Source organism: Lysinibacillus sp. RS11 (assembly GCF_042019215.1).
GTDB lineage: Bacteria > Bacillota > Bacilli > Bacillales_A > Planococcaceae > Lysinibacillus > Lysinibacillus xylanilyticus_A.
The window spans coordinates 1038086-1268771 of the sequence record NZ_CP168124.1; the positions used below are offsets into that span (position 1 = coordinate 1038086).

221 protein-coding genes, 5 pseudogenes and 1 other annotated feature (2 of these 227 cut by a window edge) are annotated in these 230686 nt (G+C 38.1%); of the genes and pseudogenes, 206 read left to right on the forward strand and 20 right to left on the reverse strand.

All coding sequences use genetic code 11. The annotated features are described in order from the left end of the window. The 23 genes from AB9L17_RS05040 to ileS form a co-directional block, all read left to right on the forward strand. A protein-coding gene (locus AB9L17_RS05040; RefSeq protein ID WP_375200158.1) for a penicillin-binding protein crosses the window boundary here: on the forward strand, positions 1–1250 show its 3' portion. 970 nt of this gene lie to the left of the window's left edge; 1250 of the gene's 2220 nt are visible here — the last part of the coding sequence; its start codon lies beyond the left edge, outside the window; the stop codon is at positions 1248–1250. Between the two features lie 58 nt (positions 1251–1308). Beyond that, positions 1309–3225, forward strand: a complete 1917-nt coding sequence (locus AB9L17_RS05045; protein ID WP_068983252.1) for a stage V sporulation protein D — start codon at positions 1309–1311, stop codon at positions 3223–3225. Between the two features lie 125 nt (positions 3226–3350). Next, positions 3351–4322 carry a phospho-N-acetylmuramoyl-pentapeptide-transferase gene (mraY, locus tag AB9L17_RS05050; RefSeq protein ID WP_068983251.1) on the forward strand — a complete coding sequence of 324 codons (972 nt, stop codon included), beginning with the start codon at positions 3351–3353 and terminating at the stop codon, positions 4320–4322. Further along, positions 4322–5671: a UDP-N-acetylmuramoyl-L-alanine--D-glutamate ligase gene (murD, locus tag AB9L17_RS05055; protein ID WP_068983250.1), complete on the forward strand. Its 1350-nt coding sequence runs from the start codon at positions 4322–4324 to the stop codon at positions 5669–5671. The genes mraY and murD overlap by 1 nt, the downstream gene beginning before the upstream one ends. A gap of 40 nt (positions 5672–5711) precedes the next feature. Then, positions 5712–6791, forward strand: coding sequence for a putative lipid II flippase FtsW (gene ftsW / locus AB9L17_RS05060; RefSeq protein WP_068983249.1), 1080 nt, complete (start codon positions 5712–5714; stop codon positions 6789–6791). Positions 6792–6811: 20 nt separating this feature from the next. Then, positions 6812–7633 (forward strand): cell division protein FtsQ/DivIB, encoded by an 822-nt coding sequence (locus tag AB9L17_RS05065; protein WP_223552784.1) that lies wholly within the window; start codon positions 6812–6814, stop codon positions 7631–7633. Continuing rightward, positions 7611–8339 carry a DUF881 domain-containing protein gene (locus AB9L17_RS05070; protein ID WP_068983247.1) on the forward strand — a complete coding sequence of 243 codons (729 nt, stop codon included), beginning with the start codon at positions 7611–7613 and terminating at the stop codon, positions 8337–8339. Before AB9L17_RS05065 ends, AB9L17_RS05070 begins: the two co-directional genes overlap by 23 nt. 144 nt (positions 8340–8483) lie before the next feature. Continuing rightward, positions 8484–9203, forward strand: coding sequence for a DUF881 domain-containing protein (locus AB9L17_RS05075; protein WP_068983246.1), 720 nt, complete (start codon positions 8484–8486; stop codon positions 9201–9203). A 3-nt stretch (positions 9204–9206) separates the two neighbouring features. Continuing rightward, positions 9207–9575 (forward strand): small basic family protein, encoded by a 369-nt coding sequence (locus AB9L17_RS05080; RefSeq protein ID WP_068983245.1) that lies wholly within the window; start codon positions 9207–9209, stop codon positions 9573–9575. A gap of 98 nt (positions 9576–9673) precedes the next feature. Next, positions 9674–10957 carry a cell division protein FtsA gene (gene ftsA, locus AB9L17_RS05085; RefSeq protein ID WP_068983244.1) on the forward strand — a complete coding sequence of 428 codons (1284 nt, stop codon included), beginning with the start codon at positions 9674–9676 and terminating at the stop codon, positions 10955–10957. 246 nt (positions 10958–11203) lie between these two features. Continuing rightward, a complete protein-coding gene (gene ftsZ / locus AB9L17_RS05090) occupies positions 11204–12358 on the forward strand; it encodes a cell division protein FtsZ (RefSeq protein WP_068983243.1) in 1155 nt (384 codons plus the stop codon). A 323-nt stretch (positions 12359–12681) separates the two neighbouring features. Then, on the forward strand, positions 12682–13515 hold the full coding sequence (locus AB9L17_RS05095; RefSeq protein WP_068983242.1) for a sigma-E processing peptidase SpoIIGA: 834 nt from the start codon (positions 12682–12684) through the stop codon (positions 13513–13515). Positions 13516–13528: 13 nt separating this feature from the next. Then, the gene (sigE, locus tag AB9L17_RS05100) at positions 13529–14236 is read left to right on the forward strand and encodes an RNA polymerase sporulation sigma factor SigE (protein WP_053594633.1); all 708 of its coding nucleotides are present in this window, start codon (positions 13529–13531) and stop codon (positions 14234–14236) included. A gap of 114 nt (positions 14237–14350) precedes the next feature. Next, entirely contained in the window at positions 14351–15124 is a 774-nt protein-coding gene (sigG, locus tag AB9L17_RS05105; RefSeq protein WP_049668350.1) for an RNA polymerase sporulation sigma factor SigG, read from the forward strand. A gap of 544 nt (positions 15125–15668) precedes the next feature. Continuing rightward, positions 15669–15899 (forward strand): hypothetical protein, encoded by a 231-nt coding sequence (locus AB9L17_RS05110; RefSeq protein WP_375200159.1) that lies wholly within the window; start codon positions 15669–15671, stop codon positions 15897–15899. Positions 15900–16234: 335 nt separating this feature from the next. Continuing rightward, positions 16235–16471, forward strand: coding sequence for a PRC-barrel domain-containing protein (locus AB9L17_RS05115; RefSeq protein WP_049668351.1), 237 nt, complete (start codon positions 16235–16237; stop codon positions 16469–16471). A gap of 151 nt (positions 16472–16622) precedes the next feature. After that, positions 16623–17327 carry a YggS family pyridoxal phosphate-dependent enzyme gene (locus tag AB9L17_RS05120; RefSeq protein ID WP_068983502.1) on the forward strand — a complete coding sequence of 235 codons (705 nt, stop codon included), beginning with the start codon at positions 16623–16625 and terminating at the stop codon, positions 17325–17327. Continuing rightward, a complete protein-coding gene (locus AB9L17_RS05125) occupies positions 17311–17808 on the forward strand; it encodes a cell division protein SepF (RefSeq protein ID WP_068983241.1) in 498 nt (165 codons plus the stop codon). The genes AB9L17_RS05120 and AB9L17_RS05125 overlap by 17 nt, the downstream gene beginning before the upstream one ends. A 20-nt stretch (positions 17809–17828) precedes the next feature. Continuing rightward, the gene (locus tag AB9L17_RS05130; protein ID WP_068983240.1) at positions 17829–18110 is read left to right on the forward strand and encodes a YggT family protein; all 282 of its coding nucleotides are present in this window, start codon (positions 17829–17831) and stop codon (positions 18108–18110) included. Positions 18111–18549: 439 nt separating this feature from the next. Next, positions 18550–19062 carry a hypothetical protein gene (locus tag AB9L17_RS05135; protein ID WP_375200160.1) on the forward strand — a complete coding sequence of 171 codons (513 nt, stop codon included), beginning with the start codon at positions 18550–18552 and terminating at the stop codon, positions 19060–19062. A 123-nt stretch (positions 19063–19185) separates the two neighbouring features. Then, on the forward strand, positions 19186–19974 hold the full coding sequence (locus AB9L17_RS05140) for an RNA-binding protein (RefSeq protein WP_223552558.1): 789 nt from the start codon (positions 19186–19188) through the stop codon (positions 19972–19974). A 95-nt stretch (positions 19975–20069) separates the two neighbouring features. Next, complete coding sequence (locus AB9L17_RS05145) at positions 20070–20594, forward strand: DivIVA domain-containing protein (protein ID WP_223552560.1); 525 nt, start codon at positions 20070–20072, stop codon at positions 20592–20594. A gap of 77 nt (positions 20595–20671) precedes the next feature. Then, positions 20672–20891: a binding site (T-box leader), on the forward strand. A 202-nt stretch (positions 20892–21093) separates the two neighbouring features. Beyond that, on the forward strand, positions 21094–23862 hold the full coding sequence (gene ileS / locus AB9L17_RS05150) for an isoleucine--tRNA ligase (protein WP_375200161.1): 2769 nt from the start codon (positions 21094–21096) through the stop codon (positions 23860–23862). A 202-nt stretch (positions 23863–24064) separates the two neighbouring features. On the opposite strand, the gene AB9L17_RS05155 is transcribed toward ileS, so the two are convergent. Beyond that, on the reverse strand, positions 24065–25282 hold the full coding sequence (locus AB9L17_RS05155) for an AraC family transcriptional regulator (RefSeq protein ID WP_223552562.1): 1218 nt from the start codon (positions 25280–25282) through the stop codon (positions 24065–24067). Between the two features lie 198 nt (positions 25283–25480). On the opposite strand from AB9L17_RS05155, the gene AB9L17_RS05160 reads away from it, so the two are divergent. Together AB9L17_RS05160 and AB9L17_RS05165 are read left to right on the forward strand one after the other, a co-directional pair. Beyond that, positions 25481–25813, forward strand: a complete 333-nt coding sequence (locus AB9L17_RS05160; protein WP_223552563.1) for a hypothetical protein — start codon at positions 25481–25483, stop codon at positions 25811–25813. 30 nt (positions 25814–25843) lie between these two features. Then, positions 25844–27412 carry a cation acetate symporter gene (locus AB9L17_RS05165; RefSeq protein ID WP_375200162.1) on the forward strand — a complete coding sequence of 523 codons (1569 nt, stop codon included), beginning with the start codon at positions 25844–25846 and terminating at the stop codon, positions 27410–27412. A gap of 34 nt (positions 27413–27446) precedes the next feature. On the opposite strand, the gene AB9L17_RS05170 is transcribed toward AB9L17_RS05165, so the two are convergent. The 5 genes from AB9L17_RS05170 to AB9L17_RS05190 are packed head-to-tail and all read right to left on the reverse strand — an operon-like array spanning position 27447 to position 28415. Next, a complete protein-coding gene (locus AB9L17_RS05170; protein ID WP_375200163.1) occupies positions 27447–27671 on the reverse strand; it encodes a hypothetical protein in 225 nt (74 codons plus the stop codon). Then, the gene (locus AB9L17_RS05175; protein WP_375200164.1) at positions 27668–27814 is read right to left on the reverse strand and encodes a hypothetical protein; all 147 of its coding nucleotides are present in this window, start codon (positions 27812–27814) and stop codon (positions 27668–27670) included. The genes AB9L17_RS05170 and AB9L17_RS05175 overlap by 4 nt, the downstream gene beginning before the upstream one ends. Beyond that, positions 27811–27978: a hypothetical protein gene (locus tag AB9L17_RS05180; protein WP_375200165.1), complete on the reverse strand. Its 168-nt coding sequence runs from the start codon at positions 27976–27978 to the stop codon at positions 27811–27813. Before AB9L17_RS05180 ends, AB9L17_RS05175 begins: the two co-directional genes overlap by 4 nt. Positions 27979–28035: 57 nt before the next feature. Beyond that, the gene (locus tag AB9L17_RS05185) at positions 28036–28242 is read right to left on the reverse strand and encodes a hypothetical protein (RefSeq protein WP_375200166.1); all 207 of its coding nucleotides are present in this window, start codon (positions 28240–28242) and stop codon (positions 28036–28038) included. Beyond that, entirely contained in the window at positions 28239–28415 is a 177-nt protein-coding gene (locus tag AB9L17_RS05190; protein ID WP_375200167.1) for a hypothetical protein, read from the reverse strand. Before AB9L17_RS05190 ends, AB9L17_RS05185 begins: the two co-directional genes overlap by 4 nt. Before the next feature lie 110 nt (positions 28416–28525). Between AB9L17_RS05190 and lspA the strand changes: the two genes are divergently transcribed. The 13 genes from lspA (at position 28526) to AB9L17_RS05255 (ending at position 42097) form a co-directional block, all read left to right on the forward strand. Continuing rightward, complete coding sequence (lspA, locus tag AB9L17_RS05195; protein WP_068983231.1) at positions 28526–29005, forward strand: signal peptidase II; 480 nt, start codon at positions 28526–28528, stop codon at positions 29003–29005. After that, a complete protein-coding gene (locus AB9L17_RS05200) occupies positions 29002–29913 on the forward strand; it encodes an RluA family pseudouridine synthase (RefSeq protein WP_375200168.1) in 912 nt (303 codons plus the stop codon). Before lspA ends, AB9L17_RS05200 begins: the two co-directional genes overlap by 4 nt. 242 nt (positions 29914–30155) lie before the next feature. Continuing rightward, positions 30156–30698 (forward strand): bifunctional pyr operon transcriptional regulator/uracil phosphoribosyltransferase PyrR, encoded by a 543-nt coding sequence (pyrR, locus tag AB9L17_RS05205; protein ID WP_068983229.1) that lies wholly within the window; start codon positions 30156–30158, stop codon positions 30696–30698. A gap of 20 nt (positions 30699–30718) precedes the next feature. Continuing rightward, complete coding sequence (locus tag AB9L17_RS05210; RefSeq protein ID WP_068983228.1) at positions 30719–32047, forward strand: solute carrier family 23 protein; 1329 nt, start codon at positions 30719–30721, stop codon at positions 32045–32047. A gap of 214 nt (positions 32048–32261) precedes the next feature. Beyond that, positions 32262–33140 (forward strand): aspartate carbamoyltransferase catalytic subunit, encoded by an 879-nt coding sequence (locus tag AB9L17_RS05215; RefSeq protein ID WP_068983227.1) that lies wholly within the window; start codon positions 32262–32264, stop codon positions 33138–33140. 1 nt (position 33141) lies between these two features. Next, complete coding sequence (locus tag AB9L17_RS05220; protein ID WP_068983226.1) at positions 33142–34419, forward strand: dihydroorotase; 1278 nt, start codon at positions 33142–33144, stop codon at positions 34417–34419. Continuing rightward, complete coding sequence (locus AB9L17_RS05225) at positions 34419–35519, forward strand: carbamoyl phosphate synthase small subunit (protein ID WP_068983225.1); 1101 nt, start codon at positions 34419–34421, stop codon at positions 35517–35519. The genes AB9L17_RS05220 and AB9L17_RS05225 overlap by 1 nt, the downstream gene beginning before the upstream one ends. Then, on the forward strand, positions 35512–38709 hold the full coding sequence (gene carB / locus AB9L17_RS05230; RefSeq protein ID WP_223552572.1) for a carbamoyl-phosphate synthase large subunit: 3198 nt from the start codon (positions 35512–35514) through the stop codon (positions 38707–38709). The genes AB9L17_RS05225 and carB overlap by 8 nt, the downstream gene beginning before the upstream one ends. Position 38710: 1 nt before the next feature. After that, positions 38711–39484, forward strand: a complete 774-nt coding sequence (locus AB9L17_RS05235; RefSeq protein WP_068983223.1) for a dihydroorotate dehydrogenase electron transfer subunit — start codon at positions 38711–38713, stop codon at positions 39482–39484. Further along, a complete protein-coding gene (locus AB9L17_RS05240) occupies positions 39481–40395 on the forward strand; it encodes a dihydroorotate dehydrogenase (protein ID WP_068983222.1) in 915 nt (304 codons plus the stop codon). The genes AB9L17_RS05235 and AB9L17_RS05240 overlap by 4 nt, the downstream gene beginning before the upstream one ends. After that, positions 40392–41096: an orotidine-5'-phosphate decarboxylase gene (gene pyrF / locus AB9L17_RS05245; RefSeq protein WP_068983221.1), complete on the forward strand. Its 705-nt coding sequence runs from the start codon at positions 40392–40394 to the stop codon at positions 41094–41096. Before AB9L17_RS05240 ends, pyrF begins: the two co-directional genes overlap by 4 nt. Before the next feature lie 2 nt (positions 41097–41098). Continuing rightward, the gene (gene pyrE / locus AB9L17_RS05250) at positions 41099–41728 is read left to right on the forward strand and encodes an orotate phosphoribosyltransferase (protein ID WP_068983220.1); all 630 of its coding nucleotides are present in this window, start codon (positions 41099–41101) and stop codon (positions 41726–41728) included. A gap of 138 nt (positions 41729–41866) precedes the next feature. Next, on the forward strand, positions 41867–42097 hold the full coding sequence (locus AB9L17_RS05255; protein ID WP_223552575.1) for a hypothetical protein: 231 nt from the start codon (positions 41867–41869) through the stop codon (positions 42095–42097). 110 nt (positions 42098–42207) lie between these two features. On the opposite strand, the gene AB9L17_RS05260 is transcribed toward AB9L17_RS05255, so the two are convergent. The 4 genes and pseudogenes from AB9L17_RS05260 to AB9L17_RS05275 all read right to left on the reverse strand — a co-directional run. Further along, positions 42208–43737: a cardiolipin synthase gene (locus AB9L17_RS05260; RefSeq protein WP_375200169.1), complete on the reverse strand. Its 1530-nt coding sequence runs from the start codon at positions 43735–43737 to the stop codon at positions 42208–42210. Between the two features lie 180 nt (positions 43738–43917). Then, positions 43918–44484, reverse strand: a pseudogene (locus tag AB9L17_RS05265) (MBL fold metallo-hydrolase); the annotation flags it as partial. A 207-nt stretch (positions 44485–44691) separates the two neighbouring features. Then, entirely contained in the window at positions 44692–45894 is a 1203-nt protein-coding gene (locus tag AB9L17_RS05270) for an RNA-guided endonuclease InsQ/TnpB family protein (protein ID WP_375200170.1), read from the reverse strand. A 587-nt stretch (positions 45895–46481) separates the two neighbouring features. After that, a pseudogene (locus AB9L17_RS05275) lies at positions 46482–46703 on the reverse strand (MBL fold metallo-hydrolase); the annotation flags it as partial. A gap of 889 nt (positions 46704–47592) precedes the next feature. Between AB9L17_RS05275 and AB9L17_RS05280 the strand changes: the two are divergent. The 5 genes from AB9L17_RS05280 to AB9L17_RS05300 are packed head-to-tail and all read left to right on the forward strand — an operon-like array spanning position 47593 to position 53267. Continuing rightward, positions 47593–48606 (forward strand): ABC transporter ATP-binding protein, encoded by a 1014-nt coding sequence (locus tag AB9L17_RS05280; RefSeq protein ID WP_068983216.1) that lies wholly within the window; start codon positions 47593–47595, stop codon positions 48604–48606. Continuing rightward, positions 48603–49538 (forward strand): ATP-binding cassette domain-containing protein, encoded by a 936-nt coding sequence (locus AB9L17_RS05285; RefSeq protein ID WP_068983215.1) that lies wholly within the window; start codon positions 48603–48605, stop codon positions 49536–49538. Before AB9L17_RS05280 ends, AB9L17_RS05285 begins: the two co-directional genes overlap by 4 nt. Before the next feature lies 1 nt (position 49539). Next, complete coding sequence (gene opp4B, locus AB9L17_RS05290; RefSeq protein WP_068983214.1) at positions 49540–50502, forward strand: oligopeptide ABC transporter permease; 963 nt, start codon at positions 49540–49542, stop codon at positions 50500–50502. A 36-nt stretch (positions 50503–50538) separates the two neighbouring features. Next, positions 50539–51438, forward strand: a complete 900-nt coding sequence (locus AB9L17_RS05295; protein ID WP_068983213.1) for an ABC transporter permease — start codon at positions 50539–50541, stop codon at positions 51436–51438. Between the two features lie 17 nt (positions 51439–51455). Then, positions 51456–53267, forward strand: coding sequence for an oligopeptide ABC transporter substrate-binding protein (locus tag AB9L17_RS05300; protein ID WP_068983212.1), 1812 nt, complete (start codon positions 51456–51458; stop codon positions 53265–53267). A 528-nt stretch (positions 53268–53795) separates the two neighbouring features. On the opposite strand, the gene AB9L17_RS05305 is transcribed toward AB9L17_RS05300, so the two are convergent. The 6 genes from AB9L17_RS05305 to AB9L17_RS05330 all read right to left on the reverse strand — a co-directional run bounded on the left by AB9L17_RS05305 (position 53796) and on the right by AB9L17_RS05330 (position 59851). After that, on the reverse strand, positions 53796–53927 hold the full coding sequence (locus AB9L17_RS05305) for a hypothetical protein (RefSeq protein ID WP_302621779.1): 132 nt from the start codon (positions 53925–53927) through the stop codon (positions 53796–53798). A 294-nt stretch (positions 53928–54221) separates the two neighbouring features. After that, positions 54222–55148: an ABC transporter ATP-binding protein gene (locus AB9L17_RS05310; protein WP_068983211.1), complete on the reverse strand. Its 927-nt coding sequence runs from the start codon at positions 55146–55148 to the stop codon at positions 54222–54224. Then, a complete protein-coding gene (locus AB9L17_RS05315) occupies positions 55141–56196 on the reverse strand; it encodes an ABC transporter ATP-binding protein (RefSeq protein ID WP_068983210.1) in 1056 nt (351 codons plus the stop codon). Before AB9L17_RS05315 ends, AB9L17_RS05310 begins: the two co-directional genes overlap by 8 nt. Positions 56197–56210: 14 nt before the next feature. Further along, positions 56211–57131 carry an ABC transporter permease gene (locus tag AB9L17_RS05320; RefSeq protein ID WP_068983209.1) on the reverse strand — a complete coding sequence of 307 codons (921 nt, stop codon included), beginning with the start codon at positions 57129–57131 and terminating at the stop codon, positions 56211–56213. Next, the gene (locus AB9L17_RS05325) at positions 57131–58060 is read right to left on the reverse strand and encodes an ABC transporter permease (RefSeq protein WP_068983208.1); all 930 of its coding nucleotides are present in this window, start codon (positions 58058–58060) and stop codon (positions 57131–57133) included. Before AB9L17_RS05325 ends, AB9L17_RS05320 begins: the two co-directional genes overlap by 1 nt. Positions 58061–58192: 132 nt before the next feature. Beyond that, positions 58193–59851, reverse strand: a complete 1659-nt coding sequence (locus AB9L17_RS05330; protein ID WP_068983207.1) for a peptide ABC transporter substrate-binding protein — start codon at positions 59849–59851, stop codon at positions 58193–58195. 918 nt (positions 59852–60769) lie between these two features. Here AB9L17_RS05330 and AB9L17_RS05335 point away from each other — a divergent pair. After that, the gene (locus AB9L17_RS05335; protein WP_375200171.1) at positions 60770–60991 is read left to right on the forward strand and encodes a hypothetical protein; all 222 of its coding nucleotides are present in this window, start codon (positions 60770–60772) and stop codon (positions 60989–60991) included. Positions 60992–61257: 266 nt separating this feature from the next. Here AB9L17_RS05335 and AB9L17_RS05340 read toward each other — a convergent pair whose 3' ends face one another. Further along, on the reverse strand, positions 61258–62955 hold the full coding sequence (locus AB9L17_RS05340) for an Rqc2 family fibronectin-binding protein (protein WP_068983206.1): 1698 nt from the start codon (positions 62953–62955) through the stop codon (positions 61258–61260). A 282-nt stretch (positions 62956–63237) separates the two neighbouring features. On the opposite strand from AB9L17_RS05340, the gene AB9L17_RS05345 reads away from it, so the two are divergent. From AB9L17_RS05345 to spoVM, 15 genes are all read left to right on the forward strand, one after another. Then, positions 63238–64113, forward strand: a complete 876-nt coding sequence (locus AB9L17_RS05345; protein ID WP_068983205.1) for a YicC/YloC family endoribonuclease — start codon at positions 63238–63240, stop codon at positions 64111–64113. 43 nt (positions 64114–64156) lie between these two features. Then, positions 64157–64774: a guanylate kinase gene (gene gmk, locus AB9L17_RS05350; RefSeq protein WP_068983204.1), complete on the forward strand. Its 618-nt coding sequence runs from the start codon at positions 64157–64159 to the stop codon at positions 64772–64774. A gap of 4 nt (positions 64775–64778) precedes the next feature. Next, the gene (gene rpoZ / locus AB9L17_RS05355; protein WP_068983203.1) at positions 64779–65006 is read left to right on the forward strand and encodes a DNA-directed RNA polymerase subunit omega; all 228 of its coding nucleotides are present in this window, start codon (positions 64779–64781) and stop codon (positions 65004–65006) included. Between the two features lie 270 nt (positions 65007–65276). Beyond that, on the forward strand, positions 65277–66287 hold the full coding sequence (gene coaBC, locus AB9L17_RS05360) for a bifunctional phosphopantothenoylcysteine decarboxylase/phosphopantothenate--cysteine ligase CoaBC (protein ID WP_068983500.1): 1011 nt from the start codon (positions 65277–65279) through the stop codon (positions 66285–66287). Beyond that, entirely contained in the window at positions 66284–68698 is a 2415-nt protein-coding gene (priA, locus tag AB9L17_RS05365; protein WP_083226892.1) for a primosomal protein N', read from the forward strand. The genes coaBC and priA overlap by 4 nt, the downstream gene beginning before the upstream one ends. Before the next feature lie 115 nt (positions 68699–68813). After that, positions 68814–69308 carry a peptide deformylase gene (gene def, locus AB9L17_RS05370; protein ID WP_068983202.1) on the forward strand — a complete coding sequence of 165 codons (495 nt, stop codon included), beginning with the start codon at positions 68814–68816 and terminating at the stop codon, positions 69306–69308. Between the two features lies 1 nt (position 69309). After that, positions 69310–70251: a methionyl-tRNA formyltransferase gene (fmt, locus tag AB9L17_RS05375; RefSeq protein WP_223552580.1), complete on the forward strand. Its 942-nt coding sequence runs from the start codon at positions 69310–69312 to the stop codon at positions 70249–70251. After that, entirely contained in the window at positions 70248–71609 is a 1362-nt protein-coding gene (gene rsmB, locus AB9L17_RS05380) for a 16S rRNA (cytosine(967)-C(5))-methyltransferase RsmB (RefSeq protein WP_223552581.1), read from the forward strand. Before fmt ends, rsmB begins: the two co-directional genes overlap by 4 nt. Beyond that, positions 71609–72751, forward strand: coding sequence for a 23S rRNA (adenine(2503)-C(2))-methyltransferase RlmN (rlmN, locus tag AB9L17_RS05385; RefSeq protein WP_068983199.1), 1143 nt, complete (start codon positions 71609–71611; stop codon positions 72749–72751). Before rsmB ends, rlmN begins: the two co-directional genes overlap by 1 nt. A 6-nt stretch (positions 72752–72757) precedes the next feature. Then, a complete protein-coding gene (locus AB9L17_RS05390; protein ID WP_223552766.1) occupies positions 72758–73507 on the forward strand; it encodes a Stp1/IreP family PP2C-type Ser/Thr phosphatase in 750 nt (249 codons plus the stop codon). A 2-nt stretch (positions 73508–73509) separates the two neighbouring features. Continuing rightward, positions 73510–75486, forward strand: coding sequence for a Stk1 family PASTA domain-containing Ser/Thr kinase (gene pknB, locus AB9L17_RS05395; protein WP_223552584.1), 1977 nt, complete (start codon positions 73510–73512; stop codon positions 75484–75486). 11 nt (positions 75487–75497) lie between these two features. Beyond that, on the forward strand, positions 75498–76382 hold the full coding sequence (gene rsgA / locus AB9L17_RS05400) for a ribosome small subunit-dependent GTPase A (RefSeq protein WP_068983196.1): 885 nt from the start codon (positions 75498–75500) through the stop codon (positions 76380–76382). 2 nt (positions 76383–76384) lie between these two features. Continuing rightward, positions 76385–77053: a ribulose-phosphate 3-epimerase gene (gene rpe, locus AB9L17_RS05405; RefSeq protein WP_223552767.1), complete on the forward strand. Its 669-nt coding sequence runs from the start codon at positions 76385–76387 to the stop codon at positions 77051–77053. Further along, positions 77050–77703, forward strand: a complete 654-nt coding sequence (locus AB9L17_RS05410) for a thiamine diphosphokinase (protein WP_068983194.1) — start codon at positions 77050–77052, stop codon at positions 77701–77703. The genes rpe and AB9L17_RS05410 overlap by 4 nt, the downstream gene beginning before the upstream one ends. A gap of 18 nt (positions 77704–77721) precedes the next feature. Continuing rightward, positions 77722–77823 carry a stage V sporulation protein SpoVM gene (gene spoVM / locus AB9L17_RS05415; protein ID WP_139114376.1) on the forward strand — a complete coding sequence of 34 codons (102 nt, stop codon included), beginning with the start codon at positions 77722–77724 and terminating at the stop codon, positions 77821–77823. A gap of 510 nt (positions 77824–78333) precedes the next feature. Here spoVM and rpmB read toward each other — a convergent pair. Both rpmB and AB9L17_RS05425 read right to left on the reverse strand, forming a co-directional pair. Continuing rightward, positions 78334–78522 carry a 50S ribosomal protein L28 gene (gene rpmB, locus AB9L17_RS05420; RefSeq protein ID WP_004227417.1) on the reverse strand — a complete coding sequence of 63 codons (189 nt, stop codon included), beginning with the start codon at positions 78520–78522 and terminating at the stop codon, positions 78334–78336. A 229-nt stretch (positions 78523–78751) separates the two neighbouring features. Beyond that, positions 78752–79492 (reverse strand): IclR family transcriptional regulator, encoded by a 741-nt coding sequence (locus AB9L17_RS05425; protein WP_068983193.1) that lies wholly within the window; start codon positions 79490–79492, stop codon positions 78752–78754. A gap of 221 nt (positions 79493–79713) precedes the next feature. Here AB9L17_RS05425 and AB9L17_RS05430 point away from each other — a divergent pair, with 221 nt between their 5' ends. The 10 genes from AB9L17_RS05430 to sdaAA all read left to right on the forward strand — a co-directional run bounded on the left by AB9L17_RS05430 (position 79714) and on the right by sdaAA (position 89436). Further along, positions 79714–80586: a dimethylarginine dimethylaminohydrolase family protein gene (locus AB9L17_RS05430; protein ID WP_375200172.1), complete on the forward strand. Its 873-nt coding sequence runs from the start codon at positions 79714–79716 to the stop codon at positions 80584–80586. 31 nt (positions 80587–80617) lie between these two features. Next, the gene (locus AB9L17_RS05435; protein WP_223552587.1) at positions 80618–81379 is read left to right on the forward strand and encodes a dimethylarginine dimethylaminohydrolase family protein; all 762 of its coding nucleotides are present in this window, start codon (positions 80618–80620) and stop codon (positions 81377–81379) included. A 92-nt stretch (positions 81380–81471) separates the two neighbouring features. Beyond that, positions 81472–82905 (forward strand): amino acid permease, encoded by a 1434-nt coding sequence (locus AB9L17_RS05440; RefSeq protein ID WP_223552589.1) that lies wholly within the window; start codon positions 81472–81474, stop codon positions 82903–82905. A 46-nt stretch (positions 82906–82951) separates the two neighbouring features. Then, complete coding sequence (locus AB9L17_RS05445; protein ID WP_375200173.1) at positions 82952–84556, forward strand: M20/M25/M40 family metallo-hydrolase; 1605 nt, start codon at positions 82952–82954, stop codon at positions 84554–84556. Between the two features lie 97 nt (positions 84557–84653). Then, the gene (locus tag AB9L17_RS05450; RefSeq protein WP_375200174.1) at positions 84654–84950 is read left to right on the forward strand and encodes a hypothetical protein; all 297 of its coding nucleotides are present in this window, start codon (positions 84654–84656) and stop codon (positions 84948–84950) included. 41 nt (positions 84951–84991) lie between these two features. Further along, a complete protein-coding gene (locus AB9L17_RS05455) occupies positions 84992–85120 on the forward strand; it encodes a GGDEF domain-containing protein (RefSeq protein WP_263297314.1) in 129 nt (42 codons plus the stop codon). 342 nt (positions 85121–85462) lie between these two features. Further along, entirely contained in the window at positions 85463–85825 is a 363-nt protein-coding gene (locus AB9L17_RS05460; protein WP_053594173.1) for an Asp23/Gls24 family envelope stress response protein, read from the forward strand. An 18-nt stretch (positions 85826–85843) separates the two neighbouring features. Then, entirely contained in the window at positions 85844–87493 is a 1650-nt protein-coding gene (locus AB9L17_RS05465; protein WP_068983187.1) for a DAK2 domain-containing protein, read from the forward strand. Positions 87494–87844: 351 nt separating this feature from the next. Then, complete coding sequence (gene sdaAB / locus AB9L17_RS05470) at positions 87845–88510, forward strand: L-serine ammonia-lyase, iron-sulfur-dependent subunit beta (RefSeq protein ID WP_068983186.1); 666 nt, start codon at positions 87845–87847, stop codon at positions 88508–88510. A gap of 14 nt (positions 88511–88524) precedes the next feature. Continuing rightward, a complete protein-coding gene (gene sdaAA / locus AB9L17_RS05475) occupies positions 88525–89436 on the forward strand; it encodes an L-serine ammonia-lyase, iron-sulfur-dependent, subunit alpha (protein ID WP_375200175.1) in 912 nt (303 codons plus the stop codon). A gap of 153 nt (positions 89437–89589) precedes the next feature. On the opposite strand, the gene AB9L17_RS05480 is transcribed toward sdaAA, so the two are convergent. Continuing rightward, entirely contained in the window at positions 89590–89865 is a 276-nt protein-coding gene (locus AB9L17_RS05480) for a transporter (RefSeq protein ID WP_223552597.1), read from the reverse strand. A 438-nt stretch (positions 89866–90303) separates the two neighbouring features. Here AB9L17_RS05480 and recG point away from each other — a divergent pair, with 438 nt between their 5' ends. The 137 genes and pseudogenes from recG to AB9L17_RS06165 all read left to right on the forward strand — a co-directional run. After that, positions 90304–92349, forward strand: coding sequence for an ATP-dependent DNA helicase RecG (gene recG / locus AB9L17_RS05485; protein ID WP_375200176.1), 2046 nt, complete (start codon positions 90304–90306; stop codon positions 92347–92349). Between the two features lie 127 nt (positions 92350–92476). Next, complete coding sequence (gene fapR / locus AB9L17_RS05490; protein WP_068983497.1) at positions 92477–93055, forward strand: transcription factor FapR; 579 nt, start codon at positions 92477–92479, stop codon at positions 93053–93055. Further along, complete coding sequence (gene plsX, locus AB9L17_RS05495) at positions 93052–94044, forward strand: phosphate acyltransferase PlsX (RefSeq protein WP_375200177.1); 993 nt, start codon at positions 93052–93054, stop codon at positions 94042–94044. The genes fapR and plsX overlap by 4 nt, the downstream gene beginning before the upstream one ends. Before the next feature lie 136 nt (positions 94045–94180). Then, positions 94181–95134 carry an ACP S-malonyltransferase gene (fabD, locus tag AB9L17_RS05500; RefSeq protein WP_068983182.1) on the forward strand — a complete coding sequence of 318 codons (954 nt, stop codon included), beginning with the start codon at positions 94181–94183 and terminating at the stop codon, positions 95132–95134. Next, positions 95127–95873, forward strand: a complete 747-nt coding sequence (gene fabG, locus AB9L17_RS05505; protein ID WP_068983181.1) for a 3-oxoacyl-[acyl-carrier-protein] reductase — start codon at positions 95127–95129, stop codon at positions 95871–95873. The genes fabD and fabG overlap by 8 nt, the downstream gene beginning before the upstream one ends. A 58-nt stretch (positions 95874–95931) precedes the next feature. Then, positions 95932–96168 carry an acyl carrier protein gene (gene acpP / locus AB9L17_RS05510; RefSeq protein ID WP_068983180.1) on the forward strand — a complete coding sequence of 79 codons (237 nt, stop codon included), beginning with the start codon at positions 95932–95934 and terminating at the stop codon, positions 96166–96168. Between the two features lie 269 nt (positions 96169–96437). After that, complete coding sequence (locus AB9L17_RS05515; protein WP_068983179.1) at positions 96438–96740, forward strand: hypothetical protein; 303 nt, start codon at positions 96438–96440, stop codon at positions 96738–96740. Positions 96741–96766: 26 nt separating this feature from the next. Further along, positions 96767–97531, forward strand: coding sequence for a ribonuclease III (gene rnc / locus AB9L17_RS05520; protein ID WP_068983178.1), 765 nt, complete (start codon positions 96767–96769; stop codon positions 97529–97531). 3 nt (positions 97532–97534) lie between these two features. Continuing rightward, complete coding sequence (gene smc, locus AB9L17_RS05525) at positions 97535–101116, forward strand: chromosome segregation protein SMC (protein WP_375200178.1); 3582 nt, start codon at positions 97535–97537, stop codon at positions 101114–101116. Positions 101117–101400: 284 nt separating this feature from the next. Then, positions 101401–102399, forward strand: coding sequence for a signal recognition particle-docking protein FtsY (gene ftsY / locus AB9L17_RS05530; RefSeq protein WP_375200758.1), 999 nt, complete (start codon positions 101401–101403; stop codon positions 102397–102399). 324 nt (positions 102400–102723) lie between these two features. After that, on the forward strand, positions 102724–103059 hold the full coding sequence (locus AB9L17_RS05535) for a putative DNA-binding protein (RefSeq protein ID WP_068983175.1): 336 nt from the start codon (positions 102724–102726) through the stop codon (positions 103057–103059). Between the two features lie 12 nt (positions 103060–103071). Further along, positions 103072–104430 (forward strand): signal recognition particle protein, encoded by a 1359-nt coding sequence (gene ffh / locus AB9L17_RS05540; RefSeq protein WP_068983174.1) that lies wholly within the window; start codon positions 103072–103074, stop codon positions 104428–104430. A 94-nt stretch (positions 104431–104524) separates the two neighbouring features. Continuing rightward, complete coding sequence (gene rpsP / locus AB9L17_RS05545) at positions 104525–104797, forward strand: 30S ribosomal protein S16 (RefSeq protein WP_024362057.1); 273 nt, start codon at positions 104525–104527, stop codon at positions 104795–104797. Positions 104798–104812: 15 nt separating this feature from the next. Then, entirely contained in the window at positions 104813–105046 is a 234-nt protein-coding gene (locus AB9L17_RS05550) for a KH domain-containing protein (RefSeq protein ID WP_004269410.1), read from the forward strand. A 346-nt stretch (positions 105047–105392) separates the two neighbouring features. Next, the gene (rimM, locus tag AB9L17_RS05555) at positions 105393–105908 is read left to right on the forward strand and encodes a ribosome maturation factor RimM (RefSeq protein ID WP_068983173.1); all 516 of its coding nucleotides are present in this window, start codon (positions 105393–105395) and stop codon (positions 105906–105908) included. Further along, complete coding sequence (gene trmD, locus AB9L17_RS05560; protein ID WP_375200759.1) at positions 105908–106645, forward strand: tRNA (guanosine(37)-N1)-methyltransferase TrmD; 738 nt, start codon at positions 105908–105910, stop codon at positions 106643–106645. Before rimM ends, trmD begins: the two co-directional genes overlap by 1 nt. 116 nt (positions 106646–106761) lie before the next feature. Continuing rightward, positions 106762–107106 (forward strand): 50S ribosomal protein L19, encoded by a 345-nt coding sequence (gene rplS, locus AB9L17_RS05565; RefSeq protein ID WP_010858422.1) that lies wholly within the window; start codon positions 106762–106764, stop codon positions 107104–107106. 106 nt (positions 107107–107212) lie between these two features. Continuing rightward, entirely contained in the window at positions 107213–107776 is a 564-nt protein-coding gene (lepB, locus tag AB9L17_RS05570; RefSeq protein WP_068983172.1) for a signal peptidase I, read from the forward strand. Between the two features lie 55 nt (positions 107777–107831). Next, a complete protein-coding gene (gene ylqF, locus AB9L17_RS05575) occupies positions 107832–108707 on the forward strand; it encodes a ribosome biogenesis GTPase YlqF (RefSeq protein WP_068983171.1) in 876 nt (291 codons plus the stop codon). Between the two features lie 241 nt (positions 108708–108948). Beyond that, on the forward strand, positions 108949–109707 hold the full coding sequence (locus AB9L17_RS05580; protein WP_375200179.1) for a ribonuclease HII: 759 nt from the start codon (positions 108949–108951) through the stop codon (positions 109705–109707). A 72-nt stretch (positions 109708–109779) separates the two neighbouring features. Then, a complete protein-coding gene (locus AB9L17_RS05585) occupies positions 109780–111675 on the forward strand; it encodes a hypothetical protein (protein ID WP_375200180.1) in 1896 nt (631 codons plus the stop codon). After that, positions 111672–111968 (forward strand): EscU/YscU/HrcU family type III secretion system export apparatus switch protein, encoded by a 297-nt coding sequence (locus AB9L17_RS05590; protein ID WP_068983168.1) that lies wholly within the window; start codon positions 111672–111674, stop codon positions 111966–111968. Before AB9L17_RS05585 ends, AB9L17_RS05590 begins: the two co-directional genes overlap by 4 nt. Before the next feature lie 168 nt (positions 111969–112136). Beyond that, positions 112137–113297 carry an ADP-forming succinate--CoA ligase subunit beta gene (sucC, locus tag AB9L17_RS05595; protein ID WP_375200181.1) on the forward strand — a complete coding sequence of 387 codons (1161 nt, stop codon included), beginning with the start codon at positions 112137–112139 and terminating at the stop codon, positions 113295–113297. A gap of 17 nt (positions 113298–113314) precedes the next feature. Further along, complete coding sequence (sucD, locus tag AB9L17_RS05600) at positions 113315–114217, forward strand: succinate--CoA ligase subunit alpha (RefSeq protein WP_054610302.1); 903 nt, start codon at positions 113315–113317, stop codon at positions 114215–114217. 430 nt (positions 114218–114647) lie between these two features. After that, positions 114648–115345 (forward strand): annotated as a pseudogene (gene dprA, locus AB9L17_RS05605) (DNA-processing protein DprA). Between the two features lie 91 nt (positions 115346–115436). Then, positions 115437–117515 (forward strand): type I DNA topoisomerase, encoded by a 2079-nt coding sequence (gene topA, locus AB9L17_RS05610; RefSeq protein WP_068983165.1) that lies wholly within the window; start codon positions 115437–115439, stop codon positions 117513–117515. Between the two features lie 18 nt (positions 117516–117533). Further along, positions 117534–118847: an FADH(2)-oxidizing methylenetetrahydrofolate--tRNA-(uracil(54)-C(5))-methyltransferase TrmFO gene (trmFO, locus tag AB9L17_RS05615; RefSeq protein ID WP_068983164.1), complete on the forward strand. Its 1314-nt coding sequence runs from the start codon at positions 117534–117536 to the stop codon at positions 118845–118847. Positions 118848–119136: 289 nt separating this feature from the next. Beyond that, positions 119137–120036 (forward strand): tyrosine recombinase XerC, encoded by a 900-nt coding sequence (xerC, locus tag AB9L17_RS05620; RefSeq protein WP_068983163.1) that lies wholly within the window; start codon positions 119137–119139, stop codon positions 120034–120036. 21 nt (positions 120037–120057) lie between these two features. Next, entirely contained in the window at positions 120058–120603 is a 546-nt protein-coding gene (gene hslV, locus AB9L17_RS05625; RefSeq protein WP_068983162.1) for an ATP-dependent protease subunit HslV, read from the forward strand. Continuing rightward, complete coding sequence (gene hslU, locus AB9L17_RS05630; protein WP_068983161.1) at positions 120603–122003, forward strand: ATP-dependent protease ATPase subunit HslU; 1401 nt, start codon at positions 120603–120605, stop codon at positions 122001–122003. Before hslV ends, hslU begins: the two co-directional genes overlap by 1 nt. 87 nt (positions 122004–122090) lie before the next feature. Then, positions 122091–122870 carry a GTP-sensing pleiotropic transcriptional regulator CodY gene (gene codY, locus AB9L17_RS05635; protein ID WP_068983160.1) on the forward strand — a complete coding sequence of 260 codons (780 nt, stop codon included), beginning with the start codon at positions 122091–122093 and terminating at the stop codon, positions 122868–122870. Between the two features lie 1020 nt (positions 122871–123890). Further along, a complete protein-coding gene (gene flgB / locus AB9L17_RS05640) occupies positions 123891–124283 on the forward strand; it encodes a flagellar basal body rod protein FlgB (protein WP_375200182.1) in 393 nt (130 codons plus the stop codon). Between the two features lie 3 nt (positions 124284–124286). Then, positions 124287–124748: a flagellar basal body rod protein FlgC gene (gene flgC / locus AB9L17_RS05645; protein WP_375200183.1), complete on the forward strand. Its 462-nt coding sequence runs from the start codon at positions 124287–124289 to the stop codon at positions 124746–124748. Positions 124749–124771: 23 nt separating this feature from the next. Next, on the forward strand, positions 124772–125077 hold the full coding sequence (gene fliE / locus AB9L17_RS05650; RefSeq protein ID WP_375200184.1) for a flagellar hook-basal body complex protein FliE: 306 nt from the start codon (positions 124772–124774) through the stop codon (positions 125075–125077). A gap of 139 nt (positions 125078–125216) precedes the next feature. Then, the gene (gene fliF / locus AB9L17_RS05655; RefSeq protein ID WP_375200185.1) at positions 125217–126809 is read left to right on the forward strand and encodes a flagellar basal-body MS-ring/collar protein FliF; all 1593 of its coding nucleotides are present in this window, start codon (positions 125217–125219) and stop codon (positions 126807–126809) included. A 15-nt stretch (positions 126810–126824) separates the two neighbouring features. Next, on the forward strand, positions 126825–127838 hold the full coding sequence (gene fliG, locus AB9L17_RS05660; RefSeq protein WP_068983155.1) for a flagellar motor switch protein FliG: 1014 nt from the start codon (positions 126825–126827) through the stop codon (positions 127836–127838). Continuing rightward, the gene (gene fliH / locus AB9L17_RS05665) at positions 127831–128619 is read left to right on the forward strand and encodes a flagellar assembly protein FliH (protein ID WP_375200186.1); all 789 of its coding nucleotides are present in this window, start codon (positions 127831–127833) and stop codon (positions 128617–128619) included. Before fliG ends, fliH begins: the two co-directional genes overlap by 8 nt. 5 nt (positions 128620–128624) lie before the next feature. After that, positions 128625–129950 (forward strand): flagellar protein export ATPase FliI, encoded by a 1326-nt coding sequence (fliI, locus tag AB9L17_RS05670; RefSeq protein ID WP_375200187.1) that lies wholly within the window; start codon positions 128625–128627, stop codon positions 129948–129950. Next, complete coding sequence (gene fliJ, locus AB9L17_RS05675; protein ID WP_068983152.1) at positions 129951–130400, forward strand: flagellar export protein FliJ; 450 nt, start codon at positions 129951–129953, stop codon at positions 130398–130400. A gap of 4 nt (positions 130401–130404) precedes the next feature. Beyond that, the gene (locus AB9L17_RS05680; RefSeq protein WP_375200188.1) at positions 130405–131013 is read left to right on the forward strand and encodes a MotE family protein; all 609 of its coding nucleotides are present in this window, start codon (positions 130405–130407) and stop codon (positions 131011–131013) included. Between the two features lie 21 nt (positions 131014–131034). After that, positions 131035–132318 carry a flagellar hook-length control protein FliK gene (locus AB9L17_RS05685; protein ID WP_375200189.1) on the forward strand — a complete coding sequence of 428 codons (1284 nt, stop codon included), beginning with the start codon at positions 131035–131037 and terminating at the stop codon, positions 132316–132318. A gap of 44 nt (positions 132319–132362) precedes the next feature. Then, positions 132363–133061 carry a flagellar hook assembly protein FlgD gene (gene flgD / locus AB9L17_RS05690; protein ID WP_375200760.1) on the forward strand — a complete coding sequence of 233 codons (699 nt, stop codon included), beginning with the start codon at positions 132363–132365 and terminating at the stop codon, positions 133059–133061. A gap of 15 nt (positions 133062–133076) precedes the next feature. Next, complete coding sequence (locus AB9L17_RS05695; RefSeq protein WP_375200761.1) at positions 133077–133448, forward strand: TIGR02530 family flagellar biosynthesis protein; 372 nt, start codon at positions 133077–133079, stop codon at positions 133446–133448. A 78-nt stretch (positions 133449–133526) separates the two neighbouring features. Beyond that, positions 133527–134498 (forward strand): flagellar hook-basal body complex protein, encoded by a 972-nt coding sequence (locus tag AB9L17_RS05700; RefSeq protein WP_223552602.1) that lies wholly within the window; start codon positions 133527–133529, stop codon positions 134496–134498. 180 nt (positions 134499–134678) lie between these two features. Beyond that, positions 134679–134900 carry a flagellar FlbD family protein gene (locus AB9L17_RS05705; RefSeq protein ID WP_068983147.1) on the forward strand — a complete coding sequence of 74 codons (222 nt, stop codon included), beginning with the start codon at positions 134679–134681 and terminating at the stop codon, positions 134898–134900. After that, positions 134890–135318, forward strand: a complete 429-nt coding sequence (gene fliL, locus AB9L17_RS05710; RefSeq protein WP_068983146.1) for a flagellar basal body-associated protein FliL — start codon at positions 134890–134892, stop codon at positions 135316–135318. The genes AB9L17_RS05705 and fliL overlap by 11 nt, the downstream gene beginning before the upstream one ends. A gap of 32 nt (positions 135319–135350) precedes the next feature. Then, positions 135351–136346, forward strand: coding sequence for a flagellar motor switch protein FliM (gene fliM, locus AB9L17_RS05715; protein ID WP_368635455.1), 996 nt, complete (start codon positions 135351–135353; stop codon positions 136344–136346). After that, positions 136339–137559 (forward strand): flagellar motor switch phosphatase FliY, encoded by a 1221-nt coding sequence (gene fliY, locus AB9L17_RS05720; RefSeq protein ID WP_068983144.1) that lies wholly within the window; start codon positions 136339–136341, stop codon positions 137557–137559. The genes fliM and fliY overlap by 8 nt, the downstream gene beginning before the upstream one ends. 21 nt (positions 137560–137580) lie before the next feature. Further along, positions 137581–137943, forward strand: coding sequence for a response regulator (locus AB9L17_RS05725; protein WP_049668450.1), 363 nt, complete (start codon positions 137581–137583; stop codon positions 137941–137943). A 10-nt stretch (positions 137944–137953) separates the two neighbouring features. Beyond that, complete coding sequence (locus AB9L17_RS05730; RefSeq protein WP_223552605.1) at positions 137954–138625, forward strand: flagellar biosynthetic protein FliO; 672 nt, start codon at positions 137954–137956, stop codon at positions 138623–138625. Beyond that, on the forward strand, positions 138622–139287 hold the full coding sequence (fliP, locus tag AB9L17_RS05735; RefSeq protein WP_068983142.1) for a flagellar type III secretion system pore protein FliP: 666 nt from the start codon (positions 138622–138624) through the stop codon (positions 139285–139287). Before AB9L17_RS05730 ends, fliP begins: the two co-directional genes overlap by 4 nt. A 13-nt stretch (positions 139288–139300) precedes the next feature. Then, positions 139301–139570, forward strand: a complete 270-nt coding sequence (gene fliQ, locus AB9L17_RS05740; RefSeq protein ID WP_068983141.1) for a flagellar biosynthesis protein FliQ — start codon at positions 139301–139303, stop codon at positions 139568–139570. A 4-nt stretch (positions 139571–139574) separates the two neighbouring features. Next, positions 139575–140351, forward strand: a complete 777-nt coding sequence (gene fliR, locus AB9L17_RS05745) for a flagellar biosynthetic protein FliR (RefSeq protein WP_068983140.1) — start codon at positions 139575–139577, stop codon at positions 140349–140351. A gap of 1 nt (position 140352) precedes the next feature. Next, a complete protein-coding gene (gene flhB / locus AB9L17_RS05750; protein ID WP_223552606.1) occupies positions 140353–141441 on the forward strand; it encodes a flagellar biosynthesis protein FlhB in 1089 nt (362 codons plus the stop codon). A gap of 23 nt (positions 141442–141464) precedes the next feature. Beyond that, complete coding sequence (gene flhA / locus AB9L17_RS05755; RefSeq protein ID WP_374963498.1) at positions 141465–143498, forward strand: flagellar biosynthesis protein FlhA; 2034 nt, start codon at positions 141465–141467, stop codon at positions 143496–143498. Next, positions 143495–144685, forward strand: coding sequence for a flagellar biosynthesis protein FlhF (gene flhF, locus AB9L17_RS05760; protein ID WP_223552607.1), 1191 nt, complete (start codon positions 143495–143497; stop codon positions 144683–144685). The genes flhA and flhF overlap by 4 nt, the downstream gene beginning before the upstream one ends. Further along, positions 144682–145557: a MinD/ParA family protein gene (locus AB9L17_RS05765; RefSeq protein ID WP_223552608.1), complete on the forward strand. Its 876-nt coding sequence runs from the start codon at positions 144682–144684 to the stop codon at positions 145555–145557. The genes flhF and AB9L17_RS05765 overlap by 4 nt, the downstream gene beginning before the upstream one ends. Beyond that, positions 145558–146712: a protein-glutamate methylesterase/protein-glutamine glutaminase gene (locus AB9L17_RS05770; protein WP_375200190.1), complete on the forward strand. Its 1155-nt coding sequence runs from the start codon at positions 145558–145560 to the stop codon at positions 146710–146712. 15 nt (positions 146713–146727) lie between these two features. Continuing rightward, complete coding sequence (locus tag AB9L17_RS05775; protein WP_375200191.1) at positions 146728–149130, forward strand: chemotaxis protein CheW; 2403 nt, start codon at positions 146728–146730, stop codon at positions 149128–149130. A gap of 27 nt (positions 149131–149157) precedes the next feature. After that, on the forward strand, positions 149158–149604 hold the full coding sequence (locus AB9L17_RS05780) for a chemotaxis protein CheW (RefSeq protein WP_068983135.1): 447 nt from the start codon (positions 149158–149160) through the stop codon (positions 149602–149604). Between the two features lie 9 nt (positions 149605–149613). Then, complete coding sequence (locus AB9L17_RS05785) at positions 149614–150246, forward strand: chemotaxis protein CheC (protein WP_068983134.1); 633 nt, start codon at positions 149614–149616, stop codon at positions 150244–150246. Then, entirely contained in the window at positions 150247–150753 is a 507-nt protein-coding gene (locus AB9L17_RS05790; RefSeq protein ID WP_175401658.1) for a chemotaxis protein CheD, read from the forward strand. Beyond that, positions 150753–151121: a hypothetical protein gene (locus tag AB9L17_RS05795; RefSeq protein ID WP_223552610.1), complete on the forward strand. Its 369-nt coding sequence runs from the start codon at positions 150753–150755 to the stop codon at positions 151119–151121. Before AB9L17_RS05790 ends, AB9L17_RS05795 begins: the two co-directional genes overlap by 1 nt. A 404-nt stretch (positions 151122–151525) precedes the next feature. Beyond that, positions 151526–152296: a FliA/WhiG family RNA polymerase sigma factor gene (locus AB9L17_RS05800; protein ID WP_068983132.1), complete on the forward strand. Its 771-nt coding sequence runs from the start codon at positions 151526–151528 to the stop codon at positions 152294–152296. Between the two features lie 36 nt (positions 152297–152332). Continuing rightward, positions 152333–152641: an RNA polymerase subunit sigma gene (locus AB9L17_RS05805; RefSeq protein ID WP_068983131.1), complete on the forward strand. Its 309-nt coding sequence runs from the start codon at positions 152333–152335 to the stop codon at positions 152639–152641. Positions 152642–152650: 9 nt separating this feature from the next. Beyond that, on the forward strand, positions 152651–153247 hold the full coding sequence (locus AB9L17_RS05810) for a hypothetical protein (protein ID WP_375200192.1): 597 nt from the start codon (positions 152651–152653) through the stop codon (positions 153245–153247). A gap of 157 nt (positions 153248–153404) precedes the next feature. Continuing rightward, positions 153405–154124, forward strand: coding sequence for a 30S ribosomal protein S2 (gene rpsB, locus AB9L17_RS05815; protein WP_049668466.1), 720 nt, complete (start codon positions 153405–153407; stop codon positions 154122–154124). Between the two features lie 101 nt (positions 154125–154225). Next, positions 154226–155113, forward strand: a complete 888-nt coding sequence (gene tsf / locus AB9L17_RS05820; RefSeq protein WP_068983129.1) for a translation elongation factor Ts — start codon at positions 154226–154228, stop codon at positions 155111–155113. A 354-nt stretch (positions 155114–155467) separates the two neighbouring features. After that, complete coding sequence (pyrH, locus tag AB9L17_RS05825) at positions 155468–156193, forward strand: UMP kinase (protein WP_223552612.1); 726 nt, start codon at positions 155468–155470, stop codon at positions 156191–156193. After that, positions 156193–156750 (forward strand): ribosome recycling factor, encoded by a 558-nt coding sequence (gene frr, locus AB9L17_RS05830; protein ID WP_223552614.1) that lies wholly within the window; start codon positions 156193–156195, stop codon positions 156748–156750. The genes pyrH and frr overlap by 1 nt, the downstream gene beginning before the upstream one ends. A gap of 386 nt (positions 156751–157136) precedes the next feature. Continuing rightward, the gene (locus tag AB9L17_RS05835) at positions 157137–157931 is read left to right on the forward strand and encodes an isoprenyl transferase (protein WP_068983126.1); all 795 of its coding nucleotides are present in this window, start codon (positions 157137–157139) and stop codon (positions 157929–157931) included. Beyond that, positions 157928–158728 carry a phosphatidate cytidylyltransferase gene (locus AB9L17_RS05840; protein ID WP_068983125.1) on the forward strand — a complete coding sequence of 267 codons (801 nt, stop codon included), beginning with the start codon at positions 157928–157930 and terminating at the stop codon, positions 158726–158728. The genes AB9L17_RS05835 and AB9L17_RS05840 overlap by 4 nt, the downstream gene beginning before the upstream one ends. A 69-nt stretch (positions 158729–158797) precedes the next feature. After that, complete coding sequence (gene dxr, locus AB9L17_RS05845) at positions 158798–159943, forward strand: 1-deoxy-D-xylulose-5-phosphate reductoisomerase (RefSeq protein WP_375200193.1); 1146 nt, start codon at positions 158798–158800, stop codon at positions 159941–159943. Between the two features lie 45 nt (positions 159944–159988). Beyond that, on the forward strand, positions 159989–161257 hold the full coding sequence (gene rseP, locus AB9L17_RS05850) for an RIP metalloprotease RseP (RefSeq protein ID WP_068983123.1): 1269 nt from the start codon (positions 159989–159991) through the stop codon (positions 161255–161257). A gap of 186 nt (positions 161258–161443) precedes the next feature. Continuing rightward, positions 161444–163150: a proline--tRNA ligase gene (locus AB9L17_RS05855; RefSeq protein WP_068983122.1), complete on the forward strand. Its 1707-nt coding sequence runs from the start codon at positions 161444–161446 to the stop codon at positions 163148–163150. Positions 163151–163368: 218 nt separating this feature from the next. After that, positions 163369–166296: pseudogene (locus AB9L17_RS05860) on the forward strand (PolC-type DNA polymerase III); the annotation flags it as partial. A gap of 725 nt (positions 166297–167021) precedes the next feature. Continuing rightward, on the forward strand, positions 167022–167486 hold the full coding sequence (locus AB9L17_RS05865; protein ID WP_375200194.1) for a hypothetical protein: 465 nt from the start codon (positions 167022–167024) through the stop codon (positions 167484–167486). Then, positions 167381–168847, forward strand: a complete 1467-nt coding sequence (locus tag AB9L17_RS05870) for a reverse transcriptase domain-containing protein (protein WP_375200762.1) — start codon at positions 167381–167383, stop codon at positions 168845–168847. The genes AB9L17_RS05865 and AB9L17_RS05870 overlap by 106 nt, the downstream gene beginning before the upstream one ends. A gap of 109 nt (positions 168848–168956) precedes the next feature. Beyond that, positions 168957–170360: pseudogene (locus tag AB9L17_RS05875) on the forward strand (PolC-type DNA polymerase III); the annotation flags it as partial. Between the two features lie 356 nt (positions 170361–170716). After that, positions 170717–171187: a ribosome maturation factor RimP gene (rimP, locus tag AB9L17_RS05880; protein ID WP_223552621.1), complete on the forward strand. Its 471-nt coding sequence runs from the start codon at positions 170717–170719 to the stop codon at positions 171185–171187. Between the two features lie 30 nt (positions 171188–171217). Beyond that, a complete protein-coding gene (nusA, locus tag AB9L17_RS05885; protein WP_068983120.1) occupies positions 171218–172357 on the forward strand; it encodes a transcription termination factor NusA in 1140 nt (379 codons plus the stop codon). Positions 172358–172545: 188 nt separating this feature from the next. Next, entirely contained in the window at positions 172546–172824 is a 279-nt protein-coding gene (gene rnpM / locus AB9L17_RS05890) for an RNase P modulator RnpM (protein ID WP_068983119.1), read from the forward strand. Further along, complete coding sequence (locus AB9L17_RS05895; RefSeq protein WP_068983118.1) at positions 172821–173129, forward strand: YlxQ family RNA-binding protein; 309 nt, start codon at positions 172821–172823, stop codon at positions 173127–173129. The genes rnpM and AB9L17_RS05895 overlap by 4 nt, the downstream gene beginning before the upstream one ends. 14 nt (positions 173130–173143) lie before the next feature. Then, positions 173144–175423, forward strand: coding sequence for a translation initiation factor IF-2 (gene infB, locus AB9L17_RS05900; protein ID WP_375200195.1), 2280 nt, complete (start codon positions 173144–173146; stop codon positions 175421–175423). Beyond that, positions 175423–175701 carry a DUF503 domain-containing protein gene (locus tag AB9L17_RS05905; RefSeq protein WP_004225006.1) on the forward strand — a complete coding sequence of 93 codons (279 nt, stop codon included), beginning with the start codon at positions 175423–175425 and terminating at the stop codon, positions 175699–175701. Before infB ends, AB9L17_RS05905 begins: the two co-directional genes overlap by 1 nt. Before the next feature lie 107 nt (positions 175702–175808). Continuing rightward, complete coding sequence (gene rbfA, locus AB9L17_RS05910) at positions 175809–176150, forward strand: 30S ribosome-binding factor RbfA (protein ID WP_068983116.1); 342 nt, start codon at positions 175809–175811, stop codon at positions 176148–176150. 128 nt (positions 176151–176278) lie between these two features. Beyond that, positions 176279–177190, forward strand: a complete 912-nt coding sequence (truB, locus tag AB9L17_RS05915; RefSeq protein ID WP_223552622.1) for a tRNA pseudouridine(55) synthase TruB — start codon at positions 176279–176281, stop codon at positions 177188–177190. 13 nt (positions 177191–177203) lie between these two features. Beyond that, on the forward strand, positions 177204–178166 hold the full coding sequence (gene ribF, locus AB9L17_RS05920; protein ID WP_068983114.1) for a riboflavin biosynthesis protein RibF: 963 nt from the start codon (positions 177204–177206) through the stop codon (positions 178164–178166). Positions 178167–178359: 193 nt separating this feature from the next. Next, complete coding sequence (rpsO, locus tag AB9L17_RS05925) at positions 178360–178629, forward strand: 30S ribosomal protein S15 (protein WP_068983113.1); 270 nt, start codon at positions 178360–178362, stop codon at positions 178627–178629. Between the two features lie 301 nt (positions 178630–178930). Beyond that, positions 178931–181045 (forward strand): polyribonucleotide nucleotidyltransferase, encoded by a 2115-nt coding sequence (gene pnp, locus AB9L17_RS05930; RefSeq protein WP_223552623.1) that lies wholly within the window; start codon positions 178931–178933, stop codon positions 181043–181045. Between the two features lie 72 nt (positions 181046–181117). Further along, positions 181118–182341: a M16 family metallopeptidase gene (locus AB9L17_RS05935; RefSeq protein WP_223552624.1), complete on the forward strand. Its 1224-nt coding sequence runs from the start codon at positions 181118–181120 to the stop codon at positions 182339–182341. Positions 182342–182930: 589 nt separating this feature from the next. Then, positions 182931–183194, forward strand: coding sequence for a sporulation protein, YlmC/YmxH family (locus AB9L17_RS05940; RefSeq protein WP_053594254.1), 264 nt, complete (start codon positions 182931–182933; stop codon positions 183192–183194). A gap of 9 nt (positions 183195–183203) precedes the next feature. Then, the gene (locus AB9L17_RS05945) at positions 183204–183983 is read left to right on the forward strand and encodes a dipicolinate synthase (RefSeq protein WP_068983109.1); all 780 of its coding nucleotides are present in this window, start codon (positions 183204–183206) and stop codon (positions 183981–183983) included. Further along, entirely contained in the window at positions 183977–184567 is a 591-nt protein-coding gene (locus tag AB9L17_RS05950; protein ID WP_068983108.1) for a dipicolinate synthase subunit B, read from the forward strand. Before AB9L17_RS05945 ends, AB9L17_RS05950 begins: the two co-directional genes overlap by 7 nt. A gap of 82 nt (positions 184568–184649) precedes the next feature. Beyond that, on the forward strand, positions 184650–185687 hold the full coding sequence (locus tag AB9L17_RS05955) for an aspartate-semialdehyde dehydrogenase (protein WP_068983107.1): 1038 nt from the start codon (positions 184650–184652) through the stop codon (positions 185685–185687). A gap of 13 nt (positions 185688–185700) precedes the next feature. Continuing rightward, on the forward strand, positions 185701–186618 hold the full coding sequence (gene dapA / locus AB9L17_RS05960; RefSeq protein ID WP_375200196.1) for a 4-hydroxy-tetrahydrodipicolinate synthase: 918 nt from the start codon (positions 185701–185703) through the stop codon (positions 186616–186618). A 486-nt stretch (positions 186619–187104) separates the two neighbouring features. Then, complete coding sequence (locus tag AB9L17_RS05965; protein ID WP_068983105.1) at positions 187105–188772, forward strand: ribonuclease J; 1668 nt, start codon at positions 187105–187107, stop codon at positions 188770–188772. A gap of 283 nt (positions 188773–189055) precedes the next feature. Then, the gene (locus AB9L17_RS05970) at positions 189056–191350 is read left to right on the forward strand and encodes an FtsK/SpoIIIE family DNA translocase (protein WP_375200197.1); all 2295 of its coding nucleotides are present in this window, start codon (positions 189056–189058) and stop codon (positions 191348–191350) included. Positions 191351–191548: 198 nt separating this feature from the next. Continuing rightward, positions 191549–192277 carry a GntR family transcriptional regulator gene (locus tag AB9L17_RS05975; RefSeq protein ID WP_068983103.1) on the forward strand — a complete coding sequence of 243 codons (729 nt, stop codon included), beginning with the start codon at positions 191549–191551 and terminating at the stop codon, positions 192275–192277. 54 nt (positions 192278–192331) lie between these two features. Further along, entirely contained in the window at positions 192332–193420 is a 1089-nt protein-coding gene (locus AB9L17_RS05980; protein ID WP_375200198.1) for a BMP family lipoprotein, read from the forward strand. 553 nt (positions 193421–193973) lie between these two features. Continuing rightward, a complete protein-coding gene (locus AB9L17_RS05985) occupies positions 193974–195521 on the forward strand; it encodes an ABC transporter ATP-binding protein (protein ID WP_375200199.1) in 1548 nt (515 codons plus the stop codon). Then, positions 195521–196567: an ABC transporter permease gene (locus tag AB9L17_RS05990; protein WP_375200200.1), complete on the forward strand. Its 1047-nt coding sequence runs from the start codon at positions 195521–195523 to the stop codon at positions 196565–196567. Before AB9L17_RS05985 ends, AB9L17_RS05990 begins: the two co-directional genes overlap by 1 nt. Position 196568: 1 nt before the next feature. Then, on the forward strand, positions 196569–197528 hold the full coding sequence (locus AB9L17_RS05995) for an ABC transporter permease (RefSeq protein WP_223552630.1): 960 nt from the start codon (positions 196569–196571) through the stop codon (positions 197526–197528). A gap of 229 nt (positions 197529–197757) precedes the next feature. Further along, positions 197758–199029, forward strand: a complete 1272-nt coding sequence (gene yfmF / locus AB9L17_RS06000; RefSeq protein WP_068983098.1) for an EF-P 5-aminopentanol modification-associated protein YfmF — start codon at positions 197758–197760, stop codon at positions 199027–199029. After that, complete coding sequence (gene yfmH / locus AB9L17_RS06005) at positions 199026–200327, forward strand: EF-P 5-aminopentanol modification-associated protein YfmH (RefSeq protein ID WP_375200201.1); 1302 nt, start codon at positions 199026–199028, stop codon at positions 200325–200327. Before yfmF ends, yfmH begins: the two co-directional genes overlap by 4 nt. Next, a complete protein-coding gene (gene ymfI / locus AB9L17_RS06010; RefSeq protein WP_375200202.1) occupies positions 200324–201052 on the forward strand; it encodes an elongation factor P 5-aminopentanone reductase in 729 nt (242 codons plus the stop codon). Before yfmH ends, ymfI begins: the two co-directional genes overlap by 4 nt. Positions 201053–201096: 44 nt before the next feature. Continuing rightward, the gene (locus AB9L17_RS06015) at positions 201097–201354 is read left to right on the forward strand and encodes a DUF3243 domain-containing protein (protein ID WP_068983095.1); all 258 of its coding nucleotides are present in this window, start codon (positions 201097–201099) and stop codon (positions 201352–201354) included. Between the two features lie 228 nt (positions 201355–201582). Next, on the forward strand, positions 201583–202365 hold the full coding sequence (locus AB9L17_RS06020) for a DUF3388 domain-containing protein (protein ID WP_068983492.1): 783 nt from the start codon (positions 201583–201585) through the stop codon (positions 202363–202365). Between the two features lie 32 nt (positions 202366–202397). Further along, complete coding sequence (locus tag AB9L17_RS06025) at positions 202398–203303, forward strand: helix-turn-helix domain-containing protein (RefSeq protein WP_068983094.1); 906 nt, start codon at positions 202398–202400, stop codon at positions 203301–203303. Positions 203304–203353: 50 nt separating this feature from the next. Beyond that, the gene (pgsA, locus tag AB9L17_RS06030; RefSeq protein WP_375200203.1) at positions 203354–203932 is read left to right on the forward strand and encodes a CDP-diacylglycerol--glycerol-3-phosphate 3-phosphatidyltransferase; all 579 of its coding nucleotides are present in this window, start codon (positions 203354–203356) and stop codon (positions 203930–203932) included. 17 nt (positions 203933–203949) lie between these two features. Then, a complete protein-coding gene (locus AB9L17_RS06035) occupies positions 203950–205209 on the forward strand; it encodes a competence/damage-inducible protein A (RefSeq protein WP_223552633.1) in 1260 nt (419 codons plus the stop codon). A 159-nt stretch (positions 205210–205368) separates the two neighbouring features. Next, a complete protein-coding gene (gene recA / locus AB9L17_RS06040) occupies positions 205369–206436 on the forward strand; it encodes a recombinase RecA (RefSeq protein ID WP_068983091.1) in 1068 nt (355 codons plus the stop codon). A 410-nt stretch (positions 206437–206846) separates the two neighbouring features. Next, on the forward strand, positions 206847–208406 hold the full coding sequence (gene rny, locus AB9L17_RS06045) for a ribonuclease Y (protein ID WP_068983090.1): 1560 nt from the start codon (positions 206847–206849) through the stop codon (positions 208404–208406). 240 nt (positions 208407–208646) lie between these two features. Further along, positions 208647–208769 (forward strand): hypothetical protein, encoded by a 123-nt coding sequence (locus AB9L17_RS06050; RefSeq protein WP_375200204.1) that lies wholly within the window; start codon positions 208647–208649, stop codon positions 208767–208769. Between the two features lie 157 nt (positions 208770–208926). Next, complete coding sequence (locus AB9L17_RS06055) at positions 208927–209697, forward strand: tyrosine-protein phosphatase (protein ID WP_068983089.1); 771 nt, start codon at positions 208927–208929, stop codon at positions 209695–209697. Positions 209698–210026: 329 nt separating this feature from the next. Then, positions 210027–210863 (forward strand): O-antigen ligase family protein, encoded by an 837-nt coding sequence (locus tag AB9L17_RS06060; RefSeq protein ID WP_375200205.1) that lies wholly within the window; start codon positions 210027–210029, stop codon positions 210861–210863. Positions 210864–210959: 96 nt separating this feature from the next. Next, positions 210960–211676, forward strand: coding sequence for a YveK family protein (locus AB9L17_RS06065; protein ID WP_375200206.1), 717 nt, complete (start codon positions 210960–210962; stop codon positions 211674–211676). Then, a complete protein-coding gene (locus tag AB9L17_RS06070; protein ID WP_223552638.1) occupies positions 211676–212380 on the forward strand; it encodes a CpsD/CapB family tyrosine-protein kinase in 705 nt (234 codons plus the stop codon). The genes AB9L17_RS06065 and AB9L17_RS06070 overlap by 1 nt, the downstream gene beginning before the upstream one ends. A 2-nt stretch (positions 212381–212382) precedes the next feature. Beyond that, on the forward strand, positions 212383–213477 hold the full coding sequence (locus AB9L17_RS06075; RefSeq protein ID WP_375200207.1) for a glycosyltransferase: 1095 nt from the start codon (positions 212383–212385) through the stop codon (positions 213475–213477). Between the two features lie 241 nt (positions 213478–213718). Then, complete coding sequence (locus tag AB9L17_RS06080) at positions 213719–214813, forward strand: glycosyltransferase (protein WP_375200763.1); 1095 nt, start codon at positions 213719–213721, stop codon at positions 214811–214813. 15 nt (positions 214814–214828) lie between these two features. Beyond that, entirely contained in the window at positions 214829–216373 is a 1545-nt protein-coding gene (locus AB9L17_RS06085; protein WP_375200208.1) for an oligosaccharide flippase family protein, read from the forward strand. Continuing rightward, positions 216355–217365 carry a glycosyltransferase family 2 protein gene (locus AB9L17_RS06090; protein WP_375200209.1) on the forward strand — a complete coding sequence of 337 codons (1011 nt, stop codon included), beginning with the start codon at positions 216355–216357 and terminating at the stop codon, positions 217363–217365. Before AB9L17_RS06085 ends, AB9L17_RS06090 begins: the two co-directional genes overlap by 19 nt. Before the next feature lie 204 nt (positions 217366–217569). After that, the gene (locus AB9L17_RS06095) at positions 217570–218367 is read left to right on the forward strand and encodes a TIGR00282 family metallophosphoesterase (RefSeq protein WP_068983083.1); all 798 of its coding nucleotides are present in this window, start codon (positions 217570–217572) and stop codon (positions 218365–218367) included. A gap of 861 nt (positions 218368–219228) precedes the next feature. Then, the gene (locus AB9L17_RS06100) at positions 219229–219495 is read left to right on the forward strand and encodes a stage V sporulation protein S (RefSeq protein ID WP_010858535.1); all 267 of its coding nucleotides are present in this window, start codon (positions 219229–219231) and stop codon (positions 219493–219495) included. A gap of 508 nt (positions 219496–220003) precedes the next feature. After that, a complete protein-coding gene (locus tag AB9L17_RS06105; protein ID WP_068983081.1) occupies positions 220004–221743 on the forward strand; it encodes a 2-oxoacid:acceptor oxidoreductase subunit alpha in 1740 nt (579 codons plus the stop codon). Then, positions 221743–222609: a 2-oxoacid:ferredoxin oxidoreductase subunit beta gene (locus tag AB9L17_RS06110; protein ID WP_068983080.1), complete on the forward strand. Its 867-nt coding sequence runs from the start codon at positions 221743–221745 to the stop codon at positions 222607–222609. Before AB9L17_RS06105 ends, AB9L17_RS06110 begins: the two co-directional genes overlap by 1 nt. 349 nt (positions 222610–222958) lie before the next feature. Further along, entirely contained in the window at positions 222959–223150 is a 192-nt protein-coding gene (locus AB9L17_RS06115) for a hypothetical protein (RefSeq protein ID WP_375200210.1), read from the forward strand. Between the two features lie 63 nt (positions 223151–223213). After that, positions 223214–223921 carry a lantibiotic protection ABC transporter ATP-binding protein gene (locus AB9L17_RS06120; protein ID WP_375200211.1) on the forward strand — a complete coding sequence of 236 codons (708 nt, stop codon included), beginning with the start codon at positions 223214–223216 and terminating at the stop codon, positions 223919–223921. A 1-nt stretch (position 223922) separates the two neighbouring features. Beyond that, a complete protein-coding gene (locus AB9L17_RS06125) occupies positions 223923–224651 on the forward strand; it encodes a lantibiotic immunity ABC transporter MutE/EpiE family permease subunit (RefSeq protein ID WP_068983078.1) in 729 nt (242 codons plus the stop codon). A gap of 3 nt (positions 224652–224654) precedes the next feature. Then, positions 224655–225410 (forward strand): lantibiotic immunity ABC transporter MutG family permease subunit, encoded by a 756-nt coding sequence (locus AB9L17_RS06130; protein ID WP_068983077.1) that lies wholly within the window; start codon positions 224655–224657, stop codon positions 225408–225410. A gap of 23 nt (positions 225411–225433) precedes the next feature. After that, positions 225434–226096 carry a response regulator transcription factor gene (locus AB9L17_RS06135; RefSeq protein WP_375200212.1) on the forward strand — a complete coding sequence of 221 codons (663 nt, stop codon included), beginning with the start codon at positions 225434–225436 and terminating at the stop codon, positions 226094–226096. Continuing rightward, a complete protein-coding gene (locus tag AB9L17_RS06140; protein WP_068983075.1) occupies positions 226084–227469 on the forward strand; it encodes a sensor histidine kinase in 1386 nt (461 codons plus the stop codon). The genes AB9L17_RS06135 and AB9L17_RS06140 overlap by 13 nt, the downstream gene beginning before the upstream one ends. A gap of 248 nt (positions 227470–227717) precedes the next feature. Then, positions 227718–228095, forward strand: coding sequence for an ELKS/Rab6-interacting/CAST family protein (locus AB9L17_RS06145; RefSeq protein ID WP_223552643.1), 378 nt, complete (start codon positions 227718–227720; stop codon positions 228093–228095). Positions 228096–228330: 235 nt separating this feature from the next. Beyond that, positions 228331–229419 (forward strand): ABC transporter substrate-binding protein, encoded by a 1089-nt coding sequence (locus AB9L17_RS06150; protein ID WP_375200213.1) that lies wholly within the window; start codon positions 228331–228333, stop codon positions 229417–229419. Then, positions 229409–230245, forward strand: a complete 837-nt coding sequence (locus tag AB9L17_RS06155) for an alkaline phosphatase family protein (protein WP_068983072.1) — start codon at positions 229409–229411, stop codon at positions 230243–230245. Before AB9L17_RS06150 ends, AB9L17_RS06155 begins: the two co-directional genes overlap by 11 nt. A 185-nt stretch (positions 230246–230430) precedes the next feature. Further along, the gene (locus tag AB9L17_RS06160) at positions 230431–230589 is read left to right on the forward strand and encodes a hypothetical protein (protein ID WP_375200214.1); all 159 of its coding nucleotides are present in this window, start codon (positions 230431–230433) and stop codon (positions 230587–230589) included. Positions 230590–230636: 47 nt separating this feature from the next. Further along, positions 230637–230686, forward strand: the start of a protein-coding gene (locus AB9L17_RS06165; protein ID WP_223552648.1) for an ABC transporter permease. 793 nt of this gene lie beyond the right edge of the window; only the first 50 of its 843 coding nucleotides appear in the window; the start codon lies at positions 230637–230639; its stop codon lies off the right edge, out of view.

The following is a 230686-nucleotide window of genomic DNA, read 5'->3' on the forward strand; positions in this document are numbered from 1 at the left end:
AAACATTTACGCTCGCCTCAGCTATTGATACTGGAGTATGGCAACCAAATGCAAAGTATATGTCAGGTAGTTACAAAGTGCTTGATCGTACAATTCGAGATCATAACGGGGTCGGTTGGGGGCCAATTACTTATTTAGAAGGTTTCCAGCGTTCATCAAATACAGCGATGGCAAATTTGTTAAAACTTATTGGTGATGATGTCTTTATTGAATATTTAGATCGCTTTGGTTTTGGTCACAAAACAGGCATTGATTTGCCAAATGAAGCGACAGGTACGATTTTATCGAAATATCCTATTCAACGTGTTACAACGACTTATGGTCAAGGTTCTACTGTAACACCTATACAGCTTATTCAAGCAATGACGGCAATTGCGAATGACGGAAAGATGATGCAGCCATATGTGATTGATCGTATTGTAGACTCATCAACAGGAAAAACCATTCAAAATCATGAGCCTATTGAAAAGGGACAGCCGATTAAAGCGGATACAGCAAAACAAGTACGTGAAATTCTTGCGTCTACATTAACAGCAAAATATGGGACAGCGAAGGACTTTATACTTGAAGATTATCAAGTCGCAGGAAAAACAGGTACTGCCCAAATTCCATTAGGAAATGGTAGATATTCGTGGGGTTCAAACGAATTCCTGTATTCATTCTTAGGAATGGCTCCTGTAGATGATCCGCAGCTCATTATGTATGTCTCGGTAAAAAGACCAAAATTAAAGGGTGAACTTGGTTCTGTACCAGTTTCAAAAGTATTTAACCCAGTTATGTTAAATAGTTTAAAGTACTTAAACATTAATCCTGAAGATGTACAGCATGTTAACAATGCAACAATACAGGATTACACAGGTCAAAGTGCTGAGTCTATACAAGTAGAGCTTGCAAATGATGGTCTACAACCAGTTATTGTTGGTGGTGGCGGCAAAATAATTGACCAGTATCCTAAAGGTCCTCAAAAACTTGTTAAAGGGAACCTTGTGTTTTTAAAGACAGAAGGTGATGTGACACTGCCAGACTTCACCAATTGGTCATTGCGAAATGTACTTGTCTTTAAATCAATGGCAAATTTAGAAATTGAAGTCGTTGGAGAGGGCTTTGTAGCTAGTCAAAGCGTATCGGCAGGTACCGTAATTTCAGATAAATCACCGATTGTCGTGAAGCTGAAAACACCAGCTGAAAGCTTTAAAAAAGATGTAGAGACCCCATCTGAGGGTGACATTGAACAAATAGATGATGAATAGATACTGAATAGAAGTCCACTTTATTTCATACGTTGTAAAAAACAAGGTGTGATGTCGAATGAAGTGGATTTCTATCCATTCTAAAAAGCGATTGCGTATTTTATACGTATTGTTTATGTTTGTAGCAGCTGCGATTGTCATTAGGCTTTTCTTCTTGCAAGTATTAGATCAAAAAGAACTGACCAAGAAAGCTGAAGAGAACTGGGACCGAGAAATTCCATTTGCCAATGAGCGAGGGCATATTACAGACCGTGATGGGAAAAATATTGTTACCAATAAGCTAGCGCCAACTTTATATTTTATGCCTTCTCAAAGTAAGGATATTGAAGGGGCAGCAGCAAAAATTGCACAAGTTTTAGGGGTAGATGAACAAAAGTTATTGGCAAAAATGAAGAAAAAAGAATACTTAGTAAAGCTGGCACCTGAAGGGAAAAACATTTCCTATGAGAAAGCAGTACAGTTACAAGGGATGCAGATTGACGGATTGTATAGTGGTGTTGATTATTCAAGGGATTATCCTTACGGTACCTTACTATCCCGCTTTTTAGGTTTCACAGGCTATGATGCACAAGGTTTAGCAGGAATTGAATATGAATACAATAAGCTGTTACAGGCTAATTCTTCGGCAATACGGCTCTTTACAGATGCGAAAGGGAATAATTTGCAGAACGTAGCAAGTGCTTGGAAAGCCGGTGAAGATGGCGCGACAATCGAGCTTACGATAGATGTAGATGTACAACAGGTTGTCGAGCGTGAATTGTCACAGGCTATGGAGCGTTATGAAGCTGATCAAGCATTGGCGATTGCTATGAATCCAAACAATGGCGAGATTTTAGCATTAGCCTCATATCCTACCTTCCATCCGGCAGAATATCAACTGGTGGAGCCTGCTATCTACAATCGGAATTTACCAGTTTGGATGACATATGAGCCGGGATCGACGTTCAAAATTATAACGCTCAGTGCAGCACTAGAAGAAAATTTAGTAGATTTAGAGAAGGATACTTTTTATGATCCAGGCTATACAATGGTTGCTGGAGCTAAACTACGTTGCTGGAAGCGTAGTGGTCATGGACATGAAACTTTCCTAGAAGTTGTAGAAAACTCTTGTAACCCAGGTTTCGTTGAATTAGGGCAGCGAATTGGTAATGAAAGACTACTGCAATATATTAAAGATTTTGGTTTTGGTCAAAAAACTGGATCTAATATTGCAGGCGAAGCTTCTGGGATTTTATTTTCAAAAGAAGCCTTTGGACCAGTTGAGCAGGCAACCACTTCATTCGGTCAAGGGGTAGCTGTTACACCCATTCAACAAGTGCAAGCCGTAGCCGCAGCAGTAAATGGAGGTAAGCTTTATACGCCATATGTTGTGAAGAAGATTTTTAATCCGAATACTGGAGAAGTTATACAAGAGACTGAGCCGGTAGTTAAAAAACAGGTTATTCGAGAGGAGACGTCTGCGAAGGTAAGAGGTGCATTGGAATCCGTTGTAGCAAAGGGTTCGGGACGTCAAGCCTATCGAGACGGATTACGTATTGGTGGCAAAACGGGTACAGCGCAAAAGGTAGAGAACAGCCGTTATATAAATGGTGAATATATCGTATCGTTTATTGGCTTCGCTCCTGCGGATAATCCGCAAATTGTCGTTTATGTAGCAGTAGATAACCCAAAAAAGACAACGCAGTTTGGTGGTGTTGTAGCAGCTCCAATCGTTGGTCAAATTATTGAAGATGTTGCACCTTTTGTTGGCATTGAAAAATCGAAGGAACAGCTTGAAAAGGATTATCGTTGGGGTGACCCAATCACTGTGAAGGTACCAAGTTTTATTGGTCAAACGAAGGATGATATTGCCAAGCAACATTATCCATTCCGTATTGAATGGCATGGAGAAGGGACTAAAATTGGCAATCAACTGCCTGAAGTGGATAGTGTTATTAAACAAGATGGCACCATTCATCTATATTTAGAGAACTAATATAACTTTACCTTTAAAAAATGGGAAAGAACCACTATTATTATGAAGGGTAGTAATAAATAAATGAAAGTTTGTGCTTTTTTCTTGAAGAAGAAAGTGAAACAAGATTTAAAGGAGATTTATCAATGAAACTCGCAACAACGCTTACCATTTTAGCTCTTGCTTTTATAGTAACAGTTATCCTGGCACCAATTAGTATTCCACTTCTTCGCCGATTAAAGTTCGGTCAAAGCATTCGTGAAGAAGGACCAAAATCACATATGAAAAAAGCTGGTACACCAACAATGGGCGGCATTATTTTCTTACTTGCCATTATCCTTACTACTGTTGGTGTAGGAAGCTTTTTAGATTTATTTACAACACAAACCGTCGTATTGTTATTAGTATTAGCAGGGTTTGGGTTAATCGGCTTGTTAGATGATAGCTTAAAGGTTGTTTTTAAACGTAATTTAGGACTAACATCACTTCAAAAGCTGGTTGGTCAAATTGTCATTGCGGTCCTAGCATATTTTTTACTACATGTAGGATCGTTTGATACAACACTTGCTATACCATTTACTGAGTGGACGGTTGATCTTGGTAATTTCTATGTAGCCTTTTTAATTTTCTGGTTAGTTGGCTTCTCGAATGCAGTGAATTTAACAGATGGATTAGATGGACTTGTGGCAGGTACTGCATCCATTGCCTTTGCGGCATTTGGTGTTATTGCTCTGTTCCAAGATCAAGCTGATATCGCCTTATTTACATTTGCGGTGACAGGTGCATTATTAGGATTTTTACTTTTTAATGCGAATCCAGCAAAAGTATTTATGGGAGATACAGGTTCGTTAGCATTAGGTGGAGCTTTAGCAATGGTATCTGTTTTAGTAAAAGAAGAATTCTTACTGTTACTAATTGGATTGGTGTTTGTTATTGAAACATTATCTGTAATTTTACAGGTAGGTAGCTTCAAACTACGTAAAAAACGAATTTTTAAAATGAGTCCTATTCATCATCATTTTGAATTATCAGGTTGGTCAGAATGGAAGGTAGTACTTGTATTTTGGTCAACTGCATTAGCAGTAGCATTGATTGCAGTCTTATCGGAGGCGTTCTAATGAGAAACTATACAGATTTACAACATAAAAAAGTCCTTGTTTTAGGTCTAGCAAAAAGTGGTGTGGCTGCAGCTGAGATTTTACATGAGCTTGGCGCCTTTGTGACGGTCAATGATTCAAAACCATTTGACGAAAGCCCAGATGCGCAAGGCTTATTGCAAAAGGGGATTACCGTTATTTGTGGGCGTCACCCGGAGGATTTACTGGATGAAGGCTTTGAATTAGTTGTGAAAAATCCGGGGATTCCTTATAGCAACAAGATAGTAGCAGATGCCATTAGCCGTGAAATTCCCGTATGGACAGAAATTGAGCTTGCTTATTTAATTAGTGAAGCTCCATTTATTGGTATTACAGGGTCAAATGGTAAAACAACAACGACAACTTTAATTTTTGATATGCTGAATAATGGTGGTCCAACACCGTTAATTGCAGGGAATATTGGGACAGTAGCATGTGGTGTTGCAAGAGAGGCTCAAAAAGAGAATGTAATTGTTACAGAGTTATCTTCTTTCCAACTAATGGGCATAGAGACATTCAAGCCGAAAATCGCTATTTTAACTAATCTTTATGATGCTCATCTTGATTATCATGGGACATTTGACAACTATGCAGAAGCAAAATTTGGTGTCACACGTAATCAAGATGAAAGCGATTATTTCATCTACAATGCCGATCAGCCAATTGTTGTTGGTTATGCAACAAAATCCAATGCTAAAAAGGTACCATTTAGTTCTAAGGGGCGTACAGAAGAGGGTATTAGTGCAGATGAAACAACAATTTACTGGCAAGGTGAACCATATCTAAATCGAGCAAATATCGCTTTGCCTGGTAAGCATAACTTAGAAAATATTTTAGCAGCTGTAGCCGCTTGTATTTTAGTAGGCTGTGACAAAGCTAAAATGGAAGAAGTTTTAGCAAAGTTTGGAGGAGTTCGTCACCGTACTCAGTTTGTGCGCGAATGGAACGGACGAAAAATTTACAATGACTCTAAAGCGACAAACTGCTTAGCTACAAAAAGTGCTTTAGATGCTTTCCAAGCACCTGTTATTTTACTTGCAGGTGGCTTAGATCGAGGACATTCGTTTGAAGAATTACGTCCATGCATGAACCATGTAAAAGGTGTTGTTGCCTTTGGAGAAACAGGTCTACGATTTGTAGAATTTGCAAAGTCGTGTGGCGTACAGCAAACTGTCATTGCCCAAAATGTTGAAGATGCCGTACATTATGCGGCACCGATGTCGACAGAAGGCGATGTTATTCTCTTATCTCCGGCGTGTGCAAGCTGGGATCAATATGACAGCTTTGAAATACGAGGCGATGTTTTTATTGATGCTGTAATGAAGCTGTAATGAGCCTGTAACTATTTTAGAATATACTTGACTTGGAAGGATGGCATTACTGAGAGGGAAAGAAAGCTATTTATTGCTCGTCACAACATTGCTGCTTTCAATAATCGGCATTATTTTCGTCTATTCTGCAGGTACCTATTGGAGTGCCATTCATTATAGTGGAAAAATGCCGTTTTATATGAAGCAAAGTCTGTACTTTGCCGTTGCCATTGTAGTGTTTTTAATCACCATCCGATTAAATATTTTGAGAGAGCAGTCCTTTTGGAAAATGGCCTATATATTTTCGTTAATTTTACTGGTCCTTGTACTTATACCAGGAATTGGACTTGTGCGAAATGGTTCTCAAAGCTGGATTGGAGTAGGACCGTTAACAATCCAGCCAGCAGAGCTAACGAAAATTACAGTCATTGTGTACTTGAGTCATATTTTAGCGCAACATAAAACGGGTACGCCGATTATTAATTGGCGTCATGGCTTGATCTTATTATTACCTGTTGTACTTATTATGTTGCAGCCCGATTTTGGTTCAGTATTTATTCTAGTTGTTTCTGTGTTTTTATTGTTTTTTGTGGCGGGCTATCCTTTAAAGCTTTATGCGATGTTTATGGTTGCTGGAATTGCTGGGTTAGTGGGCTTAATTGTCACAGCGCCATACCGACTAAAGAGAATTGAAGCCTTCATTGATCCATGGGTCGACCCCCTAGGAAGTGGCTTTCAGGCTGTACAATCGTTAATGGCTATAGGTCCTGCAGGGATTTTTGGACATGGTTTTGGACAAAGTAGGCAAAAGTTTTTATATTTACCTGAACCACAAAATGACTTTATTTACGCAATTATTCTAGAAGAGGTAGGATTGCTAGGTGGGCTAGTTATTTTAGCGCTTTTTGTACTGATCGTTTATACAGGCTATAAATTCGCAGTACAGGCTAAAACAAGAACATCTTATTACGCGATAATAGGACTTGTCACAATGCTGACCGTACAAGCATTTCTAAATATAGCAGTAGTGATTGGTTTAGTTCCTGTAACAGGTGTTACATTACCGTTTATTAGCTACGGAGGAACATCTTTAGTAACAATGTGGTTAATAATAGGTATTATTTATCAATTAGCGAAATAAATATAAAGGAGGAGTACTTTTTGGAGAAAGTAATTGATATAGAAGATCGCATACCTACGCTAAAAAAGCGACGAAAAAAGCGTACAAATCGGAAATTTATAGTGCTAATATTACTTTTCTTTATCGTGTTAGCAGTACTCCTTTATTTTCAATCTCCTTACAGTAAAATCAACAAAATAACAGTCAACGGCGCTCAGTTAGCAGATGCACAATACTACGTACAAGCCAGTACGCTTGCACCTGGAAAGTCGATGTGGGGATTTAAAGTAGAAGATGTAGAGAAATCATTACTAAAGGATAAATGGGTGAAAGATGCACATGTTAAACGGGATTGGCTTCAAGGCGTGACTATTGAAATTAAAGAATGGAAAAAAGTTGCATACTTAGCCGGTGACGGTACTTATTATCCATTACTTGAAAATGGCGAGCGTTTTGAACAAGCTGGAGATGACATTCCGATCGACGCACCTGTATTTATCGGCATAACTGGCGAAAAGACTATTAAGAAGCTTGTTAAGCAATTAGCACAATTAAAGCCAGAAGTATTAGCATTAATTTCTCAAGTCAATATTAACAGTAATGAGTCAAATCCTAATGCAGTTACGCTGTATATGAACGATGGCTATGAGGTACGTGCTGTTATTCAAACGTTGGCAGAAAAGCTAAATCATTATCCATCGCTCGTGGCACAAATCCCGAATTTAGAAAAGGGTGTTATCGATTTAGAGGTCGGCTCGTATTATAAATCTTTCAATGATGAGTACAACCAAGAAAGCATTGACTTAGAAGGAGATGCGGCCAACCAGGAAGTGAAAAAAGATGAACAACAAGAAAAAGAGTAGCAAAGGAAATTTCTTTTCAAGAAAACAATTTGAGTTGCTTATTGTTTGTGTGACTATGGGGTTTATCGTTGGCTATTCGTACAATCAGGCAAAAGATAATCGACATGCAGGTGCTAGTGATGCAGAGCTTTTTGAGCAAGAAGAGTCATATCGTGAGGAGTTAATTGCACAGCAAGAGCGCAATAAAGAATTGTCAGAAGAGTTGACTTCTTTACAAGAAAAAATTCGCAAGTATGAAAAGTCATTTGTTGCTAGTAAAAAGGATTATACAAAGCTGGTTGAAGAAGCAGAGGATTTACGCTTGTTGCTAGGCGATTTAAACGCAGAGGGAAAAGGGATACGTATTACCCTTCAAGACGGTGATTACGACCCGAAATCTGCTAATCCTAATGATTATATTGTGCATGAAAGCCATGTATTTAAATTACTCAATGAACTTAAAATTTCTGGTGCTCAAGCAATTGCTATTAATGGACAACGCGTTATGGCGAATTCTTATATTCGTTGTAATGGACCAGTCATTACTATAGACGGCAAGCAGCATCCAGCTCCATTTGTTATTGAGGCTGTAGGGGATTCAGCAACATTGATGGCTTCCTTAAATTTAAATGGTGGCATTGTGGATCAACTAGTAAATGACAATATTGTTGTGTCATTAGAAGAAGAACAAAAGCTTATAATGCCAAAAGTAATAGTAGAAAGTTAAATGATTTCCAGTTAATATTTACAAACTAAACCTTGGTTATAGCCTCCAGATAAGTTATAGATTGTAATATGCATTTGCATAATTCAAGATATAAGGCAAGGCGTAAATCTGTGGGGGGTTACGATACGTCTAGGAGGGGCTATTTTGAAAAAAAATATGTACACCCGAATAACGATCGTGCTATTTATTATCGGTTTGATGATAGCGGTACAATACAATACCATAAAGCAACCAGCTGAGCGAGATACACGAGATATTTGGGCCATAAGAGAGGAATTAGCAGAAGAAAAGCAAAGGCATTCCACATTATTAGCAGAAATTCGCTCACTAAATGAAGTAGTGGGTCGCTATGAGCAATCTGAGAAAGCAAATTTACAGTCAGCATTATATGAAACATTGAATCGTTTAAAGCTACAAGCTGGGCTAACAGAAGTTAAAGGGCCAGGTGTTGTACTTCGTGTTGAACCAGCGCCAGAATTAATAGAAATGGGCTATGAAATCAAAGAAATTTCACCGGATTTACTAACCCAATTATTGAATGCGCTGTTTAAAAACAATGCAGCGAGTGTTTCGATAGATGGAAATCGTGTTGTCCATACGACAGCCATTCGAGACATAAATGGAAAGACTACAGTGAACAGTATACCACTGTCCTCACCACCTTTTGAAATTTATATTGGGACAAGCTCCTTTAAAGAAGCTCAAAAAATGTACAATTCGTTACAGGCCTCTACATTTATCGATTCCTTTTATTTAGATAATTTTAATTTAATAATAGAGGAACCGACAGAGCATTTAACAATCCCGGCATTTGATCAGCCATTGACAAATGATTATTTAACAGAGGTGGAAAAAGGAGAATAATATATGTGGCTACCATTTTTAGGTCTGATATTTGGACTTGCCCTTGGCTTGTTAACAAATATTCAAATACCCTCTATATATGAAAATTATCTGTCGATAGCTGTTTTAGCAGCCCTGGATACATTATTTGGCGGTATTCGTGCTCAACTACAGCAAGTATATGATGATAAAGTATTTGTATCTGGATTCTTTTTTAATATAATTCTTGCAGCAGGATTAGCCTTTTTAGGTGTGTATTTAGGGGTAGACTTGTATTTAGCAGCTATTTTCGCTTTTGGAGTACGTTTGTTCCAGAATATAGCAATAATTAGGCGAATTTTACTAACTAAGATAGACGAAAAACGTCACGAGAAAAGGAAAAATACCATATAATTAGAGAAAAATTGTGCAAAATGCTCGATTTGCTTAGACATTATGCTGAATTTACAATAGAATGAGGATAAGAGCATTTTTCAAGGAGGTGCAGCTAATTGAATCAGCAAGATTTATATATTTCTCTTGATATAGGATCATCCTCTATCAAGGTATTAATAGGTGAAATGGGTGACGGTCAATTACATGTAATTGGCGTCGGAAATGTAAAATCGAATGGAGTAAGAAAAGGTGCAATTGTTGATATTGATGCAACAGTTCAATCGATTCGAAAAGCAATAGAACAAGCTGAACGAATGACAGGATATCAAATTAATGAAGTCGTTTTAGGTGTTCCTGCAAACCAAACGATGTTACAGCTAGTTAAAGGTGTTGTCGCTGTAAATAGTGAAAACAGAGAAATTACAGATGATGACTTAGATAGAGTGGTAGAATCTGCACAAGTCATGTCAATACCTCCTGAACGTGAATTAGTTAACATCATTCCAAGACAATTTATTGTCGATAACTTAGATGAGATTAAAGATCCACGAGGTATGATTGGTATCCGTTTAGAAATGGATGCCACAATGATTACAACCTCTAAGACACTTTTACACAATGTTCTACGTTGTGTAGAACGTGCAGGTTTAAGTATTCGAGAAATATATTTGCAACCATTAGCAGCAGGCTTTTTTGCATTAACAGAGGATGAAAAAAACCAAGGTACGGCTTTCGTTGATTTAGGCGGCGGTTCAACTACTATCGCAGTATTCGAAGAGGGACTGTTGACACATACGGGTGTTATTCCTATTGGTGGCGATCACATCACGAAAGATATTTCGATCGTCTTAAAAACACCAACAGAACAGGCAGAACAAATAAAACATCAATTTGGACATGCCTTTTATGATGATGCATCAGATGATGAACTCTTTGAAGTACCGGTTGTCGGGACAGATTCAACAGATCAGTACAGCCAGCGCTATATATCTGAAATTATAGGCGCTCGCTTGGAAGAACTATTTGAGTTAGTGATTGACGAGTTAGCACGTCTAGGTGTTCGAGATTTACCAGGCGGTGTTGTTTTAACTGGTGGCGTTGCAAAACTTGAGGGTATTGCTCAATTGGCACGTCAGATTCTGCAAACCCGTGTTAGAATTTATACACCCGATTATATTGGCGTTAGAGAGCCTTCATTTACGACAGCGGTTGGACTTATTCGTTACGCCTATTTAGAAGATGATTTTTATGGGAAAAGTACTAATACGCAGCCTATTGAATATGCAGTTGTCGGATCTTCAGCAGCCACACATAAAAAGCAAGAATATGCTACACCTTCAGAATCAAAAGGGAGCGTAATTGGGAGAGCAAAAAAATTATTTGATAAGTTTTTTGATTAACTTCTTTCAGCTGAAGTCTCCCGCCTTTATTGGTAGTGAGAGGTGAATGCGGATTTAAGCTACTTTTCAGCAGATGTCCAAACACCTGCTGAAAGAAGTTAATGCCTCCGGCGGATGTCACGGAATCGGAAAGGAGTTCTTTGTGCCAGCACAAAGCCGATTCCGGACGCAATTATACCGAGGCATAATTGATCTAGAATGCGTAATGAATGATACAGAGTCGAGTTACCGTGGGAGGAAAAAGAAATGTTAGAATTTGATACAAGTGTTGATCAACTTGCAGTAATAAAAGTCATTGGTGTTGGTGGCGGCGGTAACAACGCTGTCAATAGAATGATAGAACATGGTGTACAAGGTGTTGACTTTATCGCAGTTAACACAGATGCACAAGCGCTAAATTTATCGAAAGCAGAAATAAAGCTACAAATTGGTACAAAATTAACACGTGGGTTAGGTGCAGGTGCAAATCCAGAGGTAGGGAAAAAAGCTGCAGAAGAGAGCCGTGAACAATTAGAAGAGGTTCTACGTGGTGCAGACATGGTATTCGTTACAGCTGGAATGGGCGGAGGAACTGGTACTGGGGCCGCGCCAGTAATTGCACAAATTGCTCGTGATTTAGGAGCTCTTACAGTCGGTGTTGTAACGCGTCCATTTACGTTTGAAGGTCGCAAACGACAAACACAAGCTATCGGTGGTATTGGTGGCATGAAAGAGTCTGTTGATACGCTAATCGTCATTCCGAACGACAAGCTATTACAGATCGTTGATAAATCAACGCCAATGCTAGAGGCATTCCGTGAGGCAGATAATGTTTTACGTCAAGGTGTACAAGGTATTTCAGATTTAATTGCAACACCAGGTCTTATTAACTTAGACTTTGCAGACGTTAAAACAATTATGTCTAACAAAGGTTCAGCGTTAATGGGGATTGGTATTGCTACAGGTGAAAACCGTGCTGCTGAAGCAGCTAAGAAAGCTATTTCAAGTCCTTTACTTGAATCCTCAATTGATGGCGCTAAAGGTGTTCTTATGAATATTACAGGTGGCTCGAATCTTAGCTTATTTGAAGTACAAGAAGCCGCAGACATCGTAGCTTCAGCATCAGATGAAGAAGTAAATATGATTTTCGGTTCTGTTATTAACGAAAATCTAAAAGATGAAATTATTGTCACAGTTATTGCGACAGGTTTCTCGGAGGAAGCTTTACAGCAACAACGTAATACTACACGTCCGACGATCAATACAAATAGACAAGCTGTACAGCAACAGCAAGCTCCGGTGCGTGAACCACGACAAGATGTACATGTACAGCAAGAGCAACCACGTCAAAATCAACAAAATTATGCGCAGGATGACATGCTTGAGGTACCAGCATTTTTACGTAATCGTAGAAATCGCTGATAAATTGAAAGCATCTGACTTCTAAAAAACTCGTATTTTACATATGTAAAATACGAGTTTTTTATATTTCCAAAGTAAAAATTTTATCTTATTCGGCAAATGTTATTGTGGCGAAAGTAAAATTGAAGTACCAATGTTGATTGGTCGTTTGCCTAGAGAAACGTAAACAGGCGACAGCGCTAATAATTATGAGAAATTAATTGATTGTTCAGATTGTGTAAGGAAAGGATGTATTTTGTCAAAACATTTTAAGGAAATGATGCGATTGTTTGACAATATTTGTGAGTGTAACATGCTAACTTTGTATATAGGAGGCGGCTGTTATGTATGGAGAATGGCTGGTGCTCATTAATACGCTTTTTAACCTAGCGATACTCAAGTTTACGGCAAAGGTAACAGGGGTTTTTGTAAAGAATACGAGATTATTAATGAGTTCTATTTGTAGTAGTTTTGTAGCTGTAATAGGTGGTCAAATGCTGTTAACAACGCTGCTGAGCTTTTTCATACTAATTGGGATAGCTTTTCGTTTCAAGATTCGAAGCTTTCAAAAGCAAGGACCAATTGTTTTGACAGCAACAATCGTTATCGGTGGATTGTTAACGGCGTTACAACCATATTTAAAAAGTCTTTCTGCCGTCCATTTTATAATTATTTGCCTACTATTAGCTGTTAGTAATCTTATTGCTTTTTATAAGCAATGGGGATTTGTAAAGCTAGAGCGGTTAAGTGGTCAGTTTGTGTTTGATACGACGTTAAAAATTTTTAATGTAAAGATACCGCTTTCTGCATTCCTAGATACAGGTAATCAAGCTATCGAGCCATTATCAGGGAAACCTGTTCACTTTGTCTCTTATGCCGCTTTAAAACCACATTTACCTGCAGCATTTTGCAAATCATTATTGGAATGGCAAGAAACTGATCCGTATAATGTATCCATGTTTTCAGAAGATTATCAGCGTTATATTCGATTTATTCATGTTAATACAGTGCAACAGCAGTCAGTTGTACTAGGTTTCCGCTTTGAGGAGTGGCATATAAAGGGGGAGCACTCACAAGTGAAAACGAATGAATATATCGTATTAACAAAAAAAGCTAAAAATTTTCCGCATAGCACAGCAGCAATTTTACATTTTTCAGCGCTTTCAAATAACTCATAGAGGGGGAGAACTATTGCTTCTTAGGCTACTTGCTAGCTTGAAAAAATTATGGAGTAAGTTTCGAAGTCGTGAAACGTACTATATAGGGGGAAATGATTCATTGCCAGTGCCACTAAGTCGAGAAGAAGAAGTTACAGTCATTGCATCCTTTATGAATGGTGATTTACGAGCTAGAGATACACTAATTGAACGTAATTTGCGTCTTGTTGTTTATATTGCTAGACGTTTTGATAATACAGGTACGCCGATTGAGGATTTAATAAGTATTGGTTCGATCGGTTTAATTAAGGCGATTGAAACGTTCAATACAGATAAAAATATTAAGCTTGCCACATATGCATCACGTTGTATTGAAAATGAAATTTTGATGCATCTACGTAAAACAAGTCGCATGAAGGGTGAAGTTTCATTAGATGAACCATTAAACTCCGATGCTGATGGAAATGAATTGTTATTGTCTGATATTTTAGGAACAGAAGAACATATTATTTTAGATAATGTAGAGAAAAAAATTGAACGTCAACATATGTTTCATGCCATTAATTTACTAGGGGCGCGTGAAAGATATATTATGGAATGTCGTTTCGGACTAAATGGAAAAATTGAAATGACTCAGAAAGAAGTAGCTGATCATTTAGGTATTTCGCAATCATATATTTCCCGATTAGAGAAGAAAATTATTCAAGATTTACGTGAAAACTTGAATCAACCGATATCTTAAGTAGGGAAATTTAACCTACCTAAAATTGGTCTTAGCTTTTGTGCATATTCTCGTTTCTCTCGGACAAACTGATGTCACGGTTTAGTCAGAGAATAACATCCGGAGGAATCGAATATGCGAACTAAAGTAGATCTTTGCGGCTTAGATACATCGACTTTGCCAATTTTAAAGCACGAGGAAATGAAGGAATTATTCATCCGTTTACAAGCTGGAGAAACAGAGATTAGAGAAGAGCTTGTAATGTGCAATTTAAGGTTAGTGCTTAGTATTGTCGGTAGATTTGCCTACAGGGGTGAACAGGCAGATGATTTATTTCAGGTAGGCTGTATTGGCCTCATGAAAGCCATTGATCATTTTGATTTGAAGCATAATGTGCGATTTTCAACATATGCTGTACCAATGATCATTGGTGAAATTCGTCGCCATCTGCGTGATCATCATGCATTACGTGTTTCTCGTTCTCTTAGAGATATTGCGTATAAGGCGATGCAGGCAAAAGAGCAATGGATAACCGATAATTTAAGAGAACCAACAATTGAAGAAATTGCTGAAATGATTGACATGAAAAAGGAAGATGTATTATTTGCTTTAGATGCCATTCAAGATCCAGTTTCATTACAAGAGCCCATTTATTCTGACGGTGGAGACGCTGTTTATATGATGGACCAATTACGTGATGATGATGTATCAGAAGATCAATGGGTTGCCTACGTGTCGGTAAAGGAAAGTTTACAAAAGTTAGATGATCGTCAACAAATGATTGTTGCAAAGCGTTTTTATTACGGTGAGACACAAACTGAAATTGCAAAGGAATTGGGAATATCTCAAGCGCAAATTTCACGTCTAGAAAAAAATGCAATTGAAACAATGCAGAAAGATTATAAGTAAAAACAATGCGCATCCGAATTCCTCGGTGCGCATTTTAATTATAACAAAATGTAAGTAATTTCCGTTTCAGCCTACCCGCTTTCCTGTGGGCGAGCATCGAGCCGCTTCCTCCGCTACGTTGCTGTCGCTTTGCTTTCACACGGGAGTCGAGTAGCCTTCCGCTCCAATCAATGATAGCGTAGTACTTTTAATTTATGTATTCAACAATGAACGCTGGCTACTTACTATAATCGAACAGAATAGAGAATGTTATTGATATCTGCTGTGGCTTTGATTACGAATTTAAATATTTATTATGATGTTATGCTTTCGCATATTATCACTATAAATTAGAGAGTGACGTGCTAGAAGATACATACTAAATGAATTAGTTGATTGTAGTGGAGACTGAGCGACTCCTTGGGGATTAGCGATAGAGGAACGAAGGCTAAGAGCATCACGTCCTGTGATAACGCCTTCGTAACCTACATCGTGTAGGTTCGAGACCCTGCAGCGAAGCGGATGTTTTCTGTGCGAAAGCGTAGTGTTAACGTAGCGGCAGCAAATGTTTTATCTGTGCGAAAGCGAAGCGTCAGCAACAACAAAAGCGGCTCATCGGACGCCCCCAGGAAGCTCTGCTCTGCGCGAAAGCGAAGCGTCAGCGGCAAATGTTTTATATGCGCGAAAGCGAAGCGTCAGCGGCAAATGTTTTATCTGTGCGAAAGCGAAGCGTCAGCAACAAAGCGCTCAGTCGGAACGGAAATCAACCACACGTTTTGCCAAAGAGCCAAATTAAATTTAACTATGACATTTTTACAACATTCACTTGATCATTTCATTTTCATTTAAACAACAATGAACACATAAATATAAAGAGAGAACATAGTTTAACTTCTTTCAGCAGAAGTCTCCCATCTCTATAAGTGGTAGATTAATGCGAATGTAAGCTATTTTTCAGCGGGTGTCCAAACGCCCGCTGAAAGAAGTTAAAGCCCCCGGCAGGATGTCATGGAATCGGAAATGAGTTCTTTGTGCAAGCACAAAGCCGATTCCAGACGCAATTATGCCAAGGCACAATTGATTGAGATAAAACGATGTTGAGAGTAATTGATTTAGTTAGGGAGGGAAAATATGCGTTTCTCGATGTTACAGCAAAAAGAAGTTATTGAAGCAGGCAATGGACGCTTTTTAGGATTTGTGGTTGATGCAGAGGTATCCAAAGAAACAGGCTATGTAACGGCATTTATGATTGCAGAGCCTCGCAAATATCTGGGTTTTTTTCGTGGAGAAGAATCTGTTAGGAAAGTGTATATGAAAGATGTACTTGTGGTTGGCAAGGATGTCATTTTAGTAAAAGCATTATCCTAAAGTGCGCAGTTTTTACGATTATTAAAACCAAAGCTGTTTTTAAGCTGCAAATGGGTTAAATGTAATTTCACTTAGGTCAGGCTATTCATTGATAATTCAAGCATTGCTTGTTACAATAAAAGAAACTATTGTTGTAAAGTTGGGAAAAACAGTGACAAAAATCATATCAAATTTGAATAAAATTAATGATCTTATACAAGCAGCAAAAAAACGTGCTAATCGAGAAGAAAACGAAGTCCAAATTATTGCAGTGACAAAAGAGGTTTCAGTAGAAAGAACACAAGAAGCTATTGATGCAGGACTGATTCATTTAGGAGAAAACCGTCCTGAAGGCTTAAATCGTAAAATTGAGGCGATTCAAGCTGATGTACATTGGCATTATATTGGGTCTTTACAAACACGTAAGGTAAAACAAGTCATTAACAGCATTGATTATTTGCATTCATTAGATCGTTTGAGTTTAGCAGAAGAAATTGAAAAAAGAGCAGACAAACCTGTCAAATGTTTTGTACAAGTTAATGTATCAGGCGAAGAGTCAAAACATGGTTTAGCAATCGAGGAAATTCTGCCTTTTATTGAATCATTAAAGAGTTTTACAAAAATTCAAGTTGTTGGTCTAATGACAATGGCACCAAATACAGATGAGGAAACAATTATTCGCTCTGTTTTTAAGCAATTAAAACAATGTCAACAGCAAATAGCCGAGCAAGGATTCGTACACGCGCCTTGTACCGAGTTATCAATGGGCATGTCTAATGACTTTGAAATGGCGGTAGAGGAAGGGGCTACATTTGTTCGAGTTGGAACGGCTCTTGTTGGAAATGAAAGAGGGGAAGAGGATGAGCATGAAAAATAAAATTAAAAATTTCTTTTATCTTGAGGAAGAAATAGAAGAAGAAATCACGCAAGCTCCTGTTCAACAGCAACAACCCGTACAACAACAGCAACAAATTCAATCAGTGAAGCCAAAAAAAGTTATTAAGGAGCGAAAGGCACCTGTTCAGGAAATTTTTCCGCAGAGTACAAATACTACAAACAACATTGTAAGTTTACAGGCAGCTATGAATTCTAAAGGTGCAAAAGTTGTATTAGTTGAACCTAGAGTTTATGCAGAAGCACAGGATATTGCTGAACATTTAAAAAATAAACGCGCAACAATCCTCAATTTGCAACGTATTGAGCGAGAGCAAGGTGTACGAATTATTGATTTTTTAAGTGGCACAGTTTATGCACTTGGCGGTGATATTCAAAGGATTGGAAAAGACATTTTCCTATGTACACCTGATAATGTAGAAGTGTCTGGCGAAATTTCGAATTTTATTTTAGACGATAATTAATAGCGAGGATTGTAGTTTATATGACTTTATGGGTAATTCTAGGTTATGCATCATTAGCATTTAGGATATATTCTTATATGTTAGTTGGATATGTTTTACTGTCTTGGGTACCTGCTGCCCAAGATTCAGCAATTGGTCGTTTTCTTAAAAAAGTATGTGAGCCTTACTTGGGGATTTTTAGGAAATTCATCCCTCCAATTGGTATGATTGATATCTCGCCAATTGTGGCAATTTTTATGCTTAATTTTATTCAAAACGGACTTTTTATTGTTATTGAAAAAATATATGAAATGTTCTTCTAAAAGAAATCCTCACGAACGGTGGGGATTTTTTATTTATTGGGAATACTATATTTAACAAAAATATTGCTAACAACTTAGTGATGATTCCCTAGAATTCATAAGCGTGAGTAGGGAACGGTGTTTTGGCAATCTAAAGCAAATTCAACTGAAATTAAGGATCAATACTAAAATCTGTTCTTGATTAAAAAGTATTGTTGGGATGACATTTGTTAATACGTATGCTTTGTATATAGGTTGATTGGAGTGGAGGTTGTAGCTGCTCCTATTTTTAAATATAAAACTAAGCGTGTTGATTAGGAAAATATAGTTTTTTTATTGACTGATAAAAGGATTTTTTGGTTGATATTTTGCTAATATATGCCCATTCTAACTGATTGTAGCGTAGGGCTACTCGACTCCCGCGGGAAAGCGAGACAGACGAGACCCTGAGGCCAACACGATGTTGGTTACGAAGGCATTGTCACAGGACGTGACGCACTTAGCCTTCGTTCCTTTAGTGGAGGAAGCGGCTCGACGCTCGCCCGCAGGAAGCTTTGCTCTGCGCGAAAGCGAAGCGTCAGCGACAAATGTTTTATCTGTGCGAAAGCGAAGCGACAGCAACAAATGTTTTATCTGTGCGAAAGCGAAGCGACAGCAACAAATGTTTTATCTGTGCGAAAGCGAAGCGACAGCAACAAATGTTTTATCTGTGCGAAAGCGAAGCGACAGCAACAAATGTTTTATCTGTGCGAAAGCGAAGCGACAGCAACAAATGTTTTATCTGTGCGAAAGCGAAGCGACAGCAACAAATGTTTTATCTGTGCGAAAGCGAAGCGACAGCAACAAATGTTTTATCTGTGCGAAAGCGAAGCGACAGCAACAAATGTTTTATCTGTGCGAAAGCGAAGCGACAGCAACAAATGTTTTATCTGTGCGAAAGCGAAGCGACAGCAACAAAGCGAGTAGCCCGTAGCGGAAATCAGAGCCTACTAATTAATTAGTGTAGATAAGAATGGTTAAACAACATCTGAAATAGATCCTTAAAATACCAATGAAATTAAACTAGTAAAAGAGAGATAATAGAGGTGGAGTAAACATGGAGCATTTAATTCAGCATTTTAGGAAAGATGAACAGCCTTTTATTGAACAGGTTGTGAGTTGGCAACATGAGGTGGAGGATCGATATGCTCCAAAGCTTACTGATTTTTTAGATCCTCGACAACGTTTTATTGTTACATCGATTATTGGTCAAGAAGACACATTGAAAACAGTTAGTGCTGGGCTCTTTGATGAAGCAGAAAGACAACGTATGCTTATTTATCCTACTTATTATGAGCCTGTGGAGGAAGATTTTCAGCTTACAGTATTTTCAATTCAATATCCTGTGAAATTTGTACAACTACGACATCCAGATGTTCTAGGGGCATTATTATCATTAGGACTGAATCGTAGCAAATTCGGTGATATTCGTGTAAATGAACACCAAGTACAATTTGTAGTAGCGAATGAGGTAGCAGAATATGTACGTTTACATTTAACAGGCATCGGCAAAGTAAAGGTACATGTAGAATCGATTAAAGAGATGGAGCCTTTGCTACAAAATGAGGAAGAGTGGCTAGAAGAGTCTCATACTGTTTCTTCCATGCGTTTAGATGTTATTATTTCAACGGTTTTAAAAATTTCCCGCCAAAAAGCACAAGCATTAATTACAGGAAAAAAGGTACGTGTTAATTGGACTGAGCGGGATACAGTTGCTTTTGAATTACAAGAAGGAGATATTTTATCTGTACGCGGAAGCGGTCGAGTAAAAATTATAATGACAGAAGGCCGTACAAAAAAAGATAAAATTCGTTTGCAAGTCGGTCGATTGACTCAAAAAAGCTAAAAACCAAGTAAATTTCATTAATTTTTACTGCTAAGTTGTTGGAACAATTGTATAATAGGAAATACGAATGTACATGTAAAGGAGAGAAGGATCGTATGCCATTATCACCTATTGATATACATAATAAGGAGTTTACCAAATCGTTCAGAGGTTATGCTGAAGATGAAGTAAATGAATTTTTAGATCAAATTATTAAAGACTATGAAATTTTGCTACGTGAAAAAAAGGAAGTAGACAGACAATTAGAAATGTCCTTAGAACAAGCGAGACATTTTAACACTTTAGAGGAAACATTACAAAAATCAATTGTAGTCGCGCAAGAAGCAGCCGATGAAGTAAGAAGAAATTCTCAAAAAGAAGCTAAACTCATTGTAAAGGAAGCAGAAAAAAATGCTGATCGTATTATCAATGAGGCTTTAACGAAAGCTCGTAAAGTGACAATTGAAATTGATGAGCTAAAAAAACAATCAAAAGTATTCCGTAATCGTTTTAAAATGCTTGTAGAAGCACAGCTTGATTTACTAAATGCAGATGACTGGGATCACTTGCTACAATATGATATTGATCTTACAGAAATTCAAGCATCTGTTGAAGAAGCTCAGGATGCCGATCAAGTTTAAATGCAATAAGTGAAACTTGACGTGGTTGTTTGATTTTCATATACTATTGTAATAGTAATTATTTTGAACAGATATGCATACAGGCAGAGACGAAGACAGTATTTGTTAGGCGTAGTTAAGCGATTTGGGGATAGTGTGAGCCCAAACATGCAAATAACAATGAACATCACTTCGGAGCTAAATAACTGAATGAAGTAAGTTATTTCGTGATGCACGACGTTAACGTGCTTTAAGTGGTAGTACAATTTTGTGCTGCAATTAGGGTGGTACCGCGAGTATAAGCTTCTCGTCCCTTTGAGGGATTGAGAGGCTTTTTTTATGTTCAAATGGCGGAAGGCTTTCATTTCTATAATGTGAAATGGATAAATGCTTTGAATCCTAAATCTGAACTTATACTCTCGTTGTTAAAATGTGTTGATTTTGCTAATAACTGTCGTATGTGAATGAAAGCCTTAGTGCATATGTTCTTTGTTTGTAAAAATAAAGGAGGAATTGAAAAATGGTTGAGTATAAAGATACCTTATTAATGCCAAAAACAGATTTCCCAATGCGTGGAAACTTACCGGCAAATGAACCGAAGATGCAAGAAAAATGGGATGAAATGGACATTAACAAATTACAGATGGAGCGCACTGAAGGACGCACTGAATATGTGTTACACGATGGCCCTCCATATGCGAATGGTGATATCCATATCGGTCACGCTTTGAATAAAGTATTGAAAGACATGATTACACGTCATCGCTCTATGACTGGTTACCATGTAAACTATATTCCAGGTTGGGATACACACGGTTTACCAATCGAGCAGGCTCTAACGAACAAAGGTGTAAAGCGCAAAGAAATGTCTGTTGCTGAATTCCGTAAATTGTGTGAAGAGTATGCTTACGAGCAAATCGACAACCAACGTATACAATTCCGCCGTTTAGGTGTTCGCGGTGATTGGGAAAATCCATATATTACATTAAAGCCTGAATTTGAAGCACGTCAAATTGAAGTATTCGGCAAGATGGCTGAAAAAGGCTATATTTATAAAGGTTTAAAACCAGTTTACTGGTCTCCATCATCTGAATCTGCACTTGCAGAAGCAGAGATTGAATATCAAGATATTAAATCGGCGTCTATTTATGTAAGCTTTGCAATTAAAGATGCTAAAGATGTTGTACCAGCAGATGCTAAATTTATTATCTGGACAACAACACCTTGGACAATTCCAGCGAACTTAGGGATTTCTGTAAACCCTGAATTTATCTATGTTGTTGTAGCAGTTGTAGATAAAAAATTCATCATTGCTAAAGAGTTATTAGAAACTGTTGCTAACGAACTTGAGTGGGATGCATATGAAGTAGTTCAGGAAGTAAAGGGTGAGGCACTAGATCGAGTTGTTGCACAGCATCCATTTTATGACCGTGAATCGCTTGTGATGGTTGGAGAGCACGTAACTGCTGAAGCGGGTACTGGCTGTGTTCATACAGCACCAGGACACGGGGAAGATGACTATCATATTAGTAAGCAATATGGTCTACCAATTCTTAGTCCTGTTGATAATAGTGGCTGCTATACAGATGAGGCACCTGGTTTTGAAGGTGTATTCTACAATGATGCAAATAAAATGGTCACAGAAAAATTAAAAGAAGTAGGCGCATTAGAAAAGCTTAACTTCTTCACGCACTCTTATCCACATGACTGGCGTACGAAAAAACCAGTTATTTATCGTGCAACACCACAATGGTTTGCGTCTGTTGATGCATTCCGTGATGAGTTACTAGAAGCTGTGAAATCAACAGCATTTACACCTGCTTGGGGTGAAACACGCCTTTATAATATGATTCGTGACCGTGGAGACTGGGTAATTTCACGTCAGCGCGCATGGGGTGTTCCAATTCCGATTTTCTATGCTGAAAATGGTGAGCCAATTATTACACCAGAAACAATTGCCCATATCTCAGCATTATTCCGTCAACATGGGTCAAATATTTGGTTCCAAAAAACGGCTAAAGAATTATTACCTGAAGGCTTCACACATCCAAGTAGCCCGAACGGCGAATTTACAAAAGAAAATGATATTATGGACGTGTGGTTCGACTCAGGTTCTTCACACCAAGGTGTATTAGTAGAACGTGGTATGAAATATCCAGCTGATTTATATTTAGAGGGCTCTGACCAACACCGTGGATGGTTTAACTCATCTTTAATTACGTCAGTAGCTATTAATGGCTATGCACCATATAAGGGATTATTAACACATGGTTTCGTTCTAGATGGTGAAGGTCGTAAGATGAGTAAATCTTTAGGAAATGTCATTATCCCGAAAAAGGTTATGGATCAATACGGAGCAGATATTCTTCGTTTATGGGTTGCTTCAGTGGATTATACAGCCGATGTTCGTATCTCGATGGATATGTTGAAGCAAGTATCTGAGGTTTATCGAAAAATCCGTAACACATTCCGTTTCTTACACGGCAATGTAGCTGATTTCGATGTAGCGAAAGATCGAGTAGCGTATGCAGACCTTCGTGAAATGGATCAATACGTTTATATGCGTCTACAAGATGTGTTAAAAACTGTACGTGCTGCTTACGATCGCTATGATTTCGCAGCCGTTTACCATGCAGTGAATAACTTTGTTGCGGTAGAATTATCTTCATTCTATTTAGATATTGCAAAAGACGTTGTATACATTGAAGGCAATGACAACAAAGATCGCCGTGCAATGCAAACAGTTATTTATGACACATTAATGACGTTAGTAAAAGTGATGTCACCAATTATCCCTCATACAGCTGATGAGATGTGGTCTTATTTACATGCTCAAGGTGTTGTCGAAGAGGTATCTGTACAATTAACAGACTTCCCAGAGGTTGATGAACATGAAAACTTTGAAAGTCTACGTGCAAAATGGGTAAAAATCATTGATGTTCGTGATGATCTTTTAAAAGCATTAGAGGAAGCTCGTAATGCAAAAACAATCGGTAAATCACTTGAAGCAAAAGTGACAGTTTATGCAAAAGAAGATGTGGCAGCTTTATTGAAAGATGCAAACATTGACTTTGCGCAACTTTCAATCGTCTCTGCCTTTGAAGTAGCACCAATAGAAGCGGCACCTGCAAATGCATTAGCTCTAGAACATGCATCGATTGTTGTAGAGAAAGCAACAGGCGAAAAATGTGAGCGTTGCTGGTCAATTTCTGAAACAGTTGGTTCAAATGAAGCGCATCCAACAGTATGTACACGTTGTGCAGAAGTAGTAGAAAAATATTACGTTTAAGTTCTTTCAGCCGATTCAAGACGCAATTATGCCGAGGCATAATTGATAAAAACAAACAGGAATGCAAACTAAGAACAAGAATTTGCATGCTATGTAATAAAAACGCAAGTCTCCTTGATGAAGGGGGGCTTGCGTTGTTTACTTTTATGGAGGTCTAGCAGATTCTTTTTATAGGTTTAGTTACTCAACGATGCGTTATGAACTATTTAAATAATATTTCTTGCGTATTGCGGTAGTCAGTTGGAGATATGCCAACATACTTCTTAAACGTGATGCTGAAATAATTAGGAGTGTTAAAACCGCAGATGGATGAAATTTTTTCAATGGTGTAATCGTATTTTCGTAAATAGGGTAGCGTCTTGATGATACGTGTAAAAGCTACATAATCCACAAAATTACGACCAGTCTCTTTTTTAAACAATCTACTAAAATGCGTAGAACTAAAGTTAATATATTTGGCAACATCACTAATCGTTATTTGTTCATCATAGTGTTCTTCGATATAGTGGATAGCCTTTTGAAGCGATTCGTGCTTTGTTAAATCTTCATAAAATCGTATATGAATATTATGGACAGGTGGTTTTCTCCGCGCCTTTCGCGCTTGGCTATAAGATTCTTTAACTTGCATGGCGTCCTGAAAAACACCGCCAATCCCCATAAAAAGATGAATGCCATAATCTTTTTTTAACACTTCAATAACCTCAAGTAAACAAGCTACCCCCTCAGACCAATGCTTAAATGATGTGTATTCATTTGGAAGGCGCATAAGCAACAATAAATAACGTTCAAAATTTAAAAAGGATAAAGGTGCGTTGTTAGCAAAGTTTTGACGAAATACATTTGCTATAACACTGCTCGCATCATAAAGGATAGGTCGATTTTCATTCACATCTATATAGCCCTGAATTAAAAACACGATATTTGGGATGCAATTTTTTGATAAAAAAGAAGCAGACTGGATAATTTCCTGCTCATTTTCAACTTCTCCCCGTATAAGTCGTTTTAAAAAGGCTTCTCGGAAAGGGGAAGTATGGTCTTGTGAAATTTGCTGTGATAGCTCAAGCATTGTAATAGTACTTGCCTGTTTTTCTTTATAGGACGTATAAAGCTTTTTAACAATTCGCAGAAATTTTGCCTTCTGTAATGGTTTTATGAGAAGTGCGGGCAAATTTAGTTCAATTGCTATACCAGTTGAGTAAGTAAGGTGTTCTGCAACAATAGGGACAATTATACTGTTAGGATAATTTCTTTTTAACCGATTTATCTTTACCCAGTCAAATAAGCGGTTGATTTCATAGAAAATGAGAGCGACATCTTCTGTTTTGAATTCTTCGCAGTTCATAAAGGTATGAGGTAGAAATTCTTCTAACCAGTAGCCCATTTGTTGTTTTTCGTTTGAATTTTCAATATACCAAACCATGTTTAAAATGCTAACAACTCCCTTTCGTTGTAAATGAAAAATGATAAAAATATTTTAACTTAAAATAGCATTTTTTTGTACTAATACAGCAATATTTTGTAACTAAATTATGGGTTAAATAGAATAAAATAATTGTAGTAAATAATAATTTGAAATTTCAGATAATTATTTACCCAGATAGAAAGGGGGATTTGAAATATGGCAGAAGTAGGGAGTCATGATTATGAATACGTGGAAGCTGGAACAGTAGATGTGAAGGATCTTCCACCACTAGATGCAACTACTAACCAAATTATGAAAGATGAGTTTACGACAGGTTTTGGCTTAACGGTATTTTATTTCATTTTAATTTTTAGTATTCCAGTGATGAACTGGTTTGCTCCAGAACTTGCTTTTAAGAAAATTTGGGGTGGTATAACAGTTACCTGGTTTGTGACAACAGTCGTAATGATGGCAATGGCATTTATTATTGCCTATGTGCATACAGCATTGTACGAAAAACGCCTAAAGAAATACGAAATACTTAAGTAAGTAGCTTTAGCTTAGGGGGGGATTTGTTAAATGATAAAAGCTCTATTAGAACCGAAGATGTTAATGACCATTGCTTTAATGGGAACAATTGTATATATTACGTATTTAACAAAAAGAAATGCAACGGCATCTGACTTCTTTGTAGGGGGAAGAAGTTTTGGTTGGTTTACAAATGGTTCGGCAATTGGAGGAGATTATTTAAGTGCAGCTACTTTCCTTGGGATAGCTGGTTTGACTTTTCAATTAGGATATGATGGTGCTTATTATGCATTTTGCTTCTCCATTGGATTAACATTGTTAGCAATTTTTGTGGCAGGTCCATTAAGACGTTTTGGTGCATTTACCGTTGCTGATTTTTTAGCTTATCGTTTTCATAGCAAACGAGCTCGACTAGTAGCAGTAGCTGTAGTTTTAGCGATTTCTGGTTTTTATGCAGCGCCACAATTATTAGGTGCAGCACAAATTTTAAGTATGTTTTTTTGTACCTCTTATGAATTTGGTATCATCTTTACATGTATCGTAATGATTTTCTATGTAGGAATAGGTGGTATGAAAGGAACAACAATCAACCAAGCTTTAGAGCTTTGGATTCGCCTTGGTGCGTTTATTGTTATGTTGATCGCAGCAATGTATAGCGGTTTACATTATGATAAGATTTTAGCTGCTATTAATTCATTTAGCGGCCCTATTACAGGGACTTCACCATATGCTTTAGATGGAAAGGATATTAATTTTGATGGTGCTGCTTGGACAGGGACAGGCTTTTATTTTCCAACATTTTGGCAAACTATTAGTATGACAATAGGTTTAGCATTAGGTACGATTGGTTTACCACATATATTACTAAGATTTTATACAAATCCAAGTGCAAAGGCAGCTCGTAAATCAGCGCTTATGGCGATTGGGATTGCAAGTGCGTTTTTCTTACTAGCTGTATATCTAGGTGTTGTAGGCCGTTCTATTTTTATCTCGGGTACTGCAAGTGAGGAAGTAATGCGAGATTTAGTACTTGGTGGGAACAATATGGTTATTCCTACAACAGCACTTGCACTAGGAGGCAAATGGCTTCTTGGGCTTGTCATCGCGGGGGCATTTGCGGCCATATTCTCAAATTTATCAGGATTATTTATCACAAGCTCAGGGGCATTGGCTCATGATTTATATGCAAGTGTTATGAAAAAGGATATTACAGAAAAACAACGAGTGATTGCAGGGAAAGTAGCAATTGTGATATTAGGTATTTTATATGGAGCATTGGGCTTACTTGTTAAGGATGCATCCATCGGACATTTAGTGGCTCTTGCCTTTACTGTTGCGGCGAGTACATTTACACCAATATTTATATTAGGTATTTGGTGGAGAGGAATGACAGAAAAAGGAGCAATTGCGGGCTTACTTATTGGACTTGGGGTATCTATGTGGATGATATTTTTACCTGGAACGCTGCCAAGCTTTTTGCAATTTAAAATTCCTGGCATTGTGACAGTACCAGCTGGCTTCTTATCGGTTATTATCGTGTCATTATTAGATCGAAAAGTACCGGCTGATGTGAATGATTTCATGAGACGTGTACATTCAAAGGAATCTGAAACAGTCTAGATTTGAATAGAAATTGAAAAGCTATTGCCATTACTTATGAAGTGATGGCAATAGTTTTTTTGTGGGAACAAAAGCGACGGAAAGAAGAGTCAAAGTGACGGAAAGAAAAGCCAGAATGACGGAAAGAAGAGTTAAAACGACGGAAAGAAAAACCAGAACGACGGAAAGAAGGCCAAGAGCGACGGAAAGAAGAGATGAAGCGACGGAAGAAACCAAAAGCGACGGAAAGAAGAGTCAAAGCGACGGAAAGAAGAGTCAAAGCGACGGAAAGAAGAGATGAAGCGACGGAAGAAACCCAGAGCGACGGAAAGAAGAGTCAAAGCGACGGAAAGAAAGCCGAGAGCGACGGAAAGAAGAGACGAAGCGACGGAAGAAACCCAGAGGGATGGAAAGAAGAGTCAAAGCGACGGAAAGAAAGCCGAGAGCGGCGGAAAGAAGAGTCGAAGCGACGGAAGAAAGCTAGAGTGACGGAAAGAAGAGTCAAAGCGACGGAAAGAAAGCCGAGAGCGACGGAAAGAAGAGACGAAGCGACGGAAGAAACCCAGAGCGACGGAAAGAAGAGTCAAAGCGACGGAAAGAAGAGACGAAGTGACGGAAGAAACCCAGAGCGACGGAAAGAAGAGTCAAAATGACGGAAAGAAGAGACGAAGTGACGGAAGAAACCCAGAGCGACGGAAAGAAGAGTCAAAATGACGGAAAGAAAGCCAAGAGCGACGGAAAGAAGAGATGAAGCGACGGAAGAAGAGCCAAGGTGACGGATGAAAATCAGAGCGACGGAAAGAAGAGACGAAGCGACGGAAGAAATCCAGAGCGAGGGAAAGAAGAGTCAAAGCGACGGAAAGAAAGCCGAGAGCGGCGGAAAGAAGAGACGAAGCGACGGAAGAAACCCAGAGCGACGGAAAGAAGAGTCAAAGTGACGGAAAGAAAGCCGAGAGCGACGGAAAGAAGAGTCGAAACGATGGATAGCAAAGCGAACGCCCACAAGAAAACGCTTTCGGAGCAAAAATCATCCCCACATAAAGTATTCAGCCATATTTTCGTGCTATATTAGTTATTCTGAGATGGGCTGTTATGGTAGAATAGGTTAGATGTTGAGTGAACGGAGGAATGACTGTGTATAAATATTATGGATTGGCCGCATTCGTTGTCCTATTAGATCAATGGACAAAATGGCTAATTGTGAAAAATATGGAGTTTGGTGAACGAATTTCAGTATGGGATCCATGGTTTGGAATATTGTCTCATCGAAATAAAGGGGCAGCATGGGGCATGCTTGAAGGGCGTATGTGGCTATTTACGATTGTCACTGTAGTTGTTATATGTGCCGTTATTTACTATTATCATAAAGAGGCAAAGGGGAAACCTATTTTTCAAGTAGGCTTAATGCTCTTATTAGGCGGAGCGATAGGTAATTTTATTGATCGTTTATTTAGAGGCGAAGTGGTCGATTTTATAGATGTATTAGTTCCGGTAATTAATTATGATTTCCCAATCTTCAATATTGCAGATGCAGCTTTAACAATTGCTGTAGTGGTAATAATGATTGGTTTAATCGCTGAAGATAAAAAAGAAAAGAAACAGGTGAAAGAATGACGCAAGTATCATATACAATGGAAGAACAGCAAAAGGGAGAGCGCATTGATAAGGCGCTTTCAAGTGTGCAATCAGAATGGTCTCGTACACAAATTGGAAATTGGATTACTGAAGGTATTGTTAAAGTAAATGGAGAGATTGTCAAGGCGAAGTATAAGGTAAAAGTAGGAGATCTAGTGGAAATAGATGTACCTGAAGCAGAGCCATTAGATGTTATTGCTGAAAACTTGGACCTTGATATTGTTTATGAGGATGCGGATGTCCTTGTTGTGAATAAACCAAAGGGCATGGTCGTGCATCCAGCACCTGGACATATGGCAGGTACCCTTGTAAACGGTTTAATGTATCATTGTAAGGATTTATCAGGCATTAATGGTGTTCTGCGTCCAGGAATTGTGCATCGTATTGATAAAGACACTTCAGGGTTATTAATGGTTGCTAAAAATGATGCGGCTCATGAATCGTTAGTGAATCAGCTAGTCAATAAAACAGTGACTCGTAAATATACTGCGCTAGTACACGGACATATTGCACATGATAAAGGAACAATTGATGCACCTATTGCACGCGATCAAAAAGATCGTCAAAAACAAGCGGTTGTCGATAATGGAAAGCATGCAGTAACTCACTTCGAAGTGATTGAACGCTTTGGCGACTATACACTAGTGGAATGTCGTTTAGAAACAGGACGAACTCATCAAATTCGTGTGCATATGAATTATATTGGATACCCACTTGTTGGTGATCCAAAATATGGACCAAAAAAGACAATAGACTTCGGTGGACAAGTATTACATGCGGGAATTTTAGGATTCGATCATCCTGCATCTGGCGAATATATCGAGTTTGAAACACCACTTCCTGCTGATTATGAACAATTATTAAATGATTTACGAAATAGGCATTGACGGATAGTAAAAGAAGGTCTATACTAACGAAAGTGAAATGAACAACTTAACTAAATATTCACCTTTAATGACAGTCCAGAGAGGCTGAGAAGGTACATGTGATCGTGTTGCTTAAAATTTGTGCTGCAAATTTTTTCAACATGCTATTTAAACACGTATACAACCCTCTCAGGCTATTCGCCTCGAGAGGTTTTTTTATGGACACATGACCAACAATAGATAGAAGAGAGGAGGAAATTTACATGGCACAAAATGAGCTATTAGATGGCCCATCAATGGCAAGAGCATTAACACGAATTGCTCATGAAATTATTGAACGTAATAAAGGGATCGATGAATGTATTTTAGTCGGTATTAAAACGCGAGGTGCTTTTCTCGCAAAACGTCTTGCAGAAAGAATTGAAAAAATTGAAGGTAAAGCAATTCGTACTGGGGAGCTTGATATTACACTTTATCGAGATGATCTATCAACAAAGCATGAAAACGAGCAGGCGCATGTAGAGCAAGTTGATATTGATTACGTTGTAGCGAATCAAAAGATTATACTAGTTGATGATGTATTATACACTGGGCGTACAGTACGAGCAGCACTAGATGCAGTGATGGATTTAGGGCGACCTGGACAAATTCAACTGGCAGTCCTTATCGACAGAGGTCATAGAGAGCTTCCGATACGAGCTGATTATGTTGGTAAAAATGTTCCAACATCTGGATCCGAGCGTATAGTAGTAAATTTACAAGAGGTAGACGACGAAGATTGCGTCATTATTTATAAAGAAGACTAACGATAAAGTGAGGAAACACTATGTCAAAAGCAGTATTAGATATTCAGGATAAACCGACTCCAGTCCAACTAGTGACATTAAGTTTCCAACACATGTTTGCCATGTTTGGGTCAACGATCTTAGTCCCTCAATTGGTAGGTCTTAGTCCAGCAATTGCTCTTTTAACGAGTGGGATTGCTACACTTGTTTTCTTATTAGTAACACAGTTTAAAGTACCAGCCTATCTAGGTTCATCATTTGCTTTCATCTCACCAATTCTAATTGCAGCGAATGGATTAGATACAAATAATGCTAGTGTGAATCCGGGGAATGCGATGATTGGGGCACTAGCAGTCGGCCTAGTTTACGGAATTGTGTCTTTAATCATTTGGAAGACAGGTTATAAATGGTTAATGCGTTTGCTACCACCAATTGTTGTGGCACCCGTTATTATCGTAATTGGTTTAGGACTGTCAGGTACAGCAGTAAATATGGCAATGAATATAAATGTAGAACAGGTGAATGAGACAACGGGGGTTGTTGAAACTGTATCTCAATACAGTGGATTACATTTTTCAGCGGCTTTAGTTACTTTATTAGCAGCGATTATATTCACGGTATACTTTAAGAATATTTTAAGTGCTATGCCTATTCTGATGGGTCTAATTGTTGGATATATCTACTCAGTGTTTATTGGAATCGTTGATTTCACTCCAGTAAAAGAAGCATCATTTTTCGCTTCACCGGATTTTTTGATACCAGGTGTGGACTATGAATTCAATATTACAGCTAAAATTTTACTTGCAATGGTACCAATCGTCATCGTAACGATTTCAGAACATATAGGTCACCAATTAGTTTTGGGGAAAGTAGTAAATCGAAATTATGTCAAAGATCCAGGCCTTCACCGATCAATTTTAGGGGATGGTTTAGGGACATTGCTGAGTGCCTTAATCGGCGGACCACCGAAAACAACATACGGTGAAAATATAGGTGTTTTAGCAATCACACGTGTCTATTCCGTGTATGTTATCATGGGAGCAGCAGTCATTGCGATTGTCGTGTCGTTCTTTGGGAAAGCCATGGCATTAATTTCAACAATACCAACCGCAGTTCTTGGTGGTATTTCAATCTTATTATTTGGTATTATCGCGTCTAGTGGTTTACGTATGCTAGTTGAAAGTAAAGTAGACTTTGGGAATAATCGAAACATGGTTATTGCATCTGTAATTTTAGTAGTAGGAATCGGCGGTGCTGCACTTAGATTCTCTGAGTCATTTGCCCTTGAAGGTATGGCATTAGCAGCAATTATAGGTGTGATTTTAAACTTAGTATTACCAGGGCGAGAGAAAGAAATTTTAGAAGATTAATTAAATAAGTAGTACCTTTTAATGAATTGTCCAGAGAGGCAAAAAAAGGGAAGTTGTAGACAAGCTAAACGTAGGAATATGTTCTGCTCTAGTTTGTCACGCCTCCTTATGCCTCGTTGATGACATCAGCGGGGCTTTTACTATATTCAGCTTACTGAATACGGAACGTTTATACATAGACGTTCATGAAACACAATCTAATGGAGGTTACATGATGAAGAACTTATTATCGATGGAACATTTAACAACTGAAGAAATTAACCACATTCTAGATCGTGCGCAAGCTTTTGAAAATGGTGAAGCATCATTGTTATCTAGAGAATACAACGTAGCAAACTTATTTTTTGAACCGAGTACACGTACGAAAACGAGCTTTGAAATGGCAGAGCGTAAAGTTGGCTGTATTGTTATCCCATTTGATGCGGGTTTTTCAAGTGTCACTAAAGGGGAAACAATGTACGATACGGTAAAAACGTTAGAAATGATTGGTATGGATGCGGTAGTCATTCGCGCAAAAGAAGACGAGTATTACAATGAACTGCTAGAAGGCATTAATGTGTCAATCATTAACGCAGGTGATGGTGCAGGTCAACACCCATCCCAATCATTACTGGATCTTTATACAATCAAAAAAGAGTTTGGTTCTTTTGAAGGGTTGAATGTAACAATCGCTGGGGATGTATCCCATAGCCGTGTAGCAAAATCAAATGCATCAGCGTTACAGCGATTGGGGGCAAATGTTCATTTTCTTTGTCCAGAAGAGTGGGCTGGCGGTTTCGAAGCACATCACTCTTGGGATGATTTAATCGAAATAAGTGATGTGATTATGTTACTTCGTGTGCAGCATGAACGTCATAAGGTTAATAAAAGCTTCTCAAAAGAGAGTTATCATAACGAGTACGGTTTAACTATTGAACGTGAAAAACAAATGAAGGAAAAGGCCATTATTATGCATCCAGCACCGGTCAATCGTGATGTGGAAATTGCTTCAGAGCTAGTTGAATGCGAGCGTTCTCGAATTTTCGCGCAAGTTCGAAATGGAGTATATACGCGAATGGCTATTGTCGAAACAATTTTAAAGGGGAGAGAATAATATGACAAAGGTTCTTCAAAATGTACAAATGTTAAATGAACAAGGCGAGCTACAAACAGTCAATATCGCTATGGTAGATGGCAAAATTACTGAAATTGGACAAAATGTAAATGTAGCAGGCGCAGAAATTATCGAAGGTAAAGGTTTAGTTGTGGCACCAGGCTTTGTCGATGTACACACACATTTACGTGAGCCAGGATTTGAACATAAAGAAACAATTGCTACAGGTTCTGCATCAGCAGCTAAAGGCGGATTCACAACTATTTGTGCGATGCCAAACACAAAACCAGTTCCAGATTCAGTAGAAAACATGCAGTTGATTAACGGTCTTATTAAAGAAAGTGCAGTCATTCGAGTACTTCCATACGGCTCTTTAACAAAGGACATCTCAGGTGAGGTTCGCACGAGTATTGAAGAATTAAAAGCACATGGAGCTGTTGCATTTTCAGATGATGGTGTTGGGATCCAGCTTGCATCAACAATGTATGAGCAAATGAAAGATGCGGCACAGCATGATGTGGTAGTTGTAGCGCACTGTGAAGACAACTCATTAATTTACGACGGCGTTATGCATGAAGGGAAGCGTAATCAAGAACTTGGTTTACCAGGAATTCCATCGATTTGTGAATCCGTTCAAATTGCACGTGATGTTCTACTAGCAGAAGCTGCTGGCGCACGCTACCACGTATGTCACGTGTCAACGAAGGAATCTGTACGTGCAGTACGAGACGCTAAGGCAGCGGGTATTCGTGTCACTGCAGAAGTTTGCCCGCATCATTTATTACTTGAAGAAATGGATATTCCATCAGATGATGCAAACTGGAAAATGAACCCGCCATTACGTGCTGCTGATGATAAAGACTCACTTCACGCAGCTCTACTAGATGGCACAATCGATTGTATCGCTACGGATCACGCTCCACATACAGTAGAAGAAAAATGCTGTGGCATGGTAGGCGCACCGTTTGGCATTGTAGGCTTTGAAACAGCCTTCCCACTACTTTACACACAATTTGTAGAAACAGGGAAATGGACGTTAAAACAGTTGATCGACTGGATGTCTGTAAAAGCAGCTCAAATTTTCGATTTACCATATGGCACATTAGAAGTTGGATCTTCAGCAGATATGATTTTAATAGATTTAAATAAAGAACAAACAATTGATGCAGAAGGCTTTGTATCTAAAGGACGCAATACACCATTCAATGGATGGGTTGCAAAAGGTTGGCCAGTCCTTACAATTTTTGAAGGCAATATCGTATACCAGGAGGCAGAGTAATGAAAAAACGTTTACTTATTTTAGAAGATGGCACAGTATTTACAGGTACAGCGTTCGGTAGTGAGCGAGCTTCACAAGGTGAGGTCGTATTTACAACAGGGATGACGGGTTATCAGGAAACAATTTCAGATCCTTCTTTCTACGGACAAATCGTAACGTTAACTTACCCTTTAATCGGTAATTACGGTATTAACCGTGATGATTTTGAATCAATCACGCCTGCTATTCGTGGCTTTGTAGTTCGTGAATTAGCAAAAACACCTTCAAACTTCCGCTGTGATTTAACAGTTGATGAGTACTTAACATCAAAGGATATTCCAGGGATTGAAGGAATCGATACACGAAAATTAACACGTATTATTCGTAGCAAAGGGTCAGTAAAGGCTATTTTAACAGCGGCTGATGAGGAAGTGAATGTTGACGAAATCGTGGCAAAATTACAGGCGACACCAGCTATTACAAACCATGTACATGAAGTATCACCGAAAGCAGCCTACCCATCACCAGGTCGTGGCAAACGCGTAGTATTAATAGACTTTGGTATGAAACATGGTATTCTTCGTGAGTTAAACAAACGTGATTGTGATGTGCTAGTTGTACCTTACAATACTTCAGCAGCAGAAATTTTAGCGTGGCATCCAGATGGCATCATGCTTTCTAACGGCCCAGGTAACCCGGAAGATGTGCAAGAAGGTATTGAAACAGTTCGTAATTTAATCGGAAAAGTACCGATGTTCGGTATTTGTTTAGGGCACCAAATCTTCTCACTAGCATGTGGTGCACGAAGCTTCAAATTACCATTCGGTCACCGCGGTGGTAACCATCCAGTAAAAGATTTACGTACTGGCCGTACTGATTTAACATCTCAAAATCATGGCTATGCAATCGACATCGATTCATTAAAAGATACAGATTTAGAATTAACACATATCGCATTAAATGACGGTACTTGTGAAGGGGTACGCCATAAGAAATATCCAATCTTCACCGTGCAATATCACCCAGAAGCATCACCAGGTCCAGAAGATTCAAATCACTTATTTGATGAATTTATCGAAATGATGGAAGTAGAAGCAGGGAAGGGGAAACAACATGCCTAAACGTACAGATATAGAAACTATTTTAGTAATCGGATCAGGTCCAATCGTTATCGGACAAGCAGCAGAATTTGACTACGCAGGAACACAAGCTTGTCTTTCACTAAAAGAAGAAGGCTATCGCGTTATCTTAATAAACTCAAACCCTGCGACAATTATGACAGATACAGAAATTGCAGACAAAGTATATATTGAGCCAATTACACTTGAGTTTGTATCACGAATTTTACGTAAAGAGCGCCCAGATGCCATCCTACCAACACTTGGTGGTCAAACAGGTTTAAACATGGCCATTGAATTAGATAAATCAGGAATTCTAGATGAGCTTAATATTGAAATTCTTGGTACGAAATTAGAGGCAATCCATAAAGCAGAAGACCGTGATCTATTCCGTAATTTAATGTATGAACTAGGTGCTCCAGTACCTGAATCAGATATTATCCATAACCTAGACGAAGCGAAAAACTTTGTAGCGAAAATTGGCTACCCAGTAATCGTTCGCCCTGCCTTCACACTTGGGGGTACAGGCGGCGGTATTTGCTACAACGATCAAGATCTAGAGGAAATTGTGACATCTGGTCTAAAATATTCGCCAGTAACACAATGTTTACTAGAAAAATCAATCGCTGGTTATAAAGAAATTGAATATGAAGTAATGCGTGATGCTGCTGACAACGCAATCGTTGTATGTAACATGGAAAACGTTGACCCAGTTGGTATTCATACAGGTGACTCCATCGTAGTTGCACCTACGCAAACACTTTCGGATCGTGAAAACCAAATGCTACGTAATATCTCTTTAGATATTATCCGTGCACTAAAAATCGAGGGTGGCTGTAACGTACAATTAGCTCTTGATCCATATAGCTTTAATTACTATGTAATCGAAGTAAACCCACGTGTATCTCGTTCATCAGCGTTAGCGTCAAAAGCAACAGGCTATCCAATTGCAAAGCTAGCAGCAAAAATCGCAGTTGGTTTAACATTAGATGAAATCAAAAACCCTGTAACAGGTTCAACGTATGCTTGCTTCGAGCCAGCTCTAGACTACATCGTGGCGAAAATCCCTCGCTGGCCATTCGATAAATTTGAATCTGCAAAGCGTAATCTTGGTACACAAATGAAAGCGACGGGTGAAGTAATGGCACTTGGTCGTACATTTGAGGAAGCGATGCTAAAAGCAGTGCGTTCTCTTGAAACAGGTCAAGTTCACTTAGAGCTGAAACATGCAGAAGAAAACACTGATTCTTGGATTGAAAAACGTATTCGTAAAGCAGGCGACGAGCGTCTATTCTTCATCGGTGAAGCACTTCGTCGCGGTGTAACAATTGAGCAAATTCATGAATGGTCTGCAATTGACTTATTCTTCTTAAATAAATTCAAAAACATCGTAGATATGGAGCAAACACTTGCTGACAATAAAAACGATAAAGACGTATTACGTACAGCAAAACGTCTAGGCTTTGCAGATAAGAAAATTGCTGAGCTTTGGGAAACAACTCAAGAGGAAGTATATGCATATCGTAAAGAACATGGCATTATCCCAGTATATAAAATGGTCGATACATGTGCAGCGGAGTTTGAATCTGAAACACCATACTTCTATGGCACATATGAGGATGAAAATGAATCGATTAAATCAGACAAGCCATCAGTTGTTGTACTTGGTTCTGGTCCAATCCGTATTGGTCAAGGGGTAGAATTCGACTACGCAACAGTACACTCAGTATGGGCAATTCAAGAAGCGGGTTACGAAGCGATTATTATTAACTCGAATCCAGAGACAGTATCAACGGACTTCTCGATTTCAGATAAATTATACTTCGAGCCATTAACAATCGAAGATGTTATGCATATTATCGACCTAGAGCAACCGATTGGAGTAGTTGTACAATTTGGTGGTCAAACAGCTATTAATCTTGCTGATAAATTAGCTGCTAATGGCGTGAAGATCCTAGGTACAACACTTGAAGATATCGACCGTGCAGAAAACCGAGACAAATTCGAGCAAGCATTACGCGACTTGAATATTCCACAGCCATTAGGTCAAACAGCTGTATCTACGGAAGAAGCACTTGCTATTAGTGAACGTCTAGGCTTCCCTGTACTAGTTCGTCCTTCATACGTACTAGGTGGACGTGCGATGGAAATCGTCTACAACCAAGAGGAATTAAAACACTATATGGAGAACGCAGTAGAAGCCTCTCCTGATCATCCAGTTTTAGTAGACCGCTACTTAACGGGTCAAGAAATTGAAGTAGATGCCATTTGTGACGGTGAAAATGTATTAATCCCAGGTATTATGGAGCATATCGAACGCGCAGGGGTTCACTCTGGTGACTCTATCTCTGTATACCCTCCACAAAAACTAACGCAAACGCAAAAAGATACGTTAGTGGATTATACGACTCGCCTTGCAAAAGGTCTTGGCATCGTAGGCTTAATGAACATTCAATACGTTATTTCACAGGGCGAAGTATATGTCATCGAGGTTAACCCACGTTCATCTCGTACAGTACCGTTCTTAAGTAAAATTACAAACATCCCGATGGCGAATATTGCGACGAAAGCGATCCTTGGTAAATCAATCGTAGAACAAGGCTATCCAACAGGCTTAGCGGCTGAGCAAAAAGGTGTCTTCGTTAAAGTGCCAGTATTCTCATTTGCTAAATTACGTCGTGTAGACATTACACTAGGACCTGAAATGAAATCAACAGGTGAAGTAATGGGGAAAGATGCAACATTAGAAAAAGCACTTTACAAAGGCTTAGTTGCAGCAGGTATGGAAATTCGCACAGAAGGCACAGTATTGTTCACTGTGTCTGATAAAGATAAAGAGGAAGCAATTGCACTAGCAAAACGCTTCTCAACAGTAGGCTATCGTATTGTCGCTACTGAAGGTACAGCAAAAGCGTTCGAAGCAGCAGGTGTACGTACAGATATAGTTGGCAAAATCGGTGCAAAAGGTCAAACATTAATCGATTTAATTCAAAACGGTGAGGCACAGCTTGTTGTCAACACATTAACAAAAGGTAAGCAACCGGCACGTGATGGCTTCCGAATCCGTCGTGAGTCAGTTGAAAACGGCGTACCTTGCTTAACTTCATTAGATACAGCAGAAGCGATGGTACGTGTTATTGAGTCAATGACATTTACAGCAGAACAAATGCCAAAAGCGGAGGTAGTACACTAATATGATTCGTCAAGAGAAAATGACGGTCGTCTCTCAAAAGCAAATTGCGACAAACATTTTCGAATTGACACTTCGTGGTGAACTGGTTCAGGATATGACTCCTGGCCAGTTTGTCCATGTAAAGGTGTCAGATTCAATGGAGCCGCTTTTACGTCGACCAATCAGTATTGCAAATATAGACAAAGACAACAACGAATTTACGATGATCTATCGTGCGGAAGGTCGCGGAACAAAGGTTTTAGCGACAAATCGCGAGGGGCAGCTCGTCAATGTACTCGGTCCAATTGGAAATGGTTTCCCTGTTGAGGCAGTAAAAGAGGGCGGTACTGCACTTTTAGTTGGCGGAGGAATCGGAGTACCACCATTACATGAGCTTTCTAAACAATTGAATGCTCGAGGTGTTAAAACGATTCATGTACTTGGCTTCCAAACGGAGGATGTATGCTTCTATGAGGAACAATTCAGTGCGCTTGGAGAAACACATTATGTAACGGTTGATGGCTCTAAAGGAACAAAAGGCTTTGTGACAAATGTATTAGAGTCACGAGCACCTGAATTCGATGTATTCTATTCTTGTGGTCCGCTACCAATGTTAAAAGCATTAGAAGGCTTCTATCCAGAAAAAGAAGGTTATTTATCATTTGAAGAGCGTATGGGCTGCGGTATCGGTGCTTGTTTCGCATGCGTGTGTAAAACAACAGATCAAGTAGCAAAAGATTATGTCAAAGTATGCTCTGATGGTCCAGTTTTCCCGAAAGGTACGGTGGCATTATGAGTCGATTAACTATTCAATTACCAGGTTTAGATTTAAAAAATCCAATAATGCCAGCTTCAGGCTGCTTCGGCTTTGGGCGTGAATATGCGCAGCTTTACGATTTATCAAAACTTGGCGCTATTATGATAAAAGCAACGACTGTGGAAACACGTCCTGGTAATCCAACTCCGCGTGTAGCAGAAACAGCGGCAGGAATGTTAAATGCAATTGGTTTACAAAATCCCGGCATTGAAAAAGTAATGAATGAAGAATTAAAGTTTCTAGAAGCATATGATGTGCCAATTATTGCAAATGTTGCTGGCACAGAGACAGCAGATTACGTAGAAGTAGCACGACGTATTTCGACTGCACCAAATGTGAAAGCATTAGAGCTTAATATTTCTTGTCCGAACGTTAAATGTGGTGGTATTCAGTTTGGTACAGACCCAGCAACAGCGCGCGAGTTAGTGAAAGCTGTAAAAGCTGCTTCTGAGGTGCCTGTATACGTGAAATTGTCTCCTAATGTAACGAACATCGTAGAAATCGCACAAGCTGTTGAAGCAGGCGGTGCAGATGGTATTACAATGATCAATACATTAATCGGTATGCGTTTAGACGAGCGTACAGGTAAGCCAGTGATTGCGAATGGTACAGGTGGCTTATCTGGTCCTGCTGTAAAGCCAGTTGCAATTCGCATGGTCTATGAGGTGTATAAGGCTGTCAATATTCCGATTATTGGCATGGGTGGCGTGACAGAAGCGCAAGACGTTATTGACTTTATGTCGGCCGGTGCATCAGCAGTTGCTGTTGGAACAGCAAACTTTGTCGATCACTTCGTTTGTCCTACTATTATTGATGAATTACCAGCAAAGCTTGATGCCTTAGGTGTAGAGCATATTTCAGAAATTATCGGAAGGAGCCATCGTTCATGAATACAAAACCAATACTTGCACTAGATTTTCCTGGAGAAGCAGAAGTATTCAATTTTCTAAAGCATTTTAATGAGCCTCTTTTCGTGAAAATTGGTATGGAATTATATATGCAGGAAGGACCGGATATTGTACGCAAGGTAAAAGATTTAGGTCATGATATTTTCCTTGATTTAAAGCTACACGATATTCCGAATACAGTTGGCTCTGCTATGAAAGGCTTAGCGAAATTAGGGGTAGATTTAGTCAACGTTCATGCGGCAGGTGGACGTCCGATGATGGAAGCGGCACTTGAGGGACTTGAAGCGGGTACTCCTGCAGGGCGTGAACGTGCGGCATTAATTGCAGTAACACAACTGACTTCTACAACAGAAGAGCAAATGCAGGCAGAGCAAAAAATTGCTTTATCTTTACAGGAATCGGTATTACATTATGCAAGCGTAACAAAACAAGCTGGTTTAAATGGAGTTGTCTGCTCCGTACATGAGGCAAAAGCAATTGCTGAAGTATGCGGTGAAGATTTCTTACGTGTGACACCTGGTATCCGTTTAGCAGGTGGCGATGCACACGACCAAAAGCGCATTGCAACACCAGACGGCGCAAAACGTGACGGTTCTTCGCTAATCGTCGTAGGACGTGCCGTAACAGGTGCACAAGATCCAGTAGCAGCATATAAAATCGTAAGTGAATTATGGGAGGCATAAATATGACATTACAAAATGAAATCGCACACGCTATGTTAAAGGTAGGTGCAGTAGAATTAAATCCAACAGAACTATTCACATGGGCATCAGGCATTAAATCGCCAATCTACTGTGATACACGTCTAACAATTTCTGACCCTGTAATTCGTAAACAATTAGCAAACGGTTTAGCATCTCTTATTAAAGAAAACTTTGGCGCAACAGAAGTCGTAGCAGGTACAGCAACAGCAGGCATTCCACATGCTGCTTGGGTAAGTGATATTTTAGAATTACCTATGGTTTACGTACGTTCTAAAGCAAAAGAACATGGCCGTGGTAACCAAATCGAAGGAAAATACGCAGCAGGTCAAAAAGTTGTAGTGGTAGAAGACATCGTTTCTACAGGCGGCTCATCAATTACAGCTGTAGAAGCATTACGCGCTGCAGGCTGTGAAGTACTAGGCGTTGTTTGTGTCTACACATACAATCTTCCACGTGCTGAACAAGCATTTGAAGAAGCTGGCATTCAATATGTATCGCTAACAAACTTTGATTATTTAATTGAAGCAGCTAACGAATCAGGCGCTATTAAAGAAGGAGACATCCCATTCCTTAAAGAGTGGCATGGCAAATTAAAAGCAGGCGAGCTTTAATTGATTTAAAAAAGGGTGGTATGAAAATTTCTCATACCACCTTTTCATTTGCTTAAAACTATTGCGTCAAAATAAATAAAGCATGGCCTCTTCAGGCAAAACGAGGGGTTGATTTCCGTTCCGACTGGGCGCTCCAAAATGCCAACCGCTGATAAAATGCCGAGAATCGCTGATAAAATCGAGAAAACCGCTGATAAAATGCCAAGAGTCGCTGATAACAACATGAAAATCGCTGATAAAATTTCGAGAACCGCCAATAGCATCATGAATCGCACCTGTAGTAAAGCGGTAGGGGGCTGGAATGTAAATCATCCTCATTTCAAGCGCATCAACATTGAAAAATATTTCCTTGACTACTTAAGACTGTAAACATACCCAAACAATATCAGGTATGTTTACAGTCTTTTATATTTTTTTAACTTCTGCTGAAAGAAGTTAAAACCTCCTTACGCTATTATGCCGAGGCATAATTGATTAACTTAAAGTAGGGGAGAAATGAGTCGCATAAGAGATTCGAGCATGCGTTTTTGAATACTTCGCTTTTGAAATGACGCCCATGTAATTTCTATGGAGTCTTTAAAATCTTGTTCAAAATCATTTTTTATATCTAGAACCGTTTTAGATTCATATAGGACCGCAATGATTTCATAATTAAGTTCAAAACTACGAATATCCATATTTGCTGTACCAATTGTTGCAACTTCATCATCAACAAGTACAATCTTAGCGTGCATAAAGCCATCTTTATAGCTGTAAATGGAGACTCCCGCTTTTAGAAGTGGTGTAAAGTATGATTGGGATGCTTGATCACTAATGACGCTATCGCCTTTTCCCGGATATAAAATTCGAACATCTACTCCGGAAAGTGCACTCAAACGTAATAATGTTAATGTTTCCTGATCAGGAATGAAGTATGGAGTGGCAATCCAAATTGACTTTTTGGCAGAGCCCATAATTTTCAATAGAGCATTTCGAATACTTGTATCATCTGAGCTAGGTCCACTTGCAATGATTTGAACGGCACCTTGCGCCTGATGAATTCCTTGACTTGGAAAGTATGCTCTATCCATAAATTGATTCCAAGAGTAAGCATTTAAACTGTTAGTGGCATAAAGAAAATCTTCTAGGAAAATGGCCTGTAGTTTATATAATGCTTTTCCTTCTATTTTTAAATGACTATCACGCCAAATAGGAAACTTCTTCGAACGACCAAGATATTCATCCCCGACATTGAGTCCACCTGTAAAACCGATTGTCCCATCTACAATAACAATCTTACGGTGATTACGATAATTGACGGTTTCTAATAGCCAAGGTGAAAGTATAGAATCAAATTCGATTACTTCAATCCCTGCTTCTTTCATTGGTTGTAAGAAACTCTTCCGTAATTTATTACTTCCGAGTCCATCGTAAAGAAAGCGTATGATCACGCCAGATTTTGCTTTCCTTATTAAGGCATCTCGAATTTCTGTGCCGATTTCATCTGATCGATAAATATAGTATTGAATATGAATATGATGTGTAGCATTTTCAATCGCTTGTATGATTTCAGTAAATGTTTCATCACCGTTTGTTAAGAGCTTTGTTGTAGTTTCATTAGCAGCAGGACCACCACCAAATTTTTGTATAACTTGAGTCAAATAGGTGGATCGTTCATTTAAAGGAGGGGAGTTTTCTAAATTAAAACTTTTCCCTTCTAAAATCTCACGAAATATTATTCTCCTTTCTTCTGAACGATGTAAATGCTTCCTTCTTCTCCAGTGACTTCTTCCGAAAAGTAAGTACATAAATACACCAATACCAGGGAGAATAGCTAAAACTAAAAGCCAAGCTAATGTACTTTGCGGAGAAAGGTTTTCAATAAAAATAACGAAAGCAATCCCTATAAGTGTGATGGGCCATAATAAGCCGATTAAGGTAGATAAGGGAATGATAGACTTATTTAAGAATATGAGCATAATTGCTGCAATTGTAAATAAAAATAGTAATTGGACAACGCGGTTTTTCATATGATGCATTTTCACCTATTCTTTCTTAAATATAATTTTCATAAGAGGAAGTTGTACTTTCATATTTTTATGATAAATTGTTTTCTTTTTTTTAACAATATAGGCATTTCCGCATGTGCCTTCTATAACGTATATTTTTACGTTTCTAGTTAATGAGCAAATCCACCTCCTCCTACTCGATTAAAATTGAACACTGAAACCGTTAAAATGATGGATTCCCGTACCGAATTTTACAAGATCCTCTTCTCTCAACGTAGTAACTGCCTGTTTTACTTCTATTAAAATAGAAGAATCAAGCCCCAATGTATTATGAGACCCGAAAATCTTCGTAATATTAGGTAAGTTCGCTATCTTCTCTAAGGAATCTACTAAATCTACTGGATTTGTTGTAGGGAAAAAAGCATAAATTGGCGTTTTATCATACAGTAAATCACCAGTAAATAAATAACCGTTGTTATGATCTAAAATAGATATATGCCCTGGTGAATGGCCAGGTGTATGCAGTATAGTCAATTTTCTATTTCAGATATCGATAATATCTCCATCCTCTAAAACACCAGAGGGCTGTCCTTGGAAAGGTTTATATGTTTCAGGATTAAACGTTTTGGGCGTAGGTATCGTGATATCACGACTGACGTCTTTTCTGATCTGTTCAATCGATAACTTTTTAATGCCATTTACTAGCCAATCAGCCTCTTCCTTGTGTACGTAAATATGCTCAAATTGTCTATGACTACCAATATGGTCCGATACGAAAAACATATACATTTCTTAAAAAATGTAGACATCTCTACTGTGACACAACTTATATCTTCCGACTTTCGTATTTGTGTCTTCCTTATTCTCCGAGTCTGGTTTCGCAAAACGCTACTACCATTTTGTATGACTCTCCAAAGGCTTAAATTCCGCAGTATCGTTGCGTACACATCTAAGGCTTAGTTTCAGTTAAGCTTCTTAGATTGAATAATTTGCTAAGTTAATGCTTGCGTTCAAATCTCTATCCATCTTTAATCCGCAAGAGCAGATAAATAATCTGTCTTTCAGTCTCAAATCTGATTTGACTTGTCCACAAGAAGAACAAGTTTTTGATGATGGAAACCATCTGTCGGCTTCAATAAATTCAATTCCGTATTTTTTACATTTGTATTGAATTTGCCGTTTGAATTCATATAACTTCTGCCCGGCTACCGCCTTCGCCAGATGTTTGTTTTTCATCATACCTTTTACATTTAAATGTTCCATTACAATACGAGATGGCTTGGTTTTCACGATCTCATTAGAACACTGATGTAAATGATTTGTTCGGATGTCGTTAAGTCGCTTATATAAATTACGAATTTCAGTGTTTTGTTTTTGAATATTTTTCATATTCTTTAAAGGTATTTTATAGATTGGCTTTCGTTTTTTAGTATACTCTTTCGTGTTGGCTTCAAGCTTACGAGCTAGTTGTCGTTGTTCTCGCTTCAACTTTTGCTCTAATCGTTTGACTTCTTTGGTTTTGTTAATGTTCTTTTTGAACTCACCATCAGAACAAACTGCCAATTTTTCGATACCCACATCAATTCCTAAACTTTCGTCGGTCAAATCATATGGCTCAAATTCTTGCTCAAACCCAATGGATAAGAACCAGTTTCGTCCGTCAAACGAAATGCGTGGATTCGAATATTTATGACTTTTTTTAAGCTTAGGAAGCGCATTGCAAGTTTTTACACTACCAATCTTTTCTCCTCTAAAACCTTCATTTGTTCGTTTTAAACTTTCGTAATTTACATAAAAACTAACTTTACTTCTTCGTCTGCTTTTGAACCTTGGCTTTTCAGTCATGCCTTCGAACCAACGCTTTCTAGCAATATCGGCATCTTTCACCGCCTGTTTCATCACATTGCTTCCGACTTCCTTCAGCCATTTATGCGTTGTTGGTTTCAGCTCGTTATTGATTTTCTTACGAACTTCGCCCTCTTTGACTGTACGCTTCTCGTCGTTATAAATACGTTCGCTTTCAGCCAAGAAATAATTGTAAGCCCATCTCGCAGTCCCCGCAGACTTCCAAAACAAAACCTCTTGTTCTTTAGTTGGTTTTAGTCTGATCTTTGTCCCTAGCGTGACAACATTTACACCAACACGTTTAGCAAATTTTCCAATGGACATTAATTCCATGCGTACCACCTCCCTTTCAATATGATAAAATCACTTTACCCTATTTAGAGAGGTTGTTAACATTTTTTAAATTTGTATCTATTTTTCTTGTTCACACGAAGGCGCAACCCTTCATGCAGTCTTTCTCTCACGAGTAGACCTCTTATGCTTTCACATAAGCGCAGACTATATCTTCATCTTATCTTTTAATAAGAGCCACATTTTTCTTCCGCCATTCGCTTGCGGTTTTACTCTCCCTCAAGGAGATAGTCGTTGAACGTCTTCCTTGTCTCATTAGAGATTTAGGAGTTCGCTGCTAAACATCCATTACCAAAGCACTTAGCGCTACCGTTTTCCGTTGTCACGATGATCCTTTACGGACACTGAGTAATTTTTTTCAGCTTATGCCATCCTTGTTGTTTTTTCTGCTTTCGCACCGTTACGTCTGCCGTTTCCAGCTCCGCTTTGGTCACAAGGCTTTAGGAGTTAAAAGCAATTAACGTGGAGTTCGCACCAATCGCTTGATACGAAGGGTATTCTGTTATAAATCTATACTTCTATACAGGTTTGTATAGTTTTGTCTAAATTTGTTGTAACAGTTTAGTTACCCAATGAACATGGGTAGTGAGGACCGTAATAGGTAAAGATGTTAGTTGATTACATATTCTTTCAATGTTATCGATGCCTAAACCAGTATCAATTAAAACAGCTTTATCCGTCCCGATCAGTAAAAATGAATGAACTTTTTCCCAATGTCCATATTCACTTATTGCAAACGTTTCTTCATTAATTTCTTCTACTGTAAACCAAGAATCCTTAATAATAACCATTAAATATACGCCCCTTTAAATTAATTAATCTATTATAACTTCGAAAAACATCTGCGCTGACGCTTCGCTTTCGGCAAAAAACACTTGCCGCTGACGCTTCGCTTTCGCGCAAAAAACATCTGCCGCTGCCGCTAGCACAAAGCCAATTCCGGACGCAATTATGCCGAAGTATAATTGATTATGATGCTTTTATTCGAACTTTTATCATATTTTTCCTTTAATTCTACATATATTATTTATAAAGTTAATTTTTTTTTAGAAAAAATATAATTAAGTGTAATCAAGAAGTACGTAAGTGGATAGGAAGAAGATATCCAAAAATTACTCTCTTAAGTATAGCAATAATGATTTGTAGTTTTTAACGCTTTAAATGAGAAAACTATATATTAAAACGGAAATAACTTAATTGGAAATATATATGGGAATAAGAATTGATAACTTTTTACTGTTAAATAGAATTAATCAAAAATTAAAGTGTATTTTTACAAATAAAGAAAACATTTTTTGTGAAAGAAAATTATATTTGGATAATAAAAATCGAGGAGTTTAGTTAATAGATTAAAAAAGAAGCAAATAATCATGTAAAGAAAAAATTAAACTTGTAAAATTATTTGATAAAGATGTAAGGACTTGATTTGTTTATATATTTATAATATTTCAAAAAAACTACTTGATTTAATGTATTATTTCTAGATAAAATAATGTTACATTTAATTTTCAGATAATTCCTGCATCGGATTTTGTTGTCTGAAGAAGTAAAAAAAATATTAAGGGTGTTTACAAATATAAATGGAGGTGTAAAGAATAGTTCAAAGAATATAATTCTGAAATAAATTTATAGCCAAGTGAAATCATTTTTCAGAATATTGAATATGGGAGGGGAGATTGTTTGAATACAGCAAATGACCTACTAACAATTAGAAATTTAACTACAAGTTTTCGCATTAAAGAAACTTACCACGCTGCTGTAGAGGATGTCTCGCTTTCGCTTAAAAAGAATGAAGTATTAGCAATCGTTGGAGAATCTGGTTGTGGTAAAAGTACATTAGCAACTACTATTGTAGGCCTGCACAATGAAGTTAACACAAAGGTTACAGGGGAAATTCATTATAATAATCAAAATTTAACGCAATTAAATGAGCAGCAATTTAATAGATTACGAGGTAATGATATTGGTTTTATTTTTCAGGATCCTCTTTCAGCTCTCAATCCGTTAATGCGGATAGGAGAACAGATTGCAGAGGGGCTGGTATATCATACAAAGCTCTCAAAGCAACAGCGCGCGGAGAGAGTATTAGAATTGTTGAATCAGGTAGGCATTTCTAATCCAGAGCGTGTGGCAAGACAATTCCCTCATCAATTGTCTGGGGGGATGCGTCAGCGTGTCATGATTGCCATTGCCTTGTCATGTAAACCATCTATTTTAATTGCAGATGAACCGACAACAGCTTTAGATGTGACGATCCAAGCTCAAATACTTGATTTATTAAAAGCACTACAGTCAGAAACTGAAACAGGTATTATCTTAATCACCCATGATTTAGGCGTGGTGGCAGAAATGGCTGATCGAGTTGCAGTAATGTATGCGGGTGAAGTAGTAGAAGAAGCACCTGTTCAGGAATTATTTAAAAATGCTAAACATCCTTATACTCGTTCTCTATTGAATTCTATTCCACAAACACATAGTGAAAATGAAAGACTTGAAGTTATTCAAGGTATGGTGCCATCGCTGAAGAATTTGCCTCGAGAAGGCTGCCGATTTTCAGCACGAATACCGTGGATAGATGCATCTGCACATGAAAGAAAACCACAATTACATGAAATTGCACCAGGTCATTTTGTTAGATGTACCTGCTGGAAACACTTTCATTTAGAAGGTGAAGAAGGAGGCGGGGCTGTATGAGCTTTATGCAAATTAATGATTTAAACGTTCATTACCCAATTCGAGGCGGCTTTTTTAATACAGTAATCGATAAGGTATATGCGGTTGATGGCGTCACAATGGAGTTTGAAAAAGGAAAAACATATGGTTTAGTAGGAGAATCAGGATCAGGAAAATCTACTACAGGAAAGGCCATTATTGGTTTAGAAAAAATCACTTCAGGCCAAATTTTCTACGAAGGTGAGGATGTAACAAACCAACGCAGAAATCGTAATTCAGCTTATAACAAAGACATTCAAATGATTTTCCAAGATTCTCATTCAAGTATGAATCCTAGAAAACGGGTACTAGACATTTTAGCAGAGCCTATTCGGAATTTTATGAAGCTTAGTGATCAAGAGGAGCGTAAGCGCATCAAAGAGTTACTAGCAATTGTAGGGATGTCTGAAGATGTATTGTTAAAATATCCGCATGAATTTTCTGGTGGTCAAAAACAACGTCTAGGAATCGCGCGAGCTGTTGCTTGTAATCCCAAAATGATTATAGCTGATGAACCTGTATCTGCGCTGGATTTATCCGTACAAGCACAGGTGTTAAACTTTATGAAAGATATTCAAACTGAATATGGTCTTACTTATTTATTTATTTCACATGATTTAGGTGTTGTAAAACATATGTGCGATCATATATCCATTATGTATAAAGGACGCTTCGTAGAAACAGGTACGAGACATGATATATATAGGGATCCACAACACGTTTATACAAAACGTCTGTTATCTGCTATTCCAAATATTGAACCAGAGTCACGCTTAGAGCGCAAACTCATTCGACAAAAAGTAGAAGAGAACTATCAAAAAGAGCAACATCAATATTATGATGAGCATGGAAAAGTATACCCGCTTAAATCCATTTCAGATACACATATGGTTGCGATGTCAGGGGGTATATAAAATGTGGAAAACAATTGTTAGACGAACACTTTTGATGATTCCTCAAATGTTTGTGCTAAGCCTAATTATCTTTATTTTGGCGAAGCAAATGCCAGGTGATCCATTTACAGGTTTGATTACACCAGAAACAGACCCTTCACGTATCGAAGAATTGAGAATTCAGTCAGGATTTTATGATCCATGGTATGTGCAATATTACCATTGGATAACTAACGCCTTCCAAGGAGATTTTGGACAAAGCTATACATATAAAATTGCGGTGTCCACACTGATTGGTGAGCGCGCATTAAATACATTTTGGCTCGCTCTACTAAGTGCGGTTCTCGTTTATGCGATTGCTATTCCATTAGGAATGATTGCGGGGCGTAAGCAAGATACATTGTACGATAAGTCGATCACACTCTATAGCTTTATAAGCTACGCGATACCGACTTTTGTCTTGGGTTTAATTTTCCTATATATTTTCGGTTATCGTTTAATGTGGTTCCCGACGAGTGGAACAGTTGATGTAGGTGTAGAACCGGGAACGCTGGAATATTATTGGAATCGCATCTATCATTTAATTTTACCTGCGATGACATATGCGATTTTAGGTACGACAACGATTATTCAATATTTACGTTCAGAAATTATCGATGCTAAGACACAGGATTATGTTAAAACAGCACGTAGTAAAGGCGTACCGATGAAAAGAATCTATAGAAGACATATTTTCCGCAATTCCTTATTGCCAATTGCAGCCTTCCTAGGTTTTACAATTACGGGCTTATTAGGTGGTTCGATTTTTATAGAAACAATTTTTGGCTTCCCGGGCATGGGGCAATTATTCATCCATTCTATAACGAGTCGCGATTATAGTGTGATTACAGCTCTCGTTATGCTTTATGGCTTCTTAGCATTATTAGGTAGTCTACTGTCAGATATTATTATGAGCATTGTTGATCCACGTATCCGCATAGACTAACTGTTAAATTTAATGTTTAAGGAGAGGTGAATATAAATGGAACAAAAAAATGACACAATGACAGTTGAAAGTACTCCACCAACAGGGATACAAGTTATAATACGTGAATTTCGGAAAGATAAGCTAGCGTTATTTTCATTCATTGGTATGAATTTACTGATTATTACGATATTAATTATGGCCATGTTTATGAACCAAGATGAAATATTAAAAATTAAATTATTAGAGCGCTTTACAGAGCCGGGGGTAAATGGTTATATTCTTGGAGCTGATGAAGCTGGGCGCGATATGTTTGGCCAGCTTATTATCGGTGCGAAAAACTCCATTTTAATTGCGATCGCTATTACGCTCATCGCCAATACAATAGGGGTTGTGCTCGGCATTATTATGGGCTATTACGGTGGCTTTATTGATAATTTTTTTATGCGTATCATCGATTTTCTCATGACATTACCAACGTTAATGATTATAATTGTAGTAGTTACAATTATTCCCAAATATGGTGTTTTTGAATTGATATTAATATTGAGTGCCTTCCAATGGATAGGGACAGCACGTTTAGTCCGCAGTAAAGCTTTATCAGAAGGACGCCGTGATTATGTGAGTGCCTCTAAAACAATGGGCACTAGTGATTTTGTCATCATGTTTAAGGGGATATTACCAAATTTAAGCTCGTTGCTAATTGTAGAGTTAACACTAAATTTTGCAGGGAATGTTGGGATTGAAACAGGTCTATCATTTTTAGGCTTTGGTTTACCACCATCTACACCTAGCTTAGGGACTCTTGTAAGCTATGCAACGAATCCAATTGTTTTATCTACTAAGTGGTGGGTTTGGTTGCCCGCATCATTATTAATTTTAGTATTGATGCTTGGTATAAATTATGTCGGTCAAGCGCTCAGACGTGCGGCTGACGCAAAACAACGATTAGGATAAAAGGGGAGGATTTACTCATGAAGAAGAATTGGTTATTCTTGTCCGTGCTATTTGCAGTCATGTTTGTTTTAGCAGCCTGCAATGGCGGAGGTGGTACTGAGAAAGGCTCAGAAACAGATAACAAAGGGAAATCAGGAGAAAAAGAAACGACTAAAGTAGAAGAAAATTTACTGTCATCAGAAGTGACTAATGAAGGAGAGGCAATTAAAGGCGGTACATTAAGAGTAGGTCTTGTAACAAGTTCTCCATTCCAAGGGATTTTCAATTGGGAGCTATATGAAGATGCATATGATAAAGAGATCATGGATTTTGCTACTAACTCTATCTTTAGTACAGATGGCGACTTTGTTGTTACAGATCAAGGTGCTGCAAAATTAGAGGTTGATAAGGACGCAAAAAAAGCAACGATTACACTTCAAGGTGATTATAAATGGTCAGATGGTAAAGCAGTAACGGCCGAAGATTTAATTTACCCATATTTAATTATCGGACATCCAGATTACACTGGTATACGTTATGATGATGATTTCAAAAATATTGTTGGTGTAGAAGAATATCATAGCGGTAAAGCAGATACAATTTCAGGTATTACAAAAGTTAACGATAAAGCAATTCAAATTCAATTTAAGAAAGTATCACCAGCAATTTATTATGGTGGAGATGGTTTATGGGGGTATGCAGCTCCGAAGCATCAATTAGAGTCTATTCCAGTAAAAGATTTAATTTCTTCCGATGCAGTACGAAAGAACCCTGTAACACTTGGACCATTTAAAATTGATAAAATTGTTAATGGTGAATCTGTACAATTTGTAGCAAACGAGTATTACTTTAAAGGAAAGCCAAAAATTGATAAAGTTGTGCTTGAGGTTGTACCACCAACTTCAATTGGTGAAGCATTACGAACTGGAAAATATGATATTGCAACATCATTCCCAACAAACCAATATGATGGTATAAAAGATCTTTCAAATGTATCAGTTCTAGGTCGTCCAGAGTTAGCATACTCTTATTTAGGTTTTAAATTAGGGAAATACGATAAAGTGGATAGTAAAAATATTTTTGACGAGAAGTCAAAAATGAACAATGTGGAATTACGTCAAGCAGTTGCGTATGCAATGGATATTGAGGGTGTTTCAGAAAAATTCTACCAAGGGTTACGTGAGCGTGGAAATTCTTTAATTCCTCCGGTATTCTCATTCTACGATGAAACGTTAGAGGGCTATCACTATGACCCTGAAAAAGCTAAGGAATTACTAGATAAAGCTGGGTATAAGGATAAAGATGGAGACGGAATTCGTGAAGATAAAGACGGAAAAAAATTCACTATTCGTTTAGCTGCTATGGCTGGCTCAGAAACGGACGAAGCGATTGTAGAATACTACCGTCAGAACTGGAAAGATATTGGCTTAGATGTGCAATTAACAACGGGTCGTCTTATCGAATTCAATGCTTTCTATGATAAAGTACAAGCGGATGATCCAGAAATCGATATGTATATGGCAGCATGGGGAACTGGTACAAACCCATCTCCAAAAGGTTTGTATGGAGAAGGTGCTGAGTTCAACTACAGTCGCTTTGTGTCTCCTGAGTTAACAAAATTATTAGATGCTATCGACTCTGAGGATGCGATGGATCCAGATAAACGTAAAAAAGCATTCCGTGCTTGGCAAGAATATATGAGTGAACAAGCAATGGTATTCCCAACATTCTTCCGAACTGAAGTTATTCCTGTGAATAAGCGTGTGAAAAACTGGGATGCATCTTATGCTACTGATACTAAAGATAATCTTCACACAGTAGAATTATTAGCTGATGAACCATTAAAATAGTTTAAAATCACAAAAAAACAGCTTTTCTTGTCACAAGAAAGGCTGTTTTTTATCAATAAAGTTACCAAAAGAATAGGTATAGTAAAACAACTAAATCAACATATTTACAGTTGAACATCTGATATTTCAATGAAAATTAATAAAAAGGAGTAGTTTCAATAATAATAGAAAACAACAGCTTAATCGTAAGTAGGGTGTGTCTGAAATTAGGACTGTTTTTGCATCCCCTAATACCAAATGCTGGAGGATGTGCATTAGCAGCAGAAACATCCAAGACGCTTGGACCTACTAAATAATACAGTAAGACAAAACGCAATAAAAAACTCCCATCAACAGCGTTTATACTGTTAATGAGAGTTCTGATAGTTATCGATTAGCAACCCAAGTTTTCACAAGATCTGCAGTACCATAAACGTAATGCTAATGCTGATCGCCTACTTCGTGGTATGTTGTGCTATCGTCAACCTCTGTTTGCATGTATGAAATAAGTTGAGAGCATTTTTCAAATATTGGGTCAAAAAGATTAATTTATGGACGTATAACACATGGCTCTGGACTGTGACACGGACCTGAATAAGCAGCAGCAGGCACTGTGCTAACACTAATTAAAAATACCGTAAGACATAAAGTAGAAATGATCAGTTTAATGCTTTTTTTCATATTTAATCTCTCCTTTATAGTTAACACTCACATTATAGTATATTAGTGGTAAAACAGGAATATATTTTATTGAAAAATCTGCAAAATCTGATATTTCCGAATTGTTGGTATTGATGAAGCGTAAGAAGAACAGAGGGAACTGACTCATAATAAATTTAGAAGTTATAATGTCCGAGATATTTAGTATGTTAATGGTTTTATAGCGTTTTACTATTATATGTAAGCTTTAGAGCTTTTTAAGCAATAAAAAACTCCCATCAACAGCGTTTATACTGTTAATGAGAGTTCTGATAGTTATCGATTAGCAACCCAAGTTTTCACAAGATCTGCAGTCCCATAAACGTAATGCTGATCGCCTACTTCATGGTATGTTGCGCTATCGTCAACCTCTGTATGCTTGTACGGAATACGTTGACGGCGTTTTTCTGACATTGGATCAGGAAGTGGAATTGCCGATAATAATGATTTTGTATACGGATGAACAGGGTGATTGTAAATATCATCTGCTTTACCGATTTCCATAATTTTACCACGGTACATAACAGCAATACGGTCACTGATGTACTTAACCATTGATAAATCATGGGCAATGAAAAGATATGTTAAACCACGTTCTTTTTGTAACTGTTTTAATAAGTTAACAACTTGTGCTTGAATCGATACGTCAAGTGCTGAAATTGGTTCATCGGCGATAATAAACTTAGGATCTAAGCTTAGTGCACGAGCAATCCCAATACGTTGACGTTGACCACCAGAGAATTCGTGTGCATAACGGTTTGCGTGCTCTTTGTTTAAGCCAACGGCCTCTAGTAGTTGATTAATTTTTTCACGACGTGCTTTTTTATCCTTGTGTAGACCGTGAATATCAAAGGCTTCACCAATGATTTCACCTGCTGTCATACGAGGGTTTAAAGAAGCGTATGGATCTTGGAAAATCATTTGCATTTGACTATTAAATTTCTTTAATTCACTTTTAGATTTTTTTCCATGAACGTTTTCGCCATCGAAAATAATTTCACCATCTGTAATGTCATATAGGCGAATAATGGAACGACCAGTTGTTGACTTACCGCAACCCGACTCACCTACAAGACCGAGTGTTTCACCTTCGTATACATCGAAGCTAATACCGTCGACCGCTTTAATAGGGTTACTTGGTGAACCGAAATGTTGCTTTAAATTTTTGATTTCAAGAATTTTTTTTGCACCCGATTTAGTCATTTTCTTGTGCCTCCTTTGCTAAATAGCCATCAATACGTTTAGCAACTGCATCTGGAAGCGGAATTTTTGGCGCATCAGGATGCAACAACCAAGTTTTAGCAAAGTGTGTGTCACTTACTTGGAACATCGGAGGCTCTTGTTCATAGTCAATAGCCATTGCGAATTCATTACGAGCAGCAAACGCATCACCCTTTGGAGGGTTGATCAGATCCGGTGGTGAACCAGGAATCGTGCGTAATAGCTCATCTGTATCGTTATCTAAGTCTGGCATTGAACCAAGTAGACCCCATGTATATGGATGCTTCGGATTATAGAAAATATCATTAACAGTACCATATTCGACGATTTGGCCTGCATACATAACTGCTACTCGGTCAGCAACGTTTGCAACGACACCTAAATCGTGAGTAATGAAAATGATAGATGTTTTCGAATTTTTTTGGATTTCTTTCATTAGCTCTAAAATTTGCGCTTGAATTGTAACGTCTAATGCTGTTGTTGGCTCATCGGCAATTAGAAGCTTTGGATCAGCTGCAAGTGCAATGGCAATAACAACACGTTGACGCATACCGCCTGAAAATTCATGTGGGTATTGGTTAAAACGTTTTTCAGGGAAGGGGATGCCTACCTGAGTTAATAGCTCGATTGCACGTTTTTTAGCTTCAGCTTTAGATACTTTTTTATGTTGTAAAATAACTTCAGTTATTTGACGTCCGACCTTCATAGTAGGGTTTAAACTTGTCATTGGGTCTTGGAAAATCATAGCAATTTCATTTCCGCGTACTTTTGACATTGCTTTATCGCTTAACGGAACTAAATCACGGCCGTTAAATAAAATTTGTCCTGACGCATAAATACCAGGTGGCTGTGGAATTAGTTTCATTAATGCGTTACTCGTAACACTTTTACCTGAACCAGATTCACCAACGATTGCGAGTGTCTCACCTTCTTTTAGGTCAAAGTTTACGCCACGAACAGCGTGGACAAGTCCTGCATACGTTTTAAAGTTAATTCTTAAATCTTTTACTTCTAAAATAGTTTTACTCATTGTCGGCCACCTCCTTATTTACGTAGTTTTGGATCTAATGCATCACGTAAGCCGTCACCAACTGCGTTAAATGCAAAGATTGTAAGTGAAATGAACACTGCTGGGAAAATCAAACGCCATGGAGCATTACCAATCGCTTTATTCCCTTCAGAAGCCATTGTGCCCCAAGAAGCTGTTGGAGCAGGAACCCCAAGGCCAAGATAACTTAAGAATGATTCTGTAAAGATCGCAGATGGAATTGTTAATGTCATCGTTACTAAAATCGCTCCAAGTGCGTTAGGAACTAAATGTTTAATAATTAGGTGACCAGTGCTAGCACCTAAAGTACGAGCAGCTAGAACATATTCTTGATTTTTAATCGATAATACTTCACCACGTACAATACGAGCCATGTTAATCCAACCCGTAATTGAAAGTGCGATAATCATAGGAACTAAACCAGGCTGCATAACAACTAATAGTACGATTACTACTAATAGGTAAGGTACAGCAGTTAAAACATCGGCAATACGCATCATAATATTATCAACGCGTCCACCAGCTAAACCAGAAATACTTCCCCAAATAACACCAATAATTAAGTCGATGATAGCTGCAGCGATTCCGATAAATAATGAAATACGTGCACCTTCCCAAATACGAACGAAAATATCACGGCCTAAATCATCAGTTCCGAACCAAAATTCAGCAGATGGTGGGGCATTATAAACACCAAGTTGATCACTTGCTTTATATTGAGAGAACATAGGCACGAAAGTAGCCATTAAAATAATAATAATTAAAACGATTATCCCTAGAATGGCCATTTTGTTATGAGAGAAACGGATAAATACTTCCTTCCAAAAGGAGACTGATTTATCAGCTAATTTTTCCGTTGCTTCATGATTACCACCGACAATTTTAAACTTATCTTTTTCAATTTGTTGCTGTGTCATTATTTTTTCGCTCCTTTCAGTTTAATTCGCGGATCAATCACACTATATAAAATATCAACGATTAATACCGCAAATAAAAGGATGATGGAATAGAACACAGTCGTACCCATGATTACTGTATAGTCACGGTTTGTAATACTTTGTACAAAGTGTTTACCTAGTCCTGGGATAGCAAAAATTTGTTCAACTATGAAACTACCTGTTACAACACCTGCAGTTAAAGGACCTAAGTATGTCACCACTGGAAGTAGAGCGTTACGTAAAGTGTGACGGAAGACGATTGTCCATTTACCAATTCCTTTTGCACGTGCCATTTTTACATAATCACTATTATTTTGTTCAAGCATACTTGAACGTGTTAATTTTGCGATAAAGCCCATGTGGCTGAAAGCGATTGCAAGGGCTGGCAATATACTATAAACAAAGCCTTTCCATCCACTTACCGGGAACAAGCCTAGTTTGTAGGATAAGAAATACTGCATTAAACCCGCTAAAATAAATGAAGGTACTGAAATACCTAGCACCGCAAAGGACGTTGCCAAATAATCCGGGAACTTATTATGATAAAGCGCGGAAACTACTCCTATTAAAATACCGAATCCAACTGCCAATAGCATAGCTTCAATCCCTAATGTTAAAGAAACAGGGAAACTTTCTTTGATCATATCATTTGTAGAACGCGCTTTATATTTCATTGACTCACCGAAATTGAAAGTGGCCGTATCGATTAAATAATCTTTGTACTGAATATACCAAGGGTTATTTAATCCATACGTTTCGTTTAACTTTTCCTCAATTTGAGGGGGGAAATTACGTTCACTCGCAAAAGGACTACCCGGAGCAAGACGCATTAAGAAAAACGTAACCGTTACGATGACGAAAAGCGCGAGAAGTATATACATCAGCCTTTTCAAAATATATTTAATCACATGAAACTCCTCCTTCTATTTGTCAATTTTCAGACAAATATATGCCTTCGTATTTTAAAAAGAGCTGACTCGCGCCGAAGTGGCTACGAGGCAGCTCTTCGCTGTAGAGCTAAATAAGCGATATGAATTAGACTATTTTTCTTCTACTACAACGTCTTTAAGTTGGATGTTACCAAGTTTATCTGCTTTCATGTTTTTCACGTTATCATGTACTACAGAAAGGTTCGTGTAGTAGTAGATAGGTGCAACTGGGAATTCTGAAACAGCAACTTTTTCTGCTTGTTTTAGAAGTTCAATACGTTTAGCTGGATCTGTTTCTTTATTAGATTGATCTAATAATTTTTTGTACTCAGCATTTTCCCAACCAGTATCGTTGTTACCGTTTGCAGCTGTATTAAACATTTCTAAGAATGTATAAGCATCATTGTAGTCACCAATCCAGCCCATACGTCCAACTTGGAAGTCTGCTTGGTTAATTTTTTCTAAATATACTTGCCATTCAGAGTTATCAAGACCTACAGTAATACCAAGGTTTTTAGTCCAGCCCTCTTGGATAAATTGAGCGATAGCAGCGTGTGCTTCACTTGTGTTGAAAGAAACGTTAATTTTAATGTCTTTTGGATCTTTAATGCCAAGTTCTTTCATACCTGCTTCAAGTGCTGCTTTAGCACCTTCGATATCGTTGTCTTTGAAGTAACCGCGGTCTTCTTCAAAACCTTGAACTGTGATAGGAACCATACCTAATGCAGGTTTTTGTTCACCTTTAGTAACGTTGTCAATTAATCCTTGACGGTCAATTGCTAATGTTAACGCTTTACGGATGTTAGCGTTTCCAGTGATTTTATCTTTTGTATTGAATTTGTACCAATAAACAGAAGCTTGGTCAGCGATATTTAATACTTTAGATTCTTTAAATTCATCAATTGAGTCAAGAGCTACAGCTTGGAATGGTGCTCCAAGGTAGTCGATTTCTCCATTTTTGTACATTGTAGCTGCAGTTGCTTCAGATTCTACCATGTCAATATTTACAGTTTCTAAAGATACTTTATCTGCATCCCAGTAATTGTCATTTTTCTTTAATACAACTGTAGCATTGTGTTGCCAATCAGCTAAAGTGAAAGGACCGTTTGTTACATAGTCTTCACCAGCATCTGCGTACCAGTTTTCTTTGCCTTCAACAACTTTTTGATTTAACGGTGCATATGTTTTAAATGCTGTTAATTCTAAGAAGTAAGGTGTTGGATTTTCTAAAGTAACTACTAAAGTTTTTTCGTCTTGAGCTTTAATGCCTACAGCATCAGCAGAACCTTTACCTAAATTGTAAGCTTCAGCACCTTTAATAGGATAAAGGATTGAAGCATATTCAGATAGATTATTAGGGTTTAATGCCCATTTCCACGCATATTCAAAGTCACCAGCAACTACTGGATCACCATTTGACCATTTAGCATCACGTAGTTTGAAAGTATACGTTAATTTATCATCGCTAATTTCCCAGCTTTCAGCAGCTGCTGGAACTGGTTTTGCATCATCGTCTAGTGTTGTTAATCCTTCAAAGATGTTTTTAAGAATAACACTAGAAGTTGAATCTGTTGCTAATTGTGGATGTAGTGATGGTGGTTCAGAAGCAACTACTAGATCTAACTCTTGAGAAGCTTTTCCAGATGAACCAGAATCTTTGCCTTCGTCTTTTGATTTTTCAGACGAATCTCCACCGAAGCCACATGCAGCTAGTACTAATGAAAAGACTGCAAGGACTGTTAATAATAAAAACTTTTTGTTTTTATTCATGTGAATCCCCCTTATACAATTTTTAAGCCTTTTGTGAAGCTCTTATTTAATATACCAAAAAAATCATTTGCACAAAATAAAAAAGATTCAAATTTATATAGTATTATCTGACATCTAATAGAATAATAATTTTTTTCGATTCATCACTTTAGTGTTTGAAAGTAATATGATAATAAAAATTTGATATTTATTTGTTATGAATATCAAAAATAAAACAAAAATTAAAAAAAGATTTATTATACCGAAAATTCATATTCTTCCGATAATGCTATTGTTATTCGAAAAATGATTCAAAAGTCACAGGAGAGATGCTTGGAGAGATTTGTATAGAAATGTAGAAAATCATTGTAAAACTGAGTGAATTAGCTTCAAGTTCAGGTATTTTTTTGTAATTTCTAATCGCAAAGAATGAATATTTTTAGCTATTAATGATATATAGGAATCTTGTTTTGTATTTATCTAAGGTTATCTCGTATAAAAGAGAAAAAAGAAGAAATAGAGTAAATGTTGAAAAAATGAACATTTATTAAGTAAATTGTGTATTGCATTTTGGTTAAATATATTTTTTTGAAATAATTTACACATTGCTTGCATATACAACTATGTATGAAAAAACATTATATTTTATTAATTATATGCAAACAGAATTTTGTATATGTAAATGGAAAAACATACATGCTTCTAAGTACTTTTATGTTGCTGTTTTATGGAGAAAGCCATTTGTCTCTCTTAGAAGGAAGACCTCTACATATAATTACTAAAAAATCATCTAAGTAGAACTTAATGAGTAGAAAATTTACTTAACTTCTATATATGGTCGATTTTACCATATTATGAATTCTATATAAAAGGCTTTTTAAAAATAAACAGTAAAGCAGTTGTAGGTGGGTGAATGAGAAGCCACATAGGGTAATATAAATGTTGAACGTCGAGGTGATGGCTGCTCGGAATTTTATCAGCGGTTTTCAAGGTGTTATCAGCGATTCACGGCATTTTATCAGCAGTTTTCAAGGTGTTATCAGCGATTCACGGCACTTTATCAGCGGTTTTCAAGGTGTTATCAGCGATTCACGGCACTTTATCAGCGGTTTTTCAAGGTGTTATCAGCGATTCACGGCATTTTATCAGCGGTTTTCATGATGTTATCAGCGATTGGCATTTTGGAACATCCAGACACTTCGCTTTCGTACGGATTTGCTGAGGTTTGTTTAAGTGACAGGTCAGAAAACATACGTTATATGGTGATGAGCCAAAAAAAGAGTCTGGGACAAAAGAAAAAATGTTAGACCAATTTCGGTCTAACATTTTTTGATTTAGGAAGGAACACTCTACTCATTAAAGCGAAAAAGTTATTATCTGTTTTCGCTATTTTTCAAAATAATCGAGTTCTGTCCCAGCCCCCACTTTTAAGACTGTTTTTTTAACTGTAAAATGACAGTTTCATCTGGATCGATGTATAAAGTTTTTTGTTCAAAGTAAATAACAAAACCAGGTTTAGCGCCATTTGGCTTTTTTACCTGACGTATTTCTGTGTAATCGACTGGAACAGAGGAAGAGTCTCTTGCTTTTGAAAAATAAGCAGCAAGTGTAGCAGCTTCTCGTAATGTTGTGTCGTCTGGTTCACTCGTATGAATGACAACATGAGAGCCAGGAATATCCTTTGTATGTAGCCAAATATCTGTACGTTTAGCCATTTTAAATGTAAGCATGTCATTTTGCTTATTGTTTTTCCCAACTGAGATGGCTATACCTGTAGAAGAGACATAACGTTCAGGCTCAGGCTTCACTTGCTTTTTCTTTTTTCTTACATGACGTAATTTTAAATAACCTTGCTCTGCTAATTCTTCACGAATTTCTTCTATATCCCCAGGAGCAGCTTGTTGAACTTGCTGAGCAAGCATTTCAAAATATGCTATTTCTTCCTTCGTTTTTTCTAGCTGTTCTTGAACCATAATAAGTGCATTTTTTGCTTTTGTATATTTTGTGTAATAACTTTGAGCATTTTCAATCGGTGTTTTACGTTCGCTTACTGGAATGGTGATTTCTTCTTCTCCAGTCTCACTATAGTAGTTAACGACAGTTACTTCCTTTACACCTTTTTCGAACGCGTAAATGTTGGCCATCAGTAATTCTCCATATAATTGGAACTGATCAAGTTTAGATGCACGTTCGTAGTCTTTATTTAACTTTTTAGTTTTTAATGTAAGCTTATCAATTTCATTTTGTAACCATCGCTCTAAATCACCTGCCTGCTGTTTGACGCGATCTCGTTCGGCTCGTGCAAAAAATACGCGGTCAAGCAGCTCATGTACATTTGGATAAATCGTTACATCCCCTTGTAAATGTGTTAGAGCGATTGGTGAGAAGTAAGTTTTATTATTCGCGATGACATACATTGGCTCCGTTCCACCGTTATTAAAGGAAGAAATAAAATTTTTAAAGCAATTTACTTGATCATCTGCATCTGTTAAACGGAACAATAATTCTTCTGCATGATTGGGTGAGAAGCCGACAAATTGCGCAACAACTTCCTTAGCCGTTTTTTGTTCAGAGAAAAAACTAGTGAGCTGTTCGTCTGTTACTGCTAGAGGATGCCATTTATTTTGGGCAGGCGGCGCGATATAAGGTTGACCAGGTAACACTGTTCGAAAACTATTCACAGAAGGCGGCAAATGCTTTAAGCTGTCGACTATTTTCCCCTGCTCTTTATCTATTAACAACAGATTACTGTGACGTCCCATAATTTCAGCATGTAATTCCCTGACAATAGGATCGCCAATTTCATTTTTACTGTGAATTTCTACTATTATAATGCGATCAAAATCATGCTGTTTAATAGAAGAAATAAAACCGCCATCTAAATGCTTGCGCAACAGCATACAAAACATAGGAGGTTCTGCTGGATTCTCGATAGACTGCTCAGTAAGATGGACACGTGCGTAAGAAGAATGTATTGAAAAAAGTAATTTATGATTGCTTCCGTTCGCACGAATATGTAGAACAACCTCCTGAGCGTTTGGTTGATGTATTTTAGTGATCCGACCTGTTACTAATTGTTGTAAGTCGGCTGTCATTGCATAAGTAAATAAGCCATCAAATGCCATATGAATTCCTCTTCCCAAGAATATAAAGCATCTTGGTACTTTCGTCTTTTTAATATTTTAATGGTGCATTGTTACACTAGGTTAGTGTTCATTTAGTCATTTAGGTAGCACAAATGCACTTTTCTTATGTTTATCATAGCATTTTTTAGGTGAATATTAAAATATAGCTTCAATTGTGGTAGAATTAGCTTTTGCTCTATCTAATTTTTTATGGAGAGACGTCATAAATGACAGAGCTTATGTTATAATAATCCCAGTATGCAAAGAAAGGTGTGACGAACCTTGGTGCGTAGTATGACTGGTTTTGGCAGAGGTGTCACAACAACAAAAGACTTTCAATTAACCGTAGAAATGCGCTCGGTCAACCATCGCTTTTTAGAAATTCATGCAAAATTTCCGAAAGAATGGCTTGAAGCAGAAATTTTTGCAAAGAAGTTAATTTCACAAGCTTTGTCACGTGGCAAAATTGATGTGATGGTATACGTTAAGGACTTAGATAACGTCGAGCAAACTATTGAAATTAATTGGTCATTAATTGAAGCGTATCGTAAGGCAAAAGAGCAATTAGCAAGTAAAGTACCACTAGAAGAAAAATGGACGATGCAAGAGCTACTATCGCTTGAACAAGCACTTGTACAGGAAAAACCGCAGCTTACACCTGAGGATTTACTTTCGGCTGTTGAAAAGGCGATTACGCAAGCAATTGAGCAGTTGCTTCAAATGCGTGAGCGTGAAGGGCAAGAATTACAAGATGTTGTTGTACAATTTAAAGAACAGTTAATGGAACAAGTGAAACAGATTCGTTCATGTTCCTCTCTTGCTGTTGAAAAATATCGTACACGATTATTAGAACGAATTTCTGAAGTGGCGGATGGAGCGTTGTTAGAAGATCGCCTACTTGCAGAAGTAGCGATATTTGCAGAACGTGTGGACATCACCGAAGAATTGGACCGATTAGATAGTCACTTTCAACAACTGAAAGAAACGTTACAAGAAACGATTTCGGTTGGCCGTAAACTAGACTTTTTAATGCAGGAAATACACCGTGAGATCAATACGATTGGTTCAAAAAATCAATCTACAGAGGCGGCCATTGCGGTAGTTCAGGCGAAAACAATTTTAGAAAAGATGCGTGAGCAAGTTCAAAATATCGAATAGCTCGCATGTATCTGTTATAAATTAAGGGAGATATAGAGAAAAAATGATAAAAGAACGTGGATTATTAATTGTTCTGTCTGGCCCATCTGGTGTAGGTAAAGGGACAGTGCGTAAAGAATTATTTTCTCAGCCGAATACGAATTATGAGTATTCCATCTCGATGACAACACGAAATCCTCGCGAAGGTGAAGTAGATGGTGTAGACTATTTTTTCAAGACACGTGAAGAATTTGAAACGTTAATTGATCATGGTGGTTTATTGGAGCATGCTGAATTTGTAGGCAATTATTACGGAACACCGTTAGCCTATGTAAATGAAACACTTGATGCAGGACGTGATGTGTTTTTAGAAATCGAAGTGCAGGGTGCTGCGCAAATCCGTAAAAAGGCACCAGATGCATTATTTATTTTCTTAGCCCCACCGAGCTTAACAGAACTAAAAGACCGTTTAGTTGGTCGTGGGACAGAAACAGCAGAAGTGATTGCAAAGCGTATTGCAACTGCGAGTGAAGAGCTCGAAATGATGAGCCTATATGATTATGTGGTTGAAAATGATGAAGTGACAAATGCCTGCGATCGTATAAATGCGATTATTAAAGCCGAGCATTGTCGTAGAGAACGTGTTGAAAAAAGATATTTGTCAATGTTGAGAGGAGAATAAACCTATGTTATACCCATCAGTAGATACATTAAAAAAAGAAATCGATTCAAAATATTCATTAGTAAGTTTAGCATCTAAACGTGCTCGTCAAATGCAAGAAGAAGAAGGCACTGAACGCTTACACAAGTATGTTTCTTACAAATACGTAGGAAAAGCACTTGAAGAAGTAGCGGCGGGTGTACTTACGAAAGTGTCACAGGATGAGTCAACTGTATACGAAGACGAAATCTAACATTGATAAATAAGCTTTTGCCAAATTAATGTTAACTTCTTTCAGCAAAAGTCTTTTGTACCGAAAGCGTAGCGACAGGTACAGAAGTCTCCCACCTCTCTAGGCGGTGGTGAGATGAATGCCGATTTAAGCTACTTTTCAGCGGATGTTCAAACGCAATTATGCCAAGGCATAATTGATCATCTGCAGTGGATTTTTGATTATACAGAATGTCGAGAGCTCCCGAGGAATTTTCCTTTGGGAGCTTATCATTTGAAAGGACGATTGTGCATGAATAAAAATATTTTACTTTGTGTTTCAGGTGGTATAGCGGTTTATAAGGCTGTCGCTCTTGTTAGCAAGCTATCTCAGGCAGGGGCATATGTAAAGGTTATCATGACAGCATCAGCAAGACAATTTGTTAATCCGCTGAGCTTTCAAGTGATGTCCAAAAATGATGTTTTTTTCGATACTTTTGATGAAAAGGATTCGAGTGTTATTGCCCATATTGATTTGGCTGATTGGGCAGATTTAATTTTAGTTGCACCAGCTACTGCAAATGTCATCGGGAAACTGGCGAATGGCATTGCAGATGATATGGTAACGACGACCTTGCTTGCAACAACTGCCCCTGTATGGCTTGCACCAGCGATGAATGTACATATGTATGACCATCCAGCGGTAAAACGAAATTTGGCTCAACTAAAATCTGACGGCTATCAATTTATTGAGCCTTCGGAAGGATTTTTGGCATGTGGCTATGTTGGTAAAGGTCGTTTAGAGGAGCCAGAAAAAATAACGGCGATTGTGCAAGAATTTTTTTCGGAGAAGGCCAAGCCACTAGCTGGTAAAACGGTAGTGGTCACAGCTGGAGCATTTTATGTTCCATTGGACGAGCACCATGTTATTAGTACACAAGCGAATGGAAGAATTGGTCAAGCAATAGCAGAAGAAGCAAAAAAACTTGGGGCAAATGTTATCCTGATCAATGAGAAAGAAGCAAATGTGCATAAGCTTTTTGAACAGCTTGAGGATTATCAAAAACAATATCCATCTGCATATTTTATCCATGCTGCAAATACGCCTACAATTGAAGGAGCACCGACATTATCCGTAAAAGGAAAGACTGCTATAACCTTTGGACAAAAAGTTATTGGGGATCAAATGTTAACAATCGTATCTGACACGTGGATTGATTTTAGTGATACGGCAGAAGTAAATGGTCAATTTTGGGATGCGACAGATGCCACGCAGTTTTCTAAAGCATTTTGGACATTTGTTTTAGATGGTGAGAAGCAATGAGTTTTTTGATTGCAGAAGTTATAGTGGATGTTTCAACATATCATGTAGATCGTCCATTTGACTATGAAGTACCTACAGAATGGGTAAATATTATAGAAATGGGCTGTCGTGTAAAAGTACCGTTTGGACCAAGAAATGTGTTAGGCTTTGTGGTCGGGTTAAAAAATAACACAGATGTACCATCTAACAAATTAAAATCTATTGCGCAAATTTTAGATATAGAGCCTGTGCTAACGGAAGAAATGCTATCAATGGCAAAGTGGCTGAAAAACGAAACGATTTGCTATGAAATTGATGCCTTGCAGGTCATGCTTCCATCAGCGCTTCGAGCGAAGTATGAAAAAATCATCATGATGGAAGAGGACAAAGATGCTTTACCGGAAGAGGCTAAGGCTATTTTCGGTAAGCGACAACAGGCTAATTTCAAGGATTTTGAGCGTGCAGGTTTACTCCCGTTATTAAAGCAGCTTATAACTAATAAAATTGTAAGAATTGAAAATGTTGTGAAGCAACAAGGGAATGTGAAAGAAATACGAATGGTCAAAATTTCAGATAATCAGCAAGATATCGACAAGGCGATGGAAGAGGCAGCGAGAGCAGCTAAACAGCGCCTGCTGATTGAATGGATGAATGCACACCTTGGAGAAGTTCTTTTGCCACAGAAAATCTATGAGGAAACAGGTGTATCTTCGGCAGTATTACAGTCAGTTATTGACAAGGGAGCCGCTCACTTTATACAAGAAGAGGTGTATCGTGATCCTTTTACGAAGGAGGTTTCCCGTACTCAATCTTTACAATTGACGGATGAGCAACATGCTGCCCTAAAGGCTATTACAACATCGTTAGAAGAACAGACTGCGAAAACTTTTTTACTACATGGCGTCACGGGGAGTGGTAAAACGGAGATCTATTTGCAAGCAATACAAAAGGTGTTAGATGAAGGTAAGGAAGCCATTATGCTAGTGCCTGAAATATCATTAACACCACAAATGACGGAACGTTTCCGCAGTCGTTTTGGTGAGATGGTTGCTGTGATGCATAGTGGGTTATCTGTCGGCGAAAAGTATGACGAATGGCGTAAAATTCAGCAAGGGAAAGTGAGTGTAGTTGTTGGAGCTCGTTCAGCAATTTTCGCACCTTTTACAAATATAGGTCTTATTATTTTAGATGAAGAGCATGAATCAACATATAAGCAAGAAGATTCACCACGTTATCATGCTAGAGATGTAGCGATATGGAGAAGTGAATTTTACAAATGCCCTGTTATATTAGGTAGTGCAACGCCTGCACTTGAATCATTTGCGAGAGCAAAAAAGGGCGTTTATAGTTTGCTAACATTAAAACAACGTGCTTTGCATCAACCGTTACCAACGGTTTTTATTGCAGATATGCGAGAAGAACTTCAAAAAGGAAATCGTTCTATGTTTTCGGAGCAACTTATTGATGCTATACGAGTAAGACTTGAGAAAAAAGAACAGATGGTGCTGTTTTTAAATCGTCGTGGCTATTCTTCTTTTGTGCTTTGTCGTGATTGTGGAACGGTTGTACAATGTCCGAACTGTGACATCTCGTTAACGTATCATCGAACGACAGAGAAATTAAAATGTCATTATTGCGGCTATGAGGAGCGTGTTCCTCAAATATGTCCACAATGCCAGAGTGAGCATATTCGTTATTTTGGGACGGGAACACAAAAAGTCGAGGAAGAAATTTATAAGCTATTTCCTGAGGCAAGGGTTCTCCGAATGGATGTTGATACAACAAAGCAAAAAGGTGCACATGAAGAAATTTTGCAGGCATTTGGGGAAGGACAGGCAGATATTTTGCTTGGGACGCAAATGATTGCTAAAGGTCTTGATTTTCCTAATATCACGCTTGTTGGTGTCCTTAGTGCTGATACATCTCTGCATCTACCCGATTACCGTGCAGCGGAGCGTACATTCCAATTATTAACGCAGGTTAGTGGTAGAGCTGGCCGTCATGAAAAGCATGGTGAGGTTATTATTCAATCGTATACACCAGAGCATTATGCGATTGAATTGGCAAAAATACAAGATTACGAGCCGTTTTACGAACGTGAAATGTTTTTACGCCGTCGCTCAGGCTACCCACCTTATTATTTTGTAGCGCTTGTTCAAATGTCTCATGAAGATGTCATGATGGCTGCAGAGTATGCTGGACGAGCGGCAGATTGGCTCAGAGAAAACTTATCAAACCGGGTTGCCATTATTGGCCCAACAACGGCAAGTATTAGTCGTCTCCAAAATAGATATCGCTATCAATGTTTGATAAAATATAAAATTGAACCAAATCTAATTCCTGTATTACAACGCCTTCTAGCGATGTATCGAGCGGAATGGATTAAACAGGGTATATTAATGACGGTAGATTTAGATCCGTCAACTATATAAAATAGTTCATCACCAAAAGTCAGGGATGACATTTTTATATGAACTAGTTAGATTATAATGTGGCGTTACAATTAGACAAGGTAAAAGCCTTAAATATAGAAATGAGGAATAGAAGATGGCAATTAAAAAAGTTGTTGAACATCCAGCAAAGGTATTATCAACGCCGTGTGCGGAAGTAACAGAAATTAATGAGGAAATTATTGCTTTACTAGATGATTTATATGACACAATGGTTGAATATGATGGTGTTGGTATTGCAGCACCACAAATAGATGTAGGCTTACGAGTTGCAATTGTTGAGCTTGGCGAGGAACGAGATATTTTAGAAATGATTAATCCGACTGTAATTGTAACGGATGGAGCGGAAGTAGATATTGAGGGATGCCTAAGCTTCCCAGGATTATATGGTGAGGTTGAACGCCCTGACTATGTAAAAATTGAAGCATGTGACCGTGAAGGACGTGTTTATGAGCTAGAAGCGGGAGGCTTTGATGCACGAGCAATTTTACATGAAATCGATCATTTAGATGGCGTGCTATTTGATTCAAAAATCAAACGTATTCTAACTGAAGAAGAGCTTGAAGCAATGTACGCTGAAGAGGAGGAATAACATGACTTCAATAATTTTTATGGGAACACCTGATTTCTCCGCGCCAATTTTGCGTATGCTACACCATGAAGGCTATGTTATTAAAGCGGTAGTTACACAGCCAGATCGTCCAGTTGGGCGTAAACGTGTGCTAACACCACCACCTGTTAAGGCAGCAGCTTTAGAATTAGGTTTACACGTTATTCAGCCTGAAAAGCTACGTGGTTCAGAGGAATTACAACAAATTATTGATTTACAGCCTGACCTAATCGTAACAGCAGCTTTTGGCCAAATTTTGCCGAAGGAATTGCTAGATGCACCACCGCTTGGTTGTATTAACGTCCATGCGTCGCTTTTACCAAAGTATCGCGGTGGAGCACCTATTCACCAAGCCATTATTGATGGTGAAAAAGAGACAGGTGTAACAATTATGTATATGGAACAAAAGCTAGATGCTGGTGATATCATTTCCCAAAAGGCTATCCCAATTGAAGAGGATGATCATACGGGTAGACTATTTGATAAGCTAAGTGTTGTAGGCTGCGAATTATTAAAAGAAACACTTCCTTCTATTATAAATGGAACAAATAATCGTACCGTACAGGATGAAGCGCAAGTAACCTTTGCCAGCAATATTTCACGTGAACAGGAACGAATCGACTGGGCAAAAGATGCTACAACTTTATACAATCAAGTGCGTGGTCTTCATCCATGGCCAGTTGCCTATACAACATTTGAAGATGGGAACTTTAAAATTTGGTGGGCACAAGTTGGCGATACGAAGCATGATGCCATACCTGGTGAGGTCGTTGCGATTTCAAAGGATTATTTTGAAGTTGCAGCAGGAAATGGAACAACACTTGCCCTGTATGATGTACAACCAGCTGGTAAAAAACGCATGACAGCAGAGGAATATTTGCGTGGTACAGGTTCTAAATTACAGATTGGGGACCAATTTAAATGAGTAAAAAAAGCGTAGTAATTTGGGATGGGAATGTGCGTGATGCTGCACTTTCTATTTTGTTAGCAGTGGATAAAAATCAAGCCTATAGTAATTTACTTTTAAATGAAACGATAAAGCGCCATAAAATTGAAGCGAAAGATCGTGCGCTTTTAACAGAAATTACGTACGGTACTTTGCAATTTAAAATGACACTTGACTACTATTTAGAGCCATTTATTCGTGGTTCAGTAGATCATTGGGTGCGCTGGCTTTTACGTTTATCTTTATATCAAATGCATTATTTAACGCGAATACCACCACATGCAGCGGTGAATGAAGCTGTAGAAATTGCCAAGCGACGAGGTCACAAAGGTATAGCTTCAATGGTTAACGGTATTTTACGCTCTATTTTACGTCAGGGTGTAGCTTCTATTGATGAGATTAAAGATCCGATTGAGCGTCTAGTCATTGAAACGAGTCATCCGGAGTGGTTAGTGCAACGCTTTGTCGAGAATTATGGTATTGAAATAGCGTCTGAAATGTTACATGAAAATAATGTGCCTCCAGTGCAAACTGTCCGTGTAAATACGACAAAAGTGAGCGTTGATCAAGCGATTGCTAGCATAGAAGCGGAAGGCTTAACGGCGAAAAAAAGCGATATAATGCCTGAATGCTTACATGTAACAAATGGTCAGCCAGCTCGAACAAAGGCATTCCAAGAAGGTCTTATTACCATTCAGGATGAAAGCTCCATGATTCCAGCGAATGTTTTGCACCCATCTCCTGGCATGCGTGTCTTAGATATGTGTGCAGCTCCAGGTGGAAAGACAACACATATAGCTGAGATTATGAAAAATGAAGGTTCGATTTTAGCGACTGACCTTCACCCTCATAAACTAGATTTAATCGACCATAATACTGATCGTCTAGGGATTGATATAGTAGAGACTGCTCCAATTGATGGACGTAAGGCACCGGATTTTCTACAAGCAGAATCATTCGACGCTATTTTAGTCGATGCGCCTTGTAGTGGTTTAGGAGTTATGCGCCGTAAGCCAGATATTAAATATACAAAACGAGAAGAAGATTTAGAAAATCTCCAAAAAATACAATTGGCGTTATTAAATGCTGCAACAAAAGTATTGAAAATTGGTGGCAAACTTGTGTACAGTACATGTACAGTCGATAAAAAAGAAAATGAAGGCACTGTAGAAGCCTTTTTAACTACGCATCCAGAAATGGAAGCTATACAACTAGAATCTTTACCAACAAAATTAGCGGAAAAGCAAGCAAATGGCATGCTTCAAGTCTTTCCACAAGACTTTGGCAGTGACGGTTTCTTCGTTGCAGCCTTTCGTAAAAAAGGAGAATCCAACTAATGGTGGATCAAGAGAAATTTAATGAGCGCATTAGCGACTTAGTTGAAGAAGCAGAAGACAAGCCCGTTCGACGCGCGAAAAAAGAAAAACCAAATTTAAAGGAATCGGTATACTCATTACAGCCGGAACAGTTAGAAGAATGGTTAAAGGAAAATGGTGAAAAACCATTCCGTGCAGCACAAATTTTTGATTGGCTTTATAATAAACGTGTAAAAACATTTGATGAAATGTCTAACCTTTCAAAAGGATTACGTGAAAAGCTTGAAGCAAGTTTTGTATTGACGACATTGTCAACAATTATTCAACAGGAATCAAAAGATGGTACTATCAAGTTTTTATTCCAATTACAAGATGGCTATTCTATTGAAACTGTATTAATGCGTCATGAATACGGGAACTCTATTTGTGTGACGACACAGGTAGGCTGCCGAATTGGTTGTACGTTTTGTGCGTCAACATTAGGTGGATTAAAACGTCACTTACTAGCAGGGGAAATCGTAGAGCAAGTTGTCAAAGTACAACAAACTTTAGATGAAGTGGGCGAGCGTGTATCGCATATCGTTATTATGGGTATTGGAGAACCTTTCGATAATTATGATGCAATGATGAACTTCTTAAAAGTCATCAACCATGAAAAAGGGTTAAACATTGGTGCTCGTCACATCACTGTATCGACATCAGGGATTGTTCCGAAAATTTATCAATTTGCTGATGAACAGTTACAAATCAACTTCGCAGTATCCTTGCACGCACCAAACCAAGAGGCTCGTCAAAAACTAATGCCAATTGCACGTGCTTACAAATTGGATGAATTAATGGAAGCGGTCCGTTACTATACTAAAAAAACTGGCCGACGTGTAACTTTTGAGTATGGTTTAATGTCTGGTGAAAATGATTCAGTTGAAGTTGCTGAAGAATTATCTGCATTAATAAAAGGAATTAAATGCCACGTGAACTTAATTCCTGTAAACTACGTACCAGAACGTGATTATGTTCGCACATCTCGTAGTCAAATTTTTGCCTTTGAAAAAACTTTAAAGAAAAATGGTATTAACGTAACGATCCGCAGAGAGCAAGGTTCAGATATTGCAGCTGCGTGTGGACAGTTACGTGCGCAAGAGAGATCTGAAGAGACGAGGTGACCAGTGTTGAAATACACAGTCGAAAGTGATATTGGGTTAAAAAGAGCAATTAATGAAGACCGTGCGGCTTTTTTTAAACGTCCAGACGGGCTTGCACTTGCACTTGTAGCGGACGGCATGGGGGGTCATAATGCTGGCGATGTAGCAAGTGATATGGCAATGAAACAGATAGAATCCGTTTTTTTACAGGCAGAGGCACATCATTTTGCATCAACAACATCAAAAAAAGAATGGTTATTACAAGCAGTTAAGCAATTAAATAAAAATATATATGACTATTCTTTATCACATGAAGACTGTAAAGGAATGGGCACGACGTTTATTGCGGTGTTAATTGAAGATAATCATTGCTTTATCGCACATGTTGGCGATAGTCGTGTGTATTATTTCTTTGATGATGGTGCACAACAAATAACAAGAGATCACTCATATGTAAATGTTCTCGTTGAAAATGGTGAAATAAGTGAAGAGGAAGCGTTGACACATCCAAAGAAAAATTTCATCTTAAAAGCTGTTGGTACAGAAGAAACGATTGAACCTGACTTTTATGAAGTTGATTTAGCATCAGAATCGTATTTACTCATTTGCTCTGACGGTTTAAGCAATAAACTAACCGTGTATGAAATGGCATCAATTATTACGTATCCAGATTCAATAGAAGAAAAAGGACGGAAACTTGTGGAATTAGCAAATGCAAGCGGGGGGGAAGACAATATCTCCCTCGTGCTACTCACAAGGCAAGATGAGGAGGTGTAAGTATGTTTGTAGGTAAACGAATTAGTGACCGCTATAAAGTTAAAGAGCTCATTGGTGGCGGAGGTATGTCCAATGTTTATTTGGCACATGACATGATTTTAAACCGTGATGTAGCGATCAAAATATTGCGCTATGATTTTACCAATGAGGATGAATTACATCGACGTTTTCAACGTGAGGCACTTTCTGCTACAAGTCTTACACATCCGAATATTGTTAGTGTTTATGATGTAGGTGATGATGGTGATCTACATTATATTGTAATGGAGTATGTCCAAGGAAAAACATTAAAGCAGTACATACAGGAATTTGCACCAATTTCTCCTGCCAGAAGTGTGCATATTATGAAGCAGTTAACATCTGCAATTGCCAATGCTCATGAAAATCATATTATTCATCGTGACATTAAACCTCAAAATATTTTAATGGATGCTGAGGGCAATGTGAAAATAACTGATTTTGGCATCGCGATGACGCTTAGTGCAACGTCATTTACACAAACAAACTCCGTGCTTGGAACTGTGCATTATTTGTCACCAGAGCAGGCTCGTGGCGGTACAGCAACAAATAAATCTGATATTTATGCACTTGGGATTGTTTTATATGAATTATTAACAGGGGAATTACCGTTTTCAGGAGAATCAGCTGTTTCGATTGCGCTTAAGCATTTACAAGCGGAGACACCGTCAGTTCGCGCATTCGATGCTACGATTCCACAAAGCTTGGAAAATGTTGTGCTGAAGGCTACTGCAAAAGACGCATCGCACCGATATTCAACTGTTGAGGAAATGCAAGAGGATTTAGAGACAGTTTTATCGCCAAATCGTATCAACGAACCAAAATTTGTCATACCGGTTGATAATGATGTTACAAAGGCAATTCCGATTATAAAAGAGTCAGTTGTACGTAAAGATGAAGATTTAACGAAGACAAGAGCGATCGAACCAATTACGCAATCAAAGCCTGAACCAGAAGTTAAGAAGCCAGTTGAGAAATCAGTGCCTGTAAAGAAAAAGAAAAAATGGCCAATATTTGTCGCTGGATTAGTAATTGTAGCCATTGCCATTCTTCTATTCCTGATATTTGCAACAGATGTATTTAGTCCGAAAAAGTTTCCTGTACCTAGTGTAGCTAATTTGACAATTGAGGAAGCTACTAAGAAATTAGAGGCTGAAGGTTTTATTGTTGGTGAACATCAGGAGCGTTTTGATGAGAATGTTGAAAAGGATAAAGTTATTGAAACAGACCCTTCGGAGGGGACAGAGCGTGTAGAAGGTACGGAAGTAGACTTAGTCGTTAGTCTTGGAGTAGAAATGACGAAAGTGGATAATTATGTAGGGCAACAAATCAGCCAAGTCGAATCGATGTTAAAGGGGAAATTTTTAGAGCCACAAATTACCTACGTGCATTCAACAGCGCCAGAAGGACAAATTATTGAACAAGAGCCGCAACCACAAGAAGAGGTAATTGCTAAAGATACATCGATGAAATTTAAGGTAAGCGCAGGGGTAAAAATGGTGACCGTAGATAATGTTGTGAATTACACGAAGGCTCAAATGGATGACTATGTAAGTAGAAAAGGCTTAAAATGGCGCGTTGCTCGTGAAGACTTTGATGATACAGTACCGGCTGGAAGTGTAATTTCACAATTGACAAAAGAAGGGGCAGAAGTTGAAGCAGGCTCCACAATAGCTGTTGTTTTAAGTAAAGGACCCGCTGAAAAACCTGTTAAAACTTGGGTGAGCACGGTAGAAATTCCATACGAGCCAAAAGAGGAAGGTATGGAGCAAACTATTCGAATTGATATTCAAGATAAAAACCATTCGATACTAGAAACATTTAAGGAATTTACGATCACGGCTGATACACAATACCAAATACAGCTTGTCATTGAAGAGGGGCAGGAAGCGGCCTATAAAATTATACGTGATTCGGAAATTATCGCTGAAGATAAAATTGGATATGATGATATTAAATAAGGGGGAATTGGATGGCGCAAGGCCAAATTCGTAAAGCATTAAGCGGTTATTATTATGTATATGATGGAAAGCAGCTTATACAATGTCGAGGACGTGGGGTATTTCGCAATCGCGGGGAATCCCCACTCGTTGGCGACATTGTAGAATACACAGTGGAAACAGAGGGGTCGGACGGTACCATTCAAAAAATTATGGATCGCCAAAATGAATTAGTACGCCCTCCGATTGCTAATATTGATCAAGGTATTCTGGTTTTTTCTGTAAAAGAACCTAATTTTAATACCATTTTGCTGGATCGATTCTTAGTTGTTTTAGAGTCATTTCATGTCCATCCGATTATTTGTTTAACAAAGATGGATTTGCTAGAAGAGCATGAACGTGAGGAATTACAAAGCTATATTGAAGATTATGAAAGCATGGGGTATACCGTGCTGCAAACCTATAAGGGTGAGGAAGAATTAGTTGAACGCTTGCAGCCCATATTAAAAGGGAAATCATCTGTTTTAGCAGGACAATCTGGAGTGGGGAAATCCACACTACTAAATACATTAATCCCAGATTTAAATTTAAAAACGGGCGTTATTTCACAAAGCTTAGGACGTGGAAAACATACGACTCGCCACGTCGAATTAATCGAGGTATGTGACGGTTTATTAGCAGATACACCTGGATTTAGTTCTTTTGATTTTGATGAAATAGAAAAAGAAGAGATAGGTGCATGCTTCCCTGATATGGCCCGAGTTGCCGAGGATTGTAAATTCAGAGGCTGTTTACATTTAAAGGAGCCAAAATGTGCGGTAAAGGCAGCCGTGGAAGCGGGAGAAATTCGTGATTATCGCTATAAGCACTACGAACAATTTATACAAGAAATTATGGATCGAAAGCCGAGGTATTAATGATGATACAAATAGCACCATCAATTTTAGCAGCTAACTTTGCTAAATTAGGAGAAGAAGTAAAGGAAGTAGAAAAAGCGGGTGCACAGCTTATTCATATTGATGTTATGGATGGTCATTTTGTGCCGAATATTTCATTTGGCTCCATCGCCTTAGATGCAATCCGTCCTTTAACTGATTTACCGTTGGACGTTCATTTAATGATTGAAAATCCTGATCAGTATATAGAACAATTTGCAAAAGCAGGAGCAGACTATATTACAGTGCATGTAGAGGCTTGCCGTCATTTACACCGTACGATTCAATTAATTCGCTCATATGGAGTCAAACCTGGTGTTGTATTAAATCCACATACACCAATAGAATCAATTCAACATGTTTTAGAGGATATTGATATGGTGTTGTTCATGACTGTGAATCCAGGCTTTGGTGGACAAAAATTCATTCATTCTGTAGTACCAAAAATTGAAGCATTAGCAGCTATTATTAAAGAACGTAATCTTGATATTGCTATCGAAATCGACGGTGGTATTAATGCAGAGACTATTATTCCTTGTGCAAAAGCAGGAGCAACTATTTTTGTAGCTGGCTCAGCAATTTATAGTAAAGAAGATCGTACAGCGGCACTTCAGGAAATATTAGCTGCTGGTGAGGCAGCGATTAAAGAATGACAATAGTCGTTGTTTGTGCAGGTGGACCAAAAGAGGAACTCTGTTCATTTAAACCGTTTAAAGAGCAAAATGATGTCATTTTTATCGGAGCTGATCGAGGAGCACTTTATTTGGTTGAGCAAGGAATTACACCACATGCCATAGTAGGAGATTTTGATTCACTCTCACAAGAGGAATACGAAATGGTGATGACTCATACAAATGATAGTCAACGATTTCTGGAAGAAAAAAATGAAACAGATACGGACTTAGCGTTGTTAAAAGCCTTGACGTATACACCGCTAGAAATTGTTCTTACAGGTGTTACAGGTGGGCGCTTAGATCATTATGAGGCAGCGGTTCGTTCGATGTATCGCTTACAAAAAGAGCATCCACAGGTAGTATTGAAGATTAGTAATCATGCAAATATGTTGCAATTTTTAATGCCGGGCAAACATAACATAGAAGCAAACGAGCAATATCGTTATTTGTCTTTTTTTGCACATGAAGAGCCGATTAAAGAAGTGACATTAAGGCAAGTGAAATATGAAACAACAAATGAAGAAATCTCTCTAGGGACATCCCGCTTTACAAGTAATGAAATAATAGGTAATTCAGGGTCTATATCTTTCTCGCAAGGCATATGTTTAATGATAAGAAGCATAGATTAGTGTGAGGGGGAGAGGGTCCTGAAAGTATATACGTTCCAGCTACCGAAATTTGTGAGTAGTATTACGCGTACGTGTATCAATCTTTTTAAAAAAGAAAAGAAAGTAAAAAAATCCGACTAACACTAGTCGGATTTTTCTTTTAGTGTTGAAAAACAAAATGGCCAAGGGAATCTTTGTGAATATTGTGGTGGGTGATTTCCGTTCCAGGCTACTCGCTTTGCCGCTGACGCTTCGCTTTCGCGCAAAAAACATCTGTTGCCTCGACGCCCCCAGGAAGCTCTGCTCTGCGCGTCAGCGCAAAGCGTCCAGTCGGAACGGAAATCAACCCTTTGTTTTGCCGGAGAGCCATACTTTAGTATATTGTAACTGCGGTTTCTCTAGATAACAGGGGATTGTTGTGCTGAAATGAGCTGTTATATGTAAAGAAAGCCGTTAGAAATTACAACGAGATGTAATTTCTAACGACTTAGTCATTTTATTGTATTTATGGTCGTCCACTAGAAGGATGTTTAAATACAACTTCTACTTATATCTAAATATTCACAAAGGCGGTTGGTAGTCTGCCCAGTTAATTAGAAAGAAAAAAATCGATTTGCGCCAAATGCCAAATCGATTTTTTGGAAGCAACGATTAAACGCGCTCAATTTTACCTGATTTTAATGCACGAGCAGAAACCCATACACGTTTTGGTTTACCGTCTACTAAGATACGAACTTTTTGAAGGTTAGCACCCCAAGTACGTTTGTTAGCGTTCATAGCGTGGGAACGGTTGTTACCAGTACGAGCTTTACGTCCAGTGATTACACATTGTTTTGGCATGTTGTATTCCCTCCTTACTGTTGATGCTGAAAGATTATTATTTCAGTTCGGTATTTCACATACCATAATAATTTAACATACGATGACGTTCAGTGCAACAGTTTTCACATAACCTTTCAAGAAAAAAACCTTTACAGACATAAATAATTGTCAGATAAGAGGGAATCAATTTCTGGATACAGCAAATTTAAGCTAATATAATTAAAAAGTTTTCAATAAATTTTCAATATTATTTCTCTCGATAGCCAAGCTTCATAGAAACACGTTTACCAGTTTCCACTAAACGCTCCGTAAGGGTGTTAATATGATCTGTTGAAACGTTAAAGCTAACAAAACCTATACTTACAGCACCTACTACTTCATTAAAACCATTTAAAATGGAAACTGCGATTGAGGATGTTCCTGCTGTTCTTTCCCCATGACTAATGGCAAATCCCTGTAATCTTATTTGGTCAAGTTGTGCCTCTAATTCAGCGATTTCTTCATGCGGGAGAAGCTGTTCAATAATTTCCCTTGCTTGAGAAACGGGCATTGTGGCTAAGATTGTCTTATTTGCGGCGCCAATATGCATCGGAATCCGAATTCCTAACTGATCATAAATACGAATTGGATTAGCTGCACTGTCTATTCTTTCGATAATGATCGTATCTAAACCGGCAGGCTTACTTAAATAGACGCTTTGCTCGACCTCTCTAGCTAAACGCTCTAATTCTGGCCTAATTTTACTAATGTAGTCCATCGTATCATACACTTGTAGGCCAAGTTCCATCCATATTGTACCAAGACGGTATTGTTTCGTTTGATCGTCTTGTTCAATCATCCCTTCCTTAATCATCGCTTTTAAAATTCTATGTAATGTACTTAGTGGCAGATCGCATTTTGCTGCAAGCTCTGAAATGGACAAGCTGCTTTCACTTGCTTCCGAAGCTAAAACTTTAGCAATTGTCATAGCACGTTCTAATAATTGCACTGATGTCCCACCTGTCCTTCCCTTATTTTTATACTTTGTCTATGTCTAGCTTAAACATAGCACTATGGTTTAGTAAACCTCTTTCTGCACCGAAAGTTGAGTGAATATAAAAATTTTTCTAAATATATTGACAGTGTAACGTAAAACAAATATATTTTTCATATAAACTTTCCTCTTAACGGAAACGTTTTCCACTACGCGGAAAAAAGGAGGTGAAGGGAATGCATTATTGTTCATCAATGTATGCACCTTTGAAACACGTAATAGTAAAACATCCAAAAGATGCTTTCCGGAGCCAAGAGCATCTTAGTGATAAATGGAAAACATTTAACTACCTATCAGAACCTAACTATAATGAGGCTCTTAGAGAATATGCTGAATTTACAAGTATTCTCGAAAAATATGTTGAAAAAATTGATTATCTACCAGAATCAGAAGAAGTAGGGTTGGATTCTCTATATGCACATGACCCTGTTAAATTTACGCCAAATGGGGCAATGATCTTAAAATCTGGCAAAAAATTAAGACAGTCAGAAGCAGCCGTTTATAAAACATTTTTACAAGAAAAGGGCATTCCAATAATCGGTGAATTGACAGGAGATGCTGTTGCAGATGGTGGCGATATCGTTTGGCTTGATGGCCGTACACTTGTTGTAGGTCGAGGCTATCGAACGAATGATGAAGCAATTCATCAGCTAAAGGATATGACGGCGGATATTGTCGATGAATTCATTGTTGTCCAGCTATCACATGATTTAGGTGAAGCGGAATGTTTACACTTAATGTCCTTTATTAGTATGGTGGATAAGGATTTAGCGGTTGTACATTCACGATTAATGCCAGTTTTTTTCCGTCAGCTTTTGATCGAACGAGGTATTCAATTAGTTGAGGTACCGAAGGATGAGTATGATGCGCTAGGCTGTAACGTCTTAGCACTTGCGCCTAGAGTATGTATGCTCCCAAATGGAAATCCAATGACAAAGCAACAATTACTTGATGCAGGTGCAACAGTTTATGAATATAAAGGAAATGAAATTACAGTAAAAGGGACAGGTGGACCTACATGCCTAACTTGTCCAGTAGTAAGAGGATAAAAGAATAGAAGAATAAAAGGGGACGAAGTAAATGTTTAAAAATGTGATCGTAAAAAATCCAGGAAATAGTTATATAAACGGTTTAACGACTAGTGACTTAGGAAAACCAATTTTAGAGAAATTATTTGAGCAGCACGGAAAATATGTAGAGGCTTTAAAGAAATGTGGCGTAGAGGTTACACAGCTTCAAGCGAACGAAGCTTTCCCGGATTCGACATTCGTAGAAGATACAGCTGTTTTAACACCTGAGTTTGCCATTATTTCAAACCCTGGCGCAGAAGCTCGTAATCGTGAGATTGTGGACATTGAACCAGCTGTTAAAAAGTTCTATGAAAAAATGTACTATATCGAAGGTCCAGGAACACTTGATGGTGGAGATGTATTGCAGGCAGAAAAGAAATTTTATGTCGGTATCTCTGATCGTACGAATGAAGAAGGAGCACGACAATTTAAAGAAATCGTTGAAAAAGAAGGCTATGAGGCAACGATTATTCCGTTAAAAGAATTTTTCCATTTAAAAACGGGTATCGCCTATGTTGGTGAAAATCGAATGGTGCTAGCAGGAGAATTTGTCGATCACCCTGCGTTTGAATCTTACGAAAAAATTATAATTCCAAAAGAGGATGAGTATTCAGCAAACTGTATTCAAGTAAATGATTATGTCATTATTCCAGCAGGCTATCCAGAAACAAACCGTAAATTAAATGATTTAGGCTATCAAACAATTGAACTTGAAATGTCTGAATTTAGAAAACATGATGGTGGGTTAAGCTGCCTGTCATTACGTTTTTAGTTTTATAAATACCCAACCAATTTAAATAGGATAAATTGGTTGGGTACTTTAGTAGGGTTAAGATATTAACAGTAACTAGAGAGTGGGGATGGATGTTGAGTAAAGGGGAACAACGGCACGATGATCAATTAAATCGTTCAATGAAAAGTCGTCATTTATTAATGCTATCACTCGGTGGAGTTATTGGGACAGGCTTGTTTTTAAACGTTGGCTATACCATTAATCAGGCAGGTCCTGGAGGAGCATTAATTGGTTATTTATTTGGTGGTTTAATATTGTACATGGTTATGAATTGTCTTGGGGAATTAGCTGTTTATATGCCTGTAACGGGTTCTTTTCAAACGTATGCAACAAGATTTATCAGTCCTTCAGCAGGCTTTTCTTTAGGGTGGATGTATTTTGTCGGTTCAGCTGCTACAGCGGGGGTAGAATTTACAGCAGCGGGGATATTGATGCAACATTGGTTCCCGAATGTACCTATTTGGATCTGGTGTGCAGTTTTTATGGTTCTTTTGTTTGCATTAAACGCGTTAACAACGAAAGGTTTTGCTGAAGCGGAGTTTTGGTTTGCGAGCATTAAAGTAATTGCGGTGATAGCCTTTATCATCATTGGGGGCGCTGTAATTTTTGGTTTGATTCCATTAGCTGATCGCCCTACGCCACATCTAACAAATTTAGCGCCGACAGGATTATTCCCGGCTGGTATTGCGATTATTTTTGTCACAATGATGAATGTTATCTTTTCTTATCAAGGGTCTGAACTTGTTGGTATTGCAGCAGGGGAAACTGAAAATCCAGAAAAAAATATTCCGCGGGCAATACGGACAATTCTTTTTAGAATAATTGTTTTCTATATTGCTTCTATTATTGTTTTATCTGCCATATTCCCGTCATCGGAGCTTGGACTACTGGAAAGTCCATTTGTCACATTGATGAGTTTAGCGGGCGTTCCTTATGCTGCTAGTATTATGAATTTTGTGATTCTAACTGCGATTTTATCGGTAGGTAACTCATGTCTATATGCTTCAACACGTTTATTATGGTCGATGTCAAAAGAGGGGATGGCTCCGAAATTATTTGGACGACTAACGAAAAATAAAGTGCCATTAAATGCACTCGTTTTCACGATGCTTTTCTCGCTGCTCTCTTTATTAACGAGCGTGATGGAAGCAGATGCAGTATTTGTTTTACTCATGTCTGTTGCAGGGATTTCTGTCACAATTTCATGGATGGGAATTTGTGCTTCCCAATTGATGTTCCGATATCGCTATGTGAAAGCGGGGGGAAATGTGGCTGATTTAAAATTTAAAACGCCATTTTATCCATTGATTCCAATATTCTGTATTAGTTTTTGTATGCTAATTCTTGTCTTTTTAGCATTCGATCCAACACAAAGAATTGGTTTACTATACGGTATTGGATTCTTCATTGCTTGTATGATTTTCTATAAATTAAAATTGAGTAAAATAAAAACAGTTTCTTCTGAGATTGAAGTGAAAAATGAGGAATCGTTTGATTTACATTGAAAAGAAATGCATTCGATTTTGAGGCATTGGATAAAGGAGAATGATTATGACTAATTATCTTTGGAATACACCTGAAAAACTGCGTGCATTATTATGTGAAATTGTCAGTTGGGAAAGTAGGACATTAACGCAAGGTGAAAATGAATTTGCCTATAAATTAACAAATAAATTGCAAACGCTCTCTTACTTTCAAAAAAGGCCAGAATTGATTGAGTTACATGATGCAGGGCTTGGGCGCAATGCTGTGACTGCCTTGTACAAGCACCCATCTGCGACAGAAACGGTTGTGTTAATTAGTCATTTTGATACTGTTCATACGGAAGAATATGGTGAACTTGAGCCGTTTGCCTTCTATCCTGAAGAATTAACAAAAAAGCTAATGGAACCTAAATACAAAAAGGATTTACCTGAAACGGCGAGAATTGATTTGGAATCAGGAAACTATTTATTCGGTCGTGGAACGATGGATATGAAAATGGGACTTGCTTTGCATATGCAATTAATTGAAAAAGCAAGCATTGAAGAGTGGCCAATTAATCTCATTTTAACGGCTGTGCCAGATGAAGAAGTGAACTCTGCAGGGATGCGAGCAGCAGTTGTTGAGCTTGTAAGGCTTCGTGAACAGCATGGATTATCTTATAAACTATTTTTAAATAGTGAGCCTTCTTTTTCACAAGGTCCAGCTGATACGAATGAATATATTTATTCAGGAACGATCGGTAAAATTATGCCTGCTGCCTTATTTTATGGAAAAGAGACCCATGTAGGTGAGCCTTTAAAAGGAATGACAGCAAACTTTATTGCTTCATATATGACGCAGCGTATGGAGTGGAACCCAGTTTTCCGTGAATCAGATCTTGGTGAAAGTACGCCATTACCTGTATCCTTACAATTAAAAGATTTGAAAAGGGAGTATTCTACACAAACACCATATCGTGCAGCAGCTCTTTACAATGTGTTTTTATTAAAGCGCACAGCATCAGAAGTAATGGATATTTTTGAACAGGTTGCATTGGAGGCAATGGCAGCTTGTAATGAGCAGTATAAGCAAATTTGTGAGCGAGAAAAGGTAAAGGGTGTAGGGGAAGTAAAAGTACTTCGTTATGAAACGCTTTTAGAGCATGCGATCATTAAATTAGGAACTGAGGAAGTAAATACGATCAAACGACATGTTCTTGATAATGATTCATGGGATGATCGAGAGAAATCCATTCGCATCGTGGATCAGCTAATGATCCGTTGCCAGGAACTGACGCCGGCAACAGTGCTGTTGTATGCACCACCTTACTATCCTGCAATCAATTCGTCGAACCATCCACTTGTCATTCAATCGATAGAGTTGATGAAGAAAACGGCAAAAACGTTTGATATTGAAGTAGAGCAAATTCACTATTTTAATGGTATTTGCGATTTGAGTTATGTCAATTATTCAGATGACTCAAATGAATGGACAGCATTCGAACGTAACACACCTGTATGGGGAGATACATATAGCATCCCGTTTGAAGCTATGTCTGCATTGCAGGGCCCTGTATTAAATGTTGGACCTTTTGGAAAGGATGCCCATCAAAAGACAGAAAGATTACATGTCGACAGCGCATTTAAGGAAATGCCAGTGATGATTGACACGCTTATTAAAAGCTTGATTTAGATTATAAAAATGGATTTAAGTAAGGAAGCTGATGCTAAATGGTATCAGCTTTTTTATAATTTGTACCGTTTTTGCCATTCCTTTTCGGAAATTTTTTATGGATTATGTTCATAACAGTTCCACCGATTTTAATAAGTGCCTATATAGTAATGGGATATCAGGTAAAAGTATTAAAGTGTTTTTGCCGATGTCCCTTATTATGTCAATGGGGCTAACTATTCAGCGTCACCCTTATAAAGTACAAAGGCAATTTACGAAACAGCATATTTTATTAGATGAAGAAATGACAAAATCCAAGAAATTATCAACATTATTAGCTGAGAAAAATAATGTGCTATCAGAGCAAGCACTTCGTGACACGTTGACAAACCATTCGTTTTTAATCATAAATTAACACAAATTGGGCAACAACTTAGTAAACCAAAGTCTCTAACAATGATGATGGTGGATATTGATTTCTTTAATGATTATTATGGTCATTTACAGAGTGATGAAGCGTTAACAAAAGTAGCAGCTCTGTTAGATGAAATTTTAGAAAAGTATAATGCATTTGCTGCATGTTGAGGAGGAAATTTTAGAGGAAGTCTGCAACTTAAATATTCTTCACGAGCGTTCGAACATAGCTGATGTTGTAACAGTCAGTATTGGGATGTGCCATGCCAAAATCTCGATTGGCGAGCATTTGCAAACGTGTTGTGAATGAGCCGATCAAGCATTATACACAGCAAAACAAAAAGGTCGTAACAACTTTTATAGCAAAAATGAATATTTCGATGAAGTGGTGTGTTAACCTGTAATGTCAGTAAAACGTTGATACAGTGCGTTTTCGTCCCCTCCTAGGTTGCTTAATGTATAACGAAAGTGTTACAATATAGTTTAGTCAAAAAGAGCCAAGGGGGCATTTCTATGTCGATTGAATTAAACAATGAATTCGGCCAAATTGATATTTCAACAGATGTACTTGCACAAATTGCTGGTGGCGCTGCTGTAGAATGCTACGGTATTGTTGGCATGGCATCTAAACATCAAATTCGTGATGGTCTAACTGATATTTTACGTAAAGAAAATTTTGCAAAAGGTGTTGTTATTCGAAAACAGGACGACGATTTACATATCGATATGTACATTATTGTTAGTTACGGGACGAAAATTTCAGAAGTTGCTTATCAAGTACAATCGAAAGTGAAATATACAGTGGATAAAACATTAGGTATGAGCGTAAAATCTGTCAATATCTTTGTGCAGGGCGTTCGTGTAGCGAATGATTAAGAGGAGGAACTAAATCGAATGCAGTCTTTAAACGGAATAAAGTTTGCAGAAATGGTGCAAATGGGTGCCCATCACCTATTCCAAAATGCAAATTATGTTGATTCATTAAATGTATTTCCAGTACCGGACGGTGATACAGGAACGAATATGAACTTGTCGATGACATCTGGTGCGAAAGAGACAGAGCTTTCTGCTTCAGAACATATCGGTAAAACAGCACAAGCTTTGTCAAAAGGTTTACTTATGGGAGCGCGCGGAAATTCTGGGGTTATTTTATCGCAGTTATTCCGTGGCTTTGGTAAAGCTATTGAAAAAGAGGAGACAATCGATGCCAAGGGCTTTGCAGGTGCCTTCCAAGCAGGCGTTGATACAGCTTATAAAGCAGTAATGAAGCCAGTTGAAGGAACGATTTTAACGGTAGCACGTGAAGCGGCACAAAAAGGCGTGGAAGTGGCAGAAACTGAAAACGATATCATTACGGTGATGGAAGCATTTACTGCTGAAGCACAAGCTTCGTTGGAACGTACACCTGAGCTTCTACCTGTTCTTAAAGAAGTGGGTGTTGTAGATAGTGGTGGTCAGGGTCTTCTATTTGTGTACGAAGGGTTCTTAGCATCTTTAAAAGGTGAGCCATTACCGCAGAAAAATGAAGCAACTTTAGATGATTTAATCAATGCAGAGCATCATAGAGCTCAAGATTTTATGAATACTGCTGATATTGAGTTTGGTTATTGTACAGAAATAATGGTACGTTTAGAAAATGGGAAAGAGCCATTTAGCGAAGAACAATTCCGCAATGAATTAAACCCTCTAGGTGATTCTTTACTTGTTATTTCGGATGAAGAGATTGCAAAAGTGCATATTCATTCCGAGCAACCTGGCGCTGTGTTAGCTATGGGTCAAAAATATGGTAGTCTTATTAAAATTAAAGTCGACAATATGCGTGAACAGCATTCTGCCATCGTTGGTGAGGATCATAAAGTGCCTTCTCCAGCCAAAAAAGTAGAAAAGCATCCGTATGCAATTGTAACGATTGCAATGGGCGAGGGAGTTGCTGAATTACTTCGTTCCATTGGTGCTTCTTATGTTATTGAGGGCGGTCAAACAATGAATCCTTCAACTGAAGATATTGTGAAGGCAGTACAAGAAATTGGTGCTGAAAAAGTGTTGATTTTACCAAATAATAAAAATATCGTCATGGCTGCAGAACAAGCAGTGGAGCTTTTAGATATTGAAGCGGCTGTAGTTCCAACGAAAACAATCCCTCAAGGTATGGCGGCGATTCTATCGTTTAATCCAGAAGCGGCAGTAGAAATGAACCAAGCAACAATGACGGAAGCTTTTGCAAATGTGAAAACAGGCCAAGTCACTTATGCAGTTCGAGATACATCTATTGATGGTGTAGAAATCCATAAGGATGATTTCATGGCTCTTGCGGAAGGGAAAATTGTATTATCTACTCCAGCATTAAAAGATGCTGCTGAGAAGGTAATTACTGATTTAGTAGATGAAGATGCAGAAATTGTAACAGTCATCTATGGTGAGGACACAACGGAAGAAAATGCCTCAGCATTAGTGAAATTTATTGAAGAACATTATCCAGAGGTCGAAGTAGAGTTATTTAATGGTAAACAAGGGTTATATCCATATATTATTTCAGTAGAATAATTTAATACTTCTTTGCGCATAAGTAGACAAAGCAGTGCACACGCCGTGTACTGCTTTTGTTTATGGTACAAGGAAATTAGAGGATAATAAATGATAGAGATTAGCTAAAAATAAATCATTTGATGTATGTACCCGGAGGACAACGAACTTGGAAATACTGGAATATTAGCCTTTTGAAATTTTTGTGTATATGGAGTAGACAAAAGTTAAACAATATTTCCAATGTGTAAATTATTGTAGTGTAAATTTTCTGAAATTTGATAAATAAGTGCTTTACTTTTGTAGTAACTATCAAGCATGATATAGTAAAAATCGATTTTATTTATATGGATAGAATAGAGGGGTGTTTGTATGAAGTTTACTTCAGTATTTGATATTATTGGACCAGTGATGATTGGGCCTTCTTCCTCTCATACGGCAGGTGCAGCACGAATTGGCCGCGTTGCCAGAGATTTATTTGGAAGACAACCAAAGTGGGCGAAAATCCACTTATATGGTTCCTTTGCTGAAACGTATAAAGGACATGGAACAGATGTAGCGCTGATAGGAGGCTTATTAAATTACGATACATTTGATGAGCGGATTAAAACAGCTTTTGCCGATGCAGAGAAAGCTGGATTAGATTATGAGTTTATCCCAGAAACAGCTAACACAGAGCATCCGAATACAGCTCGCCTTGTGATTGGCGATGATGATGGAGAGATGTCTGTTGTTGGAATTTCTATCGGTGGCGGTAAAATAGAAGTGAGTGAGGTTAATGGCTTTAAGCTGCGATTAACAGGAGGCATGCCGGCTATCCTTGTAGTTCATGATGATCGAGCTGGCTGTATTGCCAATGTAGCAAATTGCTTAGCAATGCATGCAGTCAACATTGGACATATGGAGGTTTCACGAATTGAACGTGGTTTAACAGCACTTATGGTGATAGAAGTCGATCAAAACATCGAGGATAAAGTACTACAACAAATTTCTTTAATACCACATATTACAAAGGTTTCTAAAATTAATAACAACTAAGGGGGTGTCCCAGTATGGACGTATTATTTCATAATGTTCGTGAGCTTGTTGAACGAGCCGAGCAAGAAGGTAAACTAATTTCTGAAATTATGATTGAGCAAGAAATGTTAATAACTGGACGTACAAGAGAAGAAATTATGCAGCAAATGGACCGTAATTTAACGGTGATGGAGGAAGCTGTTGAAAGAGGCTTGAAGGGTGTGCAATCTGTAACGGGTTTAACAGGTGGCGATGCAGTATTGCTTCAAAATTACATTGCGCAAGGAAATTCGTTGTCAGGGGATTTATTATTAGACGCAGTGAGTAAAGCCGTTGCAACTAATGAGGTGAATGCGGCAATGGGTACAATTTGTGCAACGCCCACTGCAGGCTCAGCTGGTGTAGTGCCAGGGACACTGTTTGCAGTGAAAAACAAGCTAAATCCAACACGTGAGCAAATGATTCGTTTTTTATTCACATCAGGTGCTTTTGGCTTCGTTGTTGCCAATAATGCTTCGATTTCAGGTGCTGCTGGCGGCTGTCAAGCAGAGGTTGGCTCAGCTGCTGGTATGGGAGCGTCGGCAATTGTAGAGATGGCCGGTGGTTCTCCACAGCAATGTGCAGAAGCATTTGCGATTACACTTAAAAACATGCTTGGGCTTGTGTGTGACCCAGTAGCTGGATTGGTAGAGGTTCCTTGCGTTAAAAGGAATGCTATGGGTGCAGCGAATTCGCTTGTGGCAGCGGATATGGCACTTGCAGGTGTAACAAGTCGCATCCCGTGTGATGAAGTAATTGGTGCGATGTATCGAATTGGACAATCTATGAGTCCGAATTTAAAAGAAACTGCCCGTGGCGGCTTAGCTGCAACACCAACAGGCAAAGCTATCAGCAAAGCTATATTTGATAATGGCAATTTAGAAAGTATCCAATCACTGCAAAAATAATATTAAAAAACACGCACCTAGGGCGTGTTTTTTTGTGAGCTTCTACATAGTGTAGATGGGTCTCATCTATGACGTTAATTTATATACATGGGATCCGTTTGAATAAATGTCATCCCCTATTTTTGGCGATGCCCCTATTACAGCTAATAAATTTTAGTAAAGTGTAGGGGTAGGATAACAGGCAACGGCATCGATTAATCCTTCATCAAATCCGTAGAACGACCAGTAGGCACCGTTCCATCTATATCCAGATACTTCGCCCATTTCTACACGAGTAGGATAAAACCAAAATTCTCTCCCGTTCCTAAGCCAAACATAGGTATTTTGATATAAACAATCAATGATATAGGACACAGAAGGTTTTGGTGGTCTGAAGTTTGGTGGAGGTGATTGTGGTCTCATTGTCCCTTGAGGTGGAAAATAGCCCAAGTGATTTCACTCCTTTTTCAACATTATATGCTGAGAAAAAATAAATGCATTTATTTAACTGGATTATTAAAAACCAAAAGATTATAGAGCTATGTAAACTAAAGGTTGGCTATTTCTCGAAATACCTAAGAAGGCATTGAAGTGATTGATTCTTTATTTGCTAAAGATGAAAAAGTTCATGTCCTTTATGTTGGCCTACTTAAAGATATAACTATCAATCAATTATTGATGAATTGAATTGCTATGTTAGTGAAATTAAAAAGTTATATAATAGTATTGGAAATACAGATGAATAGCATTAACTGTTGGGAATAGCTAACCACAAGCAACATTATTATAAAAGCCGAGAGTAATCGTAAAGAAAGGGGAAAACTCATATGCTAATGACTACAAATAAAGCACTTGCGGTGAAAATCTTTGGAGGAGCTGTCGTGCAAGGTGACTGATTTAACGAGTGCCGTAACTGATTTAAAGGGAATCGGTAAAGAAACAGCAGGACATTTAGAGGCATTAGGCATCGAGACGATCGCGGATTTATTATGGACGTTCCCTCATCGGCATGAAGATTTTCGTTTAAAGGATTTAGCGCAAACACCACATAATGAACGTGTCACCGTTGAGTGTAAAGTTGAACGTGAACCCACAGTATTGTTTTTAGGCCGCAATAAATCACGATTACAAGTGACAGTGTTGGCAGGTCGACATTTAGTGAAGGTTGTTTTTTTTAATCAAGGCTATTTAAAGCAGAAGCTGGTACCAGGAGCTATTATTACCGTCACAGGTAAATGGGACCGAGGCAGACAGGTAATCAATGGAACGTCTGTTACATTTGGCCCGAAAACAGATCAGGTCGACTTTGAACCTGTTTATAGTTTGAAAGGTTTGATTCCGCAAAAACGTTTTCGTAAATATATGCGACAAGTGTTAGATGAGTTTGGTGCGGAGATACCGGATGCTGTTCCACAACGTTTTCAAGCAGACTATAAGCTTGTTTCAATGCGTGAAGGGCTTGAGGGAATTCATTTCCCACTTGATGCGGGGCATGCAAAGCAGGCTAGAAGACGCTTTGCCTATGAAGAGTTACTAAACTTTCAGCTACGTATTCAAGCTTTACGTAAAATTCGAAAGGATAGTGAGCACGGTACAGTTATCCAATTCGATTTGCAAAAACTACGGGCTTTTATTGCATCGCTACCTTATGAATTAACAGATGCTCAAAAACGTGTTGTCAATGAAATTTGCAAAGATTTAAAAGAGCCGCACCGCATGAACCGCTTACTTCAAGGTGATGTAGGATCAGGTAAAACCGTTGTTGCGGCAATATGTTTATATGCAGCTGTAACTGCTGGTTTTCAGGGGGCATTAATGGCACCAACAGAAATTTTAGCTGAGCAGCATGCTGAAAATTTGAAAGAATGGTTTGAGCCATTTGGTGTACGTGTAGCTTTACTATCAGGATCGACGAAAGTAAAGGAGCGTCGGTTACTTTTAGAAGAACTAGCAAACGGGGAAATAGATATTATAATTGGTACGCATGCACTTATTCAGCCTGAAGTCATCTTTTATAAGCTTGGTTTTGTTATAACGGATGAACAGCATCGTTTTGGTGTTGAACAGCGTAGAATATTGCGTGATAAAGGGGAAAATCCAGATGTGCTCTTTATGACAGCGACACCTATTCCGCGTACGCTTGCGATTACAGCATTTGGAGAAATGGATGTTTCCGTGATTGATGAAATGCCAGCGGGGCGTAAACAAATTGAAACACATTGGATGAAAAAAGAGCAATTAGGCTCAGCTATGTCAAAGTTAGAATTAGAGCTTGCTGCTGGAAGACAAGCATATGCTATTTGTCCCCTTATCGAGGAATCAGACAAGCTTGATGTACAAAATGCTGTAGAAATCTATGAACAACTTGCTACATATTTTAGCGGACAATACAATGTTGGATTAATGCATGGTCGTTTAACGGCAGATGAAAAAGATGCAGTTATGCGAGCGTTTAGTGAAGGGACTATTCATGTGCTTGTATCGACAACAGTAGTTGAGGTTGGGGTTAACGTACCGAATGCAACGTTTATGATTGTTTATGATGCTGAACGCTTCGGCTTAGCTCAATTGCATCAGCTACGTGGACGAGTTGGACGAGGTGAACATCAGTCATACTGTGTGTTGCTTGCTGATCCAAAATCCGATGAAGGTAAGGAGCGCATGCAGTCAATGACGGAAACAAATGATGGTTTCCGCCTAGCTGAAAAGGATTTGGAATTACGTGGTCCAGGTGATTTCTTCGGGCGTAAACAAAGTGGTTTGCCTGATTTTAAAGTAGCGGATTTAGTACATGATTATCGAATACTGGAGACAGCAAGAAAAGATGCTACGACTATGCTTGAGACAGATGCATTTTGGCATGATGATGAGTATAAATATTTACGTAGTATGCTTGAAGAGTCGGGTGTTCTACAGGGAGAACGCTTTGATTAACTGAATTTGATACCCGATTGGAATGTAAGCACTTGTTTTGAAAACAAGTCTTGCATTCTTTTTTTATACTCTATATACTGATATTAGTACCAAGTGCTAATAACAACTAAAAAGGTGGCGAATGATGTTGAGACAAACGAAAAAAGAGCGACAACGACTATTATCTGAAACGATAGCTGAAAATCCATTCGTCACAGATGAACAGCTAGCAACGCAGTTTCAGGTTAGTGTCCAAACAATCCGTTTAGATCGTATGGAGTTAGCAATTCCTGAATTACGAGAACGAATTAAAGATGTTGCTTCGAAAACATATGAAAACGAAGTGAAATCACTTCCGATAGATGAAGTAATTGGTGAAATTGTTGATATTGAATTGGATAATCGTGCATTATCTATTTTTGACGTAAAAGAAGAGCATGTTTTTCAGCGCAATGGCATCGCACGTGGACATCATTTATTTGCACAGGCAAACTCATTAGCGGTAGCGGTAATTGACGATGAACTAGCTTTAACAGTACATTCAAACATTACCTTTGTGAAACCTGTTAGAGCTGGAGATCGTGTTATTACAAAAGCAATCGTTGTTGGACGTGATGACGAAAATCATCGTACAAAAGTAGAGTTAACATCTACTGTTAACGGTGAAACAGTTTTTGTTGGTGAATTTGATATGTACCGCACGAAAGGTAAAGGTGAACAACAATGAAATTAGCGCTTGATGGAATGGGTGGCGACAACGCACCAAAATCAGTTATTGAAGGTGCTTTATTAGCATTAGAGCAAATTCCGAATTTAGAAATACAATTATATGGTCAGCGGGAAAAGCTTGAGCCATTATTAAAAATACATGATCGATTGACAATAGTACATTGTGAGGAAGTTGTGGAAGGAACAGATGATCCAGCACGCGCTGTTCGTCGGAAAAAGGATTCATCGATGGCGCGAATGATGGATGCGGTTGAAGAAGGAAAGGCAGATGCTTGTCTTTCTGCTGGTAATACGGGTGCTTTAATGGCAGGCGGTCTATTTAAAGTAGGGCGTATTGAAGGGATTGCTAGACCAGCTTTAGCCACTACATTACCGACGTTGGACGGTAAGGGCTTTTTAATGCTCGATTTAGGGGCAAATGCAGATGCGCGCCCTGAGCATTTATTGCAATATGCGATTATGGGCGATATTTATGCGAAAAAGGTAGGCGGCTTACAAAAGCCACGTATCGGCTTGTTAAATATCGGTACTGAGGATAAAAAAGGGAATGAATTAACAAAGGCTGCTTTCGAGCTATTAAAAGAAGCGGACTTGAACTTTATCGGCAACGTAGAAGCTCGAGATTTATTTGAAGGGGTAGCGGACGTTGTTGTAACAGATGGTTTTACAGGTAATATGGTGCTGAAATCGATTGAAGGTACGGCTGGCGCGTTATTTTCAATGCTTAAAGAAGCGTTTATGTCTTCAACAAAAACAAAAATATCGGCAGCCCTTATGAAAAATAATTTACGTGACTTAAAAAATAAAATGGATTACACAGAGTATGGTGGTGCAGGTTTGTTTGGTTTACAAGCACCTGTAATTAAAGCGCATGGTTCATCCAATGCAAAAGCAATTTACAGTGCGATTCGCCAAGCAAATACGATGGTAGAGCATACAGTCATCTCGACGATTACAGATACAGTACGCCACTTAGAATTTAATTAACTTCTTTCAGCTGAAAGAAGTAGAAGCCTCCGGCGGATGTCACGGAATCGTAAAGGAGTTCTTTGTGCAGGCACAAAGCCGATTCTGGACGCAATTATGCCGAGGTAAAATTGATTAAAAAGGGGATTAATACAAAATGACGAAAATAGCATTTGTTTTTCCAGGACAAGGTTCTCAAGTAGTTGGAATGGGGCAAGAGTTTGTTGAGAATGCTGCAGAAAGTAAAGCATTTTATGATCGTGCAAATCAATCACTTGGCTTTGAGTTATCTAAGCTTATGTTAACGGGACCAGCTGAGGAGCTAACATTGACATACCATGCACAGCCAGCACTTTTAACTACTGGTGTGATGGTTGCAGAAAAATTACTTGCAGCAGGAATTAAGCCAAACTATGCAGCTGGACATTCACTTGGAGAATATGGTGCATTAGTAATCGCAGGTGTGCTAACGTTTGAGGATGCTGTTTCTGTCGTTCATAAGCGTGGACTTTATATGAATGAAGCTGTACCAGCAGGGCAAGGCGCAATGGCAGCCATTTTAGGGATGGAACTCGAGGCACTCCATGAAGTAACTGAACAAATTTCTGTAGCAGGTGATGCGGTTCAGGTAGCGAATGTAAACTGTCCAGGACAAATCGTTATCTCTGGTACAAAGGAAGGGGTCGAAAAGGCTTCGTTAGCTGCAAAGGAAGCGGGCGCCAAACGAGCAATTCCTTTAGTTGTTAGTGGACCATTCCATTCAGAGCTAATGCGTCCTTCATCTGAAAAATTAAGTGGAGCATTAGCTGAAATATCATTGTCAGCACCACGAATTCCTGTGATCGGCAACGTTATGGCAAAAGAATTAGAGGATGTTCCTGCTATTCAACATGAGTTAGTAGAACAAGTGTATAGCGCAGTGCAATGGGAAGCATCTGTGCGTGAAATGATTGCACAAGGTGTGGATGTCTTTATTGAGTGTGGACCAGGCAAAGTGTTAAGTGGATTAGTGAAAAAAATCGACCGATCTGTTGCGACTTATTGTGTTTATGATGAAGCATCATTAGAGGCTGTGCTAGAAGCGGCGAAGGAGTGGACAATTAATGCGTAAATTAGAGGGGAAAGTAGCTGTTGTAACTGGTGCTTCGCGTGGAATAGGACGCGCTATTGCATTAAAGCTTGCTGATGAGGGTGCTAAAGTTGTTGTTAACTACAGTGGCTCTCAGGCAAAGGCAGAAGAAGTTGTCGCGATGATTCAAGAAAATGGCGGCGAGGCTATTGCTGTACAAGGGAGTGTTTCAAAAACAGAGGAAGTTACAGCATTAATGGATGCAGCTGTGAAAACATTCGGTTCACTTGATATTTTAGTAAATAATGCTGGTATTACTCGTGATAACTTGTTAATGCGTATGAAAGAAGATGAGTGGGATGATGTGTTAGATACAAACCTTAAAGGTGTTTTCCTTTGTACAAAAGCAGTAACACGTCAAATGATGAAGCAACGTGCAGGTCGTATCATCAACATTTCATCGATTGTCGGTGTAGCTGGTAATGCGGGGCAAGCAAACTATGTAGCTGCCAAAGCAGGTGTTATTGGATTAACTAAAACGACTGCAAAAGAATTGGCATCACGCAATATTTTAGTAAATGCGATTGCACCAGGCTTTATTGAAACAGAAATGACGGATCAACTACCAGATGATATAAAGCAAGGAATGCTTACTCAAATTCCTCTTGCTAAACTTGGGCAGCCAGAGGATATCGCAAAGGCAGTAGTATTCCTAGCTTCAGATGATGCAAACTATATGACGGGGCAGACGCTACATATAGATGGCGGCATGGTGATGTAATTTCAATTAGTCATAAATAATAATTTTTTGTATAATCATTTGAGGGGAGGTGAATGTTTTGACTACAGTATTAGAACGCGTAACAAAAGTAATCGTGGACCGTTTAGGTGTTGAAGAAAGTGAAGTTACTCTAGAAGCTTCTTTCCGTGATGATTTAGGTGCTGACTCATTAGACGTAGTTGAGCTTGTAATGGAGCTTGAAGACGAATTCGATATGGAAATTTCTGATGAAGATGCTGAAAAAATCTCAACAGTTGGTTCTGCAATTTCATACATCGAAAGTAAAATAAACTAATTTCGTTTACTTTATTCAGCATAAATTTATCACCGCTATCAGTGTTGACATGAACGCAGTCATAGTTTTTATACAATAAGTGTTTATGAATTAGTTGAATAAAGTTAAAGCCTATGGCAGAGATTACTCCTGTTTTTTGCTTAAATGTGAAGAGCAGATACTATACTAAGGTGTATTAAAAAGGGTACGAAACGGTTCGTTTTTCGAACTGTGACGTCCCTTTTTTTATCTTTATTCAGTAGAAGATTCTTACCTCTAAAGATGGTGAGATGAATGCAGGAGTGGTTCTTTTTTATGTCCAAACACCTACTGAAATAGAGGAACTCAGTCTAAGAGCACCGCGTCCTGTGCATTACCGAAATGACCGACAACGTGTCGGCCTTCGTGCAGGCCTGGGCACAATTCAAAATCCAGACGCATTGTTTATCTGCGCGAAAGCAAAGCGTCAGCGGCAATTACGCCAAGGCGAAATTGATTATGGCGGAAAAAATGCGAAAAAATTTCCAAAACGTTGTATTTCAGCCGAAATACTTTTGCATAAATGCCTTGAAAAAGGTACACTAAAACGGTAGAAACTATTAGGAAGGCAGATTGTTCAATGGCTATGAAAAGAAAAGGAACTATGCAGAAATCTGGCGTACTTCCTGAAAAAGTACGCAATCAATTCGAGCTGTTACAGCATGAATTAAATATCACATTTATTAATAAAAATCTATTGTATCAAGCATTCACACATTCATCTTATGTGAATGAGCATCGCCGTAAATTGTTTACGGATAATGAGCGTCTTGAATTTTTAGGAGACGCAGTACTTGAACTGTCTGTTTCTAAATACCTTTTTGAGAAATACCCTAATATGAGTGAGGGTGAGCTAACGAAGCTACGAGCATCCATTGTATGTGAGCCATCACTTGTGATCTTTGCAAATGAATTAGGATTCGGTCGCTTTGTATTACTCGGAAAAGGTGAGGAATTAACAGGTGGACGGGAACGCCCAGCGCTACTTGCAGATGTATTTGAGTCATTTGTAGGTGCCCTTTATTTAGATCAAGACTTACAAACGGTTGTGTCCTTTTTAGAACGAATCGTATTCCCGAAAGTAGAAGTCGGTGCTTTTTCGCATGTGATGGATTTTAAAAGTCAATTGCAAGAAATGGTACAGCAAACAAATAACGGTCTTCTTCATTATGAAATTATTGATGAAAAGGGTCCTGCACATAACCGTACCTTTGTATCGAGTGTCCTATTAAATGGACAGGAGCTTGGTATTGGGCGTGGGAAATCAAAAAAAGAAGCCGAGCAGCAAGCTGCGCAATGTGCAATGCGTGCAATGCGTGATCAAACTGCAAAAGAGGAGGCTTAATAGATGTTCCTAAAACGACTCGAAGTGATTGGCTTTAAATCTTTTGCGGAGCGCATTGGAATTGATTTTGTACCCGGTGTTACAGCGGTTGTTGGACCAAATGGCAGTGGAAAAAGTAATGTCACTGATGCAATTCGTTGGGTACTTGGGGAGCAATCTGCAAAGTCGTTACGTGGGGCAAAGATGGAGGATGTTATTTTTGCTGGGAGTGACTCACGTAAGCCACTAAACTTTGCAGAGGTAACGTTAATTTTAGATAATACCGATGAACAGCTTGCTTTTTCATATACAGAAGTCAGCGTAACAAGACGCGTATACCGTTCAGGTGATAGTGAATATTTATTAAATAACCAGCAGTGTCGCCTGAAGGATATTACGGACTTGTTTATGGACTCAGGACTTGGGAAAGAGGCCTTCTCCATTATTTCACAAGGCCGTGTAGATGAAATTTTAAATAGCCGACCTGATGACCGTCGTTCGATTTTTGAAGAGGCAGCTGGTGTATTAAAGTATAAATTACGAAAGAAAAAGGCAGAGCATAAGCTTGTTGAAACAGATGAAAATTTGTATCGTGTTTTAGATATTTTACATGAACTTGATAGTCGCCTGGAGCCGTTAGAAATTCAGGCATCAAGTGCAAGAGATTATGTGCAAATGTCAACAGAGTTAAAGGATTTTGATATCGCCATCCTTGTGCACGATTTGAAAAATTGTGCACAATCTTTGCGTGCTCTGAAAAATGAGTACACAGAGCTATATGAGATAGAGCAAAAACAAGCTCATAATATTTCTTCAATTGAAAAGCAAACGGAGGGCATTCGTAAGCTTTTAAAAGAGCTAGATAGCTATTTAGATACTACTCAGGCTGAGTTTGTTAATGCGACAATGGAGGTAGAGCGTTGGGATGGTCGTAAAGCGTTAATGGCTGAAAAGCGACAAAATGCTTCTAATCAACTACTACAATTGAATACAGCATTACAAGAAGCAAAAAATGAGGTTGAGGCTCTCATTGTTCAAGAACAAGAGAAAAAAGAATTGTTCGCTGAAAAACAGCGAGAAGTATCAGAGCTAAAACAAAGCCTCAAGCAATTGGAACAATCTTTAAACCGCTCTGTTTCTGAAATTGAACAAGAAATTGAAGAACAAAAAAACCGATATATTGATTCCTTAAACGAAGAAGCAACCATCAAAAATGAATTAAAAAATATCGATCAGCAATTAGCACAACAAAAAGCGACGGCAGCACGAATGACAGATCAAACTGATGAAATCGGGCAAGAGCTTGCGCAAATTTTAGCGGAAAAAGAGAAGTTAGTTGCTGTCCATACAACAACAACTCATGAATTGCAGGAAAAGCTTGAGCAATATGAAACATTGCAAATACAGCTTAAGAACGTCAATGCATCGTTTAATGAAAAGCAGGATATGCTTTATAAGGCCTATCAGCATCAGCAGCAATTGAAGGCTAGAAAAGATACGCTAGCTGAGCTTGAAGCAGATTTCTCTGGGTTCTTCCATGGAGTAAAAGAAGTATTGTTAGCACGTGATAAAGGTGACTTAGTTGGAATTGAAGGAGCTGTTGCGGAGTTAATCCAAGTTGGTGGGAAATATTCGCAGGCTATTGAAACAGCATTAGGAGCAGCCTCTCAGCATATTGTGACAACCGATGAACGACATGCTCAGCAAGCCATTCATTGGTTAAAACAAAAGAGAGCTGGACGCGCAACATTTTTACCTAAGACAGTCATAAAGTCACGTAAAATCAATCTTTCTACGATTCAGTTAGCTACTGAGCACCCAGCATTTGTCCAAATGGCTGATGCACTTGTTACGTTCGAAGAAGACAACCGTACAATTGTCGAAAACCTCCTGGGCAATGTAATCGTTGCATCAAATTTAGAAGGTGCAAGCCAGATTGCTCGTTTATGTGGTTTCCGATATCGTGTTGTAACACTTGAAGGTGATATCGTCAATGCAGGCGGTTCATTAACAGGTGGTGCTGTGAAGCAACAATCTTCACTCTTTACTAGAAAAGCGGAATTAGATGGTTTAATCGTGAAGCTACAATCGTTAGAAGCTTCCATCTATAGTGCTGAACAGGCTGTTGTAGCTGAAAAAGAGAAACTTGCAACATTACGAGAAAAAGTAGAGCAATTGAAGCTTGACGGAGAGCAATTACGAAAAGATGAAATGCAACAGGCGAGTCGTATTCGCGAGCTAGAGGTTGTCGAGAAAAGCTTATCTGCTCGAGTATCTTTTGCTTCTAATGAGACACAAGATGTAAGAACACGAGAAGAAGCATTGTTAGCTCAAAAGGAAGCAGCTACAGAGCGTTTAGTGGCACTAGCAACCGAACTGCTAGAAATTAATGAAACAGTGGAACAACTAAGTAAGGCGAAGCTGCAAAGTGAGACGGAAAAGGATGTACTTCGTGAGCAGTCAGCAGAAAAACGCTCGCAGTTAGCGGTTATGCAGGAGCAAATGTCACAAGTACAAATTGCTACAGCCGGGTTAGCCCTACAATTAAACAAAGGTCGTCAAAAAGTCGATAATATTTCTCAGGAAATAATCTGGCTTCAATCTGATGAATCGACAAAACTTTTAAGCGATGAAGAAGTGGATGAGCAGGTTGCTACATGGAAGGCGAGAAAAGATTCACTGCAGGACATAATTTCACAGAAAAAAGATGAAAAAGTAGCACAACAACAAGAGCTTACTACTTTAGAAGAACAGCTGAAGGAATTGCAACGTACACATAAAGGCTATCTTGAAGCAATACGTGCTAATGAATTGAAGCGAAGTCGCGTAGAGTTTGAAATCAATAATTTCAATGAACAACTAGAAGAAAACTATCAGCTAACAGTAGAGGAAGCTGAGGAGTTAGCCCTTGCGATTGAAGATGAAGAGCATATGCGCCGTCGAGTGAAACTGCTGAAGAAATCTATAGAGGAGCTAGGTCCTGTTAATTTGAGTGCCATTGAGGAATACGAGCGGGTGCTTGAACGCCATTCATTTTTAACAGAGCAGCGTGAAGATTTACTTGCTGCACAGGAAACGTTACATGAGGCTATTAAAGAGATGGACGAGGAAATGACGCTACGCTTTAGCGAAACCTTCTATGCCATTCGTGAGCAATTTAAACGTGTATTCCGTGAATTGTTTGGTGGAGGACAGGCAGATTTAGTGTTATTGGACCCTCAAAATCTGCTAGAAACAGGTATAGAAATAGTAGCACAACCACCAGGGAAAAAATTACAAAATCTAAGTTTACTTTCAGGTGGTGAACGTGCACTAACTGCAATCGCTTTATTATTCTCTATCTTAAATATACGACCTGTACCATTCTGTATTCTTGATGAGGTAGAGGCGGCGTTAGATGAGGCAAATGTTGTTCGATATAGCCAATATTTAAAAAGATTTAGCCGTGACACGCAATTTATTGTGATCACACATCGTAAAGGAACGATGGAGGGAGCGGATGTGTTGTATGGTATTACAATGCAGGAATCTGGCGTATCTAAACTTGTATCAGTAAAATTAGAAGATGAACCCGTACTTGCGGAGCAAAGGAGCGAACAAGCATGAGTTTTTTTAAACGTTTAAAAGATAAATTAATTGGCAACCCAGTCGAGGAAGAAAAAGTAGTTGAGATAAATGAAGCAGAAGTTGCTGAACAGAAGCTAGATGATGCAACGGAGCCTGCTCAAATTGAAGCAACTATAGATGAAGTTGAGAAAGTAGAGGAGACTTCTGTAACGGACAGTCCAATTGAAACAGAAAATCCTGTAGCAAGTGAAGATCAAGGCCAACAAGAGCAACAAGAGCAACAAGAGCAACAAGAGCAACAACAAGAAGTGCAAGAGGTCGCAATAGTGGAAGAACCTGTGAAGGAGAAAAAACCTTCTGCATGGTCTATAACACAAAAATTCAAAGCCGGACTAGAAAAAACGCGTAATTCATTTACTTCAAAAGTGAACGACCTAGTTGCTCGTTATCGAAAAGTAGACGAAGATTTCTTTGAAGAATTAGAAGACCTATTATTACAGGCAGACGTTGGCTTTGAAACAGTAATGGAGCTAATGGACAAATTACGCTTCGAAGTTCAGCGTAAAAATATAAAAGATACAAACGGTATTCAAACGATTATTTCTGAAAAACTTGTAGAAATTTATGAGCAGGGAGAAGAAGATTTAATCGACCTTAATATACAGCCTCAAGGTGAGCTTACTGTTATTTTATTCGTTGGCGTAAATGGAGTTGGGAAGACAACAACAATCGGTAAACTTGCCCATCGTCTAAAATCACAAGGTAAAACGGTTGTCTTAGCAGCAGGTGATACTTTCCGTGCTGGTGCCATCGATCAATTACAAGTTTGGGGAGACCGTGTGGGCTGTGAAGTGATTAAACAATCGGAAGGTTCAGATCCAGCGGCGGTTATGTATGATGCAATTCGTGCAGCAAAAAACCGTAATGCAGATGTGTTAATTTGTGATACAGCAGGGCGCTTACAAAACAAAGTAAACTTAATGAATGAGCTTGAAAAAGTTCATCGAGTAATCTCTCGAGAGGTTCCAAATGCTCCGCATGAAGTACTTTTAGCATTAGATGCAACAACAGGTCAAAATGCACTTGTTCAAGCGCAAACATTTAAGGAAGCTACAAATGTAACAGGGATCGTTTTAACAAAGCTTGACGGCACTGCAAAAGGTGGTATTGTTCTTGCTATTCGTAATAAATTACACATTCCTGTGAAGTTTGTTGGTCTTGGTGAAAAAATGGATGATTTACAACCATTCGATGCTGAACGCTATGTGTATGGCTTATTTGCTGATGGTTTAGATAAAGAATTACAAAATAGTGAGGATTAGGTGTATCATCAAAAGTTGTAGATGACTTTTGTTAAAACGTATATGAGTGAAGCGGCTATCGGACGCCCTCAGGAAAGCCTCAGTCGGAACGGAAATCAACCACACGTTTTGGTGATGGTCCGAGGATTAACATTAAGTAAGTAAATTTGTAATTGCGCTCGTCTGTGCAGGGGAATTGCATTGTTTAAAAGGGAAATACTAGCTATAGGTGAAAAGCGCCTGTAAAGCGGTTAATTAAGGCTTTTAGACAAGGAGATTACCTTGACACATACGGGCGCTTTTCGTTATGATACAAATGACTAATAACGGGAGGAGAAATATTCGATGCTACTTGAAAAAACAACACGCATGAACTTTCTCTTCGACTTTTATCAAGCATTATTAACAGATAAGCAACGGAGTTATATGGAGCTCTATTATTTAGATGATCACTCACTTGGAGAAATCGCTGAATCGTATGGAGTTTCACGTCAAGCTGTTTATGATAATATTCGTCGAACAGAAGCGATGCTTGAAGAATATGAAGAAAAACTATGTTTATTGGAAAAATTTCAACAACGTACACAAATGCTTGCGCAACTAACAACGGGGATTACTGAACGAAGTATGACAGTTGAAGAGCAGTTAGCGCTTATAGAACAGTTGAAAGAATGGGATTAGGAGGCGAAAGCAATGGCTTTTGAAGGATTAGCGGAACGACTCCAAGGGACAATCCAAAAGATTAAAGGTAAAGGGAAAGTATCGGAACAAGACGTTAAAGAAATGATGCGAGAAGTCCGATTTGCTTTAATCGAGGCGGATGTTAACTTAAAAGTAGTCAAAGAATTCGTTAAAAAGGTCAGTGAACGTGCTGTCGGTGTAGATGTTATGCAAAGCTTAACACCAGGTCAGCAAGTTATTAAAATCGTACAAGACGAATTAACAGAATTAATGGGTGGCGAACAAAGCCCAATCAAATTTAATACGAAGCCGCCAACTGTCATTATGATGGTCGGCTTACAAGGTGCGGGTAAAACGACGACTACAGGGAAACTGGCAAATGTGTTACGAAAAAAATATAATCGTAAGCCACTTCTAGTTGCAGCAGACGTTTATCGCCCAGCAGCTGTTCAGCAATTACAAACATTAGGAAAACAGTTATCACTACCTGTTTTTGCATTAGGCACTGATGTATCCCCAGTAGAAATTGCACGTCAGGCAATTGAATTAGCAAAAGAAGAGCATCATGATGTCGTGATAATCGATACGGCTGGTCGCTTGCATATCGATGAAGATTTAATGCAAGAATTAAAAGATATTCGTGCATTAAAAGAGCCAGATGAAGTATTCCTTGTTGTGGATGCTATGACGGGTCAGGATGCTGTAAACGTAGCAGAAAGCTTTAATGAGGCAATCGGCATTACTGGGGTTGTTTTAACAAAGCTTGATGGTGATACACGTGGTGGTGCGGCATTATCAATTCGTTCAGTAACACAGAAGCCGATTAAATTTGTCGGGATGGGCGAAAAAATGGATGCACTCGAACCATTCCATCCAGAGCGTATGGCGTCTCGTATATTAGGAATGGGTGACGTGCTATCACTTATTGAAAAGGCTCAGGCAAATGTTGACGAAGCAAAGGCCAAAGAACTAGAAGAAAAATTTAAAACCCAAACCTTTACTTTAGATGATTTTGTTGAACAATTGCAGCAAGTGAAGAAAATGGGTCCTCTTGACGAAATTTTAAAAATGCTACCAGGCGCAAACAAAATCAAAGGCTTAGACAATGTTAAAGTTGATGATAAGCAAATGGGCCACGTAGAAGCCATTATTTATTCGATGACAACTGCCGAAAAGACGAATCCAGAAATTATTAATGGCAGCCGTAAAAAGCGCATAGCAAAGGGTTCTGGGACTTCAATTCAAGAGGTGAATCGTCTATTAAAGCAGTTTGATGAAATGAAGAAAATGATGAAACAAATGACAGGCATGGCGAGCGGTAAAGGGAAGAAAAAGATGAAATTGCCGGGCTTTGATTCATTGTTTAAATAATAATTTATAGGTGTTAAGAAAAAACACTTTACAAACAACCTAAACATTGATAATATACTATCTTGTGTGAAACTTATTCGGAGGTGCTATTAAAATGGCAGTTAAAATTCGCTTAAAACGTATGGGAGCTAAAAAATCTCCTTTCTATCGTATCGTAGTTGCAGACGCTCGTTCACCACGTGACGGTCGTTCAATTGAAACAGTTGGTACTTACAACCCACTTACTCAACCAGCTACTGTAAACATTGATGAAGAGAAAGCTCTTAAATGGTTAGCTGACGGTGCAAAACCATCAGATACAGTGCGTAACTTGTTCTCAGAACAAGGTATCATGGAAAAATTCCATAACCAAAAATTCAGTAAATAATCGGGGGCGACATTTTTGAAGCAGCTGATTGAAGCAATCGTTTTACCGTTAGTCGATTATCCAGAAGAAGTTCGTATAGAGACGGATGAAAATGCAAATCGAATTGTTTATAAACTTTTTGTTCATCCAGAGGATCGAGGGAAAGTCATAGGCAAACAAGGGCGAGTAGCAAAAGCGATTCGTACAATTGTTTATTCAGCGGCGGGTAGTCACCATCAAAAAAAGACCTACGTCGATATATTGGATTGATAGAAAAGATTTTCACGCTCTTTTACATGCAACAAGCACTTGAGAGTCCTGATAGGTATGTTTACATGCATTTAGGAATTCGAAGTGGCTTTGAGGTGAAGCGTAAAATCTGGACTAAGAAGGAAGGAGCTTGCGAGTTCCTTCCTTTTTTTATCTTTATTCATTATTGTAATTACATTGAGAGGTAATTGACCATAATGACATGGAGGAAGACTGGTAAACGTCTTAGCTAAAACATCATCCGCCAAAAGTTAATCTGCTTTCTTAAAAGTGAGAGATGTTACTTTTGATCTGGCTAGCTAGTAGCTTGACGTGGATAGCATTTTTTATATGAGGTGAGATTTAAATGGAATGGTTTAATGTAGGTCGTATTGTCAATACGCATGGTATTCGCGGTGAGGTACGTGTGTTATCAACAACAGATTTTGAGGAAGAGCGCTTCGTAGTAGGAAATAAGCTTGCGGCGTTTAAAAAAGACGATAAAAAGCCAACATGGGTAACAATTGAATCAATGCGTCGTCATAAAAACTTTATTTTATTAACTTTTGAAGGAATGCACAATATTAACTTGGTGGAGCCTTTCAAAGAAGGTATGCTCAAAGTGACGTCGGATCAAATGTCAGATGATTTATTAGCGGAAAATGAATATTTCTTCCACGAAATAATTGGTTGTTCAGTAGTTTCTGAAGAAGGTGAAACAATCGGAGCGGTGATTGACATTCTTCAAACAGGTGCAAATGATGTGTGGGTAGTCAAAGGTGCTAAAAAAGAGCATTACATCCCGTATATCGAAGACATCGTTAAGGAAATTGATGTTGATGAGAAGAAAATTGTGATCCACGTAATGGAAGGCCTACTATGATGAATATTCATGTGTTAAGTCTGTTTCCTGATATGTTTACAGGCGTCTTTGGCGCATCAATTTTAAAGAAAGCACAGGAAAAAGGTGCCGTAAAGCTAGAAGTAACCGATATCCGTGCATTTTCGGGTAACAAGCATAACCAAGTAGATGATTATCCGTATGGCGGTGGCGCGGGAATGGTATTAAAACCAGAGCCGATGTTTAGCGCTGTCGAGGCTATTACCGCAGGAAGAAAACCTCGTATCATTTTGATGTGTCCGCAAGGTGAGCGCTTTACTCAAAAAAAGGCTGAGGAGCTAGCACAAGAACAAGAACTAGTATTTTTATGTGGCCATTATGAAGGCTATGATGAACGCATCCGTCAGCATCTTGTCACAGACGAGATTTCAATTGGAGATTTCGTCTTAACTGGTGGAGAGCTAGGGGCTATGACGGTTATTGATAGCGTTGTACGTCTTCTGCCAGGGGTTTTAGGACAAGAGGATTCTCACATACAAGATTCGTTCTCAACAGGTCTTCTAGAGCACCCACATTATACACGACCTGCTGAATTTCGCGGAATGAAAGTACCTGATGTTTTACTATCGGGCAATCACGCAAAAATTGAGCAATGGCGTGCGGAAGAATCTCTGAAAAGAACATTCGAGCGTCGTCCAGATTTACTCGAGAATTATCCGTTAACAGATAAGCAAAAAATGTATGTAGAAAAACTTATAAACAATAATAAAGATGCTTGATTGCTATCTATATTTATGATAACATATATTCTGTACTTCTATGTGAAGTACTGAATTACGGTGTTCCGCTGTGGCATAGATTGCGTGCAAGAGCATCTGTCTAAGGAGAGAAAACAATGTCAAACATTATTACAGAAATTACTAAAGCTCAGCTTCGCACTGATCTACCAACTTTCCGTCCTGGTGATACTGTTAAGGTACACGTGAAAGTAGTAGAGGGTACTCGTGAACGTATCCAAGTATACGAAGGTGTAGTAATTAAACGTCGTGGTGGCGGTATTAGCGAAACTTTCACAGTTCGTAAAATTTCTTACGGTGTAGGTGTTGAACGTACATTCCCTGTACACACACCAAAAATCGCTAACTTAGAAGTTGTACGTCGTGGTAAAGTACGTCGTGCTAAACTTTACTACCTACGTAACCTACGTGGTAAAGCTGCTCGTATTAAAGAAATTCGATAATAATGACTTAAAAGTGAGGGGCTTGTGCAACAAGCCCCTTTTCTTTTTGCTTGTCATCTTAAATAACTATCATCTAAAATGAAGATAGACAAGGGGGCAAATCTCGATGGAAAAACAAGTGAAAGAAAAGAATGAATTATGGGAATGGACAAAGGCACTTCTAATTGCATTTGCGATTGCGGCAATTATTCGTTATTTTTTATTTACACCCATTGCAGTAGATGGCGAGTCCATGATGCCAACCCTTGAAAATGGGGACCGTATGATTGTCAATAAAATTGGTTATAAAATAAGTGAACCAGAACGCTTTGATATTGTGGTGTTCCACGCTCCAGAGCAGAAAAACTATATTAAACGTGTTATTGGACTACCAGGAGACACGCTAGAATATAAAAACGATCAATTATACATTAATGGTGAACCAATAGACGAACCTTATTTAGATGCCTACAAATCACAAATTACAGAAGGTACATTAACAGAAGATTTTACATTAAAAGACATTGATGTGAAACTAGATGTAATTCCAGAGGGTTATGTTTTCGTTATGGGAGATAATCGTCGATACAGTAAGGACAGTCGTCATATTGGACTTGTTGATCAAAAAGAGATTATTGGAAATACAAGTCTAATTTTCTGGCCGTTTAGTGATATAAAAATTGTAAAGTAACGCATGAAAGGGAGGTCTAACACTCCCTTTTTCTTTTAGTTTAGGAGGAAAAGATATGACTATACAATGGTTTCCCGGGCATATGGCGAAGGCCCGCAGACAAGTAACAGAAAAATTAAAGCTGGTTGATATTATTTTTGAATTAATAGATGCACGTTTACCTCTATCTTCGCGTAATCCGATGATAGATGAAGTGATTAATCAAAAACCGCGTCTCCTAATCTTAAATAAAGCAGATATGGCAGATGAGCAGGAAACACGTAAGTGGGTAGAGTACTTTGCACAACGTGGTCATAAGGCAGTAGCCATCAATTCTCTTGAAGGCAAAGGATTACAGCAAGTGACAAAGGCTGCCCAAGACATATTAAAAGAAAAATTTGATCGTATGAAGGCACGTGGGATGAAGCCAAGAGCCATTCGTGCAATGATTGTTGGGATCCCGAACGTAGGGAAATCGACGCTTATTAATCGCTTAGCGAAGAAAAATATCGCAAAAACAGGAAATACTCCAGGGGTAACTAAAGCTCAGCAATGGATAAAAGTTGGGAAGGAGCTTGAATTACTCGATACACCAGGTATTTTATGGCCGAAGTTTGAAGATCAAGAAGTAGGCTACAAATTAGCCTTAACAGGTGCTATTAAGGATACGATAACAAATATGGAGGATTTAGCTGTATACGGCCTACGCTTTTTATCCAATCATTATCCAGCACGTATGGAGGAACGCTACGGCTTCCAATTTGTCCATGAAGATTTAGTTGAAACCTTTGATCATATAGGTAAGCTACGTCGGGTTTTCGGTCCAGGAGGAGAAATCGACTATGATCAAGTAGCTCAACTGATCGTTCGAGATATTCGTGGATTGCAATTAGGCAAACTAACATTTGACTTTGTTGACGAACAACTTGAAAAAGAAGCAGAGCAGCAATAAGTTAAAAACTGTCATACTCACTTTAGCAGTTCGTGAGCATGGCAGTTTTTCTTTTAGGAAAGCCTCTTCTTGCCGATAAATGATATAGAGCGAGAAAAATAATGATAACTTAAAACGGGTGTTAACTCTTCATTTTGGTGATAAACCACAAAAAGGGAATACATACTGGGAGAGACGCCCGAGGCAAATTAATACGTAAAATTAGCTATTAACTTTTGAGAACCAAAAAGGGAGTAAATTTATGAAAACGATTAAAGAAATAACAGCAGCATTGAAGGAAGCTGAGGAATGGCAGGACTGGATGACAGAAGTAGCAACTGATGAACGAGCGGGTGTGCAAAAGGCTTGGCACAGCTGGAACAAGCGTCAAGATAAAAAACAACAGTTATTACAGGAGCATCAAGCAAAAGTCCATTTCGATCGAAGCTATGGAGGGGGAAGTGCTTTAATCGCAGGTGTAGATGAAGCGGGACGTGGACCATTAGCGGGCCCGGTAGTAACAGCTGCTGTTATTTTACCTGCAAACTGTGAGATGCTTGTCGGATTAAATGATTCAAAGCAATTATCAAAAGATAAACGTAATGCCTATGCTGATTTAATAAAAGAACATGCAGTAAGTTATTTTATCCATTTTCAATCAGCACAACAAATTGATGAATTAAATATTTACGAAGCAACAAAGCAATCGATGAAGATAAGTGTAGAATCGTTAACTAGTAAGCCTAATTATGTCCTAGTTGATGCTATGACACTACCAATCTCTATTCCGCAGGATTCAATTATTAAAGGAGATGCAAAAAGCTTAGCTATTGCAGCTGCATCGATATTAGCGAAAACCGCTCGTGATGATTATATGGATCAATTGGACAAAGAATTCCCTATGTATGGTTTTGCTCAGCATGCAGGATATGGTACAAAGCAACATTTAAAAGCACTTGAAGAATTCGGTCCAACCATTCATCATCGCAAATCGTTTGAACCGATAAAATCAATGTTTTAATAATTAGCATACTAAAAATAAAAAATAGGACACCGATTACGCCAAACAGTAATTGATGAAAGGAGTATGTATATGACAGCGACATCTTTTAATCCGATTCAGATGCAACAAGCTGCTATAACCGCAACTAATCAGCCACTTGCTTTAAAACAGGGACAAGTATTTCATGGTACGATTAAACAATTATATCCAGATCAAATGGCAGAGATACAAGTTGGCCATCAGAAGTTGATAGCTAAACTCGAAGTGCCACTAAAAGCAGGTGATGCCCATTTCTTTCAAGTAACTGATACAAACCCGCAAACCGAACTAAAAGTTGTTACGGGCCCTATGACACAAACGGCTTCCCAAAGTCAACAAATCAACCAGTTACTTGAATCGATGAATTTGCCAAAGTCAGCTGAAATGCAACAGCTAGTAGCCCATTTTATGAAAGCGCAGCTACCGATTTCAAAGGAGCAGTTGATGCAGGCAGAAATGTGGATAAAGGCATTACCAGAGGGCATTACTAAACTAGATGCTCTACAAGCTATTCAAAAAATGGTGGAGCTTAAAATGCCAATGACAAATGACGTTTTTCAAGCTCTTATTAGTGGGCAAAAAACTACTGGTATGATTTCCGTAATGGAAAACTTTACACAGCTTTTAGCTAAAGATGCAGCTTTACCAGTAAACATCAAACAAAATCTAATGCAACAGGTACAGGCAATTGCAAAACCTTTTGAAGTAGAAACAGGTGGTTTAGTACTAGCTAAGTCTATACAAATATTAACAAATAATGCGTCTTCTATGAGTGAAAAGATTCAAGCTATGAATATGTTAAAGGAGGCTGGGATATTACCTCAGCAGGCAACCTTGCAAAACTGGTCAAGTCTCAGCAGTGTAAACTCCGTTCAGCCTAATCAGCTTCAACACGCTGGACAAGTTATTCAAACGATTCTAACGGCACAACCTGACAATACAAATCAGCTTGTCGATCAACTTAAATTATGGACAGCGAATCAAAGCTTGTTAACCAATGAACAAAAGCAACAAGTAAATCAACTGGTCGATCGATTGAATCAGTTACCGGCAACTAAACAAACGCTAGAGATTTTTGCAAAGCAGATGCAAGAACAACTGATCAAAGCATTTACTGAAAATTCCTCGGAGCGTTTATTTACACAAGACGCCAATGCTCTTTCAGTGAAGGACCACTTACTATCGCTTTTAAAGCATGGAGCAACTACCCCATTACAAAACGACGCATTCATGCGAAATCTTATGAAAAATAGTGTTGAATCGCCGCAATCGATGATTCAGCAGATTGTTACGCAAGCAGATGCCCATGTACAAAATTCCATGGATAGTAAAGCAATGGAACATGCATTGAAAACGGTATTAAAAAGTCTAGGAATTAGCTATGAGGCGACACTTAGTAATAAGTCAGCTGATTTACAGGAGATTGCACATCAATTAAAACCTCAGCTTCATACGTTATTGCAGGAGACACATACCACCCCACAGCTGAAGGAAGCGGCAGAAATGTTAATGGCGCGTATGAACGGTATGCAGCTAGCATCAGGAGAAAATGGTCATCAGCATCAGCTTATTATGCAAGTACCATTGGAGTTCTTCGGCAAGAAAATGGATGCAACATTACAGTGGAATGGACGCATGAAAGATGATGGTAAAATTGATGCCAATTACGCACGTATATTATTTTATTTACAAATGGAGTCGATGAACGAAACGGTTATAGATATGCAGGTTCAAAATCGTGTCGTTTCTGTGACAGTATTTAATGAAAATGAAAATCTTATACCACTAGCAGAACCACTAAAAGCGGCTTTAAAAATAGGCTTAGCTGAAAAAGAATATCAACTTTCGGGCGTTTTTATTAAGCAATTTGAAAAAGCTCAATCTGAAAAAACAACCTCTGTATTAGAACAGCAGGAGGAACATAGTGGGGTGGATTTCCGCGTATGAGTGAAGAAAAATTTACTCGAAAAGAGGCTATTGCGCTCACGTATAAGTTAGGACGCTTTGATAGTCCAACGGTAGTGGCGAAAGGAAAAGGTAAAATAGCAGAAAATATTTTAGCGCGTGCGAATGAGTATAATGTGCCGATTTATGAGGATCCTAACCTTGTTCAATTACTTGGACAATTAGATTTAAATGAGTCGATTCCTGAAGAATTGTACCAAGCTGTCGCTGAAGTTTTTGCATTTATTTATCGGTTAGACCAACAACATGCGCAAATATATAGAAAAGATAGATAATTCTAATTTTCGCAAAAATCTGTTTTAGTACACGAAGTAGCAAAAAGTGTAATATTAAAAGATAAAACACGAACGAAAGACAAAGTGTAGACTTTATCAGAATCTTTAGTTAGAATAGATTATGTTAGTAAAACAATTTTATGCAAATGTTTGATGGGAGGATGTATTATGAATATCCATGAATATCAAGGGAAAGAGATTCTTAGAAAGTATGGTGTAGCTGTACCGAATGGAAAAGTTGCTTTTTCCCCTGATGAAGCAGTGAAAGTAGCGAAGGAACTTGGCTCTAATGTGACAGTAGTCAAGGCGCAAATTCATGCAGGTGGACGCGGTAAAGCGGGTGGTGTAAAAATCGCGAAGAACCTTGACGAAGTGCGTACGTACGCAAAAGAATTATTAGGAAAAATCTTAGTGACTCATCAAACAGGTCCTGAAGGAAAAGAAGTAAAACGCTTATATATTGAAGAGGGTTCTGATATTCAAAAAGAGTACTATTTAAGTTTAGTATTAGACCGTTCAACATCCCGTGTAACAATAATGGGATCTGAAGAGGGCGGCATGGATATTGAAGAAGTAGCGGAAGCACAGCCAGAAAAAATCTTCAAAGAAGTTGTAGATCCAGTAGTTGGGTTAACAAGCTTCCAGGCACGTCGCATGGCGTTTAATATGAATATTCCAGCAAACCTAGTGGGGAAAGCTGTCAAATTAATGTTAGGCTTGTATCAAGCGTTTATCGACAAAGATGCTTCGATTGTAGAAATTAATCCACTTGTTGTAACGGGACAAGGCGAAGTTGTAGCATTAGATGCTAAATTTAATTTCGATGCAAATGCGTTGTATCGTCATAAAGATATTGTCGAATTACGTGATTTCGATGAAGAGGATGCAAAGGAAATCGAAGCATCAAAATACGACTTAAGCTATATTTCACTAGATGGCAACATTGGCTGTATGGTGAATGGAGCTGGTCTTGCTATGGCTACTATGGACACAATTAGTTATTACGGCGGAAGCCCTGCTAACTTCCTAGATGTAGGTGGCGGTGCAACAGCTGAAAAAGTAACAGAAGCTTTCAAAATTATTCTTTCCGATCCGCATGTAAAAGGCATTTTCGTTAACATTTTTGGCGGAATTATGAAATGTGACATTATCGCTGAGGGTGTTGTAACGGCTGCCAAAGAAATTGGCTTAGCTGTGCCGTTAGTTGTACGTTTAGAAGGTACAAATGTAGAACTTGGAAAAGAAATTTTAAATGCATCTGGTTTAAACATCGTTGCAGCGGATTCAATGGCTGACGGTGCACAAAAAATTGTGGGACTAGTAGGCTAAGGAAGGCGGGGAGAACAATGGCTGTATTTATAAACAAAGATACGAAGGTAATTGTACAAGGGATTACGGGCGAAACAGCGCTTTTCCATACGAAGCAAATGCTTGAGTATGGTACGAAAATTGTAGCAGGTGTTACACCAGGTAAAGGTGGTCTTGAAATCGAGGGAGTCCCTGTGTTCAATACTGTAGCAGAAGCGGTAGCTGCAACAGGCGCAACAACTTCAGTTATTTATGTACCTGCTCCATTTGCGGCAGATGCTATTTTAGAGGCTGTTGATGCTGAATTAGAATTAACAATCTGTATTACTGAACATATTCCTGTCCTTGATATGGTTAAGGTTAAACGTTATATGGAAGGTAAAAAGACACGCCTAGTAGGTCCAAACTGTCCAGGCGTTATTACGGCAGATGAATGTAAAATCGGTATTATGCCTGGGTATATCCATACGAAAGGGCATGTAGGAGTTGTTTCTCGCTCTGGTACGTTAACATATGAAGCAGTACACCAATTAACACAAGCTGGTATTGGTCAAACTACGGCTGTGGGGATCGGTGGAGACCCTGTCAATGGTACAAACTTTATCGATGTTTTGGAAGCGTTTAACAACGATCCAGAAACATATGCAGTTGTGATGATTGGGGAAATTGGAGGTACAGCTGAAGAAGAAGCAGCTGAGTGGATTAAAGCGAATATGACGAAACCTGTCGTTGGCTTTATTGGAGGACAGACAGCGCCTCCGGGTAAACGTATGGGTCACGCTGGTGCTATTATTTCTGGTGGTAAAGGAACAGCAGCAGAGAAAATTAAGGCAATGAATGCTGCTGGCATTGAAGTAGCAGAAACGCCATCTGTTATTGGTGAAACGCTTATTAAAGTAATTAAAGAAAAAGGGCTATACGAAAAGTGTAAAACCCATTAAAATGGAAGATGTAGCACGTTGTGGCTACATCTTTTCTATTTCTTTTTTAGACATTGCTTAACATACTTCTAATGGACTGTGTTCAAGCAATGCAATTTCTAACTTCCTACTTACTCTGTTTAAAATGCCTTTCCTAAAAAAGTTGTGTCACATTGTTTTTCAAGTTTTAATGTTGTGATGTAAATTTATAATGCGGTCATTTAATTTTCTTCTATTAAAAGGAGGTTTTTAAATGATTTTTTCAGTCGATACTCAGAGATTACTAGCTTTACATTATGTATACCCATTACCACTTCAAAAACTTCAGCAATTATTGTCCCCGGTGGATATATTAAGTTATTTTGAAGAAGCGCCCCCCTACGAGATTGCAAAAGCACTGCAACTACCATCGCAAAGAGCCTTGCAAATTTCTAAGAATTTTAGACAAATTATGACATTGTCATTTGAAGATGCCTATGAACGGGCCGATATTTTCCCCATCCCTTTTTATCATACTTTTTACCCGGCGCAATTATTTGAAATATCCAGCCCACCTACTGTATTGTATGTGAAAGGTCAGTATTCTCTACTAACGAAAGAAAAACAAGTAGCCATTATAGGCTCTAGAAAGGCTACAGTTTATACAAAAACTGCAATGGACTTAATTGTTCCGCCTCTTATTGAACACGGATATACTGTTGTCAGTGGGCTTGCAAGAGGAGCGGATACGATAGCTCATGAAACAACTATAAAAGTTGGTGGTTCCACAATTGCAGTGCTTGGTCACGGTTTTAATTATATATACCCTAAGGAAAACCAGTCACTCGCTGACCATATGGCGGAGCATCAGTTGCTTGTCACAGAGTACCCCCATATATGAAGCCTGAGAAATGGCATTTTCCAATGCGTAACCGAATAATTAGTGGATTGTCCAAAGCTTTAGTTGTAACAGAAGCTGCATTAAGAAGTGGTACGCTTATTACAACAGAACACGCATTAGAGCAAGGTAAGGATGTATTTGTTGTACCAGGACCAATTAATGCTGAGCAATCAAAAGGCACAAATAAATTACTGTTAGAAGGGGCTATACCAGTGTGTAGTGGTCAAGAAATCGTTGAAACACTTGCGCTCTTTTCTAACAAAAATTGAAAAAAAGTTGCATTATCTTAAAATCTGTTATACATTTTGCAACAGGTAACTTAAAAAATAGGCAATAGACCTCGCTAAGGGGGAGACATAGATGGCGGATTATTTAGTGATTGTAGAATCACCAGCAAAGGCAAAAACAATTGAACGTTATTTAGGTAAGAAATACAAAGTGAAAGCGTCGATCGGGCATGTTCGTGACCTACCACGTAGCCAAATGGGCGTTGATTCTGAAAATAATTATGAACCTAAGTATATTACTATTCGTGGAAAAGGGCCTGTTTTACAGGAATTAAAGTCTGCGGCTAAAAAAGTGAAGAAAGTGTTTCTAGCGGCCGATCCAGACCGCGAGGGAGAAGCGATTGCTTGGCACCTTGCGACTGCGTTAAATATTGATATTCATTCAGATTGCCGAGTTGTTTTTAACGAAATTACAAAAGATGCGATAGTAGAATCTTTTAAAAATCCACGGGCTATCAACATGGATTTAGTAGATGCACAGCAAACAAGACGTATACTGGACAGACTTGTTGGTTATAACATTAGCCCGATTTTGTGGAAAAAAGTTAAAAAAGGATTATCAGCAGGACGGGTACAATCTGTAGCACTGCGCATGATTATTGATCGTGAAAATGAAATAAAAAACTTTCAACCTGAAGAATATTGGACAATTGAAGGCTCTTTTGAAAAAGGCAAAAAAACGTTCGATGCGCTTTACTATGGCAATGGTAAAGACAAAATTAAATTAACAAATGAAGAACAAGTAAAATCTGTTTTAAAAAATGTTAAAGGTACAAACTTTGATGTTGTTAATGTATCTAAAAAAGAACGTAAACGAAATGCAGCACCTGCTTTTACAACTTCTTCTTTACAGCAAGAGGCTGCACGTAAGTTAAATTTCCGTGCTAAGAAAACGATGATGCTTGCTCAACAATTATATGAAGGTATTGATATTGGTAAAAAAGAGGGTACAGTAGGTTTAATTACTTATATGCGTACTGACTCAACGCGTATTTCGGAAACAGCGAAAACAGAGGCAATGGCATATATTGAATCCAAATACGGCAAAGAATACATTTCTACAGAAACGAAGCAGACGAAAAAAGCATCAAATGCACAGGATGCCCATGAGGCTATTCGTCCAACTAGTACGATGCGAACTCCAGAAGAGTTAAAAGCGGTGCTTAGTCGTGACCAATTGCGTTTATATCGTTTAATATGGGAGCGCTTTATCGCAAGTCAGATGGCGCCAGCTGTACTTGATACAGTTGCTGTAGACCTTCAAAATGGTGATGTTTTATTCCGTGCAAACGGCTCGCAAGTTAAATTTGCAGGCTTTATGAAGCTATATATTGAGGGTACCGATGATCAGACAGAAGAAACAACTAAACTTCTACCAGAGATGGCAGTTGGTGATCAGGTAAAATCCCTTGAAATCGAGCCAAAGCAGCATTTTACACAGCCACCACCACGATATTCCGAGGCGCGTCTTGTAAAAACAATGGAAGAGCTAGGTATAGGGCGCCCGTCCACGTATGCACCGACCCTCGACACAATTCAGCGCAGAGGCTATGTCGTGTTAGATGCCAAACGATTTATGCCGACAGAGCTGGGTGAAATCGTACACCAACTCGTACTAGAGTTTTTCCCTGATATCATAAATATCGAATTCACAGTAAAAATGGAACAAGATTTAGATGATATTGAAGAAGGTAGTCGACAATGGGTAGAGGTTGTAGATGAGTTTTATAAGGACTTTGAGGTCCACGTAAAGCATGCGGATGAGGCTATGGAAAAGGTTGTCATTAAAGATGAACCAGCTGGCGAAGATTGTGAGCTATGTGGTTCTCCAATGGTTTATAAGCTTGGACGATATGGGAAATTTATGGCTTGCTCAAACTTCCCAGATTGTCGTAACACGAAGGCGATTATGAAGCCGATTGGCGTAAAATGTCCTTCCTGCGAAACAGGCGAGATCGTAGAGCGTAAAAGTAAAACAAAGCGTTTATTCTATGGTTGTAATCAGTACCCTGAGTGTGAATTTGTCTCGTGGGACAAGCCGATTAGTAGACCATGTCCGAAATGTAGTGCATTATTAGTAGAGAAAAAAATTAAAAAAGGTGTGCAAATTCAGTGTACGAAATGTGACTATGAAGAAGCACCTACTCAATGATAGAAAGATGGTAAGAACATGACTGAACAAGTAGTAAATGTAATAGGCGCGGGTCTTGCAGGCAGTGAAGCGGCTTGGCAAATTGCCAAACGTGGTGTGAAAGTTAAACTTTATGAAATGCGCCCAGTAAAGCAAACACCGGCTCACCACACTGATAAATTTGCGGAGCTTGTTTGTTCGAACTCACTACGTGCTAATGGATTAACAAATGCCGTGGGTGTGATTAAAGAAGAAATGCGCGTTTTAGAATCTGTGATTTTGAAAGCAGCAGATGCGTGTTCAGTACCAGCAGGCGGTGCTTTAGCAGTAGATCGTCATGAATTTGCAGGATATGTGACAGAGGCAGTGAAAAATCACCCTCTTGTAGAAGTCATTCATGAAGAAGTCACTGAAATTCCAGAAGGCGTTACTGTTATTGCCACAGGACCACTGACATCAAAAGCTTTAGCTGAAAAAATTCAGGGCTTAACAGGTTTAGACTATCTGTATTTCTATGATGCAGCAGCACCAATAATCGAAAAAGATAGCATTGATATGGATAAGGTTTATTTGAAATCTCGTTATGATAAAGGGGAAGCGGCGTATTTAAACTGTCCTATGACAAAGGAAGAATTTGATCGTTTCCGTCAAGCGTTAATCGAAGCAGAAGTTGTGCCGTTAAAAGAATTTGAAAAGGAAATTTACTTTGAAGGTTGTATGCCTATCGAAGTAATGGCTGCACGTGGGGAGAAAACAATGTTATTTGGACCGATGAAGCCAGTAGGCCTGGAAGATCCAAAAACAGGAAAACGCCCTTATGCTGTTGTCCAATTACGTCAAGATGATGCAGCAGGTACTCTTTACAATATTGTTGGCTTCCAAACACATCTAAAATGGGGCCCGCAGAAAGAAGTATTGCAACTAATTCCAGGATTAGAGAACGTTGAAATCGTCCGTTATGGAGTTATGCATAGAAATACGTTCATTAATTCACCAAAAGTTCTAGAGAAAACTTATCAGCTTCGCGAGCAAAAAAATATTTTCTTTGCGGGTCAAATGACAGGAGTCGAAGGATATGTTGAATCTGCTGGTAGTGGATTAATTGCTGGCATTAATGCAGCTCGGTTAGTATTAGGCCAAGAACCGATTATCTTCCCATTCGAAACGGCGTTAGGGAGTATGGCGCGTTATATAACAGAAGCGCAATCGAAAAACTTCCAGCCAATGAACGTCAACTTCGGGATTTTCCCTGAACTACCACCGGGTCGTCGTTCAAAACCAGAGCGTGCAGAGATGCATGCTACACGAGCAATGAGTACAATTCGGAATTTTGTGAATTCACAAACAATTTAATTGCAAAAAGCCTCTAAAAGTTGATATACTCTTAGAGGCTTTTCTTTTTTGTAGACAAAATGCTGATTTACACGTATTTTATTGTTTTGTATGGAGATTTTCTCAAAATATAACCTTTTTCACTTGCTATATGATGAAGATAGGTATAGTGTCAGTATGTATGTTTATCTTCACTTCAGTCAGTGCAATTCCAGACGCAATAAGAAGGATAAACAAATTAGTACATCCTTTCATGCAAGTGTTAGTAATTTGAGACGGTTATCAATAATTCGTTGGTGGTGAATCTTTCATGTTAGTTTCGTCCCAAGATGCACTTGAACAGTTCATGCTTTACATCCAAGTTGAAAAGAACTTCTCTGTTCATACAGTGCGAGAATATGAATCAGATCTACTAGATTTTTTAGCGTTTTTACAGGCGGAGGACGTAAATGATTTAGCAAGTGTTGAGTATATACATGCACGTCTTTATGTAACAAAGTTGTATGATGAAAAAAGAGCTAGATCATCTGTTTCAAGAAAAATTTCCTCAATACGCTCCTTTTTTCGTTTTCTAAATAGACAATACGGATTAGATGATGGAGCGTTTAGATCACTATATCATCCAAAAAAAGAATCACGTTTACCTAGTTTTTTCTACGAAGAAGAATTGAAGCAACTATTTGATGCGAATGCTGGCGATGATTTGAAATCATTAAGAAATACAGCTATATTAGAGCTGTTATATGCGACGGGTATTCGTGTAAGTGAGCTCACTTCTATACAAGTAGAAGATGTGGATTTCCATTATTCGATTATTAGGGTAATGGGGAAAGGGCGAAAAGAACGTATTATTCCATTCGGTCAATTTGCGAGTTTAGCCATGCAGGATTACATAGAGCAAGCTCGTCCACGATTGATGAAAAAAACAGGTCATCAGCAATTGTTTGTCAACATGCGTGGTGGGGAACTTACTCCACGAGGTGTACGTCATATTTTAACAGAAATGATTGACAAGGCCTCGCTTCATACGAAAATATATCCACATATGCTTCGTCATACTTTTGCCACACATTTATTGAATAATGGCGCAGATTTACGAACGGTACAGGAATTATTAGGCCACGCACATTTATCTTCTACGCAAGTTTACACACATGTAACAAAAGAGCATCTTCGTCAAACATATATGAATGCTCATCCAAGGGCATAATAGAGCTAAGGAGGAAGGCAAATGGGACAAATTCATGCGACAACGATATTTGCGGTTCATCATAATGGAAGTTGCGCTATGGCTGGTGATGGTCAAGTAACCCTAGGAAATTCGGTTGTGATGAAAGGTACAGCAAGGAAGGTCAGACGTCTGTTTAATGGGCAGGTGCTTGCTGGATTTGCAGGATCAGTTGCAGATGCTTTTACGCTTTTTGAGATGTTTGAAGGAAAGCTAAATGAATACAATGGCAACTTACAACGTGCAGCAGTGGAAGTTGCCAAACAGTGGCGCGGTGATAAAATGCTACGTCAATTAGAGGCTATGCTACTTGTAATGGATAAAACTACGCTCCTACTTGTTTCAGGTACGGGGGAAGTAATTGAACCAGATGATGGTATTTTGGCAATAGGTTCTGGGGGTAACTATGCATTATCAGCAGGTCGTGCCTTAAAAAAATATGCGGGTGAAACAATGTCTGCTCGCGAAATCGCGGAGGCGGCATTGGAAACTGCTGCCGAGATTTGTGTATTTACGAATCATAATATTATCGTGGAGGCGCTTAACTAATGAAACAAAATAATTTAACGCCAAGACAAATTACTGAGCATTTGGATCGTTATATCGTTGGGCAAAATGAGGCAAAGCGAGCAGTGGCTATTGCATTACGTAATCGTTATCGTCGCTCGCTGCTAAGTGATGATATGAAGGCTGAAGTAATTCCGAAAAATATTTTAATGATTGGACCTACAGGTGTCGGAAAAACAGAAATTGCTAGAAGAATTGCGAAGTTAACGAATGCGCCATTTGTAAAGGTCGAAGCAACAAAGTTTACAGAAGTAGGGTATGTTGGACGCGATGTAGAGTCGATGGTACGTGATGTAGTAGAAGCTTCACATCGTCTTGTAAAAGAAGAAATGATGGAGTCTGTGAAGGAACAAGCAGAAGAATTAGCCAACGAAGCAATAGTTAAGCTATTGGTTCCTTCTTTACGAAAAAAACAATCCATGCAAAATCCGTTTGAAATGTTGTTTGGTGGTAAAGATCAGCAAACAAATGACGATACTTCATCTGAAGAGACCGAGGTGCGTTCTAAACGTGCGCAAATCGCGATTGATTTACGGAACGGTAAATTAGAAAATGAATGGGTTACCGTTGAAGTGACGGAACAAAATCCTTCTATTTTTGATGCATTACAAGGAACGGGTATGGATATGTCTGCAAACAATGGCATGCAAGATATGCTATCTAGTTTAATGCCTAAAAAGCAGAAGAAACGCCGTCTTCAAGTGAAAGATGCGCGACGTATTTTAACAATCGAGGAAGCAAATAAGCTGATAGATGCCGACGAAGTTGCACAAGAAGCCATTTCAAGAGCTGAACAGTCAGGAATTATTTTTATTGATGAAATTGATAAAATTGCTAGTAAAGAAGGTAACTCTTCTGCAAATGTATCACGTGAGGGTGTACAACGTGATATTCTACCAATCGTTGAAGGTTCTACTGTAACGACGAAGTACGGTGCTGTAAAGACTGACTTTATGCTTTTCGTTGCGGCAGGAGCATTTCATATGTCAAAGCCGTCAGATTTAATTCCCGAATTGCAAGGTCGATTCCCGATTCGCGTAGAGCTTGAAAAATTATCGAAACAAGATTTTGTACGTATTTTGCAAGAACCAGATCAATCACTTATTCTGCAATACAAGGCATTGTTAGAAACAGAGGGTGTAGAAATAAACTTTACGGAAGATGCGATTGAACGAATTGCTGAAATTGCTACCGAGGTTAATCAGGAGACTGATAATATAGGAGCTCGACGTTTGCACACAATTTTAGAACGCTTGTTAGAAGAATTATCATTTGAAGCATCTGAAATTGCACCTGCAAATATTCCAATCACGGCTGCATATGTCGATCAAAAACTTGCGGGTATAGTAAAAAACAAAGATTTGTCACAGTTTATATTGTAAAATAAGTCAAAATAGTATCATTCGGTTGTAAAAACCTTTAGAATATTAAGTAAATACTCTTCGGATTATTTATAGGAGGAACATATAATGAATTTATTAGAAAAAACACGTAAAATTAACTCAATGCTCCAGGCATCTGCTGGTAAGCCAGTAAACTTTAAAGAAATGGCAGATACATTAGGAGACATTATAGACAGTAATGTATATATTGTAAGCCGTAAAGGGAAACTTTTAGGTATTTCAATTCATCAACAAATTGAAAACGAACGTATGAAAAAGATGTTCGAAGAGCGACAATTCCCAGAAGAATACACACATAGCTTGTTTACAATTTCTGAGACATCTTCAAATCTAGATATTCATGACGAACACACTGCTTTCCCGGTTGAAAACAAAGAGTTGTTCCAAAATGCGTTAACAACTATCGTACCGATTGTTGGTGGTGGTGAGCGTCTAGGAACGTTAATTCTTGCTCGTTTAGCTGCACAATTTGAGGATGATGATTTAATTTTAGCTGAATATGGTGCAACAGTTGTTGGTATGGAAATTTTACGTGAGAAATCTGAGGAAATCGAAGAGGAAGCACGTAGTAAAGCGGTTGTACAAATGGCGATAAATTCTCTTTCTTACAGTGAGTTAGAAGCTATTGAACATATTTTTGAAGAACTTGATGGACATGAAGGTTTACTTGTAGCTTCAAAAATTGCAGACCGAGTAGGTATTACACGTTCAGTAATCGTAAATGCATTACGTAAACTAGAATCTGCAGGTGTCATTGAATCGCGCTCTCTAGGTATGAAAGGTACTTACATTAAAGTACTAAACGACAAATTCTTAAATGCATTAGCGGAAATTAAAATGAAATAATGATAAGTTCCCTTTAGATCATGGGAACTTTACAAGGCATCTGGAGCGATTTTTTGTTCCAGATGCTTTTTTAATGTGCTTAGCATGTGCAATAACTTGGTGCTGACGGTCCATTGCAGGCTTGATAGTAGGAACGATGTAATTTACACCAATCATCTATAAAGGAATCTACTCTCTTCTTATTAATCGAGTAGGACACTAGCCATTAATTGCCTAGTCGACCTCCCGCACCCATACACTCAGTCCCGTATTCGGCGGTTTAGCTTCATAAGTGTCCATTCCTTCTCAATAGAATGGACACCTTTGTCTTTCGCTAACAGTTCCTAGTAAACAACACAATATAGTGAAGCTCTAATCGGTGAGTTTGTCTTTATCCCGACTGATTATTAGTTTTCAACAATTAGTCTTTTGTGTCGAATTTCGCGGTAGGAGTCTTGTATCTGACGATTCGCTTTCGGTACAGATAAATTACTGATTACTGCCCGTTAATATGGGTAAAGTAGTGCTAAAAGATGAAGCGTAAATTAACTTAAATAATCCTGAGTTCTATAACTTGAATAACTCCGTTGCTTTCTCCCTAAATATTGTCATTAAAATTCCACTACTATTAGCATAAAAAAAGAATGTTGCGAATACCTCTTTTGTTACGTGTCTGGAATGGTAGAAAATTCTTCCTGTAGTTAACGGAATATTCAGTATAATACTCGGAAGTAGTAAAAATGAACCTTAAATTAGACATCGTGTCGAATGCGATAAAGTGAAAAAAAGGGAATAATCTGATACTATGCCCTTAAACACTGTCGAAATAGTGTAAAATTACTAGAGTTTGTAGAATCCTCGCGAAAGCAGGCGGATCAAGGGTTCCGGCAATATTGTCCTGGTTAGGCGAGGTGAAAAATGGGTCGTAAAGACTATCAAAAAGTGACAAAAGACAATAGACACAACGTATCATCTTAATTACAATTGTATTATTGGATAAAACAAGAAATACATAAAAAGAAATAAATGAGGTGAATGGTTTTGAATTTATTTGGAGGAACTATTAGTAGCCTGGAAAACGGACTTTCCTATGCAACTTTGAATCATAAAACAATCGCCAATAATATTGCGAATGTCGATACACCGAATTATAAGGCGAAAAATGTAAGTTTTAAGGATATGTTGGAGAAAGAACAACAAATATCAATTTCGGCATATCGTACTGATAATAGACATTATGATTTTACGATTCGACAATCTACACCAGGTGTAAATAATGTAGATGGCTTGCGTTATCGAAATAATGGTAACGCTGTAGATATGGATGCAGAACAGGCGAAAATGGCGGAAAATCAAATCTATTACAATGCATTAATTGACCGTATGAACGGTAAGTTAAATACATTAAACACTGTTATTAAGGGAGGTAAGTAATAAATGTCTATTTTTCATGGAATGAATACCACTGCCTCAGCTTTAACAGCGCAGCGTTTACGAATGGATGTCATTTCGTCTAATATGGCAAACATGGATTCAACGCGTGCTAGACAAGTGAATGGGGAGTGGGAACCATACCGCCGGAAGTCTGTGACATTGACAGCTCAAGAAGGACAGTTTTCAAAGTTCTTTAATGCCGCACTTGGAAAAAATGCGAAAAGCGGCGTTGGCAACGGCGTAAAAGTTACACAAATAAAAGAAGATAGAGAAACACCTTTCAAACTTGTGTATGATCCAACTCATCCAGATGCTAACGCAGATGGCTATGTAAATATGCCAAATGTAGATCCATTAAAAGAAATGGTAGATTTAATGTCAGCCACTCGTTCCTACGAGGCAAACGTAACTGTATTGAATGCAAATAAGTCTATGCTGACAAAAGCTTTAGAGATTGGTAAATAAATAAGAAGAAAGGAAGATACATAATGGCAATTTCGTCCGTTTCACTAATGACACCTACACAGGTTGTAAAAGAAACAAATAAACTTAACACGACACCTTATGAAGCACAACAAAGCTTTTCGAACTCGTTAAAAGAAGCGATAGCGAAAGTTAATGACCAACAAATTACTTCTGATAATCTTACTCAAAAGTTAATTGCTGGTGAAGATGTAGAGTTGCACGAAGTGATGATTGCATCACAAAAAGCGAGTATTACATTAAATGCAACAATGGAAGTTCGCAATAAGGTGATTGAAGCTTACCAAGAAATAATGCGAATGAGTGTCTAACTTTATTAAACAAGTGATTCACTCACTATTGAAGTAAAGATTTTATCCCGCAATTTTGACTAAATGAATGTGGCGGGATGTCACTGTTTTCGCGAATTATTAGATGGATAGGTTATTCACTATAACCGGAGGATTCATAATGAATGAACGATTGACGAAAATAAAAAACGACACCGGCCAATTTTGGACAAGTCGTAGTAAAAAACAAAAAATTGTAATGATTAGTTCAGTAGTAGGTATTTTAGTGCTTGCTGCCGTTATTACACTTTTTGCTACAAAAACTACATATGTACCACTTTATAAAGATTTATCGACTAGAGAAATCGGTCAAGTAAAGGAAGCGTTGGATTCCCAAGGTGTAAAATATGAAATTGCACCCGGGGGGACAGCAATTTTAGTGCCTCAGGAACAAGTTGATGCATTGTTAGTGCAATTAGCTTCGGAAGGATATCCGCAAACAGGAACGATTGATTACTCATTTGCGAACAGCTCTGGATTTGGTATGACGGATAATGAGTTTAACTTATTAAAAAAGGCAGCAACTGAAACAGAAATTGCCAAACTCATTAAAAATCTAGAAGGTGTAAAAGATGCAAAGGTAATGATAAATGTTCCTGAAGAAGGAGTTTTCTTGAATGATACAAAAGAGGAAGCGACAGCATCTATCGTATTGAATACAGACCCTGGCTATAAATTTACCGAGCAACAAACTGCCACTATGTACAACTTAGTAGCAAAAAGTGTACCAAATTTAAAAACAGAAAATATCGTTATATCTAACCAATTCTCTGAGTACTTTGATTTGAATGCTACTACGGCTGATGGAACTTCAACAACGACAGCTGAAGGTCAGTTACAGGCGAAGAAAATGGTTGAGCGCGATCTACAACGTCAAGTGCAAACTATGTTAGGTACACTTATGGGACAAGACAAAGTAATAGTTTCTGTGACAACAGACATCGATTTTAAAAAAGAAAATCGTGAAGAAAACCTAGTTTCTCCAGTTGATGAAGAGAACATGGAAGGGATTGCTATTAGTGCCCAACGTATAACAGAGCAATATTCTGGTACAGGAGCTGCTGCTACTGGAACACCTGAAGCTGAAACGACGACAGATAACTTTACAACTTATAACGAAGGTGCAACGGGTAACGGGGATTACGAGCGTACTGAAGAAACAATTAATAATGATGTAAACCGTATACGCAAAGAAATCCAAGAGGCACCATATAAAATCCAAGATATTGGTATCCAAGTAATTGTTGAACCTCCGACAGCAACTGATGCAGCGTCATTACCAGATGGGGTTCAACAGGATATCGAGAAAATTTTAAGTACTATTGTTCGTACGACGATTTCTAAAGATGTAGCAGCAGAGCTTACTCAAGATCAAATTGATGAAAAAGTAGCTGTTTCAGTACAACCTTTAAATGGTAAAGCAACAGATGCAGTTAGCGAAAAATCTATTATCCCATGGTGGGTTTGGGTAATTGGCGGAATATTACTAGCTGTAATATTATTGCTTGCATTCTTCATTATCCGTTCACGTAAACGTGCGAAGGAAGAAGAAGAGTTTAGCATCCTAGAAGAACAAGAAGAACTAATGATTGAAGATATTAATGAAGAAATTGAAACGGAAGCTACAATGCGTCGTAAGCAGCTTGAAAAAATGGCAAAAGAAAAGCCAGACGATTTTGCGAAGTTACTGCGTAGTTGGATTGCGGAAGACTAACTAGGAGGTTCGGCTGTGTCCAAGAAAGAAAAGGAATTAACCGGAAAACAAAAGGCCGCTCTCTTGTTAATTTCATTAGGGCCTGAGGTTTCAGCTGCTGTTTATAAACATTTAACAGAGGAAGAAATTGAACGTTTAACATTAGAGATTTCAAGCGTTAAAAAAGTAGAAGCAAATGTTAAAGAGGAAATTATTGAAGAATTCCACAATATTGCACTTGCACAAGATTATATTACACAGGGTGGTATTGGTTACGCGAAGACAGTATTGGAAAAAGCACTTGGGGTAGAACAGGCGCAAACAATTATTAATCGTCTAACATCATCTTTACAAGTGCGTCCATTTGACTTTGCGCGTAAAGCTGATCCAGCACAAATTTTCAACTTTATTCAAAATGAACATCCACAAACAATTGCCCTTATTCTATCTTATTTAGAAGCGGGGCAAGCGGGTGTTATTTTATCGTCATTACCGCAGGAAGTTCAGGCTGATATTGCTAAACGTATAGCTGTAATGGAATCAACTTCACCAGAAGTTATTAGTGAAATTGAATCTGTTTTAGAACGTAAATTATCATCGACAGTTACACAGGATTACACAGAAACAGGTGGCGTTGATGCAGTTGTTGAAGTGTTAAATGGTGTAGACCGACAAACGGAAAAAACGATTCTCGATGCACTCGAAATTCAAGATCCAGAGCTTGCAGAAGAAATCAAAAAACGTATGTTTGTATTCGAGGATATTGTTACACTCGACAACCGCTCGATTCAACGTGTTATTCGTGATTGTGAAAATGAAGATTTGCTGCTTTCAATGAAAGTTTCAAGCGAAGAAGTAAAAGATATTATTTTCCGCAATATGTCACAACGTATGGCTGATACATTTAAAGAAGAAATGGAGATTATGGGACCTGTACGTTTGCGTGACGTAGAGGAGGCGCAATCTCGAATTGTTGCGGTCATTCGTCGCTTAGAGGATGCTGGTGAGATTATTATTGCACGCGGTGGAGGAGATGACGTCATTGTCTAGAATCATCCGTTCTGTATACACACAGTCCAATGGCGATCATGTCAAAAAGATTCAAATTCGTGACATGTTTGAGATGCAAGAGGTAGAAGATGGTGAAATTTCACCTCAAAAACAAATTACTATGGAAGAAGTGCTTGAAGAGCGCGAACGTTTATTTGCAGAGGCTAGAGCTATTTTACAGGCTGAGCGTGAGGCTTTTGAACAAGAGAAGCAAATGTTCTTTCAGGAAATTGAGCATTTAAAGCAAAGTTGGGAAGAAGAACGACCTAATCGAGTGCAAGAAGCTTATGATGAAGGATTTGGTCAAGGTTATGAGGATGGGACAAATAAAGCGAATGAAGCGATGGCACATTCTCTCCAAACAGCCAATGAAGTAATCCTTCAGGCTAAAGAAAATGCACGAAAATATATTGAAGATCAGGAAGCGATTATTTTAGAGCTAGGGTTAACTGCAGCAGAGCGAATTATTGATGCATCTTTAGAGCGAGACAATGAATTATTTGTTTCTATCGTTCGCAGAGGGCTTAAAGAAGCTAGAGAAATGAAAGAAATAAAAATTTATGTTTCACCTACCTACTATGCATTAATTACTTCAAATCGAGATGAACTAGCTGAAATGTTCCCAACAGACATACCATTTATGATTTTTGTAAATGAGGATTTAGAAAACGAAACAGATTGTTATATCGAAACAAATCATGGGCGTATTGTTGTAAGTATTGATGAACAATTAAATGAACTAAGATTGAAGCTACATGAAATATTAGAAAGTAAGGAATGATCTAGATGAAAACGGCTCAATTAATCAAACAAATTCCTCAAATGCCAACCTTTAAGAAATTTGGTAGAGTAACTAGAGTTGTCGGCTTGATGATTGAGTCGCAAGGTCCAGATAGTTCCATTGGTGATGTCTGTAAAATTCATGTGGAAACTTCAAAAAATGGCCATCAAATCATCTTAGCAGAGGTTGTCGGGTTCAAAGATGAAATTGTCGTCTTAATGCCTTATACATCTCTTCGAGAAATATCCATTGGCTGCCTAGTTGAAGGTACTGGAGCACCACTAGAGATAAAAGTGGGTCCTGAGCTCATCGGTAAGGTACTTGATTCTATGGGAAATCCAATAGATGGAACTGTATTACCAAAAGGGTTAATGACAGTACCGACAGAGCAGGACCCACCAAATCCACTGACACGTCCACCGATTGATGAAAGACTTGAAGTTGGGGTTAAAGCGATTGATGGTATGCTAACAGTCGGAAGTGGACAACGTGTAGGTATTTTCGCTGGTTCTGGGGTCGGGAAAAGTACATTGCTCGGAATGATTGCGCGAAATACGCAAGCCGATTTAAACGTTATCGCACTTATTGGAGAGCGTGGACGTGAAGTGCGTGAGTTTATAGAGCGTGATTTAGGAAAAGAGGGTTTAAATCGATCAATAGTTGTAGCTGCTACTTCTGATCAGCCTGCACTGATGCGAATTAAAGGGGCTTTTACCGCAACGGCGATTGCAGAGTATTTTAGAAATCGTGGTTTAAATGTAATGTTGATGATGGATTCTGTGACACGTGTTGCTATGGCACAGCGAGAGATTGGCCTTGCGACAGGTGAACCACCAGCTCAAAAAGGATACACACCATCTGTATTTGCGATTTTACCTAAACTATTAGAGCGCACAGGTACTAATGAGAAGGGCACTATTACTGCCTTTTATACAGTATTAGTAGATGGGGATGATATGAACGAACCAATTGCAGATACTGTACGAGGGATATTAGATGGCCATATTGTTCTTGATCGAAACCTTGCTAATAAAGGTCAATATCCAGCTATTAATGTATTAAAAAGCGTCAGCCGTTTAATGAATCATGTGGCAGAGCCAGAGCATAAAAAGGCTGCAGAACGTTTAAGAGAGCTCTATTATACATATGACAAGTCGGAGGATTTAATTAACATCGGTGCTTATAAGCGGGGAACATCAAAAGAAATTGATGAAGCGATTTACTATGAACCTCTTATTACCTCTTATTTAAAGCAGGGCTATTTGGAAAAAGTGACGCTTGAGGAAAGTAAGAATGAGTTAATTACATTATCGAACGGTGGTGGCAAATAGATGACAAGTTATATATATCGTTTTGAAAAAGTATTAACCATTCGAGAGCAGGAAAAAAATGAAACTGAAATGGCCTATAAAGAATCTGTACGTTCTTTTGAAGAGATAGCATCAAAGCTATATAGTTTGCTAAAAAAGAAAGAAGATTTACTAGACTTTCAGCAGGATCGTTTATCTGTGGGTTCATCAATAGAGGAGATTCATCATTATGCCCGATTTATTGATAGTCTCGAAAAAACAATTACTGATGTACAGCAAAAAGTTGTACAAGCTCGTGCAAAAATGAATTGGCACGAAGAAAAATTATTAGAAAAAAACTTGGAAGTACGTAAATTTGAAAAAATGCGAGAGAAAGATTTTAAGTTATTCCAGCAAGAACAGGATCGTATCGAAGGCATTTTTTTAGATGAGATTTCATCACTTACGTATAACAAGAGAGAAATCAGGTGATTTCATGGCAAAAAAAGATAATCGATTTACAACGGAGTTAGAAGAACAACCATCTAAACGAAAATCAGGTGGCTTTCGAAAGTTTTTTATGTGGTTTGTAATACCTATTATGTTTGTAGTAGCGATTCTACTTGTTGTTGCAACACTAATGAATACGAATGTCTTTGATTTAGGAAAGAAGGCATATGAAAGCTTACCATTCGTACCTTCAGAAGAACAACAAGCAAAAGATGCTGTTGTTAGTAATGATTCGAAGGTAGTAAAATTACAGGCTGATATACAAGAAAAAGAAGCGGAAATTGCCCAACTGCAAAAAAAATTGGATACGGCAACGACTGAAAAAGAAAAGTTAACGACAGAAATTGAGCAGTTAAAATTTGAAGTTGAAAAAATAAATAGGGAACAAGATGACGTAAAGGGTGACTTTAATGACATTTTAAAAACATTTGATACGATGTCTCCTAAAGCAGCAGCGCCAGTGCTTGTTAAAATGAGCGATGTTGAAGCACTACGTATTTTAACGAACTTAAAACCAGATAAAGTAGCAGCAATTCTGGAAAAAATGGATCCACAAGATGCAGCGAAATATACAGAAATGATGGCTAAGCAATAAGGAAACAAGAAAGGAGGTGAAATGATGGATGTGACAATGATGCAAATGATGTCTAAGACTATACCAACTAAAACAGCCGCTACCAAACCTGGACCAGCGGGCAATGCCGATGTGAAAGCAAGTGAAACGTCGAAGAAAGAAAATCTATCAACGTTTGGTTCTGTTTTTGGACAAATTATTTCTTCTTCAAATCAAACACAGCAGTCTGAACAATCAACAGAAACAAATGATACAGCAGAATTAACAGAAGTTTTAAACGCTGAATCCATTGAAGATGTACTAGACTTACTAGATATTCCACACGACGATGGTTTGTTAATGCTTCAAGTTGGTGAGGAAGGCAAGGCTGTTGGGATAGATGAAATGCTAAATCTGGAAAATTTAATGGATGCAGTAGGAATTGATTCAGAGCAGCTTCAAAAACTAGTTCAACAGTTGCTAGGAGAAGATAAAGCAGCAAGTGATGTTTGGGAGCTTTTAGCATTAGTAGATGCTCAGGCACCAATGCTTCAAGCACAAGTTGTAGCAGCTTTGCAAGGTGAAGGTCAAGTAACACCGAAAGAAGCAACACAATTACTTCAAGTGTTGAAGTTAGCACAATTAGTAGGGCAGAAAACAGACTTAACAGGTCAACAAGAGAGCTTGCTAACTAACGTTAAGAGTTTTTTAACTACAATGCAAACACAAGTAGAGACGATTCAAACTGCTCAGCAAGTAACAACTAAAACAACAGTAACTCTTCCATTACAGGGCTTCCAGCAAGTAGTGCAGCAAGTTCAAGTTACAAAGCAGACTGACACAAGTGCTAATGAAATGGTGACTGCCAATACAGTCCAAACAAAAGCAGACTCATTCCAAGTTACACTGCCAGCTGCAAAACCAGCACAGTCTGAGGCATTACTGAAAGAGATGCAAGCGATCATCAATAGAGCGCAAATCTCTAATGCACAAGGAATTACACGCTTAACACTGAAATTGTACCCGGAAAATCTAGGAACAATTCGCATCGAGCTTGTGCAAAATGATGGAGTCCTCTCAGCACGACTACTTGCTTCAACTGCTCATGGACGTGAATTACTAGATAGTCAGGCACATCAACTTAAGCAAGCCTTTGTACAGCAAAATATTCAAGTTGACCGTCTCGATATTGCCCAGTCATTGCAAGATGCAGATCGCCAACAACGCGACCAAAGCTTCTTCAACAATTTCTTTAAGCAACAGCAAGAAGATGACCAGGAGCAAAAAAGCGAAGATGAAGATGAAAGCAAGTCCTTTAGTGAATATTTATTAAATGAGGAGGTGTAAGGATGGCAGATGCAATAAATAAAACACCGAATACACCTAAACCAATGAATACACCAAAACCAACGAATACACCTAAAGCAACAAATACAAAAGTAACGGATGACTTTCATTATTCCAATTATAAGAAACCTACGAAGCAAACAGGAAATAGTGAACTTGGGAAGGATGCTTTTCTTCAATTGTTAATTACACAATTACAAAACCAAGATCCAACGAATCCAATGGATGATAGAGAATTTATTTCGCAAATGGCACAGTTTTCTTCCTTAGAGCAAATGCAAAACATGACAAAAGCGATGGAATCAATGCTCGCTTCACAGCAACAAACACAGATGATGAATTATACAACATTTATTGGTAAAGAAGTAAAGTGGCATGAGATTACAGATAAGCTTGATGAAAATAAAAAACCTATTGTCGCAGAAGGAACAGGCATTATTGAGTCGTTGAAATTTGTAGATGGTGATGTAGTGTTTAAATTAGCAGATGGTAAGGAAATTACCCCTGGCAATATTTCAGCAATTTTAGGTAGTTCAGGAACGGGTTCGAATGATAATACGGTACCAGAATCCCCGCTTGTACAGGCAAGTAAGTTAATCGGTAAAAAGGTTACTTATAAGGAAGGCGACCAGGAACTACAAGGACGAATCGTTTCTGTAACGAATAAAGATGGCGTCATTCATTATGTATTAGACAATGATAAAAAATTAATAGATAAAGATTTTAGCGTAATAAGCGAATAAAGGTGGAGAAGAATGATGGAGAAGTTTTCAATTCATCGTGTACCATTGCATCCATCTATTCGCCAGACACAACCTACGCCATTAAAATCACAGCAATCGTTTAAGGCTCATTTACAGGATGCTACCAACCAACAAGAACTAAAAGTGAGCAAGCACGCGAATGAACGTATTATCGAGCGTAATATAGCGATTTCTGAACAAGAATGGCAAGTTGTATCAGACAAGGTATTTGAAGCGCACTCAAAAGGTGTTAAACAACCATTAGTCTTGATGGATCAAGCAGCTTTAATTGTCAGTGCTAAAAACGCTACTGTCATTACAGCAATGGACCGCACGGAAGCAAAGCAGCAAATATTTACAAATATTGATGGCACAATTGTGCTGTAAGGGCTGGACCTTTGAAAGGAAGCCTAGGTGTGCTGATTGATAGAGGTGCACAATTTTAAATGAAGGGAGAACGGTATTATGTTACGTTCTATGTATTCAGGTATTTCAGGTCTTAAAAACTTCCAAACAAAGCTAGATGTTATTGGTAATAATATCTCAAACGTTAACACAATTGGTTTTAAAAAAGGTCGTGTTCAATTTAAAGATTTAATGTCTCAAACGCAAGCAGGTGCTTCAGGATCTACTGCAACAACTGGGGGTGTAAACCCAAAACAAGTAGGTTTAGGTTCACAAATAGCTGCTATTGATACCATTCACGGTGGCGGATCCTTACAGAGTACAGGACGTGGACTAGATTTAGGTATTGAAGGTGATGGCTTCTTTATGGTGGCTGATGCTAATGGTGCACCAGATCCAGATAGTGGCTTTATTGATGAAGATGGTTTCAAAAACACGTTATTTACACGTAATGGTGTTTTCTACATGGACAATAATGGCTATTTAGTAAATGCTGATGGTAAATATATGGTGGGTATTTCAGCTGGTGACGAACTTGTTATCGAGAAGGATGATACAGGTATCTTAGCAGACGATGGACCAAAAGCGTCTGGTGATGAAGGTGCCAACTTATTTGATGATACTACTGGCGAATTAACACCTGCTGAGGGTACTGTAGGACCAATTCGTATCCCGGCTACAGCTAAAGAGGTAAACATTGGTCAAGATGGTACGATTACTTATACAGATTTAAATGGTGACCTACAATGGGCTGGTCAATTGATTATGGCTAAATTCCCGAATGCTGGCGGTCTTGCTAAAGTAGGCGGCAATTACTATCAACAAACAACAAACTCAGGCGCAGCGTATGCACAAGTAGCTACTGTGGCAGGTATGGGTAAAGTTGTTCCAGGAGTGGTAGAAATGTCTAACGTTGACCTGTCTGAAGAATTTACAGAGATGATTGTTGCACAACGTGGTTTCCAAGCGAATACTCGTATTATTACAACATCAGATGAAATTCTTCAAGAGTTAGTAAACTTAAAACGATAGTCTGAAATAATTGGAATATTTTCAGTTTGGATTGCCAAGTGTGTTAAGGAAAGCCATTGAAACGCTTATAATACTAGGACATAAGCTTGGTAGAAATGACTGGCGTTCAGACTGTAGAAAAACATAATTTCATATGAGGGAGGGTCGGGCCGGCTCTCATGTAGACCCGGCCCTATTTCAATGATTGAACTAACACGTCTAAATGGCAAAGCATTTACATTGAATGCTTTATACATAGAAACGGTCGAATCTTTCCCAGACACGACCATTACATTAACGACTGGAACCAAAATCATTGTTTTACAGAGTGAAGATGAGGTGCGACAAAAGGTAAGAGCCTTTTATAAAAATATACAAATACTATCAAACCCGCATCTACGAGGTGATGAAGATGAAGAATAACAAAATGTTAACGATGATTATCATCGTACTAGTAGCAATCATACTTATCGGGGTTATTGCGTTTGTTTTGTTTACCCAATTTAATAAGCCAGCAGGATCTATGGAACCAACAATTGATGAAATCGTAGAAGCTTCTGTAGAAGTTCCCGAAATTACGACAAATCTAGCTGATAACAAAGTTGTACGTGTGTCTTTAAAAATTCAAACAACAAATAAAGATGCAGCTGCCGAGTTAACAAAGCGTGACTTCCAAGTGAAAGATATTGTTATTCAAGAGCTTTCCGAAATGGAACAAAAAGATTTAGAAGGTAAGAAGGGTAAACAAGTTTTCCAAAAATCATTAAAAACACGAATAAATGAATTGATGCAAGAGGGAGAAATTCAAGAGATTTATATTACCTCCTTCATTACTCAATAAATAAAGAAACTGCTTGAAATGGAGGTGGGCAAATGGCAGGAGATGTATTATCTCAATCCGAGATAGATGCGCTGCTTTCCGCAATATCAACAGGGGAAATGTCAGCAGACGACATAAAAAAAGAGGACGAAGGGCGCAAGGTTAAGGTATATGACTTTAAACGAGCACTGCGTTTCTCAAAAGATCAAATCCGAAGTTTGACCCGAATACATGAAAATTTTGCACGACTACTGACAACATTTTTTTCTGCACAGCTAAGGAGCTATGTGCAGATTACTGTTGCATCAGTGGACCAAATACCATTTGAAGAGTTTGTACGTTCGATTCCGAATATGACACTCATTAATGTATTTGAAGTACCACCATTGGATGGTAATATATTGATGGAAATAAATCCGAACATTGCCTACTCGATGTTAGATCGTTTAATGGGCGGTAGCGGGGCGAGTCATAGTAATGTGGATAACTTAACAGAAATTGAAACTAAGATTATGACGAACCTTTTTGAAAGGTCATTCGATAATTTACGCGAGGCGTGGGAAAATGTTGCGGAAATTGATCCGATTTTAGTAGAGCTTGAGGTCAACCCTCAATTTTTACAAATGATTTCACCCAATGAAACAGTTGTCGTTATTTCATTAAATACGATCATCGGTGAGACAAGCGGAATGATTAATATTTGTATTCCGCATGTTGTATTGGAGCCAATTGTTCCAAATCTTTCTGTTCGCTATTGGATGCAGACAAATACAAAAGAGATGTCCCCAGAGCAAACAAAAATGCTTGAAACACGTGTGAAACAAGCACAACTACCTCTTTCCGTTGAACTAGGTATTACAGACATTACCATTGAGGATTTCCTCACAATGCAAGTTGGGGATGTTGTTCAATTAGAACAAAAAATTGAAGACCCGTTACTATTAAAGGTAGGGACATTACCGAAATTCACAGTTCAACCAGGAAAACACGGTAAAAAATTAGCAATCCAGATTATCGACCCTTTGAAAGGAGGAGACGAAGATGAGTGATGAAATGCTCTCCAAAGAAGAAATTGAAGCGTTATTAAGGGGCGAGACGTTGGAAGATAAAAACAGCGACACTGAAGCTTCTACAAATGAAGAAATAAATGATTTACGAGTGGAGGATTATCTCGATTCGTTTGCCCAAGATGCATTAGGTGAAGTAGGAAATATATCTTTTGGTAGCTCTGCTACAGCACTTTCAGCGTTATTAGGTCAAAAAGTAGATATTACTACCCCAAGTATTTCAATGATTAACCGTAACAAATTAGAAGAGGAATTTCCTCATCCTTATGTAGCTGTACAAGTTGAATATACGATTGGCTTATCAGGTATGAATTTACTTGTTATTAAGCAATCCGATGCAGCGATTATTGCTGATTTAATGTTAGGTGGGGATGGCTTAAATCCGAAACCAGACCTAGGTGAAATTCAGCTAAGCGCTGTTCAAGAAGCTATGAATCAAATGATGGGTTCTGCGGCTACTTCAATGTCAACAGTATTCAATAAAAAAGTGGATATTTCTCCACCAACCATTGATTTAATGAATATTTCTCAAAATGAAGGGCGAGAAAATATTCCTGAAGATGATTTACTAGTAAAAGTATCCTTCAGATTGAAAATCGGAAATTTAATTGATTCAAATCTAATGCAGTTATTACCGCTTAAATTTAGTCAAAACATTGTAAAATCTCTATTAGGGGAAACAGAATCAATTGAGGAACCTGTAGCTGCAACTATAGCGCCTGAAGCACCAGTAGCGTCGCTTGTGCAACCACAAGCACCTGTAACATCAGCGCCGCCTGCACCGCCAGTTTATCAGCAGCAGGCAGCACCAGTACAGCAACCAATGTATCAAGAGCAACAACAAATTCCTCATGCAACAAGACCTGTTCAACCGGTCAATGTTCAACAGGCACAGTTTGCTAGTTTTGATACAAATGTTATCTCGCAACCTGAAGCTAGAAATTTAAATATGCTACTTGATATTCCATTGCAAGTTACTGTAGAGTTAGGACGTACAAAGCGTTCTGTAAAAGAGATTTTAGAACTATCTAGTGGTTCGATTATTGAACTAGATAAATTGGCTGGTGAACCGGTTGATATTTTAGTAAATAGTCGTTTAATCGCTAAAGGTGAAGTCGTTGTTATTGATGAAAACTTCGGTGTCCGCATTACGGATGTTTTAAGTCAAGCAGAGCGTTTAAATAATTTAAGATAGTTTCAATTGGAGGAGTTAACCATGTCAAAAAGAATTTTGATTGTAGACGACGCTGCATTCATGCGCATGATGATCAAGGATATTTTATCGAAAAATGGATTTGAAGTTGTTGGTGAGGCAGCTGATGGTTTACAGGCTGTTGAAAAGTACAACGAATTAAAGCCAGATTTAGTAACGATGGATATTACAATGCCTGAAATGGATGGTATTGCAGCTCTTAAAGCAATTAAGGGTTCAGATCCAAATGCAACTGTAATTATGTGTTCAGCTATGGGTCAACAAGCTATGGTAATCGATGCAATTCAAGCAGGTGCGAAAGACTTTATCGTTAAGCCTTTCCAAGCTGATCGTGTAATTGAAGCGATTCAAAAAGCTCTAGGATGATTGCATGCGAATGTTAAAATCATTTCGTCTAACGATGATTTTCGCATTTCTTGTATCCTTCCTGTTTTTGTACCCTACAACGACTTCAGTGTATGCAGACTCTAACACGAATAGTGTAAATGACTGCATAAATAAAGGAGATTGTACAGAAGATAAAGATCCAGCTGCTAAGCAAGATGATTTAAATCTAGAAGCAGCTGGAGACATATCTGCATGGGAATACATAAAAATGGTTTTGGCGCTTATTTTTGTTGTAGCTTTATTCTATGGATTGATGAAGTTTTTAAATAAAAGAAATTTAAACTTTCAACGTAATCAATTGGTACAAAATTTAGGCGGTTTATCGTTAGGTGCTCAAAAGTCGGTACAGCTATTACAAGTAGGTAAAACACTGTATTTAGTTGGGGTTGGTGAGGACGTACAGTTGTTACGTGAAATTACTGATCCTGATGAAATTGCATCACTATTAGCACTTTATAATGAACGACAAGAACTTGCAGCAACATCACCGTATATTGCAGAAGTATTTTCGAAGTTTAAGAGAAAAAATAATGAGAGTTCATCAACAAAGCAAAATCAAAACGCTTTTGGTGAACTATTTGAAAAGAAGATTTCCGAAATTAAACAGGAGCGAAGTGAAGAACTAGATAAATGGAAGCAAAAGGAGAACGATGATAAATGAATGATGTAATCAATACTTTTTCCAACAGCGATCCGACAAACGTCTCAACTTCTGTTAAGCTCCTTTTAATGTTGACTGTTCTATCACTAGCACCAAGTATTTTAATTTTAATGACATCGTTTACACGAATTGTTATTGTGCTATCGTTTGTTCGTACGGCATTGGCGACACAGCAAATGCCACCAAACCAGGTCATTGTAGGTCTTTCCTTGTTTTTAACTTTCTTTATTATGGCTCCAACATTTCAAGAGGTCAATAAAGAGGCATTACAGCCATTATTCTCTGAAGAAATTGGGCTTGAGGAAGCATATGATCGGGCAAGTGTACCATTTAAAGAGTTTATGAGTAAGCATACAAGGCAAAAGGACCTTGATTTGTTTTTAAAGTATAATCAGGCAGAAAAGCCAGCATCTGTAGAAGAAATTCCCCTTACAATGCTAGTACCTGCTTTCGCGTTGAGTGAGATTAAAACAGCGTTCCAAATTGGTTTTATGATTTTTATTCCATTCCTAGTAATCGATATGATTGTTGCAAGTACGCTAATGTCGATGGGGATGATGATGTTACCGCCGGTTATGATTTCATTGCCGTTTAAGATTTTATTATTTGTACTCGTTGATGGTTGGTACCTGGTGATAAAATCATTACTACAAAGTTTTTAGGGGATGATACAGTATGACAGGTGAATTGGTTATTTCAATTGCAGAGCGTGCCATTATGATTATCCTTCTAACAAGCGGTCCGCTACTATTAGTTGCTTTAATCGTTGGTTTAGTAGTAAGTATTTTTCAGGCAACAACTTCGATTCAAGAGCAAACGTTAGCATTCGTTCCAAAAATCATCGCTGTATTAGTAGCTATCGTATTTTTCGGTCCATGGATGTTATCACAGGTGACAAGCTATGCGAGAGACATTTTTGAGAATTTAACGCGTTATATAGGGTGAGTAGATGAATGAATTAATCCCGCATTTTACGGTTTTTTTATTAGTACTTGTGCGCGTTTCAGCTTTCTTTGTGAGTGTACCTTTATTCTCATACAGAACGATTCCGGCAAAAGTCAAAATAACTCTCGCAATAGTTTTAGCTTGGATGATGTATTATACAATTGACGTTGAACCATTTGTAGTTAATGGTGATTACATACTTTTAGTGGTGAAGGAAGCGCTCATTGGGCTGTTACTTGGTCTAATAGGCTACATCATCATGTCGGCAATTCAAATTGCCGGAAGCTTTATAGATTTTCAAATGGGGTTTGCCATTGCCAACATTATTGACCCGCAAACAGGTGCACAAAGTCCATTGATTGGACAATTTTTTAATACGCTAGCATTACTCTTTCTGCTAGCAATAGATGGACATCATATGATTCTCGATGGGATTTATTATAGTTATCAATTCTTACCGATGGATCAAGGATTCCCTAATTTCGCAAATGACGATTATATCGAGTTTATCATCACAACATTTACGGCTGTTTTTGCGATTGCCTTTCAAATGGCCGCTCCAGTCGTAGCAACTTTATTTTTAGTCGATTTGGCGCTAGGAATCACAGCGAAAACTGTACCACAATTAAATATTTTTGTTGTCGGTTTTCCTATTAAAATTGGTGTTAGTTTACTAGTGTTATTCACAATGATGGCTGTCATGGTTCAAGTTATTCAAAAACTTATTACAATTATGATTTATGCTATGCGTGATTTAATGGCTATTTTAGGTGGTGGGTAAGATGCTGCTACTGCTGGATTTAGATTTACAGTACTTTGCGGGAGAAAAAACGGAAAAGGCGACACCAAAAAAACGACAGGATGCTCGAAAAAAAGGTCAGGTTGTCAAAAGTCAGGATATATCCAGTGCGATTGTCATGCTTATGGTATTTATCTTTTTATTCTTCTTTGCAGGTTCACTGAGAGACGAACTCCTAGCTTTTTTCAGGCAAACTTTCATTCATAACATACGCGTAGAAACACTAACAATTGATAGTGTGATGCGCCTATTTACAGAAACATTAATGCAAATGGCTATTATTATTGTACCAATTATGGCAATTGCATTTGTTGGAGCATTGGCAGGTAACTTTCTACAGTTTGGCTTTCTATTTACATTAGAGCCGATGAAGTTTGATTTGAAAAAGATGGACCCGATTAAAGGGTTAAAAAAAATATTTTCTGTTAAAGCCATTGTAGAGCTTTTAAAGTCAGTATTAAAGATTGGCTTTATCGGTGGTGTTACAACAATTATTATATGGACAAATTTGCCGGAGGTTTTGGCGTTATCCTTTAAAAGTCCATGGATGACGCTAATTACAGTGGGTAAGCTTGTTGGTATTATGGGAATTGCAGCTTCCCTCGTTTTACTTTGTGTATCCTTTCTAGACTGGGTGTACCAAAAACTTGAATACGAAAAAAATCTTAAAATGTCGAAGCAAGACATTAAAGATGAATATAAAAATAGTGAGGGTGACCCGCTGATTAAATCGAAAATCAAACAACGCCAACGTGAAATGGCGATGCGTCGTATGATGTCTGAGATTCCAAGCGCTGATGTTGTCATAACAAACCCTACTCACTACGCGATTGCCCTCAAGTATGATGAGGAAAGTATGGAAGCCCCACGCGTCGTTGCGAAGGGGACAGACTTTATCGCTCAAAAAATTAAACTGATTGCCAAAGAAAATGATGTGATTATGGTTGAAAATAGACCATTAGCACGAGCAATGTACGATCAAGTAGAAATTGGCGATCAGGTACCAGATGAGTTTTTCAAAGCAGTAGCAGAAATACTCGCTTATGTTTATCGAATTAAGCGGAAAATTTAAAGCTTTTAGTAGGAGGGACACAAATGAAAGTTCGCGATATAGGGGTTTTAGGTGCGGTTATTTTAATCGTTGCGATGCTCATCATCCCTCTTCCTCCGTGGATGTTAAGTTTCTTAATCGTCATTAATATTACACTAGGAATAATAGTACTGTTAACAGCAATGAGTATGAAGGAAGCGTTAGATTTTTCTATTTTCCCTTCAGTTATTTTACTGTTAACCTTGTTCCGACTCGGACTGAGCGTTTCCACAACACGTGCTATTTTAGCGACTGGAGATGCTGGTTCTGTTGTTGAAACCTTTGGTGATTTCGTAGTCGGCGGGAATGTTCTTGTTGGTTTAGTTGTATTCTTAATTCTTGTGTTAATTCAGTTTATCGTTATTACTAAAGGGGCGGAACGTGTAGCAGAAGTAGCAGCACGTTTCACTCTTGATGCGATGCCGGGTAAACAAATGAGTATTGATGCTGACTTAAATGCAGGAGTTATTTCTGAGCGAGAAGCACGTGAACGACGCGACAAAGTAGCGGGTGAAGCGGACTTCTACGGAGCAATGGATGGTGCCACGAAATTCGTAAAAGGGGATGCCATTGCCTCAATGGTCATGGTTATTATCAACTTATTATTTGGGATCATCATCGGGGTTGTGCAGATGGATCTTCCATTTGCAGAAGCAGCAACTCATTTTTCTAAATTAACAGTTGGGGACGGTATTGTATCACAAATTCCTGCATTATTGATTTCCACAGCGACAGGGATTGTTGTAACACGTGCATCCTCTAAAGGGAGTCTTGGTGAGGATATTACAGGACAGTTATTTGCCCAAGCAAAACTGCTATATGTAGCGGGTGGCACAATACTTTTACTTGGATTCTTTACACCTATACCTCTCTGGGTAACACTTCCAATTGGTGTTTCACTAGTTGCTGGTGCTTATATGATGGAACGTAAGAAACCAGAGGATGCAGAAGAATTACTTGAAATTGAGGAAGAAGTGGCAACAGACGGCATGAAGAGCCCTGAAAATGTTGTGAATTTATTAAATGTGGACCCAATCGAGTTTGAATTTGGCTATGGCTTAATACCATTAGTAGATGCTGCTCAAGGTGGCGATTTATTAGATCGCGTCATCATGATACGTCGACAATTAGCATTAGAATTAGGGATTGTAATACCGGTTGTACGTATTCGTGACAATATTCAATTACAACCAAATGAATATCGAATTAAAATAAAAGGTAACGAAATGGCGCGTGGTGAACTTCTCCTTGATCATTATTTAGCAATGAGTCCGGGAGACGATGATTCTATCGAGGGTATTGACACAGTTGAACCGTCATTTGGACTACCTGCTAAGTGGATTACTGAGCAAGTTAAAGAGGATGCCGAAATGTTCGGCTATACAGTTGTTGATCCACCGAGCGTTGTATCAACCCACTTAACGGAAATGATTCGTGCAAATGCTTATGAATTACTCGGTCGTCAAGAGACGAAGCAGCTAATCGATCATTTACGTGAAACACATCCGATTTTAGTCGAAGAATTGACACCTACACCATTATCAACAGGTGAAATTCAAAAAGTACTGGGTAAACTTTTACGTGAAAATGTCTCAGTCCGAAATCTACCAATTATTTTTGAGACGCTAGCAGACTATGCAAAGTTAACGAGCGATACCGATATATTAACCGAGTACGTACGCCAATCATTGGCACGTCAGATTACTTCTCAATACGTAGGGGACAGCTCGTCATTGAAGGTCATAACTGTTTCGGGTAAAGTAGAGAAAATGATTGCTGATAGTATTCAGCAAACTGATCACGGAAATTACTTAGCGATGGATCCACAAGATTCTCAAACGGTCTTGGAAACCATTGCTGCAGAAGTAGAGCGCGTTTCCTTTATGGAACAATCTGCTATTATCTTATGCTCGCCTGCAGTTCGTATGTATTTACGTCAACTAACGGAGCGTTATTTCCCGCAAATTCCAGTTCTTTCATACAATGAACTTGATGCTTCGGTTGAAATTCAAAGTGTTGGGGTGGTGAATGTTGAATGAAAATGAAAAAATATTATGCATCCTCCATACCAGAAGCGATGAAGCTTGTGCGTGCGGAATTAGGTGAGGACGCTGTCATTTTGAATTCAAAAGTTGTGGTCACTAAAAAATTTTTTGGAATGATTAAAAAGAAAAGTTTTGAGGTTGTTGCAGGGATCGATTCAATGGAGCCAAGTAATACGGCTCCAGCACCTGCAGCTTTACCTATAACAAAAACTAATAAAGAAGATGCTAGGTTACTAGAGATTACGAATGCTGTTCAATCCAAAATACCCCAGCCACAGCACCCTGCAGTCTTACATGAGGAAAGTGGCATTTCTGAAGAATTGAGGAAGGAAATTACAGATCTTAAGGCTTTAATGCAGTCCATGCATAAGAAGACCACACAAGCTCAATATCCCGATGAACTCTTACCCTTCATTGAATACTTAAGACAGCAGGAGCTAAATGAAGAGCTCATCACAACGATTGGTGATGAGCTTTTTATGCATTTCAAAGAAGCATCAGAAATCAATTTCTCACAATGTAAGATGATTACGAAAAATTTAATGCGCAAAGAGCTTGAGAATCTTCCGGTCGGAGGCTTATCCTACGAAAAAAAATATATTAATGTTTTAGGTCCGACAGGTGTCGGAAAGACCACGACAATTGCGAAAATGGCAGCTAGAGCCGTTTTAGAGAAAAAGAAAAAAATAGGCTTTATTACGACCGATACTTATCGGATTGCCGCAATTGAGCAATTAAAAACGTATGCCGGACTATTGCAGGCACCTGTCGAAATTGCCTATAACGCTACTGATTTTGAACAAGCAATCCAACGATTGTCCCATTTAGATCTAGTGTTTATAGATACAGCGGGCCGCAATTATAAAGAAGTTAAATATGTAGATGATCTACAGCGTCTCATAAAATTTGATGATCAAGCCGAATCCTTCTTAGTACTTGCGATGACGACAAAAGAAAAGGACATGGCAAACATTGTAGATCAATTTAAGCAATTACCAATTGAAAAATTTATTTTTACTAAGATTGATGAAACAAATTCTATTGGCACAATGATTAATTTAATGATTAAATATAATAAAGGACTTGCTTACTACACGAATGGTCAAGAAGTACCAGAGGATATTGAAGAAGCTGATTTAGAAGTAGTATTAAATTTAATTTTCCAAGGTGAAGAAAAATGAGAGACCAAGCTGAAACATTACGTTTAAAAATGTTGGGACAGCAGGGTGAATTAGGTAGAGCAATAGCAGTTGTAAGCGGCAAAGGTGGGGTCGGTAAAAGTAACTTCACAATAAATTTTGCCACTACATTGGCTAATAAAGGGAAAAAAGTTCTAATCGTTGATATGGATATTGGTATGGGGAATATCAATATTTTAATTGGGAAAAATGTTTCTAATAGTTTGAAAGATTACTTGGATGGGAATAAGGTTCTAGACGATGTAATTTTTGAAGGCCCTTATGGTTTAAAATATATTGCAGGTGGATCTGGTTTGTCGAGTGTCCTCGAGTGGTCAGAAGCGATGTTTGAACGACTTGTTTATGGATTTGAACAGTTTCAAAAAAACTTCGATTATATCTTATTTGATATGGGGGCAGGAGCTACTAGTTGGTCATTAGATTTACTAGCCTCAATAAATGAAATCATTGTTGTATCAACCGCAGAGCCGACCTCTATTACAGATGCATATTCGATGATGAAATACATTCATTTACGAGATGCGGACAAGCAATTTTATATACTCTGTAACCGTGCTTTTAGCAAGGAAGAAGGAATAGAAACCACTGAACGACTAAGGCTTACGATGAAACGTTTTTTGGAAAAAGAGGTTACTGTGTTGGGTTCATTACCTGAAGATTCTGTTGTGCGTAAGGCTGTGCGTGAGCAAGTACCTTTTTCACTTGCTTATCCCGACGCACTTATTTCAAAGACACTTCAACTTATAGTGGCGCGTTTTATAGAACATCGTGCGGAGCAAGTTCATGCACATGATCAGTCAGCGGGTAAATTCTTAACTAAATTAAGAAGTATTTTTTCGAAAGGACGTGATTAATTGGACTTTTTACATAAAAGCAAGCTATTAGTTGTTGATGATTCTGCTTTTATGAGAAAGCTAATTAGTGACTTTTTTGTTGGCAACTCGAAGGTTGAAGTAGTTGGAACGGCTCGAAATGGGAAAGATGCGATAAAAAAAATTCAAACATTGAAGCCAACAGTTGTGACAATGGATATTGAGATGCCTGAAATGAATGGGCTTGATGCTTTAAAAGAAATTATGGCTATATGTCCAGTACCTATTGTTATGCTTTCTAGTACAACTCAACGTGGGGCTGAAAATGCTTTAACAGCAATTGAATTTGGGGCAGTAGATTTTGTCGCGAAACCTAGCGGAACAATTTCTCTTGATTTACATAAAATCCAAACTGAGCTTGTCCACAAAGTTGAACAAGCAGCATTGGTACCTATTTCAAAATTAAAGAAACCTTTTGGTAGTAAAAAACAACAAGAACAGGCATTAAATGCGAGTACCATTAGAAGAGAATCACTTAGTGAAAGTAGGATGACTCCTCCTGTCCATGTTTCTCCGACAAGGACAGAACTATCGAAGCCACATGTGGAATGGAGTAAAGTGAGTAAGAAAATTGTGCTGATTGGTACGTCTACTGGTGGACCAAGAGCACTGCAGGAAGTAATTACAAAGATTCCTAAATCAATTCAAGCACCCATTTTAATTGTCCAGCATATGCCAGCAGGATTTACAAAATCTCTTGCTACTCGTCTAGATCAATTGAGTGAGATTACCGTAAAGGAAGCTGAGCAAGGAGATATTCTCCAAATTGGAGTGGCGTATATTGCACCAGGTGGGTATCATTTAAAACTTAGAAAAGTAGGTACCTCCTTTGGCATAGTCCTTGATAATAATGAACCACCTAAATCTGGACATCGCCCTTCTGTAGATGTGATGTTCGAAGATGTAAGCCAAATTAAAGATTTTGATAAAGTGGCAGTTATTATGACAGGTATGGGTCATGACGGCTCAAATGGGCTAAAAGCACTGAAGAGTTCTGGGAATGTGATTGCTATCGCAGAATCAGCTGAAACTTGTATAGTGTATGGTATGCCAAAAGCAGCAGTGGAAACGCAGCTTGTCGATGAAGTTGCAGATGTAGATGATATTGCACAAACAATAATGAAATATTTGCCTTAAAAGGGGTGTCCTCTTATGGAAGTCAATCAATATTTAGAGATGTTTATCGAAGAAAGTAAAGACCATTTACAAGCATGTAGTGAACATTTATTAGAACTAGAAAAAAATCCAGATGATCTGGCGATTGTTGGAGAAATTTTCCGCTCTGCACATACATTAAAAGGTATGTCTGCGACAATGGGCTTTGAAGATTTAGCGGATTTAACTCATAAAATGGAAAACGTGTTAGATGCAATCCGAAACGAGAAAATCCATGTAACTCCTGAAATTTTAGATGTTGTCTTTGAGTCTGTGGACCATCTAGAAGAAATGGTAATGGACATTGCGAATGGCGGTGATGGAAAACGTGATGTATCCTCAACTGTAGCGCAGTTAAAGCGTATTGAATTAGGCGAGTACGCGATTCCTGAAGTAGTAGCAACTACTGAGACACCAGTTACTGCTGTAGCTAGTGTATTAGAGTATGACAGCTTTGAAGAAACAGTTATTACACAATCTGCTGAACAAGGTTTCAATGCATTTGAAATATCAGTGCGATTACGTGAGGACTGTCTGTTAAAAGCAGCGCGTGTATTCATGGTGTTTGAGATTTTAGAAAAAGTTGGGGATGTTATTAAATCAAATCCATCTGTAGAAAAGCTTGAAGACGAACAGTTCGACCAACAATTTTACATAGCTTTCGTAACTAAAGAATCTGCTGAAGATATACAGAAAAAGATTATGAAAGTTTCAGAAGTTGAAGAAGTGACTGTCGCATCTATTGAGACAACAGTTACTGCTGTAGCAAGTGTTTTAGAGTATGACAGCTTTGAAGAAACAGTTATTGCACAATCTGCTGAACAAGGTTTCAATGCATTTGAAATTTCAGTGAGACTACGTGAAGACTGTCTGTTAAAAGCGGCACGTGTATTTATGGTGTTTGAAATCTTAGAAAAAGATGGGGATGTTATTAAATCAAATCCATCTGTAGATAAGCTTGAAGATGAGCAGTTCGATCAACAATTTTATGTAGCTTTCGTGACAAAAGAATCTGCTGAAGATATGCAGAAAAAGATTATGAAAGTTTCAGAAGTCGAAGAAGTGATTGTCGCTACGCTCGAACAAAAGCAATTTAGTGAAAAAGAACAAGCAATTCAAGAAGTAACAGCTACAGCAACGATAGAACCGGAGGCTAAACCTGTTACTACACCTGCAAACAATATACCAGCACCTAAACCTGCAAAGGCAGAAGCTCCTGCTAAGGCGGATAAAAGTCATGCGCCTGTTGGTAATAAAACAATTCGTGTTAATATCGAGCGTCTTGATATTTTAATGAACTTATTTGAAGAGCTTGTGATAGATCGAGGGCGACTACAGTCTATTGCAACTGAGGTTAATCACGGTGAGTTAAATGAAACTGTAGAGCGTATGAGCCGCGTCATGGGTGACTTACAAACAATTATTTTAACGATGCGTATGGTTCCAGTTGAAACAGTATTCAACCGCTTCCCGAAAATGATCCGTCAGTTATCTCGTGATCTTAATAAGAAAATTAACCTGGAAATTATCGGTGCCGAAACAGAGCTAGATCGTACGGTAATCGATGAAATTGGAGATCCACTTGTTCATTTAATCCGTAACTCTGTCGACCATGGTATTGAAAATCCTACAGCTCGCCTTGCGAAAGGAAAGCCAGAAGAAGGAACGGTTGTACTACGTGCTTATCATAGCGGTAACTATGTCTTTATTGAAATTGAAGACGATGGAGCCGGTATTAACCGTGAAAAAGTACTAGCGAAAGCTATTTCTAAAGGTATTGTTACACAAGAACAATCATACTCAATGTCAGATAAGCAAATTAATGAGCTTATTTTGGCTTCTGGATTCTCAACAGCAGATGTTATTTCTGATGTATCAGGCCGAGGCGTAGGATTAGACGTTGTTAAAACAACAATAGAATCATTGGGTGGAAATATTTCCATTGAATCTACACAAGATGTAGGCTCAATATTCTCGATTCAATTACCACTGACATTATCGATTATTTCTGTCATGCTAGTAGAAATCGAAAAAGAGATTTATGCAATTCCACTTTCATCAATTATTGAAACTTCCATTATCCGTTCGTCAGAAATTATGAATGCGCATAATCAAAAAGTAATCGATTTCCGTGGCAAAGTAGTACCACTAGTATTCTTAGAAGAAATCTTTGAGGTACCTCGCAAAGAACCTCAGGTTGACGAATTCCATTCAGTGGTCATCGTTCGAAAAGGTGAGAAGCTTGCTGGTTTAGTAGTGGATTCATTCATTGGTCAACAAGAAATTGTTCTGAAATCATTAGGAAATTACTTAACGAATATCTTTGCAATTTCAGGTGCAACAATTTTAGGTAATGGGAAAGTAGCCTTAATTGTGGATTGTAACGCACTTATTAAATAAGGTGAATGAATAAGAGAGGTGTAAATAATGACAAACGCAGTGGAACAAGAAAGTATTAAAGTGATTGTTTTTCAATTAGCAGATAAAGAATATGCGATTCCTGTATCACATGTACAAGGGATTGAAAAACTAATGCATATTACGCGTGTACCGAAAACAGCGAAATTTGTAAAAGGTGTTATTAACCTACGCGGTGTCGTAACACCAATTGTGGACTTACGTGAACGATTTGAGTTACCGATCTCCGAGCATGAAGAAACAACTCGTATCATTATTATTTCATTAGAGGATATGGAAGTAGGCTTCGTAGTAGATTCTGCAAATGATGTGTTAGACATACCTGCAAACTCAATTGAACCACAACCAGAAGTAGTTGGTTCACTCGAAGAAGAGTTTATTTCAGGCGTAGCTAAAATAGACAAACGTTTATTAATTTTATTACATTTAGAGAAAGTACTAAATCCACTAAAGTAGGGGTCGATAATGATATTTAATCAAAAAATTACATCACTACATTTAGACGTATTGAAAGAAATTGGAAATATTGGTGCTGCGCATGCTGCTACAGCACTTTCCAATTTACTTGGTAAAAAAATTGATATGCGAGTACCAAAGGTTGAAATGGTGTCATTTAATGACATGATGGAGCTTGCTGGAGGATCTGAAAATGTCGTAGTTGGAATCTATCTACGCATTGAAGGTGATGCTGAAGGTAGTATGTTTTTTATCCTGCCAATTGAACAAGCAAATCGTTTTATCCGTCGTCTCATATACGATGAATCATTCGATTTTAAAAAACAACCTGTTTCAGAGTTAGGTTTATCAGCTATGCAGGAAATGGGTAATATTTTATCTGGCTCTTATTTATCAGCGTTATCTGACTTTACAAATTTAAAAATTTATCCGACAGTGCCAGGGCTAAGTGTTGATATGTTTGGTGCTATTATTAGTATTGGTTTGATTGAATTATCACATATTAGCGATAATGTAATCGTAATAAACACATCCATTTTTGAAGACGGTGCAGAGGACCAAGAAACAGTAAAAGGACATTTTTTCTTATTACCAGACCCAGATTCATTTGATGCTATTTTTAAAGCATTAGGAGTTTCATAGATGATGTTGAATAATAGTAATGGACAAGTGATAAAAGTTGGAATTGCACAAATGGATGTAGTAAAGTTACCAAACACGATAAGAACATCAGGTCTTGGATCTTGTGTAGGTGTTATTTTATATGATGAGTCAAAAAAAATTGCTGGTTTAATACATGTAATGTTGCCAGATTCGAGTTTAGGTAGACAAGAGTCAATAAATGTGGCTAAATTTGCTGACACAAGCGTTGCGGCAATGATTGACCTATTAAAGTTAGAGGGCGTTCAAAAATTTAAGCTAAAAGCAAAAATTGCGGGTGGTGCGCAGATGTTTCAATTTACTTCTGACAAAGATTCAATGCGTATCGGTCCGCGTAATGTAGAAGCGGTAAAGTTTGAGTTAAAACGCCATGGAATTCCTTTAGTTGCCGAAGACACGGGTGGTAATAGTGGGAGAACAATTGAATTTTCTCCTGCGACGTCGACATTACATATTCGAACGGTTAACCAAGGAGTGAGTGAAATATAATGTTTGGTTCTATTTTTTATAACCTATGGGGTGCGTTAGTTGCCTTTTCTCTCTATTTTTTTAGTACATTTCAAAAACCTTTTACACCATTACGTATTATCATAGGATCATTTGTAGCGGGAATAATTATGTTTTTTGTCATGTATATTGTAAGGTTTTTAATTGCCTACGTGTTATTCACACCAGAGGGCGATGAAGAAGTCGTTGAAGGTGAGCTAGAAGAAAACGAATCTGTCAATCCCGGGGAAGATCAAGAAACACCGACGGCTAACTCAACTGTTGAGTTTCAGGATGAAAGCTCAGATGAAATTGCCCAGGTTGTACGAACGATGATGAATCGTGAGGATGAACAGCAAATAAATGCATAAATATAGGAGTCGCGAATAGCGGCTCTTTTTTTGTGAAAGTAACTTATCTGTGGAAAACTAAGGGCGAAGTTTTCGTCTTGGCTAAAGAGCTAGTCCTGATCCTCATTTAAAACTAGACGAATTTTGGCTATAACCAAACAAAAATATGGCCGACAAATAAATTTAAAGAATATGTGATAGAGTAGGAGAAACAAATGAAATTAAAGTCGATTCTTGTTATAATATAGGAAAGAAGGGCGATGTTTTATGTTAGATGCTTACGGCTAACATCGCTCTGTTGCCCCTATCGAATGAACAGAATTTTGGCAGGAAAAAGAACAATAAAAACATATTTCTTTCAGAGGTAATCGTAGTCAATGGCAAACAGGCGCGTAAATGCGTTTTTCTTAAGAGAGGTGGATTACATGACACAACCAATTCTGAACGATGAACAAAAGCTGTGGAATCGTTGGATACATGAGCGCGATCCAGATGCTGGTGATATGCTTATAAAAAAATATATTTCTCTAGTATCATATCATGTACAGCGCATTGGTGCGGGTTTACCAAAAAGTGTATCTCGAGACGATTTAACGAGCTTAGGCATGGTAGGTCTTTTTGATGCATTAAATAAATTTGATATTAATAGAGACTTGAAATTTGATACATATGCTTCTTTTAGAGTAAGAGGCGCAATTATTGATGGTTTACGTAAGGAAGATTGGTTGCCACGTTCCGCACGTGAGAAGGCAAAAAAGTTAGATGCGCAGATTGAACAGTTAGAACAAAAATATATGCGTCATGTAACACCTGAGGAACTTGCGGAACATATGACTTTACCTGTTGAGGAAGTTTACCAAACTGTACAGGAACATTTCTTTTCAAATGTTCTTTCCATTAATGAGCAACAAGATCAAGATGAAACGGATGGAAAGTCATTTGTTATACGTGATGATACGACTGAGACCCCTGAACAAGCGATCGTTAAGTCAGAATTACTGGAGGACTTAGCTGAAAATATCCAAAAGCTAAATGATAAAGAGCAGTTGGTGCTTAGTTTATTTTATACAGAAGAATTAACATTAACAGAAATTGGGGAAATGCTTGAACTATCTACGTCACGTATTTCACAAATCCACTCTAAGGCACTATTAAAGTTACGAAAATTATTATCTACCGAAATGATTAATGCGTAATAATCTTATATATCTACTATTGAAGGAGGAAGTCTAATGAGTTTAAAGGGTGTCGAACTACAAATAGCTATTCCGAAAACATTTGAAGCTGGGAAAATGGCAGATCAGGCACATCAACAAACTTTGGCTCAGCAAGCACATGCAAATGAAGCGTTAAAAAAAGAAATTGAACGCAAGCAAAAAGTTGTGAATACTTCTGAGGGTATGGATGAGATTGGTGAAGATGAAGAAGCGGGTGTCGAGTATATAAAAGGTACTCGAAAAAAGAAAAAAAATAATAACGAAGAGCCGAAAAAACAGGTTCAACATCCGTTTAAGGGTAATTTCGTGGATTTTAGTGGATAGGAGTTTACAATGACAACCATACTAATTGCGGTTCTATTTTTTTTACAATTACTTTCATTTTATTTCCTCATCATTTTAAATACAAAACTAGCAAAATTTAAAGATTTAGAAAAAAAGCAAGAACGTTTAATGCGTGAAATGGATGATACTATAAGTGTCTATTTGGCTGAAATGAAAGATGAAAACGATCGCCTAATTCAAGAGTTGCAAGGAGTTTCAATGTCTGCAACGAAATCGGATGCTGTTAAACAGGTAGAGCAGATTGCGAGACAAAAGGAGCAGGAGCAAACCCCTTCGCTGACAAAAGAAGAAAGCACAGTAGAGGGTTCTAATAGTGTAGATCATGAACCGCGTTTTTATGTGCCAAAAAATATCGTAGCCAATGCTTATTCACGCCAGCAACAACCTGGAGTTAAGACTGAAGCAAAGGTTGTACATGCAGCCGAACAACTAAATGAAGCAAGACGAAAAGACGAAGTAAAGCCATTAACAATAGAACAACAAGCTATTGAATTAGCAAAACAAGGTAAAACATCAGAAGAAATTGCAAAGCAACTTCAAAGAGGAAAAACAGAAATCGAGCTATTATTGAAGTTTCATAACTAAAACAGTTGCGAATGGGATAAAGCTATGATATAGTTGCAAATGGTGTTATTAATACACACGCATTTTGATGTAGTAAGTGGTGCTCTAAGCTTAGGGTAGCTTGTTGCAAGTGATAAATGCGGAGGATAAAAACCAAACATACTAGGAGGAAATACACATGTCAGTAATTTCTATGAAACAATTACTTGAAGCTGGTGTACATTTCGGTCACCAAACTCGTCGTTGGAACCCAAAAATGAAGAAATATATCTTCGTTGAGCGTAACGGGATCTACATCATCGACTTACAAAAAACTGTTAAAAAATTAGAGGAAGCTTATGACTTCATGCGTCAAGTTGGTCAAGACGGTGGTAAAGTTCTTTTCGTTGGTACGAAAAAACAAGCACAAGAAGCGATCAAAGATGAAGCTGAACGTTCAGGCAACTACTACATCAACCAACGTTGGTTAGGTGGTACTCTTACAAACTTCGGTACAATTCAAAAACGTGTTGCACGTATGAAAGCAATCGAAAAAATGGAAGAAGATGGAACTTTCGAAGTTTTACCTAAAAAAGAAGTAATCCAACTTAAAAAAGAACACGAACGTCTAATCAAATTCTTAGGCGGTATCCGTGATATGCACGCTCTTCCAGACGTAATGTTCGTTGTTGACCCACGTAAAGAACGTATTGCTGTTGCAGAAGCTATTAAATTAAACATCCCTCTAGTAGGTATTGTTGATACAAACTGTGATCCAGATGAAATCGACTACGTAATTCCTGCTAATGATGATGCTATTCGCGCTGTTAAACTTTTAACTGCTAAAATGGCTGACGCTTTAATCGAGTCAAAACAAGGTGAAGAGGAAGCTCCAGCTGTAGAAGCTGCTGCTGAGTAATTCACGTTTACAAAAAGGTGATAAGTGGCTCAGGACCCTTATCACCTTTTTTAGAACCTATCACTAAAATTTGTACAACCAATTTGAGGAGGAAACACTAAATGGCAAACATTACTGCACAATTAGTAAAAGAATTACGCGAAAAAACTGGCGCTGGAATGATGGATTGTAAAAAAGCGCTAGTACAAACTGATGGCGATATTGATGCTGCGATCGATTTCCTACGTGAAAAAGGTCTTTCTTCAGCTGCTAAAAAAGCTGACCGTATCGCTGCAGAAGGTACAACTTACATTTTAGAACAAGGTAACGAAGCAATCATCCTAGAAGTAAATGCTGAAACGGACTTCGTTTCTAAAAACGATAAATTCCAAGTATTAGTTGCTTCATTAGCTGAGCAATTACTTGCTGCTAAACCTGCAACAGTTGAAGCTGCATTAGAGATTGCAAATGCTGAAGGTGTAAAAGTTGTTGACCAAATTTCATCAGCAATTGCAACAATCGGTGAAAAAATCACTCTTCGTCGTTTCGAAGTGAAAACAAAAACTGATGCAGATGCATTCGGTTCTTACTTACACATGGGCGGTCGCATCGGTGTATTAGTTACTTTAGAAGGTTCTACAGATGCATCAGCTGCTAAAGATGTTGCTATGCACATCGCAGCTATTAACCCAACTTATGTTTCTCGTGATGAAGTTTCTGCTGAAGAAGTTGAACGTGAGCGTAAAGTATTAACTGAACAAGCACTTAACGAAGGTAAACCAGAAAATATCGTAGCGAAAATGGTTGAAGGACGTCTTGGTAAATATTTCGAAGATGTTTGCTTACTTGACCAATCATTCGTTAAAAACTCAGACCAAAAAGTACGTGACTTCGTTGCTTCAACTGGTGGTTCAGTAAATGGCTTCGTACGTTACGCAGTAGGTGAAGGTATCGAAAAACGTGAAGATAACTTCGCTGAAGAAGTAATGAGCCAAGTTAAAGGTAACTAATTTAGCTTGCATTTGATCCTAATCAAATAATATCTAGATTTTCTAGACTAAAAATGGGGAACACAACATAGCGTGTTCCCTATTTTTCCGAAATGAGCAAAAAAAGATATCATTGGTTCATCCACCAAAAGTTGTGGATGACATTTTATAAAACGTATTCTATGTATGTTGATTGAAGTGGAGGCTGGACATTCCCAGGAATCGCCCAGTCGGAACGGAAATCAACCACACGTTATGGTGATGAGCCATATAATTTCCTATTTTGCCTTATTCACAACTAGCAATTATTGTTATATATATTATAATGGAAAAGGGAATAGAGATGTTTTAAATAAAGTCTGATGGAGGTTTACAATGAGTGTGCCACAATATAAACGAGTAGTTATAAAATTAAGTGGTGAAGCGTTAGCTGGAGAGGCGGGCTTCGGTTTATCACCAAAAATAATCAAGGCTGTTGCAGAAGAAGTGAAAGAAGTAGTAGATCTTGATGTAGAAGTTGCTGTTGTTGTTGGTGGCGGTAACATATGGCGTGGAAAAATTGGTAGCGAAATGGGCATGGATCGTGCAGCAGCCGATTATATGGGTATGCTAGCAACAGTTATGAACTCCTTAGCGTTACAAGATGCTCTTGAAAAATTAGGGATTGAAACACGTGTACAATCTTCCATCGTGATGACACAAGTAGCAGAGCCTTACATTCGTCGTAAAGCAGTTCGTCATCTAGAGAAAAAACGAGTTGTAATTTTTGCGGCAGGTACAGGTAACCCGTTCTTCTCTACTGATACTACTGCAGCATTACGAGCAGCAGAAATCGACGCAGATGCAATTTTAATGGCAAAAAATAATGTAGATGGTGTTTATTCTGCAGATCCAAAGGTAGACACAACTGCCATTAAATACGATACACTCACATATTTAGACGTTATTCAACAAGGTTTACAAGTAATGGATTCTACAGCTTCAACTTTATGTATGGATAACGATATTCCGTTAATTGTCTTCTCGATTACGGAACCAGGTAATATTAAACGTGCCGTACAAGGTGAAAAAATTGGAACTGTTGTTAGGAGGAATGCATAATGGCTAAACAAATTTTAGAACAAACTAAAGAAAAAATGAACAAAACAATCGCTGCTTTCACACGTGAATTATCTTCAATCCGTGCAGGGCGTGCAAATGCATCGCTATTAGATCGCATTTCAGTTGAATATTATGGTGCACCAACACCAATTAATCAGCTTGCAGGTGTTTCGGTACCAGAAGCGCGTTTATTAGTTATTGCACCTTACGATAAAACGATTTTAGGTGAAATTGAAAAAGCAATTATGAAATCAGATATTGGTATTACACCAACAAACGATGGTTCTGTCATTCGTTTAATGATTCCTGCTTTAACAGAAGAACGTCGTAAAGATCTTGTGAAGCAAGTGAAAAAAGAAGCAGAAGATGCAAAAATCGCTGTACGTAACGTTCGTCGCGATGCCAATGATGATCTGAAAAAACTTGAAAAAGCTGGCGAAATCACAGAAGATGATCTACGTGGCTACGGTGAAGATATTCAAAAATTAACGGATGATTTCATTGTAAAGGTAGACCAAGTAACGAAAGACAAAGAAAAAGAAATTCTAGAAGTGTAAAAAACTCAATTTGCATGTCTATGATGGAACTTTTTAATGAGATGAAGGCGTCCTATAAATAACAGGACGTCTTTTCTCTTTACTGTTAAATTATTATGTAACAGAATATATTTAGTTTTAATGAAAATAACCTATCATCTATTTTTGCTTAGGATTTAAGAGGAACTGTTTTTAACGCGATTTGAGGAAAATGCCTCGGAATAAGTCTTCTTAGATGGTGTGATACAATTAACGGACTTCTTTACAGGCTTTTCTTTATAAATTTGTTGTTCTAAAATAAGATAGTTCATACATAGTCAATTTAGAGAGAAAAAAAAGACAAAAAGCGCTTTTGTTTGTTATGATAGGTTAGAATACGTCCGATTAGTTGTAGTGGGGGAGTTAGCATGTTTAAAAAGCTATTAGGTAAACAAATAAAAATGGATACACTATCATTGGAGGAACGTGTTGCCCATGCTAAAAACGAGCCGATTCCTGCCCATGTAGCGATTATTATGGACGGAAATGGACGTTGGGCGAAGAAACGTGCCATGCCACGTGTTGCTGGACACCATGAAGGTATGAAGACGGTACGAAAGGTAACTAGATTTGCATCAGATCTAGGTATTAAAGTTTTAACGGTGTACGCGTTCTCTACGGAGAATTGGAAACGACCAAAAACAGAGGTCGATTTTCTAATGCGTTTACCTGTTGAATTTTTAGGTTCCTTTTTACCTGAAATGATGGAACGCAATGTACGTGTTGAAATGATCGGCGATTCATCTTTGTTGCCTGCGCATACACAAAAAGCATTGTATGAGGCGATGGAGGAAACGAAGCATAATACAGGATTAATTTTAAATTTTGCTTTGAATTATGGGAGTCGTTCAGAAATGGTTGGCGCCATGAAAACAATGCTTCAAAAAGTGCAAGACGGTCAATTAACGATGGAAGACATAACAGAAGAATGCTTGACATCTCATTTAATGACGGCCCATCTGCCAGAGCCAGATTTGTTAATTCGTACAAGTGGTGAAGTACGATTAAGCAACTTTATGTTATGGCAGCTCGCTTATACAGAATTTTGGTTTACAAATACATTGTGGCCAGATTTTAGTGAGGAAAACTTACTGGAAGCGGTGGAAAACTATCAGAAACGTAATCGCCGTTACGGTGGGCTGAAGGGAGAAGAAACAACTTGAAACAACGAATTATCACAGCAATAATTGCAGGAGCGCTATTTATTCCATTCGTTATTTATGGAAAAGTGCCATTTACACTACTTGTACTTGCAATGGCTGTTGTTGGCTTTTATGAAATACTAAAAATGAAAGGTATTTCACTTTTTTCAGTGCCTGGCTTTTTAGGGCTACTAACATTAATATTGCTTGTTATACCAAAGGACTGGTCTAGTGAAATCGTAGAGGCAATTGGCTATTCGTCCACGCTAATGGTTGTTTATGGACTTATGATGTTATTGCTCATATACGTAGTCCTTGTGAAAAATAAAATAACATTTGATGAAGTTGCTTTTATTTTATTAGGTGCGTTTTATGTTGGCTTAGGCTTTCATTATTTAAATGAAACAAGAAATGTCGGTCTTGAATATGTTGTCTACTGTTTGCTAGTTGTTTGGACAACTGACTCAGGCGCATACTTTGTAGGAAGAAAGCTAGGTAAAAATAAGCTATGGCCTGAAATTTCACCTAAGAAAACCGTAGAGGGCTTTGTAGGTGGGATTGTCATTGCGGTGATCTTTGCTATCGGAATGCAAGCAATTTATCCATTTATGAATAGTTATGTTTCACTTATTTTCGTGACAATCTTTGCCTCAATTATTGGTCAAATGGGCGATTTAGTGGAATCAGCTATAAAGCGTCATTTTGACGTCAAGGATTCAGGTAATATTTTGCCTGGGCATGGTGGTATTTTAGACCGTTTTGATAGTCTATTATTCGTTGTGCCATTACTACATTTTTTACATCTTTTCGGTAACTAAGAACAATAGACGCATTACTCTATATCGTACATTTTTATTTGCTTAGATAGAAAAAGGGGACAATTTGTCGTGAAAAAAATAAGTTTACTTGGTGCAACTGGTTCAATCGGTTGGCAAACCTATGATATTTTAAAAGAACAACGTGAAGCCTTTCATTTAGTGGCCTTTTCTTCTGGAAAAAACATCGATAAAACTCGTGAAATGATCGAAACTTTGAAGCCTGAGCTAGTATCTGTTCAATTAGAGGAAGATGCACTTACGCTCGCTAAGGAATATCCACAAGTCCATTTTACGTTTGGAGCAAAAGGACTAGTAGAGGTGGCTACACACCCTGATTCAACGGTGCTTGTAAACGCTGTTCTTGGGAGTGTTGGTCTAGAATCGACATTAGGCGCAATTCGTATGGGCAAAACCATTGCAATTGCCAATAAAGAGACACTTGTCACTGCTGGACATTTAGTAATGGCGGAGGCAAAGAAATATAATGCTACAATTTTGCCGGTTGATAGTGAGCATTCCGCAATTTTCCAATCGATGAATGGTGAGAATCCGAAAAATATTGAACGTTTAATCATTACAGCTTCTGGTGGTAGTTTCCGTGACAAAACACGTGAGGAATTGAAGCATGTAACAGTTGCAGATGCACTAAATCACCCGAACTGGTCAATGGGTGCGAAAATAACGATAGATTCAGCTACAATGATGAATAAAGGGCTAGAAGTCATTGAAGCACATGTCTTATTCGATATGCCATATGATAAAATTGATGTACTTTTGCATAGAGAAAGTATTATTCACTCCTTAGTTGAGTATCATGATACTAGTGTCATTGCACAGCTAGGTACACCGGACATGCGTGTACCTATTCAATATGCCTTAAGCTACCCAAATCGTATGCCGCTACATAACGGACAACGACTTAATTTAGCACAAATTGGTCAGTTACATTTTAAAGAAATGGATTTTGAACGTTATCCAGCATTGCGTTTAGCTTATGAGGCTGGGCGTACAGGCGGCACAATTTTAACGGCGATGAATGCGGCGAATGAAGCGGCAGTTGCAGCATTTTTACAAGGGCACATAACATTCCTTGAAATTGACGAAACGATTGAGCGTGTAATGCAGGCACATAACAACATATTAGTGCCAGATTTGCAAACAATTTTACATGTAGATGGTGAAACAAGAAAAACAGTGTTAGACATGGTAAAATAACGAGAGAAGATATCGTTAACTATTCGCTTTTAAAGGTGGGGTATTATGCAAACAGCTATTGCATTTATTTTAATATTTGGCCTACTCGTATTCTTCCATGAATTCGGTCACTTCTTGTTTGCGAAACGCGCAGGAATCATGGTTCGAGAATTCGCAATTGGTATGGGACCAAAAATTTATGGGAAAACACATGGTGAAACAATCTATACGATACGCTTATTGCCGATTGGTGGATACGTTCGTATGGCTGGTGAAGACATGGATGGCGCCGAATTACAGCCGGGCTACCGCGTAGGGCTTATTGTAGATGAAGATAATGTGGTGAAGAAAATTATTTTCAATCAAAATAATAAGCAATTACCAGATTTATTATTTTTAGAAGTTGAGCGTGCCGATTTAGAAAAAGAATTGTTTGTAGAAGGTTATGATGAAGAAGAAAATTTAGTTCGTTACAATGTTGCAAGAGATTGTATGCTCGTAGAAAACGGTAGAGAAACGTTAATTGCACCATATGACCGTCAATTTAACGCTAAAACGGTTGGTCAACGTGCCATGACAATCTTTGCAGGTCCATTGTTTAACTTTATTTTAGCTTTTGTTATTTATTTGCTAATTGGATTATTTTATGGGGTACCTACGTATGAGCCAATCATAACAGAAGTTGTAGCAAATGATCCAGCTGCACAAGCAGGAATGGTTGCCGGCGATAAAGTAACTGCCATCGACGGACAAGCGGTTGAAAAATGGCAAGATTTGGCTGGAAATGTACAAGATCGTCCAGGTGAAACAATTAATGTAACAATTGAACGAGATGGACAAACAAAAAATCTTCCAATGACGGTTAAAGCAATGACAGATGAAAATACGGGTGAGACGTATGGTCAAATTGGTGTTAAGTACGAGAGCCCACGTGAATTTAATCCATTGAAGGCAGTTGTTTATGGCGCTCAAGAAACCTATAATATGACGGTTCGAATATTTGAGTTGCTAGGTATGTTAGTTACCGGTAAATTCACGATAGATGCGCTATCAGGTCCAGTTGGCATTTATAAAGCTACAGAAGCAGTAGCTCAATATGGATTCATGAATTTAATGAATTGGGCTGCAATGTTAAGTATTAACCTTGGAATTATGAACTTACTACCGCTCCCAGCACTTGATGGTGGTCGTCTATTATTCTTCGGCTACGAAGCATTACGTGGTAAGCCAATTGATCGACAAAAAGAGGGTCTTGTGCATTTTGTAGGTATCGTACTATTAATGATTTTAATGGTCATCGTTACATGGAACGATATACAACGATTTTTCTTTTAACTAAATTATCAAGTAAAACATAATTTAGAAAAAGCCCTAGCGAATATCACAATGACCGCCAAGGTGAAAACTGATTGAAAAAATAGCTTTGAGCGCAATTTTTTTGAAACATTGCGCTCAAAGCTAAATTTGTTTATGCTAATTAGAGTATAAAAACATATTTATTAAAAAAAGGTGGAACACTGAATGAAGCAAAGTAAAACATTAATCCCAACGCTACGTGAAGTACCTGCTGATGCAGAAGTAAAATCACATAAGCAATTACTACGTGCAGGGTTTATTCGTCAAAATACAAGTGGGGTATACTCGTATTTACCTCTTGCAAAACGTGTGTTGACAAAAATAGAAAATATTATTCGTGAAGAAATGGAAGCAATCAATTCAATTGAGCTTTTAATGCCTGCGTTACAATCTGCGGAACTTTGGCAGGAATCAGGTCGCTGGGAAAAATACGGACCAGAATTAATGCGTTTGAAAGACCGTCATGATCGCGATTTTGCATTAGGACCAACACATGAAGAAGTGATTACAACTTTAGTACGTGATGAAATTAAATCATATAAAAAGTTACCGTTAACACTTTATCAAATTCAAACTAAATTCCGTGATGAAAAACGTCCTCGCTTTGGTTTGCTACGAGGCAGAGAGTTTATTATGAAAGATGCATATTCTTTCCATGCAACACGTGAAAGCTTAGATGAAACATATGATGATATGTATCGTGCCTATTCAAATATTTTCTCTCGTCTTGGTTTAAACTACCGTGCAGTTATTGCAGATGCAGGCTCAATCGGTGGTAAAGGTACACATGAATTTATGGTGCTTTCAGAAATTGGAGAAGATACAATTGCCTATTCTGACACGTCTAACTATGCTGCGAACATCGAAATGGCAGAAGTTCTTGTAGACTATCAACCATCAGATGAAGCATTAAAAGACCTAGAAAAAGTGGCAACACCTGATCAAAAAACAATCGAAGAAGTATCGGCTTACTTAAATGTTGAGCCTTCAACTGTTATTAAATCATTAGTGTTTGACGTTGATGGTGAATTAGTTGTGGTACTTGCTCGCGGAGATCACGAAATTAATGATATTAAACTGAAAAATGCGCTTAATGCTGATTCTGTTGAACTTGCAAGTGAAGAGGCAATCCGTAATTTATTAGGTTGCGGAGTTGGTTCAATTGGTCCTGTTAAATTACCAGTAGACATAAAAGTAGTAGCTGACAATGCTATTAAATCAATCCGTAACGGTGTAGCTGGTGCAAATGAGGATGGATTCCACTTAGTAAGCGTTAATCCAGAGCGTGATTTTGCAGTAAATGAATACTTAGATATTCGTTTTATTCAAGTGGGAGATCCATCTCCAGATGGGCAAGGTACTATCAAATTTGCAGAAGGTATCGAGGTTGGACATATTTTTAAATTAGGAACAACTTACTCTGCAAAAATGAATGGTACATTCTTAGACGAACAAGGGAAGACACAGCCATTCATTATGGGCTGCTACGGTATTGGTGTATCACGTATTTTAGCTGCTGTAGCTGAGCATTTCCAAGATGAAAATGGTTTTATTTGGCCAACACAATTATCGCCATATGATATTCATGTTGTACCTGTTAATACAAAGGATGAAACACAAGTAGCCTTAGCTGATGAGCTGTATGGCTTATTGAAATCATACCGTTATGACGTGCTATTAGATGACCGTGCTGAACGCGCAGGGGTTAAATTTGCAGATGCTGATTTAATTGGATTACCTGTCCGTGTAACAGTAGGTAAAAAAGCAACTGAAGGTATTGTTGAAGTGAAATTCCGTCAAACAGGTGAAACGTTTGAATGGAAAAAAGAAGAGGTCATTGATCGCTTAAATGAATTTTTCCGCAAAAATTAACTCCTTTAGAACGGCTTGTCCCAAAAAGGATTAAATGGTATTAAAGAAAATTCGCACCACTCCTCGGGGACAGCGAGCCAAGCATGATTTTATAGCTTGTAGATAACCCGAGAAAAGGTAGCGAATTTTTTTCTTCGAATTTTAATCGTAAGTTGTTGGTAAGGAAATAAAATAAGGGGCATTGATACTGCCTCTTACTGAAAGTAGGTGTCAATAGATTGGAACAGCAACAAGAAGCAAGAATGAGGTTTCAAATGTTCTTGCAGCAACTAGAGTTAACAGATGATGTGTATATGTCCTTTTTTGAAGAAGGTGAATTATCACGGCTAACGGTACACAAAAAAAACAGGCTGTGGAATTTTACCATTAAATTACGAGATATACTCCCTTTTCCGCTATACCAACTTTTTCGTACTCGTTTGACTGAAAAATTTTCAGCTATCGCTCAAATTCACACCACTTTTGATACGGTAGAAAAAAATGTTACGGAGGAGCTTGTCCAAGGATATTGGTTAACTGTAGTAGAGCAAATAGATGAGATGGCGCCAACTTTAAAAAATTGTCTCGTATCGCAAATGCCAATGTGGAATGGGCAAAAAATCACATTATCCTGCATGCAAGAAATGGAATTTATGATGTTGAAAACAAAGTATGCAGAAAAGCTTTCTGAAAGCTATAGTCAATTCGGCTTTCCACACATTGTGATAGACTTTGTTCTTCAAGATCAATCGGAAGAAATGATTGCAGCACAGGAAGCTTTCGTGGAACAGAAGCGTTTAGAGGAGGCAGCTTTATCCCAGCAAGCGATACAAGATTACCAAAAACGTGAGAAAGAGAAGAAAGAAAATCCAGCTCTTGCTAACCTTGGTGACCGTCCATTTCAGCTCGGTATGTTAATTAAAGACGATGAAACTATGGAAATTAAACGCATTGTTGAAGAAGAACGCCGTGTTATTATTGAAGGATTTGTTTTTGATACAGAAGTTAAAGAACTAAAAAGCGGCCGTTCTTTATTACAAATTAAAATTACCGACTATACGGATTCCATCGTTGTAAAAATGTTCTCACGTGATAATGATGATGCGGAACTTATGCAACATTTGAAAAAGGGTATGTGGGTAAAGGTCCGAGGCTCCGTACAAACTGACACATTCATTCGTGATTTAATCGTTATGGCAAATGATATCAATGAAATCAAAAAAGCAACACGACAGGACAAGGCACCAGAGGGAGAGAAACGAGTAGAATTGCATTTGCATACACCAATGAGTCAAATGGATGCTGTGACACCAGTTGATCGACTTGTTGCACAGGCTGCAAAATGGGGTCACCCAGCCGTGGCTATTACCGACCATGCTGTTGTGCAATCCTTCCCAGATGCTTATGCAGCAGGGAAAAAGCATGGAATAAAAGTTATTTATGGCTTGGAAGCTAATTTAGTAGACGATGGTGTACCGATTGCTTATGCTCCTGAGCACCAATTATTAGCTGATGCTACCTATGTCGTGTTTGACGTAGAGACGACAGGTCTATCTACTGCTTACGATACGATTATTGAGCTTGCTGCAGTTAAGATTAAAGATGGAAATGTGATCGACAAATACGAAAGCTTTGCCAATCCACATCACCCATTGTCAGCGACGACTATTGAATTGACAGGCATTACAGATGATATGGTACGAAATGCGCCTGAAGTGGAGCAAGTCATTAAGGAGTTCCATGCATTTATTGGAGATTGTATTGTCGTAGCCCACAATGCATCGTTTGATATTGGCTTTTTATACACAGGCTATAAAAAATTTGGGCTAGAGGGAACAATTCATCCTGTTATTGATACGTTGGAGCTTGCCAGATTGCTTTATCCAACGATGAAAAACCATCGTTTAAATACACTTTGTAAAAAATTCAATATTGATTTAACCCAGCATCACCGAGCTATTTATGATACAGAAGCAACAGGTTACTTGCTTTTACAGCTGTTAAAAGATGCAGATGAATTAGATATTAAATACCATGATGACTTTAATAAGCATATTGGTGGTGGAGATGCTTATAAAAAGGGACGACCAATGCACTGCACAATATTAGCAGTAGATAATGCTGGACTAAAAAATTTATTTAAAATAGTCACACACGCCCATACAAAAACTTTCTATCGTGTACCTCGCGTAACACGAGCAGTTCTAGAGCAATATAGAGAAGGTTTATTAGTAGGATCAGGTTGTAGCAACGGTGAATTATTTGAAACCATGATGAATAAATCCCCCGAGGAAGCAGAGCAAGTTGCGAGATTTTATGATTACATTGAAGTTCAACCTAAAGCAGTGTACGCACCGTTAATTGAGCGCAATGTCGTACGTGATGAATGGACACTTGAAGATATTATTCGCAAGTTAGTGAAGCTAGGGAAGAAGATCGATAAACCTGTTGTAGCAACTGGTAATGTGCATTATTTAGATCCGATAGACGGGAAGTTCAGACAAATACTAATCGGCTCTCAAGGTGGTGCCAACATTTTAAATAGATCGAAGCTGCCTGAGGTTCATTTTAGAACGACTGATGAAATGCTTGAGGAATTTGACTTTTTAGGACCAGATCTTGCGAAAGAAGTAGTTGTGACAAACTCACAAAAAGTCGCCGATATGATTGGTGATGTTAAGCCAATTAAAGATGATTTATATACACCGAAAATTGAAGGCTCTGATGATGAGGTAACAAATTTAACGTATGAAATGGCTCATCATATATATGGAGAAGAGCTACCAGAAATCGTGAAAGCCCGAATTGAAAAGGAATTAAAGTCAATTTTAGGACATGGTTTCGGTGTAATTTACTTAATTTCTGCGAAGCTTGTGAAAAAGTCATTAGCGGATGGTTATTTAGTAGGTTCTCGTGGTTCGGTAGGATCTTCATTAGTGGCAACTTTTATGGAGATTACTGAAGTAAATCCACTTCCACCTCATTATGTTTGTCCAAATTGTAAGCATTCCGAGTTTTTTGATGATGGTTCAGTAAGCTCTGGTTTTGACTTACCAAATAAAGATTGTACAGAATGCAGTACACCTTATAAAAAGGATGGTCAGGATATTCCATTCGAAACGTTCCTTGGCTTTAAAGGTGATAAGGTACCTGATATCGATTTGAGTGCGACACGTTGTTAACTGAAAAGGTTAACCACCTTAGTTGGTAGAACTGCTATTTCGAAGTGTGGAATGACAGAGTAACGCCTTGAAACACACTCGCTGAAGCTACGACAAGCGTGAACGGTATTGCAAACACCAAAAACGTTTGAAGCTCGTTAAAGTAGGCTGAAGTTCACCCAAACAATTCGGCTGTGGAAAGAGGGATAAAAATCTCTTGTGAATGATAGGTCTGGCGTCTATAAAATTCCTATGGTTAGAAGCGGTAGAATAATCGAGACGAACCCTCGACTGACTTTTCGTGAATGTCACGTAGTAGAAATGCTACGGGGTCCAGTGAGGACTTCTAGGTGTGGATGAGTAAGTGTTAGGTTATGAAAATCCATATTGTGTTACAGGCACAATCTAGCCTAGCGGAATTTAGAGGGAACCTACGGGAATTATGTACAGATAGAAATAGTGGAACGTGTGAAGCTCCTAACGTAAGAGAAGGTTGCACTTCAATGACGACGGTGTATGAAAAGGCAAATCGCTATAACATACTTTAAAGGAGTGGCAGTAGTGCCGTAGTACTGATGAAGAGATGCTGTTGATGACTGAATAACCAATAAGTCGGAGGGAAAAACATTTCAGAGGGAAGGGCACAAGTCGTTAACGTTGAAACAAAACCTACAAAAGTCAGATTCGTGTATGACTATAGAGAACGAAAACTTCGTAAAGGAAGTGATTAGTTGGCTGACTTAATGATTCAAAAGCTAAGAAATAACGAATATTTTGGCTTACAAGAGACATTTGATAATCTCTTTAAAGAAAGCGAAAAGGGTCGATACTTTACAGATATTTATAAGTTGATAATTTCTGAAGAAAATATCTTACTTGCCTTTCGAAACCTAAAAAGTAATACAGGTAGTAAAACGAAAGGAACAAACGGACACACAATTAAACATTTAAACAAAATGAATGTCGATGAGCTAGTAAGGATAATAAGAAAAAGACTTGAAAACTACACACCACATTCGGTTCGAAGGTTGTTTATTCCAAAGCCAAACGGAAAAATGAGACCACTTGGAATTCCAACAATTGAAGATAGATTGATTCAGCAAATGCTCCTACAAGTGTTGGAGCCGATTGTAGAAGCCAGGTTCCTCCTCAAAGCTACGGATTCAGACCCAAAAGAAGCACACATGATGCATTAGCAAGATGTTACCATCTGGTTAATCATAGCCATCAGCATTTTGTGGTCGATGTAGATATAAAAGGATTTTTTGATAACGTTAATCATAAAAAGCTAATGAGGCAATTATGGACAATTGGTATAAGGGACAAAAAAGTTTTAACTATTATTAAAAAGATGCTAAAAGCTGAAATTACAGGTGAAGGTATTCCGACAAAGGGTACTCCACAAGGTGGTATCTTATCCCCACTACTTGCTAACGTAGTGTTGAACGAATTAGATTGGTGGATATCGAACCAGTGGGAAACAAAGTCAACGAAAGTACCATATAAACTGAAAAGAAATAAAACGGATGCTCTAAAGAAAACAAGGTTAAAGCCTATGTACCTTGTCAGATACGCAGATGATTTTAAAATCTTCACAAACTCTTATGAAAACGCTCGAAAGATTAAAATAGCTGTTGAAAAATGGCTAAAAGAACGACTAGGGCTTGAGGTAAGTGAAGAAAAAAGTAAAATCACAAATCTACGTAAAAATGGTACAGATTTTTTAGGGATACGATTTAGGGCTGTTCAAAAAGGGAATGCTAAAACAGGTTATATTGTAAATTCGAAAATGGACCCAAAAGCAAAAGAAAAAGTGCGAGGGGTTATAAGGCATCAGTTAGTTAAACTTAGAAAAAGTCCTACTCCAGAAAAAGTGATGAACTTTAATGCAAATATTCTTGGACTGCATAACTATTACAAGATTGCAACAAGAATATCCCAAGACTTTAATGATATAAGACATCTAATTCATCCGAACATCAAATCATTGATGTTTAGAAACATATTCGTGAAAACGAAGGAAACAAACAACGTCATTGATAAATTTTATGGGGATTACAATTATCAAAGATTTAAAAGTAATGGATTGCTGGTATATCCTATTGAAGCAATTCGACATGATATACGAGGACAGAGAAAGCCTGAATTTACGATTTACAATGAGAAAGACAGGTCCTCAATTCATAAAGATTTAAAACATGTGTCTGTTCGTGAAATTGAGATGTTTCGTAAAGGAATATATAAAGCTAAAAGTGTTTTGTATGAAAATAATCGCCTTAGCAAATATGTGGCTCAAAAAGGAAGTTGCGGTATAACAGGAGAAAGACTTACTCCGCATCAAGCCGTTTGTCATCATATTAAGCCGACAGCTCACGGTGGAACTGATGACTATGATAACTTGATTATTATCAATAGGAGTTATCATATGCTTGTTCATACGAAAGACCCGCTTGCTAATAAAGATTATGTAAAGAAGTTAGCTCGATTCGAAAAGAAAGCAATAAATAAAATAAACGAACTAAGAACGGAAGTAGGAAATCCAAAGCTTAGTTTATAAATTTCAACAAAGTTAACGATGGAACGCCGTATGACGCCGAAAGGGTCACGTACGGTGTGGGACGGGGGAAAAGCTAGAGATAATATCAAATGCTTACCTATCGTCATATTTTTCTGGTGAATATCAACCACAAGCTCATAACTACACGAAGGTTTTATTCGGTGAAGATTATGTATATCGTGCTGGGACAATCGGTACAGTTGCAGAGAAAACAGCGTATGGCTACGTTAAGGGCTATGCTAATGATAACAACCTACATTTCCGTGGTGCTGAGGTAGATCGGTTAGTGCAAGGTTGTACAGGCGTAAAACGTACAACAGGACAGCATCCTGGGGGAATTATCGTAGTACCAGACTATATGGATATTTACGATTTCTCACCAGTGCAGTTCCCTGCGGATGCACAAGATGCTGAATGGCGTACAACACACTTTGATTTCCATTCTATTCACGATAATATTTTAAAACTTGATATTCTAGGGCACGATGATCCAACTGTGATTCGGATGTTGCAGGATTTATCAGGAATAGATCCAAAAACCATTCCAACAGATGATCCAGTCGTTATGAAAATCTTTAGTTCCCCAGAATCTTTAGGCGTAACAGAAAAACAAATAGGCTGTAAGACAGGGACACTTGGAATTCCTGAATTTGGTACTCGTTTTGTACGCCAAATGCTTGAAGATACAAAGCCATCAACATTTTCGGAGCTTGTGCAAATTTCAGGACTTTCACACGGAACAGACGTGTGGCTTGGTAATGCACAAGAATTAATTCAAAATGGTACATGTGTACTGAAAGAAGTAATTGGCTGTCGTGACGATATTATGGTGTATTTAATTTACCAAGGGCTAGAACCGTCACTGGCGTTTAAAATTATGGAGTCTGTGCGTAAAGGGAAAGGATTATCAGAAGAATTCGAAGCAGAGATGCTAGCGAATAAGGTACCTGGTTGGTATATCGAATCATGTAAAAAGATTAAATATATGTTCCCGAAAGCCCACGCCGCTGCTTACGTTTTAATGGCAGTTCGTATCGCGTGGTTTAAAGTGCATTTCCCGATACTTTACTATGCGGCGTATTTCACAGTACGTGCAGATGATTTTGATTTAATTGCCATGGTACAAGGCCCTCAAATGATTCGTGCAAAAATTGATGAAATCAATATGAAAGGCTTAGATGCCTCAACAAAAGAAAAAAACCTATTAACTGTAATGGAACTAGCACTTGAAATGTGTGAGCGCGGCATGAACTTCCAAAAGGTGGACTTATATCGTTCGCAGGCAAGTGAATTTGTTATTGAGGGGAACTCTTTAATTCCACCGTTCGATGCGATTCCTGGACTCGGTACGAACGTTGCTAAACAAATTGTGGTAGCACGTGAGGACGGAGAATTTTTATCGAAGGAAGATTTACAGCAACGTGGTCGTGTATCCAAGACATTAATAGAATACATGGATCAATTGGGCTGTTTAGAAGGGATGCCTGATGCCAATCAGCTATCACTTTTCTAATGTCCTTCAATATTGAAGCGGTTAGTCTAATGACATCACCATCAATAATGAATAACTTATTTGATTTATGAACAAATTAAGCACAAATTTCAGATTCCAGACACAATTATTGCTTTGCCTAATAGATGTCTAGAAAAAGGAAATTTGCATTGTGCTGTAAACTATGCTATCCTTATGGTAATAATTTGTTGATAATTTTCCAGCAAAAGAGTGGGTCCTTCCCGCTCTTTTCTGTTGTTATACCGTAGCAAAACAAATTTTTTACTAACAGCAGGTAAGACCGTTAAATTTCACCAAAGCTACTGGTGGAATTTCTGTTTTATTACGCCAGAATTTGATAGATACAGGAGGAAACAATGAGCAAAGTACCATCTTTAATTGAAGAGCTCGCCAAACCGATTGTTGAAGAGTTGAATCTTGAGTTAGTGGACGTCGAGTTCGTAAAAGAAGGACGTAACTGGTTTTTACGTGTTTATGTGGATACACCTGAGGGTGGAATTGACATTGAACAATGTGCTCAAGTTAGTGAACGACTAAGTTTGCTATTGGATGAAAATGATCCAATTACACAAAACTATTATTTAGAAGTTTCTTCACCTGGAGCAGAACGTCCATTAAAAAAAGATGCTGATTTTGAAAAAGCGATTGGCAAATTTATTTATGTTAAAACCTATGAGCCCATCAAGGACATGAAGGAATTCCAAGGCTACTTAACGTCATATGATGAACATACATTAATGATAGAAGTACGCATTAAAACGCGTAAAATTACAGTAACAGTTGAACAAGAAAAAATCGCATTGGCACGACTAGCTATCGATTTTTAAGCATAATGCATATTTAGGAGTGAAAACAAAATGAGTAGTGATTTGTTAGATGCGCTCAATGCGCTAGAAGAACAAAAAGGAATTTCAAGAGATGTGTTAATTGAAGCGATTGAAGCGGCATTAGTTACAGCTTACAAACGCAACTTCAATCAAGCACAAAATGTCCGTGTTGACCTAAACTTAGATAAGGGCTCTATCCGTGTCTTTTCACGTAAAGATGTTGTTGAAGAGGTAGAGGATGACCGTTTAGAAATTTCTGTTGAAGATGCAAAGGCTATCAATCCTGCATACCAGTTAGAAGATGTGGTTGAACAGGAAGTGACTCCACGAAACTTTGGTCGTATTGCCGCACAAACAGCGAAACAAGTTGTTACTCAACGTGTACGTGAGGCAGAACGTGGTCTAATTTACGAGCAATATGTGGATCGTGAAGATGATATCGTCACTGGTGTAGTTGAGCGTCTAGATGCTCGTAATATTTACGTAGGTCTAGGAAAAGTAGAGGCTGCCTTACCACAAAACGAACAAATTCAAGGTGAAACATATCGTCCACATGATCGTATCAAGGTCTATATTACAAAGGTTGAACGTACAACACGCGGACCACAAGTCATTGTTTCACGTACACATCCTGGTTTATTACGTCGCTTATTTGAGATGGAAGTACCTGAAATCTATGAAGGTATTGTAGAAATCAAATCAATTGCTCGTGAAGCAGGAGATCGTTCTAAAATTTCTGTTCATGCACATAACGAAGAGGTAGATCCAGTAGGTTCATGTGTAGGAGCAAAAGGCGCTCGTGTACAAACAATTGTAAATGAATTAAACGGCGAAAAAATCGATATCGTTGAATGGTCAGAAGATCCAGTTGTTTTTGTAGCAAATGCACTTAGCCCATCAAAGGTTTTAGATGTTCAAGTAAATGAAGAAGAAAAATCTACTACGGTTGTCGTACCAGACTATCAATTATCATTAGCAATTGGTAAACGTGGTCAAAATGCACGTTTAGCTGCAAAGCTAACTGGCTGGAAAATTGATATTAAGAGTGAAACAGATGCTCGTGAGGCAGGTATTTATCCATCTGCTACAAGCACTTTCATACCTGCTGAGGATGAAGAAAGTGATTTTGCTGATGTTGCAGTTGACTTATATCAAGACGACGAAGAATAAGTAAGAAAGCCCGTGTGACTAGTTAGCTGCCATTATTCAGTGGGCGTTGGGTTGCGCCGACTGAATAATGGCAGAGTCTACAACGAAAATTGTCATGGATTTATTGATTGTAAATCTGGACTCTGACCAAGGTAGAGCATGGCTAGTCCACCTCTTACGACAAGCTTCAGAGAGGAAAGGTGATTCTTATGGCTATTAATAAAAAAGTACCTCTTCGAAAATGTGTAGCTACTGGAGAAATGCTACCTAAGAAGGAAATGATTCGTGTCGTTCGTTCGAAAGAGGGCGAGGTAAGTGTTGATGTTTCCGGAAAAAAACCCGGACGTGGTGCCTATGTTTCTAAATCGGAAAAGGCGATTGAAATTGCCCGAAAGAAAAATGTTTTAGGGCACCAACTTGATGTGAAAATCCCTGAAGAAATCTACGATGAGCTTATTTTGCTAATTCGTAGGGAGTCTATTATATGATGAATCAAGCAGTGTTTAATTTGCTTGGGATAGCGGCAAGAGCACGTAAAGTTATATCAGGAGAAGAGTTAGTAGTAAAGGAAGTCCGCAATGGGAATGCTAAGCTAGTACTGCTTGCAAACGATGCTTCTAAAAACTCTAGCAAAAAAATTCAAGATAAATGCACGTACTATAACGTTGAGTATCATGTAATTGGTGATCGTTATGATCTAGGACATGCTACAGGTAAGGAGGCCCGAGTGGCTTTAGCTATTACCGATAAAGGTTTTGCAAGCAAATTGTCTAGTCTACTCAACGAAAAATAATCGGGGGTGAGCAGATGACCAAAATCAGAGTTCATGAATATGCGAAACAAGTGAATAAAACGAGTAAAGAGGTTATTGACGCACTAAATCAATTAAATGTAAGTGTAACAAATCATATGTCAATGTTAGAAAAAGACATAGTATCAAAGTTAAACCAATCATTTAAAGTTACAAAAGAAGTGAAGAAACCTACTCAAAACGTATCGCAAAAATCACAAGCTAATGGCCAACAAAAACCACAGCAATCGGTGAAAAAGCAAGAAGGGCAAAGGCAGCAATCTGCTACTTCTAAGCCTAAAGTTAATAATCAGCAACAAACGCATCAAAACTCAAATTCGTCTAACGAAAAATCTAAGAATATAAAAGGTAACCAAAATCGAAATATGACACAAAATAATAATAATAACAATAATAATAATAATCGCAGAGGTGGCGGTGGTTACAACCAACGTCCAAAACCAGGAATTCACGGCGGAAAACGACGCCATCCAAAAACACATCAACCAAGTCTACCAGTGAAACAAAAGGAATTACCAGAAAAAATTACTTTTGTTGAATCACTATCAGTAGCAGAATTAGCAAAAAAACTGCACCGTGAACCATCAGAAATTATTAAAAAATTATTTATGCTTGGTGTAATGGCAACAATTAACCAAGAATTAGATAAGGATGCAATTGAATTAATTTGCGCAGACTATGGTGTAGAAGTTGAAGAAGAAATTCGTGTAGATATTACGGATTTAGAAACACACTTCGAGCAAACAGAAGAAGTTAACGAGGCGGACTTATCAGAACGTCCTCCTGTAGTGACAATAATGGGGCACGTTGACCATGGTAAAACTACATTATTAGACTCTATTCGCAATACAAAAGTTACAGCTGGAGAAGCTGGAGGTATTACTCAGCATATCGGTGCTTATCAAGTAACTGAAGGCGACAAAAAAATTACGTTCCTTGATACACCAGGACACGCAGCTTTCACAACAATGCGTGCACGTGGTGCGAAAGTAACAGACTTAACAATTTTAGTGGTAGCTGCGGATGATGGCGTTATGCCACAAACAGTAGAAGCGATTAACCACGCAAAAGCAGCAGAAGTACCAATTATCGTTGCAGTCAATAAAATGGATAAACCATCAGCTAATCCAGACCGTGTAATGCAAGAGTTAACGGAGCATGGTCTAGTTCCGGAAGCTTGGGGCGGAGAGACTATTTTCGTACCAATCTCAGCATTAAAAGGTGAAGGCATTGACACATTACTTGAAATGATTTTACTTGTCGCTGAAGTTGGAGAATTAAAAGCAAACCCTGATCGCTTAGCACTTGGTACAGTAATTGAAGCGCAGCTAGATAAAGGTCGAGGCTCTGTTGCAACACTTTTAGTACAAGATGGAACATTAAAAGTTGGGGATCCAATTGTTGTTGGCCATACTTTTGGTCGAGTACGTGCGATGGTAAATGATAAAGGTCGTCGTGTGAAAGAAGCTGGACCATCAACACCAGTAGAAATCACAGGTTTAAATGAAGTACCACAAGCTGGTGACCGTTTCGTTGTCTTTGAAGACGAAAAAACAGCACGCCAAGTTGGTGAAACTCGTGCAATGTCAGCAATTCAAGCACAACGCTCAGAAAAGCAACGTGTAACGCTTGATAACTTATTCGAACAAATGAGTCAAGGCGAAATGAAAGAGCTTAACTTAATTGTTAAAGCTGATGTTCAAGGTACTGTAGAAGCTATGGCTGCATCATTAATGAAAATTGATGTTGAAGGCGTAAACGTGAAAATTATTCACACTGGTGCTGGGGCGATTACAGAATCAGATATTTCTCTTGCAGCGGCTTCAAATGCAATTGTTATTGGCTTCAACGTTCGTCCAGATATCAATGCAAAACGTGCAGCAGAAGAAGAAGGCGTGGATATTCGTCTACACCGCATTATCTATAAAGTAATCGAGGAAATTGAACAAGCAATGAAAGGTATGCTTGATCCAGAATTCGTAGAAAAAATTATTGGTCAAGCAGAAGTTCGACAAACAATTAAAGTATCAAAAGTTGGTACTATTGCTGGTTCATACGTAACAGAAGGTAAAGTAACTCGTGATTCTGGCGTACGTATAATCCGCGAAAATGTAGTAATTTTTGAAGGTGAATTAGATACACTAAAACGTTTCAAAGACGAAGTTAAAGAAGTTGCAAAAGGTTACGAATGTGGTATTACAATTACAAACTTCAACGATATTAAAGAAGGCGACATTATTGAAGCCTACATTATGGAAGAAGTTAAACGCGTATAATGATTGTTTATGCAGAGGTTGAATTTATTATTCAAACTGCCCATTCGTTGAAGGAAAAACGTGCTGTTCTACAGCGTATGATTACCCGCACGAAGCAAAAATTTAATGTATCCATTGCGGAAATTGACCATCAAAATGTATGGCAACGCACCAAATTAGCGCTTGTTGCTGTTTCTTCATCAAAAGAAGCAGCAGAGCGGGAAATTAATCATGCGCTCCATTACTTACAGTCAAATCCATCATGGGAACAGCTAAATGTGTGGCGAGACTATTTATAAGTAACAAAAGATGTTGTGTTATACGTGATTAACCCTTACCTTGCGAGTAAATATTTGTGCAAGTGAAGGACACAACTATCTGTACATCGAAATTGAGGTGACAAACTATGTCTCTACGCTCAAACCGTGTCGCTGAGCAAATGAAAAAAGAGCTTGGTGATATTATTGGACGTAAAATAAAAGATCCGCGTGTTGGTTTCGTTACTGTTACTGGTGTTGAGGTAACAGGTGATTTACAGCAAGCGACCATTTATATTACAACTCTAGGCAATGAACGTGAAAAAGAGGAAACACTAAAAGCTTTAGTAAAGGCTTCTGGTTTCATTCGCTCAGAAATCGGTACACGAATCCGTTTACGTCGTACACCAGAACTAATCTTTGAATTCGATTCATCGATTGAATATGGGAACCGTATTGATTCATTGCTACGTAATTTACACAAAGAATAAGCCTAACATAAAAAGTCTGCCAAATGCATGTTTATGCAGGCAGACTTTTTACATTCATAGAAATGCTATAGATAAAATGAAGCAAAAATTAAATATACGAAAAACGAATTGATTTTAGGAGGAAATTTATGAACGGTATTTTACCGCTGTGGAAGGAACGTGGCATGACGAGTCATGATTGCGTCTTTAAATTGCGAAAAATTTTACGTACTAAAAAAGTAGGACATACAGGCACGCTTGACCCAGGTGTAGAGGGTGTTCTTCCGATTTGTATAGGTCAAGCAACACGTATTGCAGAATATTTAACGGATGCAGGAAAAACCTATGAAGCCGTGATTTCAATTGGACGTACAACGACAACTGAGGATGCAGAAGGAGAAACGGTTGAGCAAGATCATACGATTAAAAAGTTCACACGTACTCAATTGCAAGAAGTTTTAGCTTCGTTAACAGGTGTCATTACTCAAACGCCACCAATGTTTTCAGCGGTCAAAGTAAATGGTAAACGCCTTTACGAATATGCTCGAAAAGGTGAAATTGTTGAAAGACCCTCACGTCAGGTTACTATTTATGCATTAGAGTTGCTAGAAGATGTAGAAATATATGAAGGTCAAGACATTGTATTTCCAGTCCGAATAGCATGTAGTAAAGGGACGTATATTCGTACACTAGCTGTGCAAATCGGAGAAGCACTTGGCTATCCTGCACATATGAAAGAGCTCGTACGCACAGCCTCAGGTACATTTACGCAAGAAAATTGCTTTACATTGGCGCAAGTTGCTGAGCTGATGGAGGCTGAACAAATCGATACATGCATTTTACCAGTTGAGTATGCACTAACAGATTATCCATACATTGAGATCACTTCTGCTAATGAAAAAGAAATTTTCAATGGACAAGTGCTTCCCGCAGATGCATTATTAAAGATACATGATAAAATTGTTTTTGGAATCAATGGGAAAGCAATTGCGGTGTATCAAGCCCATCCTACAAAGGAAGGGTTTATGAAGCCACATAAGATGTTTCCGACGATAGAGTAGGAGGATTTTTTGTATGGAGGTCATTCATTTAAAATACCCACATCAACTACAGCAACGAGAAAGCATGCAGCCCTATTCATTGGCACTTGGCTTTTTTGATGGTGTACATAGAGGGCATCAGGCAGTTATTAAAGCAGCGAAGGAAGAAGGAGACAAGCGTCAAATTCCAACAGCTGTTATGACATTCGATCCACATCCTTCTGTAGTGTTAGGCGGACGTAACGAAAAGGTTTTTTATATTACGTTACTACAGCAGAAATTACAGCTTTTTGAAGAACAAGGTGTAGATACAGTATTTGTTGTACATTTCACATCTGATTTTGCAAAGCTCTCACCTGTTGCATTTATTGATACATTTATTCGTGAGTTGAACATCCAACATGTTACAGCTGGCTTTGATTATTCTTTTGGTGCTTTTGGTAAAGGCACAATGGAAGATATGCGTACATTGAGTAATGGCGATTATGGTGTGACGGTTGTTGACAAGAAAACCGACAACATCGAAAAAATTAGCTCTACACGTATCCGTAAGCTTTTGCAAGAGGGAGATATGGAAGAAGCAAGATTGCTTTTAGGACGACCATTTGAAATTACGGGTATCGTTGTCCATGGTGATAAGCGAGGACGTACAATAGGTTTCCCAACTGCAAATGTTCAAGCATTAGAGGGTACTTATATTCCAGCAAGCGGTGTGTATGCGGTTCGTTTACGTGTACAAAATAACTGGTATGATGGTGTATGTAATGTAGGCTATAAACCAACATTTAAAGATCCAAACGACAAGCAATTGTCCATCGAAGTCCATATATTAAACTTCGAAAAAAATATCTACGGTGAAGAAGTGCATGTCGCTTGGTATAAACGTATAAGAAGTGAACGAAAATTCGATGGTATTGAAGCATTAAAAGCACAAATCGAAAAAGATAAACAGGAAGCAATTGAATATTTTAACGTGTTTCAACAACAATCTAAATGAAGTAGTGCCAAATTCAGTTAGTTATTAAATCTGCTTTAGCATATGAATAGGCTTACGTTAATGCTTGCTTGACCTTTTGATTTATGGTAACATTCATAAGTGCATAATATGCTTAACCTTAGCTCGGTATATCGATAACTCCAACGTGTACTGTGCTAATGGGGATTAACAATTATTTAGGAGGTCCATACAAATGGCTATTTCAAAACAACGTAAAAACGAAATTATTGCTGAGTTCCGTACTCACGAAAGTGATACTGGTTCTCCAGAAGTACAAGTTGCAGTATTAACAGAGGAAATTAACGCCCTAAATGCTCACTTACGTACACACAAAAAAGATTTCCACTCTGAGCGTGGTCTTCTTAAAATGGTAGGTCGTCGCCGTCACTTATTAAAATATCTTCGTGAAACTGACGTACAACGTTACCGTGAACTAATCACTCGTTTAGGCTTACGTCGCTAATTGTCAATCGAAAAGCGGGATTAATCCCGCTTTTTCTTTATGTTTATAAACAATGAGAAGATGACAAGCTTTGAAAACAAGCGTATATGGCGTGAATCTTAATAGTTTCTCTATTAAATCAAGTTAAAAAACACTGTTTCAATAAAATACAGAAATAAATCCTAAATAAATTGGCAATAACTGAATTTAAATGTATGATTATTTCATGAAATATTTAGCATAGAACAAGCATTTTTGGTACACTTACTATTAGTACATACAGACGAAGTAAGTGTTTTTATAATAGAGAGGGGTTCATTGAATGAACGAAAAGAAAGTCTATTCCTATGAATGGGCTGGCCGTCCACTTGTAATTGAAGTTGGACAGTTAGCGAAACAAGCAAATGGGGCCGTATTAGTACGCTATGGTGATACATCTGTACTTTCAACAGCAACAATGTCAAAATCACCGAAACCACTTGATTTCTTCCCATTAACAGTAAACTACGAAGAACGTTTATATGCAGCAGGTAAAATTCCTGGAGGCTTTATTAAGCGTGAAGGACGTCCATCTGAAAAAGCAATACTAGCAAGCCGTTTAATTGACCGTCCAATTCGCCCGATGTTCCCAGACGGTTTCCGTAATGAAGTACAAGTGATTTCAATGGTTATGTCTAACGATTCGGATTGCACGTCTGAAATGGCTGCAATGCTTGGTTCATCATTAGCGTTAGCTATCTCGGATATTCCATTCGACGGACCGATTGCAGGTGTACAAGTTGGATATATTGACGATAAATTTATTGTGAACCCAACAGTGGAACAATCTAATCAATCAACAGTCCATTTATCTGTAGCAGGTAACAAGGATGCTATCAACATGGTTGAAGCAGGTGCACTAGAAGTACCAGAAGAAGTGATGTTAGAAGCCATTATGTTCGGTCATGAAGAAATCAAAAAAATTATTGCTTTCCAAGAGCAAATTGTTGCAGAAGTAGGGAAAGAAAAATTACCGGTAACATTATTTGAAATTGATGAAGCGATTCAAGCAGATATAAAAGCTGCTTGTGAGACTGACATGCATGATGCCATTCAAACTGCAGAAAAACATGCACGTGATGAGGCTATTCAAGCGGTAAAAGACCGTATTATTGCTTCTTATGAAGAGCAAGAAGCGGATGAAGTAACAATGAAGCAAGTTTATACAATTCTAGATAAAATGGTTAAAGACGAAGTACGTCGTCAAATCACAGAAGATAAGGTTCGTCCAGATGGTCGTAAGTTAGACGAAATTCGTCCACTTTCTTCTGAAACAGGCTTATTACAACGTACTCACGGTTCAGCATTATTTACGCGTGGACAAACACAAGCACTTTCTATTTGTACATTAGGTGCACTTGGTGATGTACAAATTATCGACGGTTTAGGTGTGGAAGAATCAAAACGCTTTATGCATCACTATAACTTCCCGCAATTCTCTGTAGGGGAAACTGGACCAATTCGTGGACCAGGTCGTCGTGAAATCGGTCATGGTGCACTAGGAGAACGTGCTCTTGATGCGGTTATTCCAGACGAATCTGTATTCCCATATACAATCCGTTGTGTATCAGAAGTACTTGAGTCAAACGGTTCTACATCGCAAGCTTCTATCTGTGCTTCAACGTTAGCGATGATGGATGCTGGTGTTCCATTAAAAGCACCTGTAGCAGGAATTGCAATGGGTCTTATTAAAAAAGGCGAACATTACTCTATTTTAACTGATATTCAAGGTATGGAAGACCACCTTGGAGATATGGACTTTAAAGTTGCTGGTACAGCTAAAGGTGTAACAGCACTTCAAATGGACATTAAAATTGATGGTTTATCACGCAATATTTTAGAAGAAGCATTAACACAAGCTAAAATTGGCCGTATGCACATTTTAGAATCAATGATTGCTACTCTTGCACAACCACGTGAAAAATTATCTGCATTTGCACCGAAAATTGTAATCGTGAAAATTAATCCTGATAAAATTCGCGATGTCATCGGACCTGGTGGTAAACAAATTAACAAAATTATTGAAGAAACTGGCGTAAAAATTGATACAGAGCAAGATGGTACAATTTACATCTCTTCTGCAGATGAAGAAATGAACGCTCGTGCAAAACAAATTATCGAAGATATCGTACGTGAAGCAAAAGTTGGCGAGTATTACTTATCAACAGTTAAACGTATTGAAAAATTCGGTGCGTTCTGTGAAATATTCGCAGGTAAAGATGGCTTACTTCACATCTCTGAAATTCAAGAAGAACGTACAAAACAAGTTGAAGATGTATTGAAACTTGGCGATCAATTACTTGTAAAAGTTATTGAAATAGACAAGCAAGGTCGTGTGAATTTATCTCGTAAAGTAGTTATACAAGAGGAAAAAGAACGCGCTGAGCAAGATAAATAATAAATTGTAGAAAAGGCTGCGTATAATGCGTAGCCTTTTTTAAATCAAGCAATGTTTATGGGGGGAGATTTTTTGGTACAAGTACATACATGTCAGAATGGTGTGCGTATTGTCTCTGAGCAAATCGATCATGTAAGGTCTGTTGCGCTGGGTATTTTTGTTAATGCGGGATCTCGTTATGAGCTTCCTGAGGAAAATGGCATTACACATTTTATAGAACATATGCTTTTTAAAGGGACTAAAACTAGAACAGCTCGTCAAATTGCTGAAGAATTTGACCGAATTGGTGGGGAGTTAAATGCCTTTACATCCAAGGAAAACACTTGTTATTATGCAAAGGTTTTAGACCATCATGCTGAGCTTGCAGTCACAATATTAGCAGATATGTTCTTTAATTCTACGTTTGCAGATGAAGAATTAGAGAAAGAACGACAAGTTGTGCTAGAAGAAATATTAATGAGTGAAGATGCACCTGATGACGATGTCCATGAAAAACTATGGGAAGTTATGTATCCAAACGATGCACTCGGTCGTCCAATTCTAGGAACTGCGGCTACTTTACAAACATTTACAGCAGATAAGATACGTAACTATATGGCTAAACATTATGGTCCAGAATCAGTTGTTATTTCAATAGCGGGAAATATTTCTGCAAAGCTTATGCAAACAATTGAAGACTTATTTGGCCAATATCAGCCATCTTCATTTGCGGTTGAGCCTGTGCTTTCGAATCCTGATTTTTATCCAGGAGAGATTTCAAAAACTCGCGATACGGAGCAAGCGCATTTGGCCATTTCTTATCCAGCAATTGGTGTAAAGGATCCAGATATGTATAGCTTTATAGCACTTAATAATATTATTGGTGGTAATATGAGCTCTCGATTGTTCCAAGAAGTACGTGAGGAACGTGGTTTAGCTTATACCATTTTTTCTTACCAATCTTGTTATGCTGATGTTGGAGCATTTACGATTTATGGCAGTACAAGTCGTCAGCAATTATCACAGCTTCAGCATACAATTGATGCGACATTACTTGATATCGTAGCAGGTGGCGTAACAGAGGAAGAACTGGATAATGCGAAAGAGCAACTTAAGGGGAGTTTTGTGCTCGGTCTAGAGGGGACAGGAGCGCGTATGAATCGTAACGGTACAAGTGAATTAGTGCATCGTAAACATCGATCAGTAGACGAAGTATTAGCGTCAATCGATGCAGTCTCAATGGAATCAGTAGATCGTTTAATAGCAAAAATCTTGAAAGCTGAGCCAGCCATTTCAATTATTGGCCCTGAAGCGTAAAAAAGGTTGCCCATTTAGGCAACCTTTTCTCGTTAAGGAAACTATAGATTTTTTTGCTTGTGGATATTCCAAAGGCTCCATTACGCTTTCTTATAATAGCGTGTTCTGGTATTATGTTTACTTCCTCATTTCTTCCTTTAAATATGCCTTATTCATAAATCAGTACCATCTTCACTTTCATAATCGGGTCTGGTCCACTTGTTAGTTCATCTAAAAGTGACAGTGCTAATGCAAAGGACAGCTTCATCCTCATCCCTCGAGATAATTCTTTTACCTTTTTCCTCTCTGGAATTTTAAATTGTGCTAATCACTCAAAATAATAGTCTGAATCCCATGTTTTAAATACTTTCTCGTAATTTTGTCGTGTTGCGTCACATTGAGCGTATCAGGTACATGAAAATCGTCAAAAACCACACCGATGTCGTTTTTTATCGATAATTCATGTTCGACAACATCCTTACCAATTAGCAAAATTTCGCCATTTTCTATTTTTAGTAAATCCCGACACCATTTCGTACTTTGGGTAGGGGTCACGAATTGCAAAAACTCGGCATATATTGAGGTAATGGTTCAAGGAGGGAGATGAGGCATGTTACTATCAGAGATGGTAGATAAAGAGTTAATTCAAGTTGAAGGTGGCGTACACTTTGGCATACTGGCACATACGGAATGTCTCCTAGATGTGCAAACAGGAAAGATACATGGCTTTGAAATTGTTAAAGATAAATTGCCATTCCAAAAAAAGAAAGTGAAAGTTAGTGAAATGATCCCTTGGCATGAAATTATACTAATTGGTGAAGATCGGATTTTATTTAACAAAACAACGACGGTACAGTCAGAATTTTTACAGTGAGGTGAGTTTTTGAAAAACGAAAAATGGCTAGTTATCGGTGAAGATCTAAGATTAAAGGAATTAGCTACAATGCTAAGAAGCCCATCGAGAACAGTATTTTATAAAAGAACGTCAGTTTGGAATGAGGAGTTAAATAAGCTTGTATTAGAATTCCAACCGAATAGAATTATTCTGCCTATTCTTCCACTAAAAATTGAAGTAGAGCAACTATATGGCATATCACAAGTTAAATTTTATACAGGGCGTTTGACGATGCATTGGAAGCATTTACTTGAGAAAAATGAAACAAATTGCTATTTGCAGCAAGAATCTTTTATTTGGCAAAATGCAAGATTAACAGCGGAGGGATTTATCGCCACGTTTTACGGTCTCGAGCAGAAATGTATTTACGGACAAAACTTTACTATCGCAGGGTTTGGGCGCACCGCCAAAATGCTCGCATCTTTACTCGTCAAGATGGGCGCTAATGTCCATATTGTAGCGCGTTCGGTTGTACAAGTGAGTGAAGCGAAAGCATATGGTTATAGAGCTACGAATTTAGATGATCGCAAGTGGTCAATTAGTGATGGGATTTTTATAAATACAATTCCAGCTAAGTGGATTACTGAATCATTCCAAGAGCATGTCCCGACTGTGTTATATGATTTGGCTTCGGAGCCTGGATGTTTAGATATAGACGCTGATCAACTACAAACGTACGTGCTATTGCCGTCATTACCCGGGAAATACTTTGCACATGATGCGGCTACAATACTGTGCAAGGCAATAGAGGAGGAAGAAAATTGTTAACGGGGAAACGAATTGGTTTAGGTATTACAGCCTCGCACTGTACGTATGAGGATGTAGTACCTAAAATTCAAAACTTTATAGATGTAGGGGCAACAGTTATCCCAATCATTACGCACTCCGTTTTACATGCAGCGACGCGTTTTGGTACTGGGGAAGAGTGGATCGCAAAAATAGAAGAATTGACTGGTGAAAAGGTTATTTCTTCTATTAAAGAGGCAGAACCATTCGGACCATCTAATCCACTTGATGCGATGGTTATAGCACCAATGACAGGTAATAGTATTAGTAAATTTGCTAATGCAGCAACAGATAGCCCGGTGTTAATGGCTGCTAAGGCAACGTTGCGTAATGGTTCGCCTGTTATTCTAGGTATTTCAACAAATGATGCTCTTGGCTTAAATGGCTTGAATATTATGAAACTGCTAAATACCAAAAACATTTACTTTATTCCATTTGGGCAGGACTCACCACATTCAAAACCCAATTCTTTGATTGCTGATTTTGAACAAATGGTCGGCACTGTTCACGAAGCGATTACTGAGAAAAAGCAATTACAACCCCTGTTGATACAATATTTAAAATAATTCATGAATTACACACAATTTTCAGTATTTTTATGATACAATAGCACACATTATGTAACTTGTACTCAAGGAGAGATGATAGATGACAAAGCAGTTAACAGTTGCAGTAGTTGGGGCAACAGGAGCAGTAGGAACAAAAATGATGGAGCAACTAATTAAACGTAATTTTCCAATCGGAGATATTAAGTTTTTAGCTTCTGCTCGTTCAGCAGGAAAACCGATCGAGTTTAATGGTAAGACCTATACAATAGAAGAAGCGACACCTGAAGCTTTTGAGGGCGTGAATGTCGCTTTATTCTCAGCTGGTGGTTCGGTCTCAGCTGTGCTTGCACCAGAAGCGGCAAAACGCGGTGCAGTAGTGATCGATAATACGAGCCATTTCCGCATGGATCCAGAGGTGCCACTAGTTGTACCTGAAGTAAATCGAGGTGATCTTGCTAAGCATAAAGGAATTATTGCGAATCCAAACTGCTCTACCATTCAAATGATGGCAGCACTTGAACCTATTCGTAATGCATTTGGCTTAACAAAAATTATCGTATCGACATACCAAGCAGTTTCAGGTGCAGGTGTTTCTGCTATACAGGAATTAAAGGCACAAAGTGAAAACTGGGATGCAGGTAAGGATGTAGCAGCAAATATTTTGCCTTCTGGTAGTGACAAACGTCATTATCCAATCGCTCGTAATGTCATTCCGCAAATTGATAAATTTACAGACAATGGCTTTACATATGAAGAAATGAAGATGATTAATGAAACGAAGAAAATCTTGCATGCACCAGAACTTAAAGTAGCTGCAACTTGCGTTCGTGTGCCAGTCGTTTCAGGACATTCTGAATCTGTTTATATTGAGTTAGAAAAAGAAGCAACGGTACAAGAGATTTTTGAAGTATTACGCAGTGCACCAGGTGTGATATTACAAGATGATATTGCAACACAAACTTACCCAATGCCTATCTATGCAGAAGGGGAAGATGCTACTTTTGTAGGACGTATCCGTCAAGATTTAGACAACAACAAAGGATTCCACCTATGGATCGTTTCCGACAATCTATTGAAAGGCGCTGCATTGAACTCAATCCAAATTGCAGAAGCATTGCTTGAGGATAACTTACTATAAGAGGGGTGTAAGGATGAATTTAGGTCGAATTGGTACGGCAATGATTACGCCGTTCAAAGAAGATGGCACGATTAATTATCCAGAACTAGAACGTATTATTAATCATTTGATTGATAATGGTACAGATTGTATTGTTGCATGTGGCACAACCTCTGAGAATCCAACTATGTCCACAGAAGAAAAAATTGAAGTTGTTCGCTTTACAGTAGAGAAAGTAGCAGGTCGTGTACCCGTTATTGCAGGTACAGGGGATAACGAAACTGCTTACTCTATTGCAATGACGCACAAGGCTGAAGAAAATGGTGCAGATGGTATTATGCTTGTAGCACCATATTATAATAAGCCAAATCAACGTGGTATTTTTGCACACTTTGAAACAATTGCTAAGGAAACAAGTTTACCTGTCATGCTGTATAATGTACCAGGACGCACAGGCGTTAATGTTGACTATGAAACATCCGTTGCTTTAAGTAAAATTCATAATATTGCTTGGATAAAAGAAGCGAGCGGCAATTTAGTTCAAATGGGCGATATTATTGAAAATGTTGATTCAGAAGATAATTTCTTAGTGTATAGTGGGGATGATGGTTTAACACTTCCACTACTAGCAATAGGCGGAGCGGGCATTATTTCAGTGGCTGCCCATGTCGTTGGAAATGATATGCAATTAATGATTAAAGCGTTTGAAGAAGGTAATCACGAGCTAGCAGCCAAAATTCACCGAGCATTACTACCACTTGTACGTGCGCTGTTCGCACAACCAAACCCTTCGCCTGTAAAATATGCGATGACCAAATTAGGCTTTGATACAATCAATGTTCGTCTGCCCATGATGGAAATGACGGATGAAGAAAAAGTAACCTTTGACCAAATTTGGGATACGTATCAAGAAAAGGCAAGAAGTTTTAGAAAAATAAGTAGCTTTAGCTAAATTGTAATTGGGGCTAATTCATATTAGCCCCTTTAGACTTTAGACAAACTTGAAATTTGGGTTTGTCTAAAGTCTTTTTTCTTTTTAGGAATAGAACGTTAAAATCGCTCAAACAACGGCTCAAATCTGTTCGGGTAGGAAGGAACTCTGCCCAGGTAGTGCCAAATTCGCTCATGTAGAAAGGGAGATCTGCTCAAGTAACATTAAACTGTTCAGGTGCTAGTACCATCTAGGCAAAAGCATATGGACATCCTAGCGATGATAAATCCAGCTTACTTTAAGTAGTCTTTGCATTTAAAAGACAAAATTTAGACCCTTCAATACACTATATTCCTACATTCGTTTCCACCTAATGGTAATATAAATTCGCAATTATTTTCTGTTCCCATTACAAAACATGTATTTTTAATTTGTGCAAAAGCTTTGCAAATCGTATAATGAATGTTAAGTGGTTGCTGTTCGGGATATTTTTTAGGAGGAAATAAATTGACAAAAAAGAAAAATGAATTAATTCGCATCATCCCACTTGGTGGCGTGGGCGAAATTGGGAAAGCAATGTACGTAGTAGAAATTGATGAAGAGCTATTTGTAGTCGATAGCGGCTTAATGTTCCCTGAAGACGAAATGTTGGGCATTGATATCGTCATTCCAGATATTGCGTACTTAGAGGAAAATAAAGATCGTGTAAAAGGGATTTTCTTAACGCATGGTCATGAAGATGCAATTGGCTCGATTGCCTACGTGTTACAAAAATTGAAAGCGCCAGTGTACGGGTCAAAATTAACAATTGCACTTGCAAAAGAACATTTAAAGGATTTACCTGCACCACATCAGGTGAAATTCTTTGAGGTTACAAACCGTAGTCGTATGAATTTTAATTCAACGTATGTGACATTCTTCCATACAACACATAGTATTCCCGATTCGTTAGGGGTAGTGTTCCATACATCTGAAGGAGCAATTGTTCATACAGGTGAGTTTAAATTCGATCAATCAGCGACAGGTAAATTTAAGCCTGATTTAGCAAAAATGGCACAGTTAGGGGAAGAGGGCGTATTTATTCTGCTATCTGAGTCGTGTGAAGCTGAACGACCAGGCTATACGACATCTGAGATTGTGATTGAAGAGCAATTATCAAAAACATTCCATTCAGCGCCAGGTCGTATTTTAGTTGCTGTTTATGCATCGAATTTTATTCGTATTCAACAAGTATTTACACAAGCTCAAAAATCGTTCCGTAAAGTAGTCATTGTAGGAAAACCTTTAGAGAAAGCTGTGGATTTAGGTGCACAGCTAGGCTACTTAACGGTAGAGGAAGATACAATCATCCCTATCTCAGAAATGCAAAAGTATCAAGATGATGAGATTATTATTATTGCAACAGGTAATAAAGGGGAGCCACTTGATGCATTAGAAAAAATTGTCCGTAAACATCACCGAGACATTAAAATTAAGAAAGATGATACAGTGTTAATTACTTTTACACCATCTCCAGGTATGGAAGTACAGATGGCTAATACGATGAACTCCATCGCAAAAGCTGGTGCTGAAATTCTGACATCTAGCAAAAATGTACATGTGTCAGGTCATGGTAGCCAAGAGGATTTAAAGTTAATGCTTAACTTAATGCAACCAAAGTACTTTATCCCTGTGCAAGGTGAATACCGCATGCTAATTGCTCACTCTAAGCTTGCTCAACAGCTAGGAATGCAAAAATCACAAATTTTTATCGCTGATAAAGGTGATATTGTAGAGTACAAAAATGGTAAAATGCGAATGAGTGGTCGTGTACAAGCTGGTAATATTTTGATAGACGGTATTGGTGTTGGCGATGTAGGCAACATTGTACTACGTGATCGTAAGTTATTATCACAAGATGGTATTTTCATTGTTGTAGTAACATTAAATCGTGCTCAAAAGAAAATTGCATCTGGTCCAGAAATTTTATCGCGTGGTTTCGTATATGTACGCGAATCAGAGGAATTAATGGTGGAAGCTTCTGATATTGCTAAAAATGTTATTGAAAAATACGTGGGTAAAGATACGTTTGAATGGACAAACATAAAACAAGAAATTCGAGATACACTGAATACGTATTTATTCCAAAAAACAAAGCGCCGCCCAATGATTATCCCAATCATTATGGAATATTAAAAATAACTCATCGTTGAAGCTTTGAGTAAGAAATGAATGAAAAAGGATTTTCTAGCCGAATGTGAACGGTGGAAAATCCTTTTTTTGGCCCGTTACTAAAAGTTGGGGATTGTATTTGTCGCTACAGAAAACATCTGTTGCCCTGACGACAACAGGAAAATACCTAGCCTGAACGGAAATAAACCCCGCTTTATGGTAATGAGCCTTTTTTTTGAAATAATCAAGTTCTACATGTTATTATTCGCTACATATATAGAATGGACTGCAAAAGAAGGTGGAATAGATGGCGACTAGTAAAAAGCGAAAAATCACTAAAGGAAAAGCAACAACAGAAAAAAAAGAAATGCACCCGCTTATGTATGAAATTTTAGGACTCATCTTAATTGCGATAGCGGTTATTATGATTTTTGAATATGGCATGATTGGACGTGTCCTGCAAACAATAGCAATGTTTCTTTTTGGAAATATACATTTTGCTGTGCCATTTATGCTTATATTTGTTGCATTGTTGCTTATGATTGGTCAAAAAAAAGTAAGCATGAAAGATCGTCTAATAGTAGGTATGTTCCTAATCGTTATGAGTTTAACCATTTTTAGTCATGGTATTCTTTTTGAACAATTATCGAAATCGGGTGGTTTATTATCGGATTCTGTTTTGCGAGAGTCTTGGCGAATTTTAATTAATACAGAGGGTGTCATTCATCGAAGTGATGCACTTGGTGGTGGTATGATTGGTGCACTGTTATTTAGTGCGCTACATGTATTATTTGAGGCAACAGGAGCGAAGGTCGTTGCGTGGGTTATTTTCTTTGTTGGGTTAATTTTAGTAACAGGAAAGGCGCTTGTTCCATATTTAGCGGACAAAATGCCCGACCTTTTTGGCAAATGGCAAAAGAAACATCGTGAAAAGAAAAAAAATGTGCCAAAGAAACCTAAAAATCGTCGTTCGAAAGTAGAAAGCAAGGATGAAATTGCTGCTGTCAATCAGACACCTGAGATACATGAGGAAGAAGAGGAAGAGGTTTCTCATGAACCAATTATTTCTGCTTTTACTCAAAATGTATCCCATGAACGAGAAGTATTTGCAACTGCTGAAAATGAAGATGTTGAACATGGAGAGATAGTTGATGATGTCCATATTCAAGGGGCAGATGCTGTAGAAAATGCAGATTATCAACTTCCTTCGTATAGTTTATTACAATTACCACCACAACATGACCAAAGTGGTGAATATTCTGTTATTCAAGCAAATGCAAAAAAACTTGAGCAAACTTTGCAAAGCTTTGGTGTAAAGGCCAAAGTAACGCAAGTTCATTTAGGTCCGGCTGTAACGAAATATGAAATACTACCAGACGTGGGCGTGAAAGTAAGTAAAATTGTAAACTTACAGGATGATCTTGCCTTAGCACTTGCCGCGAAGGATATTCGTATGGAGGCACCTATTCCTGGAAAGTCTGCAATCGGCATTGAAGTACCGAATAGTGAGGTAGCCATTGTCACACTGCGTGAAGTGTTAGAATCTAAAGATGGAGCAAAGCCGGAAGCGTTATTGCAAGTTGCATTTGGTCGTGATATTACAGGGCAAGCTGTACTTGCTGAGCTTAATAAAATGCCGCATTTACTTGTTGCAGGTTCAACCGGCAGTGGGAAAAGTGTCTGTATAAATGGTATTATCGTGTCCATACTAATGCGTACGAAACCTCATGAAGTAAAACTCATGATGATTGACCCAAAGATGGTGGAATTAAATGTCTATAACGGAATTCCGCATTTACTGGCACCAGTAGTTACAGATGCACGCAAAGCGTCTCAGGCACTAAAGAAAGTAGTGTCAGAAATGGAACGCCGCTACGATTTATTTTCTCATACAGGTACACGTAATATTGAGGGCTATAATGGCCATGTACAAAAGGTAAATGAGCAAACTGATGAAAAACATCCGAAATTACCTTATATTGTGGTAATTGTAGATGAGTTAGCGGACTTAATGATGGTTGCATCAAGTGATGTGGAGGATTCTATTACACGTTTAGCACAAATGGCACGTGCTGCAGGGATCCATTTAATAATTGCAACTCAACGACCAAGTGTAGATGTCTTGACAGGTGTTATTAAAGCAAATATACCTTCGCGCATTGCCTTTGCGGTATCGTCAGCAATTGATTCAAGAACGATATTAGATATGGGGGGAGCAGAGCGTTTACTCGGTCGAGGAGATATGCTGTTTTTACCTGCGGGTGCATCTAAACCAAAAAGGGTGCAAGGTGCCTTTTTATCAGATCAAGAAGTTGAATCGGTCGTTAATTTTGTTATAGAACAGCAAAAGGCGCAGTATCAGGAAGAGATGATACCGACCGAAGAAGAAACCATTTTAGAGGAAACGGATGAGTTATTTGATGAAGCTGTGCAATTAGTGGTAAGTATGCAGACAGCTTCTGTTTCCATGTTGCAGCGACGCTTCCGTATCGGCTATTCAAGAGCTGCACGTATTGTTGATCAAATGGAACAACGCGGTATTGTCGGGCCTTCAGAGGGGAGTAAACCTCGTCAAGTGCTCATTCATCAATATGATAATTAATGCCAAAATAATGACAAATTAGTGGATAATATTGTATATTTGTCTATTAATTTGAAAAGGTTATGGAGAATGGGTGAATTCTATAACAGATTTTATTTAAAACTGTTTATTTCATTCTGCAAAAATGTTATATTTATGAACGATTAGTAGGAATGTTGTACATCAGATGTCTGATCTCTGATTTTGGTGGTGATATATGTGACTATTAAAGCAGATCATCGTCATCTCTATCTTCAAGTAATTGATCGTTTAAAATCTGACATTGATACAGGCGTTTTTAAAGAAAATGAAAAGCTGCCTTCAGAGTTTGAATTATCGAAATCACTAGGAGTAAGTCGAGCAACACTTAGAGAAGCGCTACGGCTGTTGGAAGAAGAAAATGTTATTGTGCGTCGACATGGGGTGGGGACGTTTGTAAACCCAAAGCCATTGTTTACTTCAGGTATCGAACATTTATCAAGCATTTCTTCTATGATCGAGGCAGCAGGTATGGAACCCGGTTCCCGCTTTTTAAAAGCGACGGAAAACATACCTTCTGAGGAAGATTTAAAACGCTTCCAATGTGATGGCGGAGATAAAATACTCACGATTGAACGTGTCAGAACAGCAGATGGTGAACCAGTAGTATACTGCATTGACAGACTACCTGCAAGCTTTCTGCCAACTGACTTTGTAGAAAAAAAAGAAGTTTCACTTTTCTCGGCACTTGAACAATCCGGTAAAATTCATGTTGCCTATGCTGTGACATATATTGATCCAGTTGGGTATCATGAGCAAGCATCACCGATTTTAAATTGTGGCCGTGAAACAGCTCTTTTAGTATTAAAGCAGTTGCACTACGATGATCATGATCAAGTAGTGTTATATTCAAAAAATTATTTCAGAGCTGATAAATTCAGCTTCCATGTAGTTCGTAAACGGGTGTAGAACATTTCTAAATATTTTTCCTGCTAATTACATTACCTTTGGGGGGTTATCAAAATGAAAAAACGTAAATTTGGCTTAGTATTAACATCAGTTTTAGCAGCTAGTGCAATCCTAGGTGCATGTGGTGCGAAAGACGAAGAGAAACCTGCAAAAGAAAATGAAAATGCAACATCAGGCGAAAACAACAAAGAAGAAGCGTTCTCAGTAGCAATGGTTACTGACGTAGGTGGCGTCGATGATAAATCATTCAACCAATCTGCTTGGGAAGGTGTTCAAGCTTATGGTAAAGAACATGGCCTAGAAAAAGGTGATGGTGGCTTCGACTACTTACAATCAAAGACAGACGCAGATTATGAAACGAACTTAAACAACTTAATCCGTCGAGACTTCGATTTAGTTTATGGTATCGGTTTCATGATGGCTGACGCAGTTGAAGCTATTGCTTCAGAAAACCCAGACAAGAATTTTGCATTAATCGATGCTGAAGTAAAGGCAGATAACGTAGTATCTGTAATGTTCAAAGAACAAGAAGGTGCTTTCTTAGCTGGTGTAGCTGCTGCGAAAATGTCTAAATCAGGGAAAATCGGTTTCGTAGGTGGCGTAGATATTCCAGTTATCAACCGCTTCGAGGCTGGGTTCGTTGAAGGTGCAAAAGCTGTAAATCCAGATATCGATATCCAATCAAAATACACTGGTGCATTCGATAAAGCTGACCTTGGTAAAATTACTGCAAACAGCATGTACTCTTCAGGTGTAGATGTTATCTTCCACGCTGCTGGTGCAACTGGTAACGGTGTATTCTCTGAGGCAAAAGAACGTAAGAAAAAAGACCCTAATGCAAATGTATGGGTAATTGGTGTAGACGCTGACCAATACGAAGAAGGTAAAATTGACGATAAAACAAATGTAACTTTAACTTCTATGTTAAAAGGTGTTAACACAGCAGTTGTAGATATCTCAAATAAAGCGAAAAACGGTGAATTCCCAGGTGGCCAAACGCTTACTTATGGTTTAGCTGAAGACGGCGTGAAACTTGCAGATTCTCGTGGTGCAATCCCAGCAGATGTTCAAGCTGTTATTGACGAATATAAAGAAAAAATTGCTAAAGGTGAAATTAAAGTTCCAGAAAAAGTGAAAAAATAATTCATCTTTTGATCATCATAAGGGGCTTTTAGAAGACCCTTATGATGATTTTTCAATCTATCGTTATATTTTGACTATTTGCAATACTCAATTAGACTATATTTTTATTTACCATAGAGGTAGTAATTTTTCTATGAGTTTATCGTAAGAATAGTAATGATGGTAACAAGTTAATAGAAGAAAGGTTTCTAACGATGACCTTTCCTGTATTAATTTTTCTTCATTCAGAAGATATCTACCTCTATTGTTGGGTTAAGATATACGTGAGTTTATGGTTAATTGGGTTTCATAATACCCACTGAAAGAAGATAAAACCTTTGGCTGAAGTCAATGTTGTACGATGTGAAAAACGTTGGGCTAACAGTGATCATGGCTAGCATTTAGATTAGTAGACTAGTTTATTAATATCAAATTAATGTTGTCTCAAACAAATCTAAATAACATTTCAAAAACTTGGACGTATTACTTATCTGCACCAAAAGTCAAAGCGGCAGATATTAATACGAACCGCAAATTTTATTTTTACAAAAGTCCTATTAAGGGAGTGACAAAATTGGAATACGTGATTGAGATGCTAGGGATCCGAAAAGAATTCGGTGGTTTCGTGGCGAATAATAACATCACCCTCCAACTGAAAAAAGGCGAAATCCATGCATTGCTAGGCGAAAATGGTGCAGGTAAATCGACTTTAATGAACGTCCTTTTTGGTTTGTATCAACCAGAGGGTGGCGAAATTCGAGTTCGTGGGAAGGCTGTAAAAATTACAAACCCGAATGTGGCCAATGATTTAGGGATTGGTATGGTCCATCAACACTTTATGTTAGTGGAAAATTTTACAGTGACAGAGAACATTATTTTAGGTTCTGAACCTACAAAAATGGGGATTGTTAACATTAAAGATGCGGCAAAGAAAGTACAAGCACTTTCTGAAAAATATGGTTTAGATGTTGATCCATATGCCAAAATCGAGGATATTACTGTGGGGATGCAACAGCGTGTTGAAATTTTAAAAACATTATACCGCGGTGCAGAAATTTTAATCTTTGATGAACCGACTGCATCTTTAACACCACAGGAGATTACAGAGCTTATTCAGATTATGCGACGCCTAATTGCAGAGGGTAAATCTATTATTTTAATTACGCATAAGCTAAAAGAAATTATGGAAGTCTCTGACCGTGTGACGATTATCCGAAAAGGTGAAGGAATTGGAACAGTTACAACAGTTGAAACAAATCCTGACCAATTAGCAGAAATGATGGTAGGTCGTCAAGTCGAATTTAAAACTGAAAAAACAGAAGCAAAACCGACTGATGAAGTACTTGCGATTGAGAACTTGGTTGTTACTGACTACCGTAATATCGATAAAGTAAAAGGTTTAAACTTAAAAGTTCGTAAAGGTGAAATAGTTGGTATTGCTGGTATTGATGGTAACGGACAATCCGAATTAATCGAAGCGATTACAGGCCTACGTAAAATTAAAAGTGGTAACGTTAAATTAAATGGCAAAGATATTACAAATATGAAGCCTCGAAAAATTACAGAGGAAGGCGTTGGGCATATCCCACAAGACCGCCATAAGCACGGTTTAGTATTAGATTTCCCAATTGGTCATAATATCGCGCTGCAAACATATTACCAGTCTCCAATCGCTAAGGGCTTTGTTATGGACTACAAGAAGGTCTCTGAAAAAGCACGCCAAATTATCGAAGAGTATGATGTGCGTACTGGTAATGGTGAAATGACACCAGCACGTGCCCTTTCGGGTGGTAACCAACAAAAAGCAATTATCGGTCGTGAAATTGATCGTAATCCAGATTTATTAATTGCGGCATTACCAACACGTGGTCTTGACGTAGGTGCTATTGAGTTTATTCACTCTCGCCTAATCGAGCAACGTGATAAAGGAAAAGCAGTACTATTAATTTCATTTGAATTAGATGAGGTCATGAATGTTTCGGACCGTATCGCTGTAATTTATGATGGTCAAATTGTTGATGAGTTAAATCCGAAAGAAACAACAGAACAAGAGCTTGGCTTATTAATGGCAGGACAAAGTAGTAAAAATAATATGCATGGTGCGAAGGAGGGGAACGACTAATGTCAAATCGTGTCATTAATATACTCGTTCCTATCATCTCTATCATTATCGGTTTAATTGTTGGGGCTATCGTGATGTTAGTCAGCGGCTATGACCCAGTACAAGGTTATATGGCCCTTTGGACAGGTATTTTTGGAGATTCATATTCAATTGGGAACACAATTCGTCAAATAACACCGTACATTTTGGCAGGTCTTGCAGTAGCATTTGCCTTCCGTACGGGACTGTTCAACATCGGTGTTGAAGGTCAGCTAATTTTGGGTTGGCTAGCAGCAGCTTGGGTAGGATATGCATTTGAACTACCTAAAGTTATTCATTTACCATTAGCATTACTGGCGGCTGCAGCTGCTGGTGCATTTTGGGCCTTTATTGCAGGTTTCTTAAAAGCGAAATTTAAAGTTCACGAAGTAATTGCGACAATTATGTTAAACTATACTGCGCTTTATATTGCGAATGCAGTGATTAGTAAATTGTCCGACGGTGGCTTTAAAACAGAACGAATTCATGAATCGGCTTCTTTACGTTCTCCGTTTTTAAGAGAGCTTACAGACAATTCAAGTCTTCACTATGGGATCATTGTTGCACTGTTAATGGTAGTTGTTATGTGGTTCATATTAGAAAAAACTACACGTGGCTACGAGCTAAAAGCAGTAGGATTTAACAAGCATGCTGCAGAATATGCGGGTATGAGCGTTAACAAAAACATTATTTTAGCTATGACGATTTCAGGTATGTTTGCAGGTCTTGGTGGTGCGATGGAGGCACTAGGTACTTTCGGAAACGCCTCTATTAAACCAGGCTTTACTGGTATAGGTTTCGATGGTATCGCCGTTGCCTTACTTGGTGCCAACACACCTCTAGGGGTAGTATTTGGGGCTTCATTATTCGGCTCACTTAAATACGGAGCGCTAAATATGCCAAATGCTGCGGGTATTCCAGAGGAAATCGTATCTATTATTATTGCGTTAATTATTTTCTTTGTAGCATCAGGTTATATCATACGAGTAACATTACAAAAATTGAGCAAGAAAAAGGAGGGGCAATAACATGAGCTTTTTAGAAATGTTATATTTCATCATCCCTTCTGCAATTCTTTATGCAACACCTTTAATTTTTACGGCAATCGGTGGCGTATTCTCTGAACGTTCTGGTGTAGTAAACATCGGACTAGAAGGTTTAATGATTGTCGGTGCATTTGTTGGTATTTATGTCAATTTAGAATATGCTTCAACATTCGGTGAAGCAACCATTTGGGTGGCGATGCTGGCAGCTGTCATTGTTGGAGGAATCTTCTCGCTTCTCCATGCAGTTGCGTCTATTTCCTTCCGTGCCGATCAAACGGTATCGGGGGTTGCTATCAACTTATTAGGTTTAGCGGTATCCGTATTCTTAGTAAAAATGATTTATGATAAAGGTCAAACGGATATGATTATCCAATCAATAGACCGTTTTGGTATCCCTTATTTAGAGGATATCCCGTTCCTTGGTCCATTATTATTCCGTGATGTCTATAGTACGTCAATTTTAGCTTTTGCAGTAGCTATTGGGGCATGGTTTATCATTTATAAAACACCATTTGGTTTACGTTTACGTGCGGTTGGTGAACATCCAATGGCTGCAGATACGATGGGCGTAAATGTTAATAGAATGCGTTATATTGCTGTTGTCATCTCTGGGGCATTAGGTGGTCTTGGTGGTGCAGTTTATGCACAATCGATTACACTTAATTTCTCACATGCAACAATTGCTGGTCAAGGCTTTATGGCCATTGCAGCAATGATTTTCGGGAAATGGCATCCGATTGGTGCATTAGGTGCAGCTTTATTCTTTGGAGTAGCACAAACGTTAAGTATTGCAGGAAGCGGTATTCCTTACATTCAAGACATTCCTGCTGTCTACCTACAAATTTTACCGTATGTATTAACAATCTTTGCATTAGCAGGGTTTATCGGTAAAGCAAATGCACCAAAGGCTAGTGGGCAACCTTATATTAAAGGTAAACGTTAATAAAAACAGATCTATCGAGGAAGACTGGGCGAAAATGCTCAGTCTTTTTTCTTGTACATAGCATTAATGTTTGGGAAAATAAAGGTTGGAAATTAATCTTTTTCAACAAACCTAATGTAATTTTACATATATATATACATACTTTGGATTCTTTTTGCAATTATAGACAATAGACATGTATAGTATGTGTAGTACATTGTTATATTAAGAAAGATAGGAGGGTTCCCATATGTTTAAAACAATACCTTTTGCAAAAGGTGTCAATTTGCATATCCGACAAACAACCCAATTTAAAACCGTAAACTTCTCAATTAAATGGAGAAGAGCATTAACTGCCAAAAGTGCCTCTGAACGCACGGTGTTAACAAATGTATTGCAACACAGCAATGCCAAATATACAACAACAGCCGCATTCCGTAGTTTTTTAGATGACTTGTATGGCACTGTGTTGTATTTTGACACATCTAAGCGTGGCAATGAACATACAGTACTGATGAATGTAGAAGCCGTTAATGATCATTACTTGGCAAATACAAGTGTTTTAAATGAAGTGCTTGGTTTATTGCACACAGCAATATTTGAACCGAATTTAGAAAACGGTGTATTTAAGGAATCTATTGTAGAACGTGAAAAGAAAACGGTTATTCAGCGTATTGAATCCATTTTTGACGATAAATCTCGTTTTGCACAGCAACGCCTTCAGCAAATTTTACGACCGAATGAACCGGCGTCTATTTCTGCTAATGGAACTGTCGAGGACATTCAAAATATTACCTCAGCATCATTGTTTGAAGCATACCAATCCATGCTTGCTAACGATAAAATAGACATTTATGTCGCAGGTGATATTAATGAAGACGAAATCGTGGCGAAGTTGAAAAAAGCGCTACCATTTAATGATCGTACACCTGAAGAAATTCCTGCTGTACTTCCACAACAGCATCCACAAAATGATTATGTACGTGAACAACAAGACATGAAGCAAGGAAAGATGCATATTGGCTTTAGTACACCAGTACGATTTGGTGATCCAGATTTCGCAAAAATGCAAATCTTTAACGGCGTTTTCGGTGGTTATCCTCATGCCAAATTATTTATGAATGTTCGCGAAAAGGAAAGTTTAGCCTACTATGCGTCTAGCTCATATGCATCACATTATGGCTTAGTCTTTGTTGTGTCTGGCATCGAACCAAAGAATGAAGAAAAGGCACTATCACTTATTAAGGAACAACTTGCTGTTATGCAAGCAGGCGATATTACGAATTTAGAATTAGAGCAAACAAAGGCAATGCTGACGAATCAGCTAAAAGAATCATTGGATTCAGCCCGAGGACAAATAGAAATTTTTGACCAATATAAAGATTTACCTGAGGAATTCGCTGTTGAAACCTGGGCAAATAAATGGAAAGCTGTTACGAAGGAAGATGTTGTTGAAATGGCGAAGCAAGTACAGCTAGAAGCGGTCTATTTCTTATGTGGAAAGGAGCAAGCCGCACAATGAAAACAATTGAATTCAAACAATTAGATGAAACTTTGTATTATGAAAAACTAGAGAATGGCTTAGATGTCTATATTTTACCGAAAAAGGGCTTTTCAAAAACATTTGTGACGTTCACAACAAAGTACGGCTCTGTTGACCGTACATTTATGCCAATGGGTGAAACAGAAAGTATTACTGTGCCAGATGGTATTGCCCACTTTTTAGAGCATAAAATGTTTGAAAAAGAAGATGGAGACGTCTTCCAAAAGTTTAGTGAATATGGTGCTTCGGCCAATGCCTTTACGTCATTTACACGTACGGCGTATTTATTTTCATCGACAGACAATATTTACAAAAGTACTGAAACATTATTAAATTTTGTTCAAGAGCCTTACTTTACAGAGGCCACGGTCAATAAGGAGAAGGGCATTATTGGTCAGGAAATTACGATGTACGATGATCAGCCAGATTGGCGCCTGTATTTTGGTACAATCGAAAATATGTATCATAATCACCCAGTGAAAATCGATATCGCTGGTACAATAGAGTCGATTGACGGCATTACGGCGGAGCATTTATATACGTGCTACAATACATTTTATCATCCGTCCAATATGTTATTATTTGTCATAGGTAACGTAGATCCTAATGAAATGATGACGTTTATTCGTGACGATCAAAACAAAAAAGAATTCCCTGAACCAACTCCAATTCAACGCTTCTTTGATCAGGAGCCAACAGAGGTTGCTGTCAAAGAGCGTGAATTGCATATGGATGTCCAAAAGCCTAAGGTCTATGTAGGTTTAAAAGCAAAAGAAACAAATCTTTCTGGTCGTGATATGTTAAAGCATGAGCTGTCTGTTCAAATTGCACTTGAACTTATTTTTGGACGTACATCTAATTTTTATGAGCGTGTCTATGAAGATGGTTTAATTGATGAAACGTATGCCTTTGATTTTACGTTAGAAAATGGTTTTGGTTTTGCTATGATTGGTTCAGATTCAACAGAACCTGCTGCATTGGAAAAGGCAATTAAAGAAGAATTGGCAAAGCATGAAGGAAATGCACAATTTGAAAGCGCCGATTTGGAACGAGTGAAACGTAAAAAAATCGGTTTCTTCTTACGTGCACTGAACTCTATTGAATTTATCGCAAACCAATTTACACGTTATTCGTTTAATGAAATGAATTTGTTCGATGTCGTGCCGGTACTTGAAGAACTAACGATTGATGATTTGAAAAAAGCATTTTCTTCGATTCAAGGTGAAGCTCAACAAACTGTCTTTAAAATTTTACCTACAGAGAAGGGCGAACAGTGAAAAAGTTTGCCCTTGTGTTAGGTGCATCGGGTGAGATTGGCCGTGCTATTTGTCGGAGTCTGGCAGATGATGGTTGGTCCATCTACATACACTTTTCAAACAATGAGAAAGCAGCTCAGGCTTTATACTGCTCTCTTTCAGAAAATTTCCCTACACAGGAGTTTATGCTTGTACAGGGGGATTTTTCGAAAATTTCTGGGGCTCAATCGCTAGCATCTCAAATTTTTAATGTGCAAGCGATTGTCTTTGCAAATGGTCAGGCGCATTATTCTCTACTTGAAGATACTACAGTGGAGGATATGGAAGCATTATGGCGTGTGCATGTACAAAATCCTATGCGTCTAACGGCATTGCTTTCATCAAAGCTTCGCGCTCATGATGTCAGCTACGTACTTTTTATCGGTTCCATTTGGGGGGAAGCTGGGTCTGCTGGTGAAGCACTTTACGCCACTGTAAAGGGAGCACAGCATGCTTTTGTAAAGTCCTATGCGAAAGAAGCGGCATTGTCACGAATTCGTGTTAATGCTATTGCACCGGGCTTTATTAATACATCGATGAATAGTCATTTAAGTGAAGAGGAGCTTGTATATATTTTAGAGGACATTCCGTTAGGTAAAATTGGGCAAACTAAGGATGTTGCTGAAATGGTGCGCTTCTATCTTTCTGGAAAAGCAGATTATGTTACAGGACAAATAATTCGATTAAATGGTGGTTGGTACATATAATTTTCTTTTTTGCACATACTACATGTGTAAAGGAGGAGGAACATATGACCATTTTAGAAAACTGGCAAAAATGGACATCGTTTTTAGGACAAAATGTTATGCAGGCTGAATCAAGCGGTATGCCAAAGAAATTGATTCAACAGGCTGCGGTACAAATTGGCGAATATTTGGCGACAAATGTCGATCCTAAAAATGAACAAGAGCGAGTGCTGTCGGATTTATGGGGCGTTGCCTCTGAAGATGAAAAAGAAGCATTGGCGAATTGTGTCGTTAAACTTGTACAAAATAAGCATGTGCAGTAAAAAAAAGAGGAGAGTTTATCTCCTCTTTTTTCTATATAAAAAAGCAATTTTTGCATAGAAAAGGGAACGTATGTAAGCCTATTTTGAATGCTTTAAAAAAAAATAGTAAGTTTTTAAAAATAACGCCGTAATTCCATATATTCGAACTTTTAATTACATAAAAAATCAGCTATGATGGAACTTATAAAGGATTTTTTACGTTAACTAATAGGAAGGGAACGAGTGTGTTTGAGCGATTGGTACTTTGAATATGAAATTCAGGTGAATCGCCCTGGATTATTAGGAGATATTGCTTCACTTTTAGGGATGCTTCGGGTCAATATTATTTCAATAAATGGTGTCGATGAGGATCGACGTGGTATGTTAGTGCATACAGACAACGATGAGGCAATTGAACGTTTTCGTACAATTGTTTCGACAATGGAACATATCAACGTTACCAAATTTCGACAACCTAAACTCCGTGATCGTTTAGCTCTGAGGCACGGTCATTATATTCCTCGAGATGCAGATGAAAAAAATACTTTCCGCTTTGTACGAGATGAACTTGGTATTTTAGTTGACTTTATGGCCGAGCTTTTTAAAAAAGAAGGGCATAAGCTCATTGGAATACGAGGAATGCCTCGTGTTGGGAAAACAGAGTCGATTGTAGCGGCTAGTGTATGTGCCAATAAAAAATGGATTTTTTTATCATCTACAATGATTAAGCAGACTGTCCGTAATAAACTCGCTGGTGATGAATTCAGTGACAATAATATTTTTATATTAGATGGCATTGTGACGCGTCGTTCGTCTGATGAACGGCATTTGCAACTAGTACGTGAAATGATGAGTATGCCTTCTATTAAGGTCGTCGAGCATCCAGATATGTTTGTTCAGCATTCAGAATATAAGATTGAGGATTTTGATTATATCATTGAATTACGTCATCACCCAGATGAAGAAATTACGTATGAAATAATGGAAAAAAACCATATGATGTCCGAATCCGATTCATTTGGAGGATTTTAATTTTTAATTTAATATTAAAGTAGGTGTTATGAGTGGCAGAATTGGGGACTCGACTGAAAGAGGCGAGACTGTCTAAAGGCTACAGCTTAGACGATTTACAAGAAATAACGAAAATTCAAAAGCGTTATTTAGTAGGAATTGAAGAGGGCAATTATTCGATTATGCCTGGTTCGTTTTATGTACGAGCTTTTATTAAACAATATGCAGACGCTGTAGGTTTGAACGCAGAGGAAATTTTAGAAACCTATAAGAGCGAACTGCCAGGTACAAAAAATGATCAAGTAAGTCAATCGATGACGAATAGCCCAAGTAGAAGAAAAGTTTCAAAGGGACCTTCCAATAAAATGATGGAGTCAATGCCAAAAATAATCGTTGGTTTATTTATCATTGTCATTATTGTGGTGATTTGGGTGCTAATGCAGTCTAAAAATAATGCAATGCCAGATGTTAAAGACGATATTCCATCAGAAATAGAATATGATACAAAAGTAAAACCAATAGATACAGAAAAAGAAAAAGAAAAAGAAGATAAAAAAGCTCAAGCGAATGCTAAACAAGATTCAAAAGATTCAGCAAAGGAAACACCTGATGAAAAACAAGCTGAAGAGGTTAAGCAATCGATTTCAGCTGGAGCTATTGAAGCGGATGGAGCTACGACTTCTTATACGTTAGCAGGCACGGATACATTTAAAATACGTATTGAGGTATCAGGCCCTACATTTATTGGTATTCGAAATCAACAGCAACAGGAATTACTGAAAGATACACGTGTATATAATGCAGGAGAAGTAGTGGAATTCGACGCAACATCTCAAAATTACGCTCGTATCCGTTTAGGTAATTCAGCACAAGCTAAGATATATATTAATGACGAGCTTTTAACGTATGCACAGCAAATTGTAACGCAAAACATCGTCATCAATTTCAATAAAGAATAGTAGTCATCTAGTGATGACTACTTTCTTTCATCATGAAAGGTGTTAGAAAAATGAACATTCCAAATAAAATTACCATCTCTCGAATATTACTTATTCCGTTCTTTGTCATTGTTATGATGTTTGATTTCAACTGGGGAACAATGTCACTATTCGGTGCGAAGATGCCTGTTCATCATTTTATAGGTGCACTTATTTTTATTTTTGCTTCAACAACTGATTGGGTGGATGGTTATTATGCACGTAAGTATAATCTTGTGACAATATTTGGGAAATTTTTAGATCCACTAGCGGACAAGTTGCTAGTTTCAGCAGCTTTTATTTTAATGGTAGAGCTTGATATGGCGCCTGCCTGGATCATAATAATTATTATTAGCCGTGAGTTTGCGGTAACAGGTCTTCGTTTAATATTGGCAGGCGAAGGAGAAGTTGTAGCGGCAAATCAGCTTGGTAAAATTAAAACATGGACTCAAATTATGGCTATTGCAGCAGCGCTTTTACACAATACAATCTTTACACTTATTGGTATTCCATTTGATGAAATTATGCTATATATTGCATTGTTCTTTACAGTATGGTCTGGATGGGATTATTTCTATCTAAATCGACGTGTCTTACTTGAGTCTAAATAAGAAAGGTCTTGGGGATCATGAATGCTGAAATTCTTGCAGTTGGCTCAGAGTTATTGCTTGGTCAAATTACGAATACAAATGCGAGGTTTATTTCTAACCAGTTGTCTGAGTTAGGGATAAATGTGTATTATCACACTGTTGTAGGGGATAATGCGCAACGTTTAGAAAAGGCTATTGCTGTTGCAGAGACTCGTGCTGATTTAATCATTGTTTCTGGTGGGCTTGGTCCTACAAAGGATGATTTAACAAAGGAAACGATTGCTCGTCATCTTGGCGTTTCACTCGAATTTGATGAGATCGCACTGACGTATATTGAGCAATTTTTTGCAAAACGAGGACGTCCAATGACGGAAAATAATCGTAAGCAGGCTTTAATACTAGCAGGTAGTGAGGTCCTTGCCAACCATCACGGTATGGCACCTGGCATGATACTAACAAAAGATGAGCATACGTATATTTTGCTTCCAGGACCACCCAAAGAACTTGAGCCGATGTTCCAGTTTGAGGCAAAGCCGAAGCTTAGTGTGATGTTAAATACTGGAGGGGTTATTGCATCTCACGTTATGCGCTTTTATGGAATCGGTGAAGCAGAACTCGAAGTACGTGTCCAAGATATTTTAGATTCACAAACAAACCCAACTGTTGCTCCACTTGCTTCTGACGGCGAGGTTACATTACGTGTAACTGCCAAGACAGAAACGGAACAAGAAGCGCAGCAGCTTATTGCCGCAAAGGTGGCAGAGATTCAAGCGCTTGTTGGTGACTATCAATACGGCAGCGATGATGATTCTCTTGCCTCTAAAACAGTAGAAATGTTACTAGATAATAAGTTAACAATTGCTGCGGCAGAAAGTTTAACAGCAGGGTTATTTCAGTCAGAGCTTGCTGAGATACCAGGTGTAGGGGATGCCCTTGTCGGTGGCGTTGTTACGTATACAGAAGGGGCTAAAATTAAGCAGCTCGGTATTTCTAAAGAATTATTAGATTCACATGGGATTGTAAGCAGTGAATGTGCAGCGGCCATGGCTAGTACAGTACGTAAAAAATTTGGTACGGATATAGGTATTGGATTAACAGGTGCGGCAGGTCCTACGGCGCATGATCATCAACCAGTAGGGACGGTTTGGATTGGTATTGCAATTGGTGATGAAGAGCCAATTACGTATTTACTTCATTTATCGGGCATGCGTAATACAAATCGACTGCGTACGGTGAAGTTTACATGTCATTATTTAATGCAACTTTTGGAAGAAAGAGGCTTTACAAAACGCTACTAATAGAAGTGAAAATAGAAATTTGGGTAGAGAAAAGTTACCCAAATTTTTATTTTGAACAAAAAACGAATAAATGTTCGCTTTTTTCTTGCGTCTTCTCTTAAAAACAAGTATAGTAGAGATAGAGAAAAACAGTGAACAGTTTTTGAAGGAGGAAAAGGAATGAGTGATCGTAAAGCAGCCTTAGAACAGGCGTTAAAACAAATTGAAAAGAACTTTGGTAAAGGTTCTATCATGAAACTTGGTGAAAAGACAGATTTAGAAATCGCTACATCTTCAAGTGGTTCGTTAGCACTTGATGCTGCATTAGGTGTTGGCGGTTATCCACGTGGACGTATTATTGAAGTATATGGCCCTGAATCATCAGGTAAAACAACGGTTGCTCTTCATGCCATTGCAGAGGTACAAGCAAAGGGCGGACAAGCAGCATTTATCGATGCCGAGCATGCACTAGATCCAATTTACGCACAAAAATTAGGTGTCAATATTGATGAATTATTATTATCACAACCAGATACAGGAGAACAAGCACTTGAAATTGCAGAAGCTTTAGTACGTAGTGGTGCTATTGATATCATCGTCATTGACTCCGTGGCAGCTTTAGTTCCAAAAGCTGAAATTGAAGGAGATATGGGTGACTCTCATGTCGGACTACAAGCTCGTTTAATGTCTCAAGCATTACGTAAGCTTTCAGGTTCTATTAATAAATCAAAAACAATTGCCATTTTCATCAACCAAATACGTGAAAAAATTGGTGTTATGTTTGGTAATCCAGAAACAACACCTGGTGGTCGCGCGCTTAAATTCTACAGCTCTGTTCGATTAGAAGTGCGTCGTGCGGAAGCTATTAAACAAGGCAATGACATAATGGGTAACCGTACAAAAATTAAAATTGTGAAAAACAAAGTAGCACCACCGTTCCGTACAGCTGAAGTTGATATTATGTACGGTGAAGGCATTTCAAAAGAGGGCGAAACTGTCGATTTAGGTGTTGAATTAGACATCGTTCAAAAAAGTGGGTCTTGGTATGCTTACGGTGATGAGCGCCTTGGTCAAGGTCGTGAAAATGCCAAGCAGTATTTAAAAGAAAATACAGCAGTCCTTGAAGATATCGCGAATAAAATCCGTGCTTCTTATGGCATGGCATCTGCTTCTTACACAATTGCTGCGCATGATGAAGAGGAAGAAATGGACGAAGAGTTACAACTTCTACTTGAAGACGAAAAATAATTTTTAACTTATTTGAAATAAGTTAAGATGCATTGTTCCCACTCTTAAGAGTGAGAGCAATGCATTTTTTTGTATTTATACATACTGGAAAATAAGGATGAATAGAATTATCGAAACGACGGATAGAACGTCATCATAAAAATGTGTTTATCTATGTACTGCTTTTTATATTTTTAACAAAAAATTATAAATATGGGTTAGTGTAAAAGTAGTGGGAATAAATTCTCTTGATGGAGGTGACTTACTTTTTTCTTAAGAAGAGCGAACAGATGCCCGACTATCCTTGACAGAGCTTGAGGCTAGCTATACAATTAAATATGTATAATTTCTGAATTATGACTTTAAATAGGCAATGCAATGTATGCGCCTACTGAAACTGTATTACCCAAATAGCAAGAGGAGGTGTTCATATGGATGGAATTACTATCATCTCCGCTTTGCTTGGACTCATCGTTGGTGCCGCTGTTAGCTATATCTACATGAAAAAAGTGAATGACTCAAAAATCACTGGTGCTAAACATGTTGCTGAAACAATCGTTGAAGAAGGAAAACGAGAAGCGGAGGCATTGAAGAAAGAAGCACTACTTGAAGCCAAAGATGAAACTCACAAATTTCGTACTGAAGCAGAAAATGACATTCGTGAACGTCGTTTAGAACTTCAAAAACAAGAGAACCGTTTATTGCAAAGAGAAGAGAATCTTGATCGCAAAGATGATGCTCTAAATAAGAGAGAAGCAGGCTTAGAGAGAAAAGAACAGGCTCTAGCCGAAAGACAACAGCATATTGAACAGATGGAAAGCAAAGTGGACGAGCTCGTTGCCTCGCAAAAAACAGAGCTAGAACGAATTTCTGCTTTAACTAGAGATGAAGCAAAAGCTATTATCTTAGGAGAAGTAGAAAAAGAGCTAGCAACTGATATTGCTGTGATGACGAAGGAAGCTGAAACACGTGCGAAGGAAGAATCAGATAAAAAAGCACGTGAAATTTTATCACTGGCACTGCAGCGCTTTGCAGCAGACCATGTTGCAGAAACAACAGTATCTGTCGTGAACTTGCCAAATGATGAAATGAAAGGTCGTATTATTGGTCGTGAAGGTCGAAATATCCGTACGCTGGAAACGTTAACAGGTATAGATTTAATTATTGATGATACTCCAGAAGCGGTTATTTTATCAGGCTTTGATCCAATTCGTCGTGAAACTGCTCGACTTGCACTTGAAAAACTTGTACAGGATGGCCGCATTCACCCTGCTCGAATTGAGGAAATGGTGGAAAAAGCTCGTCGTGAAGTGGATGAACAAATCCGCGAAACTGGTGAGCAAACAACATTTGAAATTGGCATTCATAATTTACATCCAGATTTAATGAAGATTTTAGGCCGCATGAAATATCGTACAAGCTATGGACAAAACGTTCTAAAGCATTCAATTGAAGTCGCGTATTTATCAGGCCTACTTGCTGCTGAACTTGGTGAAGACGTAGCATTAGCTCGTCGTGCAGGCTTATTACATGATATTGGTAAGGCAATCGACCATGAAGTTGAAGGTAGTCACGTCGAAATCGGTGTGGAGTTAGCAACAAAATACAAAGAACATCCAGTCGTTATAAACAGTATTGCTTCTCACCATGGTGATACAGAAGCAACATCTGTTATCGCTGTTTTAGTAGCTGCAGCTGATGCATTATCAGCAGCTCGTCCAGGTGCTCGAAGTGAGACACTTGAAAATTATATCCGCAGACTTGAAAAGTTAGAAGAAATTTCTGAAAGCTATGATGGTGTAGAAAAATCATTTGCGATTCAAGCTGGTCGTGAAATCCGTATTATTGTACAACCTGAAAAAATTGATGACTTGGCTTCACATCGCTTAGCGCGAGATATCCGTAAGCGTATCGAAGAAGAACTTGATTACCCAGGTCATATTAAAGTAACAGTCATTCGTGAAACACGTGCAGTGGAGTATGCGAAATAATATTGAAAGTTAGAGGTTTCTCTAGATGAAAATCTAGAGAAGCCTCTTTTTTATTGTTTCTATCATAGGAGAGCTAAAGCGACGGAAAGAAGCCAAAGCAGCAGATAGAAAAGCGGAGCGACGGAAAGAAGCCAAAGCAGCAGATAGAAAAGCGGAGCGACGGAAAGAAGTCAAAGCAGCAGATAGAAAGGTGGAGCGACGGAAAGGAGAGCCAAAGCGACGGATAGAAGAGCGGAAATGATGGATAGAAAGGGCAAAGCGACGGATAGAAGAGCAGAAATGATGGATAGAAAGGGCAAAGCGACGGATAGAAGAGCAGAAATGATGGATAGAAAGGGCAAAGCGGCGGATAGAAAGGCCTAAACGATAGTTAGAATAACCCGAAACACAGATTGAACTTTAACATCTGATACATATCTAGAAAAAAGCACTATGTTAGTCATGTTTAACAAGTATTTTTCATAAAAGAGAAGAAGGCTAATTAGATAATCAGTCATTAAAGAAGAAAGTTGTGATATAGATGATTGATATACATGCACATTTATTATTCGGTGTTGATGATGGGCCAAAAAATAAAGCGGAATCATTAAAGATGTTGCAGCAAGCATCTAGTGAAGGAATAACAGAAATAATTTGTACGTCGCATGTGATGCATCCTCAATATCATGTTAATTATTCACTTGTAGAGGAGCAAACAATATATCTACGACAAGAATTAGAGAAGCATCAGATACCAATCATACTGCATACAGGGCATGAAGTGCGTTTACATGAAGAACTACATACTTTGATAATGCAAAAGCAACTTCATACATTAGCGAGTTCTAACTACATTCTTTTAGAATTACCCTCTAGCACAATCCCTGCGTATACGAAAAGAATGATTATTCTGTTGAAGGCAGCGGGTTATACACCAATCCTTGCGCATCCTGAACGAAACTACGCCATTAGAGAAAAACCGACGCGACTTGAAATATTGATTCGAGAAGGTGCATTAACGCAAATAACGGCTGGAAGTTTAACAGGTCTTTATGGTAAAGAGGTACAGCGTTTATCGTTAGCGTTAGTGAGAGCGAATTATATTCATACATTTGGATCCGACGCGCATAATGTAACATCGAGGCCATTTCTTTATAACAGAGCTCTCAATTACCTTGAAAAGCAGAAGGAGCTAGATGCTGTCGATCAACTCTTAAAGAATAATGCACTTGTCATTGCAAACAAGCCGATACTTCCGCTTGAATTGGACAAAATCTACACGAAGAAATGGTGGGCTTTTTTTTCAATCTAACTAGAATTGAGCGTGATTTTTAGATGAAATTGTGTTCCACGCTACTGTTTAGCGCCCTTATATTTATGAGCTTAATGCAACCCGTTGAAGGGATTTATCATAAATTAACATTGTTGATTAGCCTAATAATAATCCTTCTATCCTTTCTAATGCATAAAAAAATAATCATCCAAAATGTACAGGCCAGCCTGTTTTTTAGTTTATATACTTTTTTTTGTGTTATTTCCGCAGGGGTCAATCAGGACATAGGGCTATTAAAAAATAGTCTTCAGCTATTTTGCATTTTTTTAGCAGTAGCGATTTTCTTTAATGATATCGTGAGAAAGCATGTGAAAGAAGTTGTCCTTAATGGTGTTTTATTAGCATATATACCATTTCTTATTTTGTGTTTTCAAGAAAATCATTTTATGTTTGGTGCTTTTTCAGGGATATTTGAAAATCCAAATACATTAGGATTTTCTATGATTGGTTTGATGGTTGTGGTTCTAATGAAGCTATATGAAATAATAGTGGCCATGCTGGAGGGGCACCGGCAGCTGAAATTAACTATTCTTTTAGGGGTTTATACAATTATTTATTTATTTGCTTTGTATGTCATTATGCTGTCAAACGCACGTACATCATTATTAACAATTGCCATTGTGACAATAGTAATGATTGTCTTAGTAGTAAAAAGGATGAAAAAAAGATTTTTACCATTATTAAAATTTATTTTTTTATTGATAGCAGCTTGTTTAATACTAGAAATAGCTATTAATGAAGTTGAAATGATGAAGAAGGCGTTTCAAAGTATTCTTTTGAAAATGGAGAAAAAATCTACAAATATTACAGATGGTCGTCTTGAAATATGGAAATATGTATTTGGGCATTTTAATTTTTGGGGACATGGTGCTGAATCACTATGGGCAATTGGAGTTTCCCATGCCCACAATACATTTGTCAATATATTGCAGGAGGCGGGCTTACTGTCGCTAGTATGCTATGCTGTCTTTCTTATTTCGATTGCGAAAGGCCATAATCAAATGGACAAACAGCTAGTGGTGTTTACGGTCTTCGTCGTTGTTGCTGCACTTGGTGTATCTACATTTGAAATTCTCTATTTTAATGTGCTTCATATACTTGTCTTCGTAGTAAGCGGATTTGACAGAAATAAAAATTCGACTTAGTTATTGTAAAAATATTTTACCGAATAACTGTAAGACTTACTTAATATACTTAATTAATATTACAATAATCCGCATTTGTAGGAGGGAATCTATTTTGTGAATGAAGAAATTACAGTGCAAAGTATAGTAAAAACATTGCAAAAACGCTGGTTCTTTATCCTAGTGCTTACAATGTTGTCGATAGGTATAGCTGCTATGTTAAGTTTTTTTATTTTAACACCCATATATGAAGCGGAAACACAAATAATCGTGAATCAAAAAAGCTATGATAATCAGCAACTAGTAGGGGCACAAAATGTTGATACGGATCTTCGGTTAATCAATACGTACAACGTCATTATTAAAAGCCCCGCTATTTTAACGAAGGTGATTGATAAGCTGTCGTTAACGACCACACCTGAACGATTAATGAATCAAATAGACGTCTCTAGTGCGAGTAATTCTCAAGTAGTGAATATTCGTGTACGAGATGAGAAAGAGTCTAGGGCTGTAGAAATTGCCAATACCGTCGCCGGAGTTTTTAAAGAAGAAATTCCTGTGCTCATGCATGTGGACAATATCAATATTTTGTCAGTAGCGAAATCAAGTGAAAATGCAGCAGCTGTTAAACCAAACAAAATATTAAATATACTCATAGCAACTATCGTTGGTTTTTCTCTGGCCCTCGTGCTTGCTTATATTATGGAAACATTTGACAAAACAATCAAAACTGAACGTGATATCGAAGAAATTTTATCATTACCGGTTATCGGGGTGGTCAGTAATATTGAGTCGCAAGTAGGGAAAAAGTCTAAGCCTAGGGGGAACCCATAATGTTTTCGATGCGAAGGAAAAAGAGGAATAAATCACTGATGGCTCGCAAGCTAGTTACTGTTTCTGATGCTAAATCCATTCCATCTGAGCAGTTTCGGACGATTCGTACAAATATTAAATTTGCACAGCCAAATCAAGATGTGAAAACTATTTTAGTAACTTCCTCTATTCCGGGGGAAGGAAAGTCTACAAATGCAGCGAATATCGGTGTTGTTTTTTCACAAGAGGAGAAGAAGGTCTTAATTGTCGATGCGGACATGCGTAAGCCGACTCTCCACCATACATTTCATCTCGCAAATAGTGTGGGCCTCTCCTCTATATTATCTAGGCAGGAAAAGTTTATAGATGTGATCCAAAAAACGTTTGTAGAAGGGATAGACATTGTTGCAAGTGGACCAATTCCACCAAATCCAACAGAGCTACTGGCATCTGAAACAATGATATCTTTTCTGGCGATCGCCAAAGAAAAATACGATATCGTTATTTTCGATGCTCCGCCTTTATTATTTGTATCTGATGCACAAATTTTATCCAATAAGTGCGATGGAACCTTACTGATTGTCAATTCTGGCGCAGTTGGGAAAGCCGCAGTTTTAAAATCAAAGTCCATATTAACAATTTCACAAGCCAATATTTTGGGAATTGTATTAAATAATTTTAAAATGAAGCGCAATATGTATGATCAATATTATGGGGTAGAGTAAGGATGACTAAAAAATGTATGAAGAAGATTTTGCATATTATTCCGACTACAGATTTTGGTGGCATTACAACGATGATTTTAGACATTTTAGCTAATACAAATAAGTCATTGTACCACTTTGACTTTGTCGTGTTTAATAAGGGAAGATCTCATGACTCTTTTATAGAACAAGGTTCCCAATTGTTTTATCAAAAATATATCACAAAGCAAGGTCCTCTTGCCTATATGATGAAAATATACAAAATAATTAAAGACAATGGATATGATGCAGTCCATGATCATACGGGTTATCGAGCTATTTTTACATTGCTAGCGGCACGTTTGGCTGGCGTTAAATGTAGAGTGTTACACAGTCATACAAATGTTGCTGAAGAATGGAGTAATAAATATCTTTTGTCTTTCCTAAAAAAAATAAGTGTCATGAATGCGACGAAGCTAGTTGCATGTAGTGCACATGCAGGGGAATTTTGTTTTGGAGAGAAACCCTTTGACATATTATTTAATCCAATGGATATTAACAAAATAAAATATCTTTCACAGGCAGAAAAGAAATTATTAAAAAAAGAATTAGGAATTCGCGATAATGATTTAGTTTTAGGACATATTGGACGTTTTGTTCCTTTGAAGAATCAGCAGTTTTTATTGAAACTTGCAACGAGATTAAAGCAAAAAGGTATTAATTATAAATTTATATTTATTGGAGAGGGTCCTTTAGAGGAAGAAATCCGTTTGTTGGTCGAACGCAATCAATTACAGGAATCTGTAAAACTGTTAGGGCAACGTGCTGATATTATCAATCTTCTTCAGTTGTTCGATAAATTTATTTTACCATCTAAATATGAGGGATTTGGAATTGTCCTATTAGAAGCACAAGTATGTGGCACGCCATCAATTGTTTCTGCAACTGTACCAAGAGCAGTAGATCTTAATATTGGTTTAATTCAGTATTTAGATATAAATGGAAATATTGAAGATTGGCTACATGAAATCATTAAAGAAAACGAACCGATTGAACTAAGCAATATAATTAATGGAATCGACAATAAAGGATTGAATGCAGAAGATATTGCACAAAAGATGTGTACGTACTACATATAAAATGAAGCCATAAATACTCAAGTAATCTAAGCTTCGCTCGGTAAGGGCTCTTAAATAGTCAGGTAACCGGAGGAACTGCTCGGGTAGACCGCTCATGTACAACATTCAAAACCAAAAATTCGTTCAGGTAAAAGCACTACCCCTTTAGGCCCTAATATAAGCAAATATAATCTAAACTCATAATTAAAAGAAGGATGATTGTATACAAAAAAAGATTAAAGTTACTCACATTATAACCGCGATTGGCTTCGGTGGAGCGGAAACTATGCTTTACCGATTATTGCAATCTGTTGACAGGGATTTGTATGAGGTAGATGTTATTTGTTTGACCGAAATGGGTGTGTATGGTGAGTTAATTCAACAGCAATTAAATATTAATGTTTATATTTGTGATTTGAGAGCTAATTTTCTACGCTCATTCCTAAAGTGTTTTAAAGTATGTAAAAACAGCGACATTATCCAAACATGGATGTACCATTCAAACTTATTGGGTTATCTTATTTCAAAAGTTCGCAAAAAAAAGCTAATTTGGGGGATTCATCATAGCAATTTAGATAAAAAGGAAAACAAATGGACAACTATCTTAATTGCAAAGCTTTGTGCGAGATTATCTAAAAAGGTGGATATTATTATTTCCTGTGGTCCAAAAGTAAAAGAGATTCATGAAGAAATTGGCTATGATAGTCATCAACATAAGGTCATCGTCAATGGCATTAATACGGATTTATTTAAGCCGAGTGTTAAGAGGCAATATTATTTCGAGCATTTTAATGTAGAGAATCGTCATATTTTATTACACGTTGGCAGATGGGATCCTTTAAAGGATTATAAAAATTTAATTGTTAGCTTACAGCTGTTAAGGCTTGAAAGACAGGATTTTTATATGTTTTTAGTAGGGTTTGAAATAGATGCGAACAATAGTGAGTTACTTCAAATGATAAAGGAAGCCCATTTAGAGGATGTCATTTTTTTATTAGGCGGTAGAGATGATATATCTCAGTTAATGTCGGCAGCAGATCTGTTTGTTTTATCCTCCTCAGGTGAGGGATTACCAAATGTATTAGTGGAGGCATTAGCGAGTGGAACATGCTGTATCACGACAGATGTTGGTGATTGCAAATATTTAGTGAGAGAATTTGGTGAGACGGTCACAGCAAAGGATGCTAATGCGTTAGCTCAAGCCATTAATAAAGCATTAAATTATAGTTCAAAGCAATATGCTGAAAAGGCAAAACTTGGTAGAGAACATGTGCTAGCTAATTTTAATATTAAAGAGGTAATAGAGCAATATCAATCATTGTATCCAATGGTGTTACCTAAAAGTTATTCAAAATAAAGAAAAGGTGTGTTGATGAAAGAAATTAAAATTGCAGCAGTTCTTTCATATATAACAATCAGTTGTACGATTATTTCTTCCATAATATTTACGCCAATCATCATCTCGAAACTTGGTCAAGAAGAGTACGGTCTATATTCACTTATGATTGTACTTGTTGGCTACCTTTCCATTTTAGATTTAGGGTTAGGCAACGCCATTGTACGCTATATTTCTAGAAACCGAGCGACGGATGATAAAGCATTAGAAGCGTCGTTAAATGGTTTCTTTCTAAAATTATTTATTGGCATTGGTTTCATTACATTATTAATTGGCTTCCTTTTATTTTCACAAGTGGACGTTATTTTTGGAAAAAGCTTGACTGTTGAGCAGCTAAATAAAGCCAAGATCATGGGCTATATTATGACAATAAGCTTGGCAGCACAATTTCCACTAAGCGTATTTTCCTCTATTTTACAAGCCTATGAAAAATTCATTTTTATTAAATTAACAGCATTACTACAGGTCATTATACAGCCTTTAACAATGTTGTTTTTTCTTTTACAGGGTACGAGTGCTGTTACGTTGATTTATATTGTAGCCATCTACAATGTATTATTTTTACTAATTGATGCCATATTCTGTCTAAAAGTATTGGCTATTAAATTTACGTTTAAATTGAATAATCAAGCATTTATAAAGGAAATCTTCGTCTATGCCATATTTATTTTTATTACGGTTATTGTCGACAAAATTTATTGGCAAACGGATCAAGTTCTTTTAGGAATATTAAAGGGAACTGAGGATGTGGCAATTTATGCAGTTGCTATACAAATTGTCTTAATTTTTATGTCGCTGGCCTTGGCAATCAGCGGTTTATTTTTGCCTCGTATCTCGATGTTAGTGACACAAGAAGACGGGTTAGAGCAAATAAATAAATTATTTATAAAAGTAGGATCCATGCAGTTTTTAGTAGTTGGCTATATTTTGGGAGGCTTTTTTCTTTTTGGAAAAGAATTTTTAACGTTATGGTTAGGAAAAGAATTTATAGCCGTCTATTATATTGTGCTAATCATTATGATGCCTTTTATCATAGACCTCATACAAAACCTGGGATTAAGTGTGTTGAAGGCAAAAAATTTATTTAAATTTAGAACGATTTTATTAATAAGTGTAGCTTTGGGGAATATTTTTATTTCAATTCCTGCTATTTATTATTATGGAAAAATTGGCACAGCAATTGTCACAGCGTGTTCCTTATTTATTGGCAATGTAGTGGTCATGAATATTTATTATTATAAGAAAATAAAATTAGATATTTATGGATTTTGGAAAGCGGTAGGAAGGTTAGCGCTAGCATTTGGACTTGCTATTAGTTTAATAAAGCTTTTATGGCTAGTAGCAAATCCAACAATTACTTGGTTTTCAATCATTCTATATATTTCTTACTATAGTGTAATTGTGTGCGTTAGCCTATTATGTGTAGGCTTAAACAAGGAGAAGAGAAAAAAATGGCTTGAGCAGTTAAAAGTCATTCTTGTTAATAGGGGAGGCGCAAAATTTTGGAACCCAAAATCTTAGTAAGTGTCATCCTTCCTGTCTATAATGCAGAAAAATATTTAGAAAAATGTTTAATTAGCATATGTCGGCAAACGTTAAAAAACATTGAAATTATTGCTATTAATGATGGTAGTAGTGATCAATCATTGATGATCTTACGTAAATTTGCAGAAGAAGATGGACGAATCACTGTTTTTGATATACCCAATGAAGGGGTAAGTAAGGCAAGAAATTTAGGCATTGAGCATGCAAATGGTCAATATGTCACCTTTGTTGATGCAGATGATTGGATTGAGGTAACAATGCTCCAAGAATTGTATCTTGCCTGTCGTTTAACGGGATCGAATATTGCAAAGTGTGATTTATATTGGCAGGAGATGACTGGTAGTAGGAAATTGAATTATTCATCGCATGATTATTGTTCTGTTAGTGCAGTAGATTGCTTAAATCAGTTATTTACTGAAATAGGAGAAAGGCATTTTGGCTTTGCTAGCTGTAAATTATATTTAAAAGCCTTTTTAGATAAACATGCTTTACGATTTGATGAAGATATGAGTTTTGCAGAAGATACAGTTTTTATTACGAGAGCCGTCATAAAAAATCAAGCCATTTGCTATGTTCCGAAGCAGTTATATTACTATAATGTTGGTAATCAAAGCTCATTAACGAGAGGGACGAATATAAATGTACGTCAAAAGTATGATGTATTGTATGAAAAGCTAAAAATAGAGTTGGAAATAAGCGGTGTATATAATGAAGTAAAAAATAGCTTTTTAAATTATCAATTTGAAGGTTTGCTTGTGATTCTGCATCGTATACAGACAAGTAGAGTCAGACAAGATATCAAAATAGAGATACAATCATTTGTAAAAAAGTATCCGGATCTATTAAAGGTCAAACTTATTAATAGGAATGTGAAGCAATTACTCTTTTTTAGGCTAGTAAAGATGAATTGGCTCAATTTATCCTCAACACTTATTTATGTTAATTTGAAAAAGAATAAAATAATTTAGTGAACTGCCGAATAATTAGTGTTTTATATTTTTTTTGCTTAATGTTCTTACTGAGGTTACAATTAATGATGATATTGATCGTCAATGAAAGCAAAGTAGCGGTTATTCTTGGTGTGTGTAATGAAGAGTAGGTCTCACAATATCATTAGCAGGAAACCAAAATGACTGTAAGGCGTAATGGATAGAAAGAGTGGTATTGTAAAAATGAAAGTTTTATTTATAGGTGATATTGTAGGTTCAATAGGGCGAGATGCTGTAGAAAAATATTTACCTCGCTTGAAGAAAAAATACAATCCAAATGTTGTTATTGCAAATGGTGAAAACGCAGCAGCAGGTCGTGGAATTACGCGAAATATTTATAATGATCTATTGCAAATGGGTGTAGATGTTATTACGATGGGCAACCACACTTGGGACAACAAAGATATTTTTGATTTTATAGATGATGCAGATTATTTAATACGCCCGGCAAACTTCTCAAGTGAAGCACCAGGTAAAGGAATGGTGCAAATTTCAAAAAACGGTGTAACATTATCTGTAATTAATCTTCATGGTCGCGTGTTTTTACCTCCTCATGAGGATCCATTTGCGATGGCTGAGAAATTAATCGAAGAAGCGCATAAAACGTCACCGCTTGTATTCGTGGATTTTCATGCCGAAGCGACAAGTGAAAAGATTGCGCTTGGATGGCATCTAGATGGAAAGGCCTCGGCGGTCGTTGGGACACATACCCATGTACAAACAGCCGATGTACGTATTTATCCAAAGGGCACAGCCTATATTACTGACGTTGGTATGACAGGCCCATACGATGAAATATTGGGGATGACGAAGGAAAGTGTTATTTATAAATTCCAAACAAATATGCCATCCCGTTTTGAAGTGCCGAAAAAAGGACGCGATGTGTTAAGTGGGTTCTTTGTAGAGATTGATGATAAAACAGGGAAAGCCAAACATTGTGAGCGAATTTATATTAACGAAGATTATCCGTTTCAAGGATAAGGAGAGAAACTATTGTGTATGAAAAATGCCACAATAGTTTTTTTATGTTGAAAAACTTTTATGTCAATGAAATTAAAGTATGGCTCTTCGGCAAAGCGAGGGGGTGATTTCCGTTCCGACTGGGTGATTTCCCGTCCGATGAGCAGCTTCACTCGCGTTGCTCGTTCTAGGGTCTCATCTGTGACGCTAATCCCCAAGGAGTCGCCCAGCCTCCACTCCAATCAACCTCTTCACTCAGTATGAATTTTTGGCATGTCACTCTAATTTATAGTGATAAAACGAAGCTTCATCAAGATGTGTTTTTGAGCGAAAGAGAAGCTGCCGCAACGACAGATATACAATCGTCTTTACTGTTATAAGTTTCTATTCTGAAGAGTAACCATTTTCGTTCACTTTTGAAATACTTAAATTTTATAAAAGTTCTACACTATTGTTGATTGCAGTGGAAGGCTACTCGACTCCCGTTTTGGATAGCGAGACAGGCGAGACCCTGAGGCCAACACGATGTTGGTCACGAAGGCATTGTCACAGGACGTGACGCACTTAGCCTTCGTTCCTTTAGCGGAGGAAGCGGCTCGACGCTCGCCCACAGGAAAGCGAGTAGCCTGGAACGGAAATCATCCCCTCGTTTTGTCAAGGAGCCCTCAGTGATTTAAAACGGCACCTTTATTTCATTGGCATAGTATTTTCTAACAAGAATTTTCAGTCTTTTTTGATTTATTTAAATATATAAGAAATGAAAATAGTCTATTTCCTTTTTACCGAGCATAAAATGACCTATCGACAATAACTTGAGGTCCAAAAAAGGGGGACATGAGTTGTTGAGCGTAAACACTATTCGCGAAACGGGGAGGAATAATTGTGGATTCATTAAAAGTATCATCACGCTCTAATCCAAATTCAGTTGCAGGTGCATTAGTCGCGGTAATCAGAGAAAAAGGGCAAGCAGAAATGCAAGCAGTTGGGGCAGGTGCACTTAACCAAGCCGTGAAAGCAGTGGCCATTGCACGCGGATTTGTAGCGCCAAGTGGCACAGATTTAATTTGCGCACCGGCGTTTGCCGATATTTTAATTGCTGGTGAGGAACGTACAGCTTTAAAGCTTCTTGTAGAAAAACGTGTTCGATAATAAGTTATGAAGTAAAATGCCTTGCACATAATAAGCTGCAAGGCATTTTTTTCGTTTGAGGAGCTTGATTGTTCAGGATTCATATTTGGATTGATTATGAAGAAATAAAGGAAATGCGAGTAACAACAAACATCTTTTATTTTAGTCTGGGCTTTCAAATGTGAAAAGAGAAAACAAAGTAAAAAATTATCGATGATTCTAAAAGGAATCGAAGAAATAATAGTGACTACATTCAGGCCTGTTAACGAATGAAGGGATTACTTTTAGTCATTTGTATAGACTAATCTATTTTTATGTGACGAACTGGGGATAATATGAAAAAAATAAAGGATGTTTATGACTACTCATTTATCGTTTTTTGAAAATTACAACTTTATGAACAAAGTTTTCAGTCAAAGGTCTGAATTTCATTTAAATCGTGTAATAACAATAGTGCAGACCGTTTCTTCGTGTTAAACTTATGAAGGAAAAAATAAATAGTACACATTGGATTTAAGGAGTTGTTGACATGTTACATCAGCTTTCATGGAAAGTCGGTGGGCAACAGGGTGAAGGGATTGAAAGTACAGGGGAAATTTTCTCAATGGCAATGAATCGTTTAGGTTACTTCCTATACGGTTATCGTCATTTCTCTTCTCGAATTAAAGGTGGCCATACGAATAATAAAATTACAGTTCGTCCAACAGAAGTACGTTCTATTGCGGATGATTTAGATATTTTAGTAGCATTTGACCAAGAAACAATCGACGTCAATTATAAAGAGCTAACAGAGACTGGCATTATTTTAGCGGATTCAAAATTCGATCCAGTGAAGCCAGAAGATTCAAAAGCGCCATTATTTGCGGTACCTTTTACAGAGGTAGCGGCAGAGCTTGGCACTTCGTTGATGAAAAATATGGTGGCAATCGGAGCAACAGCTGCATTGCTGAATTTAGAGGACGAAGTGTTTCAAAATGTTGTAGATGATATTTTTGGCAAAAAAGGCGAAGAAGTTGTTCAAAAAAATATGGAGGCCATTGCACGCGGTCATGAATTAATGAATGAACTTTTAGGTGAGCGTGTAGGTGAATGGGCATTAGCGCCAGCAGATGGCAAACGCCGTATGTTCATGATTGGGAACGATGCAGTAGCACTTGGTGCACTTGCGGCTGGGACACGCTTTATGGCAGCCTACCCAATTACACCAGCATCTGAAATTATGGAATACCTTATTAAAAAATTACCGAAATTCGGTGGTGCGGTTATTCAAACAGAAGATGAGATTGCTGCAGCGACGATGGCGATTGGGGCAAACTTTGGTGGTGTCCGTTCTTTCACAGCTTCAGCTGGTCCAGGTCTTTCATTAATGATGGAAGCGATTGGTCTTTCAGGTATGACAGAGCAGCCACTAGTTGTTGTTGATACACAACGTGGTGGTCCATCAACAGGGTTACCAACAAAACAAGAGCAATCAGATTTAATGGCGATGTTATATGGTACGCATGGTGAAATTCCTAAAGTAGTAATTGCACCTTCTACTATGGAGGAAGCATTCTTTGATACAATCCAAGCGTTTAACATTGCAGAGGAGTTACAATTACCAGTGATTTTAGTGACTGACTTACAATTATCTCTAGGTAAACAATCTGTTGAACCATTTGATTACAATAAAATTGAAATTCGTCGCGGTAAAATTGTTACTGACAACATTGAAGAAGCGGCTGATAAAGCATACTTCAAACGTTATGAAAATACGGAAGACGGTATTTCACCACGTGTACTACCTGGTACGTTAAATGGTATTCACCATGTAACAGGGGTTGAGCATGATGAAACAGGTAAACCATCTGAAGCAACGGGTAACCGTCAAGTACAAATGGATAAACGTTTCCGTAAGCTAGCTGCATTGAAATTTGATAATCCGGTATACTCAAATGCACCACACGAAGATGCTGATATTTTATTAGTTGGCTTTAACTCAACTCGTGGAGCTATTGAAGAGGTACAAGAACGCTTAAATGCTCAAGGTATGAAGGTGAACCATGCGCATATTCGTTTAATTCACCCATTCCCATCTACTGAGGTGGCACCGCTTGTAGCAAAAGCGAAAAAAGTAATTGTTGTAGAAAATAACTACACAGGTCAATTAGCAAATATTATGAAGATGAATGTTGGTGGTCACGACAAAATCGAGACTATTACAAAATATAATGGTACACCATTCTTACCAGGTGAACTAGAAAATCGCGTGAAGGAGTTGACTCGCTAATGGCAACATTTAAGGATTTTCGTAATACAGTGAAACCAAACTGGTGCCCAGGCTGTGGTGACTTCTCTGTTCAAGCAGCGATTCAGCGCGCCGCGGCTAACGTAGGTATTGAACCAAACGAACTAGCTGTTATCTCTGGTATTGGCTGTTCTGGCCGTATTTCAGGTTACATTAATTCTTACGGTTTCCACGGTATTCATGGTCGTGCATTACCAATTGCACAAGGCTTAAAAATGGCAAACCGTGATTTAAATGTGATCGCTTCAGGTGGTGACGGGGATGGCTTTGCGATTGGTATGGGTCATACAATTCATGCCATCCGTCGTAATATCGACGTCACGTACGTTGTTATGGATAACCAAATTTATGGTTTAACAAAGGGGCAAACATCTCCACGCTCTGCTGCAGGATTTATTACTAAATCTACGCCGGGCGGTGCGATTGAGCCGTCATTAAAACCATTAGAAGTAGCTTTAACAAGTGGCGCTACGTTTGTCGCACAAGGTTTCTCTACGGATATTAAAGAGTTAACTGCTTTAATTGAAGCTGGTATTAATCATAAAGGCTTCTCGTTCATCAACGTATTCTCACCTTGTGTAACATACAACAAAGTGAACACGTACGATTGGTTTAAAGAGAACTTAACAAAGCTTGCTGATATTGAAGGCTATGACAATTCTGACCGCGGTATGGCGATGCGTACAGTGATGGAGCATGAAGGTTTAGTAACAGGTATTATTTATCAAGATACTGAAACAACTTCATATCAAGAAAAAGTACCAGGCTACTCAGAGCTACCATTAACAGATATTGATATTAAAATGAGCGAAAATGATTTTAATGAATTAGTGAAAGAATTTATGTAAATTAAATTTCATATTGCATGACAAAAAGCATTTGGGATGTTCTCATTCCAAATGCTTTTCGTGTTTTTTAAGACTGTTATGTCAAATGAATTAAGGTGTTAAAACATTATTGTGTCTGTTGTTACGTTGCACATCACTTTTGCACATAAGAACCGTAGTGCTGAAGTTTTGTTTTATCATTAAAATGACATGAAAGTAGATACATACTAAGTGAGGTTGATTGGAGTGGAGACTGAGCGACTCCTTGGGGATTAGCAAAGAGGAACGAAGGCAAAAACCATCACGTCCTGTGATAACGCCTTCGTGACCAACATCGTGTTGGCCCGAGACCCTGGAGCGAGCAGCGCGAGTGAAGCGGCTCATCGGACGCCCCCAGGAAGCTCTGCTCTGCGCGAAAGCGAAGCGTCAGCGGCAAATGTTTATCTGTGCGAAAGCGAAGCGACAGCAACAAAGCGCTCAGTCGGAACGGAAATCAACCCCTCGTTCTGCGAAGCTATACTCTATCATGATTTTCTTAATGATGCTCCACAAAATTTTTTGATATCCTTATAAAATCCTTATAATCATTTTTTACACTATAATCATCGAAAGGAAGATGATTATTATGGGAGATATTATTTTACAAACAGAAAATCTTAGCAAAAGCTTTAAGAGGCAAAAAATTGTAGAGGATCTGTCGTTAACGATACCTCGCAATACTGTTTATGGTTTGCTTGGTCCAAATGGTGCTGGGAAATCGACTACGTTAAAAATGATTACGGGTATGTTGCATCCGAATGCAGGAAAGATACTTTTTAATGGACGTGAATGGAATCGCAATGATTTACAAGACATTGGTGTATTAATTGAAACACCACCGCTTTATGAAAATTTAACGGCAAGAGAAAATCTCAAGGTTCGAACGATTGCCCTCGGATTGCCGCAGTCACGTATTGACGAAGTATTAAAAATTGTTGACTTGACCAATACAGGAAAAAAACGAGCAGGACAGTTTTCATTAGGGATGAAACAACGCCTAGGGATAGCTATTGCGCTATTAAACTATCCAAAGCTGTTAATTCTTGATGAGCCTACAAATGGTCTTGATCCAATCGGTATTCAAGAGCTTCGAAAACTAATAAGATCTTTTCCAGAGCAAGGTATTACAGTTATTTTATCAAGCCATATACTGTCAGAAGTAGAGCAGGTCGTTGATGAAATTGGCATCATTTCAGATGGTAAATTAGGATATCAGGGGGTTGCCCCACAAGGTCAGGAATTAGAATCATTATTTATGCAAGTAGTGTCTGCTAATAGAAAGGTAGGCATATAAAATGATTTCAATAATGAAGGCTGAAAGATTAAAATGGAAAAAGACTTATATTCCTAAATTAGTTTGGCTAGCCCCCATCGTGACACTGTTACTGAGTGCATCTTTAATGGGAGGAAGTTTTTTTCAAAAGGGTGCTTATAATTGGTGGTATTCAATGCTCCTACCAGGTGCACTGACAATATGTTGTGCGTTAGCGATAGAAAAAGATGCTAAATTGAAATATCATAGCATCCTCGCAATGCCGATCAACCTCAAAAAGATATGGTTTGGCAAAATCCTTACTTGTAGTGCCTGGTTGCTACTCATTACGCTCATTTTCTTTGCAGGTATTACTGCTGGCGGAATACTTTTTGGTCATAGCTTTCCTTTAACAAAAAGTCTTGCAGGTAGTTTATTAATTTTCTTAACGATGCTATGGCAAATTCCACTTTGTCTATTTCTTGCGGCAAAATTGGGTACTTATATAACTATTTTAATCAATCTGGTTGGCAATATTGTGGGGATCGTAGCACTTGCAGATGGGGAGTTTTGGTTTAGCGTTCCTTATGGCATTACAGCAAGACTAATTTGTCCAACTCTTGAGATTTTACCAAATGGTTTGCCAGTGCCTGAAGGTAGCCCGTTATTAAGCATGTCGGTTATAGTTCCAGGTATATTGATTGCTTTAACATGGTTTGCGTTAATCAGCTTCCTTACTGCACGTTGGTTTCAAAAAAGGGAGGCGAAATAGTTCATGGTAATGTTAAGATTACTTAGAGCAGAGCTCCTTAAAACAAAAAGAACGCCTTTTTTGCTTACACATCTAATTGTACCTATTATTATTTCTGGGCTGTTTTTAGCATACTATTCATATTCGCCATGGAATTTTGCATGGAAAATATCCGGTTATTTTCAGGCTCTTTCGTGTGGGTTTCCAATTATTATTGGATTAGTTTGTGCAATGGCAGCGGAGCAAGAAGCAAATGCAGGACATTTTCAGGGGATGCTAACAGCTACTAAAATAAAAATAGTGGCCTATTTAAGCAAGTTGATACTGTTATTATTATTTAGTTTTGGAGCAATATTATTGTCCTTCGGTATTTTTAGTATTGGTTTTATTGAACTTTTGCATGAAGATACTTTTGGTTATCAATTTTATTTCATAGCTGGATGTATTCTATTTGTAAGCTTTGCATTTTTATATATTTTACATTTATTTGTTAGCCTTCATTTTGGTAAAGGTGCCTCTATCGGATTAGGTATTGTCGGCTCACTAATAGTAGCCTTACTCCTCACTGGACTAGGTGATGGTATTTGGTCATTTATACCTTATGGTTGGGGTGGTCACTTTATTTCATTATGGGAAATGAAGGAGTCAGGGCTTGACCTATCGACGGTGGAAATAGGACTACAGGAAGGTATTATTGCTTCAATTTGTGGAACATTGTTCGCATTAGTCCTATCTTGTTTATGGTTTTGGAAATGGGAAGGAAGAAAAACAGAAAGTTAGGGAAAAATGATGAGGGTAGATGTATGGCTAAAATATTAGCAGTAGATGATGAAAAAGATATTTTAGTATTGATAAAAAATGCATTACTAAAAGACGAACATTTAGTAACGGCAATTTCTGACGCGACAGAAGTAAATAAAATGGATCTTGGTACCTTCGATTTAATTTTATTGGATGTGATGATGCCTGAAATTGATGGATTTACTTTATGTGGCCAAATCCGTCATGCGGTTGATTGTCCGATCCTTTTTTTAACGGCTAAATCATTGGAGGAAGACCTTATGTATGGGCTAGGTCTTGGCGCAGATGATTATATTATCAAACCGTTTGGAATTGGGGAACTACGTGCAAGAGTGAATGCTCATTTGAGACGCGAAAAAAGAGAAAGGCGTAGCATTCTTTTTATAGATAACGTCCACTTCAATCTATCTGGCAAAGAGCTGTTTGTAAATGATGAGAAGATAATACTGACAAAAAGCGAATATGAAATATGCGAATTTCTAGCTCGAAATCGAGGGCAGGTATTTTCTAAAGAAAAGATTTATGAAACTGTTTTTGGGTTTGATGGGAAGAGTGACAGTACCGCTATTACTGAGCATATAAAAAATATTCGTTCAAAGCTACATGCTTTTAATGTTGATGCCATTGACACTGTTTGGGGGATTGGATATAAATGGAGACAATGAAGCCTGCTAAAGGAACACGATTACATACTTTTTTTCTTCGATATCTCCTTTTCCTAAGTTTAGGTGTTATTCTGTTAGTGGTCCTACTGATCTGTTTAACGATGTTTGCCCTTTCTACCAACATCGTATTACCAGCAAATTATGAAGAAACTCAAATTTCATTATCAAGGGATCGTATTGCGTCTAGTAGTTCGGTTACAGCTGATATGATCCCAGACCTTGTTGATTACGTAGTATTTTCTAAAGAAGGTAAACTTCTTGCAGGAAATCTTTCAGAGAAGGAAGCTTCAAAAGCTTGGGATGCAATGAAAAAAGAGCAAACCCGAGGTGTCAGCCAATTTTACTCGTTTATAGAGCGAGAAAATGAGATTTGTATATTAAAATACAATATAGTGCCGCAGTATCGTTCGGCTATTATGAGGAAGTATTTACCCAATCCACAGCTTTTAGATATTCTATTATTTATTATAGGGGTTATAACGCTAGCAACTGTCCTTGCGATTCATTTTGGAGGAAATCTTAAGAAAAAAATGTTTGGCTTACAGGAAGCGATTGAAAAAATACAAAATCAAAATTTAGATTTTACGATTAACTCTTCAGGAATCCGTGAAATAGATGAAATATCGATTTCTCTCGAGCAGATGAAAGAGGCCTTAAATAGTTCGTTAAAACAGCAATGGGAAAATGAGCAGACTCGTAGAGAGCAAATTTCTGCTCTTGCCCACGATCTGAAAACACCTCTTACAATTATTCGGGGAAATGCAGAGCTCTTACAGGACACTGTTCAAGACGATATACAAAGAGAATATAATGACTATATTTTGAAAAATACAATTAAAATAGAAAAATTCACGAAAGAGTTAATTGATTTATCAAAGATGGAGAAAAATATCGTTCGTGAAAAAACAAACGTTAAAACGGATGCATTTATGACAGAAATAGAGCATCAAATGAGAGCTCTTTCTCTAGAGAAAAAGCTTCAAGTGGCTGTCCAAAAGGAAATGCTTCCTGATCATATATTTATCGATGAAGAGCAGTTCTATCGTGCAATTTTTAATGTCATTGCCAATGCTGTAGAGCACACACCTGAAAATGGAAGGGTGACATTAACTGCTCAAGGTGCTGCGGATTTTATGCAATTTACGGTTACCGATAGCGGCTGTGGATTTTCTCCGAGAGATTTAAAAGAGGCTACCAAACAATTTTATCGCGGAGATCCAAGCAGAAACGCAGGAAGTCACCATGGGATGGGACTTTATATCGCCCAATCCATTGTTCAGAGTCATGGTGGAACACTGCAAATTGCCAATGATTTATCAGCTGGTGGAGGGAAAGTGACCATAACAATCCCAATCAATGTTGCCATGGGATAATTGCCCTGTCGCTTCGCTTTCTCACAGCAACAAAGCGCCCAGCCAGAACGGAAATCAACCTCACGTTATGGTATGAGCTTTATAAAAATGCTTGGTTAACACTACTGATAAAATATCTTGAGAAAAGAATGATTTTGGCAAATTTGCTAATATCATTCTTTTTTGTTTTGGCAGAAAGGAAAAAAGGGGAGCCTGTCCGGGCAATATTATTGTAAAAAATGCTACAATAAAAGAAAAAAGAAGAGGCGATGCACGTGGATAACGTCATTGATTTTGTCGCAAAGAAAAGAGAGCGTGAAGAAAGGCAGCGTGCGCAGGATTTAGAAAGGTACGTTGCGACACAATGTAATTTTCAACAACCAGAAAAAATTGATGCACTTGTTGATGAAAAGATAATTGAAGTGAAAGATCATACATTATTTCTAGGTTTTTTATCCATTTTAAAAGATGAAAAAATTGACCCGCTTGATATTTTTCAGGATGTTTTTACATTAGAGCCTGCTCGCTTTGAGATGTCCTACAATATGAGATGGTGGTCGGTTGTGCAGCTTGCATTTACATTTTTAACAATTTTAAAGGAGAACGAGCCGCATACATATGCAGACTTTCTTGGTTTTTCTGAATAATCTAGAGTGTGTGCACGTCTTGAAATACTACATAAACGTGCGCATACCTAACTAGATTCTTTTTATCTTCCCCTCAAATAAATGTATATCTTTACAATTTCCCCATTAAATCAATAATTTCTAAATAATTTTTACTGAATATTTTAAATTCCTCCATACTTGCTTAATGTTTGTTTTATAACATAACTGTTGTAAGCAAATAAAAATAAACAAAAACAAATGGAGGTTCCAACTCATGGCAATTCAAAAGTTGTGGAAGAAAGGTCTAATCGGTGCATTAGCAATTTCGATGTTGGCAGCTTGTTCTGACAGTTCGTCTAGTTCCAAGGAGGTAAACAGTGATTTAACGCTTGAAGAAATTACGAAAAAAGCAAAAGAAGAAGGCACTGTAAATTCTGTCGGTATGCCAGACACGTGGGCAAACTGGGTGGAGACTTGGGAAGAACTTGGTACGGAATATAGCCTAAAGCATAAGGATACCGATATGTCGAGTGCCGAGGAGCTAGCAAAGTTTGAGGCAGAAAAGGACGATGCGACTGCAGATATTGGCGACGTAGGAATTGCCTTTGGTCCGATTGCTAAGGACAAAGGTTTAACATTACCGTACAAAACATCTTATTGGGATGAGATACCTGACTGGGCAAAAGATGATCAAGGGCATTGGGTTGTAGGCTATACAGGTACGATTGCATTTTTAACTGATAAAAACAACGTCAAAAACGCTCCAAAATCTTGGGAGGATATTAAAAACGGAGATTACACTGTCAGCATTGGTGATGCACTTACAGCAAACCAAGCACAGTTTGCTATTTTAGCAGCTGCTATGGCTTTTGGTGGCGACGAATCAAATATCCAACCAGGGATAGACTTTTTCGCAGACTTAGCAAAACAAGGGCGTTTACAAGGTGATCCATCTGTAGCGAATTTAGAAAAGGGTGAAATTGACGTAGCCATCTTATGGGATTTTAATGCGCTTGGCTACCGTCACCAAATCGATGAGAAACGTTTTGATGTAGTCATTCCATCAGAAGGATCTGTCACATCAGGATATGCAACGATCATTAATAAATACGCAAAAAATCCTCATGCAGCCATGTTAGCTCGAGAGTATATTTTATCTGATGCAGGTCAAGAAAATTTAGCGAAAGGTTATGCTCGCCCAATTCGTGACAAGGTTCAATTATCTCAAGATGTTAAGGAGCTATTATTACCTGCAGAAATGTACAAAAACGCACAGCCAGTAAAAGATCAGAAGAAATGGGAAGAAACTACAAAACAAATTCCACAACTATATCAAGAGCAGGTATTAATTCATGCAAAATAATAAAGTTGTCTTAATTGTTGTAGACGCTCTTCGTTTTGATACAGCTTGTACCCATATGGGATTTATGCACCATTTAGTTGAACGCAATCTTGCAGCACGTTATAAGGTTTGTTCGGAGGTCCCATCTTTATCAAGACCTTTATATGAAACGATTTTAACGGGGACACCACCTATTGTACATGGTGTGACGAGCAATATGACCGTACGTTTGTCCACGCAAAATAGTTTATTTCATTTAGCGAAAGAAAACGGTCTGTCTACAGCGGCAGCTGCCTATTATTGGGTAAGTGAGCTATACAATCGTGCTCCATTTGTGCATATGGAGGACAGGCTACAATTGGATACGCAGTTGCCGATTGAGAATGGCTTGTTCTATTTTGAGGATCACTACCCAGACAGTCATTTATTTGCTGAAGCTGCATGGCTAATGGATCAAAAGCAACCAGATTTCTTGTATATACATCCGATGAATGTAGATGACGATGGCCATAAATTTACAGCTGACTCAGCACAGTATCGTAATCGTGTTTTAGCCATCGACGTCTTACTATCATTATTTATTCCAAAATGTCTTGAACAGGGTTATGAGGTGATCGTGACAGCTGATCATGGGATGACGAGTGATGGTAATCATGGAGGAACAACAGCTGAGGATCGTCATGTACCGATGTTTGTTATTTCAAATCGCGTTAAAGCAGGCATTAAGGATGAGATTGTATCACAGTTACAAATTGCTCCGCTGTGCTGTCATTTATTGAATATCGAACCTTCTGATGAAATGGTGCCCCTGTTATTAGAGGGGATGCAATCTTTAAAAAGGGCTTAATTTTTATTATTTATTCAGACTTTGAAGATATATCGGAACAATTTTAGCATTTATCGGAACAAAATCACGTTTTATCGGAACAATTTTAACATTTATCGGAACAAAATCACGTTTTATCGGAACAATTTTAACATTTATCGGAACAAAATCTCATTTTATCGGAACAATTTCAGTTTTTATCAACTATGGGCGACTTCTGGGGATTAGCGGCTCATCTGACGCCCCCAGGAAGCTTTGCTCTGTGCGAAAGCGAAGCGTCAGCGGCAATGTTTTCTCTGTGCGAAAGCGTAGTGCTAACGAAGCGGAAATCAACCTCACGTTATAATGATGAACCTTCTTATTAATAAAAATGATTAATCTAAATAATAGCCGCTATTAAATAAAGAAAGAAGTGATTGTTTTGATTTCGAAGCGGCAAACAGTTGCCTGGCTTTCCCCGTT

Bases quoted from the DNA above. Each gene is read 5' to 3' on its own strand.
- sdaAB (WP_068983186.1), top strand. From the start codon at position 87,845: ATGAAGTTTACTTCAGTATTTGATATTATTGGACCAGTGATGATTGGG.
- AB9L17_RS06075 (WP_375200207.1), top strand. From the start codon at position 212,383: ATGACTAAAAAATGTATGAAGAAGATTTTGCATATTATTCCGACTACA.
- AB9L17_RS05145 (WP_223552560.1), top strand. From the start codon at position 20,070: ATGCCATTATCACCTATTGATATACATAATAAGGAGTTTACCAAATCG.
- AB9L17_RS06145 (WP_223552643.1), top strand. From the start codon at position 227,718: ATGCACGTGGATAACGTCATTGATTTTGTCGCAAAGAAAAGAGAGCGT.
- AB9L17_RS06015 (WP_068983095.1), top strand. From the start codon at position 201,097: ATGACCATTTTAGAAAACTGGCAAAAATGGACATCGTTTTTAGGACAA.
- yfmF (WP_068983098.1), top strand. From the start codon at position 197,758: ATGTTTAAAACAATACCTTTTGCAAAAGGTGTCAATTTGCATATCCGA.
- AB9L17_RS05725 (WP_049668450.1), top strand. From the start codon at position 137,581: ATGTCAAAAAGAATTTTGATTGTAGACGACGCTGCATTCATGCGCATG.
- lepB (WP_068983172.1), top strand. From the start codon at position 107,213: ATGGAAAAACAAGTGAAAGAAAAGAATGAATTATGGGAATGGACAAAG.
- ffh (WP_068983174.1), top strand. From the start codon at position 103,072: ATGGCTTTTGAAGGATTAGCGGAACGACTCCAAGGGACAATCCAAAAG.
- pyrF (WP_068983221.1), top strand. From the start codon at position 40,392: ATGAATACAAAACCAATACTTGCACTAGATTTTCCTGGAGAAGCAGAA.
- AB9L17_RS05940 (WP_053594254.1), top strand. From the start codon at position 182,931: ATGTTACTATCAGAGATGGTAGATAAAGAGTTAATTCAAGTTGAAGGT.
- AB9L17_RS05080 (WP_068983245.1), top strand. From the start codon at position 9,207: ATGTGGCTACCATTTTTAGGTCTGATATTTGGACTTGCCCTTGGCTTG.
- pnp (WP_223552623.1), top strand. From the start codon at position 178,931: ATGAACGAAAAGAAAGTCTATTCCTATGAATGGGCTGGCCGTCCACTT.
- AB9L17_RS05535 (WP_068983175.1), top strand. From the start codon at position 102,724: ATGCTACTTGAAAAAACAACACGCATGAACTTTCTCTTCGACTTTTAT.
- AB9L17_RS05155 (WP_223552562.1), bottom strand. From the start codon at position 25,282: ATGGTTTGGTATATTGAAAATTCAAACGAAAAACAACAAATGGGCTAC.
- AB9L17_RS05210 (WP_068983228.1), top strand. From the start codon at position 30,719: ATGTCAAAAGCAGTATTAGATATTCAGGATAAACCGACTCCAGTCCAA.
- AB9L17_RS05410 (WP_068983194.1), top strand. From the start codon at position 77,050: ATGACAATAGTCGTTGTTTGTGCAGGTGGACCAAAAGAGGAACTCTGT.
- rpsP (WP_024362057.1), top strand. From the start codon at position 104,525: ATGGCAGTTAAAATTCGCTTAAAACGTATGGGAGCTAAAAAATCTCCT.
- AB9L17_RS05800 (WP_068983132.1), top strand. From the start codon at position 151,526: ATGACACAACCAATTCTGAACGATGAACAAAAGCTGTGGAATCGTTGG.
- AB9L17_RS05905 (WP_004225006.1), top strand. From the start codon at position 175,423: ATGATTGTTTATGCAGAGGTTGAATTTATTATTCAAACTGCCCATTCG.
- AB9L17_RS05805 (WP_068983131.1), top strand. From the start codon at position 152,333: ATGAGTTTAAAGGGTGTCGAACTACAAATAGCTATTCCGAAAACATTT.
- rpmB (WP_004227417.1), bottom strand. From the start codon at position 78,522: ATGCCAAAACAATGTGTAATCACTGGACGTAAAGCTCGTACTGGTAAC.
- AB9L17_RS06110 (WP_068983080.1), top strand. From the start codon at position 221,743: ATGGCAACATTTAAGGATTTTCGTAATACAGTGAAACCAAACTGGTGC.
- AB9L17_RS05450 (WP_375200174.1), top strand. From the start codon at position 84,654: ATGGATTATGTTCATAACAGTTCCACCGATTTTAATAAGTGCCTATAT.
- AB9L17_RS05460 (WP_053594173.1), top strand. From the start codon at position 85,463: ATGTCGATTGAATTAAACAATGAATTCGGCCAAATTGATATTTCAACA.
- hslV (WP_068983162.1), top strand. From the start codon at position 120,058: ATGGGACAAATTCATGCGACAACGATATTTGCGGTTCATCATAATGGA.
- sucC (WP_375200181.1), top strand. From the start codon at position 112,137: ATGAATATCCATGAATATCAAGGGAAAGAGATTCTTAGAAAGTATGGT.
- AB9L17_RS05160 (WP_223552563.1), top strand. From the start codon at position 25,481: ATGGCAGAAGTAGGGAGTCATGATTATGAATACGTGGAAGCTGGAACA.
- plsX (WP_375200177.1), top strand. From the start codon at position 93,052: ATGAAATTAGCGCTTGATGGAATGGGTGGCGACAACGCACCAAAATCA.
- AB9L17_RS05765 (WP_223552608.1), top strand. From the start codon at position 144,682: ATGAGAGACCAAGCTGAAACATTACGTTTAAAAATGTTGGGACAGCAG.
- AB9L17_RS05780 (WP_068983135.1), top strand. From the start codon at position 149,158: ATGACAAACGCAGTGGAACAAGAAAGTATTAAAGTGATTGTTTTTCAA.
- AB9L17_RS05260 (WP_375200169.1), bottom strand. From the start codon at position 43,737: ATGAAAAACCGCGTTGTCCAATTACTATTTTTATTTACAATTGCAGCA.
- AB9L17_RS05680 (WP_375200188.1), top strand. From the start codon at position 130,405: ATGGCAAAAAAAGATAATCGATTTACAACGGAGTTAGAAGAACAACCA.
- AB9L17_RS05695 (WP_375200761.1), top strand. From the start codon at position 133,077: ATGGAGAAGTTTTCAATTCATCGTGTACCATTGCATCCATCTATTCGC.
- fabD (WP_068983182.1), top strand. From the start codon at position 94,181: ATGACGAAAATAGCATTTGTTTTTCCAGGACAAGGTTCTCAAGTAGTT.
- smc (WP_375200178.1), top strand. From the start codon at position 97,535: ATGTTCCTAAAACGACTCGAAGTGATTGGCTTTAAATCTTTTGCGGAG.
- AB9L17_RS06130 (WP_068983077.1), top strand. From the start codon at position 224,655: ATGGTAATGTTAAGATTACTTAGAGCAGAGCTCCTTAAAACAAAAAGA.
- AB9L17_RS06140 (WP_068983075.1), top strand. From the start codon at position 226,084: ATGGAGACAATGAAGCCTGCTAAAGGAACACGATTACATACTTTTTTT.
- hslU (WP_068983161.1), top strand. From the start codon at position 120,603: ATGAAACAAAATAATTTAACGCCAAGACAAATTACTGAGCATTTGGAT.
- AB9L17_RS05220 (WP_068983226.1), top strand. From the start codon at position 33,142: ATGACAAAGGTTCTTCAAAATGTACAAATGTTAAATGAACAAGGCGAG.
- fliL (WP_068983146.1), top strand. From the start codon at position 134,890: ATGAAGAATAACAAAATGTTAACGATGATTATCATCGTACTAGTAGCA.
- sucD (WP_054610302.1), top strand. From the start codon at position 113,315: ATGGCTGTATTTATAAACAAAGATACGAAGGTAATTGTACAAGGGATT.
- AB9L17_RS05215 (WP_068983227.1), top strand. From the start codon at position 32,262: ATGAAGAACTTATTATCGATGGAACATTTAACAACTGAAGAAATTAAC.
- rbfA (WP_068983116.1), top strand. From the start codon at position 175,809: ATGTCTCTACGCTCAAACCGTGTCGCTGAGCAAATGAAAAAAGAGCTT.
- ftsZ (WP_068983243.1), top strand. From the start codon at position 11,204: ATGTTAGAATTTGATACAAGTGTTGATCAACTTGCAGTAATAAAAGTC.
- AB9L17_RS05310 (WP_068983211.1), bottom strand. From the start codon at position 55,148: ATGACTAAATCGGGTGCAAAAAAAATTCTTGAAATCAAAAATTTAAAG.
- AB9L17_RS05270 (WP_375200170.1), bottom strand. From the start codon at position 45,894: ATGGAATTAATGTCCATTGGAAAATTTGCTAAACGTGTTGGTGTAAAT.
- AB9L17_RS06105 (WP_068983081.1), top strand. From the start codon at position 220,004: ATGTTACATCAGCTTTCATGGAAAGTCGGTGGGCAACAGGGTGAAGGG.
- murD (WP_068983250.1), top strand. From the start codon at position 4,322: ATGAGAAACTATACAGATTTACAACATAAAAAAGTCCTTGTTTTAGGT.
- trmFO (WP_068983164.1), top strand. From the start codon at position 117,534: ATGACTGAACAAGTAGTAAATGTAATAGGCGCGGGTCTTGCAGGCAGT.
- AB9L17_RS05300 (WP_068983212.1), top strand. From the start codon at position 51,456: ATGAAGAAGAATTGGTTATTCTTGTCCGTGCTATTTGCAGTCATGTTT.
- AB9L17_RS05445 (WP_375200173.1), top strand. From the start codon at position 82,952: ATGACTAATTATCTTTGGAATACACCTGAAAAACTGCGTGCATTATTA.
- AB9L17_RS05165 (WP_375200162.1), top strand. From the start codon at position 25,844: ATGATAAAAGCTCTATTAGAACCGAAGATGTTAATGACCATTGCTTTA.
- coaBC (WP_068983500.1), top strand. From the start codon at position 65,277: ATGAATAAAAATATTTTACTTTGTGTTTCAGGTGGTATAGCGGTTTAT.
- AB9L17_RS06035 (WP_223552633.1), top strand. From the start codon at position 203,950: ATGAATGCTGAAATTCTTGCAGTTGGCTCAGAGTTATTGCTTGGTCAA.
- AB9L17_RS05045 (WP_068983252.1), top strand. From the start codon at position 1,309: ATGAAGTGGATTTCTATCCATTCTAAAAAGCGATTGCGTATTTTATAC.
- AB9L17_RS05580 (WP_375200179.1), top strand. From the start codon at position 108,949: ATGAAAACGATTAAAGAAATAACAGCAGCATTGAAGGAAGCTGAGGAA.
- AB9L17_RS05700 (WP_223552602.1), top strand. From the start codon at position 133,527: ATGTTACGTTCTATGTATTCAGGTATTTCAGGTCTTAAAAACTTCCAA.
- yfmH (WP_375200201.1), top strand. From the start codon at position 199,026: ATGAAAACAATTGAATTCAAACAATTAGATGAAACTTTGTATTATGAA.
- AB9L17_RS05320 (WP_068983209.1), bottom strand. From the start codon at position 57,131: ATGACACAGCAACAAATTGAAAAAGATAAGTTTAAAATTGTCGGTGGT.
- sigG (WP_049668350.1), top strand. From the start codon at position 14,351: ATGCGAACTAAAGTAGATCTTTGCGGCTTAGATACATCGACTTTGCCA.
- ileS (WP_375200161.1), top strand. From the start codon at position 21,094: ATGGTTGAGTATAAAGATACCTTATTAATGCCAAAAACAGATTTCCCA.
- AB9L17_RS06125 (WP_068983078.1), top strand. From the start codon at position 223,923: ATGATTTCAATAATGAAGGCTGAAAGATTAAAATGGAAAAAGACTTAT.
- fliY (WP_068983144.1), top strand. From the start codon at position 136,339: ATGAGTGATGAAATGCTCTCCAAAGAAGAAATTGAAGCGTTATTAAGG.
- rlmN (WP_068983199.1), top strand. From the start codon at position 71,609: ATGGTGGATCAAGAGAAATTTAATGAGCGCATTAGCGACTTAGTTGAA.
- fliQ (WP_068983141.1), top strand. From the start codon at position 139,301: ATGACAGGTGAATTGGTTATTTCAATTGCAGAGCGTGCCATTATGATT.
- AB9L17_RS06070 (WP_223552638.1), top strand. From the start codon at position 211,676: ATGTTTTCGATGCGAAGGAAAAAGAGGAATAAATCACTGATGGCTCGC.
- AB9L17_RS05070 (WP_068983247.1), top strand. From the start codon at position 7,611: ATGAACAACAAGAAAAAGAGTAGCAAAGGAAATTTCTTTTCAAGAAAA.
- AB9L17_RS05455 (WP_263297314.1), top strand. From the start codon at position 84,992: ATGATGATGGTGGATATTGATTTCTTTAATGATTATTATGGTCATTTA.
- rny (WP_068983090.1), top strand. From the start codon at position 206,847: ATGGATGGAATTACTATCATCTCCGCTTTGCTTGGACTCATCGTTGGT.
- AB9L17_RS05835 (WP_068983126.1), top strand. From the start codon at position 157,137: ATGTTTAAAAAGCTATTAGGTAAACAAATAAAAATGGATACACTATCA.
- AB9L17_RS05990 (WP_375200200.1), top strand. From the start codon at position 195,521: ATGTCAAATCGTGTCATTAATATACTCGTTCCTATCATCTCTATCATT.
- AB9L17_RS05515 (WP_068983179.1), top strand. From the start codon at position 96,438: ATGAATGCAGGAGTGGTTCTTTTTTATGTCCAAACACCTACTGAAATA.
- AB9L17_RS05790 (WP_175401658.1), top strand. From the start codon at position 150,247: ATGATGTTGAATAATAGTAATGGACAAGTGATAAAAGTTGGAATTGCA.
- AB9L17_RS05785 (WP_068983134.1), top strand. From the start codon at position 149,614: ATGATATTTAATCAAAAAATTACATCACTACATTTAGACGTATTGAAA.
- AB9L17_RS05435 (WP_223552587.1), top strand. From the start codon at position 80,618: ATGTTTAAAAATGTGATCGTAAAAAATCCAGGAAATAGTTATATAAAC.
- AB9L17_RS05855 (WP_068983122.1), top strand. From the start codon at position 161,444: ATGAAGCAAAGTAAAACATTAATCCCAACGCTACGTGAAGTACCTGCT.
- truB (WP_223552622.1), top strand. From the start codon at position 176,279: ATGAACGGTATTTTACCGCTGTGGAAGGAACGTGGCATGACGAGTCAT.
- AB9L17_RS05135 (WP_375200160.1), top strand. From the start codon at position 18,550: ATGTTGGTTACGAAGGCATTGTCACAGGACGTGACGCACTTAGCCTTC.
- AB9L17_RS05775 (WP_375200191.1), top strand. From the start codon at position 146,728: ATGGAAGTCAATCAATATTTAGAGATGTTTATCGAAGAAAGTAAAGAC.
- pknB (WP_223552584.1), top strand. From the start codon at position 73,510: ATGTTTGTAGGTAAACGAATTAGTGACCGCTATAAAGTTAAAGAGCTC.
- pyrH (WP_223552612.1), top strand. From the start codon at position 155,468: ATGAGTGTGCCACAATATAAACGAGTAGTTATAAAATTAAGTGGTGAA.
- AB9L17_RS05795 (WP_223552610.1), top strand. From the start codon at position 150,753: ATGTTTGGTTCTATTTTTTATAACCTATGGGGTGCGTTAGTTGCCTTT.
- fabG (WP_068983181.1), top strand. From the start codon at position 95,127: ATGCGTAAATTAGAGGGGAAAGTAGCTGTTGTAACTGGTGCTTCGCGT.
- def (WP_068983202.1), top strand. From the start codon at position 68,814: ATGGCAATTAAAAAAGTTGTTGAACATCCAGCAAAGGTATTATCAACG.
- rimM (WP_068983173.1), top strand. From the start codon at position 105,393: ATGGAATGGTTTAATGTAGGTCGTATTGTCAATACGCATGGTATTCGC.
- trmD (WP_375200759.1), top strand. From the start codon at position 105,908: ATGAATATTCATGTGTTAAGTCTGTTTCCTGATATGTTTACAGGCGTC.
- rnpM (WP_068983119.1), top strand. From the start codon at position 172,546: ATGGCTATTAATAAAAAAGTACCTCTTCGAAAATGTGTAGCTACTGGA.
- fliI (WP_375200187.1), top strand. From the start codon at position 128,625: ATGAAAACGGCTCAATTAATCAAACAAATTCCTCAAATGCCAACCTTT.
- AB9L17_RS05330 (WP_068983207.1), bottom strand. From the start codon at position 59,851: ATGAATAAAAACAAAAAGTTTTTATTATTAACAGTCCTTGCAGTCTTT.
- AB9L17_RS06160 (WP_375200214.1), top strand. From the start codon at position 230,431: ATGGGCGACTTCTGGGGATTAGCGGCTCATCTGACGCCCCCAGGAAGC.
- AB9L17_RS05590 (WP_068983168.1), top strand. From the start codon at position 111,672: ATGAGTGAAGAAAAATTTACTCGAAAAGAGGCTATTGCGCTCACGTAT.
- topA (WP_068983165.1), top strand. From the start codon at position 115,437: ATGGCGGATTATTTAGTGATTGTAGAATCACCAGCAAAGGCAAAAACA.
- AB9L17_RS05200 (WP_375200168.1), top strand. From the start codon at position 29,002: ATGACGCAAGTATCATATACAATGGAAGAACAGCAAAAGGGAGAGCGC.
- xerC (WP_068983163.1), top strand. From the start codon at position 119,137: ATGTTAGTTTCGTCCCAAGATGCACTTGAACAGTTCATGCTTTACATC.
- AB9L17_RS05285 (WP_068983215.1), top strand. From the start codon at position 48,603: ATGAGCTTTATGCAAATTAATGATTTAAACGTTCATTACCCAATTCGA.
- AB9L17_RS05955 (WP_068983107.1), top strand. From the start codon at position 184,650: ATGACAAAGCAGTTAACAGTTGCAGTAGTTGGGGCAACAGGAGCAGTA.
- dapA (WP_375200196.1), top strand. From the start codon at position 185,701: ATGAATTTAGGTCGAATTGGTACGGCAATGATTACGCCGTTCAAAGAA.
- AB9L17_RS05895 (WP_068983118.1), top strand. From the start codon at position 172,821: ATGATGAATCAAGCAGTGTTTAATTTGCTTGGGATAGCGGCAAGAGCA.
- codY (WP_068983160.1), top strand. From the start codon at position 122,091: ATGAATTTATTAGAAAAAACACGTAAAATTAACTCAATGCTCCAGGCA.
- AB9L17_RS06050 (WP_375200204.1), top strand. From the start codon at position 208,647: ATGGATAGAAAGGGCAAAGCGACGGATAGAAGAGCAGAAATGATGGAT.
- pyrE (WP_068983220.1), top strand. From the start codon at position 41,099: ATGACATTACAAAATGAAATCGCACACGCTATGTTAAAGGTAGGTGCA.
- recA (WP_068983091.1), top strand. From the start codon at position 205,369: ATGAGTGATCGTAAAGCAGCCTTAGAACAGGCGTTAAAACAAATTGAA.
- AB9L17_RS05585 (WP_375200180.1), top strand. From the start codon at position 109,780: ATGACAGCGACATCTTTTAATCCGATTCAGATGCAACAAGCTGCTATA.
- AB9L17_RS05235 (WP_068983223.1), top strand. From the start codon at position 38,711: ATGATTCGTCAAGAGAAAATGACGGTCGTCTCTCAAAAGCAAATTGCG.
- flhB (WP_223552606.1), top strand. From the start codon at position 140,353: ATGCTGCTACTGCTGGATTTAGATTTACAGTACTTTGCGGGAGAAAAA.
- flhF (WP_223552607.1), top strand. From the start codon at position 143,495: ATGAAAATGAAAAAATATTATGCATCCTCCATACCAGAAGCGATGAAG.
- AB9L17_RS05335 (WP_375200171.1), top strand. From the start codon at position 60,770: ATGTTGAACGTCGAGGTGATGGCTGCTCGGAATTTTATCAGCGGTTTT.
- carB (WP_223552572.1), top strand. From the start codon at position 35,512: ATGCCTAAACGTACAGATATAGAAACTATTTTAGTAATCGGATCAGGT.
- AB9L17_RS06135 (WP_375200212.1), top strand. From the start codon at position 225,434: ATGGCTAAAATATTAGCAGTAGATGATGAAAAAGATATTTTAGTATTG.
- opp4B (WP_068983214.1), top strand. From the start codon at position 49,540: ATGTGGAAAACAATTGTTAGACGAACACTTTTGATGATTCCTCAAATG.
- AB9L17_RS05430 (WP_375200172.1), top strand. From the start codon at position 79,714: ATGCATTATTGTTCATCAATGTATGCACCTTTGAAACACGTAATAGTA.
- rnc (WP_068983178.1), top strand. From the start codon at position 96,767: ATGGCTATGAAAAGAAAAGGAACTATGCAGAAATCTGGCGTACTTCCT.
- ylqF (WP_068983171.1), top strand. From the start codon at position 107,832: ATGACTATACAATGGTTTCCCGGGCATATGGCGAAGGCCCGCAGACAA.
- priA (WP_083226892.1), top strand. From the start codon at position 66,284: ATGAGTTTTTTGATTGCAGAAGTTATAGTGGATGTTTCAACATATCAT.
- AB9L17_RS05730 (WP_223552605.1), top strand. From the start codon at position 137,954: ATGTTAAAATCATTTCGTCTAACGATGATTTTCGCATTTCTTGTATCC.
- AB9L17_RS05095 (WP_068983242.1), top strand. From the start codon at position 12,682: ATGTATGGAGAATGGCTGGTGCTCATTAATACGCTTTTTAACCTAGCG.
- AB9L17_RS05255 (WP_223552575.1), top strand. From the start codon at position 41,867: ATGCCAACCGCTGATAAAATGCCGAGAATCGCTGATAAAATCGAGAAA.
- flhA (WP_374963498.1), top strand. From the start codon at position 141,465: ATGAAAGTTCGCGATATAGGGGTTTTAGGTGCGGTTATTTTAATCGTT.
- AB9L17_RS05315 (WP_068983210.1), bottom strand. From the start codon at position 56,196: ATGAGTAAAACTATTTTAGAAGTAAAAGATTTAAGAATTAACTTTAAA.
- AB9L17_RS06085 (WP_375200208.1), top strand. From the start codon at position 214,829: ATGAAAGAAATTAAAATTGCAGCAGTTCTTTCATATATAACAATCAGT.
- AB9L17_RS06150 (WP_375200213.1), top strand. From the start codon at position 228,331: ATGGCAATTCAAAAGTTGTGGAAGAAAGGTCTAATCGGTGCATTAGCA.
- pgsA (WP_375200203.1), top strand. From the start codon at position 203,354: ATGAACATTCCAAATAAAATTACCATCTCTCGAATATTACTTATTCCG.
- rseP (WP_068983123.1), top strand. From the start codon at position 159,989: ATGCAAACAGCTATTGCATTTATTTTAATATTTGGCCTACTCGTATTC.
- fliE (WP_375200184.1), top strand. From the start codon at position 124,772: ATGGCAATTTCGTCCGTTTCACTAATGACACCTACACAGGTTGTAAAA.
- pyrR (WP_068983229.1), top strand. From the start codon at position 30,156: ATGGCACAAAATGAGCTATTAGATGGCCCATCAATGGCAAGAGCATTA.
- AB9L17_RS05970 (WP_375200197.1), top strand. From the start codon at position 189,056: ATGGCGACTAGTAAAAAGCGAAAAATCACTAAAGGAAAAGCAACAACA.
- AB9L17_RS05225 (WP_068983225.1), top strand. From the start codon at position 34,419: ATGAAAAAACGTTTACTTATTTTAGAAGATGGCACAGTATTTACAGGT.
- AB9L17_RS06095 (WP_068983083.1), top strand. From the start codon at position 217,570: ATGAAAGTTTTATTTATAGGTGATATTGTAGGTTCAATAGGGCGAGAT.
- sdaAA (WP_375200175.1), top strand. From the start codon at position 88,525: ATGGACGTATTATTTCATAATGTTCGTGAGCTTGTTGAACGAGCCGAG.
- AB9L17_RS05980 (WP_375200198.1), top strand. From the start codon at position 192,332: ATGAAAAAACGTAAATTTGGCTTAGTATTAACATCAGTTTTAGCAGCT.
- AB9L17_RS05115 (WP_049668351.1), top strand. From the start codon at position 16,235: ATGCGTTTCTCGATGTTACAGCAAAAAGAAGTTATTGAAGCAGGCAAT.
- AB9L17_RS05240 (WP_068983222.1), top strand. From the start codon at position 39,481: ATGAGTCGATTAACTATTCAATTACCAGGTTTAGATTTAAAAAATCCA.
- AB9L17_RS05140 (WP_223552558.1), top strand. From the start codon at position 19,186: ATGGAGCATTTAATTCAGCATTTTAGGAAAGATGAACAGCCTTTTATT.
- AB9L17_RS06155 (WP_068983072.1), top strand. From the start codon at position 229,409: ATGCAAAATAATAAAGTTGTCTTAATTGTTGTAGACGCTCTTCGTTTT.
- tsf (WP_068983129.1), top strand. From the start codon at position 154,226: ATGGCAAACATTACTGCACAATTAGTAAAAGAATTACGCGAAAAAACT.
- rpe (WP_223552767.1), top strand. From the start codon at position 76,385: ATGATACAAATAGCACCATCAATTTTAGCAGCTAACTTTGCTAAATTA.
- AB9L17_RS05705 (WP_068983147.1), top strand. From the start codon at position 134,679: ATGATTGAACTAACACGTCTAAATGGCAAAGCATTTACATTGAATGCT.
- rsgA (WP_068983196.1), top strand. From the start codon at position 75,498: ATGGCGCAAGGCCAAATTCGTAAAGCATTAAGCGGTTATTATTATGTA.
- ribF (WP_068983114.1), top strand. From the start codon at position 177,204: ATGGAGGTCATTCATTTAAAATACCCACATCAACTACAGCAACGAGAA.
- nusA (WP_068983120.1), top strand. From the start codon at position 171,218: ATGAGTAGTGATTTGTTAGATGCGCTCAATGCGCTAGAAGAACAAAAA.
- rpoZ (WP_068983203.1), top strand. From the start codon at position 64,779: ATGTTATACCCATCAGTAGATACATTAAAAAAAGAAATCGATTCAAAA.
- rimP (WP_223552621.1), top strand. From the start codon at position 170,717: ATGAGCAAAGTACCATCTTTAATTGAAGAGCTCGCCAAACCGATTGTT.
- AB9L17_RS05995 (WP_223552630.1), top strand. From the start codon at position 196,569: ATGAGCTTTTTAGAAATGTTATATTTCATCATCCCTTCTGCAATTCTT.
- fliM (WP_368635455.1), top strand. From the start codon at position 135,351: ATGGCAGGAGATGTATTATCTCAATCCGAGATAGATGCGCTGCTTTCC.
- rsmB (WP_223552581.1), top strand. From the start codon at position 70,248: ATGAGTAAAAAAAGCGTAGTAATTTGGGATGGGAATGTGCGTGATGCT.
- AB9L17_RS05465 (WP_068983187.1), top strand. From the start codon at position 85,844: ATGCAGTCTTTAAACGGAATAAAGTTTGCAGAAATGGTGCAAATGGGT.
- AB9L17_RS05110 (WP_375200159.1), top strand. From the start codon at position 15,669: ATGTTTTATCTGTGCGAAAGCGAAGCGTCAGCAACAACAAAAGCGGCT.
- mraY (WP_068983251.1), top strand. From the start codon at position 3,351: ATGAAACTCGCAACAACGCTTACCATTTTAGCTCTTGCTTTTATAGTA.
- frr (WP_223552614.1), top strand. From the start codon at position 156,193: ATGGCTAAACAAATTTTAGAACAAACTAAAGAAAAAATGAACAAAACA.
- AB9L17_RS06055 (WP_068983089.1), top strand. From the start codon at position 208,927: ATGATTGATATACATGCACATTTATTATTCGGTGTTGATGATGGGCCA.
- fliF (WP_375200185.1), top strand. From the start codon at position 125,217: ATGAATGAACGATTGACGAAAATAAAAAACGACACCGGCCAATTTTGG.
- AB9L17_RS05125 (WP_068983241.1), top strand. From the start codon at position 17,311: ATGAGCATGAAAAATAAAATTAAAAATTTCTTTTATCTTGAGGAAGAA.
- fliJ (WP_068983152.1), top strand. From the start codon at position 129,951: ATGACAAGTTATATATATCGTTTTGAAAAAGTATTAACCATTCGAGAG.
- flgC (WP_375200183.1), top strand. From the start codon at position 124,287: ATGTCTATTTTTCATGGAATGAATACCACTGCCTCAGCTTTAACAGCG.
- AB9L17_RS05440 (WP_223552589.1), top strand. From the start codon at position 81,472: ATGTTGAGTAAAGGGGAACAACGGCACGATGATCAATTAAATCGTTCA.
- flgD (WP_375200760.1), top strand. From the start codon at position 132,363: ATGAATACACCAAAACCAACGAATACACCTAAAGCAACAAATACAAAA.
- AB9L17_RS05295 (WP_068983213.1), top strand. From the start codon at position 50,539: ATGGAACAAAAAAATGACACAATGACAGTTGAAAGTACTCCACCAACA.
- AB9L17_RS05130 (WP_068983240.1), top strand. From the start codon at position 17,829: ATGACTTTATGGGTAATTCTAGGTTATGCATCATTAGCATTTAGGATA.
- gmk (WP_068983204.1), top strand. From the start codon at position 64,157: ATGATAAAAGAACGTGGATTATTAATTGTTCTGTCTGGCCCATCTGGT.
- rplS (WP_010858422.1), top strand. From the start codon at position 106,762: ATGTCAAACATTATTACAGAAATTACTAAAGCTCAGCTTCGCACTGAT.
- AB9L17_RS06120 (WP_375200211.1), top strand. From the start codon at position 223,214: ATGGGAGATATTATTTTACAAACAGAAAATCTTAGCAAAAGCTTTAAG.
- infB (WP_375200195.1), top strand. From the start codon at position 173,144: ATGACCAAAATCAGAGTTCATGAATATGCGAAACAAGTGAATAAAACG.
- rpsO (WP_068983113.1), top strand. From the start codon at position 178,360: ATGGCTATTTCAAAACAACGTAAAAACGAAATTATTGCTGAGTTCCGT.
- AB9L17_RS05340 (WP_068983206.1), bottom strand. From the start codon at position 62,955: ATGGCATTTGATGGCTTATTTACTTATGCAATGACAGCCGACTTACAA.
- fliR (WP_068983140.1), top strand. From the start codon at position 139,575: ATGAATGAATTAATCCCGCATTTTACGGTTTTTTTATTAGTACTTGTG.
- AB9L17_RS05305 (WP_302621779.1), bottom strand. From the start codon at position 53,927: ATGAAAAAAAGCATTAAACTGATCATTTCTACTTTATGTCTTACGGTA.
- fliP (WP_068983142.1), top strand. From the start codon at position 138,622: ATGAATGATGTAATCAATACTTTTTCCAACAGCGATCCGACAAACGTC.
- AB9L17_RS05685 (WP_375200189.1), top strand. From the start codon at position 131,035: ATGATGGATGTGACAATGATGCAAATGATGTCTAAGACTATACCAACT.
- AB9L17_RS05810 (WP_375200192.1), top strand. From the start codon at position 152,651: ATGACAACCATACTAATTGCGGTTCTATTTTTTTTACAATTACTTTCA.
- rpsB (WP_049668466.1), top strand. From the start codon at position 153,405: ATGTCAGTAATTTCTATGAAACAATTACTTGAAGCTGGTGTACATTTC.
- fmt (WP_223552580.1), top strand. From the start codon at position 69,310: ATGACTTCAATAATTTTTATGGGAACACCTGATTTCTCCGCGCCAATT.
- ftsW (WP_068983249.1), top strand. From the start codon at position 5,712: ATGGCATTACTGAGAGGGAAAGAAAGCTATTTATTGCTCGTCACAACA.